Consider the following 217,364-nt stretch of genomic DNA (forward strand, 5'->3'; position numbering starts at 1 on the left):
AAAATTTATATGTGCGCATGGAGTGAGTCGATTTGATGCCCGAATATAACCATGTAGTCCAGGTTTTATGAATCCCTTAACGTCTATTTTTGATCGCATAAGTAGGGATATTTCCAGGACTGCGCTCCATTAAAAAACCCCCTTAAAAGGGGGTTCGTATATTCTTATTCTGCCTGTACTTATTCTGCGGCTTTTAAGATCTCTATATCAAAGACCAGTTCTGCATTGGGCGGGATGGGTCCGCCACCTTGTGCACCATAGCCAAGGTGTGGGGGTATAAACAGCCGCACTTTATCGCCGATCTTCATGGAGAGCAGCCCTTCCTTAAACCCGGCTACCAGCCTGGAATCGGGGCTATAGTCCATAGGGACAGGACTGAGGTTGCCGCGGTGCATTTGGTTGATCTTTTCAAATTGCCCGAATTTTCGTGCGATTTCTGCCTCGCTGGTATCAAACAAAGTTCCGTCTGTCAGCCACCCGGCGTAATCCACTAATACCTGTTTGCCTATTGCCGGTTTTTCACCACTGCCTTCTTCAAGGCGTAAGATTTTTAGACCGGAAGGCAGGGAATCAGCTTTCGCTCTTTGTTCTGCAGTCGTCGCGATAAAATCTGTTCTTACCTTCTCTGCAGCGGCCAATTTTGCCTCTTCTTCTGCGAAATAATCAGACATGACTTTTACGGCATCAAAATTTTTGGCTGCCTTACCGTTACGAATGATTTCTACCTTGTTCATCACCACGTCTTTCACCGGTTTATCCTTATCGCCTGTTTTAACCTGTGCTATGGTATCAACGACGCCCATACCTTCTACTACTTCTCCGAAAACGGTATGCCTGCCATCTAGCCAAGGCGTCTCCTTATGGGTTATGAAGAACTGGCTGCCATTGGTACCGGGACCGGCATTGGCCATGGATAGGATGCCTGCTTTATTGTGCGATAGGGAGTCGTGTATTTCGTTCTTGAACTTGTAGCCGGGATTACCGTTACCGCTGGCAGTAGGATCCCCGGTTTGTATCATAAAATCTTTGATCACCCTGTGGAAGGTCACCCCGTCATAGTACTTCTTCTCTTTGTATTCGTCACTGACGAAAGGATTAGTGCCTTCAGCCAGGGAAATAAAGTTAGCCACCGTCACCGGTGTCTTGTCGTATTCCAGCCTGATGATAATATCACCTTCGCTGGTCTCAATGTCGGCAAAGATACCGTCACCCAGGTCTGCGTGTTGGCTGGATTTACAACTCGAAAGGATAGCGGTAAATAGAAATAAGAAATAAATAGCGTTTTTCATGGATTGCAATTAATTTATATACTGTCGTTTTGTTTCTCGATGTCTAAAATGGTCAATTGTACTTTTAAAGGAACATTGGGACCAATCTTATTTTTATCCCCGATATACCCGTAGCCCTGGGAGGAAGGGTAGAGGAAGATAGCACTTTCCCCTTGTTTCAGAAGCTTCACACTATGTCTTAACCCGGGGAATAATTCCTGTCTGTCTACCCGGTATAATACGGTGCCCACTTCATCATGGGCATAGAGGGTGTCGTTATCCAGGGTCATCATATCATAGGTTAAGTAGACCAGGTCATCCGGTTTTGGCAGGTAATCGTCCTGCTCATTCTTAACCAGGTAACGATACCACGAACCACTGGCGCTGGATAGGTAGGTGTTAAGGCTGTCATCAGCAATGATCGCCCGGATACGGGCTTCCTCCTGGGACAATAGGTCTTTATTCCGTTCAACCGAGGTTTTCAGAAAACTCCCGGATTTAACCTTAACGGGTTTCCTGGGTTCAGCTTCCCCGCAACTCATTAACATGCAGATCGCCAGCCCGGTAAGCAGGTATATTCTCATGGGTTCAAATCCTTTTTATGTTTCTCGAGAAGTGATTCAAAATAGGCCACTGTATCTTCCATCGATCTTTCGCTACGACCCCCTGCAGCATTTTTATGCCCACCTCCATTAAAATAGGTCCTGGCAAAATCATTCACTGAAAATTCACCGGCTGAACGAAAGGATATCTTGATGATTCCTTCTTCCTTATTCTCTATGAAGATCACGGCAAATTTAATTCCTTCAAGGGTTAAACCGTAATTTACGAACCCTTCGGTGTCTCCTTTTTTGTATTGATACTGATCTAACTCTGCCTGGGATAAAGTGATGTAAGCTGTGCTCACCTCTGCTTTAATGACCATATTCTTAAGCGCGCAGCCCAGTAAATGTAACCTGGCTGGAGTATTGGTATCAAAAATATTGCTGTGTATATCAGAGTTCTGGGCTCCCTTGTCTATCAGGTCTGCCGCAATCCTGTGGGTATCACTGCTGGTTGAAGGGAATTTGAAAGAGCCCGTGTCGGTGACAATCCCTGCGTAAAGACAATTAGCGATATCCGCATCGATGATCTCTGTAGAACCGACAGCCTCGATAAAACGGTAGACCATTTCACAAGTAGAACTCATCCCGGTATCGGAATAGGTTACTTTTGCATAATCCGAGGGAGCCTGGTGATGATCTATCATGACCATCGGGACCTTTAGCTGTTTTAAAGATGTTTCCATATGTGGGCCAACCCTGCCGAGATCATTGAAATCCAGGGTGAATACCAGGGCCGCCTTGTCCAGCAGACCCTGTGCTAATTCTGTCTGCTTATCAAATATGATTACATCATCGTTCCCCGGCATCCATTTCAGGAATTTGGGATAATCGTTGGGGGCAACGACCTTGGCGTCATGCCCTAATTTTCTTAGAAAATGATATAATCCCAGGCAGGAGCCGATAGCGTCACCGTCCGGATTTTTATGTGGAATTATTACGGCCTGTTGAGGCTCTGATAGCAGGGCTCTTACCGTATTTACCTCGTGTGGATTCATTCGCCCAAATATACAATTTAATGCGAAAGAGGGAAGGAGCATCCACATTAATTGAACCGGAATACACCTTGCCGGGCTGCTCAGTAATTCCTTGACCCATAAATGTTGCGGGTTGCGATCAGAAAGCTTATTTTTGCGCAAAATTTTAAGAAAATGACAGGAAACAGAACCTTTACCATGATTAAGCCTGATGCGGTCGAAAATGGTCATATAGGAGCAATTTTGGAAAAAATAACCTCTGCCGGCTTTAAGATCGTGGCTATGAAGTACACGCAACTGAGTTTGAGGGATGCCCAGGAATTTTACGCTATCCACAAAGAGCGACCATTCTTTGGTGAACTGGTAGAATTTATGACCAGGGGGCCTATAGTATCTGCAATTCTTGAAAAAGAGAACGCGGTAGAAGATTTCAGGGCTTTGATCGGTGCTACTAATCCAAAAGAAGCAGCAGAAGGTACAATCCGAAAATTATTCGCTAAAGATATTGGTGAAAATGCGGTACACGGTTCAGATAGTGATGAGAATGCACAAATAGAAGGAGCATTTCATTTCTCCGGTAGGGAAATCTACTAGGTATAAGTCTGTTCTAATTTTGATAAGACAGTTAACCGGGGCTATGCCCCGGTTTTTTTATCTCAGCACAATCTTTTTAATGAGGTCTTGCCCGATAGCTTCATTGAGCATCTGGACAATTTTACTTTTCCCAAGACTGAGTTCTTCCCGGAGTACTGAGGAACTGAGCGAGACAAAAAGCGTATCATTTCGGAATACAACGCCTGTAGTGTAATTATTCACACCGGGACCCATGGTATCTTTCCACGCCTCCTCGGCATTAATGCGATTTATTCCTCCCTGAAGCTTGTTGTCTTTGATGAAATCTTTCAATATTCCACCCAGGGACTGATCTTTATCCTTGTCTTTCTTCATCTTCATTTTTGGATGTTAATGGGTTCGTATCGCTTGTAACGGTAGATCACTTGTTCGTCATTGATCACTTCTAAATCTGAAGCCTCCAATTGCAGAATGCGCTCAGACCATTCGTTGTCCGCTTCCCGGTAGTTGATATAGAACACACCTTCTTTCTCACTTATTGAAATCTTGACGGCATCATCAGATGTTGTGTAGGTCCCGCTTAGCGATGGCTGAACTTTTTTGCGGTAACCCTCCCGGCCTTGTAGAGAGATGTAATCTACTGTGGTGCTGGCCTTGTACTCCCTGGACTGGCCGTCAGGCATTTCTACTTCGGCAATTTCCCAGTACCCATCCAGGTGTTGTAAGTCCTCACTTTTAACATCATGACCACAACCACTTAAGGTGAAAATAAGAGTTAATAGGAGCAGTTTTTTCATATTACAAGGTAAATATTTTATAAGATTGATGGATGGATTTAACGATTTCTTCCGTTCGTTCCCGATGGGTATCACTGAGGAAAATCTGCCCAAAATTATCGTCTTCAACCAGGGTGATAATATGTTTTACCCGGTTTTCATCCAATTTGTCAAAAATATCATCCAGCAATAGCACCGGGGTTGTTGCTGCATGTGCTTTAATAAAATGGAATTGGGCGAATTTCAAAGCGATCAGGAAAGTTTTTTGCTGACCCTGGCTGCCAAATTTCTTTATAGGGTGCTCGTCGATGGTAAATTTAAGGTCGTCCTTATGTGTTCCTACACTGGTGTATTGCAATGCCCGGTCTTTCTCCAGGTTATTTTTCAGTAAGCTTCCCAGTTCCTCCTCGTGTAATTTACTGTCATACTCCAGGCCGATAACTTCGTGTCCACCAGAAATCACCTTGTATTGTTCTCTAAAAGTGTCTATGAATTCTGAAATGAACTGTTTTCTCCGTTCAAAGATCAGCGAACCGTAATGGGATAGCTGCTCGTTATACACTTCCAGGGTTGCAGGGTCGAACCGGTGATTTACCGCGAAATACTTTAAAAGGGAATTTCGTTGCATAAGCACCTTATTATAGTGAATAAGGGCCTGCAGGTAATCTTTATCTGATTGTGCGATCACACCGTCGATGAACTTACGCCTGGTCTCGCTTCCTTCAATAATAAGGTCCCGGTCTGCCGGAGAGATCATGACAAGCGGCAGTAAGCCTATATGGTCAGAAAACCGCTCATATGCCTTACCATTGCGTTTTATGACCTTTTTACTGCCTTTTTTAAGACTGCAAACGATCCGCTCTTCCCGTTCTTCTTTCTGGAATACCCCTTCAATCATAAAAAAATCCTCACCATGCCTGATATTCTGGCTAGAGATGGGGTTAAAGTAGCTTTTTCCGAAACAGAGATGGTATACAGCGTCTAATACGTTCGTCTTTCCAACGCCGTTAGCACCCACGAAAGCGTTGATTTTTGAATCGAATTCAAATTCCCCGCTGTCAAAATTTTTATAATTAACGAGCGAGATCTTTTTTAAAAACATGGTGGGTTTTGGAGAATTTAATTAAATAGGGGCTGCAAATTATCGAAAAATAACGAATTAATAGGGTTGAGGTTTTGATAAAAACTTTATTTTTGCGCGACCAATAACTAGAACCATGGCAACATATAAGAAGCGCGGCTTTAAGCCAAAGAATAAAGCCGAAGAACAACAACAATCAGTTGATAACAGTACTACCGCCGAGGTTTTCAGTACCCTGGATGAGAGTGCGTCCAGGTCTGAACAGTGGGTTTACAAGAATCAGAACTATATCCTGGGGGTGATCGGCGTTATCGCGATCGGAGTATTGGGATACCTTGCCTATAACCAGTTTGTCCTCGCTCCACGCGAAGCTACCGCGGCCAACGAGATGTATTATCCGCAACAGTATTTTGACCAGGCGCTGAACAGTGCAGAAAAAGACAGCCTTTACCTCCTGGCCCTGAACGGTGCAGAGGGTAAATATGGCTTCCTGGATATCATCGATGAGTACAGCGGTACCAAGGCAGCTAACCTTGCGAATTATTCAGCGGGGATGGCTTACCTGAACATGCAGAAATACCAGGAGGCTATTGATCATCTTGAAGACTTTTCTTCAGACGATGCTATCCTGGGTGCCCTAGCTAAAGGAGGAATTGGTGATGCATTTATGCAATTAGAGCAACCGGAAGAGGCACTTTCTTATTACGAGAAGGCTTTTAATCATAATGAGAACGAGTATACCACTCCGAAATTTCTACACAAGGCGGGGATTACTGCGCTCGAACTTGGGGAAGCCAGCAAGGCAGCCGAGTATTTTGAGCGCATTAAGGAAGAGTACCCTAATGCCGTAGAAGCTGGTTCTATTGATGTATTTCTTGGAATGGCTAAAAGTGGTAACTAATGGCCACCGTTAACAAGAACCTTTCTGATTACGATAAAACATCCCTGCCGGATGCAGCTTCACTCCGAATAGGAGTTGTGGTTTCCGAATGGAATACAGAGATTACCGAGAGTCTGTTTGAAGGGGCACAGGCAGCCCTGGAAGAGGCCGGTCTATTGGAGACCAATCTCTTACGGTGGAATGTCCCCGGTAGTTTTGAACTCGTTTTTGGCTGTAAGCGTATGCTGGAAAAGCACGCGCCCGACGCCGTTATCGCGATCGGTTCCGTAATTCGTGGTGAAACCGCGCATTTTGAATACGTATGCAGTGCTGTGGCACAAGGCATTAAAGATCTTAATGTCCGATATAATATTCCCGTGATCTTCTGCGTCCTGACCGATGACAACCTTCAGCAGGCACAGGACAGGAGCGGGGGTAAGCACGGTAATAAGGGGACAGAGGCTGCTGTTGTTGCGTTAAAAATGGCCGTTCTGGGGAACTGATCCTCACGATTCTTCTAAAACTTCGATATTTAAGGGCTTCCGACGTTTTGCTGTTAACAATTTTTGGCAGCGAAGTTTCGGCACTCTTTTTGTTTTTAAGTAACTTTGAAGGGATAAGATCATGGGAAGATTCACAAAATTACGTAAGAACAAAAAGTTTGATTACTCGCCTCGCTACTTTGACGATAAAGGTGAAGGAAGTCCATTTAAAATTGAACACAGGCTGGATAAATTCCGTACAACCGTCGATTCCCCAGGGGGGATAAGACGGAGATGGAACCAGGCGATGTCTGATATGAAGAATGCAGGCGACCGCAATTTTAAATGGAGGTTCTATATCATCTTAGCCATCCTGATCCTGATCTTCCTGTATATCATAGACTTTGATCTTTCAATTTTCTATACCCAATAATGCCTGACAGAATTCAACTCTTACCGGATCACGTAGCCAACCAGATCGCTGCCGGGGAAGTCGTACAACGACCTGCTTCTGTAGTAAAAGAACTCCTGGAAAACGCTATTGATGCCGGGGCTGAAAATATTCAACTGATCATAAAGGACGGGGGCAAGACCCTGATACAAGTCGTGGACGACGGAATGGGAATGAGTGTCACGGATGCGCGGCTGAGTTTTGAAAGGCATGCTACTTCTAAGATCCGCAATGCAGATGACCTGTTCCACCTGAACACCAAGGGATTCCGGGGAGAGGCCCTGGCCTCCATCGCGGCTATTGCGCACGTAGAAATGAAAACCAGGCCGGGTTCCGATGAGCTCGGGACACTGTTGAGTATACAGGGTAGTCGCATCACGGACCAGGAAGTTATTACCACCCCGGTAGGAACTTCCGTGGCGGTTAAAAATCTTTTCTTTAATATCCCGGCACGTCGTAATTTCCTGAAGTCCAAACAAGTAGAGTTGCGACATATTACAGATGAATTTCATAGGGTAGCCCTGGCCCATCCCGGAATAAGTTTCCAATATTTTCACGACGGGAACGAATTATTCAATCTCCCTGATACCAATCACAGGCAGCGTATTGTGCATCTTTTTGGCGGTAAGACCAACGAGAAGCTGGTACCCGTAACTGAAGAAACCCAGGTGGTGGAGATCTCGGGGTTTATTTGTAAGCCCGAATTTGCAAAGAAGAGCAGGGGTGAGCAGTTCTTTTTCGTCAACGACCGATTTATTAAGAGCCCCTACCTACATCATGCCGTGTCTGCAGCTTTTGAAGGTCTTATCCGCTCTGATGTTCACCCGGGTTATTTCCTGTTCCTTAAAGTGGATCCGGGATCTATCGATATCAATATCCACCCGACCAAGACAGAGATCAAATTTGACGATGAGCAAACACTTTACGCTATCCTGCGTTCCTCAGTAAAACACAGCCTTGGGCAATTTAATATAGCACCGGTATTGGATTTTGAAAGGGATCAGAACCTGGATACCCCGTACGACTTTAAAGAAAAAGGGGCGCATCCACCACGGGTATCTGTCGATGCCGGATTCAACCCCTTTAAAGAGGAGCATAACAAAAGATCAGCGCCCACCCAATTCAGTTCCAGGCAGGAAAGTAGCTGGGAAAGCATGTATGTAGGCCTGGATTCGCAGGTTGGTAGTGAAGATACGCTTTCTGTATTGCCGGTGGAATCCGACTCCTACACCAGTTCAATTTTTGACTCGGATGGTGAAAAGGAGCAAAGAGGGAATAGTTTCCAATTACGACGGAAATATATTGTTACCACTATAAAATCAGGGATGTTGGTCATTGACCAGAGCAGGGCACACCAGAGGGTCTTGTATGAAAAGTTCCTAAAAAGTATAACGATCAAGAATGCCGTGAGCCAGCAGTTGTTGTTTCCAATGGTCCTGCACTTCAGCCCCTCCGAGATGAATATGATCCGGGAAATCAGGGAAAGCCTTGTTGCCATTGGATTTGCCTTTGGAACCTTGGGGGAAGAACAGCTGCAGGTAACCGGGGTTCCGCTGATGGTAAACAGCAGCGAAGTGGGAATGGTCCTGGACCACCTGATATCGGATTACCAGTCTGAGCAGGAGGCAGAGAGTTTTTCTCAGACCGATATCTTATCCAAGACCTTGTGCAAATCACTCGCGGTGAAATCGGGTGAAATCCTGGATGCAGAATCCCGGATGGCCCTTGTAGATGATCTGTTCGCCTGTAAAGAGCCTGCGCTGAGTCCCTTTGGAAAAAAAACCTATATCACCTTAACAGAATCAGACATCGATAAAAAATTTATATAAATGGGTAGATTAACAGAAGCTATAAAACATTTACTGATCATCAATGTGCTGTTTTTTATAGCGACATCTCTTTACCCGGAGCAGATGTATCAATGGTTCTCTCTCTGGTTCCCTAAAAGTGAAAACTTTGAAATCTGGCAGATCCTGTCGCATATGTTTATGCACGGCGGCTTTATGCATATACTTTTCAATATGTATGCCTTATGGGCTTTTGGTACCCCTCTTGAAAGGATGTGGGGACGCAATAAGTTCCTTTTCTTTTATTTTTCAGCCGGACTTGGCGCCGCTCTTATCCACTCCGGAGTTAATTATTATTACTTTAATGAAGGGATGGAGGCGTTGGTGAACAGTGGCCTGGCCAGAGGAGAAGTGATGGACATCATTTCTCAAGGGAAGTACAGTCCTGATTGGTACAATTTGGCATCACAATCGACCATTGACAACTTCCTCAGTGCTTATAATACACCTGCAGTGGGTGCATCGGGGGCTATATATGGTATACTAGTGGCCTTTGGAATGTCTTATCCCAACAGCGAATTGTTCCTTATCTTTCTGCCGGTGCCCATCAAGGCTAAATTCTTTATCCCCGTGCTGATTGGGCTCGACCTATTTTCCGGAGTTACCGGGTATTCGATTTTCGGGAACGGAATCGCACATTTTGCGCACGTCGGGGGGGCACTATTCGGATTCCTTATGATGTGGTACTGGAAAAAGAATCAATTCAATAATAATCGATGGGATTAACATGGATGCTGGAAACCTGAAATACCAATTTGCAAGGCTTAGTATTGCTGAGAAACTCATCGCTATCAATGTAGCTATTTTTTTGGTGAATGGCTTAGTTACATTCTTAATGGGAATGCCGGCAGATGCAATCATGCGCTGGTTTGAACTTCCCAAGGACTTCAATGATTTTATCGTACAGCCCTGGGGTTTGGTCACCTATTCTTTCTTCCATGCCGGGCTATGGCACTTGTTCTGGAATATGATCATGCTGTATTTCTCGGCCCGGATCTTCCTTAACCTGTTCGGCCCCCGCAGGTTTACCAATGTCTATTTCCTCGGGGTAATCGCCGGGGGGCTGATGTTCTTACTCAGCTATAACGTCTTTCCGGCCTTCAGCGGAATTAATTCATCCCTGATCGGCGCTTCGGCAGGAGTTACAGCAGTACTAATTTTTGTGTGTACCTATATTCCCAACCAAGAGGTGCGACTCCTCTTTTTCAATGTTAAGCTCTGGTATATCGGGGTGTTTTTTGTTCTGATGGACCTGGTGCAGATCCCCATGGGTAACGCCGGGGGGCATATTGCACATTTGGGTGGTGCCCTGTTGGGATACATCTACGCAAGGCAGCTCCTGCATGGGAAGGACATAGGGGAGGGATTTTCCAACGCCCTGGACGGTATCGGCAATATGTTCCGCAAACGAGACAAGAAGGTTCCTTTGCGGACGGTCTACCGAAGAAAACCCGGTGGAGAGAAGCCGACTAAGGAGCAATATGATAAAGAGGCCACCCAGCGCAAAATAGACGGGATCCTGGATAAGATCAGCAAGTCCGGGTATGAAAGCCTTTCACAGGCGGAAAAGGACTTCCTCTTTAAAGCAGGTAAAGAAGATTAGTGCTGTGGGCGTCAGGAAACTTATAGATGGGCTTTTGCGCATCATCACTATAGCGGTAAGCAGCTTGCTGCTGTTGTCCTGCCTTACTCCTTATGTACCCGTTAGAGGTCTTTTGTCATTTTTCGGCTTTGTCAGTCTCGGGGTGCCTTTGCTGGTATTGACAAATCTGCTTTTTTTCCTGTTCTGGTTATTGAGGAAGAAACGTATTTTAATAATGCCCCTTACTGCCCTGGTCCTAGGGTATTTTCTTTTAGGTAGTTTTTTCCAATTTCGTCTAAAGGAAAATCCCATAGATGAGGAAGATCTAAGTATTCTAACGTTTAATGCCCATGGATTCAATAATGGTTACAGGAAGATAAAACGAGAGAATGTAGATCTTGAAATTATAGATTTCGTCAATAGCATGGATCCGGATATTGTCTGCTTCCAGGAATACGATGGGAGGCAGTCCGAAAATTTCCAGCAGCATCCATACAGGTACATTAACCTCGAAGCACACAGGTCTACTCAAGCAATACTTTCCAAGTACCCAATTGTAGGAAAGGGCTCTCTGGATTTTCCGGAGACGGGAAATAATGCAATCTATGCTGACATACTTTATAAAAAAGATACCATACGGGTCTATAATATGCATTTCCAATCCTTCCAGGTGATCCCTTCCCGGCGCCTACTGACCTATGAATATTCCGGCCGAGCCCTGGGCAAGTTAAGTGATGCATTCCCAAAGCAACAGCAACAGGCAGAACTGCTTAAGGCGCACAGCAGGGAGGTGTCTTACCCTGTAATCATCAGCGGGGACATGAACAACACTCAATTCTCTAACGTCTACAGGACGGTGGCTGAGGATATGGAAGATTCATTTGAAGAGGCGGGGACCGGTTACGGGCGCAGCTACAACTTCCGTTACTTTCCCCTACGTATAGATTTCATCCTGGCAGACCAGCATTTTGAAACCAGGGCACACAAAAATTTCAATGTAAAATTATCTGACCACTTCCCGGTCATGGCTTCTTTCAGGCTGAATCAAGAATAAAAAGACAGTCAACGGCATCGGCCACCATGTGGATAAGACAGGCAAGGCCGACGATCCTCAGGGGTTTCCAGATAAGCAGGGCAGTGTACAGTGCGATCGCCAGGTAGGAATGCAATAGATGAAAACCAATACTGCAGCGGTTGGGATCAAAAATGGGTTCGGCCCACAGGTGATCCACATCTAACAGGAAACCGGCCAGGAGAATCAGGGAAGCTTTGATCCTTTTACCGGGGTAGAATGCAAGTGCAATACCGATAGGCACCAGGATATGGATTCCGTAGTGTAATACGAACCTAAGCATCTCCTGTTTTTAAATTAAGTTGGTCCAGGTAGGCAGGTGCTTCCGGACCAAGGTTGAACAATAAATCGAGCGTACTGAGATTTTGAAGGAATCCATGGCGATCCATGAATACCTGCCGGTATTCAGGAATTGTCACGATGTACTCCGCCTTTGCATTCACCAATCTTCTTCCATCCACAACGCCTTCTGGATCTGATTCCCAGCGGGTGGTTTTGTGCTCCGGGAAATCTAACTGAAGACATTCGCAAAGGACTCGGGCTGTTTCAAGGTTGAGTTCCATCAGGTAGGTGAACTCGTTTTTAAATAGGGGCAATAACTCGTCTTCGTAAAACTCGAAAAAAGGCGAAGTGCGGTAGGCTGTCTGAATGCCGCGCCAGTGTTGCCGCTGCCAGGGATAGGAATTTTCCAGTTTTACGGAGCGGTAATCCTGCCTGCCCTGGGAGCCCCCAACATGTTTAATGGGAATGTTCAGCATTTGTCTCCCCTGGTCCGTGGCGATATAGGTCCTGTTCCTGTAGGTTTGTTTTTGATAATGATCCTGTACCTCCCACACCACCTCCTGTTGTGCGAGATGGGCAAAACTTATGATATCCGGGAAATAAGTAGGGTGCATTACTATTCTGCTCATCACCGACGCGATAATTGGTTTCGTGCTTTGGCCGGCTTACCGGCCTGGATACTGGCGCTAAAACCGGGGATTATTGTTTCTTTCTCCTCTTCCTGAAATAGTCAAATACAAACCAACCCGCCAGGGCGATCAGGAAATAGCGAAAGTAGGACCGGGGCTCCCCGTCACCACCCACCGTGGTAAAGAACCTGTCCCACCTGGGTTTCCAGTTGCTGAAACCTTCATTAATACCTTCTATGCTCATCCAGATAAATACTGGCTTTCCTACGATATGGTCTGCCGGGACATAGCCCCAGGTTCTACTATCTTCAGAGCGGTGACGGTTATCACCCATCATCCAGTAATAATCCTGCTTAAAGGTGTAAGTGTCAGTAGCTTCTCCATTGATCAGCACCTGGTTCCCGGAAACACTGACCGTGTTGTTTTCGTAATCGCGGATGATCTTCTTGTATAATGGTAAAACCTCCAGGTTCAGATCTATGGTCTTACCTCTTTCAGGGATATAAATAGACCCGAAGTTGTCGTTATTCCACGCAAATGCTTTGTCTTGCGGGAAAATATTATAACCCGGTTTTCCTGGCGCTTCCAATTGGCGCTTTACCGAATCTATGGCGGTATTGGCTTCAAGGGAAGCGGCCTCTTTTTCGGTCATGGTAACGGTGCGTTCGCGTTCTGTAACCTCCCTGAGGTTTAGTTTGGCCTTACGGATGACCGATACGGGGATCCCGTAATGATTGGTATACAATTCTACCTCCCCGTTCTGAGCCTGTTTGGCCCCAAGCAGGTAGTCGCTCAGCGCAACCACCTGGGCCTGGTTTAAGGGTCCTGATATATATTTACGTGTAAATTCTGTGATACCCACCTCTGCCAGTAACCTCGAAGAGACGCCTTTGCCTGCATAAATGTTATAGGTATACTGGGGTTTTGCCCTGCCCGGTAACTGTGTCTTCTGCCCGTTGATATGCACATAGCCATCAATAACGGATAGCGAATCGCCCGGAAGGCCTACACAGCGTTTGACGTAATTACTTTTTTTATCGATCGGCTTGACAACTCCTTCCTCTTTCTTAAAAAACACCCGGACCGTATCTGCCGGCCAGCTGAACACTACAATATCATTACGTTTAATCTCCTGCAGCTTGGGAAGCCTCATGTAAGGTAACTGGGGCTTCTTTAAATATGAACGTATGCCTAATACCGGTAACGTATCATGTACCATAGGTGCTGCAACGGTAGTCATGGGAATACGGGCCCCGTAATGAAATTTACTTACAAACAGGAAGTCGCCAACGAGCAGGGTCTTTTCTAAAGAACCTGTAGGAATGACATAGGGTTGAATGAAATAGGTGTGTACCAGGGTAGCAGCCACGATGGCAAAAACGATAGAGCTCACCCATTCCCCCAGGGCTGTCTTAGGTTTCAGGCTCCTGTCTTCAACGTAGGTAACATCTAAGCTGTAGTTTACATAATAGATGTAAAAACCAAGAGTGAGAATGACCAACCAGGTCTCCAGCAGGCTGTTCCTTCCAAAGCTGCGAATGGTTTCTACCCAGATCACAGGGAACATCAACAGGTTAATTATGGGTATAAAGAGGAGGAATACCCACCAGGAGGGCCTGCCAATGATCTTCATCAGAACTATGGCATTGTAGATAGGAATGGCTGCTTCCCAGGCTTTCCTGCCTGCTTTTACATATAATTTCCAGGTTCCTGCAAAATGAATTAATTGGATGATAAGGATGAAGAGTATCCAGGATGTTCCGTCCATATTGTAAATAGTATTATTTGTCGGCCCTTTGCGGGCCAGCTCAGGATATTTAGATTAATTAAGGTTCAGTACATCTTTCATGCTATAAACACCCGTCTTACCAACGATCCATTCGGCAGCAACGACAGCGCCCTGCGCAAATCCCTCGCGGTTATGTGCCGTGTGTTTAATTTCAAGCGAATCTACAGAACTTTTATAGGTTATGCTATGCGTACCCGGTACAGATCCTTCCCGTTTGGAATGTATGGGAACAATACCTTTCCCTGTCTTATCCAGCTTCCACTCTTCGTAGTTTCCCTGTTCAATAATCCCTTCTGCCAGTGTTATTGCCGTTCCGCTGGGCGCATCAAGCTTTTGAGTGTGATGAGTTTCTTCCAGGTCCAGCTGGTATTCTTCTAACTGGCTCATCATTCCCGCCAGGTATTTATTCAGTTCAAAAAAGATATTCACCCCAAGGCTGAAATTAGAAGCGTAAATAAACGCCCCTTTAGTTTCCTTACAGATCTGGATGGCCTCCGGGTAGCGATCTAACCAACCAGTGGTTCCAGAGATGACAGGCACACCATTTCTGAAGCAACTGGTAATGTTATCAAAAGCAGCGTCGGGCGTACTGAAATCAATGGCGACATCCATTTGGCTGAAGTCCAAGGGCAGGCCCCCCTGATCCACCTTGGCTACGATCTCGTGACCGCGCTCCAGGGCTATACCTTCGATCATTTTTCCCATTTTGCCGTAGCCGAATAAGGCGATCTTCATAAGTTATAATTTGATGGTAAAGGCCAACCCGTAATTCGGGTCTGCACTAATAGGATGATATTCCAGGTAAGGTTTAAGCTCAAGGCTCAGGTCTTCATCCACGTTAAACTGTTTTAAGTGGGCATCTACGTTGGCATCTATAATATTGAGAGCATAGAGTCCAAGGGTAATTACCAGGGCAAGGTCCCGGTCTCTCTGGTAACGTTCCTGTGCATCCTGCAGGGCCTCATCAGAGAGGTCCGGACTGCCTGGTACAACACCGGAATTGTTTAGATCATAAAATTCATCATCGGTAAAGCCTGCCCTTCTTCGCTTAAAAGCATCCCGGAAACGATCGTACAAATCATCATTGTAGATATAGGCGTACACCCCGGTTCCAATAGCCCCGAAGACAATAGGTACTTTCCAGTATCGCTGGTTGTAGATTTGACCCAGCCCGGGTAATACGGCAGAATAAAATGCGGCTTTACTCGGCGCCAGCGGATTTATTGCTTTCCGCTTAACGCGGTTCGCCTTCATAATCGCTTTGGGATTGCCATCGTCTACAATGCTATCCTGATCGGTCTCTCCGGGCTGCACTTCCTGCGCAGGCAGTGGAAGCCCAAGTATCAGGACCAGGCAGAAAAACAGTAGATTCTTAGGCACCTGTGAGTAATTTTTTTAATCGCTCAAATTCATCTTTGGATCCAAAGGAAATAGTGATCTTTCCTTTTCCGCGATCAGAGGCTTTAACTTGTACATCAGTCTCCAATGCTTTTTTAAAGTCCTTTACACTATCTTTTGCAAAGGCAGGCAGTGTTTTTTGGGTCTTGGATACTGTTTCTTTCTTGCCTCCTCCTTCATGATAGGATTGAACCAGTTTTTCAGTATCCCTGACCGAAAGGTTCTGGCCCACTATCTTTTCATAGATATCTATCTGGTCTTCTTTCTTTTCCACGTTGACCAGGGTACGGCCATGGCCCATGGAGATGAATCCATCGCGCATGCCTGTCTGGATGATAGGGTCTAACCTTAATAGTCTAAGATAATTGGTGATCGTAGAGCGTTTTTTCCCAACCCTTTCGCTGAGTTTTTCCTGGGTCAGTTGAATTTCGTCCATCAGGCGCTGGTAAGAAAGAGCGATCTCTATAGGATCCAGGTCCTGACGCTGTATGTTTTCTACCAGGGCCATTTCTAAGGACTCCTGGTCATTAGCGATCCGGATATAGGCAGGAATAGTCTCCAGCCCGATCATCTTGGAGGCGCGATACCTGCGCTCCCCGGACACCAACTGGTAAGTGTTAAAATCCAGTTTTCGAACCGTGATGGGCTGAATTAGACCCAGCTCCTTGATCGAGGATGCCAATTCTTCCAAGGCCTCGTCGTTGAAATTAGAACGTGGCTGGAATGGGTTTACCTCTATGCTGTCAAGTTCTAATTCCACGATATTCCCAACCAATTGGTCAGCATTCTTATCGGATACCGATTTAATATCGTTCTCAGGGTCTTTAAGCAGTGCGGAAAGCCCTCTGCCCAACGCTTGTTTCTTGATTGCTTTCGCCATTATACTTTCTCCTTGTTTTTCTTCAAGAGCTCACTGGCCATGTTAAGGTAATTGGTCGCTCCTTTACTGGCCGCGTCATATTTAATGATAGATTCCCCGTAACTGGGTGCTTCGCCCAATCTTACGTTTCTCTGGATAATGGTATCAAAGACCATGTCACCAAAATGTTTCTTTACTTCCTCCACTACCTGGTTAGAGAGTCGCAAACGCGAATCATACATGGTAAGAACCATGCCTTCTATGTCCAGGTCAGGGTTGTGAATTCGCTGCACACTTTTAATGGTGTTCAGTAGTTTACCCAGGCCTTCCAGTGCAAAATATTCGCATTGGATTGGGATGATAACCGCGTCTGATGCCGTTAGGGCATTCAGGGTGAGCAGTCCTAAGGAGGGTGCGCAATCGATCAGGATATAATCGTATTGTTCCCTCAGTTGACCGATGGCTTTTTTCATCATATCTTCCCGGTCATCCTTGTCTACCAATTCAATTTCTATCGCCACCAGGTCTATATGTGATGGGATAAGGTCTACATTGGGGGAAGAAGTATGAATAATTGTTTCTTCGGCAGTTTTAGTATGTTCCATTAACTGGTAGGTACCCAGTTCTACTTCGTCTACGTCAATTCCAAGTCCTGAAGTGGCATTAGCCTGGGGATCGGCGTCGATGATCAATACTTTCTGTTCTAATACACCTAGCGAAGCTGCAAGGTTCACTGTGGTGGTAGTTTTTCCAACTCCACCTTTCTGGTTGGCTATAGCAATGATCTTGCCCATGTTCGTACAAGTTAGGGGTTAAAAATACGATTAATTAGCTTGACAAAAAATGTAATTTGTTAACACTAAGTGAATAACTATTTAGGCCATAAGGCCTTATCTGCGCGCTTCCTGCAGTTTAAGGATGATACCGCGATACTATCTATTTAGTTCAGTAATTTTTCCAGGATTTCGATAGCGGCTTCACTGATACGGGTGCCCGGGCCAAAAACGGAACTCGCTCCGGCATCTTTAAGATAAGGGTAATCCTGCTTGGGGATTACACCTCCAACGATGACCATTATATCTTCTCGCCCGTACTTTTTTAACTCCTGGATCAGTTCCGGAACCAGGGTTTTGTGTCCGCCGGCCAGGGAAGATATCCCCAGGATGTGCACGTCGTTTTCCACTGCCTGCCGGGCTACTTCTGTCGGGGTCTGGAAAAGGGGACCTATATCCACATCAAAGCCTAGGTCTGCATAACCCGTTGCAATGACTTTAGCACCCCTGTCGTGCCCATCCTGGCCCATCTTGGCTACCAGTATCCTTGGTCGCCTGCCTTCCAGTTCAGCAAAGCGATCAGACAATTCACGGGCTTTTTTAAATCCTTCATCTTCTGCCATTTCTTTAGAATATACTCCTGTAAATGTTTTTACTTCTGCGGTATGGCGGCCATATGCGGCCTCCAGGGCATTGCTGATCTCCCCTAAAGTAGCTCTTGCTTTAGCGGCCTTAACGGCCAGTGCTAATAGGTTGCCGGATTCCCAGTCTGCTGTAACTGAGACGGCTCCCTTCTCTTGTTTCTGTTTAGCCGCTGCTGTGATCATGTCTAAAGCTGAACGGACCTCATCGCTATCCCGATCTTTTTTTAGAGCTGCCAGTCGATCTAATTGTTTACGTCTAACTTCCTGGTTGTCTACTTCCAGGATCTGAAGTTCATCTTCTATTTCGCGCCTGTATTTGTTTACTCCTACAATACACTCCTGCTTGCTGTCTATTTTAGCTTGTTTCCTGGCAGCAGCTTCTTCTATCCTCATCTTAGGGATTCCGGCTTCTATGGCCTTGGTCATTCCCCCTAATTCCTCAACTTCATTCATTAAGGCTTTCGCTCTTTTACAGAGCTCATCGGTGAGCGATTCCACGAAATAACTTCCGGCCCAGGGGTCAACGGTCCTCGTCATTCCCGTTTCCTGTTGCAGGAATATCTGGGTATTCCTCGCGATACGGGCAGAGAATTCACTGGGTAAAGCAATGGCTTCATCCAGTGCATTGGTATGCAGACTTTGGGTACCTCCAAACACGGCAGCAGCTGCTTCGATGGTGGTGCGGGCCACATTGTTGAATGGATCCTGTTCGGTAAGACTCCAACCACTGGTCTGGCTGTGGGTGCGAAGAGCCAGTGATTTGGGGTTCTTAGGCTGAAATTGTTTCATCTCCTGAGCCCAGAGTAGCCTGGCAGCCCTGAGTTTAACCACTTCCATAAAATGATGCATCCCTATACCCCAGAAAAATGACAATCTCGGGGCAAATTTATCGATATCCAGGCCGGCCTTCAAACCTGTTTTAACGTACTCTAAACCATCCGCGAGGGTATAGGCGAGCTCCATGTCTGCCGGTGCTCCTGCTTCATGCATATGGTAGCCCGAAATACTGATGCTGTTAAACCGAGGCATAGCCTTGCTGGTATATTCAAAGATATCAGCAACCAGTTGCATGGAAGGGGTAGGAGGGTAGATATACGTATTGCGGACCATGAATTCCTTAAGAATATCATTCTGTATGGTTCCGGCAAGTTGCTCGGGAGAGACTCCCTGTTCCATGGCAGCGACAATATAAAATGCCATTATCGGGATCACTGCCCCGTTCATGGTCATGGAGACAGAGATCTTATCAAGCGGGAGACCGTCAAAAAGGATTTTCATGTCTTCGACAGAATCTATGGCGACACCCGCTTTCCCTACATCACCTACAACCCTGGGGTGGTCACTGTCATACCCCCTGTGCGTAGGCAGGTCAAAGGCGACGGACAGTCCTTTTTGCCCTGCGGCCATATTACGACGGTAAAACGCATTGCTTTCTTCAGCAGTACTAAAACCTGCATACTGACGGATGGTCCAGGGACGCTGCACGTACATCGTTGCATATGGTCCTCTCAGGTAAGGTGGGGTCCCTGCGCCGAAATCCAGGTGTTGAAGATCCTGCAGGTCAGATTTACTGTAACACGGTTTTATGTCAATGCCTTCTGCAGAGCGATAATTCTCTTGCTGCCCTTTGGCTACGGCCCTGTTTTTACTGCCGTTTTCTATGGTAAGGTGCTGTATATCTTTTCTACTCATTTTCCAGTCGCGTTTTCTCAATTCCCTCCGCCAGTCTTCTTTCCAATATCGGTTCTATCAATGTTTTCCTGCGCCTGATCTTCCTGAATGGATCAATCTCCAGGTCGTTTTTCATGCGGTCCTCAGGATTCTGGTATTTGTTGGTGCCTACAAGGATACGTTCTTGTTGATCAAATGCTTGCTGCTCTTTCTTGGCGTTATCTGCGATCTTCTTCTGGATGTTATGATTTCTCAGTTGTGCGAGGAATCCACCACCGGCCTCGATCTGCTTAAAGAGCTGCAGGGCCTTTTCAGCTAGTTGCCGGGTGATGGTTTCAATATAATAACTACCGGCTGCCGGGTTGGAGACCTTATCTAAATGACTCTCTTCTTTCAGTAATAACAACTGGTTACGTGCAATGCGATCCCCAAAGTCATTGTGATGATGGTACAAGGCGTCATATGGCATATTCACTACCGTATCTGCATTTCCCAAGACCGCACTCATGCATTCGGTCGTGGTTCTGAGCATATTGGTGTTGTAGTCGTAGAGAGTCTTGTTCCTATGTGAGGGCACAGCCAGGATATGACAGTCGGTGCTTAAGCCATAGTCTTTTGCAAGTGTACTATACAATATCCGCAACGCCCTGAGCTTGGCGATTTCGAAGAAATAGTCAGAGCCAACGGCTACATAAAAAACAGCCTGGCCGATATTCTTGCCTTCGCTATGATTGATATATTCATGGATGTGGGCCAAGCCATAGGCCAGCTGCTGTACACTGTTAGCGCCTGCATTCTGGTATAAGGACATGTCTACACTATAACAATGGAATCCCTGTTTCTGCCCGTATTTCTTGAGAATTTCATCCCAGGTATCGTGATCTTCCTTTTGCCCGGTATACCAGTTTCCTGTTCTTGCCAGGTTACCCAGGATATCTGTGTGAAAAAATATTCCTGCAGGATTCTCCGGGGATGATTTAACTACGGCCTCCAGGTATTCTTCGGAAAGAAAGTCCAGTAAAAAATGCAGCTGTATTTTTTTGAGATCAATGCCTTTAAGCAGGATTTCCGGGGCCATTGCTTCACTGGATATTCTGAATACGATCGACTCTGTTCCTTTTTTCAGGATATCCATTGCTTTAGTATTAGCAACCTCGGCATTTTCAACTCGAATAAATTCACCAAGGTGCCAGGGTTGAGGGCAGTTTGCAGCGGATATCGAATCGTGACCGGTGTCTTCCTGGTGGTAAAATGGTTTTACCTTTATCCCTTCAGGTGATTCCCAGACTAAAGATTCGTTATAATCTGCACCTTTGAGGTCTACCTGTATCTTCTGCTTCCATTCCTTGGGCGTTAGTGGGGAGAAATCAAAGTGCAATTTCGTATTTTCCATTAGGGTTGGGATTTTATGCTGTCTTCGTACTCAATAAGGTAGATCTCTTCGTTCTTCTTCTTCAGATAATATTGTTCCCTGGCAAATTTTTTAATTTCCTCCGGGTCAGAAAGTTTGTCGATGATTTCTTTATCCTTGGCAATCTCTTCTTTCAGGAATTCCTGTTGTTTTTCAAGTTTCCGGATTTCTTTCCTCAGTTCTAAATGGATCAAGAGCGAATTGGTATCAAAAAACAGCATCCAGATCAGGAATACAGTGAGGATAAGAACGTAAATATTGCTCACGATCCCAAACCATTTCTTCTTCTTAAGATCTTTCAGTTTCACAGCAGCTTCTCAATTATTATGGTCCTCACGATGTCAACGGCAACCGTATTGTATTTATTATTCGGAATAATAATATCTGCGTGCTCTTTTGTCGGTTCAATGAACTGGTCGTGCATTGGCTTTAAGGTGGTCTGGTAACGGTATAAGACCTCGTCTATATCTCTTCCACGTTCATTGATATCCCTTTTCAATCTTCTGATGAGACGCTCGTCCGAGTCGGCATGCACAAATATTTTGATATCAAACATTTCCCGGATCTCGGGATGTGTCAGGATGAGGATCCCTTCTACGATCATCACTTTACTGGGTGGAGTATGAACTGTTTGCCCCGTCCTGTTATGCGAGGCAAATGAATAGACCGGCTGTTGAATGGCTTCACCTGCACGAAGTTGGGTCAGGTGTTCTCCCAGCAATTTAAAATCGATGGCTTTTGGATGATCAAAATTGATCTTACCACGTTCTTCAAAAGAAAGATGGGATAGATCGTTATAGTAAGAATCCTGGGATATTACACTTACCTCCTTGTCCGGTAATTCTTCAATGATCTGATTGACAACGGTTGTCTTTCCACAACCTGTTCCTCCCGCGATTCCAATGATCAGCATCTGCTTTAATTTTGGTCCAAAAATAAGGATTTGAGCCGAAACCTGAAGACGATAAAATGCTTTTTACCAACAGTGCCTGGAAGTGTTAAAAACTATCAGGGCTCAAAGATAAGACCACTACTGGAGTCTTTCTCAGCCCCGGTTACCGAACTCAGCACATTATTTTTTCCCTCCAATCGCATGACACCCATCAGGGCAAAAACCAGCGCCTCCTTATATTCGACCAGGGTGCGGTCCGGGATTACCACCTCTCCAATTTCGCTGAGTTTTTCCCGGAGTACTTCAACCAGGAAAGGATTGAACGCACCGCCTCCTGTTACAAGGATACTGTTTTCCCCGCTCTTCCGGTGATTCTCCACGGATAAGGCAACTTGCTCACAGATATGATGTACAGAAGTATGCAGTAAGTCTTCAACCGAATATTGGTCTGAATCAATAAGAGGAACAACTTCCTCCAGGAACCACTCGTAGCCTGTGGATTTGGGCATTGGTAGGCTGTAGTACGGAAGATTGTTCAGCGCTTGCAATAATTCTTTTTGCAGTTTTCCTTTCCTGGCAAGTGCGCCGTCCTTATCATAATCCAATCCAACGGTTCCGGCAATATGGTTCAGGATCATATTGGCCAGGCCGATATCATATGCCACCCTATGCCCGTTTTTTTCGAAGGAGATATTACTGATACCGCCCAGGTTAAGGCAAAAATCATAGTTCCCGAAGAAAACACGGTCCCCAATGGGTACCAGGGGAGCACCCTGCCCTCCCAGGACAACGTCATAAGAGCGAAAATCAGCTATGGTCCTTAGCCTACTAGCATGTGCCACATTTTGACCGTAACCCAGCTGAAAAGTGAATCCGGATTGGGGCTGGTGGTGAGAGGTATGACCGTGACTAGCGATAAAATCGATATCCAGCTGCTGTTCACGGGCAAATTCGGCAGCCATCCGGCCAAGCCAGGTGCCGTATTCGTGGTGTAATTTCAACAGTCCCGTTGCTGGTAGTTGTATAGAATCTATCAGCCTGGATCTCCATGCTGCAGTATAGGAGATATTTTTACTTGCCTTTATTTCGTACTCCCAGCCTTTATCACTGGAGCTAATATGGCAATAGGCAAGATCGAGACCATCCAGGGAGGTCCCTGACATCATTCCAAGAACTTTATAATTTTTCATTTAAGTCGTTTTTAAGGGTTACAGGAAGAATTCCGGGAGCCTGGGCTTCACCCAAAAAATATCGGGCTGCATACACCTGGAAAGGAAGCAAATCCTGGTAAGCGACAACCACAGCTCTGGCCGAAGAGATATCTAGCAGATCCAGCATATACGGATTACCAAAAAGATAGAGTATCACATTTCTTTTACGGATCAGGCCATTCAGCAGCTGGAGGATTTCATTGCTGAAATCAAAATTATCAGCGGGTTTTACCTTAGGTGGATTAAGGGCTATGACCAAGAACTTACTGGAGTTGTCAAAATTGACCTCAAACTGCTGATCGGAAGGGTGCAGGTAGGTAATCCCTTCAGCTTTAACCCCAATTTCCCTGAAAAAAGCCGAGTCTGAATTTTTGGAAATAGACAGGCACTCATAACCATGCTGAGTAAGTTCATTTCTCAACCCGGGTGCTTCAAACAGGGATGTAAGGCTTGCCGCGGCAAGTTCCCGGTTCAGGTTGGCAGGATCAGCTGGCTCCACAAAAGATTCCGGTTGTCTGGCCGTGGCTTTGGCTTTTAGTTTCCAGACCCTGCTAAATGCATCGTTTATTGCCGCCTCAGAACCTTTTTTCAGGATCATTTCTATGCCTTCTTCCACATGTTCTGTAAAACAAAGCACATCATTACCGGCGCTGAACGCGGCAAATTCTAACGCGCCTTTCTCCGGGTATAGCCTGGACACGGCGTGCATATTGAGGGCGTCAGAAACAACTACACCCTGGAATCCGAGCTCACCGCGCAAGACTTCTTTGATGATCAGCGGGGAGATCGTTGCAGGCATATTTTCACCCGGATCCAGGGCAGGAACCGAAAGATGTCCTACCATAACCGAATCTACCCCTGCTGCTATCTGGGAACGAAATGGAACTAACTCCCGCTCGTCCAGAAGAGCTCTGTCTGCACTGATCAAGGGTAAACCGAGATGAGAATCCGTGGCCGTGTCTCCATGCCCGGGAAAATGTTTGGCGGAAGTCAGTACGCCTCCGGCTTGCATACCTTTCATAAAGGCAGTGGATTTGCGGGCGACCAATTCTGCAGCTTCTCCGAACGATCGATAACCGATGACAGGATTATCGGGATTGCAATTAACATCTGCTACCGGGGCAAAATTCCAGTGAATTCCTTGCTTGATACAATCCTGTCCTATGGCCTTCCCTGTCCTAAAAACGAGTTCTTCATTATCCTGTATAGCACCAAGTGTAATGGCATATGGATATTGAGGGGTGTCTTCTATGCGCATTGCCAGGCCCCATTCAGCATCTATACTGATCAAAAGTGGAATAGATGCCGCAGCCTGGTAACGGAGAATAAGCTGTCTTAAGACAGTGAGACTGTCTTTATTGTAATCGATCTTTTTAGCTCCTTCAAAATTAGTCGCGGCACTGGCGCGGCTATGAAAGAAACAGATACCGCCTATTTGCCTGTTTTGGATCAGTGCCTCCAGTTTTTGAATTTCTTCTTCCGAGTCATTGATAAAGGCAGCGGGCATAAATAATTGCCCGACCTTCTGTTCGGTGCTCAAAGTGCTAATAGGGGGCAGAGTATAGGACATAGTTTCTGTTATTCATTCGATTTTTTCCCGTAATCATCAGGATATTTCAGGAATTTTAGCATCAGCAGTGCGGGTAGGGCAGCTATAACCACCCAGATAAAGAAGCCGGAATATCCCAGCCACTCCTGTATATAACCGCTGATCATACCGGGTAGCATCATGCCCAGGGCCATAAACCCAGTAGCGATAGCATAGTGGGAAGTCTTCGAGTTCCCGTCGGCTATATAAATTAAATAGATCAGGAAAGCAGCAAAACCGAAGCCGTATCCAAATTGTTCCAGGACCACTGTAGCGACAATGGCACCCATATTAGTCGTTTGGGTTACGGCCAGTATGGCGTAAAGAATATTGGGTGCATTCAAGGAAAGTACCATGGGCAACATCCATTTCCGTAAACCATCACGCGAGATCAAAATCCCTCCCAGGATTCCACCCAGGGATAACATGATTACCCCGATGGTTCCGTAGATGACACCGATGGCCTTGGTCGACAATCCCAGGCCTCCCACTTCTGCACTGTCCAGCAGGAAGGGCTGTGCCATTTTAACCAACTGTGATTCCCCGAGCCGGTAACATAAGATAAAACCCAGGGCCAGCCCGATCTGGGGTTTCTTGAAAAAAGAAGCAAAAACCTCAAGGAAATCCTTTGGTTTCTCCCGGTTGGGATCCGAAGCTTCGAATTTAGGGGTTACAAAGAAATTGGCGACTGTCAGGAGCAGCATCAGTACTGCGGCAGAAACCATGGTGACAGACCAGGCCCTGGTATTGTCTCCCCACAGCTCTTCCAGGAAGCCGGCCAGGACAACGATCAAACCACTCCCGGTAACCATGGCCAGCCTGTAAAAAGTACTGCGGATACCCACAAAAAAGGATTGCTTTTTTTGTGTAAGCCCGATCATATAATAGCCGTCTGCGGCAATATCATTAGTGGCCGAGGCAAATGCTGCAACCCAGAAACAGGCCAGGGTGGTTATAAAGAACTGGTTGGTTGGCAAGGTAAGACCCACGCCCAGCAAGGCAATCGAAATGAGTAACTGCATGGCCAGGAACCATGTGCGTTTGGTGCTTTTCAGATCAACAAAGGGACTCCACAATGGTTTAAGGACCCAGGGCAAGTAAAGCCAGCTGGTATAAAGGCCTATATCCGCGTTAGATATGTCTAACCGCTTGTACATGGTGACCGATACGGTAACTATCAGTATATAGGGAATGCCCTGTGTGAAATAAAGGGTCGGGACCCAGGCCCAAGCCCGTTTATCTTTTTGAATCATACTGTCGACTTTGCGCTAAATGTAGAAAAATAGGTTGGCTTTCCTTTCCATAGCGATCTAAAAAGCTGATTTGGATTTTTTTCCTGCGTTTAAGGCGATCTACAGGCAGGCTGAATTGATTTTCCGCATTGATCCGAACCTTTGCCAGCAGCTCTTTTGGGGCTAAAAGTTGATTAGCTTTCTTTTTCCGTGCCTTATAGATCAAGGCATAGGTCCAATTAGACGCTTCAGGGGGAGTAATGGTAAAGTCCAGGGTATCGCCGGAACTGCTGGACTCAATTAGGTCCGGGGTGGCGGCAGGGAAAGGTGGAGCCAATGGGGTAACCGGGGTCAAGGCCGGCAAGGGGTATATTTTCCTTTCAAATATTCTGACAAGTTCCTTTTCTGCGTTCATGAGTGATTTGGCACTGAAATAGGCATTGCCCTGTACCGCCTTGCTATTCCTGGCATAATTGACTTGTTTTAATAGCTCATCGTTTTGGTTCCAGGCCAGATCCGGGTTGTTCTTAACTTTGTAAGTGCCATTACCGACATAGAGGTTAGACGTACTTTTATTCGCCGACCACCAATCGACGATTTTCCTGTGCGAAGCAACTTCGTAATCCATACTCCAGTAAACCTGGGGAATCAGGTAGTCTATCCAACCTTCATTCATCCATAATAGAGGATCGGCATATAAATCTTCATAAGTAGTCTGCCCGGCTTGGGTATCTGAACCCCTTGGATCCGTGTCCTTGTTTTTCCATACTCCAAATGGGCTGATGCCAAACTGCACCCAGGGTTTGTGCTTTTTTATTGCATGATGAACCTTTCTGACCAGCGAATCTACATTACTCCTTCTCCAATCATCCAGGGTCTGGCCTGCTTTGGAATAGGTTTGGTACGCAAGGGAATCATTTAAATTTTCCCCGGAGATCTTATAAGGGTAAAAGTAATCGTCAAAATGGATGGCATCTACCGGGTAATTGAGGACCAGTTCTTCCATTATGGCGGTAAGCCTATCCTGCACTTCCGGCAGACCGGGGTTATAATAGTATTTAGTACCATAGGGCAACATCCACTCAGGATTTTTCTTAAGATCATGCTCCTCAGCAAGGGCAAGGGTGTCCAAACTCATGGTAGCGCGGTATGGATTCAGCCAGGCATGGAATTCGAGCCCTTTTTCGTGCGCGGCTGCGATCATCCATTCCAAGGGGTCAGCAACAGTGGGGGCTTTTCCTTCTTTCCCGGTCAGGTAGCGCGACCATGGCGCCAACTCAGTAGGGTAGAAGGCATCCCCGGCCGTTCGGACCTGTACGATTACCGCGTTAAAATGGAGGTCTTTGTAGAAGTCCAGAATCCGGTTAAAATCCTGTTTTTGAATCTCCCATGAAGCATTGGGATCCCTTGGCCAGTCGATATTAGCCACCGTAGCTATCCAGACTCCCCTGAATTCCCTTTTTGGGGCAGGGGAGGTGGTTTTAAAAATTCCGCATGAAGCCAGTGACAGTATTAACAGTAAACCTATGGCCTGTCTCATAAAAAACATTGAATTGGGAGGTGAAGATACTTTAATATACTATTTCCACTAAAACATCATTGAAAATGATAACGGACAAAACCTTCCATGGCTTCATACTCTGCCAGTCCAAGGGCGTTGTACCTTCGGGCAGTCTCTTTGTTCCTCTGCTCCGCCCTCTGCCAGAATTCACGTTCGTCATTTCCGGGGAACATGGCACTGTCTTTCTGGGATTGGTGCTTAAAAATAGCATTCTTCTTGCGCTCCATGTCTTTAGGTCCTATAGGGATGGCCATTTCCATATCAGCAATATCCCATTCCTGCCAGGCGCCACGATATAGCCATACGTAGCAATCAGAGAGCCATTCCGCCTGTTCTTTCACCAGGCGATCCAGTGCAGCATAGATCACTTGGAGGCATACCCTGTGGGTTCCGTGTGGGTCTGACAAATCCCCAGCTGCAAATATCTGGTGGGGCTGTATCTTCTGTAACAGGTCGTATGTAATCTGTATATCTTCTTCCGTATAAGGTTTTTTCTTCACGGTTCCCGTTTCGTAAAACGGCAAATTCTGGAAATGGGCATTATCCTCTTTTACCCCGCAATAGCGACAAGCCGCCAGGGCTTCACCTTTCCTGATCAGTCCTTTAAATTTTTGAATCTCCGGGCTGTCTACCTGTCCCGGTGTTTTACTGCTCAGGAATTCTCGGACTTCCCGGAATTGTTTTTTCAGTGTCACGTTCTGTTCCTGAATATCCGTCGCAAAATCTAAAAACCGGATCACTTCGTCGTCAAAGACCGCAATATTTCCTGAAGTCTGATAGGCCACATGCACATTGTGCCCCTGATCTACAAGCCTCAGCAGCGTACCGCCCATAGATATGACATCATCATCAGGGTGGGGGCTGAAAACCAGTGATCGTTTAGGGTAGGGGTCTTTTCGTTCCGGCCGCCTGCTATCATCAGCATTGGGCTTACCGCCCGGCCAGCCGGTAATGGTGCTTTGTAATTGGTTAAAGACCCTGAGGTTAATATCCTCTGCAGAACCGATTTCCGCAACCAGGTTCCCCATACCGTATTCGTTATAATCCTCGTTGGTAAGCTTTAAGATGGCTTTGTCCAGTTTAAGAGAAAGCCAGATGGTGGCTTTTTTGATGAGGTTGTCATCCCATTCGCATTCGCTGACCAGCCAGGGAGTACTGAGGCGGGTAAGGGATGATGCAGCTGCATGATCCAGGATAAAGTCACAGTTGTCATGATGCTGCAAGAAGGTAGCCGGCACCGATTCTCGTATTTCGCCTTCAACGGCCTGCCTGATAATATCGGATTTTCCTTCACCCCATGCCATCAGGACAATTCTCTTGGCACTCATTATAGTACCTACACCCATGGTGATTGCTTTGGAGGGAACGTTTTCCAGGCCAAAGAAATCACTTGCGGCGTCCAGGCGTGTCACCCGGTCCAGTCTGACCATCCTGGTTTTACTGTTTATGGAAGATCCCGGTTCATTGAACCCCACGTGGCCGGTCCGGCCTATCCCAAGGATCTGTATATCTATCCCACCTTCGTCCTTGATCTTTTTTTCGTAGGCCTCGCAGAAATCCCTGACGTCTTCCTTGTCCAGGGTGCCGTCCGGTATGTGTATGTTCGATTTCTTGATGTCTATATGGTCAAAAAGATGCTCGTTCATAAACCGGACGTAGCTGTGAATAGAATCCGGCTCCATAGGATAATACTCATCCAGGTTAAAGGTGATCACATTCTTAAAGCTAAGTCCTTCTTCCTTGTGGAATTTGACCAAAAAATCATACATCTTGGTTGGGGTAGAACCTGTAGCAAGTCCTAATACTACGTTTTTTCCGAGTTTCTGGCGCTGCCGGATCAGTTCGGCTATCTCGTTGGCCACGTAAAAGGACGCTTCTTCCGAATTGTCGTGCATATGAGTGTCTATTTTTTCAAATTTCCGGGATTCCTCATCTGTAGGATATCCGGGGATTTGGGGTCTGGTCTGCAAATCGGCCATGATCAAGTGGATTTAAAGTGAATTGCAAAGATAGACATTTATACATAATATTGCAGCTTTATGCTGTTTTTGTTGCAGCAAATTGCTTTTTTAACGTTTTGTTTTCATTAAAGTAACAAAAAGCTGCAGGTTGAATATTTTGTTATCTTTGCCTCATTATGCTAAAAGAAGAGAGACAATTAAAGATCTTATACGAGGTAGAATTGCATAACCGTGTTCTGCTATCGGACATTGCAGAAATGCTGGATGTGTCCGTAGATACCATCCGCAGGGATGTAAAAGAGCTGGATGCGGAGAATAAATTAAGGAAAGTACATGGCGGAGCGATCTCTATGGGTTTTACAGATCCCACCGCGGATAATTCCAAGATTTACGCTTTAAACGAGAAAAGCACTATCGCTCAGAAGGCCATAGGGCTCCTGAAAGACGGAGCGGTGATCTTTATTGATGGAGGAACAACTTGCCTGGAACTGGCCCGGCAGATACCGAGACAGCTACACCTTACTTGCTTTACCCTGAGTCTCCCGGTTGCCCTGCAATTACTGACCAAGCCCAACATCGAGGTCATCTTTCTCGGTGGAACGATCTCTCGCGAGGCCCAAATATCCGTAGGTGCGAGTGCTATCCACCAACTATCAGAAATTCGGGTAGATTATGGTTTTATAGGGACCGGGTATGTAGATGCGTTACATGGGCTGACCGAGTTTGACTGGGACATCGTCCAGGTTAAAAAAGGAGTCATACAGGCGTCTAAAAAAACGGTACTTTTATGCATCTCGGAAAAGCTTAATTCGCAACACCGTTATAAGACCTGCAATATCAATGCAATTAACACGATGATCACTGAGCTGGAACCGGAAAACAACCTGCTTAATATGTTCAGGAAACACGAAATACACTTGCTATAATATGTCAGATTACCATAAAATTACTGAATCACCTTCCCGATACGATCATTTAGAGCAAATGGAGACGGGAGAAATCCTGGAAAATATTAACCGGGAAGACCGCGAAGTTGCCGGTGCCGTTGCCTTGGCCATTCCCCAGATCACAAAACTGGTCGATGGTTTGGAAGAACGATTTTATAAAGGAGGCAGGTTATTTTATATCGGTGCCGGTACCAGTGGGCGGCTTGGTATCCTGGATGCGTCCGAGATTCCGCCTACCTTCGGAATGCCCCATAACAGAGTAATTGGCCTGATTGCAGGGGGGGACGGTGCGATCAGGAAAGCCGTGGAATTTGCAGAAGATAATACCGAGCAGGCATGGAAAGACCTGCAGGCTCACCAGATTACACCCCTGGATACCGTGGTAGGAATTGCGGCATCGGGAACCACTCCCTATGTGCTGGGTGGCGTAAAGACAGCTCGTGAACATGGATTACTCACTGCAGGGATCACCAATAACCCCGATTCTCCCTTAGCCGGTGCAGTAGAAATTCCAATCGAGATCAATGTAGGCCCTGAATTTGTAACGGGGAGTACCCGTATGAAAAGTGGAACCTCCCAGAAACTTGCGTTGAATATGATTTCCACTGCCCTTATGATCAGGATAGGTAGGGTTAAAGGGAATAAGATGGTGAACATGCAGCTCAGCAATGACAAGCTCGTAGACCGTGGTACCAGGTACCTCATGGAAGGCCTGCACCTGGATTACCAGGAAGCACAGGATGTATTAAAGAAATACGGATCTGTACAAAAAGCGATGGAAGCTTACGGCAAGTAAACTATTGGCTTATTTGGGCGACTTCTTCCGGGGTCACCATTTCTCCGCCCTTATTGCCCCAGCTGTGTAAGATGTAGTTCAAAACATCCGCCACTTCCTCATCTTCAAGCCCCATATTCATCATCATATTATCGTAGGTGAGACCGTTCACCACAATCTCGCCCTGTTGCCCGTATTTGACAGCCCTGATACTCGCTTCGCGCTTTTCCAGTAAGTAATCTGATCCGGCCAGTGGTGGAAAAGTGTTCGCTACTCCTTCCCCGGAAGGCAAATGGCATGTGACACAAAAATCCTGGTAAATCTCCTGTCCACGCTCCATGCTGGCTTTCAGTTCTTTATCCTGGAACAGGATCATGGATATGGCACTGACCAGGCAGATGTAGATCGGAACAACTATTTTCATCGGGTTCAATCAACTGGGTTTAAACGGTAGATACCCTTGCCTTCAACCGCTACGTAGATCAATCCGTCCGGACCTTCAACCACATCCCTTACGCGGCCAATATCCTCCAATAATTTTTCCCGATCGGTGACCGTGGTCCCGTCAAGCGATAAGCGCTCCAGGTATTGGAATGCAAGGGAACCGACCAGTAAGCTGCCTTTCCAGCCCGGGTACGTATCGGTGGTCACGAAAGTCATCCCACTAGGTGCAATAGAAGGAACCCAGTAATGTATAGGTTGAGTCATTCCCTCCATTTCGGTCTTATCCGTGATCGGGGTACCGCTGTAGTTGATACCGTAAGTAATTACCGGCCATCCATAGTTATTTCCTTTTTCTATAATGTTGATCTCATCACCACCTCTTGGCCCGTGTTCATGAATCCAGATCGCCCCGGTTTGCGGATGTACCGTCATTCCCTGGGGATTCCTGTTCCCGTATGTAAAGGCTGCTTCTTTAGCGTCTTCCTGCCCTACGAACGGATTGTCTTCCGGGATACGACCATCATCATATATGCGATAAATTTTTCCGCCATCGCGGGTAAGATCCTGTGGATTCGTGTCCCGATCGCCGCGTTCACCTATGGAGAAATAAAGGTATCCTTCCTCATCAAAGGCAAAACGGGATCCAAAGTGCTGTCCTTTGGTCGTATTCGGAGTTGCCTTGTATAATTTTTCAATATTGGTAAGGGCCATATTATCCAGTTTTGCCCTGACAATAGCCGTATTGCCACCTTTCTCAGCTCCTTCTTCAGAAGCAAAAGAGAGATAGATCCAGCCATTCTTTTCGTAATCCGGGTGTAAAGCTACATCGAGAAGACCTCCTTGTCCACGGTTATAGACCGGGGGAACATTGGTGATCGATGTTTTTTTGCCCTCTTTAAAGTGGATCAATTCGCCCGATTTTTCGGTGATCAGCATGGCACCGTCGGGTAGGAAGGTCAGGCCCCATGGTATCTGGAGCCCATCGACCAACAGTTCTGCATCAAAAGGGGTTGAATCGGCAATATTGGCCTTGTTTTCAGGATCCTGACCACAAGAAAATTGTGTCAGTACAACGAAAAGGCACATGATTTGGATACTTTTTTTCATAGCGAATCGTTAAAATATTTAATAATAGAGATGAATGGCATAAAACTAACGAAAAATATAAGTCTAAAATAATACTCTGAAGAATAACCTGATCCCAAATCTACCTATTCTTTGAAAACACCTACTAACCTATGCTCCCTAGTAACTCAAGGCGGGACGTATTTGCCATCTTTCTGACGCTAATGTCATTGGCATCCACTTTTGCCGGAAACAACCCAGGTAACTCCGACCCCATACTCGGGGACAGGGAAACCTACACAGAGCTTACTGCCTATGCCAGCAGTAGGTTTGACCTTTCACCGGATCATACCGATACCGGGATCACCGTAACACCACTGCCTTTCTTCTATGCCACCATCATCCAGAATGCCGATGAGGAAGTAAATTGTCCCAATGACGGAAGCACATTAGCCAAATTCTTTCTTTGCGGTACCAGTGATGTCCGAACGATAAGCTTAAGCCAGAGTGGAAGTAGCTACGAATGGCAGAAACTGGATAGTAACCGTTGTGCAACCTCGGTCATGGCCGACTGTGCCAATACAGATAGCAGCTGTTATGATACCGTAGGAACGGGAGCTACCTATAACCTGAATTCCTCCGGGGAGTTTCGTGTCCGCATAGATGGTGGCCAGTATTATTATTTTAAATCTACACTCAATCCACTTGATCCACAACTCATCAAGGAAGATATCATCTGCGGAAACCCGGGCAGGGTAGAGGTGACCAATGTACCTGCAGGATATGAATACAGCCTGAACGATAGCGCAGGTCCTTACCAGGACACCCCGTATTTTGATATCACAACTGCCGGGGATTATAAAGTATGGGTGCGATTAAAGAATGTATCCAGTACGGCATGTCTCTTTCCTTCCAATACGGTTACTGTAGCCAGCCTGGATTTGAGCGCTTCAGTTACTGCAAACGATATATTGTGTAGCGGTGAACTGGGGAGCATAGATGTGACTGTTTCCGGGGTACCGGGATTCTTTACTTACAGGCTGCTGAAAAATGGAGTAACGGTAGATACTTTTGGTCCGGATTCGGCCAGTTCTTACAGTTTTGAGAATGTCAGCCCCGGAACCTACAGCGTAAGGGTATCGACCAATAAATGTAATGAGGTCATTACCACAGACGTAAATAATGTTCCCATCCGTATTGGGAACGGGATAAGCCCGCTTGCAGTTTCTGCGTCGGCCTCGGACAGTTTTGGCTGTGGTGCTTCTTCCGTGGATGTTCGTATCGAGACTTCAGGAGGAACTGCGCCCTATCGCTATAGCCTGGACGGTGGCAGTAGCTTCAGTACTACCTATAATAGCAGTACCGTATTTACCGTAAGCTCTGCCGGTACCTATAATATCTTGGTAGAGGATGCCAATGGCTGTACCAAAACGGCAAGTGCCGATGTTGAAGATCTTCCGCCACCGGTGTATACCGTTTCTTCTGATGATGCAACCTGTGGTAGCAGTAATGACGGCAGGATCACTTTTAACGTGAGTAATGGTTACGGGTACCAGATGACCTATAGTATCAATAACGGGGCTTCTTATCAAAACAATAATATTTTTAACGGGCTTGCACCGGGAACCTACCAGGTACTCATCCGATACCAGCAAGAAGCATTTAGTTGTACCACACCGGTGGGTACAGAAGTGATCAGTGCACCTACGCCAATTTCCGGGTCGGCGAACGCGGTATCCACTCCGAGCTGCCTGGACGAAAACGGCGGACAAATATCCTTTTCAGGGGTGAGCGGGGGAACTTCTCCCTACGAATACAGTGTTGGAGCTGGCTTTAGCAGTAACCCGGATTTCTCTAACCTCGGAACGGGAAGTTATACTCCCAGGATCAGGGATGCCAACGGTTGTGTTCGAAGCCTTTCAACGATCACCTTTGATAATTTAGATAAACCTACTGATATGGCTTTTACCATATCAAATATTGATTGTATTACGAATACAGCTTCAGTTTCCGTAGCGGTTACCGGCGGAACTTCGCCTTATAGCTATGAAATTATAGCACCCGCTTCTAGTGCTACAAATAACGGAAACAACAATGTATTCAGCGGGCTTGGACTGGGAACCTATACCTTCCGCGTAACTGATGACGAAGGCTGTTCCTACAACGAGGCCTATGCTATTACTGATATCAGTTCAATCTCTGTGCAGGCGCAAGCTACTAAAGTGGTGAGCTGTTTTGGCGATGCCGACGGAGAAGGAAGATTTTTGATCGATGGTTTTAACAGTACCTATACCTATGTCATTGACGGAGGTCTGCCCATGGTGGGTCAGAGCGGGGGGATCATTACCGTTACAGGATTAAGTGCTGGCAGTTATGATATTATGGTCACCGATGAAGAGACCAATTGTACGGACAGCGCCACCCTGGTAATCCAGGAACCCGCCACCGCATTTTCTATTACAAGTCTGAATGTCAGCCCAATGAATTGCCAGAATAATAACAGGGGTGGTGTCAGCATTAACACCACCGGAGGATGGGGTGGCAACAAATATACCGTCACCCAACCCAGCGGTTCGGTCCGTGGACCCCAGAATAGCAATACCTTCTCTGATCTGACCCAGAGCGGGGTATACCAGGTAAGTGTAACCGATGCCAATGGCTGTATCCAGACAGATAGTTTTACCCTTACCGCCTTGGCGGCCCCGGTGCTTACAGTTAATGCAGCCGGTTCGGATTATTGTTATGACAATTTTGATGCAGCGACCATTGCCCTGGATGCCTCAGGAGGGGCAGGACCATACGAATACAGGGTAAATGGAGGCGCCTGGGGAGCCGCCAGTACCTTTAACGGACTAACCCCGGGAACCTATCGTTTTGAGGTCAGTGATACGAATGATTGTCAGGATCTGGTGTGGGTGACCATTGCCCCGGAAATGACAGCTAGTGCCAGTACTATAAGAGAACTGACTTGTGGTGGCCCATCAGCCCAGATCAGGGTGAATATCAGTAACGGTTACCACTCGGGGAATGATTACGTGAGTTACGAGGTACGTATTGACGGAGGTGCCTATTCTGCGAGTGCTTTCCCGATCAGTGGAAATTCTTTTGTTTACGATATACCAAATGACGATAGCATACTTACCGATACCACCTTCCAGTTCGAGGTTACAGATACCCGGGGTTGTACGACGGAGACCAATGTGGTCACTATTGCCCCCCCGGAGTCAATTGCAGGCGCTACTGTAGTTACGGATACCAGCTGTGGCCAGGATAACGGTATTGTAGAGTTGATACCGGATACCAACCAGGGTGTACCCCCGTACGAGTATAGTTCCGATGGGGGACTGACCTATGGTTCACAGCCGATTTTTTCCGGTTATGCTCCCGGGACATACAATGATTTTATGATCCGTGACAGCAGGGGTTGTGCGAGCCCGCCACTCAGTGCCACGGTTAATGGAAGCAACCCGATAGATGCCAATGTCACCGCTAACGATGCCCTCTGTTCCGGTGGAAGTGTTGAAGGATCCATAGACGTTAATAACGTACTTAACGGGAATGCCCAGTTTACCTATACCCTGCAAGACATCAACGGAAATACGGTCGCCACTGCAGGTCCGATGGCAGCAGACAATGTCAATTTTCCCAATGTTGCCCCCGGTACCTATACGGTGATCACCACTGATGCCAGTGGTTGTGAAGACAGGGATGTTGTGAGCGTGAGCCAGAACCAGATAGACCTGGTCCCGGTGACCACTACAGATCCACAGGACTGTACCACGACCTTTACCTATATAGTAGATATTGTCGGGGGTACTGCGCCCTATACCATAGGGCTTGTGGGACAGCCACAGACCGTACCAAATGTAGATGCCGACACACACGATTTTAGCGGGCAGATCTCCTACGGGGTAACTTATTTTGTCGAGGTCCACGATGCTTTGGGCTGTGTCTATATTGAACAGATTGACCCCATTAACGGACCTTCTCCCATTGCAGTGACGGCTACGGCGACTACAGCTTCCTGTGAGCCGGGTGGAAATGGCAGCATAAGTTTTGAAATAGACGGGCTGCCTTCGCCTGCAGATCTTACCCTGCAGTTGCAGGATACAGATACAGGTGCAATTGTTAGTGGCCCGACTGTGGTAAATAGTGTGGCCATACCCTATAGCGATAGCTTTAATAACCTGCCACCGGGAAATTACCAGATCCTGGTAGAGGATAACAATACTCAATGTGATGCCAGTACACTGGTGTCAATCACACAAGATATTCCCGCCCTGGTTGTAGATAATAACGAGCCTGCTAATTGTAATGTAGGTGCCCTGGTTACGGTAAGGGGTAATGGTGGGAACGGACCTTATAGTTTTGCTTATGTGCCTATGGGAGATCCGGCACCCATAGTCTTTTCATCGGATACTACCTTTGAAGTGGCAGGGCCATACCCGGCAGATTACGATTTCTATGTGCTTGATGCCTTGGGTTGTATGAGTTTCACCACGGTGAGGGTGACTGAAACTGCGGGTGTTCCTGTTCCCAATGTAGACGTTGTAAACCAATGTTCTGCCCAAAGTAATTATACCGTAAATGTTACTTCCCCACTGTCTACAGGAAGCGGATTACCGGAAGAAACATACCAGTATGATATCGGTGGTGGTTTCCAGGACAGTCCTAATTTTCTTGTACCTAACCCCGGGGATTACACCATCGTCGTCAGGGACGGGAACGGTTGTACCAACACGGTGCTTGCCCAGGTCTTTGATTTCTTCGCGATCAGTGCCAATGCATCTACAGAACCTACCTGTAATGCAGGAGATGGGATCATTACGGTTAACACCAGTGGAGGAAGTGGTAATTTCCGTTATGAACTGGACGATGGGATCAACCCAACTGTCGTACAGCTCAACGATAACGTATTTACCAATATCAGCCCCGGAACTTACAGTATACTGGTCACAGACCTTGATTCTAATACCATGCCTCTCTGTTCAGATTCTACTACGGTAGAGGTGACCATCGTGGATTCGCCTGAAATTTCGGCTACGCCCAAAGGGGATATCAGTTGTCATGGCGCTGATGACGGGTATATCAATGTAGAATTATTACCTGCTACAGCTACAGACGGACCTTTCAGTTATACCCTGTATGACGGAGCTACTACAAACATAGTCCAGGGACCACAGTCTTCTTCCTTATTTGATAACCTGTTGCCTGGAACTTACCAGGTTGAGGTGATTTCGGACAGGGGATGTTCTGATCGTTCCACAGACGTTACTATAAGCGAACCCAGCATTCTGCTGCTCAATACGACCCATACTGATTTTACCTGTGACCCCAGCAGTAACCGCTTCAGTACTGCAACCATAACAGCTTTTACAGACAGTAACGGCGACGGGAGTGGAATTAATACGGGTACAGCGCCTTATACGTATAGTATGAATGATGGTACCCCGGAATTTGACGGTACCAATTTCCAGACCAGCAACCAGTTTGAGGTAGTAGACAATGGCTCCCCTCAGACCATTACCATCATTGCCAGGGACCAGAACGGTTGCGAGGAGACACAGACCATTGTGATGAACCCTCCATCAGGGCTCGACTTTAGTTTTAATGTAAATCCTATCAGCTGTGACGCCAGTGGCAGCGGAGTGAATCCTGGAAATATCGAGATAATCATAGCCCAGGGACCGGGGAATTACGATGTGGAAATCCTCCCGTTAGGATCTGAACCGGTACAGAATTCTGGCGGATCCGATCGCGTGGTATGGGATATCAGCACCCCGGGAGATTATATTTTTGCCGTAACCGATATGGGTAACGGGGGATGTACCTACTTAACCCCGGTCGTAAATGTGCCGGAGTATAACAATATCATAGCTACTGTCGCAGAGGCCGAACCTGTCACTTGTTTTAATGGAACAGACGGGGCTATAAGCCTGCAGGTAGATAATTATAATGGTATCTATAATTACGAGGTGTTTACGAGGGACAATAACGGAGTTGAAACCTCTACGGGCGTTACCGGATCCTTTGATACGAATAATCCTATAGCCACCCCTGAAATTATCACCGGTCTCCCTGCAGGGAACCTGGTGGTATACGTAGAAGCACTGGACGCTCCATTTTGTGATGTAGTCAGTAACAGTACTACCGTAAGGCAACCCGATGCGCCCCTACAGGTGAACCTGCAACAGACGGCAGAGGTGACCTGTGCCGATCCCGGGCTTGGGGAAATATTTGCATCGGGTACCGGTGGATGGAACTTCTATGAATTCAGGGTTCAAGCCCCGGACGGCAGTATCGTCCAGAATTTCCCAAGCACCAATGTTAATTTCACCGGCTTATCAGCAGGGGTCTATACCGTTGACATTCGCGATGCGGAGGGTTGTATAGCGACCAATACCATCGAATTATTACCCCCGGCACCTATCTATGCTGATATCAGGATCGTAGCTCCTTTACAATGTAATAATGACAATAACGGAATAATAGAAGCCTTTGACATCACCGGTGGGCAAGGTGCCGGTAATTACCTTTACCGACTGAACCGGTTAAGCGAGGGGACCAACAGTGGTCTCCAAACTACAACCAGCTTTAACAACCTGTCATCGGGAGATTATACCATCACCGTACTCGATGGATGGGATTGCGAGTTCACCACTGCCGTGATCACCATACAAGATCCCGAAGTGGTTGTGGCCGAATTAGTGGAGCTTCAACCCCCTGGCTGTGGGGATGATGGACTCATGGAATTAACCGTGGCTAATCCTGAAGCAGGTGTTAGTTACTTTTTCAGGCGTTCCGGGACAACTGATCCTTTTCTTCCCCTGGATCCCCTGGATCCTACAGCCACCTCGGTACAGATTTCTGAAGATATCACTGTAGACCCTGGACCGTTCCAATACGATGTTCAAAACTCCAATGGATGTCCATTTGAAAAATCTAACCAGATTTCATTGGATCCGGCAGCACCGCTGGTGATCTCTTTAGACCTGACCAATGCCACCATTAATTGTGCCGGTGAAGCTACGGGGATTATCCGTTCTGAAGCATATGGTGGTATAGGAAATTACGTGTATACCTTATTGAATTCTAATACCCCGCCTGCACCGACGGCTCTGAACACCGAGCGATCTGCCCAGTCTTCGGGAATATTCAGGGAGCTTGGCCCCGGAACCTATTACGTATATGCACAGAGTGGCGGATGTACGGCCATATCAACCCCGATCACGATCAGCGAGCCACCACCCTTAGTGCTGGAATCACTGGAGGTAGTTCCCGTTAGCTGTTCCGGTGATGTAGACGGGCAGATCATTATTGAAGCCAGCGGGGGTACGGGTAAAATTCGCTATTCCATTGCCGACCAGTTGAGCGAATTCTTTGAAGGAGATGACCCTATGTTCCCGAACAGGAAAATTTTTACAGACCTTGCTCCGAGGACATATGAAGTCATTATTCAGGATGACCTGGGCTGTACGATTACCAGGACTATAGAAGTTACTGAGCCGGAGGCCATACTGGTGGCTATCGCAGCATCTGAACCGGAAACCTGTATGGGCGATGGCGACGGAAGTGTGACCCTCGACGTGTCCGGGGGAACACCACCTTATGAATTCGCCTTAAATTCCTCCGCCCCGGAAGACTTTGCACCTAATCCTCAACAGCAATGGGAGAACCTCGTCGGGGGAGAGACATATGTGATCTTTGTCCGGGACTCCATGGGTTGTGAGACTAACGTGATCGTACCGGTGGGCATAGGGGTGGACCTGAATCCTGAACCATTGGTAGAATATGGTTGTGAAGGTATTTTCCCTAACTCGACGGCTACCGTCAGTATGGAGGATGGTTCGGATATATCCCAGTTGCTTTTTGCTTTAGACCCGGTTGATCCGACAGATGCTGTAACCGCTGAAGCCGGTACGGAATATACCTGGGGTGACCTGGCTCCCGGAGAACATATCGTTTATGTATACCATGAGAATGGTTGTTCTACCTATGTTGAATTCAACATAGAAGCCTATGAACCACTGACCCTGGAAGTCGAAAAGACTGACGTAAATGAAATTACAGCAGTAGCCCGGGGAGGATTTGGTGAGTACAGGTATTATTTCCAGGACCAGGCTTATGGATCAGATAATATCTTTTATTCCAATGAAGACTCTAATGTTACCATCCGGGTAGTTGATGCCCGTGGATGCGAGGCAATGGTTACCATGGCCTTTGACTTTACCGGGGTACTACAGATGCCTAAACACTTTACCCCGGATGGTGACCTGATGAATGACGTATGGTCCCCAATGAACCGGGAACTATTCCCCAACCTGGAAGTTAAGATTTTTGACCGCTATGGAAGGGTAGTAGCCATCCTGGACCAGGTCTCCGAATGGGACGGAACCTATGAAGGTGATGAGGTACCTACAGGGGACTATTGGTACGTGGTAAATGCAAACGATAAGAGTATGCAGCAATATGTAGGACATTTCACCTTGTACAGATAAACTGCACCATATTCAAAAGTTTAAAATGGCTTCGGTATCCGAGGCCATTTTTTTGCCCTTTAATCTTGAAAATTTTCTAGAAACGTATTTTGTTTTTTCCTATATTTAATCCTCGATTACAGACCTTAAAACACTGAATAAGTGGCATGTGCCGAAATTATTCTCATGTGCAGCCCGGTTGTGTAATTAGATTTCTTTCCCCCGAGAACGTTCTCCCATATTTATCCCCCGGAGTAATTGAATTAATCTTAAAGGAGGATTGCTTTCTAGATTCCTTTACGAGTTTGCTCATGCCTATTACCCACGAGAAGCATCATAAATCTTCACGGGTATCAACAAGAGTACTGATCTAAATTCTCACATATGAAAAATGTAATCTTAACTTTAGGTATCCTGTTGCTAATGGGAGCCTGTAATGAACCAAAATCCAAGGAAGAACCCCTGACCGAAGAAAAAGAATTGGCTCTGGCCACGGAGGCAGCTGTTTCAGCAGAGCGGGGTAAATACCTTGTAAATGCTATGGGATGCACTGATTGTCATACTCCAAAGAAGATGACAGAACACGGCCCAGAACCAGACCCGGAATTATTCCTGTCAGGACATCCGTCGGGAGAGCAGTTACCTCCGCTAGACCCCTCGCAGGTTCAGGGTTACCTGGCTTTTAATATGGGGCTAACTGCAGCCATCGGGCCATGGGGCACCTCTTTTGCTGCCAACCTTACGCCCGATGAGACGGGGATTGGTAGCTGGACAGAAGAACAATTCCTGATCGCTATTAAGGAAGGGAAGTATAAGGGGATGATGAATAGCAGGCCTTTGTTGCCCCCAATGCCCTGGCAACAATACCGTATGCTGACTGATGACGACCTGAAGTCCGTATTCAAATACCTGAAAACCATTAAACCCATAGATAATGTAGTTCCGAGCCCTATCCCTCCAGGTGCCTGAAAATTGGATTCTACGTATCTAGTGATGATCAAAGCCGGCCTGTAATTGCCGGCTTTTTAATAAACCTTTGTTAAAGCCGTAATTCGCGAGGAGGTATTTCGACTGAATGTTATGAACCCTAAAACAAAACAATGTCAGATAAAACATACCAGATCGGGCTAAGTCCCGTGACTTTAGAAACAGCAGATGAGAAACAGAAAAATATCCTTGAACAGGCTAAAAAAGCCAATGGGATGATTCCTAATATGTATAACAATATGGTGAACCTCCCCGGTTTACAGGAAACTTATGACCTGGGATACCAGAAGTTCAGGAGTGAAAGTGGATTTACCCCGGCAGAACAAGAAGTTGTTTTTATAACGCTGAGTGTTGACAATGGTTGTAACTACTGTACAGCAGCACATAGCTTTATAGCGGACAAAATGTCTAAAACTCCAGAGGAAGTAACCGATGCCATCAGGGACGGAAAAGAAATTCCGGGGGAAAAATATGCAGCCTTGGTTAAGTTCACCAAGATTATGAACAGGAGTAAGGGTAATCCTAGTCCTTCAGAGGCCCGTGAATTCCTGGCTGCTGGATTCAGAGAGAAACAAATTCTGGCGATCATCCTTGCACAGAGTGTTAAGACGATCAGTAACTACTCTAATCACATCTTCCATACGGAAGTTGATGATGCTTTCAGCAGTAGGAAAGTTACTGAGGGGTAGGATAAAATCAACAGATTTCAGCATCTTGATCCATCCACTTATTCTGTGGATGGATTTTTTTTTTGCTCCGACAGATTTGCGCCCAATGAAAGGTCCGTTATGGCGTTCTTCTGAGTACATTCATCTTATGACTTTTGAAAACTCCAAGTCGTTGAATTGTATTGTCTTATCTTGTCGTTTTTCGTATTTTTAAATAAAAACTGCAATGAAATCTTTATATCTCACCCTTTTATTCCTCGCAGTCATGCCGCTGGTTTATGCTGTGGAGGAGGACCGAATCATTAAAGGCAGGGTTACAGACGGATCAGCGGCGCTCCCGGGTGCTGAAGTACAGGTAGAGAATTCGGACAGGCTAGCCGTGACCGACGAACAAGGGTATTACCAGATCCGTGCAGCTGTGGGAGATATCCTTACCTTCAGCTATACCGGTTTTGAGACCAGGAGGATTTATGTAGAGGACGTAACCCGGATCGTGAATGTTGACCTATTAGTAGAATACAAAGAATTAGGAGGTATTACCATTACAGGCAGTCAACGTAAAAAGAGTAAGAATACCAAGGACGATTATTATTACGACAAGGAAATGCTCTGGACCGCATTTGGGTATAAAGACCAGAGGGCTTTCAGCGGGAATGTCAGGTTTCTGTACGATGACCAGATGACCAGTGCTGCACTCTGTGTGCTAGATATTCTCCGGAACCAGTTCCCCGGTGTTTCTATCAGGGGAAATTGTTCCAGTGGCGGCAGCGTGCAGATTCGCGGAGGCAGCTCTATCAGCAATGATACCCCGGCCATATTTGATGTAGATGGACAGGTGTTTACCGACACGCCGGTATGGATCAACCCTAATAACATTAAGAGGATCGCGGTGCTGAATAACCTGAACATGACCATACCCTATGGCGCAGCCGGGAATGGCGGGGTCATCGTGATCAATACCAATGTCAGCGGGGTCACGCCGGGAATGCTTGAACGCCCGGACCCCATGCGGTTTAATCGTCAACTGTATGATGAAGAGCAAGTGTTAACACAAGATGCGCTCCTAAACAACGCCCCGGAATATCTTAAGGCTTTATACCAGAGCAACTCCTTTGACGAGGCCCGCAGTACATTGGAAGCTTACCGGGAAGTCTATAAGTCCTACCCGTACTTCTACCTGGATGCCATGGATTATTTCTTATCGAATTGGAAGAATAAGCAATTTGCTACAGACCTGATGGCTGAGAATTCCGGAATATTCGATGGTAATCCTGTATTACTGAAAGCGGCCGCATACCTCTATGAAAAACATGGGTTATCGGCAGAAGCCAATGTGCTGTACAAGAAGATTTACAGCTTAAGGACAAGGTATCCACAGTCATACCTGGACCTGGCCCACAGCTATCATTCTACCGGGGAAACCGCCAGGGCAGCTTCTCTGTTATTAAGATTAGGCTCGCTATCACATCAAGGATTGATCCGTACGGATACCGTGGAGTTCAATCAATTCTATGAACGAGAATTACTGGCATTTTATGAGGTTAACGATAAGATTTCTCTCGGTCCCGGCCTGAAGAAACGCCTGAGAGAAGAAAATGAATCCTACCTCGGGGCTAAGCGAATCGTACTGGAGTGGAACGATAGTGAAGCGGAATTCGAAGTGCAGTTTGTGAATCCTAATAAACAGGTCTACGAATGGGTTCACAGCGCTACAGCAGATCGTGACCTGATCCTTAACGAGCAATTATATGGCTGGTCTTCCAAGGATTTCTTCCTGGATGATACCCTCAACGGTAACTGGCTGATCAATGTTCGTTACCTGGGGAACAGGGCGGGGACACAGAGTTACCTGAAAGCTACTTTTTACAATGATTACGGGCTGCCATCACAAAGTCAGAGGGAATATGTGCTAACATTAAGGGTAAAGGGAGCCGGGCAGCAGCTTGCACAATTTGGAAATTAAAAGACTTCCCAATTTTTAGGAATTTGCTCAGGTAGCAGTATCAACCTGAAATTTTACGTGCATTATGTACTTGGTAAACAGCGATTAAACAACCAACACTAAATTTATACAGGGAGGATAGAGAAATTACCTTAAACTTTATTAATTTTGCCACCTCCTTACGGGATGTGGCGCAGTCTGGTAGCGTACGCGCATGGGGTGCGCGTGGTCGCAGGTTCAAATCCTGTCATCCCGACCAAGCGGAAAAGTGATTTGCGAAAGCAAATCACTTTTTTTATTCCCCAAATGGAGCCAAACGCAGTTTGAGCGAACATGGGGGAATAAAAAAGGCATGAAGGCGGAAGCCTTCACTTTTCCATTTGCACTGAGGGTTTATTAGGATTCTCTAAATCCTGTGATTTTAGTAGGCAGTCTTCAGTGAGCAGTAAGCAGAAACGAATTCATGCGTGTATAAAAAACTCGTCTCTCCGATTTCTTGATCAGCAACTGCAAGGATCTTGCAGTGAAGTCTGCTAACTTTCGAGCGGGGCGGGACTTGCAGGCCCCCGGAATTTAATGCCACCGTGAGCGTATTTCTCCTTTGGAATAGAAAGATGGATGTTGACCACCCTACAGATCTTCATTTGTCCCTATGTCCCTGTGTACCTATGTAACTAAAAGAACTGCAAGCTTCCTGCAGTGTAGGGGATTAACTTTAGAGCGGGGCGGGGTTTGGACCCCCTGGTGTTTTAGTAGGCAATTGGCAGTAGGCAGTTGGCGGTAGGCAGTAAGCAGAAACGAATTCATGCGTGTATAAAAAACTCGTCTCTCCGATTTCTTGATCAGCAACTGCAAGGATCTTGCAGTGAAGTCTGCTAACTTTCGAGCGGGGCGGGACTTGCAGGCCCCCGGAATTTAATGCCACCGTGAGCGTATTTCTCCTTTGGAATAGAAAGATGGATGTGGACAACCCTAGGGATCTTCATTTGTCCCTATGTCCCTGTGTACCTATGTAACTAAAAGAACTGCAAGCTTTCTGCAGTGTCGGGGATTAACTTTAGAGCGGGGTGGGGTTTAGACCCCGGAATTTTAATAAGCAGCTGGCAGTCTTCAGGGGGCAGTCTTCAGAAACGAATTCATGCGTGTATAAAAAACTCGTCTCTCCGATTTTTTGATCAGACTCTTCAAGGATCTTGCAGTGAAGTCTGCTAACTTTCGAGCGGGGCGGGACTTGCAGGCCCCTGGAATTTAATGCCATCGTGAGCGTATTTCTCCTTTGGAATAGAAAGATGGATGTTGACCACCCTACAGATCTTCATTTGTTCCTATGTCCCTGTGTACCTATTTAACGAATAGAATTGCAAGCTTCCTGCAGTGAATAGGCCTAACTTGAACTCGGGGCGGGGTTTTAGCCCCCTGTTATTTTAGTAGGCAGTTGGCGGTAGGCAGTGCAAAAACTTGCCAATGTTATTGATATCATTGTCCTACACTAATATATCACACTGCAAGCTTTATGCAGTGTGGTCTGCTAATTTTCGAGCGGGGCGGGACTTGCAGGCCCCCGGAATTTAATGCCACCGTGAGCGTATTTCTCCTTTGGAATAGAAAGATGGATGTGGACCATCCTACAGATCTTCATTTGTCCCTATGTCCCTGTGTACCTATGTAACTAATAGAACTGCAAGCTTCCTGCAGTGTCGGGGATTAACTTTAGAGCGGGGCGGGGTGAAGACCCCGAAATTTTAGTTAGTAGCTGGCAGTCTTCAGTGAGCAGTAAGCAGAAACGAATTCATGGGTGTTCAAAAAACTGGTCTCTCCGATTTTTTGATCAGCAACTGCAAGGATTTTGCAGTGTAGTCTGCTAACTTGAAAGCGGGGCGGGACTTGCAGGCCCCTGGAATTTAATGCTACCGTGAGCGTATATCTTCTTTGGAATAGAAAGATGTATGTGGACAACCCTACAGATCTTCATTTGTCCCTATGTCCCTGTGTACCTATGTAACTAAAAGAACTGCAAGCTTTCTGCAGTGTCGTGGATTAAATTTAGAGCGGGGTGGGGTTTAGACCCCCGGGTATTTAAGTAGATAGCTTGCCCGAATAGGCCAAAGGCCTGGGCGGGTTGACAGTGGGCAGCAAGCAGGAATAAATTCATTGGTATTCACAAAACTCATCTCTCAGGGTTTTTTAATCATCTGCTGCAAGGTTCTTGCAGTATAAAAAGTTAACTTTTTAATGGGGAGGGGTTAGGAACCCCGGTTTTTAGTTGGTAGCTTTCAGCGTGCACTATTCAGTTCGAAGTATGCCTGGATAAAACCAAATACGCTCTCAAATTTTTTTTGATCACTCACTGCAAGGTTCTTGCAGTCTGTTAACTTTAGAGCGGGGCAGGGTTTGGACCCCCCTGGTGTTTTAGTAGACAGTCTACAGTGGGCAGCAAGCAGGAATAAATTCGTTGGTATTCATAAAACTCATCTCTTAGGTTTTTTTAATCATCTGCTGCAAGGTTCTTGCAGTACAAAAAGTTAACTTTTAATCGGGGCGGGGTTAAGAGCCCCGGGTATTTTAGTTGACAGCTTGCCCGAATAGGCCAAAGGCCTGGGCGGGTTGGCAGTGGGCAGTACGCAGGAATGAATTCATGGGTGTCCACAAAACTATTCTCTCACATTTTTTGATCAGCTACTGCAAATTACATGCAGTATAAACAATTAACTTATAAGCCGGGCGGGGTTTAGACCTTTTAGTATGAAATTCATTTTAAAATCAAATTTCTACAAATGAATCCAAACTTACATAGCGTGGCCAAGGGGATTGAGATCCAAATTTCGAGATAATAAGTGGGGATAAAATATAATAAACAGGAGCTTCACTTATAGGTTGACCATACATCAAACCTTGAACCTCGAACCTTGAATTAGCCGGTTTCCCTACATGTTTACTGCATTGAGTCGGTTTATCTTCAGGTTGGGGCGGGTTTAGTAGCCGCGGTTTCGCAGGTCCTGGAAAAAATAATCCCGTTGATGAAACTGCAGGTGCAAGGCAGTTGAGCAGTCTTATTTATTTACCAGGAATATGAAAATAATATATGTGTTATGATTGACCATGAGAATCTGATGAGCTTCTATAGATCTTTATGTTCTTGCCATTTTTGAAATTCTGCCTGCACTCCCTTAGCTGTCGGTGGATAGAGTCCGATAACAGAGCTGCCCGCACGGACCTTTTCCATAACGAAATCCTCAAATTCGGTCATTGTAAGGCATTCATCCGCCACTGTTTCAACCATATGTTGTGGGATGACCATCACCCCGTCTTCATCACCCATGATATAATCCCCGGGAAAAACAGCCACCCCACCGCAACCTATAGGGTCATTGATCGCGATGGCCTGGTGCAGCGTAAGATTGGTGGGCGCCGAGGGTTGTACGTGAAAGGAAGGCATGTTTAACTGCGCTATTTCTTCAGAATCCCTAAATCCGCCATCGGTTACCAAACCCGCTACACCTCGTTGCATCAAGCGTGTGGCCAAAATGGAACCTGCCGATGCTGCCCTCGGATCTTGCCTGCTATCAATTACCAGAACTTGGCCAGCCGGGCATTCCTCCACAGCAACACGCTGCAGGTGTTTTGGGTCTTTAAATACTTTGATGGGATTCAAGTCTTCCCGGGCCGGGATATAACGTAAAGTATATGCCTGCCCCACCATGGGTACAGACATTTTTTTCAGGGGAAAAACGTTTTGAATATATTGATTTCTAAGTCCTTTTTTAAAAAGACAGGTCGCGACAGTGGCCGTACTTACCTTTTGTAGTTTCTCGATTGTTGTTTTTGACTGGTTTGCCATAGTTGTATTTTGTTTATGCTTGTTCCCAGGTTGTTCTGAGAAAATTAAGATCGGTCTTCATATGTCTGAAAATTTCTGTTCTTTCCATACTTACAGTGTTCAATCCTTTTTCTGCCCCTCCTAAATAATATTCTAGGTGTAAGGAGATAGGTACGTTGATCTGGTATTGCTTCAATAAGGAAAAAAAGCGCTTAAAGTCGACCATACCTTTACCTAGAGGTGTATTAACCGGCTGCCACTTTCCATTTACTTGACCCCATTTAAAATCTTTAATTACGATGGACTTGATATGAGGTTGCACAAGCCGTAATCCTAGCTCCCAGCTTTGACTTCCTTCAACTACCGCATGCCGGATGTCGTACTGCATACCCATATGTGTATTTTGGGTTTTTTTCAGGATCTGTGGTATATCCCAGACAGGGGCGCCTACGTGTGCACCTGAATGGTTCTGGTAGCATCCAATGAGTCCCAGATCTCTGTTGATGGTTTCAAGCTCCCTGAAATGACCGGCGAACTTTTCCTGAGCTTCGGAAATTGCGATATCATCAGGATATTTCAGCCATCCCGTCCTGTAATGTGTAATTCCCAATCGACTTGCTGTTTCCAGTACCCTCAGTTGTTGCGTATTGGAAGCATCCAGTATACTTGTCGTCATCATTCCCGGTTGCAAGTCATAATTTTCCATGGCTTTTACGGCCTTCGGCAATTCTTCCAGCACCTGGCCGGGATCAATATGTCCGCCAGATCTTACGGTTAAATCCAGACCATCAAATCCCATCTCTGCAGCTGCCTCAGACATCTCCATGTAATTTAAAAATTGCAAATGCTTGGAAAATAGATAGACCTTGATGGGTGCGGATTCTGAAATGATAAATTCCGGGAGGGATTTTGCAAAACTTAATAATGGAATACCCCCTAAAGCCATAGCGGTTAGCTTAGAAAATTTCCTTCTTGTAATCTCTATATTTTTACACGGCATTTTTTAATGATAAGATAAAATTTGAGCCAAAAATTTGGCGGTCTTACAAATATAGTTATTTTTGGTAAACCAAACTGGTTAACCAATTATAAAGCAAGTCAATTTATTATTTGTATGATCAAAAAAAGTTTCCTGCTGTTGAGTACCGTTCTACTCCTGTTTTCATGTAGTGTAAATCCGAAATCTGAAGGCATTTATGTAAATGATATCATTGAATTGAATGATGCGATATCTAACGCCTCTCCGGGAGATGAAATTATCATGGCCAATAATGAATGGTCTGATGTGGAAATCCGATTTGTGGGTTACGGGACCGAGGAACGGCCCATTACTTTGAAAGCAGAAACTCCTGGAAAGGTTGTTATTAAGGGAAAATCTGATTTGAAACTTGGGGGTGAACATCTAGTTGTAGATGGTTTGTATTTCATGAATGGCTTCTCTCCCTCTAATGCAGTTATCGAGTTTTCGATCAGCCAGGATACCGTAGCCAATCATTCAAAAGTGACTAATTGTGTTATTCTGGATTACAATAAACCCCAAAGAAATCAGACCGACCTCTGGGTACTCTTTAAAGGTCGACACAATGAGCTGAATCATTCTTACATAGCTGGGAAAGCCAATAGGGGCCCTACCGTGAGAGTGGATTTAGAGGGAAACAAGAACATAAAGAATTATCACAAGATCACGAATAACCACTTTGGCCCCAGACCCCCAAAAGGGGGGCCTAGCGCGGAAACTATCCAACTTGGGAATAGTTATACATCTATGGCTCCTAGCTATACTTTAGTGGCCAACAACTTGTTCGACAGATGCAATGGAGAAGTTGAAATCATTTCAAGTAAAACAAACTTTAATGAATTCCGAAATAATGTGTTTTATAAAAGTGAAGGTTCCCTAGTCACAAGACACGGAAACTACTGCGTCGTGGATGGTAATTATTTCATCGGAGATATCAATTCAGAACAAATTGGAGGGGTACGATTAATCGGTACCGGCCACTGGGTTACTAATAATTATTTCTACAACCTGAAAGGCAAGGTTTTCCGAAGTCCGCTTGCGGTAATGAACGGAATACCCAAATCGCCATTGAATAGGTACATCCAGGTAACCGATGTGGTGGTGGCCTATAATTCTTGGATCAATTGTACCTCCCCCTGGCAATTTGGAGTAGGATCCAATACAGATCAAAGAGATGTTTTGCCAGCTTCAGAAATAAGGTCGGAAAGGCCTATCCGGACGTTGGTGGCCAACAATCTCATTTTTAATGCAACAAGAGTAGAGCCTTCCATTATCGCCCATGATTCCTTGGACGGAATAATTTTTAAAGGGAATATAATCAATAATCAAGGAATCATCTTTCCATATGACTCGATCTTGAAGCAAGCAGAGTTTTCAGTAACCGAAATAGAAGACAACATTTTTGTTCCCGCAAATGACTTATCGGAATTTGAACGCTTCAGCGGATTTGAATTTGATTTGATTTCAAAGGATTTGTTCGGCAATTCACGGGCAGAGAATAATACGGTCGGTGCAATAGCTGGCGAACCTGAAGAAAAGTTAAATATTATGGATACTTCTCAATATGGACCCCTTTGGTATTCTAGCGAACCTTCGGAAGAACGTAACCCCCAAAGCCACCTTGTAAGCACATCGGCCGAACTGCGGACCGCAATAAAGGATGCCGATTACGGCGACACTATTGTATTGCAAGCGGAACGATTTGCGCTGAAATCGGCATTGGAAATTGATAAGAAATTGACCATAAGATCCGCTGACATTGAGGACAAGTCGACCATTCAATATCTTGGGGAGGGATCGACTCCTGCTTTTGAAATGAACCCCAAAGGAGAACTTTCCCTGGTATCCGTAATACTTGAAGGAAATGCGGATAATTATGGATTCGCGCCCTTGAAGGAAAACATGTCCAGTTTGTACAATTTAGAGATCTTGGATTCTGAAATATTCAACTTTAATTACGTCCTTAAGGGATATAAACATTCTTTTGCGGAATACATAAGAATACAATATACAACGATAAAAAATTGTAAGAATGGCCTCGAACTTTCTGCGGAGGATGATGATCGTGGGGATTATAATGCTGAGAACGTCATTATTGCCCACTGCATTTTCTCTAATATCAGTAAGAATGTAATCGATTATTACCGGGGCGGTTATGATGAATCTACGGTGGGTGGTAATTTAACGGTGACCAATAGCACTTTTACACAAAGTGGCACCCAGGATGAAAACGGCATCTTAATTGACACCTATGGCATTATCAATGTCAACATCACCGGTAATACGTTTATAAATAATAATGTGAGACTGGTAGCAAGGCTATGGGGCGCCAAGAATAATTCACATTCGGGTAATGTAATAGAAAATTCAGGGAAATTGGTTGTAGAAGAAAATCTGCCGCTTAAGTTAATGTACTAAAAGGTATGCCTAAAAAAGTAATCACGTTTGGTGAAGTAATGATGCGCTTGTCCCCACCCGGCTATGAGAAATTTTCTCAGGCCTCATCTTTTGATTTGGTGTATGGCGGTGGGGAGGCAAATGTTGCAATTTCATGTGCTTATATGGGAATGAAAGCTGCACATGTGACTCGATTTCCCGATAATGCCCTCGGTAAAGCGGCCACACAATTTTTACGTAAGCATTGGCTCAGTACGGAGCATGTTATTTATGGCGATCATATGCTGGGCAAGTATTTTTTGGAAAAAGGTGCGGTGCACAGGCCAAGTGAGGTGATTTATGAACGGGTAGGGTCTTCTTTCTCTTTGATAGAGCCGTCAATGATAAATTGGGAAGATGCGCTCAAAGATGCCGATTGGTTCCATTGGACTGGTATTACCCCGGCTATTTCAGAAGGCGCTTACTTATGTTGTCTGGAGGCCGTAAAGGCAGCCAATAAAATGGGAATACCTGTTTCTGGAGACATAAATTCACGTAGTAACATGTGGAAATACGGGAAAACCATGCAAGAGGTAATACCCACATTGGTGGAGTATAGTGACGTAGTAATTACCAGTAGCCGTGGAATTCGTGAAATGTTTGAAATAAACAGGCCCAATGATAAATTCCAGGATTTAGCGATTGCACTAATCAATCTGTTTCCCAATATTGATAAGGTAGTTAAAAAGACCCGCAGAACTTTAAGTGCTTCACATAACCAGATTCAGGGTAAGCTGTGGAATGGAAAAACCTATATAACCAGCAATATGCTCAATATTACCCACATCATAGACCGTGTTGGCACAGGAGATGCTTTTGCCGCTGGACTCATCTATGGACTTTTGCATTATAACGATTCTCAAGCCATAGAGTTTGCTTCTGCCGCATGTGCATTGAAACACACGGTTCCCGGGGATGTAAATATGGTCTCCTTGGAAAACGTACGAAGTTTAATGGAGGGGGATACCTCCGGGGCTATCAAAAGATAATTTTCGTATTACAGATCCATGTTTAATGTATAACCAGCAAAATTTCCAATAGCTGATATCGCATAGAGTTTGTTCTATTTTTTGTTAAATATTTGGAAATGTCGCGAATATTCTTTTTTTTGGTAAACCAAACTGGTAAACCAATTTGGTTTAATGAGTTTATATTTAATTGGTGGCAAGGGCTTATTATCAATATTCTTTTTTTTTTTATAAATGTAATCCGTGAAAATCGAATGATAATATAGTGAGCCCATCTCTCATTTAGATATCTCCAATAGTAATCAATAATAATTTCATGATCGTTAAAACAATCAAATCTATCTTCCTTTGTTCGTTCTTAAGTATTGGGGCCATCTCAGTACTCATGAGCTGTGATAATATGAATAAAAAAAAGGATGGTCTAAAGAAGGTAGGAGCATCCTCAATAGTAAAAGCGAACGATGTCATACCATTTTTCCAGCACTGGAATTTAATCCTGGGCGATGGTTCTAATGTTGGACCTGCCACTGATTATGTGAATAAGGATTTCTTTTACACCACAAATGATGATCATGGTGATTGGGTAGTATTTAAGTCACCTAACGGAGGAAGTACTCATGGTTCTTCGAATAACACTAGAACCGAGTTGGCTCAACTGAAAAAATGGACTCCGATGACGGAAGCCAAAATGAATGCTACACTAAAAGTAATGAATGTATCTGCTACAGGTGATGCCCGGGTTGCTTCCACGCATTCAGTAGTGGTGGGTCAGATCCATAGTGCAGATGGTCATGAGAATGAACCATTGAAAATCTTTTATAAAAAGTTTCCTGGGCATACTAAAGGCTCCGTGTTTTGGCATTATGAGATCAATACGGAAGGTGAAGATAATTCACAACGATGGGATTATTCTTATCCTGTTTGGGGCTATGATTTCTCTGTTGTTGGTACCGATGAAAATACCTATCCACCAGAGCCTGCAGATGGTATTGCTTTAAACGAAGAATTCAGCTACGAAGTTGAGATTAAAGAGGGAATGATGCATTTAACTTTTACCAGTGAAGGCCATGAAACAAAGACTTTTACGAAAAGCCTTATTTCCTCTGATTATACTGAACGCTCAGAAATTCCGTCGCAAGTACGAAATCTATTTTTCCCAATCGGTCAAAAGGGCGTTGAACGTAAGAATGCATATGCCGGCGAAGGGTTATTTTTCAAATTGGGTGCGTATAACCAAACTAATGGGAAAGACCCTAAGGTTAATAAAGTCTGGTGCTCAGGAGCCGAAACCCATGGAGGTGATCTTCAAAAACAATATGCAGATGGTAATTATGCGGAGGTTTGGTTTAAATCGGCTAACATCACTATCAGTGATGAGGCCATATCCAATGCAGGGTATTTCGAGGCTAATGATGGCTTAAGTACAAAGACCGTTTATCCACATGAAGTGATTCCATTTATGGATAAATTCAAAATTTTGTTGGGTAATGGAACTACAGTAGAGGATATCACAGCGTTTGAACATACAGATTTTTTCTACACCGTAATTGATGGTACCAGGCGATGGGTAGTTTACAAAGCTCCAAATTCTGGCATCACCTCTAAAAATTCTAGCAACACTAGAACGGAGTTACATGAAAAGAGAGATTGGACCCCTGAAGAAGGGGGTAAGTTAACAGGTACCTGTAAGGTTATGCAGGTCTCCCTTTCCGGTGATGCAAGGGTTCCTGCATCTTACTCAGTCGTAGTCGGGCAAATTCATAGTGGTGAAGGACACGAAAATGAACCACTTAAGATATTCTATAAGAAATTCCCGGGGCACACCAAAGGGTCAGTGTTCTGGAATTACGAAATTAACACGGCAGGCGATGATAATTCTGACAGATGGGATTTTTCAACCGCTGTCTGGGGTAACGATATGTCCGTAACAGCTACCAGTAAAGAAGGGGCACCTGCAGAACCTTTAGACGGTATTGAATTAGGGGAAGAGTTCAGTTATGAAATTAATGTATATGACGGAATTATGTACCTGACATTTACCAGTGAAGGGCATGAAACCAAAACATTTACTAAAAACTTAGTTGCATCCCAATATGTAAAGCAATCAGACTTGCCGATACAAACGCAGAAATTATTTGTTCCCATTGGCCAAGACGGAACGGAACGGGCAACTGCATATAAAGGGGAGTTAAATTATTTCAAGCAAGGAGCCTATAACCAAACCAATGGAAAACGCCCGGAGACTAACAGGGTTTGGTCAACAGGTGCAGAAACCTATGGAGGTGATATCGCTAAGCAATATGAGAATGGGTGTTATACCGAAGTGTGGTTTAGAGAAGCTACGGTCGGTCCAGGTGTCAGGCCTAACCAGTAGCGATTCTGAGTTCGTCATATATTCAATTCAGAATGAATTCTACAGACCCAGGTAAATAAAAGTATATATAAATAGACACAATTAAGAACAACACGATTCATTGTGTTTTAATCTGCAATAAATAAGTTATGAGGCGATTTAGTGAAAAGTACATCATCACAAAAAAAATGGAGTGGGAGGAACTTGGAGGTGGAGTTTCGAGAAAGATATTAGGATACGATAACCAGATAATGATGGTAAGAGTAAAATTCGATAAAGGAGCATTAGGTGCTCCTCACCAACATTTTCATACACAAGCTACCTATTGTGTTTCAGGAAAATTTGAATTTGAAATTGATGGGGAAAAGAAAATTGTCGAAGCAGGTGACGGCGTTTATATTGAACCAAATTTATTGCATAGTGCAGTTTGTTTGGAAGAAGGAGAACTCATTGACACCTTCAGCCCTGTTAGAGAAGATTTCCTAACGGGTGAAGGACCTTCTTATTTTGGCGATAAGTCATAGCCAGGTACTCCCCAAATAAGCTACCCTCATATAAAATGGGCAAAGATGAAAGATAAATTGATTGGTAAAAATGTACTCGTTACTGCAGGAGCACAGGGTATTGGCGCAGCGATCACCAAACACTTTATTGACTACGGAGCCAATGTGGCCATTCATTATTTCTCTAGTGCTGAAACTGCCAATCAATTATGCGAATACGCAGCGAGCAAGGGACACAATGCTATTGCACTGTCTGGCGATCTAACAAGGGAAGCCGATGCGAACGGATTGGTCGAGAGCACCGTAAAAGCTTTTAGGGGTTTAGATATCTTGATCAATAACGCTGGTTCGCTGGTAGCCCGTAAAGTGTTAAGTGAAATGGAGGCCGATTTTTGGCATAAGGTTATGGACATCAACATGACCTCCATGATGTTCGTGACCCGGGCCGCAGCTCCCCATCTGGCAAAGAACGACCACAGCAGCATCGTCAACCTGGCATCATTGGCTGGGCGCAAGGGTGGCCACCCAGGATCCCTGGTATATTCCACCAGCAAAGGAGCTATTCTTACTTTTACAAGAGCACTATCCACAGAGTTAGGAGGACAAGGAATAAGGGTCAATGCTGTAGCCCCTGGACTTATCCTCGGCACTTCGTTTCACAATACCCATACCACAAAAGAATCAGCGGTTGCAACCACTGCTAGTATACCAATACAGCGTGCAGGTAATGCAGAGGATGTGGCACGGGCGGTTGTTTATCTGGCATCCGAATATGATGGCTTCATTACAGGTGCTACGTTAGATATCAATGGCGGGGTTTATAATATGTAGACCTGTAAGATTTTCCTTTGTGAGAAACCTTGGTATAGCAGATCAAGCCAAATCTTTAAAGGATCATGCCCTGTTCCTGAAGAACGTTTATTAAAAACGAAGAGTAATTAGAATTTTAACAATGTGCTTCACGAGGTCCTGTTCTTTGAGAGGTTTGGTTTTGAATCTGACAAGGATCTGACCTTCAAATTAACAGTTCTACAAAAAAAGCATAAAAAAATAGCAGTTTTATTTTTAATTAACATTGCAATAACATATATTTGGTAAACCAGACTGGTAAACCAGTTTGGTTACCCAAAAAACAATCAATTAAAAATTTCTGAAAAATGATTTAGAGTTAGTGCACAAAAAAAAGGATAGGTGCACGCCTATCCTTTTTAAAATTACTTCTTATGGAGGGAAGTAAAATTCGACAAATACACATTTAATGCAAATTTGAAGAATTCAAAAGTAATGAAATTCTCTGAAAAAACGCTATAAAATGTGATGGCTTAAACTGAATACATAGTATTCTCCGGGTGGGAGAATCCATCGAACTTTTGAAATTAATTAAGCAACAATGAACTTAAAAACAAAACTATTATTAATTGTGGTATTGCTGGTCAATCTCCAATTAATTGCCCAGGACACTTATAGTGTATCTGGAACTGTAACAGATGTAGACAATGTGCCGATCCCTGGTGTAAATATCCTAGTGCTGAATACTACCAGGGGTACCCAAACCGATTTTGACGGTAACTTCACCATCGATGTTTCTAACGGGGAAGTGCTTCAATTTTCTTCAATCGGTTTTGCCACACAAACCGTAGCTATTAAAGGGCAACCAACTATATCGCTGACCATGCTGGAAGATGCCAGTCAACTGGATGAAGTAGTTTTGGTAGGTTATGGCTCACGTAAAAAGATTCATATGACCGGTGCTGTCTCCAGTGTGGTCAATGAAGATCTAGATCAAATCGCAGTAGCACGAGTTGATGACGCGCTTGTAGGACAAATCGCAGGTGTTAACATTGCAGCCACAGAAGGGGAGGCCGGATCTGCGCCAACCATCAGGATTCGTGGTGTTGGTTCCCTGAACGGTGACTCAGCTCCACTTATCGTAGTAGACGGATTGCCTGTTGATAGTGACTTTCTTGGTAATTTAGATATGAACGAGGTTGAATCCTTTGATGTTTTGAAAGATGCTGCCTCTGCTGCCATTTATGGTTCTCGTGGATCCAATGGAGTTATCCTGATTACTACTAAACAAGGGAAAGAGGGTAAAACAAAGTTTGCATATAATTCGTATACTGGGTTTAAAGAAGCGCGACAAAGCGAGGATTACTACTTCTCTGTGGCCGAAACAGTAGCAGCCGAAACTGCTGCCAATGGAACACTTTCTGACCGAACCTTTTACAAGCAACTGATCGGAATAGACAGGGATTGGCAGGAGGTAATATTTGATGGAGGTAAAATTGAAAGCCACTCTCTGAGCGCAAGGGGTGGGAGTGAAAGTACCAAATTTAGCATCTCCATGGGTTATTTGCATGATGAGGGTGTTCTCCTTACGGATGATTACAAAAGATATAATACCCGGCTAAAGGTAGATACCAAAGTAGGGAAAAACTTCAGCTTTGGAGCCAACCTGGCACCTTCCTATACAAGAAGGCGCAGGTTTGACGGGTCTACCCATGACATATTAAGGCAAGCTCCATGGTTGCCGGTGTACCACGATGAGAATACAATTCAGTATGTGGATCGCGATGTATATCCCGATGTCCAGGTTGGTGACTATGCCCTTCAGAGACATTTCGATAATTATGACCTAATAGGTAACGGGGACGAACAGGATATTAGTAATACGTCAAATACCAACCCGGCAGCTAAAGTCCTGGAGCGGGATAGAAACGATTACAAGTTTAAGCTGGCCGGAGGTGTATATGGTCAATACAAGATAACGGATGACCTGACCTTCAGGACGGGTATTTCCGGTGATTACCAGAACACGTTCAGGGACAGGTGGCAAGGAGTGCTCTCTAACAGGAACGGAGCTTCTGCCGCTAGCTATGACGTGTCCAATGAAAATAGGATTCACATTTTATTCGAAAATTACTTTACCTATAATAAAGTATTTGGGGAACACGATATCAGTGTAATAGCTGGTACTTCGTCAGAGACTTGGGATTACCAGGGCGATAGCGCATCCGGATCCGGTTATACATCAGATCTCCTAAGGACATTAGACGCCGCAACTATTTTAAATGATATTGGCTCGTATAAATTATCCGAACGTTTTCAATCGTATTTCGGAAGGGTAAATTATGCTTTTGGTGATAAGTACCTGGCTTCTGTGAGTTACAGAAGAGATGGTAGTTCCATATTTGGTGTGGATAAGAAATTTGGTGATTTCCCTGCAGCTTCTTTAGGCTGGAGAATTTCGGAAGAGAATTTCCTGCAGAACAGTGAAATTTTAAGCAACTTAAAATTTAGGGTCAGTTATGGGTTCACCGGGAATAAGGATATAGATACCAATAGTGACATCATAGACCTGTATCCATCTATACCTCTGTTAGGCACAGAAGTCTATAATGCACAAGCTGCTTTTATAGCCTTAAATATTGAAAACCCAATCTTGCAATGGGAGCGATTAAAGGAAGTTAACCCAGGTGTTGATTTTGGATTCTTCAATAATAGAATTTCCGGATCTGTGGATTATTACGAGAGAACCAGTGACAGGTTATTGTTATTTAACCCGGTTCCTTCAACCACTGGTTTTTCTGAGGCCCTGGTAAATTTGGGAGAAGTTAAAAACTCCGGTTTTGAAATAGAATTGCGTACTAAAAATGTTGTAGCGGAGAAATTCAGTTGGTCATCGACTGCTCTTGTTTCCATGAATGACAATGAATTGATAGATTTTGCCGATGCCAACGGACAAATCCAGAATGTGGATTCTAAAAGAGCTGCAGAATGGATCAACCTGGTCGGAAATCCAATTTCGTCCTACTATGGATGGGTCGTAGATAGAGATATTCCCTTAGAATTCCTTAAGGAACCTTTCCATCCTGTTGGTGCTGAAGCGCAGGATGTTTATGTGAAGGATTTAAATGGCGATGGCTTAATCGACGATGATGATAAAACGATCTTAGGAAATCCTTACCCGGATCTTATCTGGAGTTTAACCAATGATTTCAGGTTAGGCGATTTAGACTTGAGTTTCCTGTTCCAGGGAAGTCATGGTGCGGAGATACGTAATATGGGAGATCAGTACCTGTTCAACCATTTTAACAGTGGCCAGGATTTTATTCCTGAAACCACTCCGAACCAGGAGTTTATCAAAGAGAAGATCTTCACTAATGACATTATACAGGACGCCTCGTATGTAGCATTGCGTAATATTACGCTTGGCTATAATTTTCCATATGATTTGGTTTCCAAATTAGGCCTATCCAGTTTGAGAGTTTATGGCACAGGTCAGAATTTATGGTACTCCACTGCGGATGATTATACAGGATTTAATCCTGAGTCAGTTAATGATACAAGTCCTACGACCTACGGGTACCAAAGAGCAGGTTCACCAATATTTAGAACAGTGTCACTGGGTCTGAATGTGGAGTTTTAAAAAGAAATCAAATGAAAAGTTTTAACAATAATAAGATGAAACAATTAAGATTTTTAGGCTTGGCTTTAATGGTATGTTTCTTTCCTTCTTGTGAGAGTGACTTTTTAGAGCCGGTTCCCGAGTCTGCCATCAGTAGCAAGGGATATTTTGCCAACGATGATGAGATCGAAACTGGTGTGATTGGGATATATGATGCCATGCAGGGCATTAATTCTACCAGTTTAAGTGATAACAGGGGGGTTCAGCAGGAATTCTATCTTACCGAGATGCGGAGCGATAATACCCGGACGAAAAGCCAGGAAGGGGAAGCTGCCCAGTTTGAATCCTATGACATTACGCCAAACAACGGTATTGTAGAAAACTATTATAGGAGTTCCTATAGCACCATCTACCGTGCCAATTTAGTATTGGAGAATCTGGATAATGCTACCGAGACTGCTGCCGGGACTTTTGAGGGAGAAGCAAAATTCGCCAGGGCTTACAGCTATTTTAATTTAGTGAGGTTATTTGGCGAAGTCCCTTTAGTAGACAAGGTAATTGGCCCATTAGATAAAGAAATCGCCTATACGAGGGCTTCTGCTTCGGCAATTTATGATCTTATTATCAGTGACTTGGAAACAGCCATAGCTAATCTGGATAATGGTCCAAAAACAAGAGCATCAAAAGCTGCCGCACAAGGATTGTTGGCAAAAGTTCATTTGACCCTGGGAAACTACCCTACTGCACAGGTGCTGACAGAGAGTATCATTAATAGCGGTTTGTTTAGCCTGGAACCTAATTTCAACGATGTGTTCTACAACGAAAACAATGACGAGGTCATCTTTGCCATTGCTTTTAACCCAGGATTAGCATCTGATAGCCAGGATTTCTCTGCAGAATTCATGAATGGTGTAGGCCGTACCGCCGGGGTAAACTATGTAACGGATGAAGCCGTTGCTATCCTTGAGGAAAAAGGAGGGGACAGGACACAGTTTTCGTACCGTATAGATCCGTCTCAAATGACCCAGAACCAGGTAATTAAATATTTGCCTAATGGTGAAGATGGAGGAGCAGATGGCAAGACCTTTACCTCGGATGCTACCTTATCAGGAAATGATTGGATCGTGTTGCGTTATGCAGATGTACTTCTTATGCACGTAGAAGCCATATTGGCCGGAGGCCAGGAAACAAGTGTACCGGCAGCCTTAAACTCCTTTCAATTGGTTCGTGACAGGGCAGGTTTGACCGATCCTGTAACTACAATCACCAAACAAGATCTATTAGATGAACGAAGGGTAGAGCTCGCATTTGAGAACCAAAGGCTCTTTGACCTGATCAGGCTTGGAGTAGCTCAGGAAGTGTTGTCGGCCTTCTCTACGGCCAATAACTATAGCTTTAGTGCTACGGATATCCTATTGCCAATACCACAACGGGAGATTAATTTAAGTAATGGGTTGCTGCAGCAAAATCCCGGATATTAAAAACAAAAAGATTGTATTATGACAACAATTAGCAATACTTTGAATTATAAGAATAGTGTAGTTCTATTGATCACGGCCTTGCTGTTAGTGGCTTGTGATTTTGAATACGAACTACCCGAAGCAGGATCCCTGGATGACCAGACCCCGCCTGAAGCAAATTTTTCTTATGCCCAGGGGGAAGGAGATGACTGGATGGTGTATAGTTTTTCTAACCTATCGTCCAGTGCAACAGATTTTATGTGGGATTTCGGTGATGGTAATTCTTCCACGGAACTCGATGCGAAGAATACATATCCCGGAGAAGGAACATATACGGTTACCTTAACGGTTTCTGATAAATTGGGAGCCAGCAGTTCTACTTCCGAAGTAATCGAGGTGGTTGAGCCTGAAGTCCCGGCGGCAATCACCCCGGTAGTATTGGAACATAGTTTTGAAGATCTGTCTTTACCGGATGGGACCGGTGATGGGCGAGATTCCTGGAGAAATGATTTTGGGGGAGTAATCCAGATTACGAGTAGCCCTGTACAAGACGGCGATCAGGCAGCTAAATTTCCCTCGGCCGGAGACCGAGTTGGTTATCAGGATGGAATTGCTGTTACACCTAATACCGATTATGTAATTACCTATTACTATACACTTAAAACAAATAACCCGGGAAGTATTACCCTAAGTGTATTAGGAGGCACTATAACAGACCTGGCTCAGGTTCCTGATGCGACGTTGGTGGCATTTGCAGGCACCGACCAAACCTCGGCAAGCACATATGTAAAAGTTGACCTTCCCTTTAACACAGGTGCCAATGAAACTATTTCCATATTGATCACGAATGAGGGGGAAGAAGCCCGTTTAGATAATATTTCTATCGAACCGCAACTTTAATAATTAACCGATATCTACCGAGAATGAAAACAATATTGGCAGCTTGTTTCCTGATGTGTATGCTCGTATTTCCAATAAACAACTATGGCCAGAACGGTCATAAAAACAATAAGGAAATCAATATCTCCAGAAAAAAGCAGAAAAAGAAGAAGGTCAAGCTGCCAAAAATTGATCTGAGCCATTGGAAAGTTACAATTCCGGCGGGAAAGGGTAAAGGAGGTGCCATTAGTGTATCACCCCCGGAAATACTCGATTATGCAAATAATCCGGTCCTAAAGCCATTTATGTATAATGATTCTACAACCGGGGCATTGGTCTTTCATGCATACCCTACTGATGCCACAACTGCAAATACGAAGTATTCCAGGTCTGAGCTGAGGGAGCAAATGGAGCCGGGAGATGACAATGTGAACTGGACTTTTGCACAAGGGGGATATTTCAAAGCTAAAATGTCGATGGGAGATGTATCCAGATCTTCAGATGGTAAGTATCATAGGGTGATTATTGCACAAATTCATGGTCGCCTAACCAACGATCAACGAGATCAGATAGGCCAAAAAGACAATAATGCACCCCCGATGTTAAAAATCTATTGGCAGGAAGGTAAGATCAGGGTCAAGACGAAGATTCTTAAATACCAGGGCATAGACCAGGAAGGGATTTTGCATAAAGAAGCTTGGACCGATGATAAGGGCAGAACATTTGAACAAGAGGTAGGTGACCGGAAGTTCACCTTAGAGGTTAAAGTGACTGAAGGGAAAATGGTGGTTTCCTTAAATAAAAGCGAATTTTTCGTCTATGATAACCCGAGCATTAAGCGTTGGGGAGTATTTGAAAACTATTTTAAAGTAGGCAATTATCTTCAAACAAGGGATGAAGGAGCTTATGCTAGTGTTAAAGTCTATGAGCTTAAAGTAGAGCATTAAAAAGAATGGTGAATCAGGTTAACACATTAAACCATTACCGCAGACGGTACCAGGTGGCAGCATTATTAATTGTGCTATTTGGAACACTTCTAGGCGCTTGTATTCCGGAGGGCAAAGATTCGATGTTTCAAGTGGAGGGGGAGCAGGTGAGCGGGGATCATAACGAATCCACAACTGGGAATAACTCCTATACTTTACCGGATATTGATCTGAATAATTGGAAAGTAACATTGCCAATTGGTGAAAATAATAAACCGATCGAAGTGGAACCTCCAGAAATATTGGACTATTCCACAAATGAAACGCTCATTCCATTTATGTATAATGATTCTACGGACGGATCATTGGTTTTCTATGCGTATCCCGGGCAGACCACACCGAATTCCTCCAAGTCCAGAACCGAGTTGAGGGAGCAGATGGTGGCAGGGAGCAATAGCGTGAATTGGAAATTTTCAGACGGTGGCAGAATGACCGCTAACCTTAAGTTAGATGACATATCGAAAGATGACTTGGACAACTATCACAATGTTATCGTTATGCAGATTCATGGGCGATTGAATAATGAACAAAAAGAGCTCATTGGTCAGGCTGACAATAATGCGCCTCCAATTCTTAAGGTATCGTGGAACAATGGCCGGATTCGATTAAAGAGTAAGGTGCTGAAAGACAAAAATGTTTCGGAGGTCGATATTCTTAGAACCAGTTCCTGGGACAATGATGAAGGTTATAATTTTAATGAAAAGGTTGATTTTGGAAAATTCACCATCGATATAGAAGCTTCTGAAGGCCGAATGGTTGTAACATTGAACGGTAAGGAGTCCATAAGCTATGAAGGTATTGACCTTAACAGATGGGAAGTTTTCGAAAATTATTTTAAAGCAGGGAATTACCTGCAAACCACAGATCCTGGAGCTTATGCCAGGGTCAAGTTCTACGATTTAAAAGTAGAACATTAAAATAGGAGTTGATTTGGTTTAGTTATATTTAAAGACTGCCAATTATTAAAGTGTTGGCGGTCTTTGAATACCAGTTTGATTATTTTTTTAATATTCTCCTGTTTCGTCAGGAAATGTTAAAATTAATTACCTAAATTTGATAAACCAATCTGGTTAACCAATTTGGTCCATTAAATTAAAACGATGAAAGTTGAAATATTAACTACGAATGAGAAGCATGAATTGCAGCAAGAGATTATTGGGAAAATTCGTGATTTAATTGAATTTAAAAATTTGGAACCCGGGGATAAACTGCCTTCGGAACGCATGCTGTCGGAACGTTTCGGTGTAAGCAGGAGCAACATCCGTGAAGCTATACAGAAGCTGGAATTCTATGGCATATTATACTCCAAACCGCAAAGCGGGACATTTATCGCCAATATTGGCCGGGTGGCCATGATTGGTATGCTGAAGGACATTTTAAGTTTAGAGGTTCCGGATTTTAAGGACCTGGTAGAGACCAGGATCCTATTAGAATTAAAAACGGTCAGACTGGCGGCAATGAGAAGGACGGAAGCGGATTTAAAAGCAATACGGTCTGCCCTGGACGCCTACAAGGATAAAGTTTTAAATAAAGAAGATGCCGTTCAGGAAGACTTACTATTTCATTTGGCTATCGCCAAGGCCAGTAAGAATAGTTCCCTGAATACTTTTATGCTGATCATAACTCCTGAAATAATAACAAACTTTGAAAAATACCATGTATGTGATAGTAACCAATCGTTTATGGCTATCCAGGAGCATGAAAATATATTCCAGGCCATAAAAGATCAGAATACCAAAAGAGCCAAGGAGATGATGAAAATTCATTTTAAAGTGTTGTACCAATATTGTTACCATACGGATAATAATTAGTGATTGGTGAAGACAATTTTTGCACGATTTTGTCTTCATGTTGAATGAATAAGGAGGGAAGTAAAACTTGATAAATCTTGTGGACCGCCTGCTCACTTTTGAGTTTGGATGAGAGATTTCAAGGATTAACATTTAATGTTATTATAGTATTCCGAAGTTTATTTTAAAACAGGACGAGAATCCTGCAGGGATTTCTCATGAATATCGCAAACGACTTTAAACCAAGACAATGAAATTAAAAGGTTTAAGATGGTGGGTCATTGCACTCATTTGCATTGCCACCGTAATTAATTATATAGACCGCACAGCCTTTGGCGTGATGTGGCCGGAAATGGGCAAGGATCTCGGTATGGACGAGTCTGATTATGCCGTAATGCTCAATGTTTTTATGGTGACCTATGCCTTGGGTAAATTCTTATCCGGTAAGCTATACGACCAGATAGGAACCCGTATGGGCTTTGTCTTTTCGATTGCTTTGTGGTCCGGGGCAGCCGTACTTCATGCTTTTGCTCGTGGCCTCATTTCTCTCTCTATTGTCCGTGGAGCATTGGGTCTTGGTGAAGCAGGTAATTGGCCCGGGGCTGTAAAAAGCAACGGGGAATGGTTCCCTGTAAAAGAGAGAGCCATCGCGCAGGGAATTTTCAATGCAGGTGCTTCTTTAGGCAGCGTTATTGCACCTGCTTTGATTGCCTACTTATATGTACAATTCGGCTGGAGGACTACCTTCATCATTTTAGGAGCCATTGGCCTACTATGGATCATTCCCTGGCTTTTCATCAATAAGGCTAAACCCGAGGATCATCCGTGGATCACCGAGAAAGAAAGGGAGCTTATCTTATCAGATAAACCAGATGTCCCTAAAGAAATTGGTGAAAAGGAAAAAGGACTATCAGTACTGCAGATATTAAATTATAAAGAATCGTGGGGGGTACTGACGGCGCGATTTTTTATTGAACCCATATGGTGGCTATTTGTAGGTTGGATGCCACTTTACCTGCATTCAAAATATAACTTCAGTATTGAAGAGATAGGACAGACAATTTGGATTTCTTACCTGGGCGGAATGGTTGGAAGTATTTTGGGCGGCTGGTTCTGTGGTAAACTCATGGAAAGCAGATCTGTAGATTTTGCTCGGAAGACCTCTATTCTGATAGGCGTAATCCTGATATTCATGGGCTTACTGGGCATAATATTCTTTGTTTCCGGGGAGAACCCAATGACCTTTATATATATCGTAGGTGTGGTATTGTTTGGATTCCAGTTCTCCATTGGGAATATTCAAACTTTATCCAGTGACTTGCTCAGAGGACCATCGGTGGGCACACTGGCCGGGCTTGCCGGAACTGTGGCGGCAATTTCAGTGATCATTATGAACTGGTTAATACCGAAGATTACCACAGTTTCATATACACCTGCTTTCATTATTATAGCAGTGTTGGCCCCACTGTCAATGCTCTCAATTTATATACTGATCAGGAAAATTAGGAAAGTTGAACTACAATCTATTTAAAACACATTTAAAACAAAACAGATGAAATCAAACGGAAAAATAGCCATTATTACGGGAGCGACAGGAGGAATCGGATTTCAGGTAGCCAAGAGGCTCGGGAATGATGGATATACAGTGATATTAAACGGGATCGACGATGAAGCCGGGGCTGAACGCGTAAAGGAACTAAGCTCGGAAGGAATTAAGGCGGAATACTACGGTTTTGATGTTACCGATGAAGATGCAGTAACCGATAACATCGAAAAGATCGGTAAGAAATATGGTAAAATAGATGTACTGGTCAACAATGCCGGTGGCTTGGGAGGAAGATCCAGGTTTGAAGATATGACCACGGAGTTTTATCGGTCGGTAATGGCATTAAATCTGGATTCCACCTTTTTTGCCTCCCGAGCCGCTATCCCTTTTCTGAAAAAAGGAGAAAACGCCTCTATTATCAACTACACTTCCATCGCGGGATGGAATGCCGGGGGACCCGGTGCCGGGATTTACGGAACATCAAAGGCAGGAGTTCATGCCATCACCAGGGCATTGGCCAAAGATCTTGCTGAATATGGTATCAGGGTAAATGCGGTATCCCCGGGAACAATCGATACTCCATTTCACGCCCAGATTAAGTCGACCAAACCTGAAGTTTTTGAATCCTGGAAGAACAACATTCTTTTGGGTCGCTTAGGTAAGCCAGAGGATGTAGCCTCTGTTATTTCCTTCCTGGTGAGTGATGATGCTTCATTTATGACCGCAGAAACCATTCAAGTGGGTGGTGGACAAGGATTAGGGATTTAAAACAGAAATTCATGAGTAGGTTAAAGGGAAAAGTAGCCGTAGTAACTGGTGGATCAAGAGATATAGGTCATACAATAGCCATCAAACTGGCGGATGAAGGAGCTAAGGTAGTAGTCAACTATTATAACTCGGAGTCTGAAGCGAATGACACGGTAGCCAAAATAGAATCCATGGGGCAAGAGGCGATTGCCGTTAAAGCTGATGTTTCAAAGCTAGAGGATATTGAGCATCTGAAGGATCGGACAGTCGAAGCGTTTGGAGATAATGTAGATATTTTAGTTAATAATGCAGGAGGACTATTTGCCCGAAAAACGCTTCAGGAATTCGATGAAAACTTCTTTGATCTCTTGATCGGGGTTAACTTTAAATCTGTTGTATTTGTCACACAGGTTTTTGAACCCTTAATGGAGAAAGGTGCAGCCATAGTTAATTTGTCTTCCCAGGCTGCTCGCGATGGAGGCGGTGGAGGTTCGGCATTGTATAGTGCATCTAAAGGTGCGGTATCTACATTTACCAGGGCGATGTCTAAGGAGTTGGGTCCGAAGGGAATTCGGGTTAATGCAGTCTGTCCGGGCTTGATAGCGACAAAATTCCACGACGATTTCACAAAAAATGAAGTACGCGATCGTGTTGCCTCCGGAACCCCTTTACGCAGGGAAGGTCTGGCAGAGGAAGTTGCAGACCTGGTTGCTTATCTAGCTTCCGACGAAGCATCTTTTATAACCGGTAATAATATTGACATTAATGGGGGGCTGGCTTTCAGTTAAACCCATAATAATACAATCTAATCAAAAAACGGTACCAAATGAAAAAAGTAGTAACCTTTGGAGAAATTATGCTAAGATTGGCCCCTCCTGGATTTTTAAGGTTTTCACAGGCCAATAGCTTTGATGTAGTTTATGGCGGGGGAGAGTCCAATGTGGCCGTTTCCCTTGCGAATTATGGAGTACCGGTTGATTTTGTTACCCGCCTGCCAAAACATGACATTGGGGAATGTGCATTGATGGAGTTGCGCAAACGGGGCGTAGGGACAGATAAAATTATTTACGGCGGCGATCGTTTAGGAATCTATTTCTTGGAAACGGGAGCCGTAAGCCGCGGCAGTAAAGTTGTTTATGACAGGGCTCATTCAGCTATCGCTGAGATTGAAAAGGGGATGATAGACTGGAAATCTGTATTTGAGGGGGTAGCATGGTTTCATTGGACCGGAATTACTCCGGCCATATCTCAAGGAGCTGCCGATGTTTGTCTGGAAGCAGTTAAGGTTGCTAACGAGATGGGAATAACAATTTCTACCGACCTGAATTACCGTGCAAAATTATGGCAATATGGAGGGGATAGAGAGGCTATTATGACCGAACTGACTTCTTATTGTGATATCGTACTTGGTAATGAAGAGGACGCTGAAAAACATTTTGGTATCAAACCAGAAGGTTTAGATATCACAACACAAGGGGAACACGTAAAGGCAGAAGCTTTCCTGTCAGTTTGCCAACAGATGATGAAGAAATTCCCAAGAGCCAAAAAAGTAATAACCACCTTGAGAGGTTCGATCTCTGCTTCGCACAATAGCTGGGCTGGGGTATTGTACGATGGAAAAAAAATGTATAAATCACCAGAGTATCAAATTACGGATATCGTGGATAGAGTGGGCGGTGGTGATTCGTTCATGGGAGGTTTGATCTACGGTCTGCTTAAGTACCCGGAGGATGATCAGAACGCCCTGAATTTTGCAGTTGCTGCTTCTTGTTTAAAGCACACTATTAAGGGCGATGCGAATTTGGTCACAACCGCCGAGGTGGAGAAATTAATGAGTGGCGATGCTTCAGGAAGGGTAGCCAGATAACGATACAGGGAAATGACTTCCAGAAAATCAATATTAATAATTTGTGGAGGAGGCCCTGCTCCCGGGATAAATGCTGTGATTAGTACCGTTGCCAAAATCTTTATTAAGGATGGGTACAGGGTACTTGGTTTACATGAAGGGTTTAAGGGTATTTTTTCAGAAGATCCTGATATCAAAGAATTTGATTTTCACCACGCAGACCGAATTTTTAGCAGGGGAGGCTCAACCTTGATAATGAGCCGGTTTAAACCGGGGAAAGAACGGTTGAATTCTAAACTTTTCCTAGAGAACAATGTTAAGCTCCTGGTAAGTATAGGAGGCGATGATACTGCATCAACAGCTAACCGAATTACAGGTTATCTGAAAGACCAAAACATCGCTGTGGCTAATATCCATGTTCCCAAAACGATCGATAATGATCTTCCACTACCAGACCGTAACCCGACCTTTGGGTTTCATTCGGCAAAGGATGAAGGTGTACGTATAGGAAATACGACCTACGAAGATGCCCGTACCAGTCATAATTGGTTTGTTATGTCAACTATGGGGAGGTCTGCGGGGCATTTGGCATTCGGTATAGCGACAAGCTGTCATTTCCCGATGATGGTTATCCCTGAAATGTTTGATAAGACCACAATCACCTTTGACAAAGTAATCCGCTTGATCATCTCGTCGATGGTTAAAAGAAAAATCCTTGGCATCCACTACGGGGTGGCATTGGTCAGTGAGGGGGTATTCCATATCATGCCCGAATCGGAATTGAACAATTCCGGGATAAAATTCACCTATGATGATCACGGCCATCCAGAACTCGGAAATGTAAGTAAGTCTCACATCTTCAATGTGCTGGTCCAGGCCCGCCTCAAGAAATTGGGCATTGAGATTAAGAGCAGGCCGGTAGAATTAGGGTACGAACTGCGCTGTTGCAGACCCATTGGTTTTGATCTAACCCTGTGTACCCTTTTAGGTCTGGGAGTGAAAAAACTGTACGATCAAGGCTTGAGTGGATGTATTGTAACAGCCAATTCTCGCGGTGAGGTAACGCCACTGTTTTTAAATGACCTACAGGACAAGGATGGAAAAATAGCGCCGAGGTTGGTAAATATTGATTCGGAATTTGCTAACCTCTGCTTTCAAAACCTTCATTACCTGGAAGAGGCTGATTATAAAAAGGCAAAGACCTACTTAAAAGATCCATCCGAATATGATTTCAATAAAATTTTAAAAAAAGCATAAGAAAATGGCGCAATATTCACGCATAGAAGTGGCAATGGTAATGAAGGAAACGGGAATGGTACCTCTTTTCTATCACCCCGATGTTGAATTAGGAAAAAAAGTTTTGAAGGCATGCTACGATGGCGGGGCAAGGTTAATGGAGTTTACAGCACGAGGTGATTTTGCTTTCGAGGTGTTCTCTGTACTAAATAAATATGCCATCGAGAAATTACCGGGAATGATCCTGGGAGTGGGGTCAATTACCGATGCCGCAGCAGCCTCATTATTTATGCAGATGGGGGCCAATTTTATAGTGACACCTTCATTACGTGAAGATATAGCATTGGTTTGCAATCGCAGGAAAGTTTTGTGGTCCCCGGGCTGTGGCTCGCTTGCTGAAATCAACAAAGCAGAAGAGCTGGGTTGCGAGATTATTAAACTTTTCCCCGGCTCTACTTACGGCCCCGGTTATGTAAAAGCGATTAAGGGACCACAACCCTGGACAAATGTTATGCCCACAGGAGGCGTCAGTACAGAAGAGAGTAACCTGAGCGCCTGGTTTGAAGCAGGGGTAACTTGCGTAGGTATGGGATCTAAGTTGATCAGCAAAGAAATTCTCGAAAATAAAGAATTTAAGGAATTGGAGGAAAAGGTAGCTAAGACCTTAGAAATTATTGCAAAAATAAAGGCTTGATCCGATGAAGGAAAAAGTCCCAGATGTATCGATTCTTAAAAAAATAGTAGGGGTTGTATTAGCTTTTGGTCCGGGAATTTTTGCCATCGGTTATACCATAGGAACTGGTAGCGTTACTTCAATGATTGTAGCCGGTAGTACCTATGGGATGCAATTGCTATGGGTGCTTCTGCTCAGTTGCATCTTTTCCGGTTTCCTGATGTATGCCTATGGTAACTACGCCTTGCTGACCGGGGAAACGGGATTATATGCCTTTAAACATCATCTCAAATATGGAAAGGCTATAGCCATCCTGATTATTATTGGGATCTCTTTTGGGCAGTGGAACTCCCTGATGGGAATTCTGGGGATTTCAGCCAATATCATTTTTGAGATATTTCATATTTATTATCCATCGATATCGGGTTACCACTACGAGTGGGTCTTAATTATTGCCATTATTCTCATCGCTTTGATGTATGCATTATTATTGGTTGGGAAGTACACATTTTTTGAAAAAATCCTGGTCATTTTTGTTACGATAATGGCTTTTTCATTTTTCCTGTCAGTGTTTATGGTTTACCCTTTGCCGGAAGAAGTTTTAAAAGGATTGATTCCGTCAATTCCCCGGGTTGCAGGGGGTAAAATGATGGTGGCGGCATTTGTAGGTACTACCATGGCTGCGGCGACCTTTTTGTCCAGACCTTTATTTGTCAAGGGAAAGGGATGGACAATCAAAAACCTTGCCCAACAGAAAAAAGACGCTATTATAGCAGCCTGCTTAGTTTTTGTAATTAGTGCGACCATTATGGCCGTGGCCAGTGGAGCTTTATACCATCAAGGTCAGCCGGTAACAAAGGTATTGGATATGGTCGGGGTACTTGAGCCTGTAGCAGGTAAATTTGCCCTGACATTGTTTTTCTTCGGTACACTCAGTGCCGGGCTGTCTTCAATTTTTCCATGCCTTTTGATTGCCCCAATTTTGATTGCAGATTATCAATCCGGAGAATTGGATACCAATTCACGGCAATTTAAACTGATAACCTTTGTAGCCTGTTTATTTGCGCTGATCGTTCCGGTCTTTGGTGCCAACCCTATCGAGATGCAGATCTTATCCCAGGTGTTTAACGTATTTGTACTGCCATTGGTAATCTTAGGTATTATATTATTGATCAATAACAGCAAGTTACTCGGTGAGAGGACTGTTAGTATGTGGCTCAACCTGGTATTATTTGCTGCGCTCTTATTTTCCTGTGTTATCTCGTACAATGGAGTGATGGCATTACTGCAATTTTTTAATTGGATTTGATCACTTGTCTGGACAAATTAATTTTTATTGATGGTAAATACAGATATTCTACCCTTTCCGTGGTACAGTTACCTCCTGTGATAGTGGGTATTCCAAAATAATTTGACATACCTTTTTATAAAACCAATTTTTTTAGCAACTTCTGCGGGTAAATCATTGTTTTGGAAGAGAAGTTCAGGCTAAAAAAGAAACCGATTGATCGGTTTTATAAGTATATAGGATTCTTTTTTGACAGCGGTACCACCTTAGGAGCCTTGCTGATGATCATGGTGGTCATTGCCATGGGGTGGGCGAACTCGCCCTGGGCCGCAACCTACCAACAGCTGTTTGAAACTAAGATCGCCGTAGGCTACGAAGGATTTAAGATAGAAGAAACCCTGAAACACTGGATCAATGACTTCCTAATGGCTTATTTCTTTTTTCTTGTGGGCCTGGAGATCAAAAGAGAGTTTATCGATGGTCATTTATCCACGGTACAGCGTGCCACAGGGCCACTGATAGGTGCTATAGGCGGGATGGCAATGCCCGCACTGATATTTCTCGCCATCACCTGGGGAACTCCCGGAATGGCGGGGTGGGGTATCCCCATGGCCACGGATATCGCCTTCGCAGTAGGTTTTTTGTCGCTCACAGGATACGCCATACAGCGGAACGGGAAGCCTTTTTTAACAGCCCTGGCCGCTGCAGATGATATAGGAGCTATCCTGGTGATCGCATTTTTCCTGACCACCGGTATTGATTTTGGAAACTTGTTAGCGGCACTGGTGTATTTCCTGGTCATGCTGGTCGGTAATTTTATCGGAATCAGGAATACCTGGTTTTATTTAATCGTTGGCATATTCGGACTTTGGGTAGCCTTACTTTTATCAGGAGTTCATGCGACGCTCGCCGGGATCCTGGCAGCTTTATGTATTCCGGCAAGGACCAAGATTACCGAAGAATCTTATAAAGAAGTCCTGGTATCCAGGTCAGAGCAATTTGCCGCGGCAAGCGTAACCCCTACTGGATTGCTAACGACAGAACAGGTGAAAATCGTTCAGGGAGTGATCCGGGACAGTAAGAGAGCCCTCACCCCCCTGCAGCGTATTGAACGAAATATTAAGCCTTTTGTGAATTTCCTGGTGCTCCCTGTTTTCGCCCTCGCCAATTCAGGAATCAGTCTAGAAGGGAACCTTTTAAACATGATATCTCATCCTTTAAGCCTGGGGATCATCGCCGGGCTGGTTATAGGAAAATTGTTCGGGATCTTATCCGCCAATTACACAGCCAGTCGACTGGGGATCAGCAAGCTCCCGGAAGGCATGAGCTGGAAGATGCTGGCAGGCCTGTCTTCCCTGGCGGGTATCGGTTTCACCATGTCACTGTTTATAGCCGGGATCGTATTTAAGGATCCCGAGATGCTGGCAATTGCTAAAATTGGCGTGTTGACGGGGTCTGCCATTTCGGCCGTCCTGGCGATCAGCTGGCTGCGTTATCTTACAAGTCGCACGCAACCGTTTCCTTAGTTTAAAAGTGCATGAATAGGATAAGTCCTATATTCTCGCAAAATCGTCATGAAACATGGCCGGTTAACTGGATTTGATATTCATGTTCGCTGCTGTTTTACTGCAACCATTGCCTAATCATCTTAAAAATCCTTGTCAAACCTGGAAGCAAGTACTGTAAAGCCAGGATGAACAGTTTATGAGCATTAAATTAAAATACACTATATCAAAACTTTATAGGGTATGGGTTCATGTTGCGTATAATGAAGAAAGGTTAATATAAGCTTCAAAGAAACCGTAATTAAGGCAATAATATTCTGTAGCCATTGAAATAGAAATCGGGTTTTACCACCATAAGTGTTAACCATAAAAAAGTGATTTGCGCAGGCAAATCACTTTTTACTTTTCCCGAATCCAGCCACTAGGGCGGGGGTGCTTGGAGCTATATATTTAGCATGTGGCTGAAGGCTTACATCTGTAACCTCATAAAAATTTCATGGCTGTTTTGCGATGCGTTGTAAACCTCACTTTGTACCGCTGCCTCATAGGCATATCCAAGGGCAATTGAGTTCGATACTTTAAAAAGGAATAAACCACTGATACTTTCCCTGAAGCGGTAGCTGGCCCCAAGGTCAAATCTCTGTCCAAAGTTAAGCATGGCAGTCATATCAACCGATATTGGGGAGGCATCCACATATCGCAACATGCTCGAAGCGGTTAACTCCAGGTTGTTGCCTAAGGCAAAGGCACATCCACCCATAAGGTAGGCATGCAGCCTCTCCTCTCCGAGATAGGCATTGCCATCCCGTTCCTGCAGCCGATCCGAGCCAAGGAGTTTAGGTGCTGACAGTGAAACAAAATATTTATCCGCTTTCAGGTAGGCTCCCACACCCACGTTGGGTGTAAACCGTGAATCATAGCCAGAAAGGCTTCCATCCTGTCCTACACCATAGGTAACCAGTCCGTCGCTGTTTACATTATAACTGTTGCCACTGCCTTTTATCCCCAAGTAAAGTACCTGGCTGTGGTTTAGCCTAAGGGCATAGGAAAAATCGATCCCCACCCAGGTTTGTGACTCCACAAAGGTTTTGTCGTTGAGGACTGTAACCCCCAATCCAATATTCCTGCCCACAGGCATGGAGAAAATGGCACTCTGGCTTTCAGGGGCTCCTTCAACGCCAGCCCACTGGCTGCGCAGGCCAAGACCCAGTTCGGCCCCTTCACCAGATCCAGCATATGCCGGGTTGAAAAGGTTCATATTGTACCGGTAGAATATATACATGGGGTCTTGCTGTGCCCAGGCGGTAAGAACAAAGAAGGAAAAAATCGCCGTAAATAAAAGTTGTTTTTTCATCGTGATATCTATTGAATACGTTGTTGGATTTTAATAATTGATAAACAGCCATCCCTGAATCTGTGGGGTGCCATTCCCCAAGTCGATTGCAAAGAAATAGGAGCCAGCCGGCAATTTTTCACTATTGTTCTTGTAATGTCCCTCCCAGTTATTGCGATAACCCCGTACTGCATAAACCATCTGTCCTTGGCGGTTATAAACCTTTACCGTGTTATTGGGGTAATTCTCGATATCCGGAATGATCCAGCTATCATTAAGGCCGTCACCGTTGGGCGTCATCGCCTGGGCAGGCCTCACCGATTTGCCAACTTCTGGTCTTTCTTCTTCCTCGAAAGGCTCGTTATCTTCCTCCGGGAAGTCCGCGGGGTCTAGTGGATCTGTTCCTAATGCAATTTCTTCATCATCACTATAACCATCGCCATCATCGTCCTGGTCGGCATTATCTCCGGTACCATCGCCATCAGTATCTGTATCTTCGTTTTCATCCAGAGGGAAAGCATCGTCCTCATCAGCCGTGCCATCACCATCATCATCAGTATCGGCATTGTCGCCGTTACCGTCACCATCGGTATCCCTATCTTCGTTCGCGTCCTGAGGGAAAGCATCGTTTTCATCAGCGATGCCATCACCGTCGTCATCAGTGTCGGCATTGTTACCAGTGCCGTCCCCATCTGTATCCGTATCTTCGGTTTTATCTAATGGAAAGGCGTCATTTTCATCAGCTATGCCATCACCGTCGTCATCGGTATCCGCATTGTCACCGGTCCCGTCCCCATCTGTATCCGTATCTTCGGCTTCATCCAGTGGAAAGGCGTCATTTTCATCTGGGGTGCCATCTCCATCATCATCATCATCGCACAGGTCGCCCATACCATCGATATCTGTATCAGTTTGATCTGTATTTGAAAAAAGTGGACAATTATCCGTATGGTCTTCAATTCCATCGTTATCGTCATCTTCATCACAGACATCTCCCTGTCCATCTTCATCAGCGTCTGACTGGTCTGGGTTAGGTATCGATTTACAATTGTCCGTAAGGTCACTCACCCCGTCACCGTCTGTATCTTCATCATCTGAATTGGTAATTACAATTTCAAAGCTGCTTTCAAAGGTCCCCCCATATAGGTCCGTAACCCTAACCCTGATCGAGTACACATTCCTGACTTCAAAATCGAAAATCTCCCCGGCCTGCAGCGTATTACCATTGATTGTAAAGCTGGCATTATCATCATCACCCTGGCCACTTACTAATTGATAACTATGGGCATCACCGCTATCGGGGTCAGATACTGAAAAATTACCAATATGCTCCCCAACCGTATTGTTTTCAAGGATTTCATTGGAAGAAATGGAAGCATTGATAGGTGCTGTATTCTCTGCAATGGTAATTTGAACCTGGTCATTTGAAGGCTCGCAACCGTTAGTAGTAATTTCCCATTGGTAGGTATACACTCCGTTAACTAGTCCGGAAAGGTCAAGAATATTATCATTCGGTGATTCGTTTGGCGTATTCGGCCCCGATACGAGGGTCCAGGCCCCGACCCCAACCTCAGCAGTATTTGCCAGGAGTTGAGCTGTAGTAGTTCCTGACACCAGGTATTGATCTTCCCCGGCATCCGCTACGGTCGGTTCCGCAGAAATAACCACCTCTTCCGAATAAACACCGGAAGAATTATCCTCACGGAGTATGGTAAGGGTAACATTGTAAATGCCTGCCTGAGCATATGCATGGGAAGGGCCCTGTTGTGTAGAGGTATTTCCATCCCCAAAATCCCAATCATACGCCACTACAGGGGAACCGCCCTCTTCCCTGAATGAAAAAGTAAGGTTGTTGGAAGGGAAGCAGGTATCGCCGGTAACTTCGATAGCCCCGGTTAGCCACATCATCATATTCGCAAATAATTGGTATCCGTGAATTTTATTTTCGTGTATCGCTGCATCTGGGGATACAGCAATTCCAATAACCCGGCCACTGCCGTTCACCCCTACATTTTCCCTGGCCTGTATGCCTGGTCGGCCATCCGAAAATTTGGCGATGGAATAGGCTTCCGGCGCCAGCGTATTGGAGGTGGAAGACCAGAGGTTCCCCACATTCCAGGTATCAGTATCAATTATAAAGGGGTAATTAAGCGCAGGGTGGTGGGGTATATCAATCGTTCCAAAATGCGAGGGTCCCATGGACTGACTTGCAGGTATAAGAGCATCGTAAGTCCAGGCGCCACCAATTCGGATGGATGCATTGGCGAAGAGGAAGATACCTACGCCCCCTCCATTATCTACATACGATTTTAAGGCCTGGCCCATACCATAACCTGAATTGTAACCTGAATTTGTTACAACCATGACCGCGTCATAGTTAGCTAAATAATTTACGTCATATTTATTGGGCGCATCCCACACGACAGCATCAACAGTATCAAAAGCCCCGGTTGCAAAAAGGTCAGCGGCGTGATCCTGGGCTCTGGTAAGATAAGAGGAGCTTCCTCCATAGAGCACAAGGATGTCCTGTGCAGATACAATAAAAATTGTACATAAATAAAAAAGGCAAAAAATAATTCGCTTCATGTTCAGAAGGTATGTAATGGTTAAAAATTGTTGAAAACCGGTGCTCTTATACGGCTCTTGTAGCTTAGGAGCGTTCAAACCTAGATTTTTATTGTACTACTTTTCCTATATAAGTTGTAACCGTAGACCTGGCTGTTGTGAACTTGAGAAAAAAAGTGGTTAGCACTTTTATGGAAATGGTATCAGACCGAAAATCCAGTTAGCCTATTTTAATAAAATCTGGATTGAGGTATATATCTGAGTGGAGGTAACTATTACAGCGTAAATGCAAGTGGACTTGAGACTTATAATATTAATTCGGACCCCTCCCTCCAGGATATCAGTAATTTTTCACCAAATGTGGGGGAGGAGCATACTCTGTGGCCCATGGATATTATTTGTCCTTGTCTGTACCTCGTCTGTTAAGTAGTGAAAAAGTAAAGGCCCAGGATGGGATGGCATCCGCGGTAACAGACCGTCCGCACCTCTTCCTCAGTGGAGGGTATAATTTTGCGGTCTCAGGGGATGGACCCTGGAGCCTTCCACGCTTCTGCGATACGTGTCCGGGGCTCCGGCATCGTTAGAGTTAACGGCCATGACCGATTATAACCGGATAGTGAAATTCGGACTCAGCAACCGCACAGATAAGGCCATGGCGGGCCTGATCAAACTTAATCTCTGGAACCAGTTCGATCTCGGTTATGCCTATGAAACCCAGTTCGGTAAACAGGTTATAGCCAATGCGGGAAACACCCATAAATTGTTTCTTCGCTACCGCATTAATACCGCCGTGGTACGCACTATTGCTGATGCCTCAGGAGATTAAACCGGAAGGTGAAGTAAAAATTCAGGGCAGTATTACTTATGCTAAACAAGAACGGGAACTTTAAAAGTTCCCGTTTTTTAATACCACAGGTTCAGGGTTCCCCTAACTGCCTGTACGGATCAGTCCTTATCAGACCGCAACAGCTTTCGCAACTTCCATCCTGTCCCAGTTTCTGTGCTGTGCAATGGCATCGCAGAACTTGTCAGCATCCGCATCGATAAACAAAGCCTTGTCTTTTTTGTGATCTCTAGCAAAGGTTTCATCCAGCAGTTGTTTTCCTTCACCAGAAACAGCAATGGCTTTGCAATGTTTAAAAGCTTCGTTCACAAACTTTATGAATTTCTTCTCTTTCAGCAGCGCCTTAGCGGAAGCTGCTCCGCCAGGAATATAAACTGCATCGAACAAGACACTTTCCGTGGTGGCAATAGCAGCATCTACAGCGTATTTATTTCCTTTACCCGATTTTATGCTACCACCGTGGGGTGCCACAACCTGTACGACTGCATTCCTTTGTTCAAGGGTTTTCTTCATCACGCCAAATTGCTCCTCGGAAAAACCTTCTGCTGCCAAGAAGGCAATTTTCCTGGTTGCGATACTATCAAACCGTGTATTTGCCTGGCTCAGGGCTGAAGATTTATCCAGGTAATTCTTAGCCGGTCCGGGTTGAAAATCTTCCGGATTACTGTCAGCACCAATCGCCTGGTTAATAGGCTGTTCTATTTTATCCGGAATCTCCATACCAAGGTTCTCTGCTACCTTGTTTGCCAGACCCTTATCTATCTGCTGGATGAGCCATAACATTCGTTCTTTAATATGAGCGTGCATACATTTCCCCAGTTCAAATGAATAAGCATCTGCTACATGCTCCTGTTCCCAGGAAGCAAGGCTGCGATAGAACAATGCAGGCTGGGAAAAATGATCACTAAAACTCTTGCTGCGCGTCCTTATCTTTTTAGCATCTATGCGCTCCTCATAAGAATGGAATGCACCTTCGGCTATTTTGGATAAATGGGGGCAACCTCCGCCCAGGGTATTCGGGAAATATGCGGTTTGTCCTTTAGGGATCTGGGTTTGCATATGCCCGTCACGCTGGTTATGGAATGTTTCGGTTACGGGTTGGTTGATGGGTATCTGGTGAAAATTAGGACTACCCAGGCGTGATAGCTGTGTATCCCGGTAAGAAAACAACCTTCCCTGTAATAAAGGGTCGTTTGTAAAGTCGATTCCCGGTACTATGTTTCCAGGCAGGAAGGCCACCTGTTCAGTTTCGGCGAAAAAGTTCTCAGGGTTTCGGTTGAGGGTCATTTTCCCGATGATCTTTACAGGTACCGTTTCTTCCGGTACGAGCTTCGTCGGATCCAACAAGTCAAATTCAAAAGAGTGCTCTTCTTTTTCCGGGATGATTTGCATACCGAGTTCCCATTCAGGGTATTGTCCGGATTCAATAGCATCCCAGAGATCACGCCTGTGGAAATCCGGGTCTGCGCCATTGATGCGTACCGCTTCGTCCCAGGTGACCGAGTGTACCCCCAAAACAGGTTTCCAGTGGAATTTGACAAAATGAGCTTCACCCTTGTCGTTGATTAAACGGTAGGTATGGATCCCAAAACCTTCCATCATCCGGAGGCTTCTCGGGATAGCCCTGTCACTCATAACCCAGATATGGTTGTGTAGTGTTTCGGTCGTCAGGGAAACAAAATCATAAAAAGTGTCATGGGCAGATGCGGCCTGCGGAATCTCTTTGTTGGGTTCCGGTTTTACTGAGTGAATAAGATCCGGGAATTTCATGGCGTCCTGAATAAAGAAAATGGGCATATTGTTCCCAACGAGATCCCAGGTGCCTTCCTCCGTATAGAATTTGACGGCGAATCCACGGACATCACGAGCCAGGTCCGGGGAACCTTTAGATCCCGCAACTGTGGAAAACCGGACAAAGACCGGGGTTTTTCGTTTGGTATCTGTAAAAATGCCGGCCTTGGAAAATTCGGCAATACTGTCATACAATTCAAAATAACCATGCGCCCCACTCCCTCGGGCATGCACGATCCTCTCCGGGATCCTTTCGTGGTCAAAACTGGTGATCTTCTCCCGGAGCAGGAAATCCTCAAGCAGGGTAGAACCCCTTGGGCCCGCTTTAAGGGAATTATTGGTATCGTTCACCTTAACTCCCTGACGGGTGGTGAGGGCCTTGCCTTCAGGATCGACCATATTCTTTTGTAACTGCTCTATTTTTTGAGTGTTAGATTCTTTCTTAGCCATAATCGTTGTTTTATGTTCAGCTCTAGGTGTGGTTAAATTAGCTGATAAAAGATCGTGGAGAAGGCTCTATGCGATAATATAATAGCTTTAAGAGCAGCAAAGAAGAAGCAAAATTACTTGCCGGTGATAACCGGGTTATTCCCGTCTGTTGAAAAAATCAGATATAAATTGAATAGCGTTAATCTTTGGTGTGCCTGGTAACGTGTTAATCCCGTGCCTGTTCTAATATTGTATAACGATACCTGGAGATCATGATAGTGAATCATCTTTTGGAAGGCTGGGAAGTTATCTCTCACTATACCCATGGCTTATTAGCCGGCAAAATAGCTATGCAGGTAAAGCCTTCATCCAGGCCTGCCTATTGGGAAGATGTGCTTACTGCTATCATTGAGCATGATGACTACCTGTTAGATTTTGATAAAAAGAATTACCTCACAGATATCGGTACCCCCATGGATTTCACCCAGGATAAACGATCTGATTCGGATGCCCTGGCCCATGCTGAACTTGTATATGAAAATGCAGCCCAGAAATCACAAATGGTGGCATTGCTGATTGGAGCTCATCTCGAATTCCTTTATGGTGATAAGAAAGCCGGACACAAAGGCTTTAAGAGCTTTTTCAATATGGTATTGACCGAGAGAAAGAAACAATTAAAATTATACGGTTGGAGCAAAGATAATCTCGAGGAGGCCTATGGGTTGATGCGATTTTGTGACCGCGCTTCCCTGATTCTCTGCCAGCGTCAGCTGCCTGCCCGGGACCGGAAACTGGAGATCAATAAAGGCCTGGAACATCATCGGTACTTTATTCATGGCGAGCCCGGGCAGGTGAGTATTGAACCCTGGCCTTTCCGGGAGTCCAGGTTCGAATTGCACTATGAGACCAGGCTTCTTCAGAAGGCATCCTTCAGATCTAACAAACAGTTAGCAAAAGCGGTAGAAAAAGCTCCGATCAAATTAGAGTCTGTGGTTTTTGAAGCGGCTGATAGGCAGGGCTGATATTAATATTCTTCAAATATGAATAGATCCATAAAAGTAGGTGTTATCGGCAGTGGTGCCACTGCCTTATTTTTCCTTAAACACGTTTCGGATCAACTGGAGGTATTCAGGGATATTCTCCTTGAAATCACCATTTTTGAGAAGGAGGACAAGATGGCCATGGGGATGCCCTACAACCCCAGGACTACAGATATCCATAATTTATCCAATATTTCTTCTGACGAAATACCTGCGCTTCCCGAAACTTTTGGAAATTGGCTTAGAAGGCAGGACAAGCAGACTCTGCAGGCATTGAATATAAATGACCGGGATATTGATGATTCCAAGGTATACAGCCGCCTGGCCCTGGGGTATTATCTGCACGCCCAATACGGTAAATTGACTTTTAAAATAAACTCAGGAGGTGTGGCTGTTCGCGAAATGAACAATACCATGGTGACAGACATCGTATATGACACTGACCGATCTATGGTAAAGGTAGTTGACGACAGGGGGGAAGTCTATGATTTTTCTAAAGTGATCATTGCCACAGGTCATGCCTGGAAAGAAGGTGATAATCCACCCGCCGGCTATTATGCCTCTCCATGGCCCATTCAGAAAATTATTCCGCCAAAAGATACTTATCACAACTTCACTATCGGAACCCTGGGTGCCTCCCTGAGTGCTTTTGACGTAGTAAGCTCCCTGGCCCACAGGCATGGTACGTTTGCAGAGACTAATGGGGAGCTAAAATTCACCCGTGCGAAAAGAGCAAAGGATTTCAAGATTCAAATGCACTCGGCCGAAGGCTGGCTACCCCACCTTCAGTACCTACAGGAAAACCCCATGCGGGAGATCTATCGTCATACGGATAGGCAAACAGTACTATCGCTAGTAGACGATGAGGGATATTTAAGTTTAGAAACTTTCTTCCAGGAAGTTTGTAAGCCTGCCTTGAAATCGGCATTTCAGAAAGACAAAAAGGAATATTTAATTGATTCTTTGGATAATCCCGGGTTTGGTATAGTGGATTTCGTGGAAAAACTATCGGGAGAACACGAATATGTGGATTCTTTTGATGGGATGAAACAGGAACTGGTAATGGCTGAAGCATTCCAGGCAAACAATCGTCCGGTGCATTGGAAAGAAACGCTCGATGACCTGATGTACTGCCTGAATTTCCATGCAGAACTGTTACCGGCGGAAGATCACCTGCTATTGCAAAAGAAAATCATGCCTTTTTTATTGAATGTTATAGCTGCTCTGCCCTTACCATCGGCCAGAATTCTACTGGCTTTGCACCAGGCCGGCTGTATCGAGATGATACCCGGGAAGGTACAGATGTCGGATGATCATGCTAAAAGAAGTAACACGAAAATTATCCTGGAGAAGGAGGATGGTGATAAAGAGGAACTGGAATACCGGCTATTCATCAATTGTGCAGGGCAGGACCTTGTAGAACTGGAAGAATTTCCTTTCCCCGGACTGCTAAAAGCTAAGCATGTTCGAAAAGCCAGGGCGAATTTTAGAACAGCTAAAAGTCCGCATAAGGATTTTGAAAAAAAGGTGAGGGATAAGGTATTTGAAGAAAGGGGAAAACTTAGTTACGAAATCGGGGGCATCGACATAGATCCGACGTATCGTATCCTAGCCGAAGATGGTAAACCAATTGATGCTATCTGTGACATAGCGTTTTCCCATGCCCTTGGAATCAGGCCGTATTCCTATGGACTGCAGGCTTGTAATGCCACAAGTAAGATTATGGTTACTGCATGGGCAGAGGACCTACAAAAGGACAGGCCCGGTACGGGGGGAAGCCGGGAGATGACCAAACTCTACGAAAGCACTGATGATCTGTAAGCCGCCTGGGTTTTTAAATCAGGACGCACGTTACTTGGCATCAATAGATTTAGTAAGCTTGCTTACTCGACCAATATTCGGGGCTGTCCCTTTACAGGAAAATTACAGGAGTTGGCAATAAAGCAATACTGATGCGCTTTTTGATGAAGATCTAATGCTGCTTCCTTCATGTTATTTTCGGAAACTCTTACTAACGGTTTCAGTAATACTCCTGTAAATCTGCCGCTTCCGGTGCTATCCACCGCCAGGGTTCCCTCGGCACGGTCAGAATACTCCGTCACTTTAATTCCCGCCTCGGAACAGAAGTGCAGGTACCAGAGCATATGGCATGCGGATAATGAGGCCAGGAAGAGTTCTTCAGGATTATACTTAGTAACATCTCCGCGGAATGCCGGGTCTGCTGATCCCAACAGCACGGGTTTTCCCTCAGCTTCTATGGTATGGTCCCGTCCATAGCCGGTATAGGTACTGGTACCGCTCCCTGTATTCCCCGTCCATACGATTTTTAAATTGTAATGATGTCTCATAGAATCAGGCGCACTAAAAAATAAATGTTGCAGCAAAAATGAGCAGGGCGGCAAAACACCCAACCAGGAAGGTTCCTAATGTGTAAACTTTATACCCCGTTCTGATATCGATACCGGAAAACTGGGTTAAGATCCAGAACCCACTGTCATTTGCATGAGAAACCACCATGGCCCCTGCACCGATGGCTGAAACAATAAGCGCTTTATCCAAGGCGGTTTCAATCCCCATGGTCTGCAATAAAGGAGCTACTATTGATGCCGTTGTAATCAGGGCCACAGTAGAGGATCCCTGGGCAGATTTTATCGCAGCACAAAGCAAAAATGGCAACCAGATCCCGAGATTGGCACTGGCAAGCGAATCGGCCAGGATAGCTGCAATCCCGCTATTTTGTAAAATAGTTCCAAAAATTCCTCCTGCCCCCGTGATCAGGATGATGTTAGATGCATCCCCAAGTGATTTCCCTACCCATCCTGTGGTAGAAAGAATCTCCTTGTCCCATTTCCTGGGCAGGGTAAAGGCCAGGAACATCCCGATGATCAAGGCGATAACAGGTGAACCTATAAAAGAGACGAGCTGCACCCAGCCGGTATCAGGCGCTGTTTTGCCGAAATTGAAATCGACCAATGATTTCCCTACAATAAGAATTATAGGGATAAGTATAGGTAAGAAAGAACGGAATGCAGACGGGGCAGTTTTCATCTTTTCCCTGATAAATTCTTCTGTCACGTCCGGGTTAGGATCTATGTAGAATTTAGAAGCATATTTTTTACAATAAATGATAGCAAGGATCAGGGAGAGTGATCCTACCACTAGACCGACCAGCATAACCAGGCCTACATCTGCATCAAGAATTCCCGCTGCGGCAATAGGTCCCGGGGTTGGGGGCACCAATACATGGGTAATCATTAACCCCAGCATTAGAGCCACGGCAGTCCCTACAATAGATAGGCCTGCTTTCTTGCTGAGGCTTTTATTAAGTGGGTTAAGTATTATAAAGCCGCTATCTGCGAAAACAGGTATAGAAACTATAAACCCGACTATTCCCATGGCCTCGTGAACTCTTTTCCTGCCAATAAGGCCTAACACCTTTTCAGCTAGTTTAAAAGCGCCCCCCGAATGCTCCAGGAAAGCCCCTATGATTACTCCCAAAATGATGACCACGCCAATCTTTCCAAGGGTAGTGCCAAAACCGTCATTTATGGATTGAACGATGGTGTCCAGGTTCATTCCTGAAAATAATGCGAAAAATAAGGCTGCTCCTAAGAGGGCAAGAAAAGGATGAACATTGAGTTTTGCCGTCAGTATGATAATAATGATCACACTGAGCAACAGCAATAGAATTGGGATCATGAAGCTGGTTTTAAAGTTTAGTGGTCAAACGCACCCCCTGGTTAAAGGGGGAGATTGCGGTATTCAAGGTATTATCTTTGTCCCAGTTCACAAAACAACTCTTCTTATTAATTGTAAAACGGTGATTTATAAGCTTGAATTTCAAGGGGGTTAAGGTGTTTTCTGACGTCGATTAAAGGAGTCAATTACCCAATGGATTCCATTATAGAACTATCATAGTTTTTGATATCTTTGACCCCGGACTTTAGGGAGAAAGCCCTAATTTTACGATCTATTAATAAAGAGAAGAACTGGATCATGACAGAGAAAAGAGAACGATTAAAGACATTGATATTAGGATCAGGTCCTGCCGGTTATACTGCAGCCATATATGCTGCCCGAGCAGATATGAAACCTGTTATGTACACCGGTATGGAGCCGGGTGGTCAATTGACTACCACCACTGAGGTAGATAACTTTCCTGGCTACCCTGATGGTGTAGATGGTCCCAGTATGATGATAGATTTTCAAAAGCAAGCCGAACGTTTTGGTACAGAGGTGCGAATCGGAATGGCGACTGCAGTAAAATTCAGCGAAGAAGAAGGTGGTATTCACGAAGTGACCATTGATAATGACAAGGTAATTGAGGCTGAGGTAGTGATTATATCTACCGGGGCTTCTGCAAAATACCTGAACCTTCCAAGTGAACAAAGACTGAGAGGTGGGGGAGTTTCTGCGTGTGCTGTTTGTGATGGATTCTTTTATAAAGGCCAGGATGTGGCGATCGTAGGAGGTGGTGATACTGCAGCTGAAGAAGCAACTTACCTTGCCAATATCTGCAACAAGGTGACTATGTTGGTGAGAAAAGATCATATGAGGGCATCAAAAGCCATGCAGCATAGGGTCAACTCTGCAGAAAATATAGATCTGCGATACAATACAGAAGTTGATGAGATCCTAGGAGAACAAGTAGTGGAAGGATTAAGGATGGTGAATAACCAGACTGGGGAAAAAGAAGAGATCGCAATTACGGGATTTTTCGTGGCTATAGGCCACAAACCAAATACCGACATTTTTAAAGGACAGTTAGAGATGGACCCAACTGGTTATATCATCACCAAGGGGAAATCGACCAAAACCAACAAACCAGGGGTTTTTGCCAGTGGGGATGTACAGGATAAAGAATACCGCCAGGCGGTAACAGCTGCCGGAACCGGGTGTATGGCTGCCCTGGATGCCGAACGTTACCTGGCAGCGATCAAAGCACCGCAAGAAGTGAACTAAGGCCATTTGTTTGGTATGATAAAATAAAAAACCCGGGACTTTCCCGGGTTTTTTATATTGAACTCAACCTAATCGATCCTGACATAATTCTCAGAGAAGGTCCTGTTTCCGTCTTCATCATAGGAAATCTGGCTGTAAGTACTGTCTGTGAGAACAAGCTCGAACCTGAAGTTGCGTAAGGTCTGCAATGCCCTCATCATACTGTAATCTCCATATTCGATATCCTCAATTAATTCCTTGTCTGTAATATGGTAACGGCCATAGCCAAACCTTCCAACGGTATCGTTCGGGTCCGTCCTGGACCACATCACTTTTCCATTGTAATACATCTTAACCTGCCGGTATCCATCGATGAGTTTTACGGTATCCACTTTATCTCCATCGTAATTGTAAAAGGTAACTTGTTCCCAGGTGCCCTCCATGGTATGCATTGCATCCGGTTTTGATGTGCTGATGGTTGCTGCGGAGATTAAAATCAGCATCAAAAAAACTAATAACAGAAATTTTTTCATAGGAAAGGGTTTTATTGGTTACGCATTGATATGATAAAAGTTACGATTTTTTTTTAAAAGATTAACAGGATTATTCCAGTTGCTTTGAAAAATCGTTAATGTATTATACCCTTTTTACTTATAGTGTTTTTGAAGACAAACAGCGAGTTTTTCTAAATCGCCAATCCGATGGTTGGCATTGATCACCATCCTGCCAGTGTATTCACTGCCCGAACCTGCATAGTTAAAATCGGTCACAAGGATTTCATTCCGGTAGAGATATTCTGTAAGAGATTTATCCTTGAAAGCAAAGACAGGGTGAGCCGGTAGTCGTTGGAATAGATCATCGGGTAGCGAAAGGGACTCAAAATAGGTGAGTAACTGCTGCAACTTATTATATTGCTCCCTATAGAGACCGGTAGAACTCATGAGGGTAGCCAGGTAAGCCGGTGGCACGGGACTTGCCCCTGAAAAAAAAGTAGTGTTCCTGAGACTTGTTATTCGATCCAGGTTTCCGAGAATAATACCACCGGGAATACCCATGGCCTTATTCAGCGAGGCACAGACGATTAGTTCCCAGGGGTTCAGAGCTGTTGCCGCCTTATACATACCTGATCCCTCTGTTCCCAAGACCCCTAGGCCATGTGAATCATCAAGGACCAATATGATCTTATCCAGGGGTAACTGTTGCAGGTATGGAAAATCAGGGTACCCGGCTCCTGTAAGATCCATGGTATCCATAAAGAGCACGGGCGGCTCTTCATATCCCTGGCCTACAAACCTATTTAATGCCCTCAATAGTTCTTCCCATGTACTAAAAGCTTTTTCAGACCCTTGGTGCATGGCAGAATGCGATCCCGGTGCATAAAAGAATGAATGACCGCCTTCTTGTAAGAGCGTACTGAGCATCTGCCCGGCAAGGTATCCTGAAGACAAAGTCAGGGATCTTTCACTGCCTGTCCAGGAAGCCAGGTAGGTTTCCGCTTCCTCGTAAAGTTCTAAACGGAAATTACTATGCCTGGAAGATCCATAACTGCTGCCATAATAGTCCAGATTTGATTTAAGCGTTTCCTTGAACCCCGTGAGGTAAGGTATGCCCAGGTAAGATGTACCCCCAAAATACAGGTACGGATGCTTCTTGATATAGGCCAGACGACCATCTATATGATCAACATGAAAATTCATGACCATAAGGTTACCCCTGTACCCGGCTTGTCCGGGTAAATCACCTTTCCGCTGTTGGCGATGCTCACCCCATGGGCTATATCCTCTGCCAGGAGCATAGCACCATCCATATCCACATAATCTAATTGTGGTAATAACTGGGCTACAGCGGAAATACCGACAGTAGATTCTGTCATACATCCTACCATAACCTTGAGCCCTAATTCTTTCCCCCGCTTTATCATACGAAGTGCCGGTGTTAGGCCACCGCATTTAACGAGTTTTATGTTAATTCCGTGGAAATGCAGTCCGCACTTTTCTACATCCTGCTCCAGGATGCAACTTTCATCCGCAATTACGGGTAATACGCTGTAATGCATTACTTTTTCCATCCCTTCCCAATCCCTGGCATCCAGAGGCTGTTCCAGGAACTCTACACCAAGCTCTTTTAATACAGGGGCATTACTTATGGTTTCCTTGGCGGTCCAGGCACCATTGGCATCTATGCGAAAAACTGCATCAGTATGTTTCCGTAATTCACGAACTATGGCCACATCATCCGCGGTGCCCAGTTTTATCTTGTACAGTGGCCAGGGCTTTTCTTTCATCTTGGCTACCATGGTATCTATGCTGTCTATCCCGATGGTGTAATTGGTAAGGGGGTATTGAGAAGGATCTGTCCCCCAGAGACTGTAAAGCGGTTCACCTTTGATCTTCCCATAGAGGTCATGGGCGGCAACATCCAGGGCACAGCGTGAAAAATTGCTGATCGGGAGTTCCGTAAGAAAAGCGTGAAAGGCTTCCGGGTACTCAAATTGGTAAGAGCAGATCGTCTCCCTCTGGGCTTCTATCTCTGCCGTCATTTGCGCTACGGTAGCATGGTAGTAAGCGTTGGCCGTGGCCTCCCCGTATCCCGTGTGCCCATCTTTGCTCAGGGACACGATCATGGTGTCCTGGTGGTTAATAGATTCTCGGGATATACTAAAGGTATGTTTAAGCGGTAGTTTGTAAGTAGCTATTGATAATTGCACAGGCGTATGATTCTCTTTATACACTAAGATACGCAATGAATCAAGATAGAAAAGAAAATCCCGGGTGAGTTGCCCGGGAAGTTCTGGTTGGTCAAAAACAAATGGATTTCAGTCTTTAGAGATATTCCCGGATATAGATTTATTCTTGTGTACGGCTGCTTCCCCGCTGTACCGGATGTTGGCTCCGGAGCTGGCGTCTGCCGTCAGGTCATCAGTGACATTGACGTGAACATTAGAACCGCTGCTGGCATCTGCATTACATCTTTTAGTGCGTAAGTCTGATGCCCTGACATTTGCACCACTGCTACTGTCTACGTGCAACATATTGGCTTCCCCTTTAAGATTAACCATTGCCCCGCTGCTGCTGTCCAGGTCTATTTCATCCGCATAAAGCTCCAATTCCAGGTCCGCACCACTGCTGGCGTCAACATTTATCTGTTCGCCTTTGATCGCTTCACTGCTCACTAGGGTAGCTCCGCTGGAACCCCGTAAAGCTGTAACTGAAGGTAGGGAAACGTAAACTTTTTTCGTAGCCCTTCCTATATTTTCAATGGCGTGGATCTTTAACTCACCTTTCCTGATATCTGTACCGATCAGGTCAATGATATTCTCGTCACCTTCTACAGTAATTTCAAAATCTTCTGCCTGGGTAACATAAACGTCTATTCCTTCCGAAGCCTGTATCTCTGTAAAGGGTTCGGTAATTTCTCTCCTGTCCTCAACGATATTGCCATTCCCGCTTTTGCCCTCTGCGAAGCTGATGTCAAAACCACAGGAACAAGCAAATAAGGCTAATAATAAACCGAGGGTAATTCTTGCTAGTGTTGTCATGTTAGTTGTTTTAATATTTTATGGTTATCAGGTATATCCGTCGGCTTAAAACTCACCTCCGGTCCGGCGAAACTAAATTCGCACACTTCTTTATTATTTCACAAGGCCATAGACCCAGTTGTTAAATCCGGGGTCTGAATTGCAAGACCAGGATCAATTTGTCCGCATCCGAACCCCTTCTTCATTAATTTTCAATTCAAAACTGTCCGTTTCATCCTCCAATTTGATGTCTATGCCATCCTCGTTTATTTTTATTTTGTTGTTCTCACCATCTTCACGGTCGGCGGGATATTCTTCTTCCGGACAATCCAGGCATTTTAACTCTCCATCGTCATCCATCTGCCAATAGTGCCCTATCATTTTGCTCCGGTAAAAATCCCGATCGTAACGGGTCCCCCGACCAATATGACCCCGGGTGCTGTTATCCAGTTGCAGTATGGTGCCCTCGGGGATATATACCGTGGTGGTGACTTCCTGGTCCCGGACTTTGTTGGAGGGGTCTGTAAGCAGGTGGTCATCCAGTATAAGTAAGTTGCCCATTTGATCATAGGAATACGAAATGGCTTCGGCCCTGCTGCGGGCGTCCGGCACCGAATTACCATCAGCGTCTTTCCTGATATGAATACGGATAATAGAATCTTCTGAAACCTTCAGGTTAAACACTACATCATCCGAATAGAGGAGGGGGTCGCCAGATTCATCAAAAATCATTTTCATCCGGTCTATACCCATACCACGTCCGTCACGATCATACAATTCGTTAACCCTCATGCGAACGATCAGTGTATCCGGGGTACCCATGCTAAACAGATCCTTTTTTATACTGGAGCTACTGCTGAACGCATGGGAGGAAGCTTGTTGTATGCCTAATACCATCAAAGTGATCAGGGAAAGCAGCCATAACCCCAACAAGGTGAATTTTGCGACTCTGCCAATAGAATTCAGGTTATTAACCAGTATTTTCAACCCCAGGTACAGGAGAAAGAAAAAAGGAATTCCAAAAGCCAGGAAGATCATCAGGCTTACCAGCCAGAAGGGCGCAGCGGTAGAATTCATCATGTCAATGAAATCTACTCCGGGTATATGGATGATATCAGCAATCCCTACCGTGAACATACCTATAAAAAGGCCTATCAATGCTGTTGCTCCAATGATGATCAACAGGATCCCGATAAATTTACCGATCACCTTAAAGACGAACAGGATCAGGTCGCCCAAGGAATCAAAAAAAGACCTGGTACCATTTTTAACTTTAGTCCCCACCTTTTCATAATCCACATTTTTAACACGTTCACTCACATCGTCAAAACCCTCCTTTACCTTGCGCTCAATATTGGAGATATTAACCGGTTCTCCGGTCATATCAAGTTTTTGAGAGGTGGTCCTGGCCTCGGGGACCAGGATCCATAACAGTATATAAGCAATAAAGCCAAAGCCGGTGAATACAGCCAGTAATAAGAATAATAAGCGTATCCATAGTTTGTCTATGCCGAGGTAGTATTCCAGCCCGGCACAAACCCCGCCGATGTACTTGCGCTCTGTATCCCTGTAAAGTCGCTTAATTCTTCCGGGTTGCGTTCTTTCTGTCTTAGGAGCATCTTCAAAAATATCTTCATCGACCATGTAATCTTCTGGCTGCCCCATAACCGAGATTACTTGTTCTACCTCTTTCATGGTGATTACCTGCCGGTCCGTTTCCATCTTTTCCTGGAAAAGCTCGGCAATGCGCGCTTCAATGTCAGCGATGATCTCATCGCTTCCGGGAGTACCCGAAAAAGAACGACGGATGGCTTCCAGGTAGTGTTGTAGTTTTATATAAGCTTCTTCATCGATATGAAAAAGAATATTGGCGAGGTTTATATTTACTGTCTTATTCATCGTTAGTTGTTTTTAGTATTTGTTACCAGGTTTACCGCGTTCCTGAGCTCATCCCAGGTGGTATTCAATTCCGTAAGGAATATTTTACCGGTTTCGGTCAGGCCGTAGTATTTCCTGGGTGGGCCGGAGGTTGATTCTTCCCACCGGTAATTGAGGAGGCCGGCATTCTTTAGTCGCGTAAGCAAGGGGTAAATGGTACCCTCAACTACCAGCATTTTGGCATCTTTCAGGGTATCCAGGATTTCTGAAGCATACTTGTCTTCTCCTTCCAGTATGGAAAGGATACAGTACTCCAACACCCCTTTACGCATCTGCGCTTTTGTGTTTTCTATGTTCATAATTTCATGATTCTATAAGTTTGACTGTTCGTTTTTTGATGTTTCATAAGTGCTGGTCAGTACTATTAAGAATAAGGGGTTTGATGAGGACCCCGTGGGTTATTGAATTTTAGGTGTAATCGGTTAATTCATGTCGCAAGATTTATTTAATGAACCTGATGGTTAAAGGGTATTCATATAACTGCCCTTCATGAGTGCGAATCGTCGCGATGATGGTGAATACGATATTGACCAGGCTAAGTCCTAATTGCATCAGGCCTATTAACCCGAGGGGCCACCAGAAGAAACCGTTACTGAATTCAAGATCATCCATGTCAATATCGATACCGCCAAAATTGTTGAACTCGGCCAGGTTCCAGAAACCGAATTCAAATAGTCCCGGCAAGGCTCCGATAGCAAATGGGATCAAAACGATACCCAGTACTACGGAGTACAGGAGCAGGCTGATCTGGAAATTGAGTGCTTGCTTACCGTTGTAATCCACAAATTCATGGTCTTCCTTGTTAGCCAGCCAGATCACCAGAGGGGCGATGATATTCCCAAAAGGGACCAGGTAACGACTGAAGGTCGAGGCGTGCAGTAGAGCCGATAGGTTTCGCTGATGTTTTGTGATGGTCATTGTTAAGGCATATTAGTTTCTTATGCAAATATATATCCAAAAAAAGGTATTATGCAAAACATAGTACTAAATATTAACTTTTTATTAACATCTTAAGCTAAGATATTTTTCAATACATTTAGGCTTCAAACCTTGTAAAATCAGCTATGGACAGCTCTAAAATCAATACTTTTCTTTTTTTTAAACTCCCGGCAGCCTGGTGGTGTGGGGTTCGATTACAGCAGATCGATCAGCAAAGGGCCGTTACCCGGGTACGTCACCGCTGGTTCAACCAGAACCCATTCGGTTCCATGTTTTGGGCCGTGCAGGGCATGGCCGCAGAACTCAGTACAGGGGTGCTGGTGATGCAGGCCATAGAGGACAGTAAGCAGGGAATTTCCATGTTGGTTGCGAATAATAAAGCCAGTTTCTCCAAAAAAGCTAAGGGCCGAATCACCTTCAGCTGTGAGGACGGTCATCTCGTAGCTCCGGCTGTAGCACGAACACTGGAGAGCGGAGAAGGACAGACCTTCTGGATGCGCTCTGTAGGAAAGGATGAATCCGGCGACATTGTATCCACCTTCGAGTTTGAATGGACCATCCGTGCCCGGAAGAAATAAGGTAAGAAATAAGTGTAACATTTTATATCGCTCATATACCTATTAGCACAACCAAAAACTGATCTAACATGAATGCACATGAAATAGACTACGAGATCCACGGGGAGGAAATGCAATACGTAGAGATTGAACTTGATCCGCGTGAAGCTGTCGTTGCCGAGGCAGGGAGTTTTATGATGATGGAATCCGATATACAGATGGATACCATTTTTGGAGACGGCTCTAACCAGGACCGCGGGGTATTGGGAAAGCTCTTTTCTGCAGGGAAACGTCTGCTTACCGGTGAAAGCCTCTTTATGACGGCATTCCTGAACACAGGCCATCAAAAGCGTAAACTGAGTTTTGCTTCTCCCTACCCGGGAAAAATCATTCCAATAGATCTCTCGGAAAAAGACGGGAAGTTCATATGCCAGAAAGATGCCTTTCTCTGTGCGGCCCAAGGGGTATCCGTAGGCATCGAATTTTCTAAACGACTGGGCCGAGGACTGTTCGGAGGTGAAGGATTTATTATGCAGAAGCTGGAAGGTGACGGGATGGCCTTTGTTCATTCAGGGGGTACTATGGCCCAGAAAGTGCTCGCAGCTGGAGAAGTGCTCAAAGTAGATACCGGTTGTATTATCGGGTTTACGCACACCATTGATTACGACATTACCTTTGTCGGGGGGATTAAAAATACCGTATTTGGTGGTGAAGGCCTGTTCTTCGCAAGCCTGAAAGGACCCGGTACAGTTTATATTCAGTCTCTGCCTTTCAGCAGGCTTGCCAGCCGAATCTGGGCGGCAGCCCCACAAGGCCAGGGCAAGGACAGGGGAGAAGGAAGTATACTCGGTGGCCTGGGCGATATCCTGGACGGGGATAATCGTTTTTGATCAAAATCAACTATATAAAAAATTGACATTTGGAGAAAAATCCTGTACGAAAACTGCGCAAAGACATACTTTCTGACGGCTGGTCCAAGCTAAGCCGGTATACCTATGAATACCTGAAAGAAGACGGGCAGTGGGAAGAACAGAAACGGGAAGTATACGACAGGGGAGATGGGGCTGTCATCCTGCTGTACAATACCGATAAACGCAGCATAATTCTGACCCGTCAATTCCGGATGCCGGTATATGCCAGGGGGAAGGGGGATGGGATGCTGACCGAAGCCTGTGCGGGCGTGCTCGAGGAAAAAGATCCCGAGGCAACCATCATAAGAGAAGTGGAGGAGGAAACCGGTTTTCGGATTACAAAGGTCCATAAGGTACTGGAATCCTATATGTCCCCGGGCTCTGTGACGGAAATTCTCCATTTCTATCTGGGAGCGTATAATGATACCCAGAAAGTGAGTGATGGGGGAGGAGCCGATGCTGAAACAGAACACATACAGGTGCTGGAATATTCTTTTGATGAGGCGCTTTCCATGCTGAACTCGGGCGCGATAAAGGATGCCAAAACGATCATACTGCTACAATACGCCGCTTTAAAGGGGATACTGAATTAGTAACACTCCTGGCCCCTAATCTATACCATAACCTCTTCAGTAAGTATCCCGCAGATAGGCGAACATTGCCTGCATCTCAGATTTCAGCACGGCCGAAGGCACCCTGAAATGATTATTCATATAGCTGAAAATCAATAACTTGCCTGATCGAGTGTAAAGGTATCCACTAAGGCAATAGTTGTTGCCCAGGCTGCCGGTCTTCGCATAGAGGTAAGGAGACTGCCCTGCTCCAAACCAGTCTTGCAGCGTTCCAGAAACTCCACCGGCAGGAAACCAGGAAAGTAATCGCTCCCTGGGTACTTCCCGGTATAATCGGTGTAACACTGCTACCATAGATTCCGGGGTAAAGAGATTATACCTGGAAAGCCCGGAACCATCCACCCAGCGCGGCTTATCCCTGAGCTCATTTAAGTGAACGTTGAGCATTTGTTCGCGTATGAGCTGGGTGTTTACGGTATCTGCGATCGTCAATGATGCAGCGAGTAAAAGCTGCTCCGCGAGGAAATTATCACTCTCCTGCATCATCTGCATCAGGATACTGTCGGTAGGAATACTGTACAATATTTTCCGCTCGTCCAACGGAAAATGCTGTGCCAGGTGAATCTCTTTGCCTAAGGCTTGTCCCAGTAATTTAAGTGTAAGGCTGTCCGATGTTCTAAAGGGAACCAACAGCGTATCAGAGCTATAGTCAGGATAAAAGAAAGTATTCTGATCCTGCAGCCGATTCACCCCTTTATTCTTAGTGGATATATTCTTACGAAAAATTCCAGGAATCACCCTGACCGAATCCTCTTTCCAGATCTGTGCAACGTTCCCATACATTGGAAAACTACTGCGGTCCGGGGAATAATAACTGTCGTAATCTTCCCAGGCCCACCCGGGACCCCAGGGCTGATCCTTCGTCGGCCGCACTACCAGGCTCAGCTTGCCCTGGTGCCGCAGCATTTGCAGTGCTGTGCTGTCCTGGAAATAGGGATGCAACAATGAGGGATCTGCCATGCCGCGGAAATAAAGGGTGTCTCCCTGGGTAGTATATTCCAGGCTAGGCATGTATTCTGGCAGGTAGGTAAGCGCTGCATAGAGTGTGAAAATCTTAGTGTTACTGGCGGGCGTAAAATATTTTCGGGTGTTCTTCTTGTATAGGGTATCCCCCGAAACCGGGTCCAATACAAGGATACCATTAAACATGTTGGCGTATATATTCTCTTCTAAACTAGTATCCCAGTTCTTTTTTATCGCCCTTTGCCTGCTTCCTGCACAAGAAAAAATAAGGAAAGCAAATAAAGTGTAAGCGATTGTTCTTAAGGTGGTTATCAACATTAAGCTGTTAGGTTCTTTTCGTAATTTGACCGAATAATTCTGAAAATTATCCTATTTTTAACTATAAAAAAATAATATTCAATACCTTTTTTTAGTTAAATTTGATCAACAGTCCAACTAAAATTCTGAAATAATATGGCAAGAGCTATGTTGGAGTACACGAAAACCGTACTTCAGAAAGTGAGTTTTGACGCGAAATTATTTGGTAAGGAACTTAAAAAAGCATTAGAAAGATTACTCCCTTACGAAATTGTAGAATTGCGACACTGGTTACAATTATTTATAATAGATAAGCCTCAGCTCCACCAGAGCCTGGCTTACTTAAAAGCTTAAAATACGAAGCCACCCCTGAGGGTGGCTTTTTATTTTTTGTTCAGGGGACTGATGATCTTCACGTCCTGGAAGGCAATTGCACCCCTTACAATACCTGAAATCACATCTCTCAAGGCTTCGGTAATTTGTATTTTGAGCTCGCTTTTGTGGTAAATCAGGCTTACCTCCCTTGCCGGTACCGGTTCGTTGAAATATTTTAGATTAGCTTTCTTAGACTCCCCTAACTCCAGCGTATGCAAATACGGCAATAAGGTCATCCCCATTCCTTCATCAGATAGATTCAATAGGGTTTCAAAACTGCCACTTTCTATGCGGAATTGCCCGTTGTTCTCCTGCCTGTCAGATTTACAGAGGTTGATAATACCATCCCGGAAACAATGGCCGTCCTGTAGCAGGAGGATGTCTTGTAAATCCAGGTCTTTAGGTGATATTTTATCCACAGCACCTAAGCGGTGATTTTCCGGGATATACCCTACAAAAGGCTCATAATACAGTGGCCGTTCCCTGATATATTCGATCTCCAGGGGAGTAGCGGCAATCCCTGCATCCAGGTGGCCATCCTGTATATTCCTGATAAGCTCATCGGTATTCTGTTCTTTGATGATCAACTGCACTTTGGGATACTTGTTAATGAAATTCCTCAGGAACATCGGGAGAAGTGTAGGCATAATAGTAGGAATTACCCCAAGAACGAATTCTCCACCGATAAATCCTTTTTCCTGGTCTACAATATCCTTGATCCTGTTCGCTTCGTTCACAATATTTTTGGCTTGTGCCACGATTTTCTTACCGGCCTCGGTAATGGAAATGGGTTTTTTGCTCCGGTCAAAAATCTGTACGCCCAATTCGTCTTCCAACTTCTGGACCTGCATGCTCAAGGTGGGCTGAGTTACAAAACTTTTTTCAGCGGCAAGGGTGAAATTCTGATATTCGGCAACCGCCAGGACATATTGTAATTGCGTGATGGTCATAAGTGATCATTTAAAGCAATAAAAGTATAAAAACCATCAATGAAACTTATGAGGATTCTAAACAATATTCGATAATTTTATATCAAAATAAGTACATATGAAACTAAATAGTATTGGCTTGGATGAGAAAAAATCCAAGGCCTTAAGCGACGACCTGAATATACTGCTGGCCAATTTTCAGCTCTATTACCAGAACCTGAGGGGTATTCATTGGAACATAAAAGGGAAACGTTTTTTTGACCTTCATCCTAAGTTTGAGGAACTCTACGACGACGCTAACCTGAAAGTTGATGAGATCGCTGAACGTATTCTCACCCTGGGTGCCGTGCCCTATCATACTTTTGAAGATTACTGTGAACATTCTAAAGTACCTGTGGGGAAAAATATCAGTAAAGACGAGGAGGCTATCCGGTTGATCGTGGATTCGCTGAAAGAACTCCTGGTCATTGAACGTAAGATCCTGGATGATTCAGCTGCGGCAGATGATGAAGGAACCAATGCCATGATGAGCGATTTTATCACGGAACAGGAGAAGACCGTCTGGATGATGAAAGCCTGGTTGGCTGAAGACATTTAAAATCACCTGGGGCTTGTTTAAACAAGCGTGTAGCTATAAAAAATAGAAAAAGCCCTGCGGGAACTTCCCGCAGGGCTTTTCTTATGCAAAGCACAATAAAATTAATTCCCTTCGCTCAGGGAGAAACTGCCATCACCTTTAAAGTTGGTGACAATAATAGTAACAGTCCAAATGCCTGCTGATCCGGAAGCTGTGACACCATCGATCGAATCTGGTTCTGTACCACCTTCTATGGTTTTGTCCAGTACTACGACAGCTTGAGAATCTTCAACGATCATTCGGAAACTTCCATCGGTAGTTGCTGTAATATCGGCATTGTAATCGGCAGTGGTCAGGTTATTATTCCACATAAAAGACCGAGTTACCCATCCACCGTTCCCGGTAAAACTGGCATCAATATCCCCATTAAAATCGGAAACGTCCTCTACCAGCACTGTACCGTTTACGGTTACCTTGGCCATGGTGTCATCATCGTCATTACTGCAGGCGATAAATAACATCAAAACAGGGATAAGTAATAGTAATTTAGATATCCTCAGCATTTTATAATTATTAAATAGTTCAAAATTCATAGTCTAATTTTTAGATTGGGGTTTGATTGCCTAACGAGATATATATTATTAAATTGTATATATCGGAGTTATTAAACCCTAATGGTAGGGCCAGATGAGATTTAACCACTGGCATAACAGCTACAAAACGGAATAGAACTTATCCTGAATTGAGAAAGTATATACCTGTCAAATGCAGATTTTGGCAACTTTTAAATCGGTAATACCCGTAATTTTTTCCGGTAAGTCAGTCGTCGATCACGGCCTGTTCTTTGTATGCTGATCGACCTAAAGCACCAGTGTATAGGGGTTTAGCGGTGTGCAGTTGGTCGAATAAATTAGTATATCATCCGAAGAGATTCTACATTAGTCCTTCCCAAAGCCTAAAAACCTACTGACTAATGAAACCATATAATCCCCTGACCGGCATTAACGCAAAACCGGTTTTATAGCCACTTTTTAACGTCTGGATCATCCTTTCGGTCTTCAAAGCCGGAAGCCATCCCGTGTCTCTAAAATCATTTTGCCTATGCCCTTAAAAATTACCCAATCCTTATCTTTACTTGTGCTGGTGGTGCTGCCCTTGACGGGCAGCCACTGCCATGCTCAACAAGAAGAATCTAATCCTTATGTTTCCTACGAGGTGCCGTTCCAGAACTTGTTGAAGTTTAACCGTTTCCTGGTGAATCCAACTTTTTCTACGGTACGTGAGAACAAATCATACCTAAATTTTTTCCATCGTAGCCAGGCGGCCAATTTCCAGGATAACCAACAGGATTATTTCCTGAGTTACAGCGGTCGGATCGATGATCGGAGCGGGCTGGGCTTAAGTGTCTATAACCAGCAAGAGGGGGTAATTACCAATATAGGGGCTATGGCCAATTATGCTTATGGAGTCAGGTTGAGCCAAAAGAATAAGCTCACTTTTGGATTTAACATTCCTTATTACCACAGCAGCTTTGATCGTGGCAGGGCTGTGACTACTGAAGAAGACCCTTTACTGGGGCAACTAGAAGAAAATGCAATCATCGCTTTTCAACCGGGTTTCAACCTTTCAATCGGGCAGTTTGATGTGGGCCTGTTTGCAGAAAATCTTTTGGATTATAACCTGAAATCAGGACAATTAATGACAGCATTCCCCGAAAAAACATTCTCGGGTCATTTACAATATACGTATGAGTTCAGTGCTGCTGACGGTGTGTTCAGCGATGCCCGGCTCTTACCCTTATTAAGAGTGCGGAAAACAGGTCAGGATGTTCTCGATTACGGTGGTGGAATGATATTAGACCTCCCGAGGCTGGGATGGTTGCAAGGCGGCTATGACAGCTTTTTCGGTGCCTCGGTAGGCACCGGTTTTAACCTGAGCAGGAGACTTTCCCTGGGGTATACGATTGAAAAAGGATTGTCAGACAGTGCAGACCACCTGGGAACCACGCACGAGATCTCCCTGGCCTTTTCTTTTATTCCTAATCTTACCGAGAATATGGTATACCAGGAGATCGCGAAAGATACCGGTGCTTTCGTGATGAACGAATCTACCGATGATTCCTATGATCGCCTGTTGGAAAAATATATGGCGCTAGAATCCAAGTACGAGGAGAACAACGCCTTGCTGAATGAATTGATATACCGACAAGACTCTATAGAGATGGCTCGGGTCAGGGATGAGGAAAGAAGATTTGACCTGGTGATGCGATCGGTAAAAAGTGAATTTAAGCCGGTTGAGTCCGTTCCGGAACAAGATGTGGCAGCGGCAACTAAAACAGTTACGACCAAACAGGTCAGAGAAGAAAGCGAAGCATACAGCCGAAAAACCAAATTTGCCGATCCCAGGAAGTTGGTAGTCCGCACCATGCCCGCCATTGACGGAATAAAAAATGGCCATTACGTAGTAGCCAACGTATTCCAGACAGAAAAATACCTGAACCAGTTTATGCGGCAGCTGGAAGAACAAGGACTGGAACCTGCTTACTTTAAAAACCCTGAGAACGGGATGCACTATGTTTACCTGGCACATTACGAAAACGACTTACAGGCCAGGACTGCCTACCTGACCGGAATAGGGGGGAAATACCGGGACCAGACCTGGATCATGCATGTAGAAGATCCCTACGCCAATATGGCGAAACTGGAATTTGAAGATTAAGGAAAAAGGATGCCCTTTTAAAGATGTTAGTTTGATTTGTGCCAAAAGGCCGGAAACAGCGTTCATGATGCCATGGATTGAACGTGATGTTCCGGCTTTTTTTTATGGCCGAATTTCTTCTCCTTTTTTATTTAATATCTCGATTATCCAGTAGATCAGCTGCCCCAGCCCGTTTGCAAAGATGAATAGCAGCACCCAGACCACCAGCATATTATTTCCCTGTAAGTTTGGGTTCTTTGCAGCATGTACAATATAGAAAACCAAGCTGCCAAAAGAGATCAGAACGACCAGGACGATGACGAAGATAAAAAAGGCGATCCCACCCATCAGCAAACCGTGAATTTCATCCATATGCCCATGATCACCTATGTCTCCGCCAATGGCGAGAATAATGAAAAATAAATAACCGAAAATAAGGAGGATAAGAGACAGTAGGGGTGCCAGGGCAAAGAAGCCTTGCCAGAATTTATTGTTCAGCATAATAGTTTGGTTTTCATAAATATAGTAAAAAAGAATAGGTGTCCTCCCGGGTAAGTCGTTGGTATACTCTCCAAGAAAAAAGCCTGCAATGAAGCAGGCTTTTTCCAAATTCAGTTTATGGTGATTATTCTTTTTTATACTTGTCAAACCAGGCAAGGATGGCGGCAACCTTGGCGATCAGCTGGCTGGGTTTACCGGCTATACCATGAGAGGCATCGGGGATACGGACCATGGCACTCTCTACTCCCTGCAACTTGAGGGCCGCGTAGTACTGCTCCGATTCTGCGATGGGGGTCCTGTAATCCTCTTCGCCGGTTAGCAGCATGGTGGGGGTGGTAACATTCCCTACTAAAGAGAGAGGCGAACGCTTCATATAATGTTCAGGATCTTCCCAGGGCTTTGCAGGGAACCAGTACTTACTGAAATAAGCCGGGTTATCCGCATACAAAACAAAACTATACCAATTAATTACCGGTTTGGCCACCACTGCTGCCCTGAAGCGGTCTGTTTTTCCTACGATCCAGGCCGTGAGGACTCCGCCGCCACTTCCTCCTGTTACAAACAACTGTTCCTCATCTACACTGCCCTTGGCTATCACAGCATCTACACCGGATATCAGGTCATCGTAATCATGGTTCGGGTAATCATGGTGAATCAGGTTCCCGAATTCTTCTCCGTAGCTCGTACTTCCCCTGGGGTTGGTATATAGCACCATATACCCCGAGGCTGCAAACAATTGTAACTCCGCGGTGAATTCAGGTCCGTAACTCGCAAAAGGTCCTCCATGAATCTCAAGGATAAGCGGGTATTTTTTGTTTGGATCATAATTTGGGGGGTATATAAGCCAACCCTGGACCTCTCTTTGATCATATGAAGATTTCCAGGTCATCTCTTCCACTTTTCCAAGGTTGCGGTATGCGAAAAGATCGTCGTTAAGCCTGGTGATCCTCCGAGTATTTTTGCCGTTAGAGACGGCGAGATCTGCCGGGTGCTCGCTTCCCCCGAGAGTGTACGCCAATGTTCCATCTTCAGAGACAGAGAAACTTCCGGAACTGTACGGTCTACCTATTGACATTCCGCCAAGATTTTCGGCAACGGTCTTGATCTTACCGCCCAGGGAAATATGCCCGATTTTGGTAATACCGCGGTCTGTATACTGGAAATAAAGGCCTTTGCCATCGTCCGCCCACTGGATATCCTCGATATCCCGGTCAAAATCTGCAGTAAGCAGTTCCGGTTCTCCGCCTTCGGTACTCATGGCGTACAGCTGGCTGAGTTGATACCCCTGGTACCGGTCGTCATAGCCGGTAAAGGCGATGGTCTTACCGTCCGGAGACAGGGCAGGAGAGCGGTCTGGTCCTTTCCTGCTGGTAATAGCTTTTATACTTCCATCGATAAGTGATATTTCATAGATTTCACTGTTTAGGGGTTCTTCTTCATGTTCTTCGTGCAAATTTGCTGAGAAGTAGAGTTTGGAACCGTCTTTTGACCATACCGGGCTCCCGTGATCGAATTCGGAATCCGTCAATTGCCGCGGCGCTCCCCCGTCTGTAGAGATCACAAAGATCTGCTCATTACCGCCTTTAAGATAACCCTGGCCATCGCCACGGTAGTTCATCTCGTCGATATATTTAGGGGAATCTGCCCAGCTGGCGCCTTCAGGTTTCTCGGGCATGGTGATGATCGATTTTGATTTTTTTGGGACAAACATGGTAAAGGCTAGTTGTTTGTCATCATAGGACCAGCTGACGCCCGATGCGCTCCTCGGAGGATTTATTAGCGTATGTATCTCGCGGGTGTCTAACCACATGAGGTAGAGTTTGGTCTTGTCATCCTTCATATTGGAACGGAAGACGATCTTTTTACCATCGTGAGACCAACGGGGTGCAAAATCGCGTTGATTACCGGTGGTCAATGGTCTATTCTGGCTGCCGTCAGCATTCACCATCCAAAGATTGGACAGGTTCTTATCGGTCATAACGTCTTTAAAGTTCCTGACGTAAATGATTCGTTCTCCATCCGGTGAAATCTGGGGATCTGACACGTATTCAAGATCAAAGATGTCTAGGAGCTCCATAGGGCTCTTTTGTTGTGACCATCCAAATTGAGTGACGGCCAGGAAAAGGAGCAGGTAAATTTTTTTCATGTTCAGGTTTTTGAATTCCTGCCTAAGATATTAAACATATCAGAAAAGGGAAGCAATGGATTAGCGCTATTTGTACGCATAAATTACCAATGCCCCGGGATTCCCGGGGCATTGGCTTCCTCCCTCAGCAGGAAGGCAAAGGAAGGTTGGATAGTTACAATATATACTGTTTATTCCTGTCTGTCTACTGCACTGACGGTAGAACCAAGGCCGCTCAGATCCTTGCGAAAAACCCATAATTCTTCGTGAGTCCCGTCCATTACGGATTCAGCCTCTTTCATGAATTTCATAAAACTACCTTCACCGTGAACGGCTTCAAAATCCTGTGGAAAAGTATCCGGCCTTGACATATAATTCATATTCCCGAAAAAATCTACCCATGCAAGGTCTTGCCCTTCTAGGTTGGACAGCTCATTGATATATACCCCGTAAGGATCATCCGGGTATTTTTCCATGTAGAGCTTCTGTACCTTTTTAACCATTTCTATGGCCTCCATCCATTTAAAAGGTTTAACGTCCATCACGAAGACGAGCAAATTATCAATCTCAAAATCGGCCGGGAAATTGGAGTATTCCGGGTGAAAACGCCAGTGATCAACACGGCCTTCCGCTTCGGCATAGGGAGCTACCTTCTGGTTCCAGTGGTCGTTGTGCTCTTTTTCGGGTTGTATAGGGGTATCCATGGCAGACCATGTAGTTGGTCCCATCACCCACATGTATTTCCCGGCATTCTTACCGCTGGAAATCCAGTACACCCTTGCGCCGTTACCGCCTTGGGAATGGTATTTTTTATTGTGTTCTGCAAGCCCCTGTTCTAACTGCATAATTTTATCGGGCAGCGGTGTCAGTCGCAGGTTAGTAATCACCGGGTAATCGGTTGCGCTTTGAGTGAAGACCATCAACGGCCCCAGGAATAAGAGATATAGTATTCTTTTCATGATCAGTGTTTTTTATTAGTATTTATTTATAAGCAATGGCGGCACTACTTGGACCGGTTAATGGAATCAAAGATGTTTTCTGGAAACCGGCTTCCCTCGCCCAGCGGCCAAAATCCTCTTCGGTGTAATCTGCACCATCCTTGGTTTCGATCAGCATATTAAGAGACATCAGCAATCCAAAACTATTCTTGCGGCGTTGATTGTCAATAATATTTTCAATAGCTACAAATGCTCCGCCTTCCGGCAAGGCATCATAGGCTTTCTGGATCAGTAGTTTTTTATCTGCCACTCCCCAGTCGTGCAGGATATTTCCCATGGTAATGACATCTGCCTTAGGAAAATCATCTTTAAAGAAATCCCCTGATCGGACTTCAACTCTTGGCAGGCAATCTATCCTTTCCATATTTTCCTTCGCGATCCGGGCTACTTTGGGCAGGTCAAAAGTGATACACTTCATGTGAGGATGCTGTATAGCGACCTGGGCAGATAAAAACCCGCCGGCGCCCCCGATATCACAGAAGGTGGTATAATTGGAAAAATCAAAACGATTACAGAATGCCATAAAGTTGCCCATCTGGAATCCTCCCATGGCGCTGACAAATTCGCGTAAGCGATTTTCATCCTCGTAGAGTACTTCAACTAATGGTTTTTCACCTTGTGCCGTTTCATTCTGCGGGTCCCCGGTTTTTAAGGCCTGTTCCAGGTGAACCCAGAAAGGATAAAGCCGGTTGTTAGCCATCTCGAGCATCCCGCCAATATAACTTCGTTTGTGCTTATCCAGGAAGGCCTCTGTATCCGGAGTGTTGCTATATAGCGCGTGCTCTTTTAATCCTTCCCTTTCCAGGAAGCCCATGGATACCAAGGCGTCCAGGAAATCATAGACCGCCCTGGGGTGCAGCTGTAGCTTCTTCTGTATCTTATGGGCCGGGACCTTACCTTTAGACAGGTAAGTGAAAAGTTCAAGTTTTACTGCAGTGAGCAGGACCTTGGAGGCCCAGAAGGCCATCCCGGTCTCCATGATTTTTGCCGGGTTAGGAGCCGGGCTCGTTTCCGGTTTTTTTCTAGTGAGTACTTTCATCAGAGCTGCAGCATTTATGGGTTCATTTCTTCTTGCTCCATAGCTTTCATACTTTGAATCTGGTTCATGACCATCATTATAGGTGCACTGTCATAGAAGGCATGCTCTTCCACAATCTTCCCGTCTTTAAATTCGAGCGTTACGTGTACAGGCACCACCACGCTGGTGTCCTTATCCTTGAAGGTAGCTTCCCAATTGCCCCAGAAGTTTACCCATCTCTCGTCCTTATCATCAATGATCATTTCATAATACTGATCCTTATCCTGGAATCCATAAGACTGGTAAATCGCAGTGCCCTGTTCAAAACTGCTGACAAAGTCAGAGGGGGTGATGGCAGTGGTACTGTTGTGGTAGATTTTTGCGGTATCGGCATAATGTCCTTTCATAGCCTGCCAGTCGCCTTTCTCATAATCTTCGATCAGGGCTTTAGCTTGATCTATTTCTGAAGAGGACGAAAAATAACGATCCGCTTTTTCTTCTTTGCAACCCCATAGCAGGAGAAGCGATAATAATAAGACACTTAGAGTTTTCATGTTGTTAGTTTTTAGGTTTGTGCATTTTATCTTTACAGGTTTTTAGTTCCACCAGGATGAGTTCCATGGGTTCACTGCCGTTATTCTGCGGTAAATGGGTGGACTCCGGCGTGAACATCGCAGTACCCGCCTTATTCCGGTCTTCGATCATACTGCCATCCGGCAGGGTCATTAAGCCGTTAGATTCTGTCAGCATAATTGCTACGGCATCCGGGTGGTGATGCATGACCGATTTCTCACCGGGCCCGTACTGTATCCTCAGTACCCGGACCTGCTCGTTCTCAAATTCTACCTTGTAGTGTTCAGGGTCTGCTTTAACGGCGTCCTGGGCCTGTAGACCTGTGGCCCAAAATCCGATGAAGACCAGGCTTAAGCAGGCGAGCATTATTTTCACTGTTTTCATGATCTTGTATTTCTTTTTAAATGAAAGTTGGATGGAATAAGGACTTCTTAAAAGAATTTTCAAGAAGTCCTGTTATTATATGAAATCACTGTTTTGGACTGTATGCCAGGTCTGGACGCATGCTTCCGCTTATGACTTCCATACCGCTCATATACTGGGTCATCTCGTCAAACAAAGGTTTGGCTTCCTCTCCCAGCAGGGTACGATTGGCTACGGCCTGCTGTTCATAGCTGAGGGCATCCTTGGCCGCGATGGCTACCAGGAAGAAATCCTGTGGGGCTCCAAAGCCACTCCTGTAAACCCTGTAGCTGACTTTAGATCCTTTATCGGCGTATAGCTTCTTGATCTTTTTAAAGTGCTCGGCCAGTTTGCTGCGATTGGCCGGGGTGGTATAAACATAGTAGAACTTACGGTAGTCCTGGCCTTCAGGGGTCTGGGTAAAACCTTCCGGCATATATGAGAGCTTTTTATCCATATGAATTACATAATCAAAATGCTTGTCATAGTAGTCGTTCATCTCGCTAAAAAGACTGCCCATTTTGTCTGATCCCATTTTTTCTGCCAATGAAGCAAATACGGGCCGATCCAGGGAGGCCATGTTGTCTATGGGACCCACATAGAGATATCGGTAATCATCGGTCTGTGCCGTGATCCACTGCTCGTCCTGTATATTATGAGCTTTAAGTTCAGTAACCAGCTTTTTATTAACATTTTCATACTTGTTGACCATAGCTGGTTTTACGTGGTCCTCGTGGACCCAGAAACTCTGGTAGTCTGCATCCGACTGCCCCTGTAATAATGCTGCGGGTAACAATAGGAAGGCTAATAAAATTTTTAATGATGTTCTCATGATCCTGAATGTTTAGTTAATATTTGTTTGTTAGTCTAATATGGGAGGTATCAGTGTATACCCCAGTTGTTGTAAGAGTTCTAACTCGTTGTAATAGACCTGTTCTTCGGCCATTTTTCCATTGGAATCAAACAATATCCAGGATATTCCGGATACCTTGATCTTCTTACCGGTTGCTGCCGTTTCACCGAACATCCCGGTATTAGTGCCTTCTGCGTTCCATTCTACAACTCTATCCCGGCCCGAACCGTTAACACCGCTTACTGTGATTTTAAGATCCGGGAATCCCCTAAAGAAGACCTTCATATGAGATTGCATCTCTTTGGGATTAGAGGTTACGCATACCCCATTCATACGCCTATTAAAAGCCGGGCTTGCCAGTTCATCCAGTACCAAGGTGTTCCTGAGGTTCCACCCATGATTAACATAGGCGTATATGACCTCCTGAATGATGCTATCCTGCTGTTGCTCTGTTCCAAGTCTTTGCTGGGTGTTTTCGCCCAAGCCGCAGGAATACAGGAGACATCCAATCCAAATTGTTAAACCTTTGGATAATTTCATCTTAGAGCTGTTCAATAAAAACGTTTTGAGCCTTCCTGCGGCTCTAAGCAATAGGAATATTTTATTCCTCCGAAACGCTAATGGACGAATCGTATCTTATTCTGTCCGAAGGGATTAAAAAAGTTATCGGGGCAGGGCTTCATTAAGATATTTCGTATATTTATTATCCTCATTTCCCCCGGTGAGCAATCAACCGAAATGAGAACACTTACTGTCAGCCGATTCGTTTTAGTGCTCCTTTGCCTGTTCATAGGCTTTTTAGGGACTGCACAACTCGTGGATCCCGAGAGAAATCCGGTGTACCGCAGGGTTTTTCATGACACTGATAATTTTGGACCATCTTACCTGGAAATCCTCGAAACTTCCCTTCCGCTGGTAACCGTAGATTCTACCCGTAATATTATCCTTTATGACTTGGCATACTACTGGCACAGCAGGAACCTCAAAAAATCCTTACACTTTGCCGAACAGGGGATCAATAGTTCCATTGCACAAAAAGACTGGGCATGGAAAGCCAGGTTCCAAGGGGTAGCAGGTGCTGTCTTATTGCGTATGGAGGCACTGGATGAGGCAATGATCATGCTGAGAGAAGCCGCAAAAATCCTTCCCCTGTCCGAAAAACCTTTTCTCTATACCCAGATGGGTTATGTGTACGAGCGGAAGGGTAAGCTGGACCTGGCTACGGATTACGCTTTAAAATCACTGGAACTGGGAATCCAGCTCCAGGATGATCATGCTATGGCAATCGCCTATAGCGACCTCAGCAATATATTCTGGAAACAGCAAAAATATGAACAGGCATTGCGTTACGGCCTGGAATCGATCAGGATATTTGAACTCCGTGGTCTGCAAGACCTGGATTATGATTTTACCCTGTATGTGGTAGGTAATTGTTACCTGGCCCTGGGGGATCGTGAACAAGCCGAGAAGTATTACGAACATGCCATTGCCATCGGTGAGCGTTATGGTTTCTACAATAACCTGAGCGATGTTTACATTTCTATGGTTGATCTCCACTCTTTTACCAATAATTATCAGAAGGCCGAACGCTTCGGATTGAAGGCGTTGGAGTTTGCAAACCTTCTTGATAACAACTTCATGGTGATGCGTTGTTACCTGGCTATAGGGAAAATGCAGAACTTACAGGGTAAATTTATTTCTGCCATAGAAAACCTGGAAAAGTGCATCGAAGTAGCTACCATAGATTTTCACGATTCCTATTACCTGGCGCAGGCTTACGAAGCGTTGGGCAGGTCCTATGCCGGGAACCACCAGTACCGCGAAGCGTATTCTGCTATGGAGATGTATGACCAGTTTAAAAATGAAGTTTTTACGGCGGAGGCAGACAACCGTACCTCTGTACTGCAAACGGAATATAAACTGGCCGAAAAGGAGACCACCATACAGGAACAGGAAGGCAGGCTACGTAGGCAGCAGGCCAGGCAAACCCTGATCATTATAGTTGCATTATTGATGTTCTTATTGTTGCTACTGCTCTACAAGGCGGTTAAGAACAATAGCCGGAAGAATCGCCTCCTTTTACAACAGAACCGGGAAAAGGAATTTTTGCTCAAAGAAATTCACCACCGAGTCAAGAACAACCTGGAGATCATCTCCAGCCTGCTCTCCCTGCAATCGGCAAAAATAGACGATCCTAAGATCGCCGAAGCTATGGATAAAAGTCAGCAGAGGGTTCACAGCATGAGTATGATTCACCAGAAGCTCTACAAGGGAAAAAGCCTGTCGTCTATAGAGATGAAAGATTATTTTGAAAATCTCGGCGAGCATATTGTAAATACCCACGGTGCACAGGACAGGGTAGAGGTGAGATGCGAGATGAATCCTCTTGAACTCCATATAGACCTTGCGATACCTATCGGGTTGATCGTAAATGAATTACTGACCAATTCTCTGAAGTATGCTTTCCCGGGTAAACGCCCCGGGATTATCGTAGTGGCCTTGAGTAAAGCAGACGATATCGTTTACCTCGAGTTATCGGATAATGGTATTGGGAAAAGTGCCGAAGCCCGGAATGAAGGAACCGGTTTCGGAACTCAGCTGATCGAACTGCTCACCCGTCAACTGGATGGAAAGATGCAACTGAACCAAAGACCCGGAACTTCCTTTACATTCGAATTCAACCCACCAAAAGCAGCCTAATCATGAAAGAAAAAACAAGAGTACTGATCGTAGAAGATGATATGATCATCGCCGCCAACATTTCACTTCAATTAAGCCGCCTGGGGTACGAGATCACCGGGATTGAATCCAGGGGAGAAGAGGCTGTAATCCACGCAAGGCGTAATACCCCGGATATCATCTTGATGGATATTCATCTCAAGGGAGAATTGGATGGCATAGAAACTACTAAAATGATACAGGAAGAACAAGACATCCCGATTATCTACCTGACGGCAAATAATGATGAGCTGACTTTTAACAGGGCCCGCGCTACCCATCCGCAGGCATTTGTATCCAAACCTTTCGGTAAACTCAATTTAGAACGAACAGTAGCCTTAGTGGCAGAACAATTGAAAGACCGAAAATTGCCCGACCATATTATTACCGGCGGACTTCGTTTTCTCGAAGACCGGATCTTCATCCGGCATCATGGCAGGATGGTCAAGATCATGTTAGAAGATATACTGTATATTGAAGCAGAGCGGAATTACAGTAACATTATCACGGATAACGGGCGCTTCCTGGTGGTCAGCACCCTCAAGACTATCGAAAGAGAATTGCCTTCCTCGTATTTCCTGAGAGTACATCGTTCTTACGTAGTAAACATATCTAAATTGGATGTGCTGGCTGAAGGGCATCTTGAGATCTCGCGCAAAGTGATCCCGGTGAGCCGATCGTACAGGGAGTCACTGGTAGGAAGGCTACATACTATCTGATTGTAGTTTATTCTTCGGATTGTCTCCGGATAAGTCCGGCCATAGTGCATTGATTTGCACTTCCGCGCCGCTCAAGTTCCCTGCTGATTTCCGGATGGTCTTCTTGCCTCGTCTGGGAGAGTTTATACGCGGCCTGGATGTCGTCAATGCTTACCTTAAACCCTACAATCCCCCTTACTTGTCTCATCGTTTCGACGGATAACTCGGACATCACTATGGGACGGTCAGAATCCTTCTCGTATTTATCGATCAACTTTTCAAGGCTCAGTAACAGTTCTTGCTCCGTAAGTCTTTTAATCCGACCATATACGTGAACAGCGATATAATTCCAGGTCGGTACTTCCTCCTCTTTATACCAGGAGGAAGAGATGTAAGCATGCGGTCCGTTAAAGATGCAAAGTACTTCCTGCTCTTCTGAAAAAGCCTGCCATTGGGGATTGGCTTTGGCAACATGGCCCAGTAGCCATTCCTTTCCTTCAGCATCTGTATGCAGTTCTAATGGGATATGGGTGGCCCATGGCTTACCCTCTAGCTGGTTTACAAGTATCCCGAAGGCATTGTCCCTTATAAATTGCCTGACTTCCTCCAGGTTTTCATTTTTATAATGAGCAGGTATATACATAAAAGGTTTGATCAATTTATTTGCTTCGTATCAAAGCTAACGGATAATGCCCAATATTTTAAAAAGTAATGGAAATTCGATCGTTTTGATTTTCATTGCTGCTACGGAATCTGTGACGCCAGTTCAGCAGCAGTAATTGACAGCTGGGTAATTAGTTATTTCACATTTATACCCACCTAGCCATCTTTGTCAACAAGCGAGGTGATGTACTTCATAGATGGGTGATTGCCATGCGGCTTTTTGCTACCTTTAATTGGCCATAAACCGACTTAAGATCAAAAAACATGAAACTCAGATATGGATTCTATTGGTAAAATGTTCAGAGCGGGACTGTTGATAGGTTTCCTGATCACCCTGATCTTCATGGGTATTGAACTGGTCATGGGAAGATCTATTGAATTGAATGACCGGTTCTGGACCGGGGTGGGCTATAACTTCCTGTATTCAGTGGTCCTTACCTTTATCAACGGTTCTTTCTTCCAGTACCTGAATCACCGTGTTAGCTGGGGTAATTACAAACGATTTCGACTGTGGATCGGGATCTTTGGCAGCATTCTGCTGACCATGCTGGGTATTTTCCTCATCAGGGTATTTGTAGAGGTGACCATTGGAGGAGAATCCTGGAACCAGTTTATCGCTACCGAGAAAAGAATCCATTACCTCATCGCCCTGATCATTGCCTTGGTCGCCTCCATGATCTTCCATGCCTTCTATTTTTATAAGCATTGGCAGGAGAGTAAAGTAAAAGAACAAAAGATCATCGCGGGTACAGCCTCGGCTAAATTTGATGCTTTAAAAAATCAACTGGACCCACACTTCCTATTTAACAGTCTTAATGTTCTGACCAGCCTGATTGAAGAAGACCCTAAAATGGCTCAGAATTTCACCACTTCACTATCAAAGGTTTATCGTTACGTACTTGAACAAAAACATAAGGATGTGGTCAGCTTGGGTGAAGAGCTGCAGTTTGCGAAAACCTACGTGTCACTGCTGAAAATGAGATTCGAGGATAGTATCGTTTTCGAGATTCCGGAAAAGGCGGAGAACCCTGATGCAAAGTTGGTGCCCTTATCTTTACAGTTGTTACTGGAAAATGCTGTAAAGCACAACGTGGTGACGGCATCCAGGCCCCTTTTGATCAAGGTGTATGAAGAGAACGGGGTTTTGGTTATCTCCAATAACCTGCAACCTAAACAGGTGGTGAAGAAAAGCAGCGGGGTAGGCCTGCACAATATCCGGCAACGATACGAAATCCTGAGTTCCAGGAAAATGGAGATCGACCAAACCCACGACAGTTTTATCGTTAAACTGCCGCTGCTCACCCGGAAAGTGACGGAAGCATTATCCCAGGAAACTTATATAGAGAGTAAACGGTATTTAAAAGCCAAGGAGCGTGTGGAGGCTATTAAAGGCTTCTACGGCAATCTTACGGCTTATTGCATCGTGATCCCATTCCTGGTGTTTATCAACCTTAAAACCACCTCGGGAATCCCCTGGTCGCTGTTTTCGGCAGTGGGATGGGGGATAGGTTTGTTATTCCATGCCTCTGAAGCTTTTGGCAAAGGCCTGGTGCTTGGTAAAAAATGGGAGGAACGAAAAATACAAGAGTTTATGAAAAAGGATAACCGCTAATCACCTTTCCCGTTGGTGGTATTTACAATTCATCGCTGCAATTTGACACTTGGGGTATTTCCTTTTCCTGTAGGGCTTAGAACAGCTGATATTTGACATATCAATTAAAATCATCAACCTCATGAAAACTGAAAATTTTGACAAGCCATACCAGCGGGCAAACCGGAAAGTAAAGCGGATCAAAGATTTTTATATGAGCTTACTGGCTTACTGTATCGTGATCCCTCTCCTGGCATATATCAACTGGCAGACAACAAGTATAATCTGGGCAGTATTCCCGGCTGTTGGTTGGGGTATTGGCCTGGTATTCCTTGGCATGTGCGCCTTTGATCTTCACCCTTTTCTCGGCAAGAACTGGGAAGAAAGAAAACTGCGTGAATTCATGAATCAAGATAATTCCTAATATTTCAAGGAGCAGTTAATCAATACTGTCATATCATTACATTCAATCATTACTTTAAACATTAGATCATGGAAGATTTTAGCAAAGAAAACAAGTACCTGCGGGCAAAAGAGCGGGTAGAGCAACTGCGAAAGTTTTACAACAACCTCACCTCTTATATCCTGGTCATCTCCTTCCTGGCTATCATCAATTACTGGAGCAACCAGTGGAGTTATATGTGGTTCCTGTGGGCTGCTTTTGGTTGGGGTATTGGTGTACTATTCCATGCGATCGGGGTATTCCGTCTTAACCCTTTCTTCGGGCCGGGTTGGGAAGAGCGTAAGATCAGGGAATTCATGGAAGAAGACAGGCGGGAAAGTCGCTGGGAATAAGACAAACAAATTTTAAGAATATGGAAAACAAGGATCACGAGAAGTATCTCAAGGCAAAAAAGAAGGTAGATGAACTAAAAGGGTTTTATATTCATCTGATTGTCTACCTGGGGGTTAATATTTTTATTTTGGTAAATATCTTTTTAGAAGTGCAACGAACCGGTGAGAGCTTCTGGCAGCCCGGTCATTTCTTCACCCTGTTTTTCTGGGGGATTGGCCTGCTTTTTCATGCCGCCTATACCTTCAGTATCAATCCTTTCTTCGGGAAGGACTGGGAAAAAAAGCAGATCGACAAATATATGGAGCAGGAAAAGGAGGAATCTAAGAAATATCAATAGCCAACTTTGTTATGAACGTAATTATCATCGAAGATGAAAAGCCGGCTGCCCGACGGTTGTCCCGAATGTTAGGGGAACTGCATATACAGCCTACAGCCATGTTACACTCCGTGGAGGAAGCGGTTAATTGGTTCAATGCAAATACACACCCGGACCTGATCTTCCTGGACATACAGCTGTCTGATGGATTGTGTTTCGAAATCTTTGAGCTGGTGACGGTAAAAAGTGCGATCATCTTTACAACGGCTTATGACGAATACGCCTTGCAAGCTTTTAAGCTGAACAGCATTGATTACCTGCTTAAACCTATAGACGAAGTGGAGCTGAAACAGGCAGTAGCTAAGTACGAAGGGATGCGCCCGGGCACCGGGCAGTTGGAGGTACACTTTGAAGACATCCGGAAGCTTTTGGTGAACCCCTTGGAGCGAGAGTATAAAAAACGTTTTGTGGCCAGGGTAGGACAGCATCTCAAGATATTGAATGCCGATGAAATTGAATGTTTTTACAGTGAGAATAAAGGGACATATGCGGCTACCATGGAAGGGCGGAACTACTTGCTGGATACAACCCTCGAGCTACTGGAAAAAGAACTGCAGCCAGAAAGTTTTTTTAGGGTCAGTCGTAAATTCTATGTCAATGTAAAGCATATAAAAGATATCATTTCATACACCAATTCGCGGCTGCAGATCAAGTTAAATCGCTTTAATGAGCAAGAAGTGATCGTTAGCCGGGAGCGCGTAAAGGACTTTAAGCTTTGGTTAGAATAAGTAAGTGTAATTAACTGATATACAATTAATAAAATATAATAAAAACTAGGTATAAGTTTTCTTTATAGTGGCTTTTTGGCCACTTTTTCCTATTTAATCCACCCGGTTTTCATCAAAGGCGGATGGGAGAAGTTTTGGGATGAGCTTGATAAAGATCGGGAGCAGGACTGCACCACCGGGAAGGATAAAAATTGCGAGTGAGGGAATGCTTTTAAAGATGTCTATTAGTTGGTTTTGTACTTTCTTTTTTTCTTCCGGACTCAGGTCTTTGACCGTTGCTTTGGATAAGAGGTACACCAGCTCCTTACTCTCTGAAAGTTCTTTCTGCAATCGTTTGCTGTTTCTCAGGATTAGTTTGTTCACCACCTTAGACATGCTGTCATAAAATTGTCCTGCCAGATGCTGATCTTTTAGCTGTGGAATCTTTTTCAGGTGCTGGTTAAAGAATCGCGTAACATCAACCAGTGATTTTACGATTTGGTCTTCTTCCACACCCAGGTCCCTTCCTGCCTTATAGATGAATTCGGACTCTATATATTCCAAGGTGTGATCTTCCCAAACGGTCAGACATGCCACATCGAGGAAATATTGGTTTTCTTCCGGGTGAAACTGGGCTACCAGCCTTTCGCGGTAAGAGGCGTCGTATTGTTCTTTGTCGCTTTCAATAAAGGAAAGAGAGGTCGCAAAAAGTTGTTCTAACTTCTTATTCTTTTTCTTCTTTTCCTTTGCGGTAAAGGCGTGGTAGGTAAGGTTGATGGTAATATACTCCAGGTCCTGGGCATGTTGCCTTATATCCGTGGCATTTTCCAGGTATCGGCGAAAGGTAAGCACGTCAATCACCAAAAGTGAGTTCGTGATAACTCGGTTAAACGTTTTGCTGATCATATTGTCCTCCAGGTACACCCTGGAGTCTACCAGTTTCTCCAATTGCGAGGAAGTTTTCTTGCCTGTCAGGATCTTATTCAGGAAAGAGATGCTGGCCACATCCAGCTTCTGGTAAAAATTAAAAATACAATCCAGGAAGGCATTGAAAGGTTCATCCGGGTGTTTAAACCGGTAGGTGAAATATAAAGAGGTCAGCAGGTTAACCTTAGCCTTCTCATCTTCAGAAAGCTTGTGTTCCGGTTTTATGAAATCCGGGATACCGATGTTAAATCCGTAGATAAACCCGGTCTTCTTCAGTTTTTCGTAAAGCGTAGGAAAATCCGCGTAACCGGGTGGTCGCTCTTTGACTAAGTGTCCAAACTTATCGATCCAGCCTGATGCTGAAGGATTCATAGCGTTGAGAATTAGGAACCAAAGAAACGCAAAATTCGGATAAGCACACTTACCACCAAATTAATCTTCAGAATCACTTAACAAGAATTTAACACTTAAAAGCAAACCCTCCAATAAAAGGAGCGTAGGTAAGGGTGTTACTAATCTTTAAATTCTAAAAAACATAACATGAAAAAATCAAAACTTTTATTGGGTTTGGCTGCGCTGGCAGTGACAGGAGCTGTCCTGGTAGCGGCAGACCATCTAGACGCACCAAGTAGTGGGGGTACCACTGCAGACATTGCGGATTTTTTTGCATTTGAACCAGAAACGGGTTCTGCAAACACCACCTTCGTGGTAGATCTGCAATCTAATGTATTGCCAGATTTGGCTTATGGTACTTTTGATGAGGATATCCTTACGGAGATCAACATCGATACCGATGGTGACCTTGTCGAGGACCTGGTAATTCAGGCAATCCCCAGGGATGGACGTATGTACTTCTTTTATGGTGAGGCAGCAGACCTGGGACTTAACAGTGAGGTGTTGGTGAACGCCCCGCTTGGAGACGTTGCTATTTCTGCAGAGACCGCAACTGTAGTGACTACGGATAGTGGTGCTCGTATCTTCGCAGGACCGAGACAAGATCCATTTTTCTTCGACTTCTTCCAGTTTAACGCTGTGATCAACCCGGACCCGGAATCGGCTCCCCTCGGATTTCTTCCTCCATCAGAGGCTGAAAACACCTTTGCAGGCGCTAATACTATGTCTATAGTGGTAGAAATGCCGAACGCTATGCTGGGAACTACTACAGCGCTTAACGCTTTTAATATCCCTGTGTACAACACTTGGGTAACGACAAACAGAAAACAATAATAAACCTTAGAAAAAAACAGAAAAATGAGACTTCATAATATAAAATATATCTTTTTGTCTGGTATGCTGCTATTCGCATTGGCTGCCTGTAATAATGATGATGACGCGATGGAACCGGAGCAAATAGCCATGCCTACTTGCGATGACGGAATCATGAACGGCGATGAAACCGGTGTTGACTGTGGTGGTACTTGTGCACCTTGCGGTGATGGGGAGGCCATGGAGCCCGACTTTACCGGAACCTATGCCCAGGTAGATCATATGGGACGTCCGGGGATCAACACGGTTTTAAGCGCTGATATGGAAGGAATGCCAAGCGTTAAGGATGCTTTTAACGTAACCGTACCATCAGCGATGGTCGCTGAATTCCAGGCCGGTTTCGAGGCTAGGTTGGAGCAGTACCACGATGTATACGCGGTTAAGTTAGGACTGGATCCTGCTGACGTTAATTACCAGAATAATATCCTGAACTTGGATGCTACAACCTTGACTACCGTACTTGCTGCGGATGTATTGCAGGTAGCCCCGGATGAGGTGACCACCTACTATAACGGTACTGTCGGACTTACTGGTCGTACACTGACTGATGATGTTATTGATATCTCCCTGATACTATTGTTCGGAGGAGAGACCGGTGACCGTTTCAGCGGACAGGATACCGATAACGATGGGATGGCCGACCTTCCGAGGCTGACCTCTGATGGAGTAAGCTTAACAGCAACCATAGATGCAGAGTTCCCATACGTGAGTAATCCACAATAAGAACTAATTGTTGCTTGGCCCCAAAAGGGGCCTGGGCAGCATTTAAGTGCCCCCGTTTTACATGATGGGATCAGAATTGCTAGTTAAAGAAAGTAAGTCGGGGCTGTCACCACGGCCCTGCACTTATTTTATCAATACCTCTAAAATTCAACAACAATGAAAAATTTACTATTAACCACATTCGTAATACTTCTACTCGCTTCCTGTACTTCGCGAAAGGAGGATACTATTACCAATCCCCAGGATTACAATGCATACTTGGCTGCTGAACCGGCAAAAACTACTTCCAAGTATTTTGAACTCTGGAATTCTAAGATCAAAGCTGACAGTACGCAGTTGATGAGTTTTGGCATCGTTGCACAGCAATACGATAAATATTTTAAAGAAACAGGAGATATCACCTATCTCAAGAAAGCCGAGCAGGCTCTGGATAAAGCAGTAGCCATAGCGCATGTCGGTAAGTCTGGTTATTACCGGGCGTTGTCACGAAACTATATATCGCAACACCGTTTTAAGGAAGCATTACTATTTGCTGAAAAAGCGAGGGAAGAAGGTAGTGGCGTTAATGAATCCCAGTCCTTGCTATTTGATGTGCATATGGAGTTGGGTAATTACGACCGTGCCGAATCTTACCTGGACAGTATTAAAAATATGTCAGATTATGGGTACCTGATCCGCCTGGCTAAGTGGAATGATTATAAAGGTGACCTGGATACCACCATCCGCTTAATGGAGCAGGCCGCTGATAAAGCCGAAGCTTCTAAAAATACAACACTGATGGAATGGTCCTATACCAACCTGGCGGACTATTACGGTCATGCCGGCCGGATATCGGACTCTTACCAATATTACTTGAAATCCTTACAGTTAAACCCAAAGAGCAATTACGCCAAGAAGGGAATAGCCTGGATCGTCTTTTCCCACGAAAAGAATGCAGAAGAGGCGATGAGGATCATGGATTCCGTTACCAGATATCACCAGTCGCCGGACTATTACCTGCTAAAGTCAGAGATCGCCGATTTTATGGGGGACCGACAAAAACAATTGAGAAATCTTGAAAAATATATGGCCCTGGTAAGTAATGATGCTTATGGTGAGATGTATAATACCTACAACATTAAAGTTTACCTGGAAGAGACTGACGAAGTAGACGCAGCCATGAATATCGCCATGAGGGAAGTGAGGAACAGGCCAACCCCAGAAACATACAGCTTACTGGCCTATGCCTACCTGAAAGCAGGGAAGGAGAGAATGGCACAGAATATCGTGGATAACCATATTAAAGGAAAGACCTTTGAGCCGGAAATATTACTGCAGAGTGCAGAGATTTACCGGGCTAACGGGCAGGAAGAAGAAGTAAATATGTTAAAAGAGGAGCTTTTAGGTGCCTTATATGAATTAGGCCCCGGAAGCGAACAGACCATAAATAAATTATAAGGATAAAGGTAGCCCTGATTGGGGTTTCCGACGATTGAGGTTTGTTGTTTTTTAGATAAGCGCCGGAACAGGGATGTTCCGGCGCTTTCACTTTAACGAGTATTTAACCTTTTTTTAGGCTTTCATAGATGAAATGCCTAATTTTTACGTTTAAATACATAGTAGGGCTGTGTGATTCACCCGCCGAAAAGCGGATCATATGCTCTAATATTTTGATTATAAAAGAATTAACCCCCAAGTCAACGTGTATGGCGTATTTATTATTCTTTATCTGGTCAGCTGCAATGTGTTTTGTGATCTACAAAATATGGGCAGCACACAAAGCATTACAAAACTCCCTTAAAAAACATGAGCCTATAGCTTGATTTTACTCTCCCAGACGTTAGGATTAAAATTTGAAGCCCGTGGTGTAAACCGCGGGCTTAAAATGGTTCTACAACTTGATGAAATTATCGAGATCTAAGGTCCAGTCGTAGTTTTTATACTCCAGTTCTACGTCCCTTGTCATAGGAATAAGGTTGTAATTTGCAAGGATCTCTTTTACACCTTTGTTACATCCAAAATCACCCTTAAACCATTTAAAGAGGGTAGTAACTTCTGCTGTTTTGGTTTCCTCCTGGTAGGTTGTGGTACGGTCCAGGTAACGCGCGGTACTCTTATCCAGTTGCGCATCCAACCTGCCGGGTTGGTATATGGCCACAGGCGGGCAATCTTTTGCACCACAATTTAACGCAAAATGTATCCGCCAATCCCTGTCTTCTACCCGAAGTTTTCTTTCAAATTTATCCGGGAACCATTTCCGGATATACCCCAGTCCATATTCCCATTGAGATTTCCTGATAATCCCGTGCTCTATTTTGGCAAAGGAAAGCATCCTGCCTGCTATGGGGATTTGTTCCTCTGCGAAGAAACTTCTCCTGTCGTCGTACAATTCCGGGTTGTCAGAAAGGATTACCTGAATGTACCCATTGTATATATTGATCCAAAAGGCAAGTTTTTGGGAGTCTGTCTGCAGGCCACTCTCTAAGGCCTCAAGGCTGGTATTTTCCAGCACTTTTCTAATTTCACCGGTATCCTGCCCTGCTTTTATCTGCTGTAAAAATGTCTCAGACAATTGATTGAAATCAACTTGTTTGTTATTTCTAACCTGGGTGGATGTAACATTCGGAATCAGGAGAAACCCTGCGAGGATTATTGCGTATTTAATAGAGAATAGATTCATCGGTATTGAGTTTTGTGGTATATTATCGCATACGAAAACCCGTATGTACTGCTTTGGTCGTGATGCGATTCAATTCGTTACTTTTAAAATAAAAATAGGTGTAATTCTCCGGGCGGCACTTCGTCTTATTGAAAATTCTTTGGTTTCCTATGATCAGCATAATAATACCCGCCCATAACGAGAATGCCAACTTGGATGAACTTTTGCCATATCTTGAGCATCTAAATGCGCCGAGCGGTTTAATGGAGGTCATCGTGGCTTTATCTGCAACTTCAGCTCCGTATCCCCGGGAAACCCATTTAAAAGGCCATTTCAAGATTATTCGCTGTGCCGGTAACGGAAGGGCCCTGCAGATGAATGAAGGTGCTGAAAATGCCGAGGGAGAAGTATTAGCCTTCCTGCATGCCGACGTCCGTCCACCTTTGGAGTTCCTCCATAATATAAAGGAAGCCTTGGATAATGAATACGATGCAGGATTTTTCTCTTATAGATTTAATTCGGAAAATAAACTTCTTAAAGTGAACGCGAGCTTTACGGGGAAGGATGGATTTTTTACCGGGGGTGGAGATCAATGTCTTTTTATTCGTAAAGAGCGTTTTAAAGAACTGGGTAGATTTGATCCTGAACAGGTATTGATGGAAGATTTTGAGTTTTTTAAGAGAATGAAGCAAAGAGGGGTGGCCTATACCATCATCAAAAATGACCTGCTGGTCTCTGCCCGGAAATATGAACAGAATTCCTACCTGAAGATCAACCTTACTAATTTGATCCTGGTGGTATTGTTCCGCCTTGGCACCCCGGCACGCCGACTGAAAGGCATACACGACTTTATGCTGAAAACAAATTATCTTAAACCAATACAGGCCTCGAATGAATAAGATCATTAATGGGATTCAGCAAATAGGAATTGGCGTTGCCGATGCAAAAGAAGTTTTTAACTGGTACCGGGTACACCTGGGTTTCGATATCCTGGTATTTGAGGACGAAGCGACTGCAGACCTTATGGTCGCCTATACCGGGGGTAAACCTGTTGCTCGTTTTGCCATGCTTTCCCTGAATATGAGTGGGGGTGGCGGGCTGGAGATCTGGCAGGCAAAGAATAAAGAACCACGGGCAGGTTCATTTCCGGTACAATTAGGAGATCTCGGCATAAATGTCATGAAGATAAGATCAAGGGCTATCCACAGGGCACACGCTCGTTTGAAATTATTAAATCTCCAGCTGCTTACTGATGTGGTCCGCACCCCAGAAGGCCGGTTTCATTTCTATTTCCGGGATCCCTGGGAGAATATTGTAGAGGTAGTATCCGATACCTATGTGTATTCTGATCGGGACAAAATTTCCGGGGGAGTGCTTGGCGTAGTTACCGGGGTAAAAGATATGGACCTTTCCCTCAGGTTTTACCGGGAAGTATTGGGTTATGATACGATGGTTTATGACCTCGAAGGTGCATTCCCAGGGTTTTCCGGGCTACCCGGGGCTGCCCACCGCTTCAGGAGAGTACTCTTGCGGCATTCTCAAAAAGCTGTCGGGGGTTTTGGTGAGCTGTTCGGGCCTTCAGAAATAGAATTGTTGCAAGTGCTGGACAGGGAGCCATTAAAGGTGTACCGGGATCGCCACTGGGGAGACCTGGGGTATATCCACCTCTGCTTTGATATTTCGGGAATGCAGCAACTCAGTGAGGATTGCAGTCAATTGGGATATCCATTTACCGTAGACAGCCGTGAGAGTTTTGATATGGGCGAAGCATCAGGACATTTTGGTTACGTAGAAGACCCTGACGGGACACTGATCGAATTTGTGGAAACACACCGGGTCCCGATCTTCAAACCCTTAGGCCTGTCCATTAATCTTAAAAAAAGAGATCCCGGGCGTCCCCTTCCAAAATGGATGGTTAACGCCCTGAAGCTCAGAAAAATTTCATCCTGATCAGGAGGCGGCTACCGCTCCCAGGGTATACAATTGTTCTAAAGTTGGTGTTTCACTACCACCAGCTGGTTCCAGGGTGATACCAAAGGCTTCAGATTCGTTTGCATTCTCGAGAATGAATACCTTGTTATCATCCGTTGCAAATGAATCGAGCAGACCTATACTGGTCGGTGTTAGTGGGGACAATTTTAAGGACCAGACCTGGTATACCATTCCCGATGGAGGTTCCGGTAGTCCCTGGGCATCTATATACACCTGTTGGGTGTCTTTCTTCCAATACGCCCTTGCATATGCATCAGGGGCCACTTTCTGCCCGCTTAGCGGCACTATGGTGACATCCTTATCCCTGAGTGAATTAAATAGTTCTTGTGTTTGGGTTAAGGAATACCGAGCCTCTTCGATCTGGTTCTCCAGTTGCTGAACTTCGTCAACCGTGGTCTGCATATCTGTACGCAACTCCTGGTTTTGATTATAGACCCACCACAGGCCCACTAAAAGTACAGCGGCAGCTGCCCAACCGGAATAAGCAAACCAGTTTTTTCGCGGCTGCTTGAGTTTTACAACCCCTTTCTTATCATTGCCATCTATTTTCAACCAGAGTTCATCCAGCTTACTTTTTTCACTCAGTCCCGGGGAAGCTGCTTTACTCAGGGCCAATACGCTGGCTTCTATGGCCCTGATCTCCCGTTCAATTTCAGGGTGCGACTTGGCGTACTCAGATACCTCTTTATTCTCGGCCTCTGTAAGCAGGCCGGCAACATAGAGTTCCAGTATCCCGGACGAAATATATTTTTCTATATCCATTCCAAATCAATATTATCTCTCAATTGAGAGATGCAGTTCCTATTCCTTGTCTTTACGGTGCCTAAAGGTATTTTTAGTTCTTCGGAGGCATCTTTCTGGGTGTACCCCTTAAAATAGAGTAGCTCTATAAGCTCAATGCATTTCTCCTTCAATCCCTTGACTAATTTTTTTAATCCTTTTGTATCCGGGGCGTCTTCTTCCTCCGAATCAGGCCTTTCCAGGATACCTACGAAGTAATCAGCCGAAAGGTTCTTTTTTAAGTTCTTATAGTTCCTGGAACGTAGTTCATCGATAGCGGTATTGCGGGCTATATTCAGGATCCAGGTGAAAAACCGTCCTTTAGTGGAGTTGTAACTATCCGCATTATTCCAGATCTTAATGAAGACATCCTGTGCAAGTTCTTCAGCTAATTCCTTATCGCGGACAATAGTGTGTATGACACCGTGTATATTGATATGGTACATTTCGTACAGTTTCTCAAAAGCCTTTCGGTCTTTTTCCTGGAAACGCTGTACCAGCAGGTCTAATTCCATCAGCAAATTTTCACTAAATATATAAAAAAAGCTGCCCAAAAGGCAGCTTTAATAATTCGTAAATGCGATTTATTGTATAATTCCCGTACAACTTACACGAGCTCCCGCAGCTCCGCTGGGCTGGGAGGTAAAGTCATCGGTTCCCTGGTGAACAATTACAGCTTTCCCCATCAGGTTTTTGGTTTCATCCTCGCAACCAAGGCACCACATATCCGTTGAAAATTCTACTGTGGCATTTCCATCTGCATCCGCAGTGAAATTCCCTATATCGCCTCTGTGGAAACCTTCTTCGGCTCCCCATTTCCCGTGAGGCTCTGCAGTGGGGTTCCAGTGTCCCCCGGCAGAGGAACCATCGGCAGCAGAACAATCTGCGTTTTCATGGATGTGTATAGCGTGCTCTCCCTCGGAAAGACCACTCAGGTTTGCGGTCATCATGACCTTCCCGTCTTCTTCCCGAAAGGTGACATCCCCTTTTACATCGCTGTCACTCTTTGGTTCCATAGTGAATTTAACCACTTTAACTTCTTTGATCACTTCTTCTTTTTTCACTTCCATATCCTCGGAAGCAGCCTCATTTTCTTTTTTGGCTTCTTTACATTGATAGGTTAAGAACAGGAACAGGCCTGCTATCAGTACTCTTAGTGTTTTCATTTTTTCAGGTTTTGTTAGAAATTTAAAGTTACACTTTTTAAGAGGCGTTGTCAAACAAACCAATGATTGTTTTTATGAATACCGAACACTGCTAAATCCTAATCTATGGATGTATTCGATTGAATAAAATTGGTTGCTTATCTGAAAAAATTGGTATCATCTTCGGGGGGCGAAAAGCGTATCTTTAAGGCTTCTACAAAAATGGTAATACAATGAAAATTAAATCTTTCCTGGTCGGCCTGATGGTCCTGTTTATTTTTAATGCCTGTGACCGGCAGCGCAAGGGTGATCCCAAAGTGCTGGTGTTTTCCAAAACCCTTGGATTTGTACACGCATCTATTCCCGACGGGGTCAAGGCAATTTCAGAATTAGGGAAAGAACATTCGTTTACCGTGGACACCACCACGAATGCCGCAATTTTTGAGTCAGACACATTAAACAACTATGCGGCAGTCGTATTTCTCAGTACAACGGGGAATGTGCTCAACCACCGGCAGGAAGCCGGTTTTGAGCGCTATATACAATCCGGGGGTGGTTTTGTAGGAGTACATGCCGCAGCGGATACGGAATACGACTGGAAGTGGTATGGTCGACTTGTGGGAGGGTATTTTGAAAGCCATCCCAGTGGAACACCAACTGCAGATTTCATAGTGAAGAAAAGAGATTTTCCGGCCACTTCATTTTTTAAGGACAGCACCTGGACCCGGACAGATGAACTCTATAATTTCAAGGATATTAACCCGGATATCAACATCTTGATGACCGTAGATGAAAGCACTTACGAAGGTGGGACCAATGGTGATGTTCACCCTATGAGTTGGTACCATGAATACGATGGTGGAAGATCATTTTACACGGCCTTGGGCCATACCGAAGAAAGTTATAAAGATCCTGTATTCCTGCAACACCTTCTCGGTGGTATTCAATATGCCATTGGGGATAATCTTGAGCCCGATATAACTATTGTAAGTAGTGAATTTCCCCCGGAAGAAGAACGATTTACCAAAGTACCCTTGGTGACCGGGGAGTTTTTTGAACCTACAGAGATGGCCATACTTCCCAACGGTGACGTCCTTGTTGCCCAGCGAAGGGGAGAAGTGATGCACTTTAGCAAGGAACGTGGAACATTATCCCAGGTGGCTTTATTAGACGTGTACCATAAGACTTTGGAAACCCCTGGCGTAAATGCCGAAGAAGGTCTGATGGGTCTGCAGAAGGACCCGAATTTTGCTGAAAATCATTGGATTTACCTCTATTATGCTCCCTCGGGGAGTAAGTGGGTGAACCGTTTGTCGCGTTTTAAATTCCAGAACGGGGAATTCCTTATGGATACAGAACAGGTAATTTTGGAAGTGGATAGTCAACGTGAGATCTGCTGCCATACAGGTGGATCTATTGCTTTTGGCCCCGATGGGCTGCTGTATCTCTCTACAGGTGATAATTCGACCCCTTTCAATGAGAAGGGCGCGGCATACGTCAATAACGGCTATGCTCCCCTGAATGATGAGCCCGGGCATGAACAATACGATGCGCGTCGTACCTCCGGCAATACGAATGATCTTCGCGGTAAGATATTGCGTATAAAAGTTGAGGAAGACGGGAGTTATAGTATTCCCAAAGGAAACCTCTTCCCGCAGGGTACAGATAAGACCAGGCCGGAGATATACACCATGGGTCACAGGAATCCTTATCGGATCTCTGTTGATCCCAAGAATGGATACCTTTATTGGGGAGATGTTGGCCCGGACGCCCAGGTTGACAGCTTGTCCACCAGGGGCCCTAGGGGTTATGACGAGATGAACCAGGCGCGTAAAGCAGGAAACTTTGGCTGGCCTTTATTTATTGGTGATAACCAACCTTATGTAGCCTATAATTACGCCACCGGGGAAAGCGGTGAAGCATTTGATCCTGCCCTGCCGGTGAATAACTCCAGGAATAATACTGGTTTGCAGGTGCTCCCGGAAGCTCAGCCAGCCTATGTCTACTATCCCTATGCGGAGTTCGCTGCCTTCCCACAGGTGGGGAGCGGTGGGCGAAATGCTATGGCAGGACCTGTCTATTACAACGATCTTTACAAAGGAAAAAATGCATTACCCGATTACTATGACGGCAAGGTAATCATCTACGAATGGATGAGGGGCTGGATGAAGGCCGTTAGTTTATTCGAGGACGGATCCTTCAATAAGATGGAGCCCTTTGCACCGAATATATCGCTGAACAACCTGATCGATATGGAAGTAGGGCCGGATGGGGCGATTTACCTCCTGGAATACGGTACAGGATGGTTCACCAGTAATGATAATTCCGGGCTCAGTTATATCGCATACAATCCCGGGAACCTTGCTCCTGAGATCAGTGTACTGACATTGGACCGCATATCGGGGGAACTTCCATTAAAAGTAAGGGCAGAGGTAACTGCCCAGGATGGTGAAAATGATGATCTCACTTATACCTGGGATCTGGGAAATGGTAATCAACAACAAACTACCGAACCTCACCTGGAGTACACTTATGAGCAGGCCGGAACTTATAAGGTCAGTGTCCGGGTTTCTGACGGCAATGGGGGCGAAACTACCAGCGAGAGTACCAAGGTGGTGGCCGGGAATTCCATGCCCGAAGTAACTATTGAGATCAACGGTGGTCGCCCGTCGTTCTACTTGCCGGGCAGACCCCTTCAATATGAGGTCAGCGTTTCTGATCCCGATAAGGATCAGCCGGTGAAGCCGGAAGATATCTATGTATCTGTAGATTATATGCAGGGGATGGACAAGGTGAACCAATCCCTGGGGCACCAGCAGGTTTCTGCCGCCATAACCGGTAAGGCTTTAACACAAGGCATGGATTGCCGGGCTTGTCACAAAGAAAATGAGAAGTCTATCGGCCCCTCGTACAGCGAGATCGCAGCCCGGTATAAAGAAGATTCAAAGGCCATGGTTTACCTTCAGAAAAAAGTAGTTGAAGGTGGCTCCGGGGTTTGGGGAGAGGTGATGATGCCGGCACATCCTAAACTGACAGCAGAAGAAACCCGCCAGATCGCCTCCTACATTATGTCGCTTTCGGGTCAGGAACGAAAAAAGTCCCTGCCTACCAAAGGTACTATCATTCCCGAGCGCAAAGAACCGGGTCATGTAATGGTCATAACTGCGAGTTATACGGATCCGGGTAGTGGAAATGCCTTGCCGCTTACAGGTGTCAGTTCGGTGTCTATCCCGGATAACAGCCTGAATATGCAGGAGGATATGGTTGGTGAAGGGCTGACATTTGTACAGTACGGAGGAGCAGACCTGTTATTGATAGCTGGGAAGGAGGGATGGTTGCGTATAGACGATACCGATTTAAGTGGAGTTAAAGCGATTGTTGTAGCCCTGGGCTGGCAAGAGGCCCCGGGGACCGGGATGGAATTACAATTGAGGGCGGGAAGCCCGGAAGGAGAAGTACTGGCCACCGGCACGATGAGTGTGCCTCAAAGTGGGGAGGGCACTGCTGTTCCCCTTGTATTCAATAGCAGTCCGGAGGGGAGGCAATCCCTCTTTATCACCTACAAGATGGTGCAAGCACCGGAGAGTCCGCTGGTCTTTGCCAGGATCATATTCCAATAAATAAGAAAGGGTAGCAAATCGCTACCCTTTTTTTATGAGGTCATTTTCAGATTTCTTCCTTATCAATGTAGAAATTGGGATCCCATTGCAAGTCCGTTGCTGAAGGAAGTTCTTCTGTCTTCCATTCAGCAGAAGGAAACAGCCAGTGTTCCCGGTCCCCTATAAATATACGGACCGGCATATCAAAACCTTCTACGATGTCTGTATAACGATACCGGATTTTATTGCCATCTATCTCGTATTGTAACAACGGGATATCCGTAGTTCTCAAATATTGGTCAAAGAATGCAGAAAGGTCTTTCCCGCTTCTTTTACTCAGATATTGCTCTACCTGTTGCGTTGTGACAGTCTGGTGGTAAAATTCCTCGTTAAGACCCCTGAGGATAGATCGCCACAATTCGTCATCTTCTATCAATTGCCTCAGGGTGTGGAGCATATTTGCACCTTTGTAATACATATCCCCTGAACCTTCTGCATTTACGCCATAGGGGCCAATGATCGGCCTGTCGTTCTGTATGTTGGCCCTGGTTCCAACTACGTATTCTGCTGCAGCTTCTTTCCCAAAGTGATAATCGAGGTACAGGTTTTCCGAATAGGCCGTAAAGCTTTCATGTATCCACATATCCGCAATATCCTTATAGGTGATGTTGTTAGCAAACCATTCGTGCCCTGCCTCGTGTATGATGATAAAATCAAATTTCAGACCCCAACCGGTACCGGATAAATCCCTGCCCAGGTATCCATTCTGGTACTGGTTCCCGTAAGTTACAGAACTCTGGTGTTCCATCCCCAGGTAGGGGACCTCTACTAACTTAAAACTATCTTCATAAAAAGGGTAGGGGCCAAACCAGTGCTCAAAGGCATCGAGCATCATCGGAACCTGCTTAAACTGTTCTTCGGCTTTCTCTTTATTATAAGGAAGTACATAATAGTCCAGATCCAGCTTTCCCTTTTCTCCCTGGTAAGAATCCCCGAAATGAACATAATCTGCCAAGTTTACGTTGACGCCGTAGTTATTGATGGGGTTATCTACGTACCAGTGGTAAGTAATGCTATTTGCCTGCTTTTCCGTTTTGAGAAGGCGGCCGTTACCGACACCTACCAATTCTTTGGGGGTGGTAATACGTATTGCCATACTGTCTACTTCGTCATACATATGATCTTTGTTGGGCCACCAGACACTGGCTCCCAAACCCTGGTTAGAAGTGGCGACGAAAGGCTTCCCATTTTTATCGGTTTTCCAGGAAAAGCCCCCGTCCCATGGAGCACGTTTAGCTGCCCGGGGCTTGCCTTCAAAGAAAACTGTAAGCTGTTTTAAAGCTCCTTCTTCCTGGGATGCCTCCAGCTTAATAAAATGGGCATTTCCGCTGGACTCAACCTCCAGTTCTTTTCCTTCCTGGGTAACCTTGGTGATCTTCATCGGGGGTTGCAGGTCTATTTGCAGGCGATCACTTTCGTCCAGTACCCTGTATTGTACCAGGTTACTTCCGGAGATAAATTTTTTATCAGGGTCTACAGCTATCTGCAGATCGTAATAGTCCAGGTCCCACCAGGCTCTTTCCGGGGTGATACTACCCCTTAAGGTATCCTGTTCGGTAAATTCCTGGGAAAAGCCGGCAGATGCTATGCAAAATGCCAGCAGCGCAATATTGTGTTTTCTCATTGTAGTTTTTCTAAAAGTGCTTTCCAGGCTGCATCATGCGCTTCTTTATTAGGGCCAGACGTTTCTTCTGCACCCCTTCTCATAAATGCATGCCCCGCACCCTCGTAAAGTACGGTTTCATAAACCTTGCCATATTCTTCCATAGCTTCTTTGGTGGCAGGAATGGTCGCATTAACACGGTTGTCATCGCCTCCGTAAAAACCATATACCGGGCATTGTATGGCCTGTAAGATACTTTTATCTTCAGGTGCTGTCCCATAAAATACCATCGCCCTTTTTAATTCATTATTATTGGTGGCATAACGAAATGTCTGGGATCCACCCCAGCAGAAACCAATAACTGAAACTGTCCCGGTAGAAGAGGGTAATCCTTTTACATGTTGAAAAACCCTGTCCAGGTCTTTTGTAACTCCATCAGGGTCCAGGTTGTAAAGGGCTTCCCTGGCCTTATCCGAATTTTCAAAATCGGTTGTACGTTCTTTACCTTCTACAGTGTTCGAGATAAGATCCGGTGCGATGACCAGGAACCCCTGTCCTGCAAGGGAATCGGCAAAACTCCGTGCCCAGTCATTGAGTCCCCGGTTCTCGTGAATTACAATAACTGCATCGGTATTCTCATCGCGCTCAGGGTAAACCAGGAATGCTTTCAGCACAGAGCCGTTTTCCCTTTCCAGGCTGATCCATTCGTGGTGACGCGTAGATGCAGAAAGCTGATAAGAGGATTCTCCCTGCTGGGCCATCACCGTCTTTTTTTGTTCTTGCCTGCAACCAATAGCCACCAGGCATAGGAAGAATGTTATGCTTAGCTTTTTCATCATATTTTGATTTAGTGCTTAATACCGATTTCAGCTGCTTCCCTTTTGCGGCAGTAGCATCCTGTAATTACGCTGTTAAGCTGTTTTAGTCCCTCATAATCTGGTTTGGGAAAACCACCATACTTTCAAACCCATTTGCACCCACTGCAGCCACACCGAAAAAGTAATTATCAATGACAATACCCTCCAGGGTATGCGAGGTCGTATTACTTACCGGCCTGTTGTGGTCCCAGGTAGGGGAGGTGGTGTCCCTCCAATAGATCTTATAACCTTCTGCTCCCTCCACGGCACTCCATGCAAGTTTGGCCGATGGTTCTACAATTCCCCCAATCTTGACGGTATCCGGAGCCGGGGGTGCCCAGGCCAGTGAAGCCAGGTTGATGGCGTTAACCGCGGTGAGCTTGGCTGCATAATCAAAATTCACATGTTCCAGCACATCCCCATAAGCGATGCCGTTCTCTGTACGTATGTCCTGGTGTTGTTGGGTATAATTTTCGTGAGCCTCCATGATCCGTATACCGGCAAACCCGGCATCGTTAAAAGGCCTGTGATGCCCGCCTCGTCCAAAGCGATCCAGACGGTAGATCATCATAGGGTTCATCTCCGGCATAAAACGCCGGGTTGTCTTATGGACGTATCGGGCCAGTTGCCTGGATATACCGTCTACTTCACCCCCGTAAAATCTTCGTGCCTTTCGTTCCTCCTCGGTTTCGGTAGGGGGAACAGGCTCTGAAAATATCCGGAAATCCCTGTTGCTTACCACGCCGTCTACCCCTGTGATATTACCGATCATATCATTATTAAGGATCCCGATGATCTCCCATCCTTTTTCCTTGGCATAAGCGGCCAGGCTTTTGCCGCCAAACAATCCTTGTTCTTCACCGGATAAACCGACAAAGATGATACTGCTGTCAAAATCGTATTTAGACAAAACCCTCGCAGCCTCAATGGTGCCGGCCATACCACTGGCATTATCATTTGCTCCGGGAGAATCAGAGGTGTAGTCCGTGGGATCGCTGACCCTGCTGTCTATATCACCACTCATAATGATATAGCGATTAGGATATTTTTTTCCGCGTTTAACTGCCACGACATTCACGACTTCTACATCCTTCACTATCCTGGCATTAGTACCTTTTTCTATGAGCTCTTTCTGGTAGAACACCTCCAGGCAATCCTGGCAGTTGGCAGAGATATTTTCAAATTCACTTTTTATCCAGCGTCGGGCTGCACCGATTCCCCTGCTGTCCGAAATCGTGTCGCTCAGGGTATGGCGGGTACCAAAGTTAGCCAGTTTAGCGACATCCTGCCCGATGCGCTCTGCCGATACATTATTGATGATGTTGTAGATGTCTGCCTCTGACTGGGAATAGCTCTGCATCCCGATGAAGAGGAGTAGGGGTAGTATAATTTTTCTCATTCGTTAAAGATAACGAATAATAACACTTTTATGAAAAAGGAACAGTGTCCTTCATTAAGGAAAAGGATTCATTCTTGAGCCCTTTTCTAATCAATGGGCCTTTACTGAAACCTGCTCAGCAAGCCCCTGACATTCTTAATACTGTCCAGAAAATACTTGGCCTGGGTTTTTTGACGGCCAACCTTGACGGTGACGGCAGAGTCCGGTAGCTCCTGGAACATGAACTCGTCAGTCCAGTCGTCCCCGATCGCAAATACAAAATCGTATTCTTTTTCTGCATAAACCCGCATTGTTGCCCTTCCTTTGTTCACATTACTGCTCTTAATTTCCATTACCTTATTCCCGTTTAACACGCTGAGGTCGTCGTTGGCAATAAGGCTCCTTAGCACCGTATTCAGTTCCGCTGCCCTTTTCTGCCCGAAATCCGGGTCGGTCTTGCGGTAGTGCCATGCCAGTGAATAATTCTTTTCTTCGATAAAACTTCCGGGGGTCCGGTCTACAAAGGACTCCAGAACAGGTCTGATCTTAGACATCCAATCTTTCTTTACATTTTCCAGCAATCGGAAATCCTCACCTTCCTTAGAGATCCAAACGCCATGTTCCACGATCATGTTATATCCTTTGGGCTGGAACCATTTGGAAAAGGTTTCTTTATCCCGACCACTCACCAGGTAAACATCCGTATTTTTCAGGGCGTAAAGGGAGTCGAGAAGTTCATATAATTCGTCGTCCGGCCCGGCCTGTTGCGGGTCGTTATGAAATCCGGCCAGTGTACCGTCGTAATCCAGGAATAAGAGGCGTCTTTCCGCTGACTGGAAGTCTGATAAGATAATATTCATAAGGTCAACGGATAGTCTCCTGGCGACATAAGACGGGTCTTTCTGCCCCTGTTCTGTCAGGGATCCCATAAAGTCCTTGGCCCAGTTTTCCACATTGTAGCGCTCTAATCGCTTTTGTAAAACTGCGTTCCTGGATTTTTGTTCCTCTAAAGGCATATTAATGGCCTGATCTAGGGTGTCTGCGATCTCCTCAAAGTTATTGGGATTAATCAGCAGGGCTTCATTCATTTCATTGGCAGATCCGGCCATCTCGCTTAGAATGAGCACTCCACTCTGGTCTGTACGTGTAGCGATATATTCCTTCGCTACCAGGTTCATCCCGTCCCTGATCGGGGTCAGCCAGGCGATGTCACAGGTCGTATAAAGGTCGATGAGGTTCTCAAAAGGCATAGAGCGATAAAAGTACCAGATGGGGGTCCAGTTTACCGTGGCAAATTCACCATTGATACGGCCTACCAGTTCGTCAACTTCTTTTTTGAGCAATTGATACTGGGGCACGTTAGAACGGGAAGGAACAGCAAGTATGATCAGGCGAACCTTCTCCTTGTATTGTGGGTATTTGTTCAGGAAATATTCAAAGGCATTCAGTCTTTTCGCAATCCCCTTGGTATAATCAAGTCGGTCTATGGATAGCAGGAATTTAGCATCCGGGCTCAGGTTTTTATGAAGGTTCAGTCTTTTCTGCAGTTCTGAATGTTCATCTTCCTTCCGCTGAGCGTGTTGGGCAGCCGTCTCGCTGAATTTCTTATAATCTATCCCCATGGGGAAGGAATCCACTTCTACCATCCGCTCCTCGTAGTATATGTCGTTAAAACTTACCTCTAAACCTAATAGTCGCCTTACAGAACTTAGAAAGTGCCGTTCATAATCATAGGTGTGAAAGCCAATGAGATCAGATCCCAACAGGCCCTCGAGGATCTCCTTCCTCCAGGGAAGCGTCCGGAAAATCTCGTAAGAAGGAAAAGGAATATGCAAAAAGAATCCGATGGAAATATCCGGTAATTGCTCCCGGACCATCTGGGGCACCAGCATCAACTGGTAATCGTGTACCCATATGGTATCGTCCGGATCTGCTTTTTCAATAATGGCATCGGCAAACTTCTGGTTCACGGTCTGGTAGGATTCCCAGCTGTCCCATTCAAATTCCGTATACTCCATAAAGTAATGGAAGAGTGGCCATATGGTACGGTTGCTGAAACCATAATAGAAACCATCAATGTCTTCCTTGGTCAATTGCACTTTTGAGGAACCGTGTTCTGCGAGTGCAGCATCAATTTTTGGTTCCAGCTCATCAGAGATGTCCTCCTCGACGAGTCCGCTCCACCCAATCCATAAACTGTCCCCGTCAGAATGCACAGATTTCATGCCTGTAGCCAATCCCCCTACACTTGGGATGGCATTGATTGTCCCATTGCTGATTTCTAATTGAACAGGGAGTCTGTTTGATATTATGATAGTTTTAGCCATAATGCCGTTTATTTTCCGATGATTCCTTTTGTATTTTATCTAAATTTCGGTAAAATCAGAAGTAATAACAATTAATGTCATCGATAAAGATAATTATATAACGATATGGACAATCTGGATTATGGAATAATAGGGAATTGCAGGAGTGCGGCATTGGTATCTAAGAACGGCTCAATAGATTGGTGTTGCCTGCCCGAATTTGATTCTTCTTCCGTCTTTGCAAAATTGCTGGACGAAAAGATCGGTGGCAGTTTTGAAATCCTGGTAACGGATGATTATTCTATCAACCAGAAATATTTAAAGCGCACCGCCTTACTGGTCACAACTTTTTCTAACGGGGAAGACAGTTTTGAGGTATACGATTTCATGCCCCGCTACCACAAAGAGGGTGGTGGCTATCACGCACCACCGGAAATAGTACGCTATTTTAGCCCCACATCCGGTAAGCCAAAGTTCAGGGTGAAGTACGAGCCTAAGCTGGAATATGCTGCCGGGGAGACCGAAACCTATGTCAAGCGAAATTTTGTGGCCAGCCTGACCTACGGTGATAAATTTGACACCGTCTTCCTATATACCAGCTTTAATAAAAATGCCGTGGTTGAAGGAAGGGAAATTGAACTGACCGAAGACGGCTATTTCTCTATGGCCTACAACGAGAAGATCTTCAGATCCACGGTAAATTCGGCCTACCTGGATATGGAGAGAACCAAGGTGTATTGGTTAAACTGGAGCAGTCGTACTTCTCGCTACACACAATATACCCAACAGATCAACCGTAGCGCGATAACCCTGAAAATGCTGAGCTACGATCGTTCCGGGGCTGTACTCGCAGCAGCAACCACATCTTTGCCGGAGACCATAGGAGAAGTACGCAACTGGGATTACCGGTTTTGCTGGATCAGGGATGCCTCCATGGTGGTAAAGGTAGTTTCAGACCTCGGCCATAAGAACATCGCCAGGCGATACCTTAAATTCATTATAGACCTGATCCCGGACAAAGACGAGAAGCTGCAGATCATGTATGGGATAAACAAGGAGAAGAAGCTTACCGAAGAAACCCTGGATCATCTCAGTGGCTATAAAGGATCCAAACCTGTAAGGATTGGGAATGCCGCCTATGCACAACGGCAAAATGATATTTACGGTATCCTGATGGATGTGATTCACGCCCAACTGGTACGCTTCCAAACCGATATTGAGAACGGGGAAGAACTGTGGACCATCACAAAGGGAATCGTGTGGATCGTTGGGAAGCACTGGCAGGAACCCGATAAGGGAATCTGGGAATTCCGTACAGAAGACCGGCACTTTACCTTCTCCAAGATGCTGTGCTGGGTAGCGGTAGACCGGGCCATCAAGGTGGCGAGAATCTTCGGGAAGACGCATAAGATAGAGAAATGGAAATTGCTGGAACAACAAATAAAGTCTGATATCCACGAGAATGCCTGGAACGATAATGTAAAAGCCTTTACCCAATCTTACGGTTCCGAATTCCTGGATGCCTCGGTATTGCTGATGGAATCTTACGGGTTTATCGATGCAAAAGATCCAAAATATATCAGTACCGTTCATGCTGTGGAAAGAGAACTCAGTAATGATGGCCTGCTGTATCGCTATAAGAATGAAGATGACTTTGGACTTCCGTCCTCCTCATTTACCATCTGTACCTTCTGGTTTATTAACAGCCTGTTTAAGATAGGGGAGGAGGAGAAAGCGAAAAAACTCTTTGATCAACTGCTCAGCTACAGTAACCACCTGGGGTTATTCAGTGAAGATATCGACTTTAAGACGAAACGACTGCTGGGGAATTTCCCGCAGGCCTACTCACACCTGGCATTGATAGAATGTGCTATCAACTTTTCCAGGAAAGCCAGCGAAGAGCAGGTACGCGCCAATATGGAAGAGTAATAAAATATCTAATTGATAGCAGATTCAGTACCCAGGGACCTGATGGTGGACAGCAGGCCCTGCAGGTCTTTCCTGCTGGTAAAAGGATTCATCAGGGTGGTACGCAGGTAAAAAGTGCCGCCAAGGGTAGTTTGTACGATGTAATATTTTCCCGATTCCAGCATCTTCCTCCTTATGGCCGAATTAAGCGCATTCTGGCCGGTTAAATCTGTTCCCTCACCCGTATAACGGAAACAAACGATATTGGACATCGGCTCTACAGCCAGTTCAAAATCGGTCGCTTCTGATATCATGTGTCCAAGGGTCTGCCCCAGGTCATAGAGGGTGGTGACAAATTCATCAAACAAATCCTTACCATAGGTTTTAAATAATACATACCAGTGAAGGCTCATCATGTACTTAGTGCACTCAAAAGTTCGCTTGGCCAGGTTGTACCAATCCTCATCGGGGGAGTCTTGCAATAGGTAGTCGGCTTTCTGAACAAAAGTATTATGTGAATCTCTTTTGTCCCTGAAGAGCAAAGCCGTAGTGATTGCAGGCATCATCATCATTTTATGCCCGTCTATGGCAATAGAATCTGATCGATCTGCCCCTTTCAGGAGGAAGTTGTATTTAGCCGAGAACATGGCAGCACCGCCATGAGCTCCGTCTACGTGGTACCAGAGGTTCTTTTCCCTGGCAAATTGCCCAAGGGCTTCCAGGTCATCATAGATCCCTGTCGCTGTAGAAGGAGCGCTGCCTACCAGGGCAAATACCTGCATACCCTTTGCCTCTGCTTTTTCATAGACCTCTTGCAAGAGTGTTGTCTTGATCCTGAAATCTTTATCGACCGGTACCTTCAGTATTCCCTCCGTACCCAGTCCCATGATCCTAGCAGCCCTGTCTACGCAATAATGGGCCTCTTCAGAGACCATAACCGCCAATGCAGGTCCCGACCCATTTTCCCACACATTATGACCCACTTTCCGCTTCCGGGCACTGAGTAAGGCAGTAAGGGTGGCCAAGGTGCCCCCCGAAGTCAGGAAGCCCGCGGCATCACCCGGGTATCCGAGGGTCTCACAAAGCGTATCTGTTACCAATCGTTCCATCACCGTTGGCCCGGCTCCCATTTCATAGACACCCATCCCATTATTCAGGATGGCACTGGCAAGGGCCGTCAGCCCTGTAAGGGGAACCGGCGGACTGATCTGGTGTCCCATGTAGCGGGGATTATGCAGGTGGATGCTGTGCTTCAGCAACTTTTCCGGCCATTGCTTAGAATCGCCATCAGAAAGGTACTCCTTCCAGAATTGCAGTTCTGCCGTTGGAGTGCCATAATCGATCACCTTGTCCTTTTTTCCCTCCATGGATTCCTGTAAGTGTTTAGACAGCAGGTCTACCAATTGATGGCCATGCAGGCGAAAATTCTCAGGATCGTATGCGCTTTTCAGAAGATTGTTACTCATAGGTATTCCGGTTTTAAACTGCCAAAAACAGGTTTGACAAGATACGCCAGTGCCAAAAAAAAACCGCCTGTAAAAGGCGGTTCTTAATAAATTGGGGGATTATTTACCTAGACCTTGTCAAAGTAATAACCATTCTCGGCGGCAACTTTGTCCGCGATCTGCTCGCGCAGTACGGCAACATTGGGATAATCCTGGTATCTGGTGAATCGCTTCAGACCCATAAGCAGCATTTTTTGTTCATCACCTTCGGCAAATACAAGGATGGCCTCCTTGGCCTTTTGGGTGATGATATCGATTGCTTCATAGACATAGACGCGGGACATGGCAATTTGAGTAGCTTGCTTATCCGTTCCAAATCGTTTGGCGTTCTTCTCTGTACGGAGAACGGTAGATTCTGCCATATAGATCTCGATCAGGATGTCTGCAGCCGCTAATAACAGCTGCTGGTGTTGCTCCAGTTCCGGACCATATTTTTTAACCGCGCTGCCCGTAACCATAAGGAACACCTTTTTCATCTTTGCAATGAGGTCCTTTTCCTGGGCCAGGGTTTCCGAAAAGTCGGGAGTATCAAAAGATGGAATCCCCATCAGTTCTTCCCCCACGGCAGTAGCAGGTCCTAACAGGTCTACATGCCCTTTCATGGCTTTCTTAACCAGCATTCCAACGGCAAGCATCCTGTTGATCTCGTTAGTACCTTCATAGATCCTGGAGATCCTGGCGTCTCGCCAGGCAGATTCCATCGGAGCCTCTGCACTGAAGCCCATACCACCGTACACCTGTAAGCCTTCATCTGCACTGATCTGCAGATCTTCAGACACGGCTACCTTTAACAAGGAACACTCAATGGCGTATTCTTCCACCCCTTTAAGTTCTGCTTCCTGCAGGCTGTTCCCGTCCGCAAGGCGAAGATGTATGCGGTCTTCAATATTCTTAGCAGCGCGGTAAGAGGCCGATTCACCGGCATAGGCGTTTATGGCAATCCTGGCAATCTTGGCTTTAACTGCACCAAAATTGATGATAGGAGTTTTAAACTGTACCCTTTCCTTGGCATATTTTACCGCTTCATTGCCCACTCTGCGCTGTGCTTCCAAACATGCGGCTGCTAACTTGATCCGGCCGATATTCAGGGCATTCATAGCAATCTTAAATCCATTTCCACGCTCAGAGAGCATGTTCTCTACCGGCACCTTGGTTTCGCTGAAGAATACTTGCCGGGTAGAAGAGGAGTGAATCCCGAGTTTCTTCTCTTCTTCACCCATGGTGATCCCGTTTTCAGGATCGTTTTCTACGATGAATCCTGTTATATTCTTATCGTCCCCGATCCTGGCAAAAACGATGAATAGCTGGCAGAAGCCGGCGTTGGAGATCCACATTTTCTGCCCGGTTATACTATAGTATTTTCCATCCTCGGAAAGAACGGCTTTGGTTTTACCCGAGTTGGCGTCAGAACCGGCTCCGGGTTCTGTCAGGCAGTACGCTCCAAACCATTCGCCTGTAGCCAGTTTGGGAACATACTTCTGTTTTTGTTCTTCGTTACCGTAAAGGGTGATCGGCATAGTTCCGATCCCGGTATGTGCTCCGAAAGCTGTACTGAAAGAGCCGGTTACCCCGGAGATATAATCACAGACCAGCATGGTGGATACAAAACCCATCCCCATTCCGCCAAAAGCTTCAGGTACAGCGACACTCAACAATCCCAATTCCCCTGCTTTCTTCATGCAGGCTTCAGTGAAGGCGTAATCCTTCTTTTCAAAACGTTCCCAGTTGGCCCAAAGTTCACGATCTGCAAATTCTTTGGTACTGTCGCGCATCATACGCTGCTCCTCGGACAGGTCTTCAAGGGTGAAGATATCCTCGCAGGCCGTTTCCTCAACAAGGAATTGCCCGCCTCTTAAAAGTGATTTTTTTTCTGTTTCCGTACTCATTTCGGTTAGTTTAAAAATTCATAGATTCCGGCAGCACCCTGCCCTGTCCCCACGCACATGGTTACCATGCCGTATTTACCTTTCATATCGCGTTTCCGCATTTCGTCAAATACCTGCACAGACAATTTAGCACCGGTACAACCCAGGGGATGGCCCATGGAAATTGCGCCCCCGTTTACATTAATAATATCCGGGTTGAGGTCCAGTTCCCTGATTACCGCCAAAGATTGGGAAGCAAATGCTTCATTGAGCTCTATTAAGCCAATGTCTTCTTTTTTAAGTCCAGCCTGTTTTAAGGCCTTCGGGATTGCTTTAACCGGTCCTATTCCCATAATCCTGGGTGGTACCCCGGCTGCGGCATAGCTCACCAGCCTGGCGATAGGTTCCAGCTTTAATTCCTTGACCATCTCTTCACTCATGACCATGACGAATGCCGCGCCGTCACTCATTTGGGACGAGTTCCCCGCAGTGACACTACCGCCGGCTGCGAAAACAGGCCTCAGTTTTGCAAGCACCTCTAAAGAGGTATCAGCCCTAGGGCCTTCATCTTTATTCACGGTATATGAGCGGGTCGCTTTTTTCCCTGATTCGTCCACGTAGTTCTCGGTAATCTCTATTGGGACGATCTGGTCCTGGAAGCGACCTTCGGCCTGGGCCTTTAAGGCTTTCTGGTGCGAATTATAAGCAAAGGAATCCTGGTCTTCCCGGGAAACTTTGTATTCCTGGGCCACTGCTTCTGCCGTTAATCCCATCCCCCAGTAATAATCTTCATGTCCTTCCTTGGCGGTCTCGTAATCCGGGGTGGGTTTATAACCTCCCATGGGGATGTAGCTCATGCTTTCAGCACCCCCGGCAATAATACAATCGGCCATGCCGGATTGTATCTTAGCAGTGGCTATGCCAATGGTTTCCAACCCAGAAGCACAATAACGGTTTACGGTGACCCCGGGTACATCTTCGATTTCCAGGCCCATCAGGGAAATAAGCCTGGCCATGTTGAGACCCTGCTCAGCTTCGGGCATGGCATTACCGACCATGACATCGTCTATTCGTTTTTTATCCAGTTGGGGTAGTTGCTCCATCATATAACTGATGGTCTCTGCTGCAAGTTCATCCGGGCGTTTAAACCGGAACAGGCCTCGTGGAGCCTTACCTACGGCAGTTCTGTATGCTTTGACTATATAAGCGGTTTTCATGTCTTAGTTTCTTAGGGGTTTGCCCGTTTTTAACATATGTTGAATTCGTTCCAGTGTTTTTCGCTCTGTGGCCAGGGACAGGAATGCTTCCCTTTCCAGGTCTAGCAGGTATTGTTCCGTGACATAACTGGCCTCGGAGAGATCACCACCGGCCATCACGTATGCCAGTTTATTTGCAATCTTTTTATCGTGGTCAGAGATGTAGTGCCCGGCCTCCATCGAATCTGTCCCGACCAGGAACATACCTAAGGCCTGTTTGCCCAGGACTTTTACATCTTTACGTCTCGGAGGTTGGGTATAACCACTTTCTGCCATTAACAGGGCGTGAGCCTTAGCCGTAGCAACCTGCCTGTCCTTATTGACGACCACGATATCCTTGCCCTTCTGTAACAGGCCAAGATCATAGGCCTCATAGGCCGAAGTAGAGACTTTGGCCATCCCGATGGCCAGGAAATATTCTTGTAGTACATTCAGTTCCACATCGTTCTTGCGGAAGGTATCCGAAGCCCTGAGCGCCATCTCCTTAGAGCCTCCTCCTCCTGGAATCACCCCGACACCGAATTCTACGAGCCCCATATAAGTTTCTGCAGCAGCAACAACTTTATCCGCATGCAAACTGAGCTCACATCCGCCACCAAGGGTCATACCATGGGGAGCTGCTACGGTAGGGATAGAAGAATAACGCATTCGCATCATCGTATCCTGGAAGGCCTTAATAGAGTAGTTCAGTTCATCGTACTCCTGCTCTACAGCCATCATAAAGATCATCCCGATATTGGCGCCTACTGAGAAATTCGCTGCCTGGTTGCCCACAACCAACCCCTGGAAATCTTTTTCCGCGAGATCAATGGCTTTGTTAAGCCCGGATAGTACGTCGCTGCCAATGGTGTTCATTTTGGACTGGAATTCCAGGTTCAGGATCCCGTCACCCAGGTCCTCTATGACTACGCCTTTGTTTTTAAACACAGCCTTGGATTCCCTTATATTGTCAAGAATGATAAAGGCATCTTGCCCGGGAATAGGCAGGGTGTCTTTCTTTTCCAGGTCATAATAATATGTGGCCCCTTCTTTTACAGCATAAAAGGAGGTATGCCCGGCTTTTTTCATTTCAGTTATCCAGGAAGCCGCCTCCTGACCCGATTCGGAGATCAGCTCCAGTCCCTTATCAAAGCCTATGGCGTCCCACACCTGGAATGGCCCGTGTTCCCAGCCATAACCCGCTTTCATGGCGTCGTCAATCTTGTAGAGTTCGTCAGAGATCTCGGGTACCCGATGAGTTACATAAGCAAAAAGGGCGCCGAAACTCAATCGGTAAAATTTACTCGCTTTATCATCGCCTTCTATTAAAACCGGGAAACGATCAATAACCTTATCAATAGGTTTGGTTCGCTCCAGGGAAGCAAAGCTTGCTCTTTTATTTTCACGATATTCCAGGGTATCCAGGTCCAGTGTCAGGATAGTACTTTTCCCGTCCTTACCTTTTTGTTTTTTGTAGAAACCCTGTCCCGTTTTGCTCCCGTACATATTCTTTTCCAGCATGGTTTTAATGAAATCCGGTTGCTGGAATACTTCCCGGCGTTCATCTTCCGGGCAATTCTCAAACACCCCCTGGGCCACATGGGCAAGGGTATCCAGGCCAACGACATCAACGGTTCTGAATGTGGCCGATTTTGGCCTGCCGATCACAGGGCCGGTCAGCTTATCTACTTCCTCAACGGTCAGCCCCAGGTCCCGTACCAGGTGGAAGAGACTCTGGATCCCGAAAGTTCCGATCCGGTTCCCGATGAATGCCGGCGTGTCTTTCGCCAGTACCGAAGTTTTACCCAGGAATTTTTCGCCGTATCCTTCTAGGAATGTAAGGATCTCCGGCTTAGTCTTTGGTCCGGGGATGATCTCGAATAACTTCAGGTAACGGGCCGGGTTAAAGAAGTGAGTTCCACAAAAGTGCTGCTGAAAATCCTCGCTTCGTCCTTCGCTCATAAATGCTATTGGAATACCGGAGGTGTTAGTGGTAATCAGCGTGCCGGGAGTTCGGTGTTTCTCCAGCTTCTCAAAGACCTGTTTCTTGATGTCCAGGCGTTCTACGACAACTTCTATGATCCAGTCTACCTGGCCTACTTTGGAAATATCGTCCTGCAGGTTACCTGTGGTAATACGGTCTGCGAATTTCTTGTGATAGATCGGTGATGGGCTGGATTTTAAAGCAGTTGCCAGGGATGTGTTTACAATCCTGTTGCGAACCGCTTTGTCTTCTAAACTGAGACCCTTTGCTTTTTCTGCATCGGTGAGCTCCCTCGGAACGATATCGAGTAGAAGAACTTCTACCCCTATGTTGGCAAAATGGCAGGCGATACCGCTTCCCATGATCCCTGAACCGATAACGGCTACCTTATTGATGTGTCTGTTCATTGCAGCTTTGGATTATTTAGCGTTGTTGGTATGATATATTTTCTTTTGGGTGACCACTTTATTGATAATCTCCATGACTTCAAAAAAATGATCCAGCTTTTCGGGGGAAGTCTGTGCCTTCACGGCATCATTAAAGCGCAACACGGCATCTTTGGAATCTTTGCGTTTTTCAAGACCAAAATCGGTCAGGAATAACAATACTCCGCGCCCGTCTTCCGGGTTCGGCTGCCTGGTGATAAGGCCTTTTTCTTCCATGCTCTTCAGGATGCGAGAAAGGCTGGTCGCTTCCATTCCCATCCTGGGGCCCAGGGCTGTAGAAGGAGTTCCTTTTTTTGGATCCAGGCTCAGGAGGGTAAAACCTACGGCCATGGTAGACCCGAACTGCTTGGCCTCTTCGTTGTACATCCTGGCTACAGCTTGCCAGGTGGCCCTGAGGGCGTAATCAATGGTAATTTCCTTCATAATGGCTTGATGGAAACCAAATATAACAAAATTTATTATGCATGCATAATAAATTTAAATTATTATTTTACGTTGCCAGCGATCACAGCTGCAGCAGGCCTTTTGCGCAGGGGAAAGGAGAGGCATTCAGGGTCTACCGCCCATAAATGTCTTCGTAGAGGGAATGGTATTTCTGTTTGATCAGGGCTCTTTTCAGCTTCATGGTCGGGGTGAGTAATCCATTGTCTACTGTCCAGGCATCAGGGGTAAGGCGGAATTGCTTTACTTTTTCCCATTTGGCAAAGTTTTCGTTGGCCAGGTCTACTTCTTCCTGTATACGGTCTATAACACGCTGGTCTTGTAACATTTGCTCGGTGCCGTTATAACTCAGTTCGTGCTTTCTCGCCCATTCTTCCAGGAATTCATAATTCGGTTGTATGAGGGCAGCCGGCATTTTTTCGCCTTCACCCACTACCATGACCTGTTCTATGAAACGCGATTGTTTCAACCGATTCTCCAGGAGCTGCGGTGCCACGTACTTGCCACCCGATGTTTTAAACATTTCTTTTTTTCGGTCCGTAATCTTCAGGAAACCTTCGTCATCTAATTCCCCTATATCACCGGTGTGAAAATAGCCGTCCTTGAGTACTTCGGCTGTTTTCTCAGGATCTTTATAGTAGCCCAGCATTACATTGGGCCCCTTGCAGAGTATTTCCCCGTCCGATGCTATTTTGACTTCCACCTTATCGATCGTCTTTCCCACAGAACCTATTTTCCAACCCCTGTTGCGCTGGTCATTTACAGAAATTACCGGGGAGGTTTCTGTCAATCCGTATCCTTCCATGACGGGAATCCCGGCAGCACCGAAAATTCGGCTTAACCTCGGCTGCAGTGCAGCGCTTCCCGACACCATGACTCCCAGGTTGCCTCCAAGACCTTCCTGCCATTTACTGAAGATGAGTTTCCTGGCTATTTTTAACCTGAATTCGTACCACCAACCGTTAGCCCCATAAGGCTCGTATTGCAGCCCGAGTTCAACGGCCCAGAAAAATAGCTTTTTCTTGATACCGCCCAGGTCTGCTCCTTTGGCGATGATCTTGTCGTACACTTTTTCCAACAAGCGGGGAACCACTGTCATCACATCGGGTTTAACTTCTTTCAGGTTGTCGCTGATAGCATCTATGCCTTCTGCAAAATAGATGGTGATACCGCAATACTGGTAGAGGTAAAGGATCATCCTTTCAAAAATGTGGCAGACCGGGAGAAAACTCAAGGAGGTTGCCCCGGCTTCAAACGGGACCCGTTTCTCACTGGCAATCACGTTAGAGACGATATTGTCATGGGATAACATGACTCCCTTTGGTTTGCCCGTAGTTCCTGAGGTATAGATCAGGGTAGCCAGATCCCCCGGTTTAACTGCATCTTTGTGCGATTCAACTTCATCCTGGTTGCTCGTATCTTCACCCAGGCTCACCACTTCTTCCCAGTGCTTACATGCCGGTATTTTATCAAAAGAATATATCTCCTTAAGCCCGGGCACCTGGCTTCTGACTGAATTCACTTTATTAAAAACCTCTGCACAGGAAACAAAACAATAGCTGGCACCGGAATGGTTCAGTACATAAGCGTAATCTTCCTCCGAGATAGTGGGATAGACCGGGACAGTCTGGGCGCCGAGTTGCAAGACCCCGATATCCATCACGTTCCATTCGGTCCTGTTGGTGAGAGAAATGATCGCGATCTTATCATCCGCTTTTACCCCCATTTTCAACAAAGCCCTGCTGACAGCATTCGCTTTGTCTATATATTCCCGGGTTGAAGTGGCGATCCAGTTACCGTTGTATTTGGTAACCAGGGACTTATCCATATTATACTTTTCCAATTGGTAATACGGGAAATCAAAGAGTCGGCTGATGGTTTGCATAGGGTAGTAAAAGATAATCCCTGCAAAATAGGAAAAGAACCGGAATTTTAAAATGACAAATGCATTTTAAAAATAATGGAGGTACCCGGAAGGTCGATCTCCCGGGTATTCTCTTAGACTTAAATTATAGTGCTTCTATCCACTTCCTCGCATTCTCAAAAGCTTTGAGCCATGGACTCACTTGGTCTTTCTCCCTTCCTGGATAATAAGCCCAGTTCCAGGGAAAGATAGAGCGTTCAATGTGAGGCATGGTCACCAGGTGGCGTCCGCTGGCATCACATAGCATCGCCGTATTATAATCACTCCCGTTGGGGTTGGCCGGATATTCTGAGTATGCATAACCGGCAACGATATGGTATTTATCCACGCTTTCAGGTAATTTAAATTTACCTTCTCCATGGGAGATCCAGACGCCGAGGGTAGTGCCGGCAAGGTCTGATAACATGACCGAATTATTCTCCTGTATAGTCACCGAGGTAAATGCACTTTCGTGCTTATGGGAGTCGTTGTACGTCATTTTCCCATGGGTTTCGTGTTCCGGGTACAACAGCTCAAGTTCCATGAACAGCTGGCATCCATTACAAATACCGACGGAGAGCGTATCCGGCCTGGCAAAGAAGTTGTCCAGTGCTTTCCGTGCTGTATCATTGTATTTGAATGCTCCTGCCCAGCCTTTGGCACTTCCCAGTACATCACTGTTAGAGAATCCGCCAACGGCACCGATAAACTGTATATCTTCCAGGTTCTCCCTGCCCGTCATAAGGTCTGTCATATGAACATCCTTTACATCAAAACCTGCCAGGTACATGGCGTTGGCCATTTCTCGTTCAGAATTACTTCCTTTTTCCCTGAGAATAGCTGCTTTTGGCCTGTTGCTATCGGCCGGTCTTTTGGGTAATTCTCCATTGAAGGACTCCGGAAACTTATAATTCAGGGGTTGTTGCTTGTAGTTCTTATAACGTGCAGCTGCAAGGCCGTTTGCTGTCTGCTGGTCATCTAACAAATAGCTGGTCCTGTACCACTGATCCCTGAGGTCTGCAATATTGAACTCAAATTTATCCCCATGGTTGGTAATTTGCATTACAGTTGAAGTTGTCGGCTCCCCGATACGATAGCATTGTATGCCCGACCCTTGCATAGTTTTCTCAAAGCCCGGCTCGTCACTTTGCAGGATCACTCCCGCATTCTCTGCAAAGAGCAGGCTGATAATATCCTTTTCACCCAGGGGAGTCAGGTCTATATTGGCAGCTGTTCCTGTATCCGGGAAGCACATCTCCAGCAGCGTGGTGATAAGTCCTCCGGAAGCAACATCGTGCCCCGCCTGGACTTTTCCTTGAAGAATAGCGGTTTGTATGGCATTGAAAGCTTTGGCAAAATGAGCACTGTCCTTTACAGTGGGGGCATCATTTCCCACACTGTTCAACAGTTGAGCAAAAGAGGAACCTCCCAGTTTGAATTGATCTGCCGATAAATTGATATAATAAAGCGCTCCTCCATCTTTATGAAGCATGGGCTCTACAACCTTATTGATGTCGCTGCAGTGGCCGCTGGCCGAGATTATTACAGTTCCCGGTGACAGTACTTCACCATCCTTGTATTTCTGTTTCATGGAAAGGGAATCCTTTCCTGTTGGGACGTTAATGCCCAGGGCTATAGCGAATTCGGAAACTGCTTCTACCGCTTCGTATAAGCGGGCGTCTTCGCCTTCATTATTACAGGGCCACATCCAGTTAGCTGATAAAGAAACAGACCGCAGGCCTTCTTCTAAAGGAGCCCAAACGATATTGGTGAGCGCTTCTGCAATACTGTTTCGGCTTCCTGCCGCCGGATCGATGAGGGCCGAAACAGGAGAATGGCCGATAGAAGTTGCTATCCCGGCGTCATTTTTAAAATCGAGTGCCATTACCCCGCAATTGTTAAGGGGTAGTTGTAAAGGCCCTACGCATTGTTGTTTCGCTACTCGACCGCCCACACAGCGATCCACTTTATTGGTCAGCCAGTCCTTACAGGCCACAGCTTCCATTTGCAACAGCTGTTCCAGGTATTGCTGAAGTTTTTCAACACTGTAATCAGGTGCTTTGTAATGGCGTTCCACGCTCTGATCTGTCATGATCATTTTAGGAGAGCTCCCGAACATTTCCGAAAGTTCCAGGTCCATAGGGGATTTGATTCCCTCTCCTGCTTTGAACGTAAAACGGTGGTCCCCGGTGACATCACCGACAACGTACATCGGGGCGCGTTCCCGGTCAGAAATACGCTGTAACAGGTCCAGGTCTTTGGTACCCAACACCAATCCCATACGTTCCTGGGATTCGTTCCCGATAATTTCTTTTGCGGAGAGGGTAGGGTCTCCCACGGGCAGCTTATCCAGTTCAATGGCTCCCCCGGTTTCCTCTACGAGTTCTGAAAGGCAGTTCAGGTGCCCGCCGGCCCCATGGTCGTGGATAGATACTATGGGGTTATTCTTTCCTTCAACCATGCCGCGGATAGCGTTGGCTGCTCTTTTCTGCATTTCCGGGTTGGATCGTTGTACCGCATTCTGTGTGATGGCCGAACTAAAAGCGCCGGTATCCGCACTGGAAACCGCGGCGCCGCCCATCCCGATGCGATAGTTGTCACCTCCCAGTATTACGATTTTGTCACCCTTAGTGGGTACATCTTTCAAAGCCTGGTCTGCCTTTCCATAACCGATCCCGCCGGCCAGCATGATCACCTTATCAAAACCAAGTCTCCTGTTATCTTCTTCGTGTTCAAAGGTAAAGAGGGAGCCTGCGATCAGTGGTTGTCCGAATTTATTCCCGAAATCGGAAGCCCCGTTCGAGGCTTTGATCAGGATATCCAGGGGAGTCTGGTACAGCCATTCGCGCTCTTTCATTCCATTCTCCCAGCTGCGGCCCTTTGCCAGCCTGGGGTAAGAGGTCATATAAACCGCAGTTCCTGCAAGGGGTAAGGAGCCTTTACCACCCGCCAGCCTGTCTCGGATCTCGCCGCCGGAACCGGTAGCCGCACCATTAAAAGGTTCTACCGTGGTGGGAAAGTTGTGGGTTTCGGCCTTTAGCGATAGTACAGATTCAAAAGGTTCTTCCGCATAAAAATCGGGCTGGTCTGCCCGTAGCGGCGCAAATTGGGTTACTACCGGTCCTTTAACAAAGGCTACATTATCCTTATAGGCAGAAACAATGGTATTCGGGTTTTTTTCAGACGTCTTCCGGATGAGCTTAAAAAGCGAACTGGGTTTTTCTTTACCGTCAATAACAAAGGTGCCGTTAAAGATCTTATGCCTGCAGTGCTCAGAATTCACCTGGCTGAATCCGAATACTTCGGAATCAGTGAGCGGGCGACCGAGTTTCTCCGACAATTGTTCAAGATAAGAAACCTCTTCATCGTTGAGCGCCAGTCCCTCCTGCACATTATAAGCTGCGATATCGGTGATATCCTTTACATTTTCCGGGCTGAGGTCTACTTTAAATATATCCTGTGTCAGGGCCTTGTACTTCTGGGACAGCATGGGGTCAAATTTCAGGTCCTCTTCGGTAGAGGCCTGGAACTCCTCAATCCTGATAATCCCGCTGATCCCCATGTTCTGGGTTATCTCCGTGGCATTAGTACTCCAGGGGGTGATCATTGCTGCCCGGGGGCCAATAAAAAAGGCGTCAATTGACGCCCTGTCCAAACTAGGTTGGTTACCAAAAAGCCATACCAGTTTTTCCGTAGCTTCTGGGCTTAACGGTTGGTTGGTCTGTACTGCAAATATTTTTGTTTGAGGGTCCCCGAAAAAATGGATCATGACAAGGCTGCTTTTAAGAAAGCACAAATTTACACCTTTAAAACGTATTTCACCACGGGAAAAGTTAACAGGAACGAATGGAAATTGTTAATTACTTGCGCTCCAATTCGGCCATGTAAAACCCGTCAAAACCGCTTTTATGAGCGTATATCTGCTGTTCGCGAAGCAAGGTGAACTCTGAACCTCTCTCGGAAGCAAGGAACTGCTGTACCTGTTCCCTGTTCTCCTGGGGTAGGATAGAGCAGGTGGCATAGACCATCTTTCCACCGGATTTCACCATCTGTGAGTAGTCGTTCAACAACTCCTGCTGGGTCTTTGTAATCTTATCCAGGAAACCTGGTTCCATCTTCCATTTGGCGTCCGGGTTACGTCTTAAGATACCCAGTCCGGTACAAGGTGCATCGATGAGCACCCGGTCTGCGGAGCTATGTAATTTCTTGATGACTTTAGAGCTGTCTATCAACCTGGTCTCGATATTGTGAGCACCATTACGCCTTGCACGGCGTTTTAGTTCTTTTAACTTACCCGAATAAATATCCAGGGAGATCACCTGCCCTTTGTTTTCCATCAAGGCTGCCAGGTGCAGTGATTTACCCCCGGCCCCTGCACAGGCATCAACTACCCTCATTCCAGGTGATACATCCAGGTAAGGCGCTACGAGCTGGGAAGAGGCATCCTGTACCTCGAAAAGTCCGTCTTTAAAAGCCTGGGTAATGAATACATTTCCTCTCTCTACCAGTTTCAGGGCATGCGGATATCCGGGAATGGTTTGCGTGGCGACCCCTTCCCCGGTTAGGAATTGTTTCAGCTGAGGGGTAGTGGTTTTGAGTGTATTAACACGAAGAATCACCTCTGCCTGTTCATTCAGTGCGGCAATTTCTTTGGTCCAGACTTTTTCGCCCAGAGCTGATTCACCCAGTTCATCCAACCAGTCTGGTATGGATTCCCTGAACTTTCGTTCCTGGGATAATGCGTCAAACCTGCCTTTGATTCGCCTTGCCGGGGTAGGTTCAAACTGGTTCCATTCAGGAATAGCTATTCCCCTTAATACTGCCCATACAGAGAACATACGAAAGAGTTTTGGCCTGTCATAAGGCGCCTTGATTTCCGCAATCTCCGCGTAAAGGCGTTTCCAACGGACGATATCGTAGGTGGTTTCCGCAATGAATCCACGGTCCCTGGAACCCCAGCGCGAGTCGCGTTTTAAGAGTTTCTGTACCACTTTATCGGCGTATTCCCCTTCGTTAAAGATCAGGTTGAGTCCGTCAATCACGGCAAAGACCAGGTTTCTGTGCAGTCGCATGCTTTTTAATTTAGGCCGCAAAGGTACCGTTTTAGAACTGAAGGCTTTATAAATTTATAGAAATTGTGTAGGCTTTGGCCACAAAAAAAGGGAAGCTTAACCGGCTTCCCTTTACTGCTGAGTATTAGGCCACAATATAGTAGCCCCTGTGTCTTTTATAAAGTACATTGTTGAATCTATAGAACTTATGTCCATTCACTACAACCTTGGTGTATCCACGGGGTAATCTTTTAATCCTGATTCCCTTGGGAGCAGCCACCACCACAAAACCCCTGTTGTGTTTAGCGTACCAAACACCCCTGGAAAAGTGAAAGGCCTTACCTTGGTGACGTACAAGTTTTGGTTTATGGATTTTGGTGACCACCACTCCATGTTTAGGATATACTTTTACTACTCGTTGCGCCTGTAAAGACATTATCGATACTAAGAACAAACTGATGATCCATACTAAAGTGAGCTTTTTCATAACTTAAGATTTAATGGTTACTGTTCTTTTGATTCGATTGGTCTTGAATGGTTTAAACGAAAAAGAAGCCCCAGGGCTTCTTTTTTGTGTAGTTCGTCGAATTAACGTTAATTCCTCCTGCCGGATTGTTTCTCGCTGTACCTTTTAATCAGTTGGCGACGGAATTCATATTCTGCGCGGAACATCATAAGGGTTTTCCTGGCGGTGATCGTTTTGGCGATCCTGTTAAAGTATTCCTTGTCCAGTTCCTCTTGTCGCTCTTCCAATTCAAGGTAACGCTGAAGCAGGTTTTGAGCTTCTGATTCATCAATGGATTCCGCCTGTTTCAGTTTTTCGTAAATTTCACTCTTTTCTCGTTCCCGGAGGCTTTCTTTTTTCTCTTCGTACTCGTTGTAGAGTGGCCAGAACACTTCGGCCTCCTTGGCGGATAACGATAAACGCTCTGTAAAAAAAGCAACCTTCAGGGCTTTCAGTTTGTTGCGGTCAGGTTTGTTCTGCCCGTAAAATACGGCAGAAGTCATCAGCATGGCCACAAGCATACCTATGTAAAATAACTTATTCATCAATACTAAAATTTAAATCGTCAATATCTTCCATGGAATCATCCAGGTAATCGATCAGCTGTTCCCGATCAATGTATTCCTCCAGCAGCTCATGCACTTCCAACTCGTCTACGGGGATCACCTGGGCGATCTCGTATTCATCCATCTCTAATTCCTTACCCTCAAAATACGCTTCTATATCACCTTTGGCCAGGTCATCAAAACTGAGCTCATCGTCATTAGGTATAAAAAGGGTGAAAGTTAAAAGGAGGATGGCCGCTGCAGATACAGCGCTCACCCAGTACTTGCGATATGTTTCCAGGCGAATCACCTTAGGTTCGGGCTGCGCCATCCTGGAATTTAAGCGATCATTAAAGCTGTCAAAGTATCCTTCGGGCACTGCAAAACCGGCCTCTCCCGGGATATTTTCAACGGGATCTTCCATGCGGGCTTTTAGCCTGGCTTCCAAGGATTCAAAGTAGTTTTCAGGTACTTTAAAACCGCTATTTTCAGGTTTTTTCTTCATGTGTAATACTTTGATGCCATTTATGACAAAAGGTTTAATCCTCCTTCAGGAATGCCTCTATTTTTTTGGAGGCCAGGTGGTAAGAGGCTTTTAACCCTCCTACGGAAGTTTCCAGGATTTCCGAGATCTCCTCGTACTTTAGTTCCTCAAAATATTTCATATTAAACACCAGCTTTTGCTTTTCCGGCAAGGTGGCAATGGCTTGTTGTAATTTCAGCTGAATCTGGTCTCCTTCAAAATATACATCGGCCTTGAGGTTCTCGGCCAGTTGCTCTTGCAATTCGCTGCCGGTCACTCCCAGTTTCCTGGATTTTGCTTTCAGAAACATCAGGGCTTCATTTGTGGCAATCCTGTACATCCAGGAGAATAATTTGCTCTCACCTTTAAACCCTTCTATATTCTTAAAAACTTTGATAAAAGTATTCTGCAGTACATCATCAGCATCATCGTGATCCATGACAATTTTACGGATATGCCAATACAGTCTTTCTTTGTAGGTACTGACCAGTACCTCAAAAGCCTGTGGCTGGGTATCCTTATTCTGTAGTTGGTCTACTAAGGTCTTTTCGGCAATCAAATCTTGGTTTGTTATACTAGTAAGATAACCCCTTTTATAAAAGGTTTAATCCGGTGACATTAAAACGGACAAATTCCGTATTTCGTCTGCACTGGAGAAGCCGATCACCTGAATGAGCCCTGGCCTTGGTTACAGGTTTATCCCCTTAGGGATTGCATTTCCACCAGGTTTTTATAGACACCATTCTTGGCTAGTAGTTCACTGTGGGTACCCTGTTCAGCGATCTTTCCTCTTTGCATCACAATGATTTTGTGTGCATTCTGAATGGTTGATAAGCGGTGAGCGATCACCACGGAGGTCCTGTTCTGCATCATTTTCTCTAACGCATCCTGTACCAGTCGTTCACTTTCGGTGTCAAGAGCAGAAGTAGCTTCGTCCAGGATCATGATCGGGGGGTTTTTAAGCACTGCGCGGGCGATGGAGAGCCTTTGTTTCTGTCCTCCACTGAGTTTGTTGCCACTATCACCTATATTCGTTTCATAACCCTTGGGGAGTTCGGATATGAATTCGTGGGCGTTAGCGATCTTTGCAGCAGCTATGATCTCTTCATCCGTGGCGTGTTCTTTCCCCAGCCCGATGTTGTTCCGCACCGTATCGTTAAACAATATGGAATCTTGTGTGACCAGTCCCATCAGGTGTCGAAGTGATTTCTTTTCCAGATCCCGGATGTCTGTACCGTCAATCCGGATGCTTCCCTGGTTAACATCGTAAAAACGGGTCAGCAGGTTTGCGATCGTACTTTTACCGCTTCCGGATTGCCCGACCAATGCTACCATATGCCCTTTGGGAACCTCCAGGCTAAAATCTTTCAGTACGTACTCGTCCTCGTATTTAAAGGAAACCTTTTCCAATTGTACGGCTTGCTCAAAGCTATCTTTATGAATAGCCGTGGCCTGGTCCGTTATTGGATTTTCTGTCTCCAGTATCTCCAGAACTCTTTCTGCCGCTGCATTTCCTTTTTTCACCCCGTAAGATGCCTTACTGATCGATTTTGCAGGGGTAAGAATATTGTAAGCCAATCCCATATATGCGATAAAGGAAGAAGCGTCTAAGGTCTCATCTACCAACACCATTTTACCACCGAACCATAATAAAACACCAATGACCAGGATCCCGAGGAACTCCCCGGTAGGGGATGCCAGGTTCTGCCGGTTGAGCAGCGTATTGGAAAACCTGAAAAACCGGGTAGTGGATGATTTAAACATCTGGTAGAAGCGGTCTTCGGCATTAAATGCCTTGATCACCCGCAGTCCACCAAGGGTTTCCTCGACGATAGAGAGGAAATTACCCTGTTCTTTCTGTACGCGGTCTGATTTTTTCTTGAGTGATTTCCCAATAGCCGAAATAATCATTCCTGCAAGCGGAATAAAAATGAAAACAAAGACGGTGAGCTTCACGCTGATGAAGAACATGACGATAATCGTGAACAGTATAGTCAGTGGTTCCCTGACGATCAACTCCAGGATAGAGAGGAAACTATGCTGTATCTCCAGTACGTCCGAGGTGATCCGGGCAATCACATCGCCCTTTCTTTTCTCAGAATAAAAAGACACGGGCAGGTCTACTATCTTGCGGTACATGGCATTCCGGACGTCTTTCAGAACCCCGTTCCTTAAAAAGGTGATATAATACATCGCCAGGTAATTGAACAGGTTCTTTAGCAGGAACAGGAAAAGTACCAGCCCAATGACCAGGATGAGACCTTTCATATCATCATCGCCGGAAAAGGCGGTAACCTGGAAATTGAGGTAATCCTGTATAAATGTTTTTAGGTCACCTATACCTGTGTATACCGGGGCCTCGTAAACTTTCCGGGTTTTGTCAAACAGTACATCCAGCATAGGGATCAGGGCCGCGAAGGAAAGGGCGCTGAACAAGGCATACAGGATATTGAAAAAAATATTGAGGTACCCGTAAGTACTGTATGGTTTCGCAAAGCGAAGGATCTTTTTAAAATACTCCATTAACTGATTTTCATTTCCGCGATGATCCTGTCGATCTTGGCATCGAGTTCGGCACTCACTTTTTCAAAATCCCCGGCATTCTGCAGGGGGGCATTGGTGCTGATATAAAACTTGATCTTAGGCTCTGTACCGCTGGGCCTGGCGGCAACCCTGGTGCCGTCTGCGGACACATAGATCAGTACATTGGATTTGGGCAGGTCCAGTTTTTCGGTCTTCCCACTTTTAATGTTCCTGGCTTCCCCGGTATTATAGTCTTCTATCCTGACTACCTCGGAACCATCAATGGTTTTAAAAGGGGAATCCCTCAGGTCTACCATCATCTGTTTAATCTCCTCGGCACCACTGATCCCTTTCTTAGTCAGGGATACCAGTTTCTCTTTGTAGAACCCGTATTTAACATAGGCTTGTATAAGCTCTTGGTAAAATGAACTTCCTTTGGCCTTCGCCATGGCCCCGATCTCGCAAGCCAGCAGGGTAGCGGTTACCGCATCCTTATCGCGGACAAAATCACCCACCATAAATCCGAAGCTTTCCTCTCCACCGCCGATAAAATGCTGTTCCGGGTGGTCTTTGATCATTTTTGCAATCCATTTAAAGCCGGTAAGCCCTGTTTTGCACTCCACCTGGTAAGCATCTGCCAGGGCTAACATCATTGGGGTGGATACAATAGTGGAAGCAATAAATTCATTCCCATCAAATCCTTGTTTCTTCCTTTGCTCAAGGAGGAATTCGGTCATCAGCACCATGGTCTGGTTCCCGTTCAGCAGTTGCATCTCGCCTTCCAGGTTACGCACGGCAATACCGAGCCGGTCACTATCCGGGTCTGTACCGATCACCATATCGGCATTCAGTTCCCTGGCTTTGGCTAACGCCATTTCCAGTGCTTCAGGCTCTTCCGGGTTAGGAGATTTAACGGTTGGGAAGTTACCATCGGGCTTAGCCTGTTCTTCTATGATCGTTACATTTTTGTACCCAGCCTGTTTCAGTACTTCCGGGATTACGGTGATCGAAGTACCGTGCAGGGAGGTGAAAACGATCTTAAAATCATCTTTACCCGGGGCGTTAAAATCCCCGTTCTTTACGGAAGCTTTTATAAAGGCATCATCTACTTCACTGCTGATCAGTTGGATAAGATCATCCTGTGCTTTAAAGTTGATATCCTCGTATTTAAGACTATCTATTTCTTCGATGATCGCTTTATCCTCGGGCGGAACGATTTGCCCACCATCCGTCCAGTATACTTTGTAACCGTTATACTCCGGCGGGTTATGGGATGCAGTTAGCACTATTCCGGCCTGGCAGTCCAGGTGACGTACCGCGAAGGATAATTCCGGGGTAGTTCGCAGTTCAGAAAACAGGAAAACCTTAATCCCGTTCGCGGAAAGGACTTCGGCCACGGTTTTAGCCAGAGTGTCACTATTGTGACGGCAATCATATGCGATCACAACTTTTAATTCCTTTCCTGGGTATACCTTCTTTAAATAGTTGCTTAATCCTTGGGTGCTCTTGCCCAAGGTGTATTTATTGATGCGGTTGGTTCCAACCCCCATAATACCGCGCATTCCGCCGGTACCAAATTCGAGGTTCTTATAAAATCGTTCCTTGAGTTCTTCGTGGTCCTTATCGATAAGGTCCTGTATTTCTTTTTTCACCTGGGGGTCGAAAAAATCGGTAAGCCAGGTTTTTGCGGTATCTATTATTGAATTCATGGGTCTTCTTTGGAATTGAATACTATAAAATTACGTTAGAAAATTGAATTTCCGGGGTTTCAGCACATGATCCCCCAATCCGTATTCACAGGTTCAGGCGTTCAATGACTTTGTAATTGGGCCCCGACTTTTTATTTCTAAGTATAATCTCTCCCAGGAAACCGGCCAGGAAGAATTGCGTCCCGATAATCATTGCAGTTAGGGCTACAAAGAATTGTGGCCGATCCGTGATCAGCCTGTCGTAAGGATTGATGAATAGTTTGTCTATACCCAGGTAAAGGGAAAAACCAAAACCGATTATGAACATTAATACGCCCAGGGCACCGAACAGGTGCATAGGTCTTCGGCCAAATTTGGACACGAACCAGATGGTGATGAGGTCCAAGAATCCATTAATAAATCGCTCCATTCCAAATTTTGTGCGGCCGTATTTACGGGCCTGGTGTTGTACTACTTTTTCTCCTATCCTGGGGTAACCGGCATTCTTGACCAGTACCGGGATATACCGGTGCATCTCGCCCGATACCTCGATATTCTTGACCACTTCTGTCCGGAATGCTTTAAGTCCGCAATTAAAGTCGTGCAGGCGGACACCAGAGGTGCGCCGTGCAGCCCAATTAAATAATTTGGAGGGAAGATTCTTGCTGAAAACCGAATCGTAGCGAACTTTTTTCCAGCCCGATACGAGGTCAAAGGAATCCTCAGTGATCATTTCGTACAGCTCGGGAATCTCTTCCGGGTTATCCTGTAGATCGGCATCCATGGTGATGACCACCTCTCCCTTTGCCTGGAGGAAACCTGCATGCAAGGCCTGGGATTTCCCAAAATTCTTTAAAAAGCGAATCCCTTTAACGTAGGGATTCTTCCGGGCCAATGTTTCTATCTGATCCCAGGAACCGTCGTTACTTCCGTCATCAATAAATAAGATCTCGTATGAGTACTGATTGGAGTGCATCACCCGGACGATCCAATCGTGTAATTCCTCTAAGGACTCTTCTTCATTGAGCAAGGGAATAACTACCGATATGTTCATAATGTCTTTCGCCTATTTCTCCCCAAAAGTACAATATTACTTCTTAATAGGCAGGGCGAGATTTCTTCATAATCAGCCCTCCGATCAAACCGATGACAAGGCCGGAAATTACGCTGATGATCAGGATGACAGGATAACCTATCCAGAAGAACTTCATACCCATCTCTTTCTGTTGTGATGCTTCTTCCGCGGTAAGTTGCCCGGACTCTACAAGTTCTGCCATTTGAATATCCATCACTTTGGATGCAAAATCAGGATCCAGGAAATTGGTGAGGATAAGCTGGTATACGATAAAGAGAAGGGCTGATACTAGTGAGATACCTGCGCCTAGCTTCAGGGCTTCTCCCAGGGTTAAAAAGCCTTCGTTGGCTTTTTTATATCCATAAATCCCGAAGAAGATTACCGTTGCAGACATTACTACAGAAATGATCTGGTTTACAGGTTCACGAGAGGTATGCGCATCCATGGAATAGAGCATGAGCGCGAAAATGATGCTCAGGGCACCCAGGATGGCGCCGTAAGTTAGTGAGTACTTGCCGGTGGTTGGTGGTTTGGTTTCCATAAATGTTTAATTTGATCAGTTGGTTAGTTAGTAATTGATCCCTTACATTTGTTACAGCTTAAAGGTACATTTTTTTTCATTTCTTTTTTTTAATAAAGATTGTAGTTTCCTCAAAAAAAGATTACATTTGCAGCCTTAAATTTTTGATAGATTAAAGCAGATTTGCGATGAAAAAAGGTATACACCCAGAAAATTATAGATTAGTAGCGTTTAAAGACATGTCTAACGAGGATGTTTTTATAACGAAATCTACTGCTGAAACCAAAGAGACATTGACGGTTGATGGTGTTGAATATCCTCTGGTGAAATTAGAGATCTCAAGAACATCGCATCCTTTCTACACTGGTAAGTCGAAATTGATCGATACCGCTGGACGAATTGATAAGTTCAAGAGCAAGTACCAGAAGTTCAAGAAAGAAGACGCTAAAGCTACTGAGGCTGACGCTAAATCTGAAGAGAAATAAGGGATTACTATTTAATTCCTAAAGAATGTACGCCTCCGATAGAACATCGGGGGCGTTATTTTTTTAATTTTATCCCAAAATTATTTCATGAACTGTATTCTTTACGATGGGCCGGAACGTGGCTCCTTACTTCCATTTACATTTACCCGCCCGGTATGTGATATACGGATCGGGATACTGACCATCCGGGAGAAATGGGAACACCGTTTAAAAACCGCGGTCTCTTGCCATACAGAAGAATACCTATCGGAGAAGTTTCCTTTGCATCTGGAGAGAGACAACCTTTTCATCAATGGGGGGGTCCTGCCTGATGCGCAGCTCCTAGAAGCCATAAAAGGTCTCGGTGATCAGCAAGTACTCCGGCAGGGGGATGAACTCATCGCGTACCGTTCCGGCCGTGTATTAGATGCTGATTCCATAGCAGGTATGGAAGCCGTAGCGTACAGTGCAGAATATATACGGATGCGGAATACATGGGATATCTTTTCCCTGAACGGGAAGGCCCTCGAGGCCGATTTTGAGATGCTTACCCGGGATCGCAAAAGTGCAGCGATCTCTAAAACCAACGGACTAATTAACCCTGAGCGGATTTTCCTGGAAGAAGGAGCCAAGGTAGAATTCAGTATACTGAATGCAACTGAAGGACCCATCTACATCGGGAAGGATGCCGAGGTCATGGAGGGCTGTAATATCCGCGGAGGTTTCGCATTGGGGGAGCACGGCGTTGTGAAAATGGGTGCTAAGATCTACGGACCAACAACCGCCGGACCTTATTGCAAATTAGGCGGGGAGGTCAGCAATTCCGTACTATTCGGTTATTCCAGTAAGGGACATGACGGATACCTGGGTAACTCTGTGCTGGGAGAATGGTGTAATATAGGTGCAGACTCCAATACCTCTAACCTTAAGAATAATTACGCCATGGTTAAACTCTGGAACTACAATACAGAGCGTTTTCAGCAGACAGGCTTGCAGTTCTGTGGTCTGATGATGGGTGATCACAGCAAATCCGCAATAGACACCATGTTCAACACAGGGACTGTAGTAGGAGTGAGCACCAATATATTCTCTGCCGGGTTCCCACGGAACTTTGTGCCCAGTTTCAGCTGGGGAGGTGCCTCCGGTTTTACTACGTACCAGACCCAGAAAGCTTTTGAAACCGCCAAGGTAGTGATGGCCAGGAGAAATATGGAGTTCTCAGATATAGAAGCGCGGATACTGCAGGCTGTTTTTGAGCAGACCCGGAAATACAGGAAAGACGAGTCTTAAGTACTGCCCTGCTGCTCATTAGGAAGGATTAAGGGTTCTCCTGCCTTCTTCCTTCGGAACAAAGGTGGTATATTTGCAGTCCTTAAATCGGAAAAGCATCAGAATTTGAAGAAGAAAGTCGCTTTTTATACCCTTGGTTGCAAACTGAATTTTTCAGAAACCTCCACCATTGCCCGTGGCTTTACGGAAGAGGGTTTTGAGAAGGTATCTTTTGACGATCCGGCAGATATGTACGTGATCAACACCTGTTCTGTGACAGAGAATGCCGATAAGCGTTTCAAGACGATCGTAAAGCAGGCGCAGCAGGCAAATCCCGATGCCTTTATCGCGGCTATTGGTTGTTATGCCCAATTGAAGCCCGAAGAATTGATCGCGGTAAATGGCGTTGACCTGGTCCTGGGTGCATCAGAAAAATTTAAGCTCACAGATTACATTAACGATCTCAGTAAAAATGATTTCGGGGAGATCCATGCCTGCGAGATAGAGGAGGTAGACCAGTACATCGGTAGTTACGCTATCGGGGACAGGACCCGTGCCTTCCTGAAAGTGCAGGATGGTTGTGATTATAAGTGTACCTATTGTACCATCCCGCTTGCCCGTGGAATTTCACGGAGTGATGCCTTACCCAATGTCTTAAAGAATGCCTCGGAGATCGCCTCCCAGGGGATCAAGGAGATTGTACTGACCGGCGTAAATATAGGAGACTACGGAAAAGGCGAATTCGGGAATAAGAAACATGATCATACCTTCCTGGACCTGGTAAAAGCCCTGGATACCGTAGATGGTATTCACAGGCTGCGTATCTCTTCTATAGAGCCTAACCTGTTAAAGAACGAAACCATAGATTTTGTAGCGGAGAGCGACACATTTGTGCCGCATTTCCATATCCCGTTACAGAGTGGAAGCGATAGTATCCTGAAAAGAATGCGTCGTCGTTACCTTACAGATCTCTATACGGATCGCGTTTCAAGGATCCGGCAGGTTATGCCCAATGCCTGTATAGGTGTAGATGTGATCGTTGGCTTCCCGGGAGAAACGGATGAGCATTTCCTGGAAACCTATCATTTCCTGAACGAACTGGATATCTCTTACCTTCACGTATTTACCTATTCTGAGCGAGACAATACGTTGGCTGCCAACATGGAAAACCCGGTGCCTAAGAAGGTCAGGGCCAAAAGGAGTAAAATGCTGAGGGGTCTATCGGTCAAAAAGCGTCGTGCTTTTTACGAGAGCCAGTTGCAAAGCCGTCAGACTGTACTGTTTGAAGGAGAAAATAAGCAAGGATATATACACGGATTTACCGAGAATTACGTCAAGGTGAAAGCACCCTGGGATCCTGCACTGGTCAATACCCTTCACGAAGTTATTCTGGACAGCATCGATGAAGACGGTTTAGTCAGGTTCGAGTTTGCGCGTAAGCATGCAAAAGCGGTATAAAAAAACCTCCCGGTTGGGAGGTTGCTAAGATCAGATCCGGATGCCGACAGGCAGCATCTCTTTATATTGTCTGTTTTTCCGAAGAAAACCGGCAATCTCAGGACTGGTAGGAACTACTCTTAAATTCTGCTCCTGGATGTGGTGTAGTACTGATTTGATAAAATCTTCTGTAAACCCTTCTTTCGTAATGTCTTCCGGAACTACCAATTTGGTTAGAAAAACTTTCCGCTCCTGTGAAGAATATTCAATCTTAGCCAAGTGACCTTCAACTGTTGTTTCAAATTGACGCAGGAAGCTGTTGTCCTTAATTGCTACTTCATTCATATGGTTTATTTTTAGTGTATCCTCAGAAAAAAAATTACGATAGAAAAACATCGTAACTTTGGTATTGGTAGGGGGTGTGGTGTATTTATATTATTAACCGAATCTTTTTACAAATCCAGCACAAAAGTAATCAAAAAAATGCTAATTTCCTAGTAAAATCAAGATATTGAGCGATATACCCCAAACGCGTATCCCGGTGTATCTGATGCCGGGTCTGGCAGCAAACCCCAGTATTTTTGAAAATATCAACCTGCCGGATCAAACATTTGAAATTCATCGGCTGGAATGGTTTGTTCCGGACCGAGGTATGAGCCTGCAGGAATACGCCAAAAAAATGGCTGAGCAGGTCCGGGGAGAGAAACCGGTGCTGTTGGGAGTTTCATTCGGGGGACTCCTGGTGCAGGAAATGGCGCACTTCCTGGAACCACGGAAAATAATAATAGTATCCAGTGTAAAAAACCAGGGAGAATTACCCCGTCGTTTATTGCTGGCCCGGTATACCCGTATTCATAAATTACTGCCCACCGGCCTGGTGAACAACGTGGAACTGCTTGCCAAATATGCATTCGGGGAAACGGTTACTAAACGCCTTAAATTATACGAACAGTACCTCTCCTTACGCGATAAATATTACCTGGACTGGTCTATTGACAAGATCGTGAACTGGCAGCAGAAAGATTGTATGCCGGGCGTTGTCCATATCCATGGAGATAAGGACGCTGTCTTTCCAAAGGAGCATATAGGGGATTGTATCACGGTAAAAGGCGGAACGCATACAATGATATTACATCGCGCGCGTTGGTTCAATGAGAACCTGCCTGAAATTATTTTAAAATAGGTAGGACTATTTAATACCTTTGAGAGACTAAAAAAAAATAAAAATGCGCTTACTGAAGAATATACTGATGGGATTGGGAGTAGTGCTGCTGGTCAGCACCCTTGTTTTTGCCGTGCAACAGCAAGATCCCGAGGAGATGAGATCGGAAAAAGATGTAAAACCACAGCTTGATAAGAATGTTGCCAGGAGCTACACCATTACGCCCATAGACATTCCGGAAGACCTGAATTTTGCCGGGGAGCCCGTACCCCAGGAAGACCCGGAAATCATGGAACGCGTAGACCGGGAATTCCTGGTCAACACCTACTGGCAATCCAATGCACTTTTATTGATCAAGAGGGCACACAAATATTTCCCCGTAATAGAACCCATGCTGGCCCGTCATGGAATCCCTGATGATTTTAAATACCTTGCCGTGGCAGAGAGCGGTTTGCAGAACGTAGTTTCCCCTGCAGGGGCTACAGGTTTCTGGCAGATCATGAAGGCTACCGGAAAGGAATACGGATTGGAAATAAACGATAACGTAGATGAGCGGTACCACCTGACTAAAGCCACGGAAGCTGCTAGTAAGTACCTCCAGAAATACAAGAACAAATACGGTTCCTGGACCATGGCAGCCGCCGCGTATAACGCCGGTACCGGGTCTATTGATAAATTTATGGGGATACAGGAGGTAGACGACTACTACGACCTGTTGTTGGGCCAGGAGACCGGTCGTTACGTCTTCCGGATCATGGCAATCAAAGAGATACTCAGTAATCCCGAAAAATACGGATTTAAACTGGAGCAGGATGACTATTACACCCAGGTGCCTACCTATGAGGTAGAGGTGGATGAACCGGTTACAAATTTCGCAAAGTTTGCGAAGCTTTATGGGATCAATTACAAAATCCTGAAAAGACACAACCCCTGGCTCAGGGAGCCTCACTTAAACAATAGTTCAAGGAAGAAGTACTATGTAGAAATTCCGAAAGAAGGTTACTACAAGATTAATCCCTGATGCTGCAGTACGTTCAAGATCACTGGTGGAAATTATTATTGGTATTGAACTACCTGCTGGTGATCATTTTTTCCATTCTCATTGTACTGAAGAACAGTAACCCTGTAAAAACCCTCTCTTATATCTTTGCCCTGGCAACCCTGCCTTTCCTGGGTTTGCTGGTCTATTATTTTGTAGGGCAGGACTACAGGAAGAATAAAATCTTTGAAAAAAAATATTTCCTTGACGATGCCAAATTAAAAAACTGGCGGAAACGCTTTAAGCTGGACAGGGAAGAGCGTGAGGACTTCGAGGAGGAGTTCGGAGAGGGACTTGCTAAGATTCACAGCCTGCTTCGGTACAACGAACGATCCGTTCTTACTTTTGATAACGAGGTGGATATCCTGGTAAACGGGGAGGTAAAATTTAAGAGATTACGGGAGGATCTGAGAAAGGCGAAAGATCATATTCATATGGAATACTTTGTCTTCCTGGATGATGAACTGGGTAGCGAATTAATCGATATCCTGGTCGAAAAAGCAGCAGAAGGTGTCCATGTCCGCTTGCTTTACGACGATGTGGGAAGTAAATTCTCGGCAGCCACCAAAAGGAAAATGAACCAGAGCGGGATTGCCCATTTTCCCTTTATGCCGGTTCACTTACCCAAATTTGCGAGTAAACTCAATTACCGCAATCACCGAAAGATCGTGGTGATCGACGGGAGCGTTGGATATGTCGGTGGAATCAATATCAATAAAAAATACGATAACAGTTATGAAAACCCCAGGTACTGGAGAGATACACACCTGCGAATAGAAGGTCCGGCGGTTGGATCACTGCAGGCCTCTTTCCTATTGAGCTGGGATTTCTGTAATAACGAAGAGGAGGAGTTGATCAACGAATTTTTCCCGGAACACAAACCGGATTGTAATGACCCGGTTGGAGTACAGATCGCCGCCAGTGGACCCGATAGCGATTGGGCGAATATTATGGAAGCCATGTTTACCGCGATTAACACGGCCAGGGATTATATCTATATCACTACCCCTTACCTAATCCCGAATAATGCTATGCTGACGGCCTTATCTACTGCCGGTCGCAGCGGGGTTGATGTTAGGATCATTATTCCGTACGAATCTGATTCCTGGGCAGCCCAGTACGCGACAGATTCCTACATTGAAGAGTTGTTGAGTTCCAGGGTTAAGATATTCCGGTACACCAAGGGCTTTATCCATTCCAAAACCATGGTGGTTGACGATTGCTTCTCCAGTATAGGAACAGCGAACCTGGATTACCGTAGTTTTTCGATCAATTTCGAGGTCAACGCTCTGCTTTACAACCGGAAGAAGGCCAAAGAAATGAAAGAGCTGTTTGAAAAGGACCTGGAAGACTGTGATGTGGTAGACCTGGACCGATGGTTAGAACGGGGAATCCGCAGGAAGCTGCAGGAGTCCTTTAATCGCTTATGGGCTCCATTACTCTGATCAGATCTTTTTCATCTGCTGCTGCATCATCTTGATCTGCTCGTTAAGCATATTGTTCTTGTCCAGCTTTTTGGCTTCTGCTAACAAGGTCTGAGCCTCTCTCTTACGTCTTTTCTGCATGGCGATACCTGCCAGGCTCAATTTTGCCATTGCCAGGTCATAGTCCATATTCAGTCCCAGTTTCAGTGCTTTACGAAAATACTTCTCTGCCTGGGTCAGGTTTTTCTGTGAATAGATGATCCCAAAAAGGTAGTTGTAGTATCCTTCTTGCTTCTCGGTAAGTGCAGATGAAGGATTTTTAACCCGGTTAAGCCATTTTTCCGTACCGGCCAGGTCTTGTTTTCGCATCCTGAGGAAGGCCAACAAAAGAAACTCGTTCCTGAAATATAGAAATACAAAGATCAGGGAAAAAAGAATTAGGAAGATGCCGTTAGCGATCTCACCTTCGATGAACTGGTAAACGGCAAAGGCAATGATAAGGGCGGTTATTACGAGTTTGATGTTTTTGTTGAACATGTCAGTCTTGTATTAATATATAGGTTATTGTTGATTTTATTCTTGTAGGTACGGCCACTTCTCCCAGTGCCATAGGGGAGGAGTATCCTTTGGAATTGCTTTCCACTTTCATGGATCGGACAAAACCTGATTCTCGCAAGGTAACCAGCCTGGTATGCTGTAAGCCTTCTAATTCTATAGGCTGCTCTGGCTGGTCTATCTTTATTTTGATGCGGGATTTACCCAGTATGGTGGCCTTAGTTGGCAATAGCTCTTCTAAGGTCCAGTCATTCCTGGCCGAGATCTTTCCCTGGTATTGGTTAGACCATTGATCACCCACCTCTACAGCCCGGTCCGGGTAAAAGTATGTCAGTTGTTTAAAACTGTTTGAAAGTGCTTTTGATCCGAAATCACGTTCCAGGGAGGCCTGCATCAGCATCCGGGAATATTCATCTTCCAAGCCTGATGCATCTACCATTTTATCGATCATTATGTCGCCTCCTTTAACGTCAAGAACATTACCGGTCCTTGACATTACTATCTCAATAGGTGATTCTAACAGGGAATGAAATACATTGGAATCCTGGTCGCCTTCCCCGGGATTGCCGGCATTTACTTCTAATAATGTGCCTTGAAGGTTAGAGGACAAGCTAATATTGAGCTCTTTAAATGTTACCGTGATGTAATAATTGTCTTGCTGTAGCCCGGTCACTTCAAATTTCATGATACTTTGGAGTGTGTTCGTCACCTGGTGGGGGCCCTGGGGCATATCCTGGATGATCTGCTGCTGTGCCTCCTGCCTTATGGTAAACTGCTCACCTTTCTCCAGGGAATACTGCAGTGTTGTCTGACCAAATCCCAGGCTGGTAAGGCAAAAAAGAAAGCATATAGAAATTGATCTGATCATGGGGTCCGGGTACTGCCTGATTGCAGCCGCAAAAGTAATAAAAACTATCGGAAATATTTTCTAATTCCATTTGGCAAAGCGAAAAGTCTTCGTATATTTGCGCCCAGATTTTGAGGAACGTGAAGTCTCCTCGTCATAACAGCAGCATCAAAATTTTTCCAGAATGAAAAGAACATATCAGCCCTCGAAAAGGAAGAGAAGGAACAAACATGGTTTTAGAGAACGCATGGCATCCGTTAATGGAAGAAAGGTGCTGGCTAGTAGAAGAGCCAAAGGTAGAAAGAAACTTTCTGTATCTTCTGAGCCGAGACACAAGAAATAATGAATAAATATTCATAAATAAAGAGGTGTTACTTTTTAAAAGTAGCACCTTTTTTTTTGTTTTGTAGTTACCCCTGTATAATCCCGTACTATGCCAAAAAGAAAAGAATTAAAAAGTGTATTGATTATAGGTTCTGGTCCCATCGTTATAGGGCAGGCCTGCGAATTTGATTACTCCGGATCCCAGGCCCTGCGCTCCCTGAGAGAAGATGGAATTGAAACCATCCTGATTAACAGCAACCCGGCGACCATCATGACAGATCCGTCAATGGCAGATCACATATACCTCTTGCCATTGACGACAAAGTCGATTATAAAAGTGCTGAAAAAGCACCCGAATATCGATGCAGTATTGCCTACCATGGGAGGGCAAACGGCGTTGAACCTCTGTATAGAAGCCGATGAAAAAGGAATCTGGGAAGATTTTGATACCGAGATCATCGGCGTAGATATCGATGCGATAAATATTACTGAAGACCGGGAGAAATTCCGTGAACTGATGATGAAGATCGGGATCGGAATGCCACCACAGGCCTCCGCTACCTCTTTCCTCAAAGGAAAAGAGATTGCACAGGAATTCGGTTTTCCCCTGGTGATCAGGGCTTCGTATACCCTTGGGGGAGCAGGTGCTTCTATAGTACACCGGCAGGAAGATTTTGACGAGCTGCTCAGCATAGGGCTCGAAGTTTCTCCCATCCACGAGGTGATGATCGATAAAGCCCTGATCGGCTGGAAGGAGTACGAGCTGGAACTGCTGCGTGATGCAAATGACAACGTGGTGATTATCTGTACCATAGAAAACATGGATCCTATGGGGATACATACCGGGGACTCTATTACGGTAGCACCCGCTATGACCCTTTCAGACCGTACATTCCAGCGTATGCGTGATATGGCGATCAAGATGATGCGAAGTATCGGTGATTTTGCCGGCGGATGTAACGTGCAGTTCGCGGTAAGTCCTGATGACGAGGAAGATATTATTGCTATCGAGATCAACCCAAGGGTTTCCAGGTCTTCTGCCCTGGCTTCTAAAGCAACCGGGTATCCAATTGCCAAGGTAGCTACCAAACTGGCTGTCGGTTACCATCTGAACGAACTGGAAAACCAGATCACTAAGTCTACTTCGGCCTTATTTGAGCCTTCAGTGGATTACGTCATCGTTAAGATCCCTCGCTGGAACTTTGATAAGTTTGAAGGATCGGACAGGACCCTGGGCTTACAGATGAAATCTGTAGGCGAGGTAATGGGTATTGGTCGCTCTTTCCAGGAAGCTTTGCACAAAGCCACCCAATCCCTTGAGATTAAAAGAAATGGACTGGGTGCAGACGGCAAAGGATACACCGATTATGAAACCATCATTCAGAAGCTTACGGTTCCCAGCTGGGACCGGGTATTTGTGATTTATGATGCCATACAGTTGGGTATCCCGCTGAGTCGTATCCATGATATCACCAAGATTGATATGTGGTTCCTGAAGCAATACGAAGAACTCAACTGCCTGGAGAAGGAAATTTCCAAGTATACGGTAGAAAGCCTTCCCAAGGAATTGTTGCTCGAGGCCAAACAGAAAGGTTTTGCAGATCGGCAGATTGCACATATGCTCGATTGCTACGAGAGTGAAGTGCATAAAAAGAGGATGTCGCTGGATATCAAAAGGGTGTACAAACTGGTGGATACCTGTGCGGCCGAATTTGAAGCGGTAACTCCGTATTACTATTCGACCTTTGAAGAAGAAATTGAAACTGCAGACGGGAAGAAATACGTAGCCAATGACAGCGAGGTTACCGATCGGAAGAAGATCGTGGTCCTTGGTTCAGGTCCCAACAGGATAGGGCAGGGAATCGAATTTGATTACTGCTGTGTGCATGGTGTACTGGCAGCGGCAGAATGCGGTTACGAGACCATCATGATCAATTGTAACCCGGAAACAGTGTCGACCGACTTTGACACCGCCGACAAGCTTTATTTTGAGCCCGTTTTCTGGGAGCATATCTACGATATCATCCTGCATGAGAAACCCGAAGGGGTAATTGTACAGCTGGGAGGACAGACGGCCTTGAAACTGGCAGAGAAGCTGGATAAATACGGGGTTAAGATCATCGGTACCAGCTTTGACTCCCTGGATCTTGCTGAGGACCGTGGTAGTTTTTCTAAGTTACTACAGGATAATGACATTCCTTACCCTGAATTCGGCGTAGCCGAGAGTGCGGATGAAGCCCTGGCTCTTGCCGATAGACTCAACTTCCCTTTGTTGGTTAGACCTTCATACGTCTTAGGAGGACAGGGAATGAAGATCGTAATCAACAAGGAAGAATTAGAGGAGCATGTGGTAGACCTGCTTCGTAAGATCCCGAACAACAAACTTTTACTGGATCATTACCTGGACGGTGCCATCGAAGCCGAAGCAGATGCTATCTGCGATGGGGAGGATGTGTATATCATCGGGATCATGGAGCATATAGAGCCTTGCGGGATCCATTCCGGGGATTCTAACGCTACCCTGCCGCCCTTTAACCTGGGCGAGTTCGTGATGCAGCAGATCAAGGACCATACCCGCAAGATCGCCCTGGCCCTAAAGACCGTGGGACTGATTAATATACAGTTCGCGATCAAGGATGATAAGGTGTACATTATTGAAGCCAATCCAAGGGCTTCCAGGACCGTTCCATTTATCGCTAAAGCCTACGGGGAACCCTATGTGAATTATGCGACCAAAGTGATGCTGGGGGAGAAAAAGGTGAAAGATTTTGACTTTAATCCAAAACTGGAAGGGTTCGCGATCAAACAGCCTGTTTTCTCTTTCAATAAATTTCCCAATGTTAATAAGAATCTCGGGCCGGAAATGAAGAGTACCGGTGAGAGTATATTGTTTATCGACAACCTCAAGGACGATCAATTCTACGACCTCTATACCAGGAGGAAAATGTACCTGAGTAAATAACAAAAGCTAATAAAAGCTGAACTAACCCCTTGTTTCATACGGAGCAGGGGGTTTTATTTTTCCGAGGGTTCTAATTTTAAATCGACCGTGACCTTTACCTCGCGGGCGATCTTCCTGAATAATAATCTTGGTACCCTGATATCAAAATCCTCTGGCCTGACGATGAATTCGGTTTGGAGCCAGAAATCATCATTATCTTTTTGTACAGTGGCCATGGCACTGATCTCCCGGCTTATTTCACGGATGGTCAGAATGCCTTCCAGGGGATACTTATCCTTTGTAATACTATCCTTGGAATAACCCAGCAGTGTACCTCGGAAAGTAGCTTTTGGGTATTTTTCAGATTCCACGTAGTTCTCGTTAAAATGCTCTTCCATCAATTTCTTCCTGAAGCGGAAATCCCGTAAGAGCAAGACCGCTCCTATATCACCGCTATCATTTTTAAAAATACCATTTACAGCAGTGTTAATGGCATTGATATCCTCTAAGGGTGTAGAAGCATTAAAGGTAATTTCACCGGAATTAGTAACATAGGTATCCTGGGCATACACTTGGAGCATACCGAGAAGTAAACATGCTATGACAATTCTGCTCATCATTCCGGGAATCCCGCATCAACCCAGGCCTGTATGGCGTTACGCGCAGATGTCGGTAAGCGTCCGTCTGGCGGCATGGGGTTCGTACTGCTGTTAATCCTGCCAAGCAGGTTCCTGCTCTGCACTGCGCTCCTCACTTGTTGAAAGGTAGTCAGGGACATGGGCGCATTATTCGTCGGGGGATTTCCATGGCAGCTTGTACAACTGGACTGCATGATCGGGCGAATATCGTCGGTGTATGTAAAAGCTCCTCCATCCGGGTCATCCGGAGGCATTACCCCATCTGAATTATCACTGCTGGAACAAGCAACAGACATGATTCCCATGAATAATATCGCTGTCCTGTATAGAGGTCGTTTCATGATCTGAACATTTAGGAGTTAGAAAATTTTAAACACTTTTTTCGGTGTTGTAACCCAGTCCACTATTAAAGATAGTGAAAAGTACAAGGTCAGTAACAAGATGTATCACTTCTATCTTGGTTGCTTAGATATCGATTTATAAGGATTTGCGCAGCTAGTTGAATTTTCGGGATGCTCAATGTTGGATAGAAATAATTCGTAATTTTAATAGTGGTTTTAAAATTAATCGAACGAGGGTAAAGATGTTTATAAAGATGAAAAGATGCTTGTTGTATTGTATGTTGTCGTTTCCTTTTTTCGTGGCGGCACAGGATGACCTCCTAGCAGAGATCGATAAAACTGACAGTAGCGTAGTCGCTGAAGCAGCCTTTAAGGGATTAAAGATCGTGAACTTTGAGTCGACCAAGATGCTTAGTAAGCGCGAGTTCTACTTTATCGTGGCCCATAGGTTTGGAAGTATTAAAAATGGTTTTGACGATTTTTTCGGTTTGGATTTTGCCAATACCCGCTTGCATTTTCTCTACGGGATAAGCGATGGGTTAAATGTCTCAGTAGCCCGGAGTTCTTTTAATAAGACCTATGATGCATCTCTCAAATACCGCCTGCTCAGCCAGGGGACAGGTACCCCTGTGACCGTGGCAGGCTATAGCCAACTCGCTGTAAATACGCTCCTGGAAGAAGCCTTGATCCTGAGACCTGTCAGTTTCGATGACCGGCTCTCTTTTACCCAGCAGCTGTTGATTTCCAGGAAATTCAATGATAAACTCTCCCTGGAATTAATGCCAACCTATTTCCATGAAGGATATACTGCTTACGCACCACAGGAAAATTCCCAGTATGCACTTGGCATAGGGGGGCGGTATAAATTAGGAAAACGATGGAGTATCAATATGGATTATGGCTGGCACCTGAACCGGGCAGACGGTTCACCCTTCGTTAACCCGCTTTCTATAGGTGTGGATATAGAAACCGGCGGCCATGTTTTCCAATTACACTTTACCAATGCTCAGCCCACTTTTGAGAGTGGTTTCCTCGGTAACGCCACCGGGGATTGGAGCGAGGGGGATATTTATTTTGGCTTTAACCTGAGCCGTGTCTTCAATTTCTGACTATCCTTCCCATTCGGTATGGAAAATTCCATCCCTGTCTGTACGTTCATAAGTATGCGACCCAAAATGATCTCGTTGTGCCTGTATGAGGTTCAGGGGTAACCTGGACGAAGTAAATGCGTCAAAATAGGTAAGTGCGTTGGACAAACCGGGCAATGGAATTCCGTTTAAAGCACCATAGCTTACCAGGGTCCTGGCGGCATTTACTGTAGAATGTACTTTATCCGTGAACTGTGCAGACATCAACAGGTTAACCAGATTTTTATCTGCAGCGTATGCATTGGAAATATCCTCGAGTAGTCCTGCCCTGATGATGCATCCTGCCCGCCATATTTTGGCGATGGTCGCCATCTCTAATTCATACCCGTATTCTTTAGAAGCTTCCGCTAACTGGTGCATTCCCTGGGCATAGGTCATAATGAATGCAAAATAGAGTGCATTTTCGGCCAACTCTTCCAAAGCACCTTCTGTCATTGGCTGAATTTCCGGGCGATTATAGACCTTATCTGCCGCTACCCGCTGGTCTTTTAGCGCAGAGATCTCGCGCATACTTACAGCTATATCAATGGTCGGGATAGGTATCCCCAGGTCCATGGCATTCTGAGAGGTCCATTTTCCTGTTCCTTTCTGCTTGGCTTTATCGAGGATCTTATCCACTAATGACCCTTCACCCAGCTCATCTTTCTGGGCAAAGATCTGGGCTGTGATCTCTACGAGGAACGATTGTAACCTGCCCCGGTTCCATTCGGAAAAGGTCTGGTGGAGTTGCTCATTGTTCATACCACCCGCTTTCCTCAGCAGGTCATAAATTTCTGAAGTCAACTGCATCATCCCATATTCTATGCCGTTATGGACCATTTTAACGTAGTTTCCTGCCGATTTAGGCCCTAAATAGGCTACGCAGGGCTCTCCTTCAAATTTGGCGGCTACGGCTTCAAATATGGGTTTTACTTCGCTGTACCCTTGTTTAGAACCACCCGGCATGATACTGGGGCCCCTGCGGGCACCTTTGGCTCCACCCGAAACTCCTGCACCAAAGAAATTAATGCCTTTATCGCTGAGATATGCCTCTCGCCGGTCCGTATCGGTAAAGAAAGAATTTCCACCGTCTATAATGATATCGCCCTGCTCCAGGTGCGGAAGTAAATTGCCGATTACCGTATCGACGATTTTACCTGCAGGTACCAACAGCATGATTTTTCTGGGTGAAGAAAGTGAATTTACAAAGGTTGACAGGTCTGTGGTAGCATCTACCTTAGATCGGTCTCCCCCTTCTTCCTGTAAGGCCTGGACCTGCCCGGCGTCCAGGTCGTAACCGAAAGCGGTAAATCCGTTGTCGGCAACGTTCAGGATAAAGTTCCTGCCCATCACTCCTAGTCCTATCAGTCCAAAATCATACGTGTTTTCATTCATAATGTTCTTGTTTCAATACATTTTTGCCGCTTTGCCCGGGAAGTCTCCCTAAAGAAACCAAAATAACTTTATCTTAGTCTGGCGAATATCAAAAGTAACCAAATTATCTGTTCCTTGCGGCCTTCTTTCCCAATTCTGGAGCATTGGTTTACCATCATATAAAAAAGCATTGCATGAATAAGACTTCCAATCAAATGTTAATCATCTTCGGGGCATCGGGAGACCTGACAGCCAGGAAATTAATCCCGGCCCTGTTCAATCTTTATAAGGATGATCACTTCCCCGATAAGTTCGTGGTATTGGGGGTAAGCCGGAGTGATCTGACGGATGTGTCCTTCCGAAAGAAGGTGGTTGAAGACAGCAGCTACCTGGCGGAGGAGCTGGGAAAGGAAGAGAAGGAATATGTAAAGAAATTCGCTGATAAGATATTTTACGAGGATCTCGGCAATTCTTACGATACCGACTATACCAACCTTGCACACCGTATTTCTGACCTGAACACCAAGTACGGTACGGATAACAATTACATCTACTATCTCTCTACCCCACCCAACATCTACGAGGTGGTGGCCAAAAATCTTTGCGAGAAAGGTCTGACCGATGAGACTGAGGGGTGGAAACGATTTATCGTTGAAAAACCTTTTGGTTACGACCTGGAATCGGCGAGATCCCTGAATAACGCACTGCACCGGTATTTTAAAGAAAATCAAATTTACCGAATAGATCATTACCTGGGTAAAGAGACGGTACAAAACCTCTTGGTGACCCGCTTTGCCAATAGTATATTTGAACCCTTGTGGAACCGTAATTATATTCACCATATAGAGATCACTAACGCAGAAAGTGTGGGCGTTGAAAAACGCGGGGGATATTATGATAAGTCCGGAGCGCTGCGCGATATGTTCCAGAATCACTTGCTGCAGATTGTTTCACTGGTAGCCATGGAACCCCCAATCGGGGACCAGGCCGAGGAGATCAGGAATGAGAAGGTTAAAGCATTGAAATCGCTTCGGGTCATGAGGGATCACCAGACCATTCATAACCATACCATACGTGGACAATACCTTTCGGCAGAGATCAATGGTGAAAAGGTGAAAGGATACCGTGAGGAGGAAGGTGTAGACCCTGATTCGACCACGGAGACTTATGCAGCCATTAAGTTCTTTGTCGATAACTGGAGATGGAAAGATGTTCCTTTTTACGTCCGGACGGCGAAAAGGATGCCTACCAAGGTGACAGAAATCGTTATACATTTTAAATCTACTCACCACCAGATCTTCAAAGACTCAGCGGGCATCACCAATAAAGATAACCAGCTTATCATCAGGATACAGCCCGATGAAGGTATACTGATCAAGTTCGGGGTAAAAGTACCGGGGCAGGGGTTCAAGGTAGAAAGGACCAACCTGGATTTCTACTATTCCAGTTTAAACGAGACGAATGTCATGACGGCCTACGAGCGATTGCTGCTGGATGCCATGCAGGGTGATGCCACCCTTTATGCCCGTGCAGATGAGGTAGAGGCCGCCTGGGAATTCGTAGACCCTATACTGGACTACTGGAAGAACGGAAAGGACGTGGTCACCTACGGTTATTCTGCAGGGGTCTGGGGCCCGAAGAACGCAGACGAACTTATAGACGGATTATATATGTGGCGGAATCCCGGTGCGCAACTGGCGGATGACCCCGGGTTCTGTGTAATTAAATAATAAGAATAATGGAATTAAAGATATACGATTCAAAGGCAGATGTTGCAAAGGCTTTCTGTGATTTTTTGCAGGAAGAGCTGAAGCAGAAAAAGATGTACCATATTGCCCTTTCCGGGGGAAGTACCCCGCAGGGGGTATTTGATCTCCTGGCCACGGATAAGTATAAAGACATCGATTGGTCAGGGGTACACCTGTATTGGGGCGATGAACGTTGTGTGCCGCCTACGGATGCGGAGAGTAATTATCGGATGACCAAAGAACACCTGCTATCCGGGATCGATATTCCCTCAGGAAATGTTCATCGTATCCGGGGGGAAGATATCCCTTCCCAGGAGGCCTGGAGATACAGCCGTTTCCTCGAAGAGAAATTACCACAGGCTAACGAGTTGCCGAGATTTGACCTCCTTATGCTGGGAATGGGGGATGATGGGCATACCGCTTCTGTTTTTCCGCACCAGATGGAGCTCTGGGATGCTGAAGAGCCCTGCGTAGTGGCCGACCATCCCGAAAGCGGGCAGAACCGTGTCAGCCTCAGCGGAAAGATTATCAACAATGCGGCGATTGTCACATTCCTGGTGACAGGGGCTAATAAGGCAGAAAAAGTAGAAGAGATCTTAGAGAAAAAGGGAGGGTATACATCATACCCGGCCTACAGGGTACAGCCTGCAGACGGAAAATTGTTCTGGTTCCTGGATAAGGCGGCTGCCTCGGGGATCAGCGCAGCTTAAGGCTGACGTTCTCACCTTCGATCAGTGGAAGGTACTCCGTAATATCAAACCCTTTACGTTCAAACTTATTCCCGCGGTCATGGGCCTGTTCCTTGTAGAATTTGCTCCTGGCAAAACGTCGCACGCTGTCTGCATCTTCGATCAACAGGCCCGGGACCCGTATGTTATTGCCTTCGCCATCTTTGGCGACCATGGTGAAGTAGGAAGAATTGCAGTGCTTCCTTTTCCCCGTGGTAATGTTCTCCGACTCTACCCGCACCCCAACTACCATAGAGGTCTTGCCGGTATAATTGATCGAAGCTTTGAGGGTTACCAATTCGCCTACTTCTATGGGGTTCAGGAAGTTTACCCGGTTTACCGAAGCGGTGACGCAATAACTCTGTGAGTGCTTTGATGCACATGCAAAAGCGATCTGGTCCATCAGGTTCAGGATATAGCCGCCATGAACCTTGCCCCCGAAATTAGAATGGGAGGGAAGCATCAGTTCTGTCAGGGAGACCCTGGTTTCTTTAACCGTCTTAAAATCTTTCATGTTTATCTTCTAAAATGCGGTGAACTGTCTAATGCTACCGAGGTGATAAAATACTTGGTGTCGCCGAGCCAGAAAAAGGTGGCGTAGCGTTCCGTGTACTCGAGTTTTACATATTCGCCCTGGTATTCCCTGAGTTTCTGAATCACATCCTGTTCCTGGTCCAGAACGGAGAAGCTGAAGATCTGTGCACCGGAGATGCCCTGGCTGATTTGCCCTTCCCAGGTCTTGGCGATCACCCCTTTGCGGCTGATCTTGATCAGCTCACCGGAGCGTACTCCCTCACTGTAGGGCACAAAATAGATAAAAGCGTATATGGCTGCCATCAGGGCAAACAGGACGATGAGGAAAATTCCCAGGGCTTTTTTCATAAGTTTAGTTTACGGACTTCTTGTTCTTCTTCCTCTTCCTGCTCACCGGCACGTTTGAGAAGGTTTTCGGGTAAAGATTTCTTGGCTTTGGCACCCATCCTCTTCAATTTCTCGATGCTGGTAACTATATTTCCACGCCCCTCAACCAGTTTATTCATGGCTCCACGGTATTCCGTACGGGCATCTTCCATTTTTTTACCCACTTTGGTCAGGTCAGAGACAAAACCTTCAAACTTATCATAAAGAGCGCCGGCCTGCCTGGCGATCTCAATGGCATTTCTGCGTTGCTTTTCATTGCTCCACATGCTGTCTATTGTTCTCAGGGTGGCCAGCAGGGTAGAAGGGGTAACGATTACAATATTGCGTTCAAAAGCTTTATTGTAAATAGAGGAATCGCTGTTGATGGCGATAGAAAAAGCAGTTTCTATGGGGACGAATAACAACACAAAATCAGGGCTCTCCATTTCGTATAAGTCCTCGTATTTTTTGGCCGATAGTTGGTCTACGTGCCTGGTCAGGGAGTTGATATGGGCTTTCAGGTATCGCTCCCTATCCTCTTCTTCGGCATTTACAAAACGCTCGTAGTCCGTCAGGGATACCTTTGAATCCACTACCATCTTCTTACCATCGGGCAGGTGGATAATGACATCGGGTAATACCCGCCTGCCATCTTCGTTCTGGAAACTTTGTTGTACGGTATATTCGCGATCCTTTTCCAGGCCTGACTTTTCCAGGACACGCTCCAGGACCAATTCGCCCCAGTTCCCCTGCATCTTACTATCTCCTTTCAGTGCTTTGGTCAGGTTTTCGGCTTCCTGGGTAATTTTCAGGTTCTGGCTCTGCAGGTTAAGCAGTTGTTCTTTCAGGGCAGAATGGATGCTGATATTCTCTTTCTGACTGTCCTCTACCTTCTTTTCAAAATGAAGGATCTTTTCCTGAAGCGGGCTCAGTATGTTCTTGATATTTTCCTTGTTCTGTTCGGTGAATTTGGAACTTTTTTCGTCCAGGATCTTGTTGGCCAGGTTCTCAAATTCCTTGGTGAATTTCTCCTGCAACTGGGCGACTTCCTGTTGTTGTTCCTGGTTCTTTCGTTCCAGGTTGACCAGGTCTGACTCGTAGCGGGTATTCTGAATGCCCAGTTGTTCTTTCTGTATCCGCAATTCCCGGATCTCGTTCAATTGCTGTTCTGCGCGTTTCTCCGCTTCTCCCAGGGCGTAACGCAATTGCTGTTCCCGTTCTACCAGGGCGCTCTGGCTGCTTTTGGTCTTTAAGGCCTGGATATAATTTCCCAGGAAATAACCCGAAATAAGGGTGATTAGGGCAATTAAGAAATAAATAGTTGTCGGATCCATCAGCGGATTGTTTGCTAGGGTAAAGATAGGAGTTTGCAGGTAAAATAGCGTTGTATTGTATTAGGATACAATCTTAAAATTCCCGGTCTTCGGATCAAAGGAGATAAGATCTCCGGGGAACAGGGACTCAAAGCGCTTTTGCTCTATCAGTTCACAGGGAGCTCCAAAGGAATTTTCCCGGTTGTCCAGGATCAGCATTCGATCGCAGAGCTGAATGGCCAGGTCAACCTCATGGGTAGTAAAAAGGATGGTCTTGTCCATTTCGTGGGAGATGCGCTGCAGCAGTTTCAGAATCTGCACCTTGTGGTAGAGATCCAGGTGGGTAGTTGGTTCATCGAGCAGCATCAGCGGCGTGTCCTGAGCCAAAGCGCGGGCGATGAGCACTTTTTGCATCTGGCCATCACTGAGTTCGTAGCATTTCTTGGCGTGCGAACTTTCCAAGCCGACCATGGCCAGTGCCTGCGAAATCTTTTTCCTGTCCCTGGCCTCCAGTGTACCGATCCAATTGGTGTATGGCTGCCTGCCTAATTGTACCAATTCCCAGACGGTGAGATTTTTAGTGGCCAGCGGCTCGGTTAGTACAAGGCTAATAGCTTCTGCCAGTTTCCGGTTCCTGTACGTATCCAGGTTCTTCCCCCTAAGGCGTACTTCTCCCGATAATGGGGGTTGCACTTGTCCCAGGGTACGTAACAAGGTCGATTTCCCGATACCGTTTACCCCGACAATAGCGGCGAAATCCCCGGAATGCAATTCAAAGGAAATAGCTTCTGCGACGATCTTATCTCCCTGTTTTTCAGTGTAACCGACCGCCAGTTCCAGGACTTCTAAGGCATTTGTTTTCGCTTTCTTGTTCATGGTACAGGACAAAAATACGTTTAAATGTTGGGATGCAGCTCCCCTTTAGGCAACACGCTTACTACTATCAGAAGATCATTTTACGTTTACGAACCAGCAACCAGATGACCACAGGTGCCCCGATGATAGAGGTGATAGCATTGATAGGTAACACATAGGAGGAGGAAGGAAGCTGCGCCAGGGTATCGCAGAGCAATAAGAGGATAGCACCATAGAGAATCACTGCAGGGACAAGGACCTTATGATCAGTGGTGTCAAAGATCTGCCGGGTCAGGTGGGGTACAGCCAAACCGATAAAGGCGACAGGCCCTGCAAATGCTGTTACGGCCCCGGCTAAAAGACCCGTAGCTCCAATAATGATATACCGGGATCGCTGTAGAGAAGTACCCATGCTGCGAGCGTAATGTTCCCCTAAGAGCAGGGCATTTAAAGGTTTTATAGAAATAATACTGAGTGCTATACCCAGCATCAGAATAACTCCCAACAATCCCAGTTGGGGCCAGGACAGGTTGCCCAGGCTGCCATAGGACCAGAAGATATACTGCCGTAGTTTCTCGGCATTAGAAAAATAAGATAGTACGGTAACCACGGCTGTAGTTACACTCCCGAACATCAGCCCGATGATCAGCAGGGCCATGGTGTCTTTGATCCGTGCCGCGACGCCTAATACCGCCAATAGGACCAGGAAACTGCCTGCACTTGCAGCAATAGCTAATGTAACGTCATTGATCAGCAGACTGCCCACCCAACCCGAAATAAGCCCTGAACCCATGATCAGCAGGGCTACACCCAGGCTTGCACCGGAGCTTATACCCAGTACAAAAGGACCTGCCAGGGGGTTGCGGAACAGGGTCTGCATCAGCAGTCCGCTCAGCGAAAGCCCGGCACCTACAAGAATGGCTGTAAAAGCTTTGGGCAGCCGGTAATTCCAGATAATATAACGCCAGGAATCTTCAGCAACGGTACCTCCTATAATTGCGTTAAAGGTATCTTTTAATGGTATGGTCACAGAACCCAGGCCCGTATTCAGAAAGAATGCGACGAGCAAGAGCAGTGCCAGCAGTAGAAAGGGCAGGCGGTATGATTTTTTAGGGTTCAATCGGCCAGGGGTTTAAAGAAAAAGGGCTCATGCGAAGGCAGTAAGCCGGGATGAAGTAAAGATATAAGGTCTTTTAAAACAAGATTCGGGCGGTTGGGCGCCAGTTCGTAATATAAAAGCCCACCGGTTGGACCTGTAGTCCGGGCAAAGGTAAATACCTGTTTTTCCCGGAATGCACTGAACTGGCTGTAATGGCGGTTTGCCTCCTGCATCTCGGTATAACTCGTATACTGCGATGGGGATACCCAGCTGTCAGCATCTTTGGCTTTGTCCAGGACACTCTCTATACTGAGGGAAAGGCTGCCACTGTCCGAAGTATCGCTCCAGAGGTAGTTGGCATTGGCATCTTCGAGGAAGCGGGCCATCCAGCTATTGCCACCGGGCAGGTACCAGATGTCTTTATAAAGCGCACCACACAGTACCGTAGGGCGTTCCGGGGCATTGGCGGCCAGTTTTTTGGCCTCCAGGTAATCTTTTTCAATGCTTTTAAAAATGCTGTCTGCTAACTGTTCTTTACCGAAAAAAGGAGCAAAGAATTTGATCCATTCCGCCTTACCAAGGGGGGAGTTCTCTGTCCAGTCCCCGTTATAGGCCACAGGGATCCCTGAGCGTTGGACCACGTCATAGGCCTTATTCTGGTTATCTATGGAGAAACCCACAACCAGGTCCGGTTGCAGGGCCAGTAATTTTTCGGTATTCACGGCTTCGTTACTGCCAACATCGGTTACTTCGCCGGCATCTACACGTTTTCTTGCCGCCTCCGAGGAAATGTAACGGGTCTCCGGGAAGCCCACCAATCGATCGATGACACCCAGAGATTCCAAGGCAGGGATGTGGGTGGTAGAGGTCACAACGATCCGCTCAACGGGGATAGCGATAATGGCGTCGTAAGCGTCGCGGTCAAAAGTGGTATAGGCCAGTTGCTCTCGCGGTACCAGCAGGTAACGAAACGGTTTTTCGGCCCCTGGCCATGGGGAGTTCACCTTTAAAAGACTTATGCCGTTGCTGTCCTGGCTGATCGATAAACCGGATGCATAGGTGATACGGTTGGTGTTTTGAGGCTCTTGTTGTGGTAAATCATTTTCCTTTTTTTCCGTTTTGCAGGAAATCAGGCAGAAGATAGCGGAGAGGAACAGGAGTCTTTTCAAAGTGGTATATGTAGATCGGTACCAAAAGTAAGATTAAAAAAAAGTTGAACAAAATTGTTTACCTTGGCTGCCGAATATTGGTTCTCAATATTTTTCTAAGTATTGGGATTAAAAGGGAATCCGGTGAGATGAGGTATAATGCCTTGTAAAATCCGGAGCTGTTCCCGCAACTGTAAGCTCTGTTCCCTGTTCAGGGAATGCCTGCTGCAACTTCAACACCACTGCCAGTTTAATGGCGGGAAGGTATGCAGACAGGACGCAAGCCAGGAGACCTGCCTTATTCAAAATCAATTATCTATAAACTTCGGGAAAAAGTTTAGGTATGGTCACATATCCATACGCCCGTTTAATTCAATTTAAAAATGAACAAAAGACATGTTTTCTTTTGTGGCGCCGTAATGGCGTTCAGCTGTGCATGGGCACAGCAAATTCCCGGGGATTCTACTGCCGTGGAAATCCTGGATGAGGTTGTTGTAAGCGACAGTCGATTTGCCCTGAAAAGGGAGTATTCCGGAAAGACCGTGATTAGTATAGGCCCGGAAGAGTTGCAAAAATATACGGGACGTTCCGTGGCCGAAGTGATCAATACCCTTAGTGGGCTGGAGATCGCCGGAAGCCGGGGAAGGCCGGGCGAAGTACTGGGCGTCTATGCCCGGGGTGGTCGCGGGCGGCAGGTGCTGGTCCTGATCGACGGGGTTCGAGTATCCGATCCTTCATCATTTGCCCAGGAATACGACCTGCGTTACCTGGGTACGGATAATATCGCTTCCTTAGAAATTATTAAGGGAGCTGCCAGTACCTTGTATGGGTCTAATGCCGCTACGGCGGTGATAAGTATTACGACCAAAAAAGCCTCAGGGGAACCGCTAAGCGGGCATTTTGAGAGTAGTATAGGGACCAACCAGTCCCAGGAGAAGCAACAGTACAATATCTCCGAATTTTCAAATAGCGCTCGAGTAGGAGGAACAGCAGGAAATGTTAGTTATACTGCTGATTTTTCCAATGCCTTTTCAGAAAACCTTTCCTCATTGGTCACCCCGGGAAATGAAGAAGATATCTTCTCCCGTTTCCAGGCCAGGCTGGGCCTGGGCTATCAATGGTCTTCAAATAGCCACATCAGGGTCTATGGGAACCAGACTAAATTACGATCGGATTACGACGAGTCTTTTGGCCTGCTCGATGCGCCATACCAGTTTCGCAGCGAACAGAAAAGGGCAGGGCTGGCTGCAGTCTTCGGTTATGATCAGGGGGAAGTGAATATCAATGCCGCTGTATCCGAATTTGATTCGGAGAATATCAGCGCATTCCCGGGTACTTTCAGCGGGCAGACCTGGGTTATTGATGCTTTCAACAAATACACTTTCAATGACAAATTCTATACGCTCCTGGGTGTTAATTACAACCGGGAAAAGGCAGACCTGGAAGAAAGCCCTTCTTTTACACTGCTGGATCCCTACCTGAATGCCGTATACATATCCGGATCGGGGCTGAACCTTAACGCAGGTATCCGGCTGAATACCCACTCTGAATACGGAGAGCAGCTGGTTTACAACCTGAACCCTTCATATTCCATATCCACGGGAGAAGGCTACGTAAAACTACTGGCTTCCTGGGCTACATCGTATATCACGCCTTCCCTCTCCCAGCTCTTCGGGGCATTCGGGGCTAACCCGGACCTGGAACCTGAAACCAACAGGACCCTCGAAGGAGGGCTGGAGTGGGCTGCATCGGATCGCTTCCGCATCTCCGGGCTCTATTTTAACCGGGAAGAGGAGAATTTCGTGTTTTTTGACAATGTAGCTTTTGTCTATAACAATTCCCGGGAGGTGATCAAAGCCCAGGGAGTGGAGCTGGAGCTTTCCTGGCTGGCTTCGGAACAATGGAATGTAAGTGGGAATTACACCTTTACCGAACGCAGCGGTGATAATGCTATCCGTATCCCTAAGCACAAGCTGAATGCCAATGTGGATTACCGTTATTCGGACAAGGGGTTGATTTCACTGAGGTATGCGTACACCGGGACACGAAAAGACACGGATTTCAGCACCTTTACCGATGTGGAACTGGATCCGTTCTCCCTGGTAAACCTGTATGCCTCGAGGGAAGTGATGCCGGGAAAGCTTAAAATCTTCCTCAATGCCGAGAACATCCTGAACGCCGACTATACAGAAGTGATCGGCTTTAGTACCCGGGGACAGAATATACGGCTTGGATTTATCCTTGACCTGTAGCGAAAAGAACGGCCCGCTATTGCGGGCCGTTTTACTTATATTTGTAGACGATATTATTGTATCTCGGGCAGGTAGAAATCCTTGTCCAGGACCATGTTGTCCTTAAGCGGACTGAACATTTTGCTAGAAGTAAAAGCCTCTGCAGGCATGTCTACCGTAAAATCGAACTTTGCTCCGGCACCGGTAATTTCCTGAATGGCCCTCGCGAGCAAAGGCTCATCCAGTTCTCCCAATACTCCCAGGTTTTCAAGATCTTCCTGTAACTCGATCTCAGGCGCAAAGCCGGCAGTATAATCAGAGAAGCCGACCGAATTCTCGTTTCTTCCTACCAATGGCTGAATGGCCCAGGAATTATCCGGGTTGATATTGTTTTCCCTGGAAGGAGTATATATGTATGGTGCTCCCTGTCTGTTGGGATCATCCACCATGGTCAGGGAGAATTCATTCTTCCCCCTGGTGGTAGTACCTACCTGTATCACATTGATATAAGGGTCTAATCCATTGATTACTAATTCGCTGGCAGATGCCGTACTGTTGGTGGTTAGTACATATACCCTACTGAGGTTTAAGGTATTAATAGGAGTTCCGCTCCCGGTAGTAGCCGCGAAATAGTCTTCGAGGTCTGAGGGGCTGAAAGCCTCCTGTATCTTGGCATTCCAGCGCTGACGGATATAAAGGTCGTTAGTGTTGGTTCCGTAGATCATGCTGGACAGCAGTCTTGAGGAATTTACAGAACCTCCGCTGTTATAGCGGAAATCTATGATCAGTTCCGTAGCCCCGTCGGCCTTCAGTTGACCAAAAGCTTCGTTCAGCTGCTCGTCAAATTCATTGGTGAATCCGTTGTACATCAGGTAGCCAATCTTGGTGCCGCTGACATCAAAGGTCTTGGTGATAAAAACAGGATTCTCCTGGAATCCTTCTTCTTTGGTCAGGGTAACTTCTTCACCGTTAGCGCTGATCTGCCCATCCGTGATATTGGCCATGGTCAGGGTATAGGTTGCGTTATCCCCAAATAGCAATTCAGTATAATTATTCCTTGTCAGCGTAACGCCATCCACGCCAATGAAAACATCCCCTCTCGCGATGTTCTTCGTTGAAGCATCGGAACCTGGAATGATATAACGGACATAACCAAAAATATCATCACTACCTGAAAATGCTACAAGGCCAAATTCCATCCCGTTATTCTGGGAGATTCCGGATAAATTCTGGGTAAGTTCCTTATAATCCTCGCTCAGGAAACTAAAACGGTCTTCTGAGAATAATAATACGTCAAAGTAAAAGGTCTCGGGGTTAGGGTTTGCATCCAGGAAGGCAGTATACTCAGCGTCCGTGGAAAAAGCGCCATCGGCCAGGATATCCACTTCACCCTGCCAGAAGTACCAGAGGTTCATGGCCTTGTACATAAAATCCTGTACATCCAGGTTGGCCGCATCCGGGTCCGGACCGTCCGGCTTTGTAACACCGTCATCATCTTTACTGCACCCTGTAAGGAGCAACCCGAATCCCAGCAGGAACCCGGCTAAATAGTTCATCTTTTTCACAATTGTTTTTTTTGGGGGAACCGTAGTTCTTGCCATAGGTTTAAGGTCTTAAAGGTTAGGGGCATTTTCCCGGTTCCGGTTTTTTTTGCAATTTAATTCAATTATCGTTCCAAAATGAGGAAAGTAATATTCTGGCCTACTATAATTACGTATTAAATTGATTAAAAGTTTCCCAATTTACTCACATCCGATATAAAAAAAAATATTTTGTAACAAAATTCGTCCATCTTCGTCATGCTAGTGTAAAACCACATGAAGATGGTTACGATAGTGAATCAACCTGAAATGAACCAATCAGAATTCCTTCAAACGGTGATGCCTGTCAAAGACAAGCTTTACCGATTAGCCAAACGGCTGCTGGTGTCCAAGGAAGAAGCCGAGGATGCCACCCAGGAGGTGCTGATGAAATTATGGGCCGGTAAAAAGAATATGGCCAATTACCGGAGTGTAGAGGCCTTTGCAATGACCATGACTAAGAATTTCTGCCTGGACCGGCTGAAATCTAAGTCGGCCGGCAACCTGAAACTGGTGCATACCAATTATACGGACTCGTCCTCATCCCTACAGCAGCAGGTAGAAGCCAGGGACAGCGTGGGATGGGTAAGCCGCATCATGGAAGAATTGCCGGAACAGCAGAAACTGGTATTACAGTTAAGAGATGTAGAGGAATACGACTATGAAGAGATCGGCGAAATGTTGGATATGAATCCCACAGCCGTAAGAGTGGCCCTGTCACGGGCTCGGAAAGCCGTAAGAGAGAAATTATTAGAAAAACACAGCTATGGAATCGGATAAAATAAAAAAGTTAATAAACAGCTACTTCGAGGCAGAGTCCACGGTAGCCGAAGAGAAAGAGATCCGGGAGTATTTCCGGAGCGGCGAGGTAGCCCCGGAGCTACTGAAATACGGCCCGATGTTTGATTATTTCGCCCATGCCAAAGAAGAGACCTATACCGGCAGCATGCCCCGGAAGTCCAGGAACAGGAAAAAGATATACTCCTGGTTATCGGTTGCGGCAGTGATAGGAATCGGGCTGGGAATGTTCCTCGAGAACCGCTACAGCGCGCAGCAGGAAGAACAAGAACAGGCGCAATATGCCTACCAGGAAACCAGGAAAGCTTTGCAATTACTGGCAAGTAACCTGGACCGGGGAACCGAAAAGGTCGCTTACCTGCACGAATTTGAAATAGCCACAGAAAAGATTTATAACAACCCTTAAAAATGCAATCATGAGAAAATTAGTATTGGTAGTAATGTTGGCCGTTGCCCCCTTGGCCATGCAAGCACAGTCTGTCTTTGACAGGTTTGAAGATATAGACGGGGTCACCTCGGTGGTCGTGAACAAGAATATGTTCAACCTGCTGGTGAAGATGGATGTGGATGTCGATGACCCTGAAGCCAAGGAATTCATGGATATCGCCAAAAGCCTGAGCGGTCTCAAAGTCTTTGTCACGCAAAGCCCGAAGGTCTCTACGGATATGAAGAGCACGGTAGATAAATACCTGAAGTCTTCTTCCCTGGAAGAACTGATGCGGGTAAAGGACAAAGAGGCCAACGTCAAGTTCTACATTAAACAAGGTAAGGACGAAGATCACGTTAGCGAACTGCTCATGTTCGTCACCGGGATCAACAATACGGGAGTTAAGATCGAAGATCGCGAGATCGAGACCGTATTGCTCTCCCTGACCGGGGATATTGACCTCACCAAGATCGGGGCCCTGACCAAGAAGATGGACCTGCCCCAGGAGCTTAACAAAGCTCAGAAGAGTAACAAGTAATTACAAGGCCCGTACCCCGCATCCGTGGGGACGGGCTCTTACAGCTATAACCTAATCCTGATTAAGATGAAATTTATAACCGCATTCCTGGGCACAGCCCTATTATTGAGTGTACTTTCCTGTAATTCTTCCCCAAGCCTACAGGAATATTACGTCAGCAATTCTGAAAATCCCAATTTCATTGCGCTGGACCTGCCGGCAAGCCTGTTGAATATTGAAGAGACTGAACTCCCCGAAGAACAGAGGGAAGCTTTACGCTCCTTACGTAAATTGAATATACTCGCGTTTAAGAGAACCGGTACTAACCAGGCCGAATTTGAACTGGAGAAAGGTAAAGTAGACGAGATCCTGAAAGGGGACCGTTATAAGGACCTGATGAAGATCAATTCTCCCGAAATGAAGGGAATGGTCAAATACCAGGGCGATGACGACGCTATAGACGAGGTGGTTATCTACGGTAATAATAACGACAAGGGATTTGCCCTGATCCGCGTATTAGGAGAAAATATGAATCCTGCCCAACTGATGAACCTGGTTAAAGCGATACAGAAATCGGATTTCCAGGGTGATCAATTAGGCGCCCTAAGCGATTTTATCGCGAATTAACTTACAATATCGCGTAGACCTTTATATCCCCGTATAGTTTTGCGGGGATATTTTTTTGAGTTCTGCTTTTACTGCATCCGATACCTCCAGGGTATCGATAAAATCGGCCATCACCTGCTTGGTGATCGCCTGGTTGGTTCGGGTAAGGCCTTTCAATGCTTCATAAGGATTGGCATAGCCTTCTCTCCTCAGCACTGTTTGTATCGCCTCTGCTACTACCGCCCAGTTATTTTCCAGGTCCTGGTTTACCTTGGCCTCGTTTAGCAGTAATTTGTTCAATCCTTTCATGCTCGCTTTAAAAGCGATAACGGTATGTGCAAAAGGTACTCCGACGTTCCTCAGCACAGTACTGTCTGTCAAGTCTCGTTGTAGCCTGGAAACGGGTAATTTTGCGGCCAGGTGCTCAAAAAGGGCATTGGCGATGCCGAGGTTGCCTTCAGAATTCTCAAAGTCGATCGGGTTTACCTTGTGCGGCATAGCCGATGAGCCCACTTCCCCGGCTACGATCTTTTGTTTAAAGTAATCCATGGAGACATAGGTCCAGAAATCCCTGTCCATGTCTATTACGATGGTATTGATCCTTTTCATTGCATCAAAGAGTGCCGCCATATGGTCATAGTGCTCTATCTGCGTAGTGGGAAACGAGTGGTGCAGCCCCAGGCGATCCTGCACGAAATTTCGCCCAAAAGATTGCCAGTCCGTATCCGGGTAAGCTACTTTATGCGCATTGTAATTCCCGGTCGCCCCTCCGAATTTCGCAGCTGATGGAATATCGTTCAACAGGTTGAACTGCTCTTTTAGGCGGGTAACATAGACTGCGATCTCTTTCCCCAGTCGGGTAGGGGATGCCGGCTGTCCGTGCGTACGGGCCAGCATGGGAACTTTAGCCCAACGATCTGCCATCTCGGCCAGCAGGGTTTCCAATTCTTGGTAGAGTGGAACGTAAACCTCGTTCAGAGCCTCTTTTATGGAAAGTGGTATAGCCGTATTATTGATGTCCTGGGAGGTAAGGCCAAAATGTATGAATTCCTTGCTCTCTGCCAGCCCGAGCGAATCAAATTTCTTTTTAATGAAATATTCTACCGCCTTAACGTCATGGTTAGTGGTATTCTCAATCTCTTTGATGCTCTCGGCATCAGCCGTATTAAAATCCTCGTAAATGGCCCGTAAGGAAGGAAATACACCCTTGTCCACACCGGACAACTGGGGCAATGGAAGTTCGCATAGGGCGATAAAATACTCGATCTCTACCCGGACCCTGTATTTGATGAGTGCATATTCGGAAAAATAGTTTTCCAGTTGGACTACTTTATTGCGGTAGCGCCCGTCCAGCGGGGAGATGGCATTCAGTTGACTAAGACCCATTTGCGGTGCTTTTAGGTTGTGTTTTTATGGAAAGAGGCAAAGATAACCATTCCGTTCTCAGTTCAAAAAGGATATAGTATTAAGGTTTAGGAAAGCCTGGGGAGGATATGGCGAGCCCGGGCTCGGAAAGCCGGGGATTCGTCAGCGTATTTATTTTCGATCACTGCTTTTAGTTCCGGGTGTATCCATGATATCCGGGTACCCAGCAGGTAGAGGCAGTGGATGGCAAAGGCTTTGGTGGCAGGTTTGTGCTGGCCGATCAACCAATTAAAACACAGGGAGGTCATTTTTTTCAGGTCTTCATCCCCGAACCAATCCAGGAATAATGGATCTTTCTTTTGAAAACTTTGCAAGAGCATGAGTTCTGTTATCCGCGCCAGGGGTCTTACAGACCGGTGTTCTGTAATGGTATGTAGTTTATCCAGGCTTTCGTGGTAGGATTGCAGGATGTATATGGGCTTTTTTATGGCCACCTGTTCCAGGATTAAGAGCGCTTTATAACTCAATGCCATTTCAGGACCAAATGCCAACTTAAAGAGCGGGGCTACCAGTTCTGGTGCGTTAAGGACCCGCCCGGCTTTTTGCAAGCGGTTGGCTTTAGAAACATTTGTACCGGAAACCCAGCTCTGTAAATCTTGCGGGCTTCCCTTATACGTATCCATCGCTGCGAGCATTTTATTTAATTACGGGTCAAGGCATCTAAGATCTTAGGGACTCCACTGACGGCACTTTCTGCATAGATGTGGAGGTTCCTGAAATCCGCTTCTGATACACTGGGCTTTGGATCCACAAAATAGATAGGGGTTTCATCCGGGGCATAATGGACCAGTCCGGCGGCCGGGTATACCTGCATAGAGGTCCCGATAATGATCAGGATATCGGCATCACTGGTCAGATTCGCTGCTACCGGCATCAGCGGAACCTCCTCCCCAAACCAGACAATATGGGGGCGTAACTGGTGACCTTGTTCACAGTGGTCTCCCCAGCAAATATCTTTTGTCCAGGGAAAAGGTTCTGCCCCCGGGCGTGTACTTCGAGCTTTGAGTAGTTCGCCATGCAGATGAAGGACATTACTGCTTCCGGCCCTCTCGTGCAAGTCATCAACATTCTGGGTGATAATATGCACTTCGTAGTGTTCTTCCAGGGAGACAAGGGCTTTATGTGCTGCGTTGGGTTCTACCTGCAACAGTTGCCTCCGGCGTTGGTTGTAAAAATCGAGCACCAATTCAGGGTTGCTGTAAAATCCCTGGGGCGAGGCCACTTCCATCACGTCATGGCCTTCCCACAAGCCCTTGGCATCCCTGAAAGTTTTTAAACCGCTTTCCGCGCTGATCCCGGCACCCGTTAATGCAATCACTCTTTTTTTCATCAGAAATAAATATACGTTTTTCTTAATTTCGGACTATGGTCGATAAGGAATTGTTAGCATACCTGGAGGATTTTCTATCCCCGGAGCGCCGCAAACGTTTTGAAGAAGTACTGGCGAAAAGAACCCGTTATATCACCGTGGCTACCGAGGATATCTGGCAGATGCATAACGCAAGTGCGGTGATCCGCAGTTGCGAGGCATTCGGGGTACAGCAAGCCCACCTGATCGAGGGTAAATTCGGGGATAAGCTGGACCGTAAAATTGCTAGGGGGGCACAGAAATGGGTAGATGTATACCGGCATAAGAATTCCGAAGCTTGTATGCGGCATTTGCGTGATCAGGGGTATCGTATTGTCGCCACAACGCCCCACGCCACGTCTTCTACGCTGGACGATTTTGAATTGGAACAGCCCACAGCATTTTTTTTCGGAACGGAGAAGGAAGGCCTGAGTGAAGAGGTGATGCAGCAGGCCGATGCCTACCTGGCTATTCCTATGGCCGGTTTTACGGAAAGCCTCAACATCTCTGTGTCTGCAGCCATCATCTTGAACGATTTGACCCAAAGACTCCGGAACTCACCACTGCCCTGGCAACTGAGTGAAGCTGAAAAGCTGGAAAAGCGGATGGACTGGACCCGCAAATCGATCAAAAGCCTGGAAGCTATCGAAGCCCGTTTCTTCCGGGAAAAGGGATAAAAATTCGGGGAATTAAATTAAAATTCATCCTAGGTAAAGAAATGGATTTCCGTTAATTTTAATAGATAAACCATTTAATGATCCTATCATGAAACTTACACCTTACCTCGCCTTTGACGGAAATTGCCAGGAGGCTATGGAATATTATAAAGACATATTAAACGGGAGCCTGGATGTTAAGAAGTTTGCAGATGCCCCGGAATCTATGGAAACTCCGGACTTTATGATGCAAAAGGTAATGCATGCCCAATTGCAGTTCGGGGACCAGAAGATCTACGCTTGTGATACCATGCAGCCCAACCTTGTCCGGGGAAACGACCTCCACCTGAGCCTGAATATTCTGGATGCGGAAGAGGCAACGGCCGTATTTAACGGATTAGCGGATGGGGGAGAGATCAATATGCCGCTCAAGGATGTTTTCTGGGGTGGTAAGTTCGGGATGGTCAAGGATAAATTTGGTACGCAATGGATGATCAGTACCGAAGAAATGGACGCTGGCTCCTGAGAAAAAAAGTCTGCAGGGTTACAGTTGCCATGGGCTTAAATTCTTATCTTTAATAGTGTAACCAACACCTTTATTCTCATGATCACAGCGCTCTATATTCTCGGCGGGATCGTTTTGCTTGTTATCGTACTGGCAGTAATCGCTCCTAAAAGTTATGATGTGAACCGGAGTATTACGATAAATCGTCCCCGGAAGGATGTCTTTGAATACCTGAAATACCTGAAGAACCAGGCCGAATGGTCTCCCTGGGAAAAAAAAGATCCCAATATGGAAAAGAAGTTCACCGGGACTGATGGATCCGTGGGGGCTGTGAGTTATTGGAAAGGGAATAAGGATGTGGGTGAAGGCGAACAAGAGATCACCGCGATACAGGAAGGGAAACGTGTGGATGGTGAATTACGATTCTTTAAACCCTGGAAATCACAGTCTGATTGTTACCTGATCACAGATGACGCCGGGAAAGACAGTACTAAAGTCACCTGGGGATTCAGCGGTAATAATAAATTCCCGATGAGTATCATGATGTTGTTCATGAACATGGATAAGGCGGTCGGGAAGGATTTTGAAGAAGGTCTGGGAAGTCTAAAAGCACGACTGGAGAAAGAACCTGCTACCCCGCGTACGGATAAAAAAATAACTCACGGATAAGTTCATCCAGCTAAAAAACTACCTATGAAACACAATATGATTGGCTGGGTAGAAATACCCGTAAACGATATGGACCGTGCCAAAAAATTCTATGACTCGGTTTTCCAGATAGATATCCAAGTGCACAATATGGGGCCCCTGGTGATGGGATAGTTCCCTTATGCAGAAGATAAGCCGGGCACTACAGGTTCATTAGTTTTGCATAAAGATTGGTATAAACCCAGTGATTCTCACGGCCCGCTGGTTTACTTTACCTCGGCAGATGTGCAACAGGAACTTGACCGGGTAGAACGGGCAGGTGGAAAGATTGTGAACCCTAAAACCCTTATTAAGGAAGACGTAGGTTACATGGCCGTGTTTACCGATACCGAGGGCAACAGGATCGCTCTTCATTCCCGCAAATAAACGGTTTACGGTGCCGGTACTTCGAGCAGTGCCGTATCATATGGATTATCCAGAAGAACTTTACCGTTCTTAACGACTACCTGGGTATTGGAATAGGTATCGTAAAGGGTAGTTCCGTCTCCAAAGAAGCCTTTGACCCAAAGTGACTTCTTGCCTTTAGGAAGATCCAGGCCAATTACCACCTTATCCTTAAACTCTCCATCCGTATACGTCCTGCTGAAAACATAGGGCGTCTTTCCCAGTCGCTTATGCTTTCCTGCCCCTACAGCGGGATGATCACGACGGAACTGTCCCAGTTTCTGCCAATGGGTAAGCACCTCTTTGGTAGCCGTACTATCAATATCTTCCCAGTTCATAAATGAACGCAGGGTAGCGTCTCCCACGGTGCCGTCAATAGTGAGGTCCCTGTTGGTCTCATCCCCGTAATAGATCTGTGAAGCTCCGGGAGTCAGCAATAATACGTTGGCAGCCTTGTACGGGTTCTCCCGCTCTTTATCCCATGGATTTCCATCATCATGGGAAGACAGGTAATTCATGAATCCTTTGTCCTTGAACTTGGTATGCAGCAGTTCGCTGTATTTACTGAAGATCGTCTCGTAATCCTTATCGGCGTCCGATTTCAATTCAAAATTAATCAGGCTATTAAACCCGTAATCAAAGTAATCCACCTTCTTGTCGCCAAGATCAAATTCGCGCCCACCGGACACCCCGTAATTATATACCTCACCGACCATAAAAAAGGGCTCATCATCCAGAACTTCGTCCGGGTGCTTATTCTTCCAATTCTGAAAAGCATAGGAGGCCTCATCGTAAAGATCCTGCCAGGCCTCTTCATTGACATGTTTAACAGTATCTACCCGGAAACCGTCAATACCCAGGTCATTGACGTAGTCCGTAAGCCATTTGATCAGGTAAAAACGAGGAGCCCTTGGGTGGCCGGTCCTGTCAAAGAAGGTGTTCAATTCGTCGAGTTCCGTACTCAGCCGGCCTTCTTCTTTCCATTTCGCCAAAAGCGCATCGGGCAGTACTACAGGCTCGTCAGATTCGGTATAAATATCAGGGAGATTTTCAACCAGGGTGCATTCTGTGGTGTTTTCATAAGTAGTAAATTGGCAGGGAGGACTGGTCCTTACCCATTCATCCGGCCAAACCGGATCTTCTTCGGTGACCGGTCCGGTATGGTTGATCACCACATCCATCAGGATACGAATCCCATGGTCATGTGCGGTTTCTACAAGCTTGGCGAGCTCTTTACGAGTACCGAAATTTGGGTCAAGGGCGGTCCAGTCTTTAGCCCAGTACCCGTGGTAACCATAGGTATTTCCTGTGCCTTCATCGGTAGCACCGTGTATCTGCTCTACTACCGGGGTGAACCAGATGGCGTTTACACCTAAGTTATCAAAATATCCTTGCTCTATTTTGTGGGTGATCCCGGCGATATCGCCGCCCATGAATCCCCGTAGTTTCCCGGTTTCCTCCTCACGTTCAAAATTTATATCGTTCTCAGGATCAGCATTGTAGAAGCGATCGGTGAGCAGGAAGTAAACGTTGGCGCCTTCCCAGGTGAAAGGGGAGTTTTTTTCAGGTACATTCTCCACACTGTCCATGACCATGGTCACTTCTTTTTCCGGCGTTTTCTTTTCTTGTTTGCACCCAAAAAGGAAACAGGAAATTGCCACGGCAATAAACAGATTCTTCATAATACCAGATTTTGGCTAAAACTATAAAATGTTAAGAGAATTATAAAATATATTCCCCTAAAATAAGGTAGTTCAGCCGCAGTAGGGGCCACTGTTATAAAGTCGTAAAATTGAGTGATTTACCCTCTAAGGGAGGAGTTAATTCCCCCGGTTAAGCACCTTGTATTCCTCGTAACAACTGCTGATAGCGTCGAGGATCTGTAGATCATTGGCCGTCTGTATAAAAGAATCGGAGTAATTACAGTTAGAAAGGATATCTTCTATATCAACTTTTTCCAGCTGCAGAAGTTCTGTCAGCGTTTCCCTGTCAAATTTTGAAGCGAGCAGATCCCGGATCTGGTCATCTTCTTTCATCTGTCTCAGTTTGCGCATCTGTCGCGGTCGTTTCCCAAAAAGGTTGCGCAGCAGATCTGCAGGATTAAGGATTGCACCCAGTACTTTGGTTACTGCGCTGGGGTTCTTATTCCCCGCTTCGTAACTTTTAGAAAGCCCGGAAATGCTGTATTGATAAGCTGTATTAATGGGTAGGTTCTTAACATCTATCTCGAGGAAACCCGTTAGCTGGTAAGGCCTGATAATCACCTCTTCCAGGGCATAGGCTAGCTCTGTAAGCGCAATACGTGTATCGGCAAACTTGAACATGTCATTGGTAACCCGGATCTTCTGTGACTTAAATCCCAGGTAGGTGAGGTAGAGGGTATCATTGACTGCCGCCGGGATCTTAAACTTTCCCTTGGAGTCAGAAATGGTTCCTTTCACCTGGTTCAGGTTGATGACGTGCACACTTTCTAAGGGTGCATCGGTCTGGGCATTTACAATAATAGCTTCAATCTCCTGTGGTTCCTGGGCCTTTTCCTGGGAAAAGGCTACCAGGCCAATACAGGTAAACAGTAAGGCGATCGTTTTCTTCATGAATGATAATCAACTACGAATAAAACAAAAATTTAGCCCTTCTGGTATATTTTAGAATACAATTAACTAAAAGTAACCATCACGTTTCTTGCTTCTTCTTTTTCCGGGCTTGCCAGAATCAGCTTTGCTGAAACTCTTTTTAGATTTAGGTCCGCGATCCTTCATCCTTCGGTTCCCCTTCTTATTCTTGCGTCCACCGCCGCCTTGATCAGGAGCTCCGGAAATCTCGACGTTCACAAAACGACCTTTTACTTTAAAGTCGGTGAAATGGCTCAGGATAAACTCGGTAAGTTGCGCCTCTGTATTGAAGAAAGAAAAACTGTCTTTTACATCTACTTTGTAGATATCGTCTTTTTCCAGTCCAAGGGTATCCCTTAAGAAATCTTTTAAGGACATCCAGTCATAACCGTCGCGTTCACCAACGTTGATAAAGTACCGAACAGAACCATCACTGGGGATCTGGCCATTTGTCGATGCACCGTCTCTCTTGCCGGCGTCCGTGTTCAGGTCCTTGGATTTATTGTAGTAGTTAAAGAACCTGGTGAATTCTACAGAGATCATCTTCTTTATGAGCTCTTCCCTGTCTAATCCTTCAAATACATCGTAAATCGCAGGTAAATAGCTCTCTACTTCCTTATTTACTTTGGTATCCCGGATCTTACTGGCCAGGTGGTATAATTGTATCTCGCAGATCTCTATCCCGGAAGGGATTTGTTTGGAGATGAATTTCTGTTGAATTTTTTTCTCGATGGCGCTGATCTTGCGCATCTCGCTACGGGTGATAATCACCATAGAGATCCCTGATTTCCCGGCACGACCTGTTCGCCCGCTTCGGTGGGTATAGGTCTCGATCTCATCCGGAAGCTGGTAGTTGATCACGTGGGTGATATCGTCTACATCAATTCCCCTTGCTGCTACATCTGTAGCAACCAGCATCTGTATCTGTTTTTTACGGAAGGCATTCATCACCATATCCCTCTGGTTCTGGCTCAGATCGCCATGAAGGGCTCCTGCATTGTAGCCGTCTTCGATCAGTTTTTCCGCAACTTTCTGGGTGTCTCTTTTGGTACGACAGAATACGACAGAGAAGATATCAGGATTGGCATCAGCCAGCCTTTTCAGTGCAGGATAGCGGTCACGTCCGCCTACTACGTAATATTCGTGCTGTACATTATCTGTTCCGGAGTTCTTGGTCCCAACGGTGATCTCCTTGGGCTTATGCATGAACTTCTTAGAGATGGTTGCCACCTCTTTAGGCATTGTTGCAGAGAACAACCAGGTAGATTTATCTTCGGGAGTATTGGAAAGAATATCTTTGATATCCTCGTAGAATCCCATATTGAGCATTTCATCTGCCTCATCCAGGATACAATATTCAATCTTGGAAATATCAACCATACCTCGGTTGATCATGTCTTTCATCCTTCCCGGTGTAGCTACCACGATCTGTGCTCCGCGCTTTACCTGTTTTGCTTGTTCGGTAATACTGGCACCACCATAGATGGCTACGGTATTAAGACCCTTTACGTACTTAGAGTACAGTTGCATTTCATTGGTGATCTGCAGGCAGAGTTCACGGGTAGGAGAGAGGATGAGTCCCTGGGTAGTTCGGCTGCTCGCATCGATCTTCTGGATCAGCGGAAAGCCAAAGGCTGCAGTTTTCCCCGTACCGGTCTGCGCCAAGGCAACCAAGTCGGTCTCACTCTCTAATAGGATTGGGATTGCTTTTTCCTGAACCTCGGAAGGTGATTCAAATCCAAGGTCTGCAATAGCATTCAGTAAGGGCGTGTCTAGCCCTAATGCTTCAAATTTTGTCATAATGGGTAATTCTTATAAATCGCAAATAGTTGTGTTGTCTAGAGCGATCTTCAAATAAGAACCTGTTTTGCCCGTTACAACACCTGCGCTACCGGCGGCGTTAATTCGGCCGCAAAGGTACTGTTAATTATCCATACAAGCGACAATATTTGCTATGTATTTGTAAATGAGTTAAATACATATTAATACAGGGGCTTCCGGGGAATTAATTCAGGGCAGTTTGAGGGTAGCAGACACTTTTTTTAACGAGTTCAGTGGCCGGATTTCAGAAAATCGATCAATTTCCTGAAAGCTTTACCGCGATGACTGATATTGTTCTTAACCTCGGCGGCTAACTGGGCAAAGGTCTCTTGGTATCCTTCCGGCCTGAAAACCGGGTCGTACCCAAAGCCACCTTCTCCTGAAGGCGTTTTGGTGATGACCCCATGAACCTCTCCTGTAAATAAGTGCTGTTGGCCATCGAGGTTCAGAGCGATCACGGTCCTGAAAAAAGCAGTGCGGTCTTCTTTTTCCCTTAATTCCTTTAAAAGTCGGGCTATGTTGTCTGAGGAATTCTTCTTGGGTCCGGCATAGCGGGCAGAATATACCCCGGGTGCCCCATGCAGTGCGTTGACCAGTAAGCCGGTATCGTCCGCGAAACAAGGCAGGCCATAATGCCGGCTGACATGATCTGCTTTCAGGATGGCATTTCCCTCAAGCGTCTCGGCGGTTTCCGGAATCTCCTCTATGCACCCGATATCATTGAGCGACTGTAATTGTATTCCGTCGGGAACCATCCGTTGAATTTCCTCCAGTTTTTTAAGATTATGCGTAGCAAAGACCAGTTTGATCATAAGTGTGGATTAATTAAGGTGGGGTGATAGTGGGCCAAAAATACTAATTTTAGGGCATGACTATGAAACTGAAAATTCCACCGGCATTAGTATTCTTATTCTTTGGTTCCTGTATGTACTTGTTAGACCTGTGGCTACCCGTTGGGGAGTTCGATTTCTTTGGCAGGAAGTGGTTGCTATGGGTGTTGACGGGCATAGCTATCCTGGTGACGGGAATAGCATTAGTACAATTTGCCACGGCAGGTACAAGTATAGATCCCAGGAACCCCGGCAAATCTAAGGTGCTGGTGACTAGTGGTATCTATAATTATACCCGGAATCCGATGTATCTTTCTTTATTGCTGCTGTTGCTGGCATGGGGACTTTATTTAGGCAATGCCTTTAATACGCTGATCGCCGCCCTCTTCGTGGGCTATATGAACCGTTTCCAGATTGTCCCCGAAGAAGAAATCCTGGAAAAAGAATTCGGACAACTATTCAGATCTTATTGCATGGCGGTAAGAAGATGGTTCTGATGTAAGATTAGTCAATTCCATAATATTCAATTTTATTATCGAAATGAATAATATTTCACTAGATTAGCGTTATCATTAATAAAGTGGAACATGATCGCGATTATTACCGGGGACATAATTAATTCCGGCGAATACCGAGCCTCCGAGTGGATGGAGGTACTGAAAAGCTATTTCCTGCAATTAGGAAATTCCCCGGGAGACTGGGAATTTTACCGTGGGGATGAATTCCAGATCCGTGTACCGGCAGAACGCGCATTGCATACGGCCATCGCCATAAAGGCGAGAATAAAAACCTTTAAAAAGCTCGATGTGCGGATGGCAATAGGGCTTGGGGATGAAACTTACAAAGGCCCTAAAGTAAGTGAGTCGAACGGTACGGCTTACCAGAGATCCGGCAGGACTTTTGAGCGATTGAAAGATGAAAAAGTTCATTTAGCCATTTCCAGTGGCCATCCAAAGCAAGACAGGACCCTGAACCTGATCTTGCTGCTCGCCCTCGATTTCATGAACGACTGGAGCCAGGTTTCCGCAGAGATCATGGTATTGCTTTTAAAAGAACCGGGGGCTGCGCAGAACCAAATCGCGGAGCAGCTAGGGATAAAGCAGTCTGCGGTCAGCCAACGTTTTAAGCGAGCGCGAAAAGACCTGGTCCTCTCCATATTACGGCACTACAATTCCATCTTAAAAGAACTTAACCCATGATGCTATTCCTGAAATTATTGCTGGCCCACTTATTGGGTGATTTTCTCTTGCAGCCACAGCGCTGGACCATCCACCAGGATGCCAATAAAATAAAGTCTCAATACCTCTATTTACATATCCTGATACACTTTGTATTGATCTACTTAGTGCTATGGGACCTAACGCTCTGGTACCTAGCCGGCTTAATAGCCCTGAGTCATTTCTTTATAGATCTGCTACGGCTGTATATACAGGACTCATTTAAGTATCGCAGGATTCCATTTATGCTGGGACAGGCAATGCATTTAGCGATTCTCGGGTATGCAGTATTCTATCTGGCAGAATCCACCCCGGTGCTGCAAGAGATTTTTGCAGGATTTAATTGGGCTCTGCTGACAGCCTTGGTCTTCGTGACCCAGCCTGTTGCGGTACTTATGGCCTATTTATTGGAAGGAATGTCTGACCAGATAGAGACTGATCATAAATCCCTGCCAAATGCCGGGCGCTATATCGGTATACTAGAACGCTTATTTGTGCTGGTGTTTATCGTTATCGGGAGATGGGATGCCATAGGCTTGCTGATCACTGCTAAATCTGTTTTTCGTTTTAATGATCTCAAGGAAAGCAACAGTCGAAAGCTCACTGAATATATCCTGATAGGGACCTTACTGAGTTTTGGATTTGCCATCCTCACCGGCTTGTTATACAACTACTACTTATTCAATTTCACCTGAGATTTCTATTAGCGAATTAAGGAATTCCTAATTTACCCTGGCCTAAAAAATGAATTCTACATGTTTAAGCGTAATCGCTTGGATCAAACATAGTTTTAGGACTTTAAGTGAATTACAGACCAAATTAATTTTTACTTTTGGCTCTTAATCAAAGGTGGACCATGATAGAAGCTGGAAGAAAATACGTATTTGATTTTGATAGTACCTTAACCCGGGTAGAAGCATTGGATGTACTTGCGGAAATGACCCTGAAAGACAGGTCTAATCGCGACGAAGTGATTCGGGAGATTCAGAAGATCACCAACCTGGGGATAGACGGCGATATCTCGTTTACCGAATCCCTGGAGCAAAGGATACGGATGCTAGATGCACACCGGGACGATCTTCCAAAACTGGTAGAAGAATTGCGGCAGAAGATCTCTAAGAGTATTGCCTCTAACAAGGAATTCTTTGACAAATTCTCAGAAGATATCTATGTGATCTCCTGCGGATTTAAAGAGTTCATCGACCCTATCGTAGCAGATTACAATATCCCATCGGAAAGGGTGTTTGCCAATACCTTCCAGTTTGATGAGGAAGGCCGAATTGTCGGTTTTGATAAAACTAATGTCCTGGCCGGTCACAATGGGAAGATCCAATGTTTAAAGGAATTAAACCTGGATGGTGAAGTGCAGGTGATCGGGGATGGTTACAGCGATTACGTTATGCGGGAAGCTGGTATTGCTGATAAGTTCTTCGCTTATACAGAAAATGTGCACCGTGAGAAGGCCACTAAAGATGCCGATCACGTGGCACCTAACTTAGATGAATTTTTATTTGTGAACGATTTGCCAAGAAATATATCCTATCCTAAGAACCGTATTAAAATTCTTTTACTGGAGAACGTGCATCCCGCTGCCTTTGATAACCTGTCCGAAGATGGCTTTGCCGTAGAATTGGTAAAGCACAGCCTCTCCGAGGAGGAGCTCATAGAGAAGATCAGGGGTGTGCATGTTTTAGGAATCCGTTCTAAGACACAAGTCACCCAGAAAGTTCTCGATGCGGCCAATAAATTACTGGTTGTGGGGGCTTTTTGTATCGGTACCACGCAAATAGACCTGGATTACTGTAAGAAAAAGGGTGTAGTGGTCTTTAACGCTCCATATAGCAATACCCGCTCTGTCGTGGAACTGGCTATTGGGCAGATCATCATGCTGATGCGAAGCATTTTCCCTCGCAGTATGGAAATCCATTCCGGGCAATGGCAGAAAACTGCTGCCAACTCCAGGGAGGTTCGAGGCAAGAACCTTGGAATCGTTGGTTACGGCAATATCGGGAAACAGTTATCCATATTGGCAGAAGCTATGGGCATGCGGGTCTATTTCTATGATATAGATGAAAAGCTGGCCCTTGGAAACGCGAAATCCTGTTCAACCCTGGAAGATCTACTGAATGTTTCGGACGTGGTTTCTCTTCATATTGATGACAACAAGGCTAATAAGAATTTTATCGGTGAACGCGAGTTTAACCAGATGCGGAACGGGGCGGTATTACTCAACCTTTCACGAGGATTTGTAGTGGATATTCCAGCGATGGTCGCTGCGCTGAAATCCGGTAAACTCGCCGGTGCCGCAGTAGATGTTTACCCGGAAGAGCCACGGTCTAACGGGGCATTTGAAACGGAGTTGCGCGGCTTAAACAACGTCATCCTTACCCCGCATATTGGGGGTAGTACGGAGGAAGCACAGCGCGATATTGCTGATTTTGTTCCGAATAAGATCATGGGCTATATCAATTCAGGAAATACGGTAGATGCCGTGAATTTCCCGAATATCCGCCTGCCTAAACAAGACAATTCACACAGGTTCTTGCATATTCATAAAAATGTTCCGGGGGTAATGGCAAAGATCAACGAGGTTCTGGCCAAATACGAGATGAACATCACCGGGCAGTACTTGTCTACCGATAGCGACGTGGGTTATGTGATCTCTGACCTGAACAAGGAGTACAACAAGGAGGTTATACAAGCCCTGAAGAAGGTAGAGAACACCATTAAATTCCGTGTGTTGTATTAGGATTATTCGTGGTGATAGGGCTCATTGCGCAGGATTGTGAAAGCGCGGTATAACTGCTCAACGGCGAACAACCTGACCATTTGGTGAGAAAAAGTCATTTTGGAAAGACTGATCTTACCCCTGGCAGCGCTGTAAACAGCCTCGCTGAACCCGTAAGCACCGCCGATACATAATACCCAGGTCTTTATGCCTGCATTCATTTGCTTTTGCAGGTAAGCCGCAAAATTTACCGAGCTGAATTGCTTGCCGTTCTCATCGAGTAGCACGAGTACATCTGTTGGCTTCAACCGTTTAAGGATGGCCTCACCTTCTTTCTCCTTTTGTTGTTGGGGGCTGATATTCTTCGTATTCTTGAGGTCAGGGATGATCTCTGTCTCAAACCGGACATAATGCTGCAGTCTTTTATCGTATTCTGCGATCAGTTCTGAGAGTTCGTTTCGGTCCGTTTTTCCAACGGCGAGCAGCTTTATGGTCATGGGGCAAAGATAGAATTTTAGGAAAAATCAAGTCCCGCTGTGGCGTTAGTTTTTACTAATTTAGCGAAGTACAATCCAGAATATATGATATCAGAAGAACAATTCAGGGAAGAGATAGCAGGCATCATTGCCAATGCCGTCAGGGAAGATGTCGGTGATGGGGATCACAGTTCATTGGCTTGTATCCCTGCAGATGCTAAAGGAAAGGCCCAGTTATTGGTGAAAGATAAGGGCGTTGTAGCCGGAGTTGAATTTGCCCGGGAGGTCTTTAAATACGTAGATCCTGAATTGGAAATGGAAACTTTGATCCTTGATGGTTCCCCCGTAGAATTTGGTGATATTGTTTTCTATGTCAGCGGCAGCTCCCAGAGTATTCTCAAAGCAGAAAGACTTGTGCTTAACGGTATGCAGCGGATGAGCGCAATTGCCACGAAGACCCGTAAATATGTACGGTTATTGGAAGGAACCAAGACCCAGATTCTGGATACGCGAAAGACCACTCCAGGGATCAGGGCATTGGAAAAATGGGCCGTACGTATAGGTGGTGGGCATAACCATCGCTTTGCCCTGTATGACATGATAATGTTAAAGGACAACCATATCGATTTTGCGGGAGGGATAACAGCTGCCATTGAGAAGACCAAGAATTATCTCAAGGAAACAGGACGTGACTTGAAGATCATCGTTGAAGCACGTAACCTGGAAGAGGTGGCTGAAATCTTAAAGGCCGGCGGTATTCACCGAATCTTGCTGGATAATTTTAATTTCCAGGATACGGAGAAGGCAGTCAAAATGATCGGGAATAGAAGCCAGTCAGAGTCTTCGGGCGGAATCAATGAAAATACCATCAGGCGTTACGCCCTGTGTGGGGTCGACTATATTTCTTCAGGTGCGCTTACGCATTCCGTGTATAACATGGATTTCAGCTTAAAAGCCGTTTAGATGTCCAAGGAGATTGAAAAACGCATAGATAAGATCCCTGTAATTAATACCCTAGCCAGGGGGCTTAAGAAGATAAAACTACCCGACTTTGAAGGTCTTACCCTCTACGACCTGTTGGAGATGTACATCGTGGGGATTTTCCAGGGAGCGCTCTCAACAAGGGCTAGTTCTATCGCTTTCAGCCTCTTTCTTGCTCTTTTTCCACTGATCATCTTTTTAGTGACCCTTATTCCCTTTGTAATTCCTCTGGTAAATGTTGGTGAAGCTACGTTTGATACTCAATTCCTGCATTTTTTGGAATCTTTTCTACCGACCGCGACAAGTGAATATTTTTCTGATGTCTACCTGCAGATCAAGGACCAGAAGAGTGGGGGAGTACTGTCATCGGCTTTCCTTGTATCTATTTTTTTGATGGCTAACGGGGTTAATTCAATTTTTGGAGGATTTGAGAATTCCTACCACATAGAGCTGACTCGCAATTTCTTTAAACAGTATGCTTATGCGCTCATGGTGGGCCTTATTCTTTCGGTATTATTGATCTTCGGTGCTGTGGTATATGTATATGTGGAGTTCTATATACTGGATTCTTTGAATGTGTGGGCCGCAAGGACCCGTGGTTATGATCTGACCGAGAATAAGATTGTGGGAGCACGGCTGGGAAAAGCACTCTTCTTTATATTACTTTCTTACCTGACAACGGCTATCCTGTACTACTTTGGAACAGCCGAAGGAAAAAAGGCAAGATTTTTTTCATTCGGTGCACTGATGACCACAATTTTGTTCGTTATTACATCCTATCTTTTCGGGATCTATGTAGATAGCTTTTCCCGGTATAACGAATTGTACGGAGCATTAGGGGGATTACTTATCCTGATGGTCTATATCTGGTTGAATTCGAATATCCTACTGTTAGGATTTGAATTGAATGCAACCATTAATTATTTGAAAAAACAGCACAGAACAGAATGAATAGACCGTTGATTTTAGCACTGGGAATTTTCTTATGCACCCTTGGAGTAGCAAGTGCACAAAGCTGTTTTGGTCTTTGGAAGACCATCGATGACCGTACCGGCAAGCCAAAAGCTCTGGTGGAGATCTACGAGGAAAATGGTCGGATGTATGGCCGTGTAGAAGAGATTCTCGAGGAAGGGCGAGAAGGTGCTGTCTGTGAGAATTGCGAAGGTGAAAAGAAAAATAAACCAATAGAAGGGATGCAGATAATCCAGGGATTGGAGCCGGATGGAGAAGGAGAATGGTCCGGGAGTACTATCTTTGATCCAGAAAAAGCAATGACCTTTCGCTGCAAGATTTGGCTAGACCCGGAAGATCCTGATAAATTAAAGGTCCGTGGATATATGGCCTTCTTGTATCGCACCCAAACCTGGGTCAGGGCTGAATATAATTGAGAACAGCCAATACACTTAACTCCGTATGGACGAGTATATCGAAGTTGTACTTCCGATACCCATAGAGAAAGCATTTACCTATAAAGTGAACCCGGCAGACGCTGAGCGGCTACAGATCGGTATGCGGGTTGCTGTCCCATTCGGAAAATCTAAACGCTATACCGGGCTGGTTTATGCCAGGAACGTCGCTGCACCTACGGCCTACGAAGCTAAAGAAATAGACCTGTTATTAGACGATGAGCCTACCGTTAACAGTTTACAATTAAAACATTGGGAGTGGATCGCATCCTACTATATGTGTACCCTGGGCGAAGTGGTCCGGGCAGCATTACCCGGGGCATTTTTACTGGAGAGTGAGACTGTGATCACCGCAAATAAGGAAGTAGAGATAGACGAGGAGGGACTTAAAGATGACGAATTCCTGGTTTACGAAGCCCTGCAACATCAATCTTCGCTACGGGTGCAGGATATCATGGCCATAGTTGAGAAGAAGAATGTCTTACAATTGCTCAATCGTCTTATAGAAAAAGAAGTGGTGCAAGTGCACGAGACCATACAGGAGCAATACAGGCCCAAGATGGTCTCTTACGTAAGGTTAGAGGCGGCATATGCTGAAGAGACCGCTTTAGAGGCGCTGATGGACGAACTTTCCCGTGCTCCAAAGCAGCGAGTGGCAGTACTTTCGCTGTTCCAAATGCAGGGTACCACAGAAAAACCGGTGTCCTTAGAAAAATTGGAAAAGGAAAGTGGAATATCTCGAACCGTGATCCGCTCTTTGGTGAAGAAAGGCGTTCTTGAAGAATACCAATTGAGAAAGGACCGGGTAAGTTACGAAAACGGGCAGGAGGATGAGTCGAGCAAAGCACTGAATCCCATTCAGCAGAAAGCCTTGGAAACTATAAAACAGCAATTTGATCAGGACAAGGTGACACTTTTGCACGGGGTGACATCTTCGGGTAAGACCGAAGTTTATGTTAAGCTGATCGAGGAAGCTCTGGATAAAGGAAAGCAAGTATTGTATTTGCTGCCGGAAATTGCCCTTACCACCCAGTTAATAGAACGCTTACAATCTTATTTTGGTCACCGCATTACGGTATATCACTCGCGCTATAATATACAGGAACGTGTAGAAGCTTGGAATAACGTATTACGGGCTAAGGAAAAAGCGAGTATCGTCATGGGGGCTCGTTCTTCCATGTTTCTGCCATTCACCAACCTGGGTTTAGTGATCGTGGATGAAGAACACGAGAATTCCTTTAAGCAATACGATCCAGCCCCCCGTTATCATGCCAGGGATTCCGCCATTGTGCTGGGGCATCTGAACAAAGCAGATGTATTATTAGGATCGGCAACTCCAAGTATTGAAAGTTTTTATAATGCGAGAACGGGGAAATACGGCTATGCCAGGATAGATCGCCGGTTTGGGGATGTGCTTATGCCCGAAGTGGAACTGGTAGATATCTCTGAGCAGTATCGTAAAAAGCGCATGAAGGGACATTTCTCGGAGCGCCTGGTAGAAGAGATGGCAGAGGCACTTGAAGCATCAGGGCAGATCATACTGTTCCAGAACAGGAGGGGGTTTGCTCCTATCGTAGAGTGCACAAGCTGCGGCCATTCTCCCCAATGTCCTAATTGTGATGTCAGCCTCACTTTTCACCAATACAGTAAACAGTTGCGATGCCATTATTGCGGTCATCATTACGGCCTGCCGGAGGCTTGCGAGGCCTGTGGTAATGCTACAATGGACACTAAAGGTTTTGGGACAGAACAAGTAGAGGAAGAGGTAAGGGAGTTATTCCCGGAAGCCAAGGTTTCCCGGATGGACCTGGATACTACCAGGGGAAAGCATTCCTATGCAAAGATCATTCACGCTTTTGAAGAGCAGGAGCTCGATATCCTCGTCGGCACACAGATGGTCACCAAGGGGCTCGACTTCCGCAATGTTCGTTTGGTAGGGATCATGAATGCGGATGCGCTGTTAAACTTCCCGGATTTCAGGGCGCATGAGCGCAGTTTCCAATTATTGACCCAGGTTGCGGGAAGGGCTGGAAGAACCAAAGAGCGCGGGAGGGTATTGATACAGACCTATAACCCTTTACACCAGATTCTGCAGCAGGTGAGTTCCGGTGATTATGAAGCCATGTATAAGGAACAGCTGTATGAACGGGAACAGTACAAATATCCTCCTGTGAACCGAATCATCAGGATTACGTTTAAACATAAAAATTACGACCAATTAAATGAGGCGGCCGAATGGTTTTCCATAGGACTCAGGAATGCATTCAAATCCCAGGTGCTGGGACCTGAATTTCCTCCGGTTTCCCGAATCAGGAACCAGTACATTAAGAATGTGCTATTGAAGATACCAAGCGGACAGTCATTGGCTCAAACAAAAAATAGCATTAAAAGAATTGAACGTTCCTTTAATGCTATTTCTAAATTCAGATCGGTTAGAGTAATTTATAATGTCGACTATGTATGATTTTAATTAAACGTTGCTCAAGGCTTCTGCGAGTTCCGACTTTTTGTTTCGGCTCAATGGAATTGATCTTCCCCCCACTTCAACATTTTTACTGTTGAATTTCTCAATCTTCTCCAGGTTCACAATATAGGATTTGTGTATTCTCAGGAATTTATCTTCTGGCAATTGTTTTTCAAAAGCCTTCATAGTTGACAGGATGACAATATTGGCTTCGTCCGTAACCAACTTTATGTAATCTCCAAGAGCTTCTATCCACTTGATGTCATTTAGTATGACTTTACGTTTCTTGAGGTTACTCTTTACAAAAATGTGTTCTTCGTCTTCGTTTACCTGGTGTAATTGCTCAAATTTGGCAACAGCCCTTTTCACAGAGGCGTCAAATCTCGCCATAGTGATAGGTTTGTGCAGGTAATCTGTGACGTCGTAGTCAAAAGCCTTTAAGGCGTAGTCTGGTTTCCCGGTGATAAGAATTACCTGTGGTCTGTTCTCCAGGGATTCGAGTAGGTCGAATCCACTGATGATGGGCATTTCAACATCAAGGAAAATAAGGTCTATTTCGTTGTTTTTGAGTCCGTTTTTTGCTTCAATAGCATTACTGTACTCGGCAACAAGGGCTAGGTTTGGATGATTGTTCACCAACTTGGCAACTGCCATACGCTGCATAGATGAATCATCAACGACAATGCTTCTTAGTTTCATAAATGGGTTGATTTGTGGGGTTAAATCATAGACAAATTACTGAAAATTCGATGGATACGGCAATAAAAGTTTTAAACATTGTATCCACTTTCCTTATCTTGTCATGATCTGAATTTGGGTTTTAGGTTAAGTTTAATTTGACGGTTCTTCTCTTTATAACGAACATTTTTACTATTTCTTGTGAATCGATTGAATAATTCTTACTTTTGCGCTCCTTAAAAATGTAAATTAATATGAACCATTACGAAACTGTTTTCATTCTGAATCCCGTTCTATCTGACACCCAGATAGAGGAAACAGTTAAGAAATTCGAGGATTTCTTAAGCAAATTTGAGGCCAAAATGGTCTCCAAAGAGAACTGGGGCCTGAAAAAATTGGCGTACCCGATCCAACACAAAAAAAGTGGCTTTTATCACTTATTCGAATTCCAAGCTCCAGGAGAGGCCATCGGTCCTTTTGAGCAGGAATTCAGGAGAGATGAGCGCATTATGCGTTTTCTTACCGTTAAGCTTGATAAACATGCAATTGCATGGGCAGAGAGAAGAAGAACTAAGTTAAAAGCTAAAGCGTAAGGATTATGGCAACGTTACAACAACAGGCGAAAGGTAAAAAAGATGGAGAGATCAGGTATCTGACTCCATTAAATATTGAAACCAACACGCAGAAGAAATACTGTAGGTTTAAGAAGTCCGGTATCAAGTATATCGACTACAAGGATCCAGATTTCCTGATGAAATTGGTAAACGAACAAGGCAAACTATTGCCGCGAAGACTAACAGGAACCTCATTAAAGTACCAGCGTAAAGTAGCACAAGCTGTAAAGCGTGCTCGTCATTTGGCTCTGATGCCTTATGTTGGTGATTTATTAAAGTAATAAAGAAAAGGATCATGGAACTTATTTTAAGAGAAGACGTACAGAACCTTGGCTTTAAGGACGATGTGGTGAATGTAAAGAACGGTTATGGTAGAAACTACCTTATCCCGAACGGTCTTGCCACCCTGGCAACTCCTTCTGCAAAGAAAGTGTTGGCAGAGAATTTAAAGCAAAAGGCACATAAAGAGAAGAAAGTTGTTGATGCGGCTAATAAAACAGCTGAAGCATTAAAGACATTGGAGATCAAAATTCCTGCGAAAGTTGGAGCTGCCGATAAATTATTCGGTTCCGTTACCAATATGGACCTGGCTGCGGCTTTGGAAAAGGAAGGACACGAGATCGACAAGAAATACATTATGATTAAAGGAGGCGCCATTAAAAGGGCTGGGCCTTATGAGGCTGAGATTCGCCTTCACCGTGAGGTGATCGTGGAGTTCCCGTTCGAAGTGGTAGCTGATAAACAATAGTTTACAGCCTATATGTCCCCTGAATATACAAAGGAGTTATGTGCGCATAGCTCCTTTTTATTTTATATTTAACTTCTAGCTAACTTAAATTCACACTTATGAAAACCCGATTATTGCTTTTGGTGACCCTTTTATGTACGGGATTTATCGCCATGGCTCAGGTAACAACATCTAACATCCGTGGTACTGTCGCCGACTACCAGGGAGAACCTCTGTTCGGAGCCAACATTGTTGCGGTGCACACCCCAACAGGAACCAAATACGGAGCTATTACCAATGAAGACGGACGCTTTAACCTGTTAAACTTAAGAGTTGGTGGGCCATATGTCTTAACTGCTTCTTATGTTGGGTTTAAAACCCAGACCATTAATGATATCTTCCTGACCCTGGGTAAAACCTTTAACCTGGATCTAAAGCTGATCGAGGAAAGCGAGGCCCTGGATGAAGTGGTCGTCATCTCTGATCGTACTGGCACATTTGGCAGCGATCGTACCGGTGCCGAAACCAGTGTGGGAAGAAGGGAGCTTACCAGGTTACCTACCATTTCACGTTCTGCAGAGGATTTTGCAAGGCTGGAGCCAACGGCTTCTTCAGGGGCTTCAGGAATTTCTTTTGGAGGTAGAAACGACCAGTATAACAACTTTTCACTGGATGGGGCAATCTTTAATAACCCATTTGGCCTGGATGCTGCCACCCCTGGTGGACAGACCAGTTCTCAACCGATATCCCTGGATGCCATAGATCAGATCCAGGTTACAACGGCCCCTTATGACGTTACCCAGTCCGGCTTTACAGGTGCTTCCGTTAACGCAGTGACCAAAAGTGGTACGAACGAATTTTACGGAACTGCTTACGGGTTTTTCAGAAACGATGACCTGACCGGTGGGAAGATCAACGGGGACGATGTTTTTAAAACAGGATTGGAACAGGTACAATATGGTGCCAGTATCGGAGGTCCTATTATTAAGAACAAATTATTCTTCTTCGTCAACTTTGAAAAAGACGACCTTACATCTTTAGGAACCAATGGATTTGTTCCTAACCGAGGCACGGGCGCTATTAATGAATCAAGAGTTTCCGCTTCAGATTTCCAATTGGTACAGGACTTGTTAAGCCAGGTGGTGATCGGGCAGGATGAGCAGGGTAATGATATTTTCTACAATCCGGGAAGGTTTGAAGGATTTAATTTTGACCAGCAATCTACCAAAGGGATATTTAAGATAGACTGGAACATTAATGATAAGAACCGTTTGGCGGTAATTTATAATTTCCTGAATGCTTCCAAGGAAAAGCCTGCACACCCGTCGGCTCTTGGATTCAGGGGACCTAACCAGAGTACGTTGCAGTTTGAAAATGCAGGGTATGAAATCAACAATAATATCCGTTCTGTACAGATCGAATTAAACAGTACGCTATCGGATAATGCAACGAATAAGTTACAGGTTGGATATACTCATTTTGACGATTTCAGAAATCCTTTATCAACACCTGCGCCGACGCTTACTATCCTTGATGCAAGTGGAAGTTCTAACTACATTATTGCAGGGCACGAGCCATTCTCGATCAACAATACCCTGGATCAGAAGGTCTTTCAATTGACCAATAACCTGAGCTTCTTTAAAGGTGATCATACGTATACAGTAGGATTTTCCTTTGAGAAATTCCAGTTCGACAACTCATTTAACCTGGGCGCCTATGGTGCGCAGGGAGTTTTCTTCCCAACCACTACCATCACAGATTTCCCCAACTTCGCAAGTTCGGGAGACCTGCAGGCTGCTTTTGATGCGGCTATTAGTGCTAACAGGAGCCTTGAGGCAAACGGTGTAGGCAATCCCGGGGGATGGTCTTTGGCTGAAACCAACGTAGGTCAGATGGCATTTTATGCACAGGATGAATGGAATATTGCAGAGAATTTTAAACTGACCTACGGTCTTCGTTTTGACAAGCCATTGTATTTTGACACTGCATCTAAAGTGCGTGAGAATATTGAACGAAAAGGAGGAGCAAACGGTACATATATCCCATCGATAGAGTATACGGACCCTGAAACAGGAGAAGCTATATTCCTCGATTCTGAAAAAATGCCGACCAACGATTGGCTGATCTCTCCGAGATTAGGATTTAACTGGGATGTGCATGATGATAATACGCTGCAGGTTCGTGGTGGAACCGGGGTTTTTACCGGGCGATTCCCATTTGTATGGTTGGGCAACCAGGTGCAGGGGGTAGATTTCTTCTTCTACCAGTTGGTAGATCCTGATTTTAAGTTCCCGCAGGTTTGGAGAACCAATATCGGACTTGATAAAAGCCTGGAAAATGGTATTGTGTTAACTGCAGATTTCGCTTACACCAAAGACCTGAATGCTGCACACGTTCAGAACTGGGGTCTTGACACTCCTTCTGCCACCTTGAATGGGGTTGATAACAGGGCGGTGTATACCAATGATGATAAATCTCAGATCTTTGGCGGACCTACCAGTGCATTCGTATTTACTAACTCGGATAAAGGCCGTGTATGGAATGCTTCTTTCAAGGCTCAGAAGAACTTTGATAATGGTCTTTATACCCTTCTGGCGTATAGCTACCTGAACTCTAAAGAGGTTAACTCGATAGAGGCGGAAATTACAGGGGATGCCTTTGTCGGGAATGCCATTGTCGGGAATGCCAACGAGGATGTATTAGCATTCTCTCGTTACGGTGATACGCACCGTTTCATCGGGGTACTTTCTAAAGCTTTTGATTTTGGAACTACGATATCTACTTTCTTTGAATATGCCAGCGGGAACCGTTTCAACTATATTTACGGGGGAGACATCAATAACGATGGTTCCAGTATCAATGACCTGATCTACATCCCTACAGCTTCAGAAGTTGGCCAGATGAATTTCAGCGGAGCAGGGCAGGCAGAAGCTTTTGAGGCGTTCATACAGCAGGATGACTACCTGAGTGACAACCGTGGTTCATATGCCGAGCGATATGGAGCGCTTGCTCCGTGGAAAGGGCGATGGGATCTTAAGGCGCTGCACGATTTTAAATTGGCAGAGAACAACGTACTCCAGTTAAGTCTTGATGTACTTAATGTAGGTAATTTGATCAACTCTAATTGGGGGGTTGTTGAAGAACCAGCCTTTAACCAGTTGTTAGGAGTATCGGTAGATGATAGCAATAACCCAACCTATACATTTGATCCGGATCGTAGCAGTACTTTTACTGCAGCAACGGATGTGAGGTCCAGGTGGAGAGCACAATTTGGCGTGCGGTATATCTTTAACTAAACAGTAATTATAAATACTAAGCCGCCTCTTACAGGGCGGCTTTTTTTTCATATGAAATACACGAGACTTACAAAAGAACAATTAGAGGAGTTGCATCCGGAATTCATAAACTTCCTGGCGACACAATCGATTACAGCCGAGGAATGGGATCGTTTAAAAAAAGAAAAGCCCCAGGTAGCGGAGGACGAACTGGATGTTTTCAGCGACCTAGTCTGGGAGGGCGTTCTGCAAAAGGTTGAATACCTTGAGAATATCTCGGAACAGCAGATGCACCTCTTCCATATGGCGGAAAAGGAGATGAAACTTATTTCAATTAAGGTGATGAACCCCGAAATAGACCTGAGGAATGATGAAGGATTTGCGTGGTTTAAAAAGAATTGGCAGTCCGATTTCGTAGAGTACCTGGTGGCTTCTAAAGCATATACTGAAGATCCGCATATGGACAAATTTGAATTGATCAAGGAAGGTGCGGTTATCACCCGTGGCGATCTTTATCGTTGGTTTGAGCAGATTATTGGGGAATAAAGCCGCTGGCTTTTTTCAAGAAGTTTAACAATCAAGTATATTTGCAGCATTTACAGCAGTTATGGCACAAAAACCTTCAATACCCAAAGGCACCAGGGATTTTTTACCCTCAGAAGTAGCTCGTAGGAATTATATCATCGGCATTGTTCAAAAGCACTTTGAAGCTTATGGTTATCAGCCTATAGAGACCCCTTCTTTTGAAAACCTGGATACCCTGATGGGAAAGTACGGAGAAGAAGGAGACCGACTGATTTTTAAAATACTGAATTCCGGAGAATTTGCGGAAAAAGTTGACGACGCCATTTACCAGGAAAAGGATTCTAAATCACTCTACTCTCAAATTTCTGAAAAAGCACTGCGGTATGACCTAACCGTTCCCTTTGCACGTTTCGTGGTGATGCACCAGAACGAGCTGCAATTCCCGTTTAAGCGATACCAAATTCAGCCGGTCTGGAGAGCAGACAGGCCGCAAAAGGGTCGATTCAGGGAATTCTATCAATGTGATGCCGATGTGGTAGGTTCAGATTCGCTGCTACAGGAAGTAGAGTTGGTGCAGTTGTATGATGCTGTATTTACCGATCTCAAACTAGAAGGGGTTACCATTAAACTCAACAACCGGAAGATTCTTGCCGGAATCGCAGAGGTCATTGGGGCAGGGGATAAGCTGGTCGATTTCACTGTAGCCCTCGATAAAATGGATAAGATCGGGGAAGAAGGGGTGCGCAATGAGATGTGGGTTAAAGGAATTCCGCAGGAGTCTATTGACAAGGCACAACCCTTATTTGCGTTGAAAGGATCTAATGCCGAAGTACTGGAGCAGTTAAGTGATTTCTTGTCCTCTTCTGAAGCAGGGAGTAAAGGGGTAGAGGAATTACGATATATTACAGGGACCCTCGAGGAACTTGGATTGGATTGCTGTACACTGCGAATTGATGTCACCCTGGCCAGGGGACTGAATTATTATACCGGGGCCATCCTGGAGGTGGCTGCGCCGGAAGGAGTATCCATGGGATCCATTGGAGGAGGTGGACGCTATGATGATCTTACCGGCATATTCGGGTTAAAGGATATCAGTGGCGTGGGAGTGTCATTTGGCCTGGACAGGATCTACCTGGTTATGGAGGAATTACAGCTATTTCCGGAGACCCTGGATAGAGCCTTGGACGTGCTCTGTATTAATTTTGGCGATAAAGAAGCACTGGCCGCTACTAAATTAGTTCGGCGCTTAAGAAGTGCAGGTTTGAAATCTGAAGTATATCCTTCTTCTGCAAAGATCCAGAAGCAATTTAAATATGCCGACAACAGGAATGTTCCCTTTGTGATCCTTATTGGTGAGCAGGAATTAAAGGATGGAAATTTTGTTGTAAAAAACATGGAAAGCGGTACTCAGCAATCCTATCCGCTGCAGAACCCGGATGATTTTATAAATAGTTTATAGTCTTTTCTGAACCTGGCGGATGACCGTTTTATAATAGCCGGGTTGATGCGGGACGTATTTACCCGGATTGGCCATTCCCCACAGTTCTTCAGCGAAAGTGATGAGGGGCACCAGTTTCAGGGCAGCCACTTCATCATCCTGTTTTTTTAGTTCGGTTATCGGTTTGTTTAGCAGGCCGAGGAAGGTATGATGAAATTCAGAGTCGATTAGATCTTCACGATGTTTCCTGACTGATTTAAATACCCCTATTTGTTCCAGCTCCGAAAACTTGATCTCGAGCCCGATCTCTTCAGCCGTTTCCCTAAGGGCAGCATCTTCGATACTTTCACCGGCGCTGATATGACCGGCAACAGAAACATCCCAAAGTAGGGGGTAGGTAGTTTTCTCAGCACTTCGTTGCTGTAAAAGGATCCGGCCATCCGCCGTATAAAACCAGATATGGACCGTAGGATGAAACCAGCCATGCTTATGAGCTTCTGATTTTAAAGCTTCACGCCCGGTGGGATTTCCCTCTGCATCCCAAATTGCAACACGCTCTTCCATAAGGTAATATAAAAAAATCCCCCGTGGATGCGGGGGATTTTATTGTTAATCAAAATAACTGAAGGTTTCTCCATCCTTGATCGTGAGCAGTGTCTCGTAGATAAGACGGATCACATTTTCCACATCATCTTTATGGACGGTTTCTACGGTCGTATGCATATATCGCAGCGGTAAGGAGATCAATGCAGATGCAACTCCCCCGTTGCTGTAGGCGAAGGCGTCCGTATCCGTACCGGTTGCCCTGGAGGCAGCCATCCTTTGGAAAGGGATTTCTTTTTTCTCCGCGGTTTCTATGATTCGCTCGCGTAGCTTGTTCTGAACGGCAGGGGCATACGAAATAACCGGTCCTGCCCCGATTTCTGTATGTCCTTGTTTTTTCTTGTCGATCATAGGAGTAGTGGTATCGTGGCAGACATCGGTGACAATGGCGGCATTCGGTTTAATCCTCTGGGTGATCATTTCTGCTCCCCTAAGTCCGATCTCCTCCTGTACGGAATTCGTGATGTATAAGCCAAAGGGAAGTTCTACCTTATTTTCGTGTAACAACCTCGCTACTTCGGCAATCATAAAACCACCGGCGCGATTGTCAATGGCCCGGCAAACAAACTTATCCTCGTTTAGGATATGAAAAGTGTCAGGATAGGTGATGACGCATCCAACGTGCACCCCCAGTTTTTCAACTTCAGCCTTGTCTTTTGCTCCTATATCAATAAAGATGTTTTCAATCTTTGGCGGTTCTTCTTTACTCTTATCCCTGGTGTGTATTGCCGGCCAGCCAAAGATCCCTTTTACGATCCCATTTTTAGTGTGGATATTCACCCATTTGGACGGGGCGATTTGGTGGTCACTACCCCCGTTCCGGATTACGTAGATTAGCCCATTGTCCGTTATATAGTTCACATACCAGGAAATCTCGTCAGAATGCCCTTCGATGACCACCTTGTATTTGGCGTCTGGGTTAATTACTCCAACGGCAGTACCATAGGTATCCGTAATAAAGGTATCAACATAGGGTTTCAGGTAATCCATCCATATTTTCTGACCTTCCCACTCGTACCCGGTAGGGGAGGCGTTATTGAGGTATTTTTCAAAAAAATCGATTGATTTTTTGGTAAGGATCTTTTTTGCGGTCATGTATCTGTGTTTTGTACAAATCTAAGTATAATTCACTTTTATTTAATAGGGCTGTCAGGGGTTTATCTTTACTTTTGGCAAGACTTTTGTTTAGTAAGGCGCATGAGATATAAATGCATATATATTCTTGTAATGATGCTTGGGAGTATAGGATTTTCCCAGGTAGAGGAGGTAGAGTTGGACTCGCTGGCAGAGAAGCTGATCATATTGGAGGGGGACAGTACATTCCAGGAATCGATCATGTTGGAGGAGGTTGTTGTTTTCAGCCCGCTGGAGTTTAAGTCTTATGAAGACAAATTGCGGTACTATATATTAAGGAGGAAAACACATAAGGTGTATCCTTATGCGAAATTGGCTTCGGACCGATTGGTAGAATTGAACAGCAGGCTTGGAGAATTACAATCCAAGCGTAAGCGCCGGAGGTATACCCGGGAGGTTCAGAAGTTCATAGAGCAGGAGTTTTCCGAAGAATTAAAAAAGCTCACCCGGACAGAGGGGCAGATCCTGGTGAAACTGATCTACCGGCAAACAGGAATCACAGCATTTGACCTGGTGAAGGAACTCCGGAATGGATGGAGGGCATTCTGGTATAATACTACGGCCAGTCTTTTTAATATAAGTCTGAAGGAAGAATACCACCCGGACATGGTGCATGAAGACTATTTAATAGAAGATATCTTGCAACGTGCATTTGCCGCCAGGCATTTAGAAAGACAGGAGGCGAAGATAGATTATGACTACGCTACACTGACCAACAAATGGTCTTCAGAAAAAAAGCCGGAAAATTAATTTGCGGGTTCTGGGAAAATCACTTATCTTTTCCTTCCTTTTTCGGTTAGGCCTTTAGGGCAATAATCTCACTTTTAGGGAATTAAAAACTTCAGGGATTTTTTTTAAAAAAAACCTTGTCAAAAGTTGCTGGCGAAACGAAAAAGGGTTGTAGTTTTGCAGCCCGAAACAACGAAGAGTTGTGGGGATTAAAGGCAGCAATGTCACGTTCATTAAGTCGTTATTGAAGTCAGGATAGAGGGAAAAATTTTTTTCCCAAAAGGTTTGGCGAAACGAAAAAAATGGTTGTAGATTTGCAGCCCCTAACAACAAAGGTTGTCGGGTAGTAAAGGCAGAGATGCCGCGTTCTTTGAAGCATTATTGGAGTCAGACAAAAGAAAAAAAATATTTTTTCAAAAAGGTTTGGCGGAGAGAAAAACGGTTGTATATTTGCACCCGCTTTGAGAGACAGTAAGTGCTCTAGGGCAAAAGAAAAGTAAACAAGTTCATTGACATATTGGTAGACAAAAGCGTTTTATTACTTCGGTAATAGAATCGAAAAATTAACAGAAAATCATTTTGAGACCATTGGGGCTATAAAGGGATGAGGGGAAACTCTTGTTGACTTATGGTCGCGAACATTATTT

193 protein-coding genes, 1 tRNA gene and 1 riboswitch (1 of these 195 only partly in view) are annotated in these 217,364 nt (G+C 45.4%); of the genes, 94 read left to right on the plus strand and 100 right to left on the minus strand.

What is annotated here, in order from left to right; all coding sequences use genetic code 11:
• From PP178_RS11410 to PP178_RS11425, 4 genes are all read right to left on the minus strand, one after another.
• Positions 1–19, minus strand: the beginning of a protein-coding gene (locus PP178_RS11410) for a hypothetical protein (protein WP_272594479.1). The gene continues 1,178 nt to the left of window position 1, outside the view; 19 of the gene's 1,197 nt are visible here — the first part of the coding sequence; it begins with the start codon at positions 17–19; its stop codon lies off the left edge, out of view.
• Between the two features lie 160 nt (positions 20–179).
• A complete protein-coding gene (locus PP178_RS11415; protein ID WP_272594480.1) occupies positions 180–1,289 on the minus strand; it encodes a peptidylprolyl isomerase in 1,110 nt (369 codons plus the stop codon).
• A gap of 14 nt (positions 1,290–1,303) precedes the next feature.
• Entirely contained in the window at positions 1,304–1,852 is a 549-nt protein-coding gene (gene gldI, locus PP178_RS11420) for a gliding motility-associated peptidyl-prolyl isomerase GldI (RefSeq protein ID WP_272594481.1), read from the minus strand.
• Positions 1,849–2,868: a DHH family phosphoesterase gene (locus tag PP178_RS11425; RefSeq protein WP_272594482.1), complete on the minus strand. Its 1,020-nt coding sequence runs from the start codon at positions 2,866–2,868 to the stop codon at positions 1,849–1,851. Before PP178_RS11425 ends, gldI begins: the two co-directional genes overlap by 4 nt.
• A 153-nt stretch (positions 2,869–3,021) precedes the next feature.
• Here PP178_RS11425 and PP178_RS11430 point away from each other — a divergent pair, with 153 nt between their 5' ends.
• A complete protein-coding gene (locus PP178_RS11430; protein WP_272594483.1) occupies positions 3,022–3,441 on the plus strand; it encodes a nucleoside-diphosphate kinase in 420 nt (139 codons plus the stop codon).
• Between the two features lie 57 nt (positions 3,442–3,498).
• On the opposite strand, the gene PP178_RS11435 is transcribed toward PP178_RS11430, so the two are convergent.
• Genes PP178_RS11435 through recF form a run of 3 tightly spaced genes read right to left on the minus strand, consistent with a single transcriptional unit; the run spans position 3,499 to position 5,298 of the window.
• A complete protein-coding gene (locus tag PP178_RS11435; protein WP_430974721.1) occupies positions 3,499–3,801 on the minus strand; it encodes a DUF721 domain-containing protein in 303 nt (100 codons plus the stop codon).
• Positions 3,798–4,217 carry a lipocalin family protein gene (locus PP178_RS11440; RefSeq protein ID WP_272594484.1) on the minus strand — a complete coding sequence of 140 codons (420 nt, stop codon included), beginning with the start codon at positions 4,215–4,217 and terminating at the stop codon, positions 3,798–3,800. Before PP178_RS11440 ends, PP178_RS11435 begins: the two co-directional genes overlap by 4 nt.
• A gap of 1 nt (position 4,218) precedes the next feature.
• Entirely contained in the window at positions 4,219–5,298 is a 1,080-nt protein-coding gene (recF, locus tag PP178_RS11445; protein WP_272594485.1) for a DNA replication/repair protein RecF, read from the minus strand.
• 115 nt (positions 5,299–5,413) lie between these two features.
• On the opposite strand from recF, the gene PP178_RS11450 reads away from it, so the two are divergent.
• From PP178_RS11450 to PP178_RS11480, 7 genes are all read left to right on the plus strand, one after another.
• Positions 5,414–6,178: a tetratricopeptide repeat protein gene (locus PP178_RS11450; RefSeq protein WP_272594486.1), complete on the plus strand. Its 765-nt coding sequence runs from the start codon at positions 5,414–5,416 to the stop codon at positions 6,176–6,178.
• Positions 6,178–6,660: a 6,7-dimethyl-8-ribityllumazine synthase gene (gene ribH / locus PP178_RS11455; RefSeq protein WP_272594487.1), complete on the plus strand. Its 483-nt coding sequence runs from the start codon at positions 6,178–6,180 to the stop codon at positions 6,658–6,660. Before PP178_RS11450 ends, ribH begins: the two co-directional genes overlap by 1 nt.
• Before the next feature lie 121 nt (positions 6,661–6,781).
• Positions 6,782–7,072: a riboflavin synthase subunit beta gene (locus PP178_RS11460; RefSeq protein WP_272594488.1), complete on the plus strand. Its 291-nt coding sequence runs from the start codon at positions 6,782–6,784 to the stop codon at positions 7,070–7,072.
• Positions 7,072–8,919, plus strand: a complete 1,848-nt coding sequence (mutL, locus tag PP178_RS11465) for a DNA mismatch repair endonuclease MutL (protein WP_272594489.1) — start codon at positions 7,072–7,074, stop codon at positions 8,917–8,919. Before PP178_RS11460 ends, mutL begins: the two co-directional genes overlap by 1 nt.
• Positions 8,920–9,663 carry a rhomboid family intramembrane serine protease gene (locus PP178_RS11470; protein WP_272594490.1) on the plus strand — a complete coding sequence of 248 codons (744 nt, stop codon included), beginning with the start codon at positions 8,920–8,922 and terminating at the stop codon, positions 9,661–9,663.
• 1 nt (position 9,664) lies between these two features.
• The gene (locus PP178_RS11475; RefSeq protein WP_272594491.1) at positions 9,665–10,540 is read left to right on the plus strand and encodes a rhomboid family protein; all 876 of its coding nucleotides are present in this window, start codon (positions 9,665–9,667) and stop codon (positions 10,538–10,540) included.
• Positions 10,482–11,573, plus strand: coding sequence for an endonuclease/exonuclease/phosphatase family protein (locus tag PP178_RS11480; protein WP_272594492.1), 1,092 nt, complete (start codon positions 10,482–10,484; stop codon positions 11,571–11,573). The genes PP178_RS11475 and PP178_RS11480 overlap by 59 nt, the downstream gene beginning before the upstream one ends.
• On the opposite strand, the gene PP178_RS11485 is transcribed toward PP178_RS11480, so the two are convergent.
• From PP178_RS11485 to nagB, 16 genes are all read right to left on the minus strand, one after another.
• Positions 11,554–11,874 carry a DUF6122 family protein gene (locus tag PP178_RS11485; RefSeq protein ID WP_272594493.1) on the minus strand — a complete coding sequence of 107 codons (321 nt, stop codon included), beginning with the start codon at positions 11,872–11,874 and terminating at the stop codon, positions 11,554–11,556. The genes PP178_RS11480 and PP178_RS11485 overlap by 20 nt on opposite strands.
• On the minus strand, positions 11,867–12,502 hold the full coding sequence (locus tag PP178_RS11490; RefSeq protein ID WP_430974722.1) for a WbqC family protein: 636 nt from the start codon (positions 12,500–12,502) through the stop codon (positions 11,867–11,869). The genes PP178_RS11485 and PP178_RS11490 overlap by 8 nt, the downstream gene beginning before the upstream one ends.
• Before the next feature lie 70 nt (positions 12,503–12,572).
• Entirely contained in the window at positions 12,573–14,270 is a 1,698-nt protein-coding gene (gene lepB / locus PP178_RS11495; protein ID WP_272594495.1) for a signal peptidase I, read from the minus strand.
• A gap of 54 nt (positions 14,271–14,324) precedes the next feature.
• Positions 14,325–15,026 carry a 4-hydroxy-tetrahydrodipicolinate reductase gene (gene dapB, locus PP178_RS11500; protein WP_272594496.1) on the minus strand — a complete coding sequence of 234 codons (702 nt, stop codon included), beginning with the start codon at positions 15,024–15,026 and terminating at the stop codon, positions 14,325–14,327.
• A 3-nt stretch (positions 15,027–15,029) separates the two neighbouring features.
• On the minus strand, positions 15,030–15,671 hold the full coding sequence (locus PP178_RS11505) for a DUF5683 domain-containing protein (RefSeq protein ID WP_430974724.1): 642 nt from the start codon (positions 15,669–15,671) through the stop codon (positions 15,030–15,032).
• Positions 15,664–16,569 carry a ParB/RepB/Spo0J family partition protein gene (locus tag PP178_RS11510; protein ID WP_272594497.1) on the minus strand — a complete coding sequence of 302 codons (906 nt, stop codon included), beginning with the start codon at positions 16,567–16,569 and terminating at the stop codon, positions 15,664–15,666. The genes PP178_RS11505 and PP178_RS11510 overlap by 8 nt, the downstream gene beginning before the upstream one ends.
• On the minus strand, positions 16,569–17,342 hold the full coding sequence (locus PP178_RS11515) for a ParA family protein (protein WP_272594498.1): 774 nt from the start codon (positions 17,340–17,342) through the stop codon (positions 16,569–16,571). The genes PP178_RS11510 and PP178_RS11515 overlap by 1 nt, the downstream gene beginning before the upstream one ends.
• Positions 17,343–17,488: 146 nt before the next feature.
• Positions 17,489–19,657 (minus strand): methylmalonyl-CoA mutase, encoded by a 2,169-nt coding sequence (gene scpA, locus PP178_RS11520; protein ID WP_272594499.1) that lies wholly within the window; start codon positions 19,655–19,657, stop codon positions 17,489–17,491.
• A complete protein-coding gene (locus tag PP178_RS11525; protein ID WP_272594500.1) occupies positions 19,650–21,029 on the minus strand; it encodes a methylmalonyl-CoA mutase subunit beta in 1,380 nt (459 codons plus the stop codon). Before PP178_RS11525 ends, scpA begins: the two co-directional genes overlap by 8 nt.
• The gene (locus tag PP178_RS11530) at positions 21,029–21,355 is read right to left on the minus strand and encodes an FtsB family cell division protein (RefSeq protein ID WP_272594501.1); all 327 of its coding nucleotides are present in this window, start codon (positions 21,353–21,355) and stop codon (positions 21,029–21,031) included. The genes PP178_RS11525 and PP178_RS11530 overlap by 1 nt, the downstream gene beginning before the upstream one ends.
• On the minus strand, positions 21,352–21,960 hold the full coding sequence (udk, locus tag PP178_RS11535; protein WP_272594502.1) for a uridine kinase: 609 nt from the start codon (positions 21,958–21,960) through the stop codon (positions 21,352–21,354). Before udk ends, PP178_RS11530 begins: the two co-directional genes overlap by 4 nt.
• A 95-nt stretch (positions 21,961–22,055) precedes the next feature.
• On the minus strand, positions 22,056–23,129 hold the full coding sequence (locus PP178_RS11540; RefSeq protein ID WP_272594503.1) for an anhydro-N-acetylmuramic acid kinase: 1,074 nt from the start codon (positions 23,127–23,129) through the stop codon (positions 22,056–22,058).
• Positions 23,116–24,720, minus strand: a complete 1,605-nt coding sequence (locus PP178_RS11545) for a glycoside hydrolase family 3 protein (RefSeq protein ID WP_272594504.1) — start codon at positions 24,718–24,720, stop codon at positions 23,116–23,118. Before PP178_RS11545 ends, PP178_RS11540 begins: the two co-directional genes overlap by 14 nt.
• A gap of 8 nt (positions 24,721–24,728) precedes the next feature.
• Positions 24,729–25,991, minus strand: coding sequence for an MFS transporter (locus PP178_RS11550; RefSeq protein ID WP_272594505.1), 1,263 nt, complete (start codon positions 25,989–25,991; stop codon positions 24,729–24,731).
• Positions 25,975–27,510 (minus strand): glycoside hydrolase family 10 protein, encoded by a 1,536-nt coding sequence (locus tag PP178_RS11555; RefSeq protein ID WP_272594506.1) that lies wholly within the window; start codon positions 27,508–27,510, stop codon positions 25,975–25,977. The genes PP178_RS11550 and PP178_RS11555 overlap by 17 nt, the downstream gene beginning before the upstream one ends.
• Positions 27,511–27,566: 56 nt before the next feature.
• Positions 27,567–29,510, minus strand: a complete 1,944-nt coding sequence (nagB, locus tag PP178_RS11560; RefSeq protein WP_272594507.1) for a glucosamine-6-phosphate deaminase — start codon at positions 29,508–29,510, stop codon at positions 27,567–27,569.
• Between the two features lie 158 nt (positions 29,511–29,668).
• On the opposite strand from nagB, the gene PP178_RS11565 reads away from it, so the two are divergent.
• Both PP178_RS11565 and PP178_RS11570 read left to right on the plus strand, forming a co-directional pair.
• Positions 29,669–30,418 (plus strand): DeoR/GlpR family DNA-binding transcription regulator, encoded by a 750-nt coding sequence (locus tag PP178_RS11565; RefSeq protein WP_272594508.1) that lies wholly within the window; start codon positions 29,669–29,671, stop codon positions 30,416–30,418.
• A 1-nt stretch (position 30,419) separates the two neighbouring features.
• Complete coding sequence (locus PP178_RS11570) at positions 30,420–31,235, plus strand: N-acetylmuramic acid 6-phosphate etherase (protein ID WP_272594509.1); 816 nt, start codon at positions 30,420–30,422, stop codon at positions 31,233–31,235.
• Between the two features lies 1 nt (position 31,236).
• Here the strand turns inward: PP178_RS11570 and PP178_RS11575 are convergent, their stop codons facing one another.
• The gene (locus PP178_RS11575; RefSeq protein ID WP_272594510.1) at positions 31,237–31,638 is read right to left on the minus strand and encodes a c-type cytochrome; all 402 of its coding nucleotides are present in this window, start codon (positions 31,636–31,638) and stop codon (positions 31,237–31,239) included.
• A gap of 5 nt (positions 31,639–31,643) precedes the next feature.
• Entirely contained in the window at positions 31,644–32,765 is a 1,122-nt protein-coding gene (locus PP178_RS11580) for a PQQ-dependent sugar dehydrogenase (protein WP_272594511.1), read from the minus strand.
• A 131-nt stretch (positions 32,766–32,896) separates the two neighbouring features.
• Here PP178_RS11580 and PP178_RS11585 point away from each other — a divergent pair, with 131 nt between their 5' ends.
• The 5 genes from PP178_RS11585 (at position 32,897) to PP178_RS11605 (ending at position 45,056) form a co-directional block, all read left to right on the plus strand.
• Positions 32,897–41,221, plus strand: a complete 8,325-nt coding sequence (locus PP178_RS11585) for a T9SS type B sorting domain-containing protein (protein WP_272594512.1) — start codon at positions 32,897–32,899, stop codon at positions 41,219–41,221.
• A 363-nt stretch (positions 41,222–41,584) separates the two neighbouring features.
• Positions 41,585–42,169 carry a c-type cytochrome gene (locus PP178_RS11590; protein ID WP_272594513.1) on the plus strand — a complete coding sequence of 195 codons (585 nt, stop codon included), beginning with the start codon at positions 41,585–41,587 and terminating at the stop codon, positions 42,167–42,169.
• Positions 42,170–42,300: 131 nt separating this feature from the next.
• Entirely contained in the window at positions 42,301–42,876 is a 576-nt protein-coding gene (locus PP178_RS11595; RefSeq protein ID WP_272594514.1) for a carboxymuconolactone decarboxylase family protein, read from the plus strand.
• A 205-nt stretch (positions 42,877–43,081) separates the two neighbouring features.
• Positions 43,082–44,818 carry a carboxypeptidase-like regulatory domain-containing protein gene (locus PP178_RS11600; protein WP_272594515.1) on the plus strand — a complete coding sequence of 579 codons (1,737 nt, stop codon included), beginning with the start codon at positions 43,082–43,084 and terminating at the stop codon, positions 44,816–44,818.
• 161 nt (positions 44,819–44,979) lie between these two features.
• Positions 44,980–45,056, plus strand: a tRNA-Pro gene (locus tag PP178_RS11605).
• Positions 45,057–47,915: 2,859 nt separating this feature from the next.
• Here the strand turns inward: PP178_RS11605 and PP178_RS11610 are convergent.
• The gene (locus tag PP178_RS11610) at positions 47,916–48,635 is read right to left on the minus strand and encodes a ribonuclease activity regulator RraA (RefSeq protein WP_272594516.1); all 720 of its coding nucleotides are present in this window, start codon (positions 48,633–48,635) and stop codon (positions 47,916–47,918) included.
• A gap of 13 nt (positions 48,636–48,648) precedes the next feature.
• Positions 48,649–49,560, minus strand: coding sequence for a sugar phosphate isomerase/epimerase family protein (locus PP178_RS11615; protein WP_272594517.1), 912 nt, complete (start codon positions 49,558–49,560; stop codon positions 48,649–48,651).
• 168 nt (positions 49,561–49,728) lie between these two features.
• Between PP178_RS11615 and PP178_RS11620 the strand changes: the two genes are divergently transcribed.
• From PP178_RS11620 to nhaA, 19 genes are all read left to right on the plus strand, one after another.
• Positions 49,729–52,050, plus strand: coding sequence for a chondroitinase-B domain-containing protein (locus PP178_RS11620; protein ID WP_272594518.1), 2,322 nt, complete (start codon positions 49,729–49,731; stop codon positions 52,048–52,050).
• Positions 52,051–52,055: 5 nt separating this feature from the next.
• Positions 52,056–53,057, plus strand: a complete 1,002-nt coding sequence (locus PP178_RS11625; RefSeq protein WP_272594519.1) for a sugar kinase — start codon at positions 52,056–52,058, stop codon at positions 53,055–53,057.
• Positions 53,058–53,352: 295 nt separating this feature from the next.
• Complete coding sequence (locus PP178_RS14745) at positions 53,353–55,410, plus strand: polysaccharide lyase family 7 protein (RefSeq protein WP_336298539.1); 2,058 nt, start codon at positions 53,353–53,355, stop codon at positions 55,408–55,410.
• A gap of 128 nt (positions 55,411–55,538) precedes the next feature.
• Entirely contained in the window at positions 55,539–55,913 is a 375-nt protein-coding gene (locus PP178_RS11640) for a cupin domain-containing protein (protein ID WP_272594520.1), read from the plus strand.
• 45 nt (positions 55,914–55,958) lie between these two features.
• On the plus strand, positions 55,959–56,723 hold the full coding sequence (locus PP178_RS11645) for an SDR family NAD(P)-dependent oxidoreductase (protein ID WP_272594521.1): 765 nt from the start codon (positions 55,959–55,961) through the stop codon (positions 56,721–56,723).
• A gap of 559 nt (positions 56,724–57,282) precedes the next feature.
• Positions 57,283–60,321 carry a SusC/RagA family TonB-linked outer membrane protein gene (locus PP178_RS11650; protein WP_272594522.1) on the plus strand — a complete coding sequence of 1,013 codons (3,039 nt, stop codon included), beginning with the start codon at positions 57,283–57,285 and terminating at the stop codon, positions 60,319–60,321.
• Between the two features lie 35 nt (positions 60,322–60,356).
• Positions 60,357–61,781 carry a RagB/SusD family nutrient uptake outer membrane protein gene (locus PP178_RS11655; RefSeq protein WP_272594523.1) on the plus strand — a complete coding sequence of 475 codons (1,425 nt, stop codon included), beginning with the start codon at positions 60,357–60,359 and terminating at the stop codon, positions 61,779–61,781.
• An 18-nt stretch (positions 61,782–61,799) separates the two neighbouring features.
• Positions 61,800–62,660, plus strand: coding sequence for a PKD domain-containing protein (locus PP178_RS11660; protein WP_272594524.1), 861 nt, complete (start codon positions 61,800–61,802; stop codon positions 62,658–62,660).
• Positions 62,661–62,683: 23 nt separating this feature from the next.
• Complete coding sequence (locus tag PP178_RS11665; RefSeq protein ID WP_272594525.1) at positions 62,684–63,586, plus strand: polysaccharide lyase family 7 protein; 903 nt, start codon at positions 62,684–62,686, stop codon at positions 63,584–63,586.
• A 122-nt stretch (positions 63,587–63,708) separates the two neighbouring features.
• Positions 63,709–64,542: a polysaccharide lyase family 7 protein gene (locus PP178_RS11670; RefSeq protein WP_272594526.1), complete on the plus strand. Its 834-nt coding sequence runs from the start codon at positions 63,709–63,711 to the stop codon at positions 64,540–64,542.
• A gap of 183 nt (positions 64,543–64,725) precedes the next feature.
• The gene (locus tag PP178_RS11675) at positions 64,726–65,436 is read left to right on the plus strand and encodes a FadR/GntR family transcriptional regulator (RefSeq protein ID WP_272594527.1); all 711 of its coding nucleotides are present in this window, start codon (positions 64,726–64,728) and stop codon (positions 65,434–65,436) included.
• Between the two features lie 229 nt (positions 65,437–65,665).
• Positions 65,666–66,946 (plus strand): MFS transporter, encoded by a 1,281-nt coding sequence (locus PP178_RS11680; RefSeq protein ID WP_272594528.1) that lies wholly within the window; start codon positions 65,666–65,668, stop codon positions 66,944–66,946.
• A gap of 21 nt (positions 66,947–66,967) precedes the next feature.
• Positions 66,968–67,729 (plus strand): SDR family NAD(P)-dependent oxidoreductase, encoded by a 762-nt coding sequence (locus PP178_RS11685; protein ID WP_272594529.1) that lies wholly within the window; start codon positions 66,968–66,970, stop codon positions 67,727–67,729.
• A gap of 11 nt (positions 67,730–67,740) precedes the next feature.
• Positions 67,741–68,496, plus strand: a complete 756-nt coding sequence (locus PP178_RS11690) for an SDR family NAD(P)-dependent oxidoreductase (protein ID WP_272594530.1) — start codon at positions 67,741–67,743, stop codon at positions 68,494–68,496.
• A 38-nt stretch (positions 68,497–68,534) separates the two neighbouring features.
• Entirely contained in the window at positions 68,535–69,575 is a 1,041-nt protein-coding gene (locus PP178_RS11695; protein WP_272594531.1) for a sugar kinase, read from the plus strand.
• Positions 69,576–69,587: 12 nt separating this feature from the next.
• Positions 69,588–70,811, plus strand: a complete 1,224-nt coding sequence (locus PP178_RS11700; protein WP_272594532.1) for a 6-phosphofructokinase — start codon at positions 69,588–69,590, stop codon at positions 70,809–70,811.
• A 4-nt stretch (positions 70,812–70,815) separates the two neighbouring features.
• Positions 70,816–71,484: a bifunctional 4-hydroxy-2-oxoglutarate aldolase/2-dehydro-3-deoxy-phosphogluconate aldolase gene (locus tag PP178_RS11705; RefSeq protein WP_272594533.1), complete on the plus strand. Its 669-nt coding sequence runs from the start codon at positions 70,816–70,818 to the stop codon at positions 71,482–71,484.
• Between the two features lie 4 nt (positions 71,485–71,488).
• Positions 71,489–72,772 (plus strand): NRAMP family divalent metal transporter, encoded by a 1,284-nt coding sequence (locus tag PP178_RS11710; protein ID WP_272594534.1) that lies wholly within the window; start codon positions 71,489–71,491, stop codon positions 72,770–72,772.
• 161 nt (positions 72,773–72,933) lie between these two features.
• Positions 72,934–74,277 (plus strand): Na+/H+ antiporter NhaA, encoded by a 1,344-nt coding sequence (nhaA, locus tag PP178_RS11715; RefSeq protein ID WP_272594535.1) that lies wholly within the window; start codon positions 72,934–72,936, stop codon positions 74,275–74,277.
• Between the two features lie 448 nt (positions 74,278–74,725).
• Here nhaA and PP178_RS11720 read toward each other — a convergent pair whose 3' ends face one another.
• Positions 74,726–75,610: a PorP/SprF family type IX secretion system membrane protein gene (locus PP178_RS11720; RefSeq protein ID WP_272594536.1), complete on the minus strand. Its 885-nt coding sequence runs from the start codon at positions 75,608–75,610 to the stop codon at positions 74,726–74,728.
• A gap of 30 nt (positions 75,611–75,640) precedes the next feature.
• The gene (locus PP178_RS11725) at positions 75,641–78,175 is read right to left on the minus strand and encodes a gliding motility-associated C-terminal domain-containing protein (protein WP_272594537.1); all 2,535 of its coding nucleotides are present in this window, start codon (positions 78,173–78,175) and stop codon (positions 75,641–75,643) included.
• A gap of 511 nt (positions 78,176–78,686) precedes the next feature.
• On the opposite strand from PP178_RS11725, the gene PP178_RS11730 reads away from it, so the two are divergent.
• Positions 78,687–78,980, plus strand: coding sequence for a type IX secretion system membrane protein PorP/SprF (locus PP178_RS11730; RefSeq protein ID WP_272594665.1), 294 nt, complete (start codon positions 78,687–78,689; stop codon positions 78,978–78,980).
• Between the two features lie 129 nt (positions 78,981–79,109).
• Here PP178_RS11730 and PP178_RS11735 read toward each other — a convergent pair whose 3' ends face one another.
• Positions 79,110–81,239 (minus strand): catalase, encoded by a 2,130-nt coding sequence (locus PP178_RS11735; RefSeq protein WP_272594538.1) that lies wholly within the window; start codon positions 81,237–81,239, stop codon positions 79,110–79,112.
• Positions 81,240–81,490: 251 nt separating this feature from the next.
• Here PP178_RS11735 and PP178_RS11740 point away from each other — a divergent pair, with 251 nt between their 5' ends.
• On the plus strand, positions 81,491–82,240 hold the full coding sequence (locus PP178_RS11740) for a DUF3891 family protein (RefSeq protein ID WP_272594539.1): 750 nt from the start codon (positions 81,491–81,493) through the stop codon (positions 82,238–82,240).
• A gap of 18 nt (positions 82,241–82,258) precedes the next feature.
• A complete protein-coding gene (locus tag PP178_RS11745; RefSeq protein WP_272594540.1) occupies positions 82,259–84,079 on the plus strand; it encodes an FAD/NAD(P)-binding protein in 1,821 nt (606 codons plus the stop codon).
• A 62-nt stretch (positions 84,080–84,141) separates the two neighbouring features.
• Here PP178_RS11745 and PP178_RS11750 read toward each other — a convergent pair whose 3' ends face one another.
• Together PP178_RS11750 and PP178_RS11755 are read right to left on the minus strand one after the other, a co-directional pair.
• The gene (locus PP178_RS11750; protein WP_272594541.1) at positions 84,142–84,606 is read right to left on the minus strand and encodes an OsmC family protein; all 465 of its coding nucleotides are present in this window, start codon (positions 84,604–84,606) and stop codon (positions 84,142–84,144) included.
• Positions 84,607–84,619: 13 nt separating this feature from the next.
• On the minus strand, positions 84,620–85,957 hold the full coding sequence (locus tag PP178_RS11755; protein ID WP_272594542.1) for a GntP family permease: 1,338 nt from the start codon (positions 85,955–85,957) through the stop codon (positions 84,620–84,622).
• A gap of 297 nt (positions 85,958–86,254) precedes the next feature.
• Between PP178_RS11755 and trxB the strand changes: the two genes are divergently transcribed.
• Positions 86,255–87,220, plus strand: a complete 966-nt coding sequence (trxB, locus tag PP178_RS11760) for a thioredoxin-disulfide reductase (protein ID WP_272594543.1) — start codon at positions 86,255–86,257, stop codon at positions 87,218–87,220.
• 68 nt (positions 87,221–87,288) lie between these two features.
• On the opposite strand, the gene PP178_RS11765 is transcribed toward trxB, so the two are convergent.
• The 7 genes from PP178_RS11765 to PP178_RS11795 form a co-directional block, all read right to left on the minus strand.
• On the minus strand, positions 87,289–87,732 hold the full coding sequence (locus tag PP178_RS11765; RefSeq protein WP_272594544.1) for a hypothetical protein: 444 nt from the start codon (positions 87,730–87,732) through the stop codon (positions 87,289–87,291).
• Between the two features lie 114 nt (positions 87,733–87,846).
• The gene (locus PP178_RS11770; RefSeq protein ID WP_272594545.1) at positions 87,847–88,896 is read right to left on the minus strand and encodes an aminotransferase class I/II-fold pyridoxal phosphate-dependent enzyme; all 1,050 of its coding nucleotides are present in this window, start codon (positions 88,894–88,896) and stop codon (positions 87,847–87,849) included.
• On the minus strand, positions 88,893–89,906 hold the full coding sequence (locus PP178_RS11775; RefSeq protein ID WP_272594546.1) for a dipeptide epimerase: 1,014 nt from the start codon (positions 89,904–89,906) through the stop codon (positions 88,893–88,895). Before PP178_RS11775 ends, PP178_RS11770 begins: the two co-directional genes overlap by 4 nt.
• Before the next feature lie 108 nt (positions 89,907–90,014).
• Positions 90,015–90,737 carry a head GIN domain-containing protein gene (locus PP178_RS11780; protein ID WP_272594547.1) on the minus strand — a complete coding sequence of 241 codons (723 nt, stop codon included), beginning with the start codon at positions 90,735–90,737 and terminating at the stop codon, positions 90,015–90,017.
• Positions 90,738–90,890: 153 nt separating this feature from the next.
• Positions 90,891–92,615 (minus strand): PspC domain-containing protein, encoded by a 1,725-nt coding sequence (locus tag PP178_RS11785; RefSeq protein ID WP_272594548.1) that lies wholly within the window; start codon positions 92,613–92,615, stop codon positions 90,891–90,893.
• A gap of 2 nt (positions 92,616–92,617) precedes the next feature.
• A complete protein-coding gene (locus tag PP178_RS11790; protein ID WP_272594549.1) occupies positions 92,618–92,953 on the minus strand; it encodes a PadR family transcriptional regulator in 336 nt (111 codons plus the stop codon).
• A 142-nt stretch (positions 92,954–93,095) separates the two neighbouring features.
• Positions 93,096–93,572 (minus strand): DUF4870 domain-containing protein, encoded by a 477-nt coding sequence (locus PP178_RS11795; RefSeq protein ID WP_272594550.1) that lies wholly within the window; start codon positions 93,570–93,572, stop codon positions 93,096–93,098.
• A gap of 146 nt (positions 93,573–93,718) precedes the next feature.
• Between PP178_RS11795 and PP178_RS11800 the strand changes: the two genes are divergently transcribed.
• From PP178_RS11800 to PP178_RS11810, 3 genes are all read left to right on the plus strand, one after another.
• A complete protein-coding gene (locus tag PP178_RS11800; RefSeq protein ID WP_272594551.1) occupies positions 93,719–94,171 on the plus strand; it encodes a DUF4442 domain-containing protein in 453 nt (150 codons plus the stop codon).
• Positions 94,172–94,239: 68 nt separating this feature from the next.
• Positions 94,240–95,040, plus strand: coding sequence for a TIGR00266 family protein (locus PP178_RS11805; protein ID WP_272594552.1), 801 nt, complete (start codon positions 94,240–94,242; stop codon positions 95,038–95,040).
• Positions 95,041–95,069: 29 nt separating this feature from the next.
• Complete coding sequence (locus tag PP178_RS11810) at positions 95,070–95,654, plus strand: NUDIX domain-containing protein (RefSeq protein WP_272594553.1); 585 nt, start codon at positions 95,070–95,072, stop codon at positions 95,652–95,654.
• A gap of 36 nt (positions 95,655–95,690) precedes the next feature.
• Here PP178_RS11810 and PP178_RS11815 read toward each other — a convergent pair whose 3' ends face one another.
• On the minus strand, positions 95,691–96,974 hold the full coding sequence (locus tag PP178_RS11815; RefSeq protein ID WP_272594554.1) for a D-alanyl-D-alanine carboxypeptidase/D-alanyl-D-alanine-endopeptidase: 1,284 nt from the start codon (positions 96,972–96,974) through the stop codon (positions 95,691–95,693).
• A gap of 135 nt (positions 96,975–97,109) precedes the next feature.
• Here PP178_RS11815 and PP178_RS11820 point away from each other — a divergent pair, with 135 nt between their 5' ends.
• Positions 97,110–97,307, plus strand: coding sequence for a hypothetical protein (locus PP178_RS11820; RefSeq protein ID WP_272594555.1), 198 nt, complete (start codon positions 97,110–97,112; stop codon positions 97,305–97,307).
• Between the two features lie 29 nt (positions 97,308–97,336).
• On the opposite strand, the gene PP178_RS11825 is transcribed toward PP178_RS11820, so the two are convergent.
• Positions 97,337–98,278, minus strand: a complete 942-nt coding sequence (locus PP178_RS11825) for a LysR substrate-binding domain-containing protein (RefSeq protein ID WP_272594556.1) — start codon at positions 98,276–98,278, stop codon at positions 97,337–97,339.
• A gap of 97 nt (positions 98,279–98,375) precedes the next feature.
• Here PP178_RS11825 and PP178_RS11830 point away from each other — a divergent pair, with 97 nt between their 5' ends.
• A complete protein-coding gene (locus PP178_RS11830; protein ID WP_272594557.1) occupies positions 98,376–98,855 on the plus strand; it encodes a Dps family protein in 480 nt (159 codons plus the stop codon).
• Positions 98,856–98,956: 101 nt separating this feature from the next.
• Here the strand turns inward: PP178_RS11830 and PP178_RS11835 are convergent, their stop codons facing one another.
• Entirely contained in the window at positions 98,957–99,427 is a 471-nt protein-coding gene (locus tag PP178_RS11835; RefSeq protein WP_272594558.1) for a hypothetical protein, read from the minus strand.
• Between the two features lie 508 nt (positions 99,428–99,935).
• On the opposite strand from PP178_RS11835, the gene PP178_RS11840 reads away from it, so the two are divergent.
• On the plus strand, positions 99,936–101,552 hold the full coding sequence (locus PP178_RS11840) for a PorP/SprF family type IX secretion system membrane protein (RefSeq protein ID WP_272594559.1): 1,617 nt from the start codon (positions 99,936–99,938) through the stop codon (positions 101,550–101,552).
• 102 nt (positions 101,553–101,654) lie between these two features.
• Here PP178_RS11840 and PP178_RS11845 read toward each other — a convergent pair whose 3' ends face one another.
• The 8 genes from PP178_RS11845 to PP178_RS11880 all read right to left on the minus strand — a co-directional run bounded on the left by PP178_RS11845 (position 101,655) and on the right by PP178_RS11880 (position 108,541).
• Positions 101,655–102,032: a hypothetical protein gene (locus PP178_RS11845; protein ID WP_272594560.1), complete on the minus strand. Its 378-nt coding sequence runs from the start codon at positions 102,030–102,032 to the stop codon at positions 101,655–101,657.
• Between the two features lie 124 nt (positions 102,033–102,156).
• Complete coding sequence (locus PP178_RS11850; protein WP_272594561.1) at positions 102,157–104,178, minus strand: S9 family peptidase; 2,022 nt, start codon at positions 104,176–104,178, stop codon at positions 102,157–102,159.
• Positions 104,179–104,348: 170 nt separating this feature from the next.
• Entirely contained in the window at positions 104,349–105,116 is a 768-nt protein-coding gene (locus PP178_RS11855; RefSeq protein WP_272594562.1) for a hypothetical protein, read from the minus strand.
• 22 nt (positions 105,117–105,138) lie between these two features.
• The gene (locus tag PP178_RS11860; RefSeq protein ID WP_272594563.1) at positions 105,139–106,194 is read right to left on the minus strand and encodes a methyltransferase; all 1,056 of its coding nucleotides are present in this window, start codon (positions 106,192–106,194) and stop codon (positions 105,139–105,141) included.
• 14 nt (positions 106,195–106,208) lie between these two features.
• Complete coding sequence (locus PP178_RS11865; protein ID WP_272594564.1) at positions 106,209–106,727, minus strand: nuclear transport factor 2 family protein; 519 nt, start codon at positions 106,725–106,727, stop codon at positions 106,209–106,211.
• A gap of 4 nt (positions 106,728–106,731) precedes the next feature.
• Complete coding sequence (locus PP178_RS11870) at positions 106,732–107,130, minus strand: hypothetical protein (protein WP_272594565.1); 399 nt, start codon at positions 107,128–107,130, stop codon at positions 106,732–106,734.
• Between the two features lie 85 nt (positions 107,131–107,215).
• Positions 107,216–107,980, minus strand: coding sequence for a hypothetical protein (locus PP178_RS11875; RefSeq protein WP_272594567.1), 765 nt, complete (start codon positions 107,978–107,980; stop codon positions 107,216–107,218).
• Between the two features lie 30 nt (positions 107,981–108,010).
• A complete protein-coding gene (locus PP178_RS11880; RefSeq protein WP_272594568.1) occupies positions 108,011–108,541 on the minus strand; it encodes an ester cyclase in 531 nt (176 codons plus the stop codon).
• A 198-nt stretch (positions 108,542–108,739) separates the two neighbouring features.
• Between PP178_RS11880 and PP178_RS11885 the strand changes: the two genes are divergently transcribed.
• Positions 108,740–110,701, plus strand: a complete 1,962-nt coding sequence (locus PP178_RS11885; RefSeq protein ID WP_272594569.1) for a tetratricopeptide repeat protein — start codon at positions 108,740–108,742, stop codon at positions 110,699–110,701.
• Between the two features lie 2 nt (positions 110,702–110,703).
• Positions 110,704–111,438, plus strand: coding sequence for a LytTR family transcriptional regulator DNA-binding domain-containing protein (locus PP178_RS11890; protein ID WP_272594570.1), 735 nt, complete (start codon positions 110,704–110,706; stop codon positions 111,436–111,438).
• A 7-nt stretch (positions 111,439–111,445) separates the two neighbouring features.
• Here the strand turns inward: PP178_RS11890 and PP178_RS11895 are convergent, their stop codons facing one another.
• Positions 111,446–112,060 (minus strand): FMN-binding negative transcriptional regulator, encoded by a 615-nt coding sequence (locus tag PP178_RS11895; RefSeq protein ID WP_272594571.1) that lies wholly within the window; start codon positions 112,058–112,060, stop codon positions 111,446–111,448.
• Positions 112,061–112,357: 297 nt separating this feature from the next.
• Here PP178_RS11895 and PP178_RS11900 point away from each other — a divergent pair, with 297 nt between their 5' ends.
• The 5 genes from PP178_RS11900 (at position 112,358) to PP178_RS11920 (ending at position 115,571) form a co-directional block, all read left to right on the plus strand.
• Positions 112,358–113,692, plus strand: a complete 1,335-nt coding sequence (locus tag PP178_RS11900) for a 2TM domain-containing protein (RefSeq protein ID WP_272594572.1) — start codon at positions 112,358–112,360, stop codon at positions 113,690–113,692.
• A gap of 121 nt (positions 113,693–113,813) precedes the next feature.
• Complete coding sequence (locus PP178_RS11905) at positions 113,814–114,095, plus strand: 2TM domain-containing protein (RefSeq protein ID WP_272594573.1); 282 nt, start codon at positions 113,814–113,816, stop codon at positions 114,093–114,095.
• Between the two features lie 68 nt (positions 114,096–114,163).
• Positions 114,164–114,466: a 2TM domain-containing protein gene (locus PP178_RS11910; protein ID WP_272594574.1), complete on the plus strand. Its 303-nt coding sequence runs from the start codon at positions 114,164–114,166 to the stop codon at positions 114,464–114,466.
• A 20-nt stretch (positions 114,467–114,486) separates the two neighbouring features.
• Positions 114,487–114,804, plus strand: a complete 318-nt coding sequence (locus PP178_RS11915) for a 2TM domain-containing protein (protein WP_272594575.1) — start codon at positions 114,487–114,489, stop codon at positions 114,802–114,804.
• An 11-nt stretch (positions 114,805–114,815) separates the two neighbouring features.
• Entirely contained in the window at positions 114,816–115,571 is a 756-nt protein-coding gene (locus PP178_RS11920) for a LytR/AlgR family response regulator transcription factor (protein WP_272594576.1), read from the plus strand.
• 93 nt (positions 115,572–115,664) lie between these two features.
• Here PP178_RS11920 and PP178_RS11925 read toward each other — a convergent pair whose 3' ends face one another.
• A complete protein-coding gene (locus PP178_RS11925; RefSeq protein WP_272594577.1) occupies positions 115,665–116,849 on the minus strand; it encodes an LETM1-related biofilm-associated protein in 1,185 nt (394 codons plus the stop codon).
• 168 nt (positions 116,850–117,017) lie between these two features.
• Between PP178_RS11925 and PP178_RS11930 the strand changes: the two genes are divergently transcribed.
• The 3 genes from PP178_RS11930 (at position 117,018) to PP178_RS11940 (ending at position 119,903) form a co-directional block, all read left to right on the plus strand.
• Positions 117,018–117,704, plus strand: a complete 687-nt coding sequence (locus PP178_RS11930) for a DUF4331 family protein (RefSeq protein WP_272594578.1) — start codon at positions 117,018–117,020, stop codon at positions 117,702–117,704.
• A gap of 24 nt (positions 117,705–117,728) precedes the next feature.
• On the plus strand, positions 117,729–118,466 hold the full coding sequence (locus tag PP178_RS11935) for a DUF4331 family protein (RefSeq protein WP_272594579.1): 738 nt from the start codon (positions 117,729–117,731) through the stop codon (positions 118,464–118,466).
• 156 nt (positions 118,467–118,622) lie between these two features.
• Positions 118,623–119,903 (plus strand): tetratricopeptide repeat protein, encoded by a 1,281-nt coding sequence (locus PP178_RS11940; RefSeq protein WP_272594580.1) that lies wholly within the window; start codon positions 118,623–118,625, stop codon positions 119,901–119,903.
• A gap of 433 nt (positions 119,904–120,336) precedes the next feature.
• Here the strand turns inward: PP178_RS11940 and PP178_RS11945 are convergent, their stop codons facing one another.
• Positions 120,337–121,125, minus strand: coding sequence for a DUF547 domain-containing protein (locus PP178_RS11945; RefSeq protein ID WP_272594581.1), 789 nt, complete (start codon positions 121,123–121,125; stop codon positions 120,337–120,339).
• Positions 121,126–121,274: 149 nt separating this feature from the next.
• Here PP178_RS11945 and PP178_RS11950 point away from each other — a divergent pair, with 149 nt between their 5' ends.
• Together PP178_RS11950 and PP178_RS11955 are read left to right on the plus strand one after the other, a co-directional pair.
• Positions 121,275–122,003 carry a glycosyltransferase gene (locus tag PP178_RS11950; RefSeq protein ID WP_272594582.1) on the plus strand — a complete coding sequence of 243 codons (729 nt, stop codon included), beginning with the start codon at positions 121,275–121,277 and terminating at the stop codon, positions 122,001–122,003.
• Positions 121,996–123,054: a VOC family protein gene (locus tag PP178_RS11955; RefSeq protein ID WP_272594583.1), complete on the plus strand. Its 1,059-nt coding sequence runs from the start codon at positions 121,996–121,998 to the stop codon at positions 123,052–123,054. The genes PP178_RS11950 and PP178_RS11955 overlap by 8 nt, the downstream gene beginning before the upstream one ends.
• Here the strand turns inward: PP178_RS11955 and PP178_RS11960 are convergent, their stop codons facing one another.
• From PP178_RS11960 to PP178_RS11970, 3 genes are all read right to left on the minus strand, one after another.
• Complete coding sequence (locus PP178_RS11960; RefSeq protein WP_272594584.1) at positions 123,055–123,858, minus strand: anti-sigma factor; 804 nt, start codon at positions 123,856–123,858, stop codon at positions 123,055–123,057.
• A complete protein-coding gene (locus PP178_RS11965; RefSeq protein WP_272594585.1) occupies positions 123,849–124,391 on the minus strand; it encodes an RNA polymerase sigma factor in 543 nt (180 codons plus the stop codon). The genes PP178_RS11960 and PP178_RS11965 overlap by 10 nt, the downstream gene beginning before the upstream one ends.
• Positions 124,392–124,460: 69 nt before the next feature.
• The gene (locus PP178_RS11970; RefSeq protein ID WP_272594586.1) at positions 124,461–125,042 is read right to left on the minus strand and encodes a superoxide dismutase family protein; all 582 of its coding nucleotides are present in this window, start codon (positions 125,040–125,042) and stop codon (positions 124,461–124,463) included.
• A gap of 212 nt (positions 125,043–125,254) precedes the next feature.
• Between PP178_RS11970 and PP178_RS11975 the strand changes: the two genes are divergently transcribed.
• Positions 125,255–128,641, plus strand: a complete 3,387-nt coding sequence (locus tag PP178_RS11975) for a ThuA domain-containing protein (RefSeq protein WP_272594587.1) — start codon at positions 125,255–125,257, stop codon at positions 128,639–128,641.
• A 46-nt stretch (positions 128,642–128,687) separates the two neighbouring features.
• Here PP178_RS11975 and PP178_RS11980 read toward each other — a convergent pair whose 3' ends face one another.
• From PP178_RS11980 to PP178_RS11995, 4 genes are all read right to left on the minus strand, one after another.
• Positions 128,688–130,304 carry a M1 family metallopeptidase gene (locus PP178_RS11980; RefSeq protein ID WP_272594588.1) on the minus strand — a complete coding sequence of 539 codons (1,617 nt, stop codon included), beginning with the start codon at positions 130,302–130,304 and terminating at the stop codon, positions 128,688–128,690.
• Complete coding sequence (locus PP178_RS11985) at positions 130,301–131,122, minus strand: dienelactone hydrolase family protein (RefSeq protein ID WP_272594589.1); 822 nt, start codon at positions 131,120–131,122, stop codon at positions 130,301–130,303. Before PP178_RS11985 ends, PP178_RS11980 begins: the two co-directional genes overlap by 4 nt.
• A gap of 82 nt (positions 131,123–131,204) precedes the next feature.
• On the minus strand, positions 131,205–132,539 hold the full coding sequence (locus PP178_RS11990) for a M28 family metallopeptidase (RefSeq protein ID WP_272594590.1): 1,335 nt from the start codon (positions 132,537–132,539) through the stop codon (positions 131,205–131,207).
• Between the two features lie 101 nt (positions 132,540–132,640).
• Entirely contained in the window at positions 132,641–134,845 is a 2,205-nt protein-coding gene (locus PP178_RS11995; RefSeq protein WP_272594591.1) for a bifunctional alpha,alpha-trehalose-phosphate synthase (UDP-forming)/trehalose-phosphatase, read from the minus strand.
• 105 nt (positions 134,846–134,950) lie between these two features.
• Between PP178_RS11995 and PP178_RS12000 the strand changes: the two genes are divergently transcribed.
• The gene (locus PP178_RS12000) at positions 134,951–136,753 is read left to right on the plus strand and encodes a glycoside hydrolase family 15 protein (protein WP_272594592.1); all 1,803 of its coding nucleotides are present in this window, start codon (positions 134,951–134,953) and stop codon (positions 136,751–136,753) included.
• An 8-nt stretch (positions 136,754–136,761) separates the two neighbouring features.
• Here PP178_RS12000 and PP178_RS12005 read toward each other — a convergent pair whose 3' ends face one another.
• From PP178_RS12005 to PP178_RS12080, 16 genes are all read right to left on the minus strand, one after another.
• Positions 136,762–138,198, minus strand: coding sequence for a pyridoxal phosphate-dependent decarboxylase family protein (locus PP178_RS12005; protein ID WP_272594593.1), 1,437 nt, complete (start codon positions 138,196–138,198; stop codon positions 136,762–136,764).
• Positions 138,199–138,305: 107 nt separating this feature from the next.
• Positions 138,306–140,123 (minus strand): acyl-CoA dehydrogenase family protein, encoded by a 1,818-nt coding sequence (locus PP178_RS12010; protein ID WP_272594594.1) that lies wholly within the window; start codon positions 140,121–140,123, stop codon positions 138,306–138,308.
• A 5-nt stretch (positions 140,124–140,128) separates the two neighbouring features.
• Positions 140,129–141,319 carry an acetyl-CoA C-acyltransferase gene (locus tag PP178_RS12015; protein ID WP_272594595.1) on the minus strand — a complete coding sequence of 397 codons (1,191 nt, stop codon included), beginning with the start codon at positions 141,317–141,319 and terminating at the stop codon, positions 140,129–140,131.
• A 3-nt stretch (positions 141,320–141,322) separates the two neighbouring features.
• Entirely contained in the window at positions 141,323–143,728 is a 2,406-nt protein-coding gene (locus PP178_RS12020; protein ID WP_272594596.1) for a 3-hydroxyacyl-CoA dehydrogenase/enoyl-CoA hydratase family protein, read from the minus strand.
• A 12-nt stretch (positions 143,729–143,740) separates the two neighbouring features.
• Positions 143,741–144,190: a MarR family winged helix-turn-helix transcriptional regulator gene (locus PP178_RS12025; protein ID WP_272594597.1), complete on the minus strand. Its 450-nt coding sequence runs from the start codon at positions 144,188–144,190 to the stop codon at positions 143,741–143,743.
• 133 nt (positions 144,191–144,323) lie between these two features.
• Positions 144,324–146,093, minus strand: a complete 1,770-nt coding sequence (locus tag PP178_RS12030; RefSeq protein WP_272594598.1) for an AMP-dependent synthetase/ligase — start codon at positions 146,091–146,093, stop codon at positions 144,324–144,326.
• Between the two features lie 124 nt (positions 146,094–146,217).
• Positions 146,218–149,880 carry a phosphoribosylformylglycinamidine synthase gene (gene purL, locus PP178_RS12035; RefSeq protein WP_272594599.1) on the minus strand — a complete coding sequence of 1,221 codons (3,663 nt, stop codon included), beginning with the start codon at positions 149,878–149,880 and terminating at the stop codon, positions 146,218–146,220.
• Positions 149,881–149,971: 91 nt separating this feature from the next.
• Complete coding sequence (locus PP178_RS12040; protein WP_272594600.1) at positions 149,972–151,183, minus strand: RsmB/NOP family class I SAM-dependent RNA methyltransferase; 1,212 nt, start codon at positions 151,181–151,183, stop codon at positions 149,972–149,974.
• Between the two features lie 124 nt (positions 151,184–151,307).
• A complete protein-coding gene (locus PP178_RS12045; protein WP_272594601.1) occupies positions 151,308–151,649 on the minus strand; it encodes a DUF6515 family protein in 342 nt (113 codons plus the stop codon).
• A 107-nt stretch (positions 151,650–151,756) separates the two neighbouring features.
• Positions 151,757–152,212, minus strand: coding sequence for a hypothetical protein (locus tag PP178_RS12050; RefSeq protein WP_272594602.1), 456 nt, complete (start codon positions 152,210–152,212; stop codon positions 151,757–151,759).
• Entirely contained in the window at positions 152,205–152,717 is a 513-nt protein-coding gene (locus PP178_RS12055) for a hypothetical protein (RefSeq protein WP_272594603.1), read from the minus strand. Before PP178_RS12055 ends, PP178_RS12050 begins: the two co-directional genes overlap by 8 nt.
• A 34-nt stretch (positions 152,718–152,751) precedes the next feature.
• The gene (locus tag PP178_RS12060; protein WP_272594604.1) at positions 152,752–153,294 is read right to left on the minus strand and encodes an RNA polymerase sigma factor; all 543 of its coding nucleotides are present in this window, start codon (positions 153,292–153,294) and stop codon (positions 152,752–152,754) included.
• A 137-nt stretch (positions 153,295–153,431) separates the two neighbouring features.
• Positions 153,432–155,258, minus strand: a complete 1,827-nt coding sequence (locus PP178_RS12065) for an ABC transporter ATP-binding protein (RefSeq protein ID WP_272594605.1) — start codon at positions 155,256–155,258, stop codon at positions 153,432–153,434.
• Complete coding sequence (locus PP178_RS12070) at positions 155,258–156,967, minus strand: phospho-sugar mutase (protein ID WP_272594606.1); 1,710 nt, start codon at positions 156,965–156,967, stop codon at positions 155,258–155,260. Before PP178_RS12070 ends, PP178_RS12065 begins: the two co-directional genes overlap by 1 nt.
• An 85-nt stretch (positions 156,968–157,052) precedes the next feature.
• Positions 157,053–158,000, minus strand: coding sequence for a glycosyltransferase family 2 protein (locus PP178_RS12075; protein WP_272594607.1), 948 nt, complete (start codon positions 157,998–158,000; stop codon positions 157,053–157,055).
• A 43-nt stretch (positions 158,001–158,043) separates the two neighbouring features.
• The gene (locus PP178_RS12080) at positions 158,044–158,562 is read right to left on the minus strand and encodes a DUF4199 domain-containing protein (RefSeq protein WP_272594608.1); all 519 of its coding nucleotides are present in this window, start codon (positions 158,560–158,562) and stop codon (positions 158,044–158,046) included.
• A 167-nt stretch (positions 158,563–158,729) separates the two neighbouring features.
• Here PP178_RS12080 and PP178_RS12085 point away from each other — a divergent pair, with 167 nt between their 5' ends.
• The 3 genes from PP178_RS12085 to mtaB all read left to right on the plus strand — a co-directional run bounded on the left by PP178_RS12085 (position 158,730) and on the right by mtaB (position 161,732).
• A complete protein-coding gene (locus tag PP178_RS12085) occupies positions 158,730–159,026 on the plus strand; it encodes a type B 50S ribosomal protein L31 (RefSeq protein ID WP_272594609.1) in 297 nt (98 codons plus the stop codon).
• A gap of 87 nt (positions 159,027–159,113) precedes the next feature.
• Positions 159,114–160,295: a GlmU family protein gene (locus tag PP178_RS12090; RefSeq protein ID WP_272594610.1), complete on the plus strand. Its 1,182-nt coding sequence runs from the start codon at positions 159,114–159,116 to the stop codon at positions 160,293–160,295.
• A gap of 105 nt (positions 160,296–160,400) precedes the next feature.
• Entirely contained in the window at positions 160,401–161,732 is a 1,332-nt protein-coding gene (gene mtaB, locus PP178_RS12095) for a tRNA (N(6)-L-threonylcarbamoyladenosine(37)-C(2))-methylthiotransferase MtaB (RefSeq protein ID WP_272594611.1), read from the plus strand.
• Positions 161,733–161,762: 30 nt separating this feature from the next.
• Here the strand turns inward: mtaB and PP178_RS12100 are convergent, their stop codons facing one another.
• Positions 161,763–162,056, minus strand: coding sequence for a GNAT family N-acetyltransferase (locus tag PP178_RS12100; RefSeq protein WP_272594612.1), 294 nt, complete (start codon positions 162,054–162,056; stop codon positions 161,763–161,765).
• 205 nt (positions 162,057–162,261) lie between these two features.
• Here PP178_RS12100 and PP178_RS12105 point away from each other — a divergent pair, with 205 nt between their 5' ends.
• From PP178_RS12105 to cls, 3 genes are read left to right on the plus strand one after another with little or no spacing between them, the layout of a single operon-like run.
• Positions 162,262–162,894 (plus strand): alpha/beta hydrolase, encoded by a 633-nt coding sequence (locus tag PP178_RS12105; protein ID WP_430974730.1) that lies wholly within the window; start codon positions 162,262–162,264, stop codon positions 162,892–162,894.
• A 43-nt stretch (positions 162,895–162,937) separates the two neighbouring features.
• Positions 162,938–163,894, plus strand: coding sequence for a lytic transglycosylase domain-containing protein (locus PP178_RS12110; RefSeq protein ID WP_272594613.1), 957 nt, complete (start codon positions 162,938–162,940; stop codon positions 163,892–163,894).
• Positions 163,894–165,357: a cardiolipin synthase gene (gene cls, locus PP178_RS12115; RefSeq protein WP_272594614.1), complete on the plus strand. Its 1,464-nt coding sequence runs from the start codon at positions 163,894–163,896 to the stop codon at positions 165,355–165,357. Before PP178_RS12110 ends, cls begins: the two co-directional genes overlap by 1 nt.
• Here cls and PP178_RS12120 read toward each other — a convergent pair whose 3' ends face one another.
• Positions 165,358–165,873: a DUF2892 domain-containing protein gene (locus PP178_RS12120; protein ID WP_272594615.1), complete on the minus strand. Its 516-nt coding sequence runs from the start codon at positions 165,871–165,873 to the stop codon at positions 165,358–165,360.
• 1 nt (position 165,874) lies between these two features.
• Entirely contained in the window at positions 165,875–166,759 is an 885-nt protein-coding gene (locus tag PP178_RS12125) for a DUF6263 family protein (RefSeq protein WP_272594616.1), read from the minus strand.
• A gap of 163 nt (positions 166,760–166,922) precedes the next feature.
• On the opposite strand from PP178_RS12125, the gene rpmH reads away from it, so the two are divergent.
• Both rpmH and carB read left to right on the plus strand, forming a co-directional pair.
• Positions 166,923–167,081 (plus strand): 50S ribosomal protein L34, encoded by a 159-nt coding sequence (gene rpmH, locus PP178_RS12130; protein WP_272594617.1) that lies wholly within the window; start codon positions 166,923–166,925, stop codon positions 167,079–167,081.
• Positions 167,082–167,171: 90 nt separating this feature from the next.
• Positions 167,172–170,024, plus strand: a complete 2,853-nt coding sequence (carB, locus tag PP178_RS12135) for a carbamoyl-phosphate synthase large subunit (protein ID WP_272594618.1) — start codon at positions 167,172–167,174, stop codon at positions 170,022–170,024.
• Positions 170,025–170,077: 53 nt separating this feature from the next.
• Here carB and PP178_RS12140 read toward each other — a convergent pair whose 3' ends face one another.
• Both PP178_RS12140 and PP178_RS12145 read right to left on the minus strand, forming a co-directional pair.
• Positions 170,078–170,584 (minus strand): YceI family protein, encoded by a 507-nt coding sequence (locus PP178_RS12140; RefSeq protein ID WP_272594619.1) that lies wholly within the window; start codon positions 170,582–170,584, stop codon positions 170,078–170,080.
• A gap of 35 nt (positions 170,585–170,619) precedes the next feature.
• Positions 170,620–170,982 carry a hypothetical protein gene (locus PP178_RS12145; protein ID WP_272594620.1) on the minus strand — a complete coding sequence of 121 codons (363 nt, stop codon included), beginning with the start codon at positions 170,980–170,982 and terminating at the stop codon, positions 170,620–170,622.
• 254 nt (positions 170,983–171,236) lie between these two features.
• Here PP178_RS12145 and PP178_RS12150 point away from each other — a divergent pair, with 254 nt between their 5' ends.
• A complete protein-coding gene (locus tag PP178_RS12150) occupies positions 171,237–172,091 on the plus strand; it encodes a DUF5777 family beta-barrel protein (RefSeq protein WP_272594621.1) in 855 nt (284 codons plus the stop codon).
• Here PP178_RS12150 and gndA read toward each other — a convergent pair whose 3' ends face one another.
• The gene (gene gndA, locus PP178_RS12155) at positions 172,092–173,504 is read right to left on the minus strand and encodes an NADP-dependent phosphogluconate dehydrogenase (RefSeq protein WP_272594622.1); all 1,413 of its coding nucleotides are present in this window, start codon (positions 173,502–173,504) and stop codon (positions 172,092–172,094) included. It lies immediately after the preceding gene.
• A 173-nt stretch (positions 173,505–173,677) separates the two neighbouring features.
• On the opposite strand from gndA, the gene zwf reads away from it, so the two are divergent.
• On the plus strand, positions 173,678–175,213 hold the full coding sequence (gene zwf, locus PP178_RS12160) for a glucose-6-phosphate dehydrogenase (RefSeq protein ID WP_272594623.1): 1,536 nt from the start codon (positions 173,678–173,680) through the stop codon (positions 175,211–175,213).
• A gap of 8 nt (positions 175,214–175,221) precedes the next feature.
• A complete protein-coding gene (gene pgl / locus PP178_RS12165) occupies positions 175,222–175,941 on the plus strand; it encodes a 6-phosphogluconolactonase (protein ID WP_272594624.1) in 720 nt (239 codons plus the stop codon).
• On the opposite strand, the gene PP178_RS12170 is transcribed toward pgl, so the two are convergent.
• The 6 genes from PP178_RS12170 to PP178_RS12195 all read right to left on the minus strand — a co-directional run bounded on the left by PP178_RS12170 (position 175,928) and on the right by PP178_RS12195 (position 181,295).
• Complete coding sequence (locus PP178_RS12170) at positions 175,928–176,473, minus strand: acyl-CoA thioesterase (protein WP_272594625.1); 546 nt, start codon at positions 176,471–176,473, stop codon at positions 175,928–175,930. The genes pgl and PP178_RS12170 overlap by 14 nt on opposite strands.
• A gap of 2 nt (positions 176,474–176,475) precedes the next feature.
• Positions 176,476–176,841, minus strand: coding sequence for a 6-phosphogluconate dehydrogenase (locus tag PP178_RS12175; protein WP_272594626.1), 366 nt, complete (start codon positions 176,839–176,841; stop codon positions 176,476–176,478).
• On the minus strand, positions 176,838–178,193 hold the full coding sequence (gene rmuC, locus PP178_RS12180; RefSeq protein ID WP_272594627.1) for a DNA recombination protein RmuC: 1,356 nt from the start codon (positions 178,191–178,193) through the stop codon (positions 176,838–176,840). Before rmuC ends, PP178_RS12175 begins: the two co-directional genes overlap by 4 nt.
• Positions 178,194–178,253: 60 nt before the next feature.
• Positions 178,254–179,048: an ABC transporter ATP-binding protein gene (locus PP178_RS12185; protein ID WP_272594628.1), complete on the minus strand. Its 795-nt coding sequence runs from the start codon at positions 179,046–179,048 to the stop codon at positions 178,254–178,256.
• Between the two features lie 67 nt (positions 179,049–179,115).
• A complete protein-coding gene (locus tag PP178_RS12190; RefSeq protein WP_272594629.1) occupies positions 179,116–180,147 on the minus strand; it encodes a FecCD family ABC transporter permease in 1,032 nt (343 codons plus the stop codon).
• A complete protein-coding gene (locus PP178_RS12195) occupies positions 180,144–181,295 on the minus strand; it encodes an ABC transporter substrate-binding protein (RefSeq protein ID WP_272594630.1) in 1,152 nt (383 codons plus the stop codon). Before PP178_RS12195 ends, PP178_RS12190 begins: the two co-directional genes overlap by 4 nt.
• Positions 181,296–181,355: 60 nt before the next feature.
• Positions 181,356–181,589, plus strand: a riboswitch (cobalamin riboswitch).
• A gap of 68 nt (positions 181,590–181,657) precedes the next feature.
• Here PP178_RS12195 and PP178_RS12200 point away from each other — a divergent pair.
• Positions 181,658–183,526: a TonB-dependent receptor plug domain-containing protein gene (locus PP178_RS12200; RefSeq protein WP_272594631.1), complete on the plus strand. Its 1,869-nt coding sequence runs from the start codon at positions 181,658–181,660 to the stop codon at positions 183,524–183,526.
• A 53-nt stretch (positions 183,527–183,579) separates the two neighbouring features.
• On the opposite strand, the gene PP178_RS12205 is transcribed toward PP178_RS12200, so the two are convergent.
• Positions 183,580–185,061, minus strand: coding sequence for a S41 family peptidase (locus PP178_RS12205; RefSeq protein ID WP_272594632.1), 1,482 nt, complete (start codon positions 185,059–185,061; stop codon positions 183,580–183,582).
• 294 nt (positions 185,062–185,355) lie between these two features.
• On the opposite strand from PP178_RS12205, the gene PP178_RS12210 reads away from it, so the two are divergent.
• The 4 genes from PP178_RS12210 (at position 185,356) to PP178_RS12225 (ending at position 187,454) form a co-directional block, all read left to right on the plus strand.
• Positions 185,356–185,865, plus strand: a complete 510-nt coding sequence (locus PP178_RS12210) for an RNA polymerase sigma factor (RefSeq protein ID WP_272594633.1) — start codon at positions 185,356–185,358, stop codon at positions 185,863–185,865.
• Positions 185,852–186,289 (plus strand): hypothetical protein, encoded by a 438-nt coding sequence (locus tag PP178_RS12215; protein WP_272594634.1) that lies wholly within the window; start codon positions 185,852–185,854, stop codon positions 186,287–186,289. The genes PP178_RS12210 and PP178_RS12215 overlap by 14 nt, the downstream gene beginning before the upstream one ends.
• Positions 186,290–186,299: 10 nt before the next feature.
• Entirely contained in the window at positions 186,300–186,848 is a 549-nt protein-coding gene (locus tag PP178_RS12220) for a DUF4252 domain-containing protein (RefSeq protein WP_272594635.1), read from the plus strand.
• Positions 186,849–186,914: 66 nt separating this feature from the next.
• Positions 186,915–187,454 carry a DUF4252 domain-containing protein gene (locus tag PP178_RS12225; protein ID WP_272594636.1) on the plus strand — a complete coding sequence of 180 codons (540 nt, stop codon included), beginning with the start codon at positions 186,915–186,917 and terminating at the stop codon, positions 187,452–187,454.
• A 21-nt stretch (positions 187,455–187,475) separates the two neighbouring features.
• Here the strand turns inward: PP178_RS12225 and purB are convergent, their stop codons facing one another.
• From purB to PP178_RS12240, 3 genes are all read right to left on the minus strand, one after another.
• Positions 187,476–188,819 carry an adenylosuccinate lyase gene (purB, locus tag PP178_RS12230; RefSeq protein ID WP_272594637.1) on the minus strand — a complete coding sequence of 448 codons (1,344 nt, stop codon included), beginning with the start codon at positions 188,817–188,819 and terminating at the stop codon, positions 187,476–187,478.
• An 86-nt stretch (positions 188,820–188,905) separates the two neighbouring features.
• Complete coding sequence (locus PP178_RS12235) at positions 188,906–189,481, minus strand: hypothetical protein (RefSeq protein ID WP_272594638.1); 576 nt, start codon at positions 189,479–189,481, stop codon at positions 188,906–188,908.
• 17 nt (positions 189,482–189,498) lie between these two features.
• Positions 189,499–190,188 carry an SIR2 family NAD-dependent protein deacylase gene (locus tag PP178_RS12240; RefSeq protein ID WP_272594639.1) on the minus strand — a complete coding sequence of 230 codons (690 nt, stop codon included), beginning with the start codon at positions 190,186–190,188 and terminating at the stop codon, positions 189,499–189,501.
• Positions 190,189–190,223: 35 nt separating this feature from the next.
• Between PP178_RS12240 and PP178_RS12245 the strand changes: the two genes are divergently transcribed.
• The 5 genes from PP178_RS12245 (at position 190,224) to PP178_RS14755 (ending at position 192,441) form a co-directional block, all read left to right on the plus strand.
• The gene (locus PP178_RS12245; RefSeq protein WP_272594640.1) at positions 190,224–190,883 is read left to right on the plus strand and encodes a TrmH family RNA methyltransferase; all 660 of its coding nucleotides are present in this window, start codon (positions 190,224–190,226) and stop codon (positions 190,881–190,883) included.
• 88 nt (positions 190,884–190,971) lie between these two features.
• A complete protein-coding gene (locus PP178_RS12250) occupies positions 190,972–191,388 on the plus strand; it encodes a VOC family protein (protein ID WP_272594641.1) in 417 nt (138 codons plus the stop codon).
• 78 nt (positions 191,389–191,466) lie between these two features.
• Positions 191,467–192,036, plus strand: a complete 570-nt coding sequence (locus tag PP178_RS12255; RefSeq protein ID WP_272594642.1) for an SRPBCC family protein — start codon at positions 191,467–191,469, stop codon at positions 192,034–192,036.
• A 24-nt stretch (positions 192,037–192,060) separates the two neighbouring features.
• Positions 192,061–192,189, plus strand: coding sequence for a VOC family protein (locus tag PP178_RS14750; RefSeq protein WP_336298542.1), 129 nt, complete (start codon positions 192,061–192,063; stop codon positions 192,187–192,189).
• Positions 192,190–192,234: 45 nt separating this feature from the next.
• Complete coding sequence (locus tag PP178_RS14755; protein ID WP_336298543.1) at positions 192,235–192,441, plus strand: VOC family protein; 207 nt, start codon at positions 192,235–192,237, stop codon at positions 192,439–192,441.
• Between the two features lie 5 nt (positions 192,442–192,446).
• Here the strand turns inward: PP178_RS14755 and PP178_RS12265 are convergent, their stop codons facing one another.
• The 4 genes from PP178_RS12265 to PP178_RS12280 form a co-directional block, all read right to left on the minus strand.
• A complete protein-coding gene (locus tag PP178_RS12265; RefSeq protein WP_272594643.1) occupies positions 192,447–194,141 on the minus strand; it encodes an alpha-amylase family glycosyl hydrolase in 1,695 nt (564 codons plus the stop codon).
• Between the two features lie 138 nt (positions 194,142–194,279).
• The gene (locus tag PP178_RS12270) at positions 194,280–195,053 is read right to left on the minus strand and encodes a carboxypeptidase-like regulatory domain-containing protein (RefSeq protein ID WP_272594644.1); all 774 of its coding nucleotides are present in this window, start codon (positions 195,051–195,053) and stop codon (positions 194,280–194,282) included.
• Between the two features lie 66 nt (positions 195,054–195,119).
• A complete protein-coding gene (locus tag PP178_RS12275; RefSeq protein ID WP_272594645.1) occupies positions 195,120–196,871 on the minus strand; it encodes a DEAD/DEAH box helicase in 1,752 nt (583 codons plus the stop codon).
• A gap of 251 nt (positions 196,872–197,122) precedes the next feature.
• Positions 197,123–197,701 (minus strand): non-canonical purine NTP diphosphatase, encoded by a 579-nt coding sequence (locus tag PP178_RS12280; RefSeq protein WP_272594667.1) that lies wholly within the window; start codon positions 197,699–197,701, stop codon positions 197,123–197,125.
• A 59-nt stretch (positions 197,702–197,760) separates the two neighbouring features.
• Between PP178_RS12280 and PP178_RS12285 the strand changes: the two genes are divergently transcribed.
• The 4 genes from PP178_RS12285 to serA all read left to right on the plus strand — a co-directional run bounded on the left by PP178_RS12285 (position 197,761) and on the right by serA (position 201,688).
• Positions 197,761–198,219 carry a methyltransferase family protein gene (locus PP178_RS12285; protein WP_336298544.1) on the plus strand — a complete coding sequence of 153 codons (459 nt, stop codon included), beginning with the start codon at positions 197,761–197,763 and terminating at the stop codon, positions 198,217–198,219.
• Positions 198,220–198,309: 90 nt separating this feature from the next.
• Positions 198,310–198,921 carry a SatD family protein gene (locus PP178_RS12290; RefSeq protein WP_272594646.1) on the plus strand — a complete coding sequence of 204 codons (612 nt, stop codon included), beginning with the start codon at positions 198,310–198,312 and terminating at the stop codon, positions 198,919–198,921.
• Positions 198,918–199,634, plus strand: coding sequence for a DUF3307 domain-containing protein (locus PP178_RS12295; protein ID WP_272594647.1), 717 nt, complete (start codon positions 198,918–198,920; stop codon positions 199,632–199,634). The genes PP178_RS12290 and PP178_RS12295 overlap by 4 nt, the downstream gene beginning before the upstream one ends.
• Before the next feature lie 161 nt (positions 199,635–199,795).
• Complete coding sequence (gene serA, locus PP178_RS12300; RefSeq protein WP_272594648.1) at positions 199,796–201,688, plus strand: phosphoglycerate dehydrogenase; 1,893 nt, start codon at positions 199,796–199,798, stop codon at positions 201,686–201,688.
• 2 nt (positions 201,689–201,690) lie between these two features.
• Here serA and rlmH read toward each other — a convergent pair whose 3' ends face one another.
• Entirely contained in the window at positions 201,691–202,164 is a 474-nt protein-coding gene (gene rlmH, locus PP178_RS12305; RefSeq protein WP_272594649.1) for a 23S rRNA (pseudouridine(1915)-N(3))-methyltransferase RlmH, read from the minus strand.
• A gap of 84 nt (positions 202,165–202,248) precedes the next feature.
• Between rlmH and nadC the strand changes: the two genes are divergently transcribed.
• From nadC to priA, 4 genes are read left to right on the plus strand one after another with little or no spacing between them, the layout of a single operon-like run.
• Positions 202,249–203,106, plus strand: a complete 858-nt coding sequence (nadC, locus tag PP178_RS12310; protein WP_272594650.1) for a carboxylating nicotinate-nucleotide diphosphorylase — start codon at positions 202,249–202,251, stop codon at positions 203,104–203,106.
• Positions 203,107–204,075 (plus strand): YihY/virulence factor BrkB family protein, encoded by a 969-nt coding sequence (locus tag PP178_RS12315; RefSeq protein WP_272594651.1) that lies wholly within the window; start codon positions 203,107–203,109, stop codon positions 204,073–204,075.
• The gene (locus PP178_RS12320; RefSeq protein WP_272594652.1) at positions 204,072–204,512 is read left to right on the plus strand and encodes a DUF2147 domain-containing protein; all 441 of its coding nucleotides are present in this window, start codon (positions 204,072–204,074) and stop codon (positions 204,510–204,512) included. Before PP178_RS12315 ends, PP178_RS12320 begins: the two co-directional genes overlap by 4 nt.
• Before the next feature lie 25 nt (positions 204,513–204,537).
• Positions 204,538–206,994 carry a replication restart helicase PriA gene (gene priA / locus PP178_RS12325; RefSeq protein WP_272594653.1) on the plus strand — a complete coding sequence of 819 codons (2,457 nt, stop codon included), beginning with the start codon at positions 204,538–204,540 and terminating at the stop codon, positions 206,992–206,994.
• Positions 206,995–207,000: 6 nt separating this feature from the next.
• Here priA and PP178_RS12330 read toward each other — a convergent pair whose 3' ends face one another.
• A complete protein-coding gene (locus PP178_RS12330; RefSeq protein WP_133645050.1) occupies positions 207,001–207,693 on the minus strand; it encodes a LytR/AlgR family response regulator transcription factor in 693 nt (230 codons plus the stop codon).
• A gap of 233 nt (positions 207,694–207,926) precedes the next feature.
• Here PP178_RS12330 and rpsF point away from each other — a divergent pair, with 233 nt between their 5' ends.
• From rpsF to hisS, 6 genes are all read left to right on the plus strand, one after another.
• The gene (rpsF, locus tag PP178_RS12335; RefSeq protein WP_272594654.1) at positions 207,927–208,265 is read left to right on the plus strand and encodes a 30S ribosomal protein S6; all 339 of its coding nucleotides are present in this window, start codon (positions 207,927–207,929) and stop codon (positions 208,263–208,265) included.
• A 5-nt stretch (positions 208,266–208,270) separates the two neighbouring features.
• Positions 208,271–208,567, plus strand: coding sequence for a 30S ribosomal protein S18 (rpsR, locus tag PP178_RS12340; RefSeq protein WP_133645052.1), 297 nt, complete (start codon positions 208,271–208,273; stop codon positions 208,565–208,567).
• 14 nt (positions 208,568–208,581) lie between these two features.
• Positions 208,582–209,034: a 50S ribosomal protein L9 gene (gene rplI / locus PP178_RS12345; protein ID WP_272594655.1), complete on the plus strand. Its 453-nt coding sequence runs from the start codon at positions 208,582–208,584 to the stop codon at positions 209,032–209,034.
• Between the two features lie 98 nt (positions 209,035–209,132).
• Positions 209,133–212,309, plus strand: a complete 3,177-nt coding sequence (locus tag PP178_RS12350) for a TonB-dependent receptor (protein ID WP_272594656.1) — start codon at positions 209,133–209,135, stop codon at positions 212,307–212,309.
• A 51-nt stretch (positions 212,310–212,360) separates the two neighbouring features.
• The gene (locus PP178_RS12355) at positions 212,361–212,834 is read left to right on the plus strand and encodes a DUF6495 family protein (RefSeq protein WP_272594657.1); all 474 of its coding nucleotides are present in this window, start codon (positions 212,361–212,363) and stop codon (positions 212,832–212,834) included.
• Between the two features lie 61 nt (positions 212,835–212,895).
• Positions 212,896–214,272: a histidine--tRNA ligase gene (hisS, locus tag PP178_RS12360; protein WP_272594658.1), complete on the plus strand. Its 1,377-nt coding sequence runs from the start codon at positions 212,896–212,898 to the stop codon at positions 214,270–214,272.
• Here the strand turns inward: hisS and PP178_RS12365 are convergent.
• Both PP178_RS12365 and PP178_RS12370 read right to left on the minus strand, forming a co-directional pair.
• Complete coding sequence (locus PP178_RS12365; protein ID WP_272594659.1) at positions 214,267–214,815, minus strand: NUDIX hydrolase; 549 nt, start codon at positions 214,813–214,815, stop codon at positions 214,267–214,269. The two genes, hisS and PP178_RS12365, sit on opposite strands and share 6 nt — an antisense overlap.
• 45 nt (positions 214,816–214,860) lie before the next feature.
• On the minus strand, positions 214,861–215,949 hold the full coding sequence (locus PP178_RS12370) for a M42 family metallopeptidase (protein WP_272594660.1): 1,089 nt from the start codon (positions 215,947–215,949) through the stop codon (positions 214,861–214,863).
• A 102-nt stretch (positions 215,950–216,051) separates the two neighbouring features.
• Between PP178_RS12370 and PP178_RS12375 the strand changes: the two genes are divergently transcribed.
• Complete coding sequence (locus tag PP178_RS12375; RefSeq protein ID WP_272594661.1) at positions 216,052–216,738, plus strand: DUF4294 domain-containing protein; 687 nt, start codon at positions 216,052–216,054, stop codon at positions 216,736–216,738.
• The last annotated feature ends 626 nt before the right edge of the window (positions 216,739–217,364 follow it).

It is taken from the genome of Zeaxanthinibacter sp. PT1 (genome assembly GCF_028464225.1).
Lineage (GTDB): Bacteria > Bacteroidota > Bacteroidia > Flavobacteriales > Flavobacteriaceae > Zeaxanthinibacter.

Coding starts and splice junctions, on each gene's coding strand:
- PP178_RS11415 (WP_272594480.1), bottom strand. CDS start 1,289: ATGAAAAACGCTATTTATTTCTTATTTCTATTTACCGCTATCCTTTCG.
- gldI (WP_272594481.1), bottom strand. CDS start 1,852: ATGAGAATATACCTGCTTACCGGGCTGGCGATCTGCATGTTAATGAGT.
- PP178_RS11425 (WP_272594482.1), bottom strand. CDS start 2,868: ATGAATCCACACGAGGTAAATACGGTAAGAGCCCTGCTATCAGAGCCT.
- PP178_RS11430 (WP_272594483.1), top strand. CDS start 3,022: ATGACAGGAAACAGAACCTTTACCATGATTAAGCCTGATGCGGTCGAA.
- PP178_RS11435 (WP_430974721.1), bottom strand. CDS start 3,801: ATGAAGATGAAGAAAGACAAGGATAAAGATCAGTCCCTGGGTGGAATA.
- PP178_RS11440 (WP_272594484.1), bottom strand. CDS start 4,217: ATGAAAAAACTGCTCCTATTAACTCTTATTTTCACCTTAAGTGGTTGT.
- recF (WP_272594485.1), bottom strand. CDS start 5,298: ATGTTTTTAAAAAAGATCTCGCTCGTTAATTATAAAAATTTTGACAGC.
- PP178_RS11450 (WP_272594486.1), top strand. CDS start 5,414: ATGGCAACATATAAGAAGCGCGGCTTTAAGCCAAAGAATAAAGCCGAA.
- ribH (WP_272594487.1), top strand. CDS start 6,178: ATGGCCACCGTTAACAAGAACCTTTCTGATTACGATAAAACATCCCTG.
- PP178_RS11460 (WP_272594488.1), top strand. CDS start 6,782: ATGGGAAGATTCACAAAATTACGTAAGAACAAAAAGTTTGATTACTCG.
- mutL (WP_272594489.1), top strand. CDS start 7,072: ATGCCTGACAGAATTCAACTCTTACCGGATCACGTAGCCAACCAGATC.
- PP178_RS11470 (WP_272594490.1), top strand. CDS start 8,920: ATGGGTAGATTAACAGAAGCTATAAAACATTTACTGATCATCAATGTG.
- PP178_RS11475 (WP_272594491.1), top strand. CDS start 9,665: ATGGATGCTGGAAACCTGAAATACCAATTTGCAAGGCTTAGTATTGCT.
- PP178_RS11480 (WP_272594492.1), top strand. CDS start 10,482: ATGAAAGCCTTTCACAGGCGGAAAAGGACTTCCTCTTTAAAGCAGGTA.
- PP178_RS11485 (WP_272594493.1), bottom strand. CDS start 11,874: ATGCTTAGGTTCGTATTACACTACGGAATCCATATCCTGGTGCCTATC.
- PP178_RS11490 (WP_430974722.1), bottom strand. CDS start 12,502: ATGAGCAGAATAGTAATGCACCCTACTTATTTCCCGGATATCATAAGT.
- lepB (WP_272594495.1), bottom strand. CDS start 14,270: ATGGACGGAACATCCTGGATACTCTTCATCCTTATCATCCAATTAATT.
- dapB (WP_272594496.1), bottom strand. CDS start 15,026: ATGAAGATCGCCTTATTCGGCTACGGCAAAATGGGAAAAATGATCGAA.
- PP178_RS11510 (WP_272594497.1), bottom strand. CDS start 16,569: ATGGCGAAAGCAATCAAGAAACAAGCGTTGGGCAGAGGGCTTTCCGCA.
- PP178_RS11515 (WP_272594498.1), bottom strand. CDS start 17,342: ATGGGCAAGATCATTGCTATAGCCAACCAGAAAGGTGGAGTTGGAAAA.
- scpA (WP_272594499.1), bottom strand. CDS start 19,657: ATGAGTAGAAAAGATATACAGCACCTTACCATAGAAAACGGCAGTAAA.
- PP178_RS11525 (WP_272594500.1), bottom strand. CDS start 21,029: ATGGAAAATACGAAATTGCACTTTGATTTCTCCCCACTAACGCCCAAG.
- udk (WP_272594502.1), bottom strand. CDS start 21,960: ATGCTGATCATTGGAATCGCGGGAGGAACAGGTTGTGGAAAGACAACC.
- PP178_RS11540 (WP_272594503.1), bottom strand. CDS start 23,129: ATGAAAAATTATAAAGTTCTTGGAATGATGTCAGGGACCTCCCTGGAT.
- PP178_RS11545 (WP_272594504.1), bottom strand. CDS start 24,720: ATGTCCTATACTCTGCCCCCTATTAGCACTTTGAGCACCGAACAGAAG.
- PP178_RS11550 (WP_272594505.1), bottom strand. CDS start 25,991: ATGATTCAAAAAGATAAACGGGCTTGGGCCTGGGTCCCGACCCTTTAT.
- PP178_RS11555 (WP_272594506.1), bottom strand. CDS start 27,510: ATGAGACAGGCCATAGGTTTACTGTTAATACTGTCACTGGCTTCATGC.
- nagB (WP_272594507.1), bottom strand. CDS start 29,510: ATGGCCGATTTGCAGACCAGACCCCAAATCCCCGGATATCCTACAGAT.
- PP178_RS11565 (WP_272594508.1), top strand. CDS start 29,669: ATGCTAAAAGAAGAGAGACAATTAAAGATCTTATACGAGGTAGAATTG.
- PP178_RS11570 (WP_272594509.1), top strand. CDS start 30,420: ATGTCAGATTACCATAAAATTACTGAATCACCTTCCCGATACGATCAT.
- PP178_RS11575 (WP_272594510.1), bottom strand. CDS start 31,638: ATGAAAATAGTTGTTCCGATCTACATCTGCCTGGTCAGTGCCATATCC.
- PP178_RS11580 (WP_272594511.1), bottom strand. CDS start 32,765: ATGAAAAAAAGTATCCAAATCATGTGCCTTTTCGTTGTACTGACACAA.
- PP178_RS11585 (WP_272594512.1), top strand. CDS start 32,897: ATGCTCCCTAGTAACTCAAGGCGGGACGTATTTGCCATCTTTCTGACG.
- PP178_RS11590 (WP_272594513.1), top strand. CDS start 41,585: ATGAAAAATGTAATCTTAACTTTAGGTATCCTGTTGCTAATGGGAGCC.
- PP178_RS11595 (WP_272594514.1), top strand. CDS start 42,301: ATGTCAGATAAAACATACCAGATCGGGCTAAGTCCCGTGACTTTAGAA.
- PP178_RS11600 (WP_272594515.1), top strand. CDS start 43,082: ATGAAATCTTTATATCTCACCCTTTTATTCCTCGCAGTCATGCCGCTG.
- PP178_RS11610 (WP_272594516.1), bottom strand. CDS start 48,635: ATGGCAAACCAGTCAAAAACAACAATCGAGAAACTACAAAAGGTAAGT.
- PP178_RS11615 (WP_272594517.1), bottom strand. CDS start 49,560: ATGGCTTTAGGGGGTATTCCATTATTAAGTTTTGCAAAATCCCTCCCG.
- PP178_RS11620 (WP_272594518.1), top strand. CDS start 49,729: ATGATCAAAAAAAGTTTCCTGCTGTTGAGTACCGTTCTACTCCTGTTT.
- PP178_RS11625 (WP_272594519.1), top strand. CDS start 52,056: ATGCCTAAAAAAGTAATCACGTTTGGTGAAGTAATGATGCGCTTGTCC.
- PP178_RS14745 (WP_336298539.1), top strand. CDS start 53,353: ATGATCGTTAAAACAATCAAATCTATCTTCCTTTGTTCGTTCTTAAGT.
- PP178_RS11640 (WP_272594520.1), top strand. CDS start 55,539: ATGAGGCGATTTAGTGAAAAGTACATCATCACAAAAAAAATGGAGTGG.
- PP178_RS11645 (WP_272594521.1), top strand. CDS start 55,959: ATGAAAGATAAATTGATTGGTAAAAATGTACTCGTTACTGCAGGAGCA.
- PP178_RS11650 (WP_272594522.1), top strand. CDS start 57,283: ATGAACTTAAAAACAAAACTATTATTAATTGTGGTATTGCTGGTCAAT.
- PP178_RS11655 (WP_272594523.1), top strand. CDS start 60,357: ATGAAACAATTAAGATTTTTAGGCTTGGCTTTAATGGTATGTTTCTTT.
- PP178_RS11660 (WP_272594524.1), top strand. CDS start 61,800: ATGACAACAATTAGCAATACTTTGAATTATAAGAATAGTGTAGTTCTA.
- PP178_RS11665 (WP_272594525.1), top strand. CDS start 62,684: ATGAAAACAATATTGGCAGCTTGTTTCCTGATGTGTATGCTCGTATTT.
- PP178_RS11670 (WP_272594526.1), top strand. CDS start 63,709: ATGTTTCAAGTGGAGGGGGAGCAGGTGAGCGGGGATCATAACGAATCC.
- PP178_RS11675 (WP_272594527.1), top strand. CDS start 64,726: ATGAAAGTTGAAATATTAACTACGAATGAGAAGCATGAATTGCAGCAA.
- PP178_RS11680 (WP_272594528.1), top strand. CDS start 65,666: ATGAAATTAAAAGGTTTAAGATGGTGGGTCATTGCACTCATTTGCATT.
- PP178_RS11685 (WP_272594529.1), top strand. CDS start 66,968: ATGAAATCAAACGGAAAAATAGCCATTATTACGGGAGCGACAGGAGGA.
- PP178_RS11690 (WP_272594530.1), top strand. CDS start 67,741: ATGAGTAGGTTAAAGGGAAAAGTAGCCGTAGTAACTGGTGGATCAAGA.
- PP178_RS11695 (WP_272594531.1), top strand. CDS start 68,535: ATGAAAAAAGTAGTAACCTTTGGAGAAATTATGCTAAGATTGGCCCCT.
- PP178_RS11700 (WP_272594532.1), top strand. CDS start 69,588: ATGACTTCCAGAAAATCAATATTAATAATTTGTGGAGGAGGCCCTGCT.
- PP178_RS11705 (WP_272594533.1), top strand. CDS start 70,816: ATGGCGCAATATTCACGCATAGAAGTGGCAATGGTAATGAAGGAAACG.
- PP178_RS11710 (WP_272594534.1), top strand. CDS start 71,489: ATGAAGGAAAAAGTCCCAGATGTATCGATTCTTAAAAAAATAGTAGGG.
- PP178_RS11720 (WP_272594536.1), bottom strand. CDS start 75,610: ATGAAAAAACAACTTTTATTTACGGCGATTTTTTCCTTCTTTGTTCTT.
- PP178_RS11725 (WP_272594537.1), bottom strand. CDS start 78,175: ATGAAGCGAATTATTTTTTGCCTTTTTTATTTATGTACAATTTTTATT.
- PP178_RS11735 (WP_272594538.1), bottom strand. CDS start 81,239: ATGGCTAAGAAAGAATCTAACACTCAAAAAATAGAGCAGTTACAAAAG.
- PP178_RS11740 (WP_272594539.1), top strand. CDS start 81,491: ATGATAGTGAATCATCTTTTGGAAGGCTGGGAAGTTATCTCTCACTAT.
- PP178_RS11745 (WP_272594540.1), top strand. CDS start 82,259: ATGAATAGATCCATAAAAGTAGGTGTTATCGGCAGTGGTGCCACTGCC.
- PP178_RS11750 (WP_272594541.1), bottom strand. CDS start 84,606: ATGAGACATCATTACAATTTAAAAATCGTATGGACGGGGAATACAGGG.
- PP178_RS11755 (WP_272594542.1), bottom strand. CDS start 85,957: ATGATCCCAATTCTATTGCTGTTGCTCAGTGTGATCATTATTATCATA.
- trxB (WP_272594543.1), top strand. CDS start 86,255: ATGACAGAGAAAAGAGAACGATTAAAGACATTGATATTAGGATCAGGT.
- PP178_RS11765 (WP_272594544.1), bottom strand. CDS start 87,732: ATGAAAAAATTTCTGTTATTAGTTTTTTTGATGCTGATTTTAATCTCC.
- PP178_RS11770 (WP_272594545.1), bottom strand. CDS start 88,896: ATGAATTTTCATGTTGATCATATAGATGGTCGTCTGGCCTATATCAAG.
- PP178_RS11780 (WP_272594547.1), bottom strand. CDS start 90,737: ATGACAACACTAGCAAGAATTACCCTCGGTTTATTATTAGCCTTATTT.
- PP178_RS11785 (WP_272594548.1), bottom strand. CDS start 92,615: ATGAATAAGACAGTAAATATAAACCTCGCCAATATTCTTTTTCATATC.
- PP178_RS11790 (WP_272594549.1), bottom strand. CDS start 92,953: ATGAACATAGAAAACACAAAAGCGCAGATGCGTAAAGGGGTGTTGGAG.
- PP178_RS11795 (WP_272594550.1), bottom strand. CDS start 93,572: ATGACCATCACAAAACATCAGCGAAACCTATCGGCTCTACTGCACGCC.
- PP178_RS11800 (WP_272594551.1), top strand. CDS start 93,719: ATGGACAGCTCTAAAATCAATACTTTTCTTTTTTTTAAACTCCCGGCA.
- PP178_RS11805 (WP_272594552.1), top strand. CDS start 94,240: ATGAATGCACATGAAATAGACTACGAGATCCACGGGGAGGAAATGCAA.
- PP178_RS11815 (WP_272594554.1), bottom strand. CDS start 96,974: ATGTTGATAACCACCTTAAGAACAATCGCTTACACTTTATTTGCTTTC.
- PP178_RS11820 (WP_272594555.1), top strand. CDS start 97,110: ATGGCAAGAGCTATGTTGGAGTACACGAAAACCGTACTTCAGAAAGTG.
- PP178_RS11825 (WP_272594556.1), bottom strand. CDS start 98,278: ATGACCATCACGCAATTACAATATGTCCTGGCGGTTGCCGAATATCAG.
- PP178_RS11830 (WP_272594557.1), top strand. CDS start 98,376: ATGAAACTAAATAGTATTGGCTTGGATGAGAAAAAATCCAAGGCCTTA.
- PP178_RS11835 (WP_272594558.1), bottom strand. CDS start 99,427: ATGAATTTTGAACTATTTAATAATTATAAAATGCTGAGGATATCTAAA.
- PP178_RS11840 (WP_272594559.1), top strand. CDS start 99,936: ATGCCCTTAAAAATTACCCAATCCTTATCTTTACTTGTGCTGGTGGTG.
- PP178_RS11845 (WP_272594560.1), bottom strand. CDS start 102,032: ATGCTGAACAATAAATTCTGGCAAGGCTTCTTTGCCCTGGCACCCCTA.
- PP178_RS11850 (WP_272594561.1), bottom strand. CDS start 104,178: ATGAAAAAAATTTACCTGCTCCTTTTCCTGGCCGTCACTCAATTTGGA.
- PP178_RS11855 (WP_272594562.1), bottom strand. CDS start 105,116: ATGAAAAGAATACTATATCTCTTATTCCTGGGGCCGTTGATGGTCTTC.
- PP178_RS11860 (WP_272594563.1), bottom strand. CDS start 106,194: ATGAAAGTACTCACTAGAAAAAAACCGGAAACGAGCCCGGCTCCTAAC.
- PP178_RS11865 (WP_272594564.1), bottom strand. CDS start 106,727: ATGAAAACTCTAAGTGTCTTATTATTATCGCTTCTCCTGCTATGGGGT.
- PP178_RS11870 (WP_272594565.1), bottom strand. CDS start 107,130: ATGAAAACAGTGAAAATAATGCTCGCCTGCTTAAGCCTGGTCTTCATC.
- PP178_RS11875 (WP_272594567.1), bottom strand. CDS start 107,980: ATGAGAACATCATTAAAAATTTTATTAGCCTTCCTATTGTTACCCGCA.
- PP178_RS11880 (WP_272594568.1), bottom strand. CDS start 108,541: ATGAAATTATCCAAAGGTTTAACAATTTGGATTGGATGTCTCCTGTAT.
- PP178_RS11885 (WP_272594569.1), top strand. CDS start 108,740: ATGAGAACACTTACTGTCAGCCGATTCGTTTTAGTGCTCCTTTGCCTG.
- PP178_RS11890 (WP_272594570.1), top strand. CDS start 110,704: ATGAAAGAAAAAACAAGAGTACTGATCGTAGAAGATGATATGATCATC.
- PP178_RS11895 (WP_272594571.1), bottom strand. CDS start 112,060: ATGTATATACCTGCTCATTATAAAAATGAAAACCTGGAGGAAGTCAGG.
- PP178_RS11900 (WP_272594572.1), top strand. CDS start 112,358: ATGGATTCTATTGGTAAAATGTTCAGAGCGGGACTGTTGATAGGTTTC.
- PP178_RS11905 (WP_272594573.1), top strand. CDS start 113,814: ATGAAAACTGAAAATTTTGACAAGCCATACCAGCGGGCAAACCGGAAA.
- PP178_RS11910 (WP_272594574.1), top strand. CDS start 114,164: ATGGAAGATTTTAGCAAAGAAAACAAGTACCTGCGGGCAAAAGAGCGG.
- PP178_RS11915 (WP_272594575.1), top strand. CDS start 114,487: ATGGAAAACAAGGATCACGAGAAGTATCTCAAGGCAAAAAAGAAGGTA.
- PP178_RS11920 (WP_272594576.1), top strand. CDS start 114,816: ATGAACGTAATTATCATCGAAGATGAAAAGCCGGCTGCCCGACGGTTG.
- PP178_RS11925 (WP_272594577.1), bottom strand. CDS start 116,849: ATGAATCCTTCAGCATCAGGCTGGATCGATAAGTTTGGACACTTAGTC.
- PP178_RS11930 (WP_272594578.1), top strand. CDS start 117,018: ATGAAAAAATCAAAACTTTTATTGGGTTTGGCTGCGCTGGCAGTGACA.
- PP178_RS11935 (WP_272594579.1), top strand. CDS start 117,729: ATGAGACTTCATAATATAAAATATATCTTTTTGTCTGGTATGCTGCTA.
- PP178_RS11940 (WP_272594580.1), top strand. CDS start 118,623: ATGAAAAATTTACTATTAACCACATTCGTAATACTTCTACTCGCTTCC.
- PP178_RS11945 (WP_272594581.1), bottom strand. CDS start 121,125: ATGAATCTATTCTCTATTAAATACGCAATAATCCTCGCAGGGTTTCTC.
- PP178_RS11950 (WP_272594582.1), top strand. CDS start 121,275: ATGATCAGCATAATAATACCCGCCCATAACGAGAATGCCAACTTGGAT.
- PP178_RS11955 (WP_272594583.1), top strand. CDS start 121,996: ATGAATAAGATCATTAATGGGATTCAGCAAATAGGAATTGGCGTTGCC.
- PP178_RS11960 (WP_272594584.1), bottom strand. CDS start 123,858: ATGGATATAGAAAAATATATTTCGTCCGGGATACTGGAACTCTATGTT.
- PP178_RS11965 (WP_272594585.1), bottom strand. CDS start 124,391: ATGGAATTAGACCTGCTGGTACAGCGTTTCCAGGAAAAAGACCGAAAG.
- PP178_RS11970 (WP_272594586.1), bottom strand. CDS start 125,042: ATGAAAACACTAAGAGTACTGATAGCAGGCCTGTTCCTGTTCTTAACC.
- PP178_RS11975 (WP_272594587.1), top strand. CDS start 125,255: ATGAAAATTAAATCTTTCCTGGTCGGCCTGATGGTCCTGTTTATTTTT.
- PP178_RS11980 (WP_272594588.1), bottom strand. CDS start 130,304: ATGAGAAAACACAATATTGCGCTGCTGGCATTTTGCATAGCATCTGCC.
- PP178_RS11985 (WP_272594589.1), bottom strand. CDS start 131,122: ATGATGAAAAAGCTAAGCATAACATTCTTCCTATGCCTGGTGGCTATT.
- PP178_RS11990 (WP_272594590.1), bottom strand. CDS start 132,539: ATGAGAAAAATTATACTACCCCTACTCCTCTTCATCGGGATGCAGAGC.
- PP178_RS11995 (WP_272594591.1), bottom strand. CDS start 134,845: ATGGCTAAAACTATCATAATATCAAACAGACTCCCTGTTCAATTAGAA.
- PP178_RS12000 (WP_272594592.1), top strand. CDS start 134,951: ATGGACAATCTGGATTATGGAATAATAGGGAATTGCAGGAGTGCGGCA.
- PP178_RS12005 (WP_272594593.1), bottom strand. CDS start 138,198: ATGAGTAACAATCTTCTGAAAAGCGCATACGATCCTGAGAATTTTCGC.
- PP178_RS12010 (WP_272594594.1), bottom strand. CDS start 140,123: ATGAGTACGGAAACAGAAAAAAAATCACTTTTAAGAGGCGGGCAATTC.
- PP178_RS12015 (WP_272594595.1), bottom strand. CDS start 141,319: ATGAAAACCGCTTATATAGTCAAAGCATACAGAACTGCCGTAGGTAAG.
- PP178_RS12020 (WP_272594596.1), bottom strand. CDS start 143,728: ATGAACAGACACATCAATAAGGTAGCCGTTATCGGTTCAGGGATCATG.
- PP178_RS12025 (WP_272594597.1), bottom strand. CDS start 144,190: ATGAAGGAAATTACCATTGATTACGCCCTCAGGGCCACCTGGCAAGCT.
- PP178_RS12030 (WP_272594598.1), bottom strand. CDS start 146,093: ATGCAAACCATCAGCCGACTCTTTGATTTCCCGTATTACCAATTGGAA.
- purL (WP_272594599.1), bottom strand. CDS start 149,880: ATGATCCATTTTTTCGGGGACCCTCAAACAAAAATATTTGCAGTACAG.
- PP178_RS12040 (WP_272594600.1), bottom strand. CDS start 151,183: ATGCGACTGCACAGAAACCTGGTCTTTGCCGTGATTGACGGACTCAAC.
- PP178_RS12045 (WP_272594601.1), bottom strand. CDS start 151,649: ATGAAAAAGCTCACTTTAGTATGGATCATCAGTTTGTTCTTAGTATCG.
- PP178_RS12050 (WP_272594602.1), bottom strand. CDS start 152,212: ATGAATAAGTTATTTTACATAGGTATGCTTGTGGCCATGCTGATGACT.
- PP178_RS12055 (WP_272594603.1), bottom strand. CDS start 152,717: ATGAAGAAAAAACCTGAAAATAGCGGTTTTAAAGTACCTGAAAACTAC.
- PP178_RS12065 (WP_272594605.1), bottom strand. CDS start 155,258: ATGGAGTATTTTAAAAAGATCCTTCGCTTTGCGAAACCATACAGTACT.
- PP178_RS12070 (WP_272594606.1), bottom strand. CDS start 156,967: ATGAATTCAATAATAGATACCGCAAAAACCTGGCTTACCGATTTTTTC.
- PP178_RS12075 (WP_272594607.1), bottom strand. CDS start 158,000: ATGAACATATCGGTAGTTATTCCCTTGCTCAATGAAGAAGAGTCCTTA.
- PP178_RS12080 (WP_272594608.1), bottom strand. CDS start 158,562: ATGGAAACCAAACCACCAACCACCGGCAAGTACTCACTAACTTACGGC.
- PP178_RS12085 (WP_272594609.1), top strand. CDS start 158,730: ATGAAAAAAGGTATACACCCAGAAAATTATAGATTAGTAGCGTTTAAA.
- PP178_RS12090 (WP_272594610.1), top strand. CDS start 159,114: ATGAACTGTATTCTTTACGATGGGCCGGAACGTGGCTCCTTACTTCCA.
- PP178_RS12100 (WP_272594612.1), bottom strand. CDS start 162,056: ATGAATGAAGTAGCAATTAAGGACAACAGCTTCCTGCGTCAATTTGAA.
- PP178_RS12105 (WP_430974730.1), top strand. CDS start 162,262: ATGCCGGGTCTGGCAGCAAACCCCAGTATTTTTGAAAATATCAACCTG.
- PP178_RS12110 (WP_272594613.1), top strand. CDS start 162,938: ATGCGCTTACTGAAGAATATACTGATGGGATTGGGAGTAGTGCTGCTG.
- cls (WP_272594614.1), top strand. CDS start 163,894: ATGCTGCAGTACGTTCAAGATCACTGGTGGAAATTATTATTGGTATTG.
- PP178_RS12120 (WP_272594615.1), bottom strand. CDS start 165,873: ATGTTCAACAAAAACATCAAACTCGTAATAACCGCCCTTATCATTGCC.
- PP178_RS12125 (WP_272594616.1), bottom strand. CDS start 166,759: ATGATCAGATCAATTTCTATATGCTTTCTTTTTTGCCTTACCAGCCTG.
- rpmH (WP_272594617.1), top strand. CDS start 166,923: ATGAAAAGAACATATCAGCCCTCGAAAAGGAAGAGAAGGAACAAACAT.
- carB (WP_272594618.1), top strand. CDS start 167,172: ATGCCAAAAAGAAAAGAATTAAAAAGTGTATTGATTATAGGTTCTGGT.
- PP178_RS12140 (WP_272594619.1), bottom strand. CDS start 170,584: ATGCTCCAAGTGTATGCCCAGGATACCTATGTTACTAATTCCGGTGAA.
- PP178_RS12145 (WP_272594620.1), bottom strand. CDS start 170,982: ATGAAACGACCTCTATACAGGACAGCGATATTATTCATGGGAATCATG.
- PP178_RS12150 (WP_272594621.1), top strand. CDS start 171,237: ATGAAAAGATGCTTGTTGTATTGTATGTTGTCGTTTCCTTTTTTCGTG.
- gndA (WP_272594622.1), bottom strand. CDS start 173,504: ATGAATGAAAACACGTATGATTTTGGACTGATAGGACTAGGAGTGATG.
- zwf (WP_272594623.1), top strand. CDS start 173,678: ATGAATAAGACTTCCAATCAAATGTTAATCATCTTCGGGGCATCGGGA.
- pgl (WP_272594624.1), top strand. CDS start 175,222: ATGGAATTAAAGATATACGATTCAAAGGCAGATGTTGCAAAGGCTTTC.
- PP178_RS12170 (WP_272594625.1), bottom strand. CDS start 176,473: ATGAAAGATTTTAAGACGGTTAAAGAAACCAGGGTCTCCCTGACAGAA.
- PP178_RS12175 (WP_272594626.1), bottom strand. CDS start 176,841: ATGAAAAAAGCCCTGGGAATTTTCCTCATCGTCCTGTTTGCCCTGATG.
- rmuC (WP_272594627.1), bottom strand. CDS start 178,193: ATGGATCCGACAACTATTTATTTCTTAATTGCCCTAATCACCCTTATT.
- PP178_RS12185 (WP_272594628.1), bottom strand. CDS start 179,048: ATGAACAAGAAAGCGAAAACAAATGCCTTAGAAGTCCTGGAACTGGCG.
- PP178_RS12200 (WP_272594631.1), top strand. CDS start 181,658: ATGAACAAAAGACATGTTTTCTTTTGTGGCGCCGTAATGGCGTTCAGC.
- PP178_RS12205 (WP_272594632.1), bottom strand. CDS start 185,061: ATGAACTATTTAGCCGGGTTCCTGCTGGGATTCGGGTTGCTCCTTACA.
- PP178_RS12210 (WP_272594633.1), top strand. CDS start 185,356: ATGAACCAATCAGAATTCCTTCAAACGGTGATGCCTGTCAAAGACAAG.
- PP178_RS12215 (WP_272594634.1), top strand. CDS start 185,852: ATGGAATCGGATAAAATAAAAAAGTTAATAAACAGCTACTTCGAGGCA.
- PP178_RS12220 (WP_272594635.1), top strand. CDS start 186,300: ATGAGAAAATTAGTATTGGTAGTAATGTTGGCCGTTGCCCCCTTGGCC.
- PP178_RS12225 (WP_272594636.1), top strand. CDS start 186,915: ATGAAATTTATAACCGCATTCCTGGGCACAGCCCTATTATTGAGTGTA.
- purB (WP_272594637.1), bottom strand. CDS start 188,819: ATGGGTCTTAGTCAACTGAATGCCATCTCCCCGCTGGACGGGCGCTAC.
- PP178_RS12235 (WP_272594638.1), bottom strand. CDS start 189,481: ATGGATACGTATAAGGGAAGCCCGCAAGATTTACAGAGCTGGGTTTCC.
- PP178_RS12240 (WP_272594639.1), bottom strand. CDS start 190,188: ATGAAAAAAAGAGTGATTGCATTAACGGGTGCCGGGATCAGCGCGGAA.
- PP178_RS12245 (WP_272594640.1), top strand. CDS start 190,224: ATGGTCGATAAGGAATTGTTAGCATACCTGGAGGATTTTCTATCCCCG.
- PP178_RS12250 (WP_272594641.1), top strand. CDS start 190,972: ATGAAACTTACACCTTACCTCGCCTTTGACGGAAATTGCCAGGAGGCT.
- PP178_RS12255 (WP_272594642.1), top strand. CDS start 191,467: ATGATCACAGCGCTCTATATTCTCGGCGGGATCGTTTTGCTTGTTATC.
- PP178_RS14750 (WP_336298542.1), top strand. CDS start 192,061: ATGAAACACAATATGATTGGCTGGGTAGAAATACCCGTAAACGATATG.
- PP178_RS12265 (WP_272594643.1), bottom strand. CDS start 194,141: ATGAAGAATCTGTTTATTGCCGTGGCAATTTCCTGTTTCCTTTTTGGG.
- PP178_RS12270 (WP_272594644.1), bottom strand. CDS start 195,053: ATGAAGAAAACGATCGCCTTACTGTTTACCTGTATTGGCCTGGTAGCC.
- PP178_RS12275 (WP_272594645.1), bottom strand. CDS start 196,871: ATGACAAAATTTGAAGCATTAGGGCTAGACACGCCCTTACTGAATGCT.
- PP178_RS12285 (WP_336298544.1), top strand. CDS start 197,761: ATGACTATGAAACTGAAAATTCCACCGGCATTAGTATTCTTATTCTTT.
- PP178_RS12290 (WP_272594646.1), top strand. CDS start 198,310: ATGATCGCGATTATTACCGGGGACATAATTAATTCCGGCGAATACCGA.
- PP178_RS12295 (WP_272594647.1), top strand. CDS start 198,918: ATGATGCTATTCCTGAAATTATTGCTGGCCCACTTATTGGGTGATTTT.
- serA (WP_272594648.1), top strand. CDS start 199,796: ATGATAGAAGCTGGAAGAAAATACGTATTTGATTTTGATAGTACCTTA.
- rlmH (WP_272594649.1), bottom strand. CDS start 202,164: ATGACCATAAAGCTGCTCGCCGTTGGAAAAACGGACCGAAACGAACTC.
- nadC (WP_272594650.1), top strand. CDS start 202,249: ATGATATCAGAAGAACAATTCAGGGAAGAGATAGCAGGCATCATTGCC.
- PP178_RS12315 (WP_272594651.1), top strand. CDS start 203,107: ATGTCCAAGGAGATTGAAAAACGCATAGATAAGATCCCTGTAATTAAT.
- PP178_RS12320 (WP_272594652.1), top strand. CDS start 204,072: ATGAATAGACCGTTGATTTTAGCACTGGGAATTTTCTTATGCACCCTT.
- priA (WP_272594653.1), top strand. CDS start 204,538: ATGGACGAGTATATCGAAGTTGTACTTCCGATACCCATAGAGAAAGCA.
- PP178_RS12330 (WP_133645050.1), bottom strand. CDS start 207,693: ATGAAACTAAGAAGCATTGTCGTTGATGATTCATCTATGCAGCGTATG.
- rpsF (WP_272594654.1), top strand. CDS start 207,927: ATGAACCATTACGAAACTGTTTTCATTCTGAATCCCGTTCTATCTGAC.
- rpsR (WP_133645052.1), top strand. CDS start 208,271: ATGGCAACGTTACAACAACAGGCGAAAGGTAAAAAAGATGGAGAGATC.
- rplI (WP_272594655.1), top strand. CDS start 208,582: ATGGAACTTATTTTAAGAGAAGACGTACAGAACCTTGGCTTTAAGGAC.
- PP178_RS12350 (WP_272594656.1), top strand. CDS start 209,133: ATGAAAACCCGATTATTGCTTTTGGTGACCCTTTTATGTACGGGATTT.
- PP178_RS12355 (WP_272594657.1), top strand. CDS start 212,361: ATGAAATACACGAGACTTACAAAAGAACAATTAGAGGAGTTGCATCCG.
- hisS (WP_272594658.1), top strand. CDS start 212,896: ATGGCACAAAAACCTTCAATACCCAAAGGCACCAGGGATTTTTTACCC.
- PP178_RS12365 (WP_272594659.1), bottom strand. CDS start 214,815: ATGGAAGAGCGTGTTGCAATTTGGGATGCAGAGGGAAATCCCACCGGG.
- PP178_RS12370 (WP_272594660.1), bottom strand. CDS start 215,949: ATGACCGCAAAAAAGATCCTTACCAAAAAATCAATCGATTTTTTTGAA.
- PP178_RS12375 (WP_272594661.1), top strand. CDS start 216,052: ATGAGATATAAATGCATATATATTCTTGTAATGATGCTTGGGAGTATA.